General features: G+C 60.1%; 218 protein-coding genes, 2 tRNA genes and 1 riboswitch (1 of these 221 only partly in view). Of the genes, 95 read left to right on the top strand and 125 right to left on the bottom strand.

Annotated elements, in window-relative coordinates; translation table 11 throughout:
* Positions 1–239: 239 nt before the first annotated feature.
* From ACP7E6_RS07585 to ACP7E6_RS07645, 13 genes are all read right to left on the bottom strand, one after another.
* On the bottom strand, positions 240–845 hold the full coding sequence (locus ACP7E6_RS07585; RefSeq protein ID WP_426229106.1) for a general stress protein: 606 nt from the start codon (positions 843–845) through the stop codon (positions 240–242).
* Positions 846–873: 28 nt separating this feature from the next.
* Positions 874–1,194 (bottom strand): PepSY domain-containing protein, encoded by a 321-nt coding sequence (locus ACP7E6_RS07590; RefSeq protein ID WP_426229107.1) that lies wholly within the window; start codon positions 1,192–1,194, stop codon positions 874–876.
* A gap of 376 nt (positions 1,195–1,570) precedes the next feature.
* The gene (gene cheT / locus ACP7E6_RS07595) at positions 1,571–1,963 is read right to left on the bottom strand and encodes a chemotaxis protein CheT (protein ID WP_037156523.1); all 393 of its coding nucleotides are present in this window, start codon (positions 1,961–1,963) and stop codon (positions 1,571–1,573) included.
* Between the two features lie 113 nt (positions 1,964–2,076).
* Positions 2,077–2,631: a chemoreceptor glutamine deamidase CheD gene (cheD, locus tag ACP7E6_RS07600; protein WP_426229108.1), complete on the bottom strand. Its 555-nt coding sequence runs from the start codon at positions 2,629–2,631 to the stop codon at positions 2,077–2,079.
* Positions 2,628–3,017 carry a response regulator gene (locus tag ACP7E6_RS07605; protein WP_037105534.1) on the bottom strand — a complete coding sequence of 130 codons (390 nt, stop codon included), beginning with the start codon at positions 3,015–3,017 and terminating at the stop codon, positions 2,628–2,630. The genes cheD and ACP7E6_RS07605 overlap by 4 nt, the downstream gene beginning before the upstream one ends.
* Positions 3,018–4,073 (bottom strand): protein-glutamate methylesterase/protein-glutamine glutaminase, encoded by a 1,056-nt coding sequence (locus ACP7E6_RS07610; protein WP_426229109.1) that lies wholly within the window; start codon positions 4,071–4,073, stop codon positions 3,018–3,020. It lies immediately after the preceding gene.
* Entirely contained in the window at positions 4,070–4,978 is a 909-nt protein-coding gene (locus ACP7E6_RS07615; protein ID WP_426229110.1) for a protein-glutamate O-methyltransferase, read from the bottom strand. The genes ACP7E6_RS07610 and ACP7E6_RS07615 overlap by 4 nt, the downstream gene beginning before the upstream one ends.
* Positions 4,975–5,442, bottom strand: a complete 468-nt coding sequence (locus tag ACP7E6_RS07620) for a chemotaxis protein CheW (protein ID WP_426229111.1) — start codon at positions 5,440–5,442, stop codon at positions 4,975–4,977. Before ACP7E6_RS07620 ends, ACP7E6_RS07615 begins: the two co-directional genes overlap by 4 nt.
* 5 nt (positions 5,443–5,447) lie before the next feature.
* Entirely contained in the window at positions 5,448–7,721 is a 2,274-nt protein-coding gene (locus ACP7E6_RS07625; RefSeq protein ID WP_426229112.1) for a chemotaxis protein CheA, read from the bottom strand.
* 16 nt (positions 7,722–7,737) lie between these two features.
* Positions 7,738–8,103 carry a chemotaxis response regulator CheY1 gene (gene cheY1, locus ACP7E6_RS07630; RefSeq protein ID WP_068951143.1) on the bottom strand — a complete coding sequence of 122 codons (366 nt, stop codon included), beginning with the start codon at positions 8,101–8,103 and terminating at the stop codon, positions 7,738–7,740.
* Between the two features lie 3 nt (positions 8,104–8,106).
* Positions 8,107–8,400 (bottom strand): STAS domain-containing protein, encoded by a 294-nt coding sequence (locus ACP7E6_RS07635; protein ID WP_426229113.1) that lies wholly within the window; start codon positions 8,398–8,400, stop codon positions 8,107–8,109.
* A 133-nt stretch (positions 8,401–8,533) separates the two neighbouring features.
* Positions 8,534–10,168 carry a globin-coupled sensor protein gene (locus ACP7E6_RS07640; RefSeq protein WP_426229114.1) on the bottom strand — a complete coding sequence of 545 codons (1,635 nt, stop codon included), beginning with the start codon at positions 10,166–10,168 and terminating at the stop codon, positions 8,534–8,536.
* A gap of 916 nt (positions 10,169–11,084) precedes the next feature.
* Complete coding sequence (locus ACP7E6_RS07645; RefSeq protein ID WP_426229115.1) at positions 11,085–12,521, bottom strand: MFS transporter; 1,437 nt, start codon at positions 12,519–12,521, stop codon at positions 11,085–11,087.
* A 134-nt stretch (positions 12,522–12,655) separates the two neighbouring features.
* Between ACP7E6_RS07645 and ACP7E6_RS07650 the strand changes: the two genes are divergently transcribed.
* A complete protein-coding gene (locus ACP7E6_RS07650) occupies positions 12,656–12,964 on the top strand; it encodes an ArsR/SmtB family transcription factor (RefSeq protein WP_426229116.1) in 309 nt (102 codons plus the stop codon).
* 16 nt (positions 12,965–12,980) lie between these two features.
* Here ACP7E6_RS07650 and ACP7E6_RS07655 read toward each other — a convergent pair whose 3' ends face one another.
* From ACP7E6_RS07655 to ACP7E6_RS07685, 7 genes are all read right to left on the bottom strand, one after another.
* Positions 12,981–14,351: an FGGY-family carbohydrate kinase gene (locus ACP7E6_RS07655; protein WP_426229117.1), complete on the bottom strand. Its 1,371-nt coding sequence runs from the start codon at positions 14,349–14,351 to the stop codon at positions 12,981–12,983.
* Between the two features lie 4 nt (positions 14,352–14,355).
* Entirely contained in the window at positions 14,356–14,670 is a 315-nt protein-coding gene (rhaM, locus tag ACP7E6_RS07660; RefSeq protein WP_426229118.1) for an L-rhamnose mutarotase, read from the bottom strand.
* 7 nt (positions 14,671–14,677) lie between these two features.
* The gene (locus tag ACP7E6_RS07665; RefSeq protein WP_426229119.1) at positions 14,678–15,682 is read right to left on the bottom strand and encodes an ABC transporter permease; all 1,005 of its coding nucleotides are present in this window, start codon (positions 15,680–15,682) and stop codon (positions 14,678–14,680) included.
* On the bottom strand, positions 15,682–16,662 hold the full coding sequence (locus ACP7E6_RS07670) for an ABC transporter permease (protein WP_426229440.1): 981 nt from the start codon (positions 16,660–16,662) through the stop codon (positions 15,682–15,684). The genes ACP7E6_RS07665 and ACP7E6_RS07670 overlap by 1 nt, the downstream gene beginning before the upstream one ends.
* The gene (locus ACP7E6_RS07675) at positions 16,659–18,155 is read right to left on the bottom strand and encodes a sugar ABC transporter ATP-binding protein (RefSeq protein ID WP_426229441.1); all 1,497 of its coding nucleotides are present in this window, start codon (positions 18,153–18,155) and stop codon (positions 16,659–16,661) included. The genes ACP7E6_RS07670 and ACP7E6_RS07675 overlap by 4 nt, the downstream gene beginning before the upstream one ends.
* 220 nt (positions 18,156–18,375) lie before the next feature.
* On the bottom strand, positions 18,376–19,365 hold the full coding sequence (gene rhaS, locus ACP7E6_RS07680) for a rhamnose ABC transporter substrate-binding protein (protein WP_113245404.1): 990 nt from the start codon (positions 19,363–19,365) through the stop codon (positions 18,376–18,378).
* A 121-nt stretch (positions 19,366–19,486) separates the two neighbouring features.
* Positions 19,487–20,299, bottom strand: coding sequence for a DeoR/GlpR family DNA-binding transcription regulator (locus tag ACP7E6_RS07685; RefSeq protein WP_426229120.1), 813 nt, complete (start codon positions 20,297–20,299; stop codon positions 19,487–19,489).
* Between the two features lie 213 nt (positions 20,300–20,512).
* Here ACP7E6_RS07685 and ACP7E6_RS07690 point away from each other — a divergent pair, with 213 nt between their 5' ends.
* From ACP7E6_RS07690 to ACP7E6_RS07715, 6 genes are all read left to right on the top strand, one after another.
* The gene (locus ACP7E6_RS07690; RefSeq protein ID WP_426229121.1) at positions 20,513–22,612 is read left to right on the top strand and encodes a bifunctional rhamnulose-1-phosphate aldolase/short-chain dehydrogenase; all 2,100 of its coding nucleotides are present in this window, start codon (positions 20,513–20,515) and stop codon (positions 22,610–22,612) included.
* 13 nt (positions 22,613–22,625) lie between these two features.
* The gene (gene rhaI, locus ACP7E6_RS07695; RefSeq protein WP_426229122.1) at positions 22,626–23,918 is read left to right on the top strand and encodes an L-rhamnose catabolism isomerase; all 1,293 of its coding nucleotides are present in this window, start codon (positions 22,626–22,628) and stop codon (positions 23,916–23,918) included.
* 209 nt (positions 23,919–24,127) lie between these two features.
* The gene (locus ACP7E6_RS07700; protein WP_113315410.1) at positions 24,128–24,382 is read left to right on the top strand and encodes a GlsB/YeaQ/YmgE family stress response membrane protein; all 255 of its coding nucleotides are present in this window, start codon (positions 24,128–24,130) and stop codon (positions 24,380–24,382) included.
* A 69-nt stretch (positions 24,383–24,451) separates the two neighbouring features.
* Positions 24,452–24,640: a hypothetical protein gene (locus ACP7E6_RS07705; protein ID WP_426229123.1), complete on the top strand. Its 189-nt coding sequence runs from the start codon at positions 24,452–24,454 to the stop codon at positions 24,638–24,640.
* 58 nt (positions 24,641–24,698) lie between these two features.
* Entirely contained in the window at positions 24,699–25,160 is a 462-nt protein-coding gene (locus ACP7E6_RS07710; protein ID WP_426229443.1) for a YbaK/EbsC family protein, read from the top strand.
* A 144-nt stretch (positions 25,161–25,304) separates the two neighbouring features.
* Positions 25,305–25,694: a DUF930 domain-containing protein gene (locus tag ACP7E6_RS07715; RefSeq protein ID WP_426229124.1), complete on the top strand. Its 390-nt coding sequence runs from the start codon at positions 25,305–25,307 to the stop codon at positions 25,692–25,694.
* A gap of 18 nt (positions 25,695–25,712) precedes the next feature.
* Here ACP7E6_RS07715 and ACP7E6_RS07720 read toward each other — a convergent pair whose 3' ends face one another.
* A complete protein-coding gene (locus tag ACP7E6_RS07720) occupies positions 25,713–25,838 on the bottom strand; it encodes a hypothetical protein (RefSeq protein ID WP_426229125.1) in 126 nt (41 codons plus the stop codon).
* A gap of 415 nt (positions 25,839–26,253) precedes the next feature.
* Positions 26,254–26,445: a DUF2735 domain-containing protein gene (locus ACP7E6_RS07725; RefSeq protein ID WP_426229126.1), complete on the bottom strand. Its 192-nt coding sequence runs from the start codon at positions 26,443–26,445 to the stop codon at positions 26,254–26,256.
* A 495-nt stretch (positions 26,446–26,940) separates the two neighbouring features.
* On the opposite strand from ACP7E6_RS07725, the gene ACP7E6_RS07730 reads away from it, so the two are divergent.
* Together ACP7E6_RS07730 and ACP7E6_RS07735 are read left to right on the top strand one after the other, a co-directional pair.
* Complete coding sequence (locus ACP7E6_RS07730; RefSeq protein ID WP_426229127.1) at positions 26,941–27,981, top strand: glutamine synthetase beta-grasp domain-containing protein; 1,041 nt, start codon at positions 26,941–26,943, stop codon at positions 27,979–27,981.
* Positions 27,982–28,208: 227 nt separating this feature from the next.
* Positions 28,209–29,429, top strand: coding sequence for an adenylate/guanylate cyclase domain-containing protein (locus ACP7E6_RS07735; protein WP_426229128.1), 1,221 nt, complete (start codon positions 28,209–28,211; stop codon positions 29,427–29,429).
* A 10-nt stretch (positions 29,430–29,439) separates the two neighbouring features.
* On the opposite strand, the gene ACP7E6_RS07740 is transcribed toward ACP7E6_RS07735, so the two are convergent.
* The 3 genes from ACP7E6_RS07740 to ACP7E6_RS07750 all read right to left on the bottom strand — a co-directional run bounded on the left by ACP7E6_RS07740 (position 29,440) and on the right by ACP7E6_RS07750 (position 32,786).
* Positions 29,440–30,744, bottom strand: coding sequence for an O-antigen ligase family protein (locus tag ACP7E6_RS07740; RefSeq protein WP_426229129.1), 1,305 nt, complete (start codon positions 30,742–30,744; stop codon positions 29,440–29,442).
* Between the two features lie 10 nt (positions 30,745–30,754).
* A complete protein-coding gene (locus ACP7E6_RS07745) occupies positions 30,755–32,029 on the bottom strand; it encodes a polysaccharide biosynthesis/export family protein (RefSeq protein ID WP_426229130.1) in 1,275 nt (424 codons plus the stop codon).
* A gap of 76 nt (positions 32,030–32,105) precedes the next feature.
* A complete protein-coding gene (locus tag ACP7E6_RS07750) occupies positions 32,106–32,786 on the bottom strand; it encodes a sugar transferase (RefSeq protein ID WP_426229131.1) in 681 nt (226 codons plus the stop codon).
* A gap of 803 nt (positions 32,787–33,589) precedes the next feature.
* Between ACP7E6_RS07750 and ACP7E6_RS07755 the strand changes: the two genes are divergently transcribed.
* Positions 33,590–33,877, top strand: a complete 288-nt coding sequence (locus tag ACP7E6_RS07755) for an exopolysaccharide production repressor protein (RefSeq protein ID WP_426229132.1) — start codon at positions 33,590–33,592, stop codon at positions 33,875–33,877.
* A gap of 165 nt (positions 33,878–34,042) precedes the next feature.
* Entirely contained in the window at positions 34,043–35,056 is a 1,014-nt protein-coding gene (locus ACP7E6_RS07760; protein WP_426229133.1) for a glycosyltransferase family 2 protein, read from the top strand.
* Between the two features lie 36 nt (positions 35,057–35,092).
* On the opposite strand, the gene ACP7E6_RS07765 is transcribed toward ACP7E6_RS07760, so the two are convergent.
* Together ACP7E6_RS07765 and ACP7E6_RS07770 are read right to left on the bottom strand one after the other, a co-directional pair.
* Complete coding sequence (locus ACP7E6_RS07765) at positions 35,093–36,043, bottom strand: polysaccharide pyruvyl transferase family protein (protein WP_426229134.1); 951 nt, start codon at positions 36,041–36,043, stop codon at positions 35,093–35,095.
* Positions 36,044–36,146: 103 nt separating this feature from the next.
* The gene (locus ACP7E6_RS07770) at positions 36,147–37,106 is read right to left on the bottom strand and encodes a glycosyltransferase family 2 protein (protein ID WP_426229135.1); all 960 of its coding nucleotides are present in this window, start codon (positions 37,104–37,106) and stop codon (positions 36,147–36,149) included.
* A 121-nt stretch (positions 37,107–37,227) separates the two neighbouring features.
* Between ACP7E6_RS07770 and ACP7E6_RS07775 the strand changes: the two genes are divergently transcribed.
* The 9 genes from ACP7E6_RS07775 (at position 37,228) to ACP7E6_RS07815 (ending at position 48,635) form a co-directional block, all read left to right on the top strand.
* Positions 37,228–38,685: a lipopolysaccharide biosynthesis protein gene (locus tag ACP7E6_RS07775; protein ID WP_426229136.1), complete on the top strand. Its 1,458-nt coding sequence runs from the start codon at positions 37,228–37,230 to the stop codon at positions 38,683–38,685.
* A 464-nt stretch (positions 38,686–39,149) separates the two neighbouring features.
* Positions 39,150–40,262, top strand: a complete 1,113-nt coding sequence (locus ACP7E6_RS07780) for an acyltransferase family protein (RefSeq protein ID WP_426229137.1) — start codon at positions 39,150–39,152, stop codon at positions 40,260–40,262.
* On the top strand, positions 40,259–41,041 hold the full coding sequence (locus ACP7E6_RS07785) for a glycoside hydrolase family 16 protein (RefSeq protein ID WP_426229138.1): 783 nt from the start codon (positions 40,259–40,261) through the stop codon (positions 41,039–41,041). The genes ACP7E6_RS07780 and ACP7E6_RS07785 overlap by 4 nt, the downstream gene beginning before the upstream one ends.
* Before the next feature lie 88 nt (positions 41,042–41,129).
* Positions 41,130–42,329, top strand: a complete 1,200-nt coding sequence (locus tag ACP7E6_RS07790) for a glycosyl transferase family 1 (protein WP_426229139.1) — start codon at positions 41,130–41,132, stop codon at positions 42,327–42,329.
* The gene (locus tag ACP7E6_RS07795) at positions 42,326–43,324 is read left to right on the top strand and encodes a glycosyltransferase family 2 protein (protein ID WP_426229140.1); all 999 of its coding nucleotides are present in this window, start codon (positions 42,326–42,328) and stop codon (positions 43,322–43,324) included. The genes ACP7E6_RS07790 and ACP7E6_RS07795 overlap by 4 nt, the downstream gene beginning before the upstream one ends.
* On the top strand, positions 43,321–44,256 hold the full coding sequence (locus ACP7E6_RS07800; protein ID WP_426229141.1) for a glycosyltransferase: 936 nt from the start codon (positions 43,321–43,323) through the stop codon (positions 44,254–44,256). Before ACP7E6_RS07795 ends, ACP7E6_RS07800 begins: the two co-directional genes overlap by 4 nt.
* A complete protein-coding gene (locus ACP7E6_RS07805) occupies positions 44,256–45,275 on the top strand; it encodes a glycosyltransferase family 2 protein (RefSeq protein WP_426229142.1) in 1,020 nt (339 codons plus the stop codon). Before ACP7E6_RS07800 ends, ACP7E6_RS07805 begins: the two co-directional genes overlap by 1 nt.
* A gap of 4 nt (positions 45,276–45,279) precedes the next feature.
* Positions 45,280–46,185 carry a UTP--glucose-1-phosphate uridylyltransferase gene (locus ACP7E6_RS07810; RefSeq protein WP_426229143.1) on the top strand — a complete coding sequence of 302 codons (906 nt, stop codon included), beginning with the start codon at positions 45,280–45,282 and terminating at the stop codon, positions 46,183–46,185.
* Between the two features lie 107 nt (positions 46,186–46,292).
* Positions 46,293–48,635 carry a polysaccharide biosynthesis tyrosine autokinase gene (locus tag ACP7E6_RS07815; protein WP_426229144.1) on the top strand — a complete coding sequence of 781 codons (2,343 nt, stop codon included), beginning with the start codon at positions 46,293–46,295 and terminating at the stop codon, positions 48,633–48,635.
* Between the two features lie 8 nt (positions 48,636–48,643).
* Here ACP7E6_RS07815 and ACP7E6_RS07820 read toward each other — a convergent pair whose 3' ends face one another.
* The 8 genes from ACP7E6_RS07820 to ACP7E6_RS07855 all read right to left on the bottom strand — a co-directional run bounded on the left by ACP7E6_RS07820 (position 48,644) and on the right by ACP7E6_RS07855 (position 55,759).
* The gene (locus ACP7E6_RS07820) at positions 48,644–48,868 is read right to left on the bottom strand and encodes a hypothetical protein (RefSeq protein ID WP_426229145.1); all 225 of its coding nucleotides are present in this window, start codon (positions 48,866–48,868) and stop codon (positions 48,644–48,646) included.
* Positions 48,869–48,989: 121 nt separating this feature from the next.
* Positions 48,990–49,736, bottom strand: a complete 747-nt coding sequence (locus ACP7E6_RS07825; RefSeq protein ID WP_426229146.1) for a 2OG-Fe(II) oxygenase — start codon at positions 49,734–49,736, stop codon at positions 48,990–48,992.
* A gap of 124 nt (positions 49,737–49,860) precedes the next feature.
* Complete coding sequence (locus ACP7E6_RS07830) at positions 49,861–50,850, bottom strand: beta-ketoacyl-ACP synthase III (protein WP_426229147.1); 990 nt, start codon at positions 50,848–50,850, stop codon at positions 49,861–49,863.
* Entirely contained in the window at positions 50,847–52,112 is a 1,266-nt protein-coding gene (locus tag ACP7E6_RS07835; RefSeq protein ID WP_426229148.1) for an adenosylmethionine--8-amino-7-oxononanoate transaminase, read from the bottom strand. Before ACP7E6_RS07835 ends, ACP7E6_RS07830 begins: the two co-directional genes overlap by 4 nt.
* Positions 52,109–52,744, bottom strand: coding sequence for a dethiobiotin synthase (gene bioD, locus ACP7E6_RS07840; protein ID WP_426229149.1), 636 nt, complete (start codon positions 52,742–52,744; stop codon positions 52,109–52,111). The genes ACP7E6_RS07835 and bioD overlap by 4 nt, the downstream gene beginning before the upstream one ends.
* Positions 52,741–53,886: an 8-amino-7-oxononanoate synthase gene (locus tag ACP7E6_RS07845; protein WP_426229150.1), complete on the bottom strand. Its 1,146-nt coding sequence runs from the start codon at positions 53,884–53,886 to the stop codon at positions 52,741–52,743. The genes bioD and ACP7E6_RS07845 overlap by 4 nt, the downstream gene beginning before the upstream one ends.
* A complete protein-coding gene (gene bioB / locus ACP7E6_RS07850) occupies positions 53,883–54,914 on the bottom strand; it encodes a biotin synthase BioB (RefSeq protein WP_426229151.1) in 1,032 nt (343 codons plus the stop codon). The genes ACP7E6_RS07845 and bioB overlap by 4 nt, the downstream gene beginning before the upstream one ends.
* Before the next feature lie 176 nt (positions 54,915–55,090).
* Positions 55,091–55,759: a GntR family transcriptional regulator gene (locus ACP7E6_RS07855; protein WP_426229152.1), complete on the bottom strand. Its 669-nt coding sequence runs from the start codon at positions 55,757–55,759 to the stop codon at positions 55,091–55,093.
* Between the two features lie 152 nt (positions 55,760–55,911).
* Positions 55,912–56,050, top strand: a riboswitch (TPP riboswitch).
* 87 nt (positions 56,051–56,137) lie between these two features.
* On the opposite strand from ACP7E6_RS07855, the gene thiC reads away from it, so the two are divergent.
* The 7 genes from thiC to ACP7E6_RS07890 all read left to right on the top strand — a co-directional run bounded on the left by thiC (position 56,138) and on the right by ACP7E6_RS07890 (position 63,296).
* Positions 56,138–57,973: a phosphomethylpyrimidine synthase ThiC gene (gene thiC, locus ACP7E6_RS07860; protein WP_426229153.1), complete on the top strand. Its 1,836-nt coding sequence runs from the start codon at positions 56,138–56,140 to the stop codon at positions 57,971–57,973.
* Positions 57,974–57,975: 2 nt separating this feature from the next.
* Positions 57,976–59,025: a glycine oxidase ThiO gene (gene thiO / locus ACP7E6_RS07865; RefSeq protein WP_426229154.1), complete on the top strand. Its 1,050-nt coding sequence runs from the start codon at positions 57,976–57,978 to the stop codon at positions 59,023–59,025.
* Positions 59,022–59,219, top strand: coding sequence for a sulfur carrier protein ThiS (gene thiS / locus ACP7E6_RS07870; protein WP_426229155.1), 198 nt, complete (start codon positions 59,022–59,024; stop codon positions 59,217–59,219). Before thiO ends, thiS begins: the two co-directional genes overlap by 4 nt.
* A gap of 1 nt (position 59,220) precedes the next feature.
* On the top strand, positions 59,221–59,994 hold the full coding sequence (locus tag ACP7E6_RS07875) for a thiazole synthase (RefSeq protein WP_426229156.1): 774 nt from the start codon (positions 59,221–59,223) through the stop codon (positions 59,992–59,994).
* Positions 59,991–60,596: a thiamine phosphate synthase gene (locus ACP7E6_RS07880; protein ID WP_426229157.1), complete on the top strand. Its 606-nt coding sequence runs from the start codon at positions 59,991–59,993 to the stop codon at positions 60,594–60,596. The genes ACP7E6_RS07875 and ACP7E6_RS07880 overlap by 4 nt, the downstream gene beginning before the upstream one ends.
* A gap of 10 nt (positions 60,597–60,606) precedes the next feature.
* Positions 60,607–61,335 carry a hydroxymethylpyrimidine/phosphomethylpyrimidine kinase gene (locus ACP7E6_RS07885; RefSeq protein WP_426229158.1) on the top strand — a complete coding sequence of 243 codons (729 nt, stop codon included), beginning with the start codon at positions 60,607–60,609 and terminating at the stop codon, positions 61,333–61,335.
* 131 nt (positions 61,336–61,466) lie between these two features.
* A complete protein-coding gene (locus ACP7E6_RS07890; protein WP_426229159.1) occupies positions 61,467–63,296 on the top strand; it encodes an ABC transporter ATP-binding protein/permease in 1,830 nt (609 codons plus the stop codon).
* Between the two features lie 74 nt (positions 63,297–63,370).
* Here the strand turns inward: ACP7E6_RS07890 and ACP7E6_RS07895 are convergent, their stop codons facing one another.
* The 12 genes from ACP7E6_RS07895 to ACP7E6_RS07950 all read right to left on the bottom strand — a co-directional run bounded on the left by ACP7E6_RS07895 (position 63,371) and on the right by ACP7E6_RS07950 (position 71,452).
* Positions 63,371–63,904, bottom strand: a complete 534-nt coding sequence (locus ACP7E6_RS07895; RefSeq protein ID WP_426229160.1) for a DUF992 domain-containing protein — start codon at positions 63,902–63,904, stop codon at positions 63,371–63,373.
* 589 nt (positions 63,905–64,493) lie between these two features.
* On the bottom strand, positions 64,494–64,814 hold the full coding sequence (locus ACP7E6_RS07900; protein WP_426229445.1) for a hypothetical protein: 321 nt from the start codon (positions 64,812–64,814) through the stop codon (positions 64,494–64,496).
* 477 nt (positions 64,815–65,291) lie between these two features.
* Positions 65,292–65,367, bottom strand: a tRNA-Phe gene (locus ACP7E6_RS07905).
* A 186-nt stretch (positions 65,368–65,553) separates the two neighbouring features.
* Positions 65,554–65,760 (bottom strand): DNA gyrase inhibitor YacG, encoded by a 207-nt coding sequence (gene yacG / locus ACP7E6_RS07910; protein WP_426229161.1) that lies wholly within the window; start codon positions 65,758–65,760, stop codon positions 65,554–65,556.
* Positions 65,761–65,766: 6 nt separating this feature from the next.
* Positions 65,767–66,387: a Maf-like protein gene (locus ACP7E6_RS07915; protein ID WP_426229162.1), complete on the bottom strand. Its 621-nt coding sequence runs from the start codon at positions 66,385–66,387 to the stop codon at positions 65,767–65,769.
* Positions 66,388–66,435: 48 nt separating this feature from the next.
* Complete coding sequence (infA, locus tag ACP7E6_RS07920) at positions 66,436–66,654, bottom strand: translation initiation factor IF-1 (protein WP_037105236.1); 219 nt, start codon at positions 66,652–66,654, stop codon at positions 66,436–66,438.
* Positions 66,655–66,780: 126 nt separating this feature from the next.
* Positions 66,781–67,269 carry a low molecular weight phosphatase family protein gene (locus ACP7E6_RS07925; protein WP_426229163.1) on the bottom strand — a complete coding sequence of 163 codons (489 nt, stop codon included), beginning with the start codon at positions 67,267–67,269 and terminating at the stop codon, positions 66,781–66,783.
* On the bottom strand, positions 67,266–67,736 hold the full coding sequence (locus tag ACP7E6_RS07930; RefSeq protein ID WP_426229164.1) for a UPF0262 family protein: 471 nt from the start codon (positions 67,734–67,736) through the stop codon (positions 67,266–67,268). The genes ACP7E6_RS07925 and ACP7E6_RS07930 overlap by 4 nt, the downstream gene beginning before the upstream one ends.
* A complete protein-coding gene (gene hisD / locus ACP7E6_RS07935) occupies positions 67,733–69,037 on the bottom strand; it encodes a histidinol dehydrogenase (RefSeq protein ID WP_426229165.1) in 1,305 nt (434 codons plus the stop codon). The genes ACP7E6_RS07930 and hisD overlap by 4 nt, the downstream gene beginning before the upstream one ends.
* Positions 69,038–69,102: 65 nt before the next feature.
* Positions 69,103–69,543 (bottom strand): DUF2948 family protein, encoded by a 441-nt coding sequence (locus ACP7E6_RS07940; protein ID WP_426229166.1) that lies wholly within the window; start codon positions 69,541–69,543, stop codon positions 69,103–69,105.
* A gap of 106 nt (positions 69,544–69,649) precedes the next feature.
* Positions 69,650–70,942, bottom strand: a complete 1,293-nt coding sequence (murA, locus tag ACP7E6_RS07945; protein ID WP_426229167.1) for a UDP-N-acetylglucosamine 1-carboxyvinyltransferase — start codon at positions 70,940–70,942, stop codon at positions 69,650–69,652.
* A 261-nt stretch (positions 70,943–71,203) separates the two neighbouring features.
* Positions 71,204–71,452, bottom strand: coding sequence for a hypothetical protein (locus ACP7E6_RS07950; RefSeq protein WP_426229168.1), 249 nt, complete (start codon positions 71,450–71,452; stop codon positions 71,204–71,206).
* Positions 71,453–71,610: 158 nt separating this feature from the next.
* Here ACP7E6_RS07950 and ACP7E6_RS07955 point away from each other — a divergent pair.
* The 3 genes from ACP7E6_RS07955 to ACP7E6_RS07965 all read left to right on the top strand — a co-directional run bounded on the left by ACP7E6_RS07955 (position 71,611) and on the right by ACP7E6_RS07965 (position 72,544).
* Positions 71,611–71,685, top strand: a tRNA-Thr gene (locus tag ACP7E6_RS07955).
* A 181-nt stretch (positions 71,686–71,866) separates the two neighbouring features.
* On the top strand, positions 71,867–72,049 hold the full coding sequence (locus ACP7E6_RS07960; RefSeq protein WP_426229169.1) for a hypothetical protein: 183 nt from the start codon (positions 71,867–71,869) through the stop codon (positions 72,047–72,049).
* A gap of 234 nt (positions 72,050–72,283) precedes the next feature.
* Positions 72,284–72,544: a hypothetical protein gene (locus tag ACP7E6_RS07965; protein WP_426229170.1), complete on the top strand. Its 261-nt coding sequence runs from the start codon at positions 72,284–72,286 to the stop codon at positions 72,542–72,544.
* Between the two features lie 12 nt (positions 72,545–72,556).
* On the opposite strand, the gene pdxA is transcribed toward ACP7E6_RS07965, so the two are convergent.
* The 4 genes from pdxA to ACP7E6_RS07985 all read right to left on the bottom strand — a co-directional run bounded on the left by pdxA (position 72,557) and on the right by ACP7E6_RS07985 (position 77,290).
* Complete coding sequence (gene pdxA, locus ACP7E6_RS07970; protein ID WP_426229171.1) at positions 72,557–73,540, bottom strand: 4-hydroxythreonine-4-phosphate dehydrogenase PdxA; 984 nt, start codon at positions 73,538–73,540, stop codon at positions 72,557–72,559.
* Between the two features lie 61 nt (positions 73,541–73,601).
* Complete coding sequence (locus ACP7E6_RS07975) at positions 73,602–74,735, bottom strand: iron-containing alcohol dehydrogenase (protein ID WP_426229172.1); 1,134 nt, start codon at positions 74,733–74,735, stop codon at positions 73,602–73,604.
* Positions 74,736–75,169: 434 nt separating this feature from the next.
* A complete protein-coding gene (locus ACP7E6_RS07980; protein ID WP_426229173.1) occupies positions 75,170–76,372 on the bottom strand; it encodes a sialidase family protein in 1,203 nt (400 codons plus the stop codon).
* A gap of 12 nt (positions 76,373–76,384) precedes the next feature.
* Complete coding sequence (locus ACP7E6_RS07985) at positions 76,385–77,290, bottom strand: dihydrodipicolinate synthase family protein (protein WP_426229174.1); 906 nt, start codon at positions 77,288–77,290, stop codon at positions 76,385–76,387.
* Between the two features lie 292 nt (positions 77,291–77,582).
* Between ACP7E6_RS07985 and ACP7E6_RS07990 the strand changes: the two genes are divergently transcribed.
* The 8 genes from ACP7E6_RS07990 to ACP7E6_RS08025 all read left to right on the top strand — a co-directional run bounded on the left by ACP7E6_RS07990 (position 77,583) and on the right by ACP7E6_RS08025 (position 86,366).
* Complete coding sequence (locus ACP7E6_RS07990) at positions 77,583–79,235, top strand: ABC transporter substrate-binding protein (RefSeq protein WP_426229175.1); 1,653 nt, start codon at positions 77,583–77,585, stop codon at positions 79,233–79,235.
* A gap of 143 nt (positions 79,236–79,378) precedes the next feature.
* A complete protein-coding gene (locus ACP7E6_RS07995) occupies positions 79,379–80,335 on the top strand; it encodes an ABC transporter permease (RefSeq protein ID WP_113316195.1) in 957 nt (318 codons plus the stop codon).
* Between the two features lie 2 nt (positions 80,336–80,337).
* Positions 80,338–81,297 carry an ABC transporter permease gene (locus ACP7E6_RS08000; protein ID WP_426229176.1) on the top strand — a complete coding sequence of 320 codons (960 nt, stop codon included), beginning with the start codon at positions 80,338–80,340 and terminating at the stop codon, positions 81,295–81,297.
* A complete protein-coding gene (locus tag ACP7E6_RS08005) occupies positions 81,297–82,331 on the top strand; it encodes an ABC transporter ATP-binding protein (RefSeq protein WP_426229177.1) in 1,035 nt (344 codons plus the stop codon). The genes ACP7E6_RS08000 and ACP7E6_RS08005 overlap by 1 nt, the downstream gene beginning before the upstream one ends.
* Entirely contained in the window at positions 82,331–83,323 is a 993-nt protein-coding gene (locus ACP7E6_RS08010) for an ABC transporter ATP-binding protein (RefSeq protein ID WP_426229178.1), read from the top strand. The genes ACP7E6_RS08005 and ACP7E6_RS08010 overlap by 1 nt, the downstream gene beginning before the upstream one ends.
* Entirely contained in the window at positions 83,320–84,423 is a 1,104-nt protein-coding gene (locus ACP7E6_RS08015) for a four-carbon acid sugar kinase family protein (RefSeq protein ID WP_426229179.1), read from the top strand. The genes ACP7E6_RS08010 and ACP7E6_RS08015 overlap by 4 nt, the downstream gene beginning before the upstream one ends.
* 5 nt (positions 84,424–84,428) lie before the next feature.
* Entirely contained in the window at positions 84,429–85,187 is a 759-nt protein-coding gene (locus tag ACP7E6_RS08020) for a FadR/GntR family transcriptional regulator (RefSeq protein ID WP_426229180.1), read from the top strand.
* A gap of 204 nt (positions 85,188–85,391) precedes the next feature.
* On the top strand, positions 85,392–86,366 hold the full coding sequence (locus ACP7E6_RS08025; RefSeq protein ID WP_426229446.1) for a capsular biosynthesis protein: 975 nt from the start codon (positions 85,392–85,394) through the stop codon (positions 86,364–86,366).
* A gap of 26 nt (positions 86,367–86,392) precedes the next feature.
* Here the strand turns inward: ACP7E6_RS08025 and ACP7E6_RS08030 are convergent, their stop codons facing one another.
* Positions 86,393–87,286 (bottom strand): hypothetical protein, encoded by an 894-nt coding sequence (locus tag ACP7E6_RS08030; protein WP_426229181.1) that lies wholly within the window; start codon positions 87,284–87,286, stop codon positions 86,393–86,395.
* A 167-nt stretch (positions 87,287–87,453) separates the two neighbouring features.
* Positions 87,454–87,609 (bottom strand): hypothetical protein, encoded by a 156-nt coding sequence (locus tag ACP7E6_RS08035; protein WP_426229182.1) that lies wholly within the window; start codon positions 87,607–87,609, stop codon positions 87,454–87,456.
* A gap of 132 nt (positions 87,610–87,741) precedes the next feature.
* Here ACP7E6_RS08035 and rfbB point away from each other — a divergent pair, with 132 nt between their 5' ends.
* Positions 87,742–88,803, top strand: coding sequence for a dTDP-glucose 4,6-dehydratase (rfbB, locus tag ACP7E6_RS08040; protein ID WP_426229183.1), 1,062 nt, complete (start codon positions 87,742–87,744; stop codon positions 88,801–88,803).
* Between the two features lie 43 nt (positions 88,804–88,846).
* Here the strand turns inward: rfbB and ACP7E6_RS08045 are convergent, their stop codons facing one another.
* Positions 88,847–90,781 (bottom strand): glycosyltransferase family 2 protein, encoded by a 1,935-nt coding sequence (locus tag ACP7E6_RS08045; RefSeq protein ID WP_426229184.1) that lies wholly within the window; start codon positions 90,779–90,781, stop codon positions 88,847–88,849.
* 187 nt (positions 90,782–90,968) lie between these two features.
* On the opposite strand from ACP7E6_RS08045, the gene rfbC reads away from it, so the two are divergent.
* The 3 genes from rfbC to rfbA are packed head-to-tail and all read left to right on the top strand — an operon-like array spanning position 90,969 to position 93,327.
* A complete protein-coding gene (gene rfbC / locus ACP7E6_RS08050) occupies positions 90,969–91,541 on the top strand; it encodes a dTDP-4-dehydrorhamnose 3,5-epimerase (RefSeq protein WP_426229185.1) in 573 nt (190 codons plus the stop codon).
* Between the two features lie 17 nt (positions 91,542–91,558).
* Positions 91,559–92,464, top strand: coding sequence for a dTDP-4-dehydrorhamnose reductase (gene rfbD / locus ACP7E6_RS08055; protein ID WP_426229186.1), 906 nt, complete (start codon positions 91,559–91,561; stop codon positions 92,462–92,464).
* A complete protein-coding gene (rfbA, locus tag ACP7E6_RS08060; protein WP_426229187.1) occupies positions 92,461–93,327 on the top strand; it encodes a glucose-1-phosphate thymidylyltransferase RfbA in 867 nt (288 codons plus the stop codon). The genes rfbD and rfbA overlap by 4 nt, the downstream gene beginning before the upstream one ends.
* A gap of 503 nt (positions 93,328–93,830) precedes the next feature.
* Here rfbA and ACP7E6_RS08065 read toward each other — a convergent pair.
* The gene (locus ACP7E6_RS08065) at positions 93,831–94,997 is read right to left on the bottom strand and encodes a polysaccharide biosynthesis/export family protein (protein ID WP_426229188.1); all 1,167 of its coding nucleotides are present in this window, start codon (positions 94,995–94,997) and stop codon (positions 93,831–93,833) included.
* A 621-nt stretch (positions 94,998–95,618) separates the two neighbouring features.
* Here ACP7E6_RS08065 and ACP7E6_RS08070 point away from each other — a divergent pair.
* From ACP7E6_RS08070 to ACP7E6_RS08090, 5 genes are all read left to right on the top strand, one after another.
* Positions 95,619–103,205 (top strand): type I polyketide synthase, encoded by a 7,587-nt coding sequence (locus ACP7E6_RS08070; RefSeq protein WP_426229189.1) that lies wholly within the window; start codon positions 95,619–95,621, stop codon positions 103,203–103,205.
* Positions 103,202–104,617: an aminotransferase class I/II-fold pyridoxal phosphate-dependent enzyme gene (locus tag ACP7E6_RS08075; protein WP_426229190.1), complete on the top strand. Its 1,416-nt coding sequence runs from the start codon at positions 103,202–103,204 to the stop codon at positions 104,615–104,617. The genes ACP7E6_RS08070 and ACP7E6_RS08075 overlap by 4 nt, the downstream gene beginning before the upstream one ends.
* 56 nt (positions 104,618–104,673) lie before the next feature.
* A complete protein-coding gene (locus ACP7E6_RS08080; RefSeq protein WP_426229191.1) occupies positions 104,674–105,474 on the top strand; it encodes an SDR family oxidoreductase in 801 nt (266 codons plus the stop codon).
* Between the two features lie 123 nt (positions 105,475–105,597).
* Entirely contained in the window at positions 105,598–107,178 is a 1,581-nt protein-coding gene (locus tag ACP7E6_RS08085; RefSeq protein WP_426229447.1) for an LTA synthase family protein, read from the top strand.
* Between the two features lie 31 nt (positions 107,179–107,209).
* Complete coding sequence (locus ACP7E6_RS08090) at positions 107,210–108,508, top strand: capsule biosynthesis protein (RefSeq protein ID WP_426229192.1); 1,299 nt, start codon at positions 107,210–107,212, stop codon at positions 108,506–108,508.
* A 50-nt stretch (positions 108,509–108,558) separates the two neighbouring features.
* Here the strand turns inward: ACP7E6_RS08090 and ACP7E6_RS08095 are convergent, their stop codons facing one another.
* The 9 genes from ACP7E6_RS08095 to ACP7E6_RS08135 form a co-directional block, all read right to left on the bottom strand.
* Positions 108,559–109,569 (bottom strand): KpsF/GutQ family sugar-phosphate isomerase, encoded by a 1,011-nt coding sequence (locus ACP7E6_RS08095; RefSeq protein ID WP_426229193.1) that lies wholly within the window; start codon positions 109,567–109,569, stop codon positions 108,559–108,561.
* Between the two features lie 141 nt (positions 109,570–109,710).
* Entirely contained in the window at positions 109,711–110,175 is a 465-nt protein-coding gene (locus ACP7E6_RS08100) for an RrF2 family transcriptional regulator (protein ID WP_426229194.1), read from the bottom strand.
* Positions 110,176–110,326: 151 nt separating this feature from the next.
* Positions 110,327–110,557, bottom strand: coding sequence for a hypothetical protein (locus tag ACP7E6_RS08105; RefSeq protein ID WP_426229195.1), 231 nt, complete (start codon positions 110,555–110,557; stop codon positions 110,327–110,329).
* Positions 110,558–111,055: 498 nt separating this feature from the next.
* Positions 111,056–113,587: a protein translocase subunit SecD gene (gene secD, locus ACP7E6_RS08110; protein ID WP_426229196.1), complete on the bottom strand. Its 2,532-nt coding sequence runs from the start codon at positions 113,585–113,587 to the stop codon at positions 111,056–111,058.
* Between the two features lie 106 nt (positions 113,588–113,693).
* Complete coding sequence (locus ACP7E6_RS08115; RefSeq protein WP_426229197.1) at positions 113,694–114,122, bottom strand: hypothetical protein; 429 nt, start codon at positions 114,120–114,122, stop codon at positions 113,694–113,696.
* Between the two features lie 149 nt (positions 114,123–114,271).
* The gene (locus tag ACP7E6_RS08120; protein WP_426229198.1) at positions 114,272–115,882 is read right to left on the bottom strand and encodes a 5-guanidino-2-oxopentanoate decarboxylase; all 1,611 of its coding nucleotides are present in this window, start codon (positions 115,880–115,882) and stop codon (positions 114,272–114,274) included.
* Positions 115,879–117,069 carry a pyridoxal phosphate-dependent aminotransferase gene (locus ACP7E6_RS08125; RefSeq protein ID WP_426229199.1) on the bottom strand — a complete coding sequence of 397 codons (1,191 nt, stop codon included), beginning with the start codon at positions 117,067–117,069 and terminating at the stop codon, positions 115,879–115,881. Before ACP7E6_RS08125 ends, ACP7E6_RS08120 begins: the two co-directional genes overlap by 4 nt.
* 54 nt (positions 117,070–117,123) lie before the next feature.
* Positions 117,124–117,759 (bottom strand): TetR family transcriptional regulator C-terminal domain-containing protein, encoded by a 636-nt coding sequence (locus ACP7E6_RS08130; protein WP_426229200.1) that lies wholly within the window; start codon positions 117,757–117,759, stop codon positions 117,124–117,126.
* Entirely contained in the window at positions 117,756–118,634 is an 879-nt protein-coding gene (locus tag ACP7E6_RS08135) for a dimethylarginine dimethylaminohydrolase family protein (RefSeq protein ID WP_426229201.1), read from the bottom strand. Before ACP7E6_RS08135 ends, ACP7E6_RS08130 begins: the two co-directional genes overlap by 4 nt.
* Before the next feature lie 210 nt (positions 118,635–118,844).
* Here ACP7E6_RS08135 and ACP7E6_RS08140 point away from each other — a divergent pair, with 210 nt between their 5' ends.
* The 10 genes from ACP7E6_RS08140 (at position 118,845) to ACP7E6_RS08185 (ending at position 129,738) form a co-directional block, all read left to right on the top strand.
* A complete protein-coding gene (locus tag ACP7E6_RS08140; protein WP_426229202.1) occupies positions 118,845–119,618 on the top strand; it encodes an ABC transporter ATP-binding protein in 774 nt (257 codons plus the stop codon).
* Positions 119,619–119,652: 34 nt separating this feature from the next.
* Entirely contained in the window at positions 119,653–120,435 is a 783-nt protein-coding gene (locus ACP7E6_RS08145) for a transporter substrate-binding domain-containing protein (RefSeq protein WP_426229203.1), read from the top strand.
* A 170-nt stretch (positions 120,436–120,605) separates the two neighbouring features.
* The gene (locus ACP7E6_RS08150) at positions 120,606–121,334 is read left to right on the top strand and encodes an ABC transporter permease (RefSeq protein ID WP_426229204.1); all 729 of its coding nucleotides are present in this window, start codon (positions 120,606–120,608) and stop codon (positions 121,332–121,334) included.
* Positions 121,331–122,170, top strand: a complete 840-nt coding sequence (locus ACP7E6_RS08155) for an ABC transporter permease (RefSeq protein ID WP_426229205.1) — start codon at positions 121,331–121,333, stop codon at positions 122,168–122,170. The genes ACP7E6_RS08150 and ACP7E6_RS08155 overlap by 4 nt, the downstream gene beginning before the upstream one ends.
* A 1-nt stretch (position 122,171) precedes the next feature.
* A complete protein-coding gene (locus ACP7E6_RS08160) occupies positions 122,172–123,341 on the top strand; it encodes a M20 aminoacylase family protein (RefSeq protein WP_426229206.1) in 1,170 nt (389 codons plus the stop codon).
* Positions 123,342–123,877: 536 nt separating this feature from the next.
* Positions 123,878–125,296, top strand: coding sequence for a cytochrome ubiquinol oxidase subunit I (locus ACP7E6_RS08165; RefSeq protein WP_426229207.1), 1,419 nt, complete (start codon positions 123,878–123,880; stop codon positions 125,294–125,296).
* A complete protein-coding gene (gene cydB / locus ACP7E6_RS08170; RefSeq protein WP_426229208.1) occupies positions 125,286–126,290 on the top strand; it encodes a cytochrome d ubiquinol oxidase subunit II in 1,005 nt (334 codons plus the stop codon). Before ACP7E6_RS08165 ends, cydB begins: the two co-directional genes overlap by 11 nt.
* 328 nt (positions 126,291–126,618) lie before the next feature.
* Entirely contained in the window at positions 126,619–127,746 is a 1,128-nt protein-coding gene (locus ACP7E6_RS08175) for a hypothetical protein (protein ID WP_426229209.1), read from the top strand.
* Positions 127,743–128,897 (top strand): DegT/DnrJ/EryC1/StrS family aminotransferase, encoded by a 1,155-nt coding sequence (locus ACP7E6_RS08180; protein WP_426229210.1) that lies wholly within the window; start codon positions 127,743–127,745, stop codon positions 128,895–128,897. Before ACP7E6_RS08175 ends, ACP7E6_RS08180 begins: the two co-directional genes overlap by 4 nt.
* A gap of 76 nt (positions 128,898–128,973) precedes the next feature.
* Positions 128,974–129,738, top strand: coding sequence for a cephalosporin hydroxylase family protein (locus ACP7E6_RS08185; protein ID WP_426229211.1), 765 nt, complete (start codon positions 128,974–128,976; stop codon positions 129,736–129,738).
* A 117-nt stretch (positions 129,739–129,855) separates the two neighbouring features.
* Here ACP7E6_RS08185 and ACP7E6_RS08190 read toward each other — a convergent pair whose 3' ends face one another.
* From ACP7E6_RS08190 to ACP7E6_RS08225, 8 genes are all read right to left on the bottom strand, one after another.
* On the bottom strand, positions 129,856–130,545 hold the full coding sequence (locus ACP7E6_RS08190; protein ID WP_426229212.1) for a metallophosphoesterase family protein: 690 nt from the start codon (positions 130,543–130,545) through the stop codon (positions 129,856–129,858).
* Positions 130,542–131,534 (bottom strand): ATP-grasp domain-containing protein, encoded by a 993-nt coding sequence (locus ACP7E6_RS08195; protein WP_426229213.1) that lies wholly within the window; start codon positions 131,532–131,534, stop codon positions 130,542–130,544. Before ACP7E6_RS08195 ends, ACP7E6_RS08190 begins: the two co-directional genes overlap by 4 nt.
* On the bottom strand, positions 131,531–132,406 hold the full coding sequence (locus ACP7E6_RS08200) for an NAD-dependent epimerase/dehydratase family protein (RefSeq protein WP_426229214.1): 876 nt from the start codon (positions 132,404–132,406) through the stop codon (positions 131,531–131,533). Before ACP7E6_RS08200 ends, ACP7E6_RS08195 begins: the two co-directional genes overlap by 4 nt.
* A complete protein-coding gene (locus ACP7E6_RS08205; RefSeq protein ID WP_426229215.1) occupies positions 132,403–133,128 on the bottom strand; it encodes a class I SAM-dependent methyltransferase in 726 nt (241 codons plus the stop codon). Before ACP7E6_RS08205 ends, ACP7E6_RS08200 begins: the two co-directional genes overlap by 4 nt.
* Complete coding sequence (locus ACP7E6_RS08210) at positions 133,125–133,841, bottom strand: WbqC family protein (RefSeq protein ID WP_426229216.1); 717 nt, start codon at positions 133,839–133,841, stop codon at positions 133,125–133,127. Before ACP7E6_RS08210 ends, ACP7E6_RS08205 begins: the two co-directional genes overlap by 4 nt.
* A 121-nt stretch (positions 133,842–133,962) precedes the next feature.
* Positions 133,963–135,120: a class I SAM-dependent methyltransferase gene (locus ACP7E6_RS08215; RefSeq protein WP_426229217.1), complete on the bottom strand. Its 1,158-nt coding sequence runs from the start codon at positions 135,118–135,120 to the stop codon at positions 133,963–133,965.
* Entirely contained in the window at positions 135,117–135,977 is an 861-nt protein-coding gene (locus ACP7E6_RS08220) for a phytanoyl-CoA dioxygenase family protein (protein ID WP_426229218.1), read from the bottom strand. Before ACP7E6_RS08220 ends, ACP7E6_RS08215 begins: the two co-directional genes overlap by 4 nt.
* 121 nt (positions 135,978–136,098) lie before the next feature.
* A complete protein-coding gene (locus tag ACP7E6_RS08225) occupies positions 136,099–137,316 on the bottom strand; it encodes a glycosyltransferase family 2 protein (RefSeq protein WP_426229219.1) in 1,218 nt (405 codons plus the stop codon).
* Positions 137,317–137,488: 172 nt separating this feature from the next.
* Here ACP7E6_RS08225 and ACP7E6_RS08230 point away from each other — a divergent pair, with 172 nt between their 5' ends.
* On the top strand, positions 137,489–137,794 hold the full coding sequence (locus ACP7E6_RS08230) for a chorismate mutase family protein (RefSeq protein WP_426229220.1): 306 nt from the start codon (positions 137,489–137,491) through the stop codon (positions 137,792–137,794).
* 100 nt (positions 137,795–137,894) lie between these two features.
* Here the strand turns inward: ACP7E6_RS08230 and ACP7E6_RS08235 are convergent, their stop codons facing one another.
* From ACP7E6_RS08235 to mscL, 7 genes are all read right to left on the bottom strand, one after another.
* A complete protein-coding gene (locus ACP7E6_RS08235) occupies positions 137,895–139,124 on the bottom strand; it encodes a methyltransferase domain-containing protein (RefSeq protein WP_426229221.1) in 1,230 nt (409 codons plus the stop codon).
* Positions 139,121–139,684 (bottom strand): dTDP-4-dehydrorhamnose 3,5-epimerase family protein, encoded by a 564-nt coding sequence (locus ACP7E6_RS08240; protein ID WP_426229222.1) that lies wholly within the window; start codon positions 139,682–139,684, stop codon positions 139,121–139,123. Before ACP7E6_RS08240 ends, ACP7E6_RS08235 begins: the two co-directional genes overlap by 4 nt.
* Positions 139,681–140,760 (bottom strand): CDP-glucose 4,6-dehydratase, encoded by a 1,080-nt coding sequence (gene rfbG / locus ACP7E6_RS08245; protein WP_426229223.1) that lies wholly within the window; start codon positions 140,758–140,760, stop codon positions 139,681–139,683. Before rfbG ends, ACP7E6_RS08240 begins: the two co-directional genes overlap by 4 nt.
* Before the next feature lie 5 nt (positions 140,761–140,765).
* Entirely contained in the window at positions 140,766–141,536 is a 771-nt protein-coding gene (rfbF, locus tag ACP7E6_RS08250) for a glucose-1-phosphate cytidylyltransferase (RefSeq protein WP_426229224.1), read from the bottom strand.
* Between the two features lie 307 nt (positions 141,537–141,843).
* Positions 141,844–142,836 (bottom strand): UDP-glucose 4-epimerase GalE, encoded by a 993-nt coding sequence (gene galE, locus ACP7E6_RS08255; protein ID WP_426229225.1) that lies wholly within the window; start codon positions 142,834–142,836, stop codon positions 141,844–141,846.
* A 94-nt stretch (positions 142,837–142,930) separates the two neighbouring features.
* Positions 142,931–144,097, bottom strand: coding sequence for a pyridoxal phosphate-dependent aminotransferase (locus tag ACP7E6_RS08260; RefSeq protein WP_426229226.1), 1,167 nt, complete (start codon positions 144,095–144,097; stop codon positions 142,931–142,933).
* Positions 144,098–144,321: 224 nt separating this feature from the next.
* Complete coding sequence (mscL, locus tag ACP7E6_RS08265) at positions 144,322–144,750, bottom strand: large conductance mechanosensitive channel protein MscL (protein ID WP_426229227.1); 429 nt, start codon at positions 144,748–144,750, stop codon at positions 144,322–144,324.
* A gap of 240 nt (positions 144,751–144,990) precedes the next feature.
* Between mscL and ACP7E6_RS08270 the strand changes: the two genes are divergently transcribed.
* The 3 genes from ACP7E6_RS08270 (at position 144,991) to ACP7E6_RS08280 (ending at position 149,326) form a co-directional block, all read left to right on the top strand.
* A complete protein-coding gene (locus ACP7E6_RS08270) occupies positions 144,991–148,491 on the top strand; it encodes a PAS domain-containing hybrid sensor histidine kinase/response regulator (protein ID WP_426229228.1) in 3,501 nt (1,166 codons plus the stop codon).
* A gap of 208 nt (positions 148,492–148,699) precedes the next feature.
* Positions 148,700–148,963 (top strand): type II toxin-antitoxin system RelE/ParE family toxin, encoded by a 264-nt coding sequence (locus tag ACP7E6_RS08275; protein ID WP_426229448.1) that lies wholly within the window; start codon positions 148,700–148,702, stop codon positions 148,961–148,963.
* Positions 148,964–148,972: 9 nt separating this feature from the next.
* Positions 148,973–149,326, top strand: coding sequence for a helix-turn-helix domain-containing protein (locus tag ACP7E6_RS08280; protein WP_426229229.1), 354 nt, complete (start codon positions 148,973–148,975; stop codon positions 149,324–149,326).
* A gap of 7 nt (positions 149,327–149,333) precedes the next feature.
* Here ACP7E6_RS08280 and ACP7E6_RS08285 read toward each other — a convergent pair whose 3' ends face one another.
* A complete protein-coding gene (locus tag ACP7E6_RS08285) occupies positions 149,334–149,981 on the bottom strand; it encodes a response regulator transcription factor (protein WP_426229230.1) in 648 nt (215 codons plus the stop codon).
* Positions 149,982–150,065: 84 nt separating this feature from the next.
* Positions 150,066–150,503, bottom strand: a complete 438-nt coding sequence (locus ACP7E6_RS08290) for a hypothetical protein (RefSeq protein ID WP_426229449.1) — start codon at positions 150,501–150,503, stop codon at positions 150,066–150,068.
* Between the two features lie 132 nt (positions 150,504–150,635).
* Between ACP7E6_RS08290 and ACP7E6_RS08295 the strand changes: the two genes are divergently transcribed.
* Positions 150,636–150,983: a DUF952 domain-containing protein gene (locus tag ACP7E6_RS08295; protein WP_426229231.1), complete on the top strand. Its 348-nt coding sequence runs from the start codon at positions 150,636–150,638 to the stop codon at positions 150,981–150,983.
* Positions 150,980–152,065 (top strand): quinone-dependent dihydroorotate dehydrogenase, encoded by a 1,086-nt coding sequence (locus ACP7E6_RS08300; protein ID WP_426229232.1) that lies wholly within the window; start codon positions 150,980–150,982, stop codon positions 152,063–152,065. The genes ACP7E6_RS08295 and ACP7E6_RS08300 overlap by 4 nt, the downstream gene beginning before the upstream one ends.
* 178 nt (positions 152,066–152,243) lie before the next feature.
* Here the strand turns inward: ACP7E6_RS08300 and ACP7E6_RS08305 are convergent, their stop codons facing one another.
* Positions 152,244–152,747 carry a CAP domain-containing protein gene (locus tag ACP7E6_RS08305; RefSeq protein WP_426229233.1) on the bottom strand — a complete coding sequence of 168 codons (504 nt, stop codon included), beginning with the start codon at positions 152,745–152,747 and terminating at the stop codon, positions 152,244–152,246.
* A 1-nt stretch (position 152,748) separates the two neighbouring features.
* Positions 152,749–153,015, bottom strand: a complete 267-nt coding sequence (locus tag ACP7E6_RS08310) for a DUF6460 domain-containing protein (protein WP_426123949.1) — start codon at positions 153,013–153,015, stop codon at positions 152,749–152,751.
* 162 nt (positions 153,016–153,177) lie between these two features.
* Between ACP7E6_RS08310 and ACP7E6_RS08315 the strand changes: the two genes are divergently transcribed.
* Both ACP7E6_RS08315 and ACP7E6_RS08320 read left to right on the top strand, forming a co-directional pair.
* Positions 153,178–154,116, top strand: a complete 939-nt coding sequence (locus tag ACP7E6_RS08315; protein ID WP_426229234.1) for a methyltransferase domain-containing protein — start codon at positions 153,178–153,180, stop codon at positions 154,114–154,116.
* A gap of 204 nt (positions 154,117–154,320) precedes the next feature.
* Entirely contained in the window at positions 154,321–154,953 is a 633-nt protein-coding gene (locus ACP7E6_RS08320; RefSeq protein ID WP_426229235.1) for a YitT family protein, read from the top strand.
* A gap of 229 nt (positions 154,954–155,182) precedes the next feature.
* Here the strand turns inward: ACP7E6_RS08320 and ACP7E6_RS08325 are convergent, their stop codons facing one another.
* The gene (locus ACP7E6_RS08325; protein ID WP_426229236.1) at positions 155,183–155,644 is read right to left on the bottom strand and encodes a carboxymuconolactone decarboxylase family protein; all 462 of its coding nucleotides are present in this window, start codon (positions 155,642–155,644) and stop codon (positions 155,183–155,185) included.
* A 22-nt stretch (positions 155,645–155,666) separates the two neighbouring features.
* Positions 155,667–156,167 (bottom strand): RrF2 family transcriptional regulator, encoded by a 501-nt coding sequence (locus ACP7E6_RS08330; RefSeq protein ID WP_426229237.1) that lies wholly within the window; start codon positions 156,165–156,167, stop codon positions 155,667–155,669.
* Between the two features lie 143 nt (positions 156,168–156,310).
* Here ACP7E6_RS08330 and ACP7E6_RS08335 point away from each other — a divergent pair, with 143 nt between their 5' ends.
* On the top strand, positions 156,311–156,952 hold the full coding sequence (locus ACP7E6_RS08335) for a YitT family protein (protein WP_426229450.1): 642 nt from the start codon (positions 156,311–156,313) through the stop codon (positions 156,950–156,952).
* Positions 156,953–156,964: 12 nt separating this feature from the next.
* Here ACP7E6_RS08335 and ACP7E6_RS08340 read toward each other — a convergent pair whose 3' ends face one another.
* Positions 156,965–157,567: a TetR/AcrR family transcriptional regulator gene (locus ACP7E6_RS08340; protein WP_426229238.1), complete on the bottom strand. Its 603-nt coding sequence runs from the start codon at positions 157,565–157,567 to the stop codon at positions 156,965–156,967.
* 52 nt (positions 157,568–157,619) lie between these two features.
* Between ACP7E6_RS08340 and ACP7E6_RS08345 the strand changes: the two genes are divergently transcribed.
* From ACP7E6_RS08345 to ACP7E6_RS08365, 5 genes are all read left to right on the top strand, one after another.
* Positions 157,620–158,069 (top strand): VOC family protein, encoded by a 450-nt coding sequence (locus tag ACP7E6_RS08345; protein WP_426229239.1) that lies wholly within the window; start codon positions 157,620–157,622, stop codon positions 158,067–158,069.
* Between the two features lie 135 nt (positions 158,070–158,204).
* Positions 158,205–159,407, top strand: a complete 1,203-nt coding sequence (locus tag ACP7E6_RS08350) for a GGDEF domain-containing protein (protein WP_426229240.1) — start codon at positions 158,205–158,207, stop codon at positions 159,405–159,407.
* Positions 159,408–159,501: 94 nt separating this feature from the next.
* Positions 159,502–162,036: a ligase-associated DNA damage response DEXH box helicase gene (locus ACP7E6_RS08355; RefSeq protein ID WP_426229241.1), complete on the top strand. Its 2,535-nt coding sequence runs from the start codon at positions 159,502–159,504 to the stop codon at positions 162,034–162,036.
* Positions 162,037–162,078: 42 nt separating this feature from the next.
* Positions 162,079–162,804, top strand: a complete 726-nt coding sequence (gene pdeM / locus ACP7E6_RS08360; RefSeq protein WP_426229242.1) for a ligase-associated DNA damage response endonuclease PdeM — start codon at positions 162,079–162,081, stop codon at positions 162,802–162,804.
* A 44-nt stretch (positions 162,805–162,848) separates the two neighbouring features.
* Entirely contained in the window at positions 162,849–163,100 is a 252-nt protein-coding gene (locus tag ACP7E6_RS08365) for a PilZ domain-containing protein (protein WP_426229243.1), read from the top strand.
* Here the strand turns inward: ACP7E6_RS08365 and ACP7E6_RS08370 are convergent.
* Positions 163,097–163,663: a dihydrofolate reductase family protein gene (locus tag ACP7E6_RS08370; protein WP_426229244.1), complete on the bottom strand. Its 567-nt coding sequence runs from the start codon at positions 163,661–163,663 to the stop codon at positions 163,097–163,099. The two genes, ACP7E6_RS08365 and ACP7E6_RS08370, sit on opposite strands and share 4 nt — an antisense overlap.
* Positions 163,664–163,972: 309 nt before the next feature.
* On the opposite strand from ACP7E6_RS08370, the gene ACP7E6_RS08375 reads away from it, so the two are divergent.
* Both ACP7E6_RS08375 and ACP7E6_RS08380 read left to right on the top strand, forming a co-directional pair.
* Complete coding sequence (locus tag ACP7E6_RS08375) at positions 163,973–164,239, top strand: type II toxin-antitoxin system ParD family antitoxin (RefSeq protein ID WP_113318498.1); 267 nt, start codon at positions 163,973–163,975, stop codon at positions 164,237–164,239.
* A 2-nt stretch (positions 164,240–164,241) separates the two neighbouring features.
* A complete protein-coding gene (locus tag ACP7E6_RS08380; protein WP_426229245.1) occupies positions 164,242–164,553 on the top strand; it encodes a type II toxin-antitoxin system RelE/ParE family toxin in 312 nt (103 codons plus the stop codon).
* A 34-nt stretch (positions 164,554–164,587) separates the two neighbouring features.
* On the opposite strand, the gene ACP7E6_RS08385 is transcribed toward ACP7E6_RS08380, so the two are convergent.
* The 3 genes from ACP7E6_RS08385 to ACP7E6_RS08395 form a co-directional block, all read right to left on the bottom strand.
* Complete coding sequence (locus ACP7E6_RS08385; RefSeq protein WP_426229246.1) at positions 164,588–165,040, bottom strand: type II toxin-antitoxin system VapC family toxin; 453 nt, start codon at positions 165,038–165,040, stop codon at positions 164,588–164,590.
* Positions 165,037–165,288, bottom strand: a complete 252-nt coding sequence (locus ACP7E6_RS08390) for a type II toxin-antitoxin system Phd/YefM family antitoxin (protein ID WP_426229247.1) — start codon at positions 165,286–165,288, stop codon at positions 165,037–165,039. Before ACP7E6_RS08390 ends, ACP7E6_RS08385 begins: the two co-directional genes overlap by 4 nt.
* Positions 165,289–165,397: 109 nt before the next feature.
* Positions 165,398–165,844, bottom strand: coding sequence for a winged helix-turn-helix transcriptional regulator (locus tag ACP7E6_RS08395; protein WP_426229248.1), 447 nt, complete (start codon positions 165,842–165,844; stop codon positions 165,398–165,400).
* A 91-nt stretch (positions 165,845–165,935) separates the two neighbouring features.
* Between ACP7E6_RS08395 and ACP7E6_RS08400 the strand changes: the two genes are divergently transcribed.
* Positions 165,936–167,168, top strand: coding sequence for an MFS transporter (locus ACP7E6_RS08400; RefSeq protein WP_426229249.1), 1,233 nt, complete (start codon positions 165,936–165,938; stop codon positions 167,166–167,168).
* Here ACP7E6_RS08400 and ACP7E6_RS08405 read toward each other — a convergent pair.
* From ACP7E6_RS08405 to ACP7E6_RS08420, 4 genes are all read right to left on the bottom strand, one after another.
* A complete protein-coding gene (locus tag ACP7E6_RS08405; RefSeq protein WP_037104964.1) occupies positions 167,165–167,401 on the bottom strand; it encodes an Lrp/AsnC ligand binding domain-containing protein in 237 nt (78 codons plus the stop codon). The genes ACP7E6_RS08400 and ACP7E6_RS08405 overlap by 4 nt on opposite strands.
* A 66-nt stretch (positions 167,402–167,467) precedes the next feature.
* Positions 167,468–168,256, bottom strand: coding sequence for a TIGR02186 family protein (locus tag ACP7E6_RS08410; RefSeq protein WP_426229250.1), 789 nt, complete (start codon positions 168,254–168,256; stop codon positions 167,468–167,470).
* The gene (locus tag ACP7E6_RS08415; protein ID WP_426229251.1) at positions 168,256–169,182 is read right to left on the bottom strand and encodes a sulfite exporter TauE/SafE family protein; all 927 of its coding nucleotides are present in this window, start codon (positions 169,180–169,182) and stop codon (positions 168,256–168,258) included. The genes ACP7E6_RS08410 and ACP7E6_RS08415 overlap by 1 nt, the downstream gene beginning before the upstream one ends.
* 301 nt (positions 169,183–169,483) lie before the next feature.
* On the bottom strand, positions 169,484–173,497 hold the full coding sequence (locus ACP7E6_RS08420) for a peptidoglycan-binding protein (protein WP_426229252.1): 4,014 nt from the start codon (positions 173,495–173,497) through the stop codon (positions 169,484–169,486).
* Between the two features lie 406 nt (positions 173,498–173,903).
* Between ACP7E6_RS08420 and ACP7E6_RS08425 the strand changes: the two genes are divergently transcribed.
* From ACP7E6_RS08425 to ACP7E6_RS08465, 9 genes are all read left to right on the top strand, one after another.
* Positions 173,904–175,700, top strand: a complete 1,797-nt coding sequence (locus ACP7E6_RS08425; protein WP_426229253.1) for an acyl-CoA dehydrogenase C-terminal domain-containing protein — start codon at positions 173,904–173,906, stop codon at positions 175,698–175,700.
* Between the two features lie 59 nt (positions 175,701–175,759).
* Positions 175,760–176,020 carry an AbrB/MazE/SpoVT family DNA-binding domain-containing protein gene (locus ACP7E6_RS08430; protein WP_426229254.1) on the top strand — a complete coding sequence of 87 codons (261 nt, stop codon included), beginning with the start codon at positions 175,760–175,762 and terminating at the stop codon, positions 176,018–176,020.
* On the top strand, positions 176,020–176,349 hold the full coding sequence (locus tag ACP7E6_RS08435) for a type II toxin-antitoxin system PemK/MazF family toxin (RefSeq protein WP_426229255.1): 330 nt from the start codon (positions 176,020–176,022) through the stop codon (positions 176,347–176,349). Before ACP7E6_RS08430 ends, ACP7E6_RS08435 begins: the two co-directional genes overlap by 1 nt.
* A 46-nt stretch (positions 176,350–176,395) precedes the next feature.
* Positions 176,396–177,604 (top strand): acetyl-CoA C-acetyltransferase, encoded by a 1,209-nt coding sequence (locus ACP7E6_RS08440; RefSeq protein WP_426229256.1) that lies wholly within the window; start codon positions 176,396–176,398, stop codon positions 177,602–177,604.
* 183 nt (positions 177,605–177,787) lie between these two features.
* On the top strand, positions 177,788–180,004 hold the full coding sequence (locus ACP7E6_RS08445) for an FAD-dependent oxidoreductase (protein ID WP_426229257.1): 2,217 nt from the start codon (positions 177,788–177,790) through the stop codon (positions 180,002–180,004).
* Positions 180,005–180,522: 518 nt separating this feature from the next.
* The gene (locus tag ACP7E6_RS08450) at positions 180,523–180,813 is read left to right on the top strand and encodes a GIY-YIG nuclease family protein (RefSeq protein WP_426229452.1); all 291 of its coding nucleotides are present in this window, start codon (positions 180,523–180,525) and stop codon (positions 180,811–180,813) included.
* Positions 180,814–181,193: 380 nt separating this feature from the next.
* Positions 181,194–181,484, top strand: a complete 291-nt coding sequence (locus ACP7E6_RS08455) for a GIY-YIG nuclease family protein (RefSeq protein ID WP_426229258.1) — start codon at positions 181,194–181,196, stop codon at positions 181,482–181,484.
* Positions 181,485–181,854: 370 nt separating this feature from the next.
* Positions 181,855–182,415 carry a YdeI/OmpD-associated family protein gene (locus tag ACP7E6_RS08460; RefSeq protein ID WP_426229259.1) on the top strand — a complete coding sequence of 187 codons (561 nt, stop codon included), beginning with the start codon at positions 181,855–181,857 and terminating at the stop codon, positions 182,413–182,415.
* Positions 182,416–182,919: 504 nt separating this feature from the next.
* Entirely contained in the window at positions 182,920–183,279 is a 360-nt protein-coding gene (locus tag ACP7E6_RS08465; protein ID WP_426229260.1) for a hypothetical protein, read from the top strand.
* Between the two features lie 53 nt (positions 183,280–183,332).
* Here ACP7E6_RS08465 and ACP7E6_RS08470 read toward each other — a convergent pair whose 3' ends face one another.
* Both ACP7E6_RS08470 and ACP7E6_RS08475 read right to left on the bottom strand, forming a co-directional pair.
* On the bottom strand, positions 183,333–184,409 hold the full coding sequence (locus ACP7E6_RS08470; RefSeq protein ID WP_426229261.1) for a Tim44 domain-containing protein: 1,077 nt from the start codon (positions 184,407–184,409) through the stop codon (positions 183,333–183,335).
* 246 nt (positions 184,410–184,655) lie between these two features.
* Positions 184,656–186,014, bottom strand: coding sequence for an Nramp family divalent metal transporter (locus tag ACP7E6_RS08475; RefSeq protein ID WP_426229262.1), 1,359 nt, complete (start codon positions 186,012–186,014; stop codon positions 184,656–184,658).
* Positions 186,015–186,235: 221 nt separating this feature from the next.
* Here ACP7E6_RS08475 and mntR point away from each other — a divergent pair, with 221 nt between their 5' ends.
* Positions 186,236–186,685: a manganese-binding transcriptional regulator MntR gene (mntR, locus tag ACP7E6_RS08480; RefSeq protein WP_426229263.1), complete on the top strand. Its 450-nt coding sequence runs from the start codon at positions 186,236–186,238 to the stop codon at positions 186,683–186,685.
* On the opposite strand, the gene ACP7E6_RS08485 is transcribed toward mntR, so the two are convergent.
* Positions 186,682–187,560, bottom strand: coding sequence for a DMT family transporter (locus tag ACP7E6_RS08485; RefSeq protein WP_426229264.1), 879 nt, complete (start codon positions 187,558–187,560; stop codon positions 186,682–186,684). The two genes, mntR and ACP7E6_RS08485, sit on opposite strands and share 4 nt — an antisense overlap.
* Positions 187,561–187,733: 173 nt before the next feature.
* The gene (locus ACP7E6_RS08490) at positions 187,734–188,834 is read right to left on the bottom strand and encodes a calcium:proton antiporter (RefSeq protein ID WP_426229265.1); all 1,101 of its coding nucleotides are present in this window, start codon (positions 188,832–188,834) and stop codon (positions 187,734–187,736) included.
* A gap of 228 nt (positions 188,835–189,062) precedes the next feature.
* Here ACP7E6_RS08490 and ACP7E6_RS08495 point away from each other — a divergent pair, with 228 nt between their 5' ends.
* The 4 genes from ACP7E6_RS08495 (at position 189,063) to ACP7E6_RS08510 (ending at position 191,978) form a co-directional block, all read left to right on the top strand.
* Positions 189,063–189,728 carry a S24 family peptidase gene (locus tag ACP7E6_RS08495; RefSeq protein ID WP_426229266.1) on the top strand — a complete coding sequence of 222 codons (666 nt, stop codon included), beginning with the start codon at positions 189,063–189,065 and terminating at the stop codon, positions 189,726–189,728.
* Positions 189,729–189,741: 13 nt separating this feature from the next.
* Positions 189,742–190,602, top strand: a complete 861-nt coding sequence (locus tag ACP7E6_RS08500) for a thermonuclease family protein (RefSeq protein ID WP_426229267.1) — start codon at positions 189,742–189,744, stop codon at positions 190,600–190,602.
* Positions 190,603–190,655: 53 nt separating this feature from the next.
* Entirely contained in the window at positions 190,656–191,066 is a 411-nt protein-coding gene (locus ACP7E6_RS08505) for a tellurite resistance TerB family protein (RefSeq protein WP_426229268.1), read from the top strand.
* Between the two features lie 90 nt (positions 191,067–191,156).
* Complete coding sequence (locus ACP7E6_RS08510) at positions 191,157–191,978, top strand: sterol desaturase family protein (protein ID WP_426229269.1); 822 nt, start codon at positions 191,157–191,159, stop codon at positions 191,976–191,978.
* Positions 191,979–191,985: 7 nt separating this feature from the next.
* On the opposite strand, the gene ACP7E6_RS08515 is transcribed toward ACP7E6_RS08510, so the two are convergent.
* On the bottom strand, positions 191,986–192,858 hold the full coding sequence (locus tag ACP7E6_RS08515) for a transporter substrate-binding domain-containing protein (RefSeq protein WP_426229270.1): 873 nt from the start codon (positions 192,856–192,858) through the stop codon (positions 191,986–191,988).
* Positions 192,859–192,950: 92 nt separating this feature from the next.
* Here ACP7E6_RS08515 and ACP7E6_RS08520 point away from each other — a divergent pair, with 92 nt between their 5' ends.
* Complete coding sequence (locus ACP7E6_RS08520; RefSeq protein ID WP_426229271.1) at positions 192,951–194,852, top strand: glycosyltransferase; 1,902 nt, start codon at positions 192,951–192,953, stop codon at positions 194,850–194,852.
* 28 nt (positions 194,853–194,880) lie between these two features.
* Here ACP7E6_RS08520 and ACP7E6_RS08525 read toward each other — a convergent pair whose 3' ends face one another.
* The 4 genes from ACP7E6_RS08525 to ACP7E6_RS08540 all read right to left on the bottom strand — a co-directional run bounded on the left by ACP7E6_RS08525 (position 194,881) and on the right by ACP7E6_RS08540 (position 199,383).
* On the bottom strand, positions 194,881–195,165 hold the full coding sequence (locus ACP7E6_RS08525) for a hypothetical protein (RefSeq protein ID WP_426229272.1): 285 nt from the start codon (positions 195,163–195,165) through the stop codon (positions 194,881–194,883).
* Positions 195,166–195,437: 272 nt separating this feature from the next.
* A complete protein-coding gene (locus ACP7E6_RS08530; protein WP_426229454.1) occupies positions 195,438–196,562 on the bottom strand; it encodes a DNA adenine methylase in 1,125 nt (374 codons plus the stop codon).
* Between the two features lie 5 nt (positions 196,563–196,567).
* Positions 196,568–197,872, bottom strand: coding sequence for a hypothetical protein (locus tag ACP7E6_RS08535; RefSeq protein ID WP_426229273.1), 1,305 nt, complete (start codon positions 197,870–197,872; stop codon positions 196,568–196,570).
* Positions 197,869–199,383: a DGQHR domain-containing protein gene (locus ACP7E6_RS08540; RefSeq protein WP_426229274.1), complete on the bottom strand. Its 1,515-nt coding sequence runs from the start codon at positions 199,381–199,383 to the stop codon at positions 197,869–197,871. The genes ACP7E6_RS08535 and ACP7E6_RS08540 overlap by 4 nt, the downstream gene beginning before the upstream one ends.
* 207 nt (positions 199,384–199,590) lie before the next feature.
* Here ACP7E6_RS08540 and ACP7E6_RS08545 point away from each other — a divergent pair, with 207 nt between their 5' ends.
* Genes ACP7E6_RS08545 through ACP7E6_RS08565 form a run of 5 tightly spaced genes read left to right on the top strand, consistent with a single transcriptional unit; the run spans position 199,591 to position 201,716 of the window.
* A complete protein-coding gene (locus tag ACP7E6_RS08545; RefSeq protein WP_426229275.1) occupies positions 199,591–199,911 on the top strand; it encodes a hypothetical protein in 321 nt (106 codons plus the stop codon).
* Positions 199,904–200,086, top strand: a complete 183-nt coding sequence (locus tag ACP7E6_RS08550; protein WP_426229276.1) for a hypothetical protein — start codon at positions 199,904–199,906, stop codon at positions 200,084–200,086. The genes ACP7E6_RS08545 and ACP7E6_RS08550 overlap by 8 nt, the downstream gene beginning before the upstream one ends.
* Positions 200,087–200,127: 41 nt before the next feature.
* The gene (gene ligD / locus ACP7E6_RS08555; RefSeq protein WP_426229277.1) at positions 200,128–201,168 is read left to right on the top strand and encodes a non-homologous end-joining DNA ligase; all 1,041 of its coding nucleotides are present in this window, start codon (positions 200,128–200,130) and stop codon (positions 201,166–201,168) included.
* A gap of 60 nt (positions 201,169–201,228) precedes the next feature.
* Positions 201,229–201,495, top strand: a complete 267-nt coding sequence (locus ACP7E6_RS08560; RefSeq protein ID WP_426229278.1) for a hypothetical protein — start codon at positions 201,229–201,231, stop codon at positions 201,493–201,495.
* Positions 201,492–201,716 carry a hypothetical protein gene (locus ACP7E6_RS08565; RefSeq protein ID WP_426229279.1) on the top strand — a complete coding sequence of 75 codons (225 nt, stop codon included), beginning with the start codon at positions 201,492–201,494 and terminating at the stop codon, positions 201,714–201,716. The genes ACP7E6_RS08560 and ACP7E6_RS08565 overlap by 4 nt, the downstream gene beginning before the upstream one ends.
* Before the next feature lie 128 nt (positions 201,717–201,844).
* On the opposite strand, the gene ACP7E6_RS08570 is transcribed toward ACP7E6_RS08565, so the two are convergent.
* The 10 genes from ACP7E6_RS08570 to ACP7E6_RS08615 form a co-directional block, all read right to left on the bottom strand.
* Positions 201,845–202,252 (bottom strand): DUF1515 domain-containing protein, encoded by a 408-nt coding sequence (locus tag ACP7E6_RS08570; protein ID WP_426229280.1) that lies wholly within the window; start codon positions 202,250–202,252, stop codon positions 201,845–201,847.
* Between the two features lie 2 nt (positions 202,253–202,254).
* On the bottom strand, positions 202,255–202,482 hold the full coding sequence (locus ACP7E6_RS08575) for a hypothetical protein (RefSeq protein WP_426229281.1): 228 nt from the start codon (positions 202,480–202,482) through the stop codon (positions 202,255–202,257).
* A gap of 177 nt (positions 202,483–202,659) precedes the next feature.
* Positions 202,660–203,343, bottom strand: a complete 684-nt coding sequence (locus ACP7E6_RS08580; RefSeq protein ID WP_426229282.1) for a lysozyme — start codon at positions 203,341–203,343, stop codon at positions 202,660–202,662.
* A 704-nt stretch (positions 203,344–204,047) separates the two neighbouring features.
* Positions 204,048–204,305, bottom strand: coding sequence for a hypothetical protein (locus tag ACP7E6_RS08585; RefSeq protein WP_426229283.1), 258 nt, complete (start codon positions 204,303–204,305; stop codon positions 204,048–204,050).
* The gene (locus ACP7E6_RS08590; protein WP_426229284.1) at positions 204,305–204,988 is read right to left on the bottom strand and encodes a hypothetical protein; all 684 of its coding nucleotides are present in this window, start codon (positions 204,986–204,988) and stop codon (positions 204,305–204,307) included. Before ACP7E6_RS08590 ends, ACP7E6_RS08585 begins: the two co-directional genes overlap by 1 nt.
* 27 nt (positions 204,989–205,015) lie before the next feature.
* Positions 205,016–209,311: a phage tail protein gene (locus ACP7E6_RS08595; RefSeq protein WP_426229285.1), complete on the bottom strand. Its 4,296-nt coding sequence runs from the start codon at positions 209,309–209,311 to the stop codon at positions 205,016–205,018.
* A 25-nt stretch (positions 209,312–209,336) separates the two neighbouring features.
* Positions 209,337–209,771 (bottom strand): GNAT family N-acetyltransferase, encoded by a 435-nt coding sequence (locus ACP7E6_RS08600; protein WP_426229286.1) that lies wholly within the window; start codon positions 209,769–209,771, stop codon positions 209,337–209,339.
* Entirely contained in the window at positions 209,768–210,442 is a 675-nt protein-coding gene (locus ACP7E6_RS08605; RefSeq protein WP_426229287.1) for a hypothetical protein, read from the bottom strand. The genes ACP7E6_RS08600 and ACP7E6_RS08605 overlap by 4 nt, the downstream gene beginning before the upstream one ends.
* 1 nt (position 210,443) lies before the next feature.
* Positions 210,444–211,064: a hypothetical protein gene (locus ACP7E6_RS08610; RefSeq protein ID WP_426229288.1), complete on the bottom strand. Its 621-nt coding sequence runs from the start codon at positions 211,062–211,064 to the stop codon at positions 210,444–210,446.
* On the bottom strand, positions 211,064–213,745 hold the full coding sequence (locus tag ACP7E6_RS08615; protein WP_426229289.1) for a tape measure protein: 2,682 nt from the start codon (positions 213,743–213,745) through the stop codon (positions 211,064–211,066). The genes ACP7E6_RS08610 and ACP7E6_RS08615 overlap by 1 nt, the downstream gene beginning before the upstream one ends.
* A gap of 38 nt (positions 213,746–213,783) precedes the next feature.
* Here ACP7E6_RS08615 and ACP7E6_RS08620 point away from each other — a divergent pair, with 38 nt between their 5' ends.
* Positions 213,784–214,050, top strand: coding sequence for a hypothetical protein (locus tag ACP7E6_RS08620; protein WP_426229290.1), 267 nt, complete (start codon positions 213,784–213,786; stop codon positions 214,048–214,050).
* 178 nt (positions 214,051–214,228) lie between these two features.
* On the opposite strand, the gene ACP7E6_RS08625 is transcribed toward ACP7E6_RS08620, so the two are convergent.
* The 12 genes from ACP7E6_RS08625 to ACP7E6_RS08680 all read right to left on the bottom strand — a co-directional run.
* Positions 214,229–214,615, bottom strand: a complete 387-nt coding sequence (locus ACP7E6_RS08625; RefSeq protein ID WP_426229291.1) for a gene transfer agent family protein — start codon at positions 214,613–214,615, stop codon at positions 214,229–214,231.
* A complete protein-coding gene (locus tag ACP7E6_RS08630; RefSeq protein ID WP_426229292.1) occupies positions 214,616–215,053 on the bottom strand; it encodes a phage tail tube protein in 438 nt (145 codons plus the stop codon).
* 76 nt (positions 215,054–215,129) lie between these two features.
* Positions 215,130–215,555 carry a DUF3168 domain-containing protein gene (locus ACP7E6_RS08635; RefSeq protein ID WP_426229293.1) on the bottom strand — a complete coding sequence of 142 codons (426 nt, stop codon included), beginning with the start codon at positions 215,553–215,555 and terminating at the stop codon, positions 215,130–215,132.
* Complete coding sequence (locus ACP7E6_RS08640) at positions 215,552–216,016, bottom strand: HK97 gp10 family phage protein (RefSeq protein WP_426229294.1); 465 nt, start codon at positions 216,014–216,016, stop codon at positions 215,552–215,554. Before ACP7E6_RS08640 ends, ACP7E6_RS08635 begins: the two co-directional genes overlap by 4 nt.
* Positions 216,013–216,387: a phage head completion protein gene (locus ACP7E6_RS08645; protein WP_426229295.1), complete on the bottom strand. Its 375-nt coding sequence runs from the start codon at positions 216,385–216,387 to the stop codon at positions 216,013–216,015. The genes ACP7E6_RS08640 and ACP7E6_RS08645 overlap by 4 nt, the downstream gene beginning before the upstream one ends.
* The gene (locus ACP7E6_RS08650) at positions 216,338–216,529 is read right to left on the bottom strand and encodes a hypothetical protein (protein ID WP_426229296.1); all 192 of its coding nucleotides are present in this window, start codon (positions 216,527–216,529) and stop codon (positions 216,338–216,340) included. Before ACP7E6_RS08650 ends, ACP7E6_RS08645 begins: the two co-directional genes overlap by 50 nt.
* 9 nt (positions 216,530–216,538) lie before the next feature.
* Positions 216,539–217,099, bottom strand: coding sequence for a head-tail connector protein (locus ACP7E6_RS08655; protein ID WP_426229297.1), 561 nt, complete (start codon positions 217,097–217,099; stop codon positions 216,539–216,541).
* A 9-nt stretch (positions 217,100–217,108) separates the two neighbouring features.
* Complete coding sequence (locus tag ACP7E6_RS08660) at positions 217,109–217,504, bottom strand: hypothetical protein (protein ID WP_426229298.1); 396 nt, start codon at positions 217,502–217,504, stop codon at positions 217,109–217,111.
* 70 nt (positions 217,505–217,574) lie between these two features.
* A complete protein-coding gene (locus ACP7E6_RS08665; RefSeq protein ID WP_426229299.1) occupies positions 217,575–218,885 on the bottom strand; it encodes a phage major capsid protein in 1,311 nt (436 codons plus the stop codon).
* A 35-nt stretch (positions 218,886–218,920) separates the two neighbouring features.
* Positions 218,921–219,589 (bottom strand): HK97 family phage prohead protease, encoded by a 669-nt coding sequence (locus tag ACP7E6_RS08670; protein ID WP_426229300.1) that lies wholly within the window; start codon positions 219,587–219,589, stop codon positions 218,921–218,923.
* The gene (locus tag ACP7E6_RS08675; RefSeq protein WP_426229301.1) at positions 219,582–220,847 is read right to left on the bottom strand and encodes a phage portal protein; all 1,266 of its coding nucleotides are present in this window, start codon (positions 220,845–220,847) and stop codon (positions 219,582–219,584) included. Before ACP7E6_RS08675 ends, ACP7E6_RS08670 begins: the two co-directional genes overlap by 8 nt.
* Positions 220,844–221,700, bottom strand: the 3' end of a protein-coding gene (locus tag ACP7E6_RS08680) for a terminase large subunit (protein WP_426229302.1). Its footprint extends 862 nt past the window's final position; 857 of the gene's 1,719 nt are visible here — the last part of the coding sequence; the start codon falls outside the window, past its right edge; the stop codon is at positions 220,844–220,846. Before ACP7E6_RS08680 ends, ACP7E6_RS08675 begins: the two co-directional genes overlap by 4 nt.

Below are 221,700 nucleotides of genomic sequence, written 5' to 3' on the forward strand. Positions count from 1 at the left end.
GATCCGGCGCTTATGGATTCGTCAAATCACGCGTAAATCTACCAGTCCCGATTGGCACACTAGGAAACGAAACTTGCGCGAACTTGTCTTGGAACGCCCGAACGTCTGGAAAGCAGGCAGCACGTTCCATTGCGGAACTCCATGCAGAACGGAGCCGTCTTTCGACGGCTCCAAACTCAGTGCAAAACGGAGCCGTCTTTCGACGGCTCCGGGCAGTTTTCGATCACGATGATGTCAGATTACAAAACACGGCCTGGATAACGGGCGCGGTCCGCATCGATTTCAGCCTGGGTATAAGGCTTCGATGTATCGTCAAAACCGTTCCAGCCCTGGCCTTCGTATGCCGTCCGGCGGGCGGGGAGATCAACCCAGTTCGAGCGCTTCAGGATCGCTTCAGCCTCGGCGGCGCGCGCATCATCAACCTTCGCCGTTACCAGCGTTCCGCCACGGCGGACACCTTCAGCATAGACATGCGCATCGCGCTCATCGACGCCGGAATCCGTCAGCGCACCGATAATACCACCGGTAGCTCCGCCGACCACGGCGCCAGCAACAGCGCCAGCAGCCGTTGCAGCCAACCAGCCTGCGGCCACAACCGGACCGACACCGGGAATTGCCATAATGCCGAGTCCTGTCAGCAGGCCTCCAACGCCGCCGACGGCTGCGCCGATGCCGGCGCCAGTGCCAGCGTCTTCGGCAACATCGTTGTCACCCCTGTGACGGCCATCGGCGTTGTTGGAAACGATGCTGATGTCATTGTCTGAAATACCGGCGGCCTTCAGCTGGTCAACAGCGGCGCTCGCGTCAGCATATTGGTCGAAAAGTCCTGTAACGGTCTTTGTCATGGTGTTTCTCCTTGATGTTGTTTTTGGCTTACTTGGCGACGATGTTGCCCTGGTAATCCAGGGACACCATCACGGGCTTGCCGTCCTTGGTGGCCTTGCCCTGCCAGACACCCTTGTCATCAAGCTTCAGCTCGGTAACGTCGGCATAGCCGCCTTCGACGATGCGGTCCTTGGCCTGACCTTCGGTGAAGCTGTTTGCGCCTTCAACCGGTGCGGTGGTGTTCTGATCAGACGGGGTTGCGACTGCGGGCGTGTCGCCGTTGGGATTGGCGGAAGGCGTTGCTGCCTGTGCGAATACGGACGATGCAGACAGGGCGACGATCGCCGATGCGATGATAAATTTGTTCACTGGGATCTCCTTGGGATCGTTAAATGACCCTCGCCGACAAAACCCTCCAGTCGCCATAAAGTTCCGCGTTGTTTCGTTGTCCGCAGCAAAAAAACCGTAACGATTCCGACATATTAGTTCCTTCTGCAGCAGATCCCCCAGCAGATTGACAGATTTTAGGGCGCACCCGGAATGCCACCTGGCGAGGGTCGGCAAGCAGGTCGCGCACCTCTGTTTGCATCGCTAGAACACAAGAATTATGGCGCTTAGGAACGTCATCCGGCGCCTGTGGTACGGGCTCAAAACATCCGCATTCCGCGACCGGCGCAAAACAAAACCGCCGCTCACGACGGTTGTCGAGGCGGCGGTAAAATTGGGAAGGGATAGGCGGAATCGGCTAAAAAGCCTCGAAATCTCCGGCCGCCTCGGTCAGCGGCTGGGAGTGGCCGTGGCGCAACATTCCGTTGCCGAGCGACTTCTGCATGTCGGCAAGCTTGACCAGATTGAGCGCCGTCGTCACGTCCACCAGCCAGGACTGCGGAATGGCCGCAGTGACGGTATCGATGAATTCCGCCAGGCCGCGGGTCTTCTGGACGGCCAGGTCGATACCCTGCAGGACCTTTATCCGATCGGCCGACTCCAGGACGGCCTCTCCATGAATATCGCTGAGCATCGGCTCGATCCGCTCGATGAGATAAGCCACGTCGTAGAGTTCCGAGACGATACGCATCATCACATCCGGGAGCGCCTCATCGACGTGAGGCATATGGCTCTTCATTTCAGTCAGCATTACACGCCCTCACGCTGGCAACAAATGCCGTCCGGGAACACCCCCACCGAACGGCTACGCTAAACACTTTGCCAAAGCACATCCCGGTCCGAGCCTGGGATGCCACCAAAGCGCTAGAAAAATTCGATCGAATTGTCGACCGGCTTGGGAACAGGCCTTGGGCGCTGTTCCTGAGCCACGGCCTTCTGTGCCTCCACACCGGTCAGCGCATATTGCCGGGCACGGCCGCTGAGCGGCCAGTATTCGAGCTTGCGGCCATGATCGCCACCGGTGCTTTCACCGACCAACTGGATGCCTTCGTCCAACAGGAACTGGCGCGCAAACAGCGCGTTCTGTTCGCCGACATTGGAAAAGCGCGCGATCGTCTTGGCACCACCGAAGATCTTCGCCTCAAGCCGCTCGCGGCGGGCCCCTTTCTTCAGGAGCCCGTTGATCAGCAATTCCATCAGATGCACGCCGTAGCGCGTTGCATCGCCGCCCGACGAAATTGCATCCGCCGAACCCGGCAGAAGGAAATGGTTCATGCCACCGACGCCCGCGACCGGATCACGCATGCACGCAGCCACGCAGGAACCGAGGATGGTCGAGAGCACGACATCTGGATCGTTCACCACCTTCCATTCGCCCTGAATGACATGCACACGCTTGGTCGCAGCCTCAGTGATCATTTCAATGCCCCAAATACGGCTTCGATTGCAGCTTTCATCTTCTCGATGGTGAAAGGCTTGGCGAGCACGTTGTTGGCTCCAAGTGCCGCTGCCTTGGTCACCAGCGCGCGGTCGCCCTGAGCCGTCAGCATGATGAAGGCGGCCTTCTTCGTGGCCGGATTGTTGCGCACGGCAGCAAGCAGGCCAAGGCCATCCATCTTCGGCATGTTGAAATCGGAAATCACCAGGTGATGCGGCTGTGCTGCCATGATCTTGGCACCCTGCTCGCCATCACCGGCAACGGTGATCTGCTTGAAACCAAGCTGTTGCAGGGCATCGCCCAGCAACAGGCGGCTGGTGACCTGATCATCGACGATCAGAACTTTGATTTTTTCCGCTAGGGACATTTATTCGCTTCCTTCTCTTCGGGCGGCAGTGCTTTTCAGGACTTCTTCCCCGATTGAGCCGAGGGGGAGTTGTGTTTCGACGGCACCCAGTTCGTAGGCAACCCTCGGCATTCCATAGACGACGCAGGTTTTTTCATTCTGACCGAACGTGCGGGCACCTGCGTGGCGCATTTTCAAGAGACCCGATGCACCGTCGCGGCCCATCCCGGTCAGGATCACACCGACGGCATTGCGTCCGGCGAGTTCCGCAACGGAATCAAACAGCACATCGACGGACGGGCGATGACCGTTGACCGGTTCGCGGTCCAGCAGACGGCAGCTGGGTGATGTCGGGTTGACCACCTGCAGATGGCGTTCGCCGCCCGGGGCCAGATAGACCTTGCCGATCTCCAGTCGCGCGCCATCCGTTGCTTCGGCGACGGTTGGCGCGCAGATGCGGTTGAGGCGCTCGGCAAAGCTCTTGGTGAAGGTATGCGGCATATGCTGCGTGATCACCGTCGGCGGGCAATTGGCCGGGAATTTCTGCAAAACCGTGATCAGGGCCTCGACGCCGCCCGTGGACGATCCGATCGCAACGATCTTTCTGCCTGCCCGGTAATCGGAAGCCGCATTGGCGTTGGCAGCGCTTGGCGCCGCAACCTTGTTGCCCGAAATGATGAACTTGCGCTGCGAGCGGGCCGCAGCCTTCACCTTTTCGGCGAGATCCCGGAACGGATGCGGATCGCCCGGCAGCGGCTTGCCGACGCAATCGAAGGCACCGATTTCCAAGGCCGCCAGCGAGGCTTCCGCCCCCTTGTGCGTCAGCGTCGAGACCATGATCACCGGCATCGGACGCAGGCGCATGATCTTTTCGAGGAATTCCAGCCCGTTCATGTTGGGCATCTCGATGTCGAGCGTGATGACGTCGGGATCGAGGTCCTTGATCGCCTGGCGCGCCTGCATGGCATCAGCTGCCTGGCCGATGACCTGAATCTCGGGGTCGTTGCTGAGAATGGCAGTGATCAGCCCGCGCATGGTGGCGGAATCGTCAACGACAAGAACGCGCGCGGCACTCATGAGCGGCCTCCCTGCGGTTTGCCGGTGTAGCGATAGGTGGTGATGCCGATATTGTCGAAGACCGACTTCGCATCGCCAGAGACGCGTTCGGAATGGCCGATATAGAGATGACCCTTGGGATTGAGCATGCCGCCAAACCGCGACCAGATCTTCATCTGGGTCGGCTCGTCGAAGTAGATGACGACGTTGCGGCAGAAGATCACGTCGAACTGGCCCTTGAATGGCCACTGCGCCATCAGATTGAGTTCGTTGAAGGTGATCAGTTTCTTCACCCGCTCATCGACCTGCCACTTCTGGCGGCCGTTGACTGCGGTTTCGGTGAACCATTGCTTGCGCATTGCCGGGCTGACGGTTTCAAGGGCCGTCGCGTCATAGGCACCGGCCCGGGCCAGCGCCAGAATCTTGGGATCGATATCGGTCGCAAGAATACGGAAATCGTAGTCTGCTACATTCGGCAGCATCGACAGGACCGTCAGCGCGATCGAATAGGGCTCCTGCCCGTCCGAGCAGGCTGCCGACCAGATGCGCACCCGGCCGCCATTTTTGGCGCGGGCCAGAAGTTCCGGCAGAACGTCGGACTTCAGATGCTCGAAATGATGGTTTTCGCGGAAGAAGCGGGTGAAATTCGTCGTCAGGTGCGAAAGCATGTCGCGGCGCTCGGCGGCACCGGCGGGCGATGACACCAGCTGGCAATATTCGCGAAAACCCTTCAGGCCGATGTTGCGGATGTGCTTGGAAAGCCGCGAGTAAACGAGCGAAGCCTTCGATTCGTTGAGATAGATGCCGGCATCGGCATAAATCATGGCAGCAATCTCCACGAGGTCGCGGCGGGTCAGCGGATATTCTCCGCTGGCCAGGCATTCGTCCGGGGATAGCTTGCTGTCAAAGGCGGCTGGCATGCTCATGCAGCTTCACTTTCGGTATGAGGAAACACGGCTTCCAGTTCGATCAGGCAGATCATCCGCCCTTCGATCGCCAGGATGCCGCGGGCAAATGTCCGCTCGAACTCGGACGTCATATCCGGCGTCGGCTGGATATCCTCGTCCTTGATCGTCAATATGTCGGAGACCGCCTCGACAAGCAGGCCGACGACCTTGTTCTTGACCTGCGTCACGATGATGACGTGGCGCACCGTCGGCTCGGCCGGTTTCATGCCGAGGCGGGCCGACAGATCGATGATCGGAAGGACCGCACCGCGCAAGTTGATGACGCCAAGCACATATTGTGGTGCATGGGGCATCGGCGTTGCCGGGGCCCAGCCGCGAATCTCCCGCACGGACATGACGTTGACGCAAAATTCCTGATTGCCGATCCGGAATGCGATGAGTTCGCGCTCTCCATTCGTCACATTTTTGGCGAGAAGCGTCATGGTCCTTACCCTGCAGCGGCGAGCGATGTTTCGGTGTGGAGGGACTGGCCGCGCGATGCCGAAACGACAGCATCGACGTCCAGGATGAGCGCAACGCGGCCATCACCGAGAATGGTGGCGGCAGCAATCCCGGGTACGTGCGTATAGTTGGCTTCGAGGCTCTTGATGACGACCTGGCGCTGGCCCTGGATGGCATCGACCATCAAAGCACGCTGGCCACCGCCTTCGGATTCCACCAGAAGGGCGACACCTTCGACCGGATTGGCCTGAGTTGCCCGGAAGTTCAGGATGCGTCCCACATCGACCAGCGGGCAGAACGAGTTGCGGATCGAGATCAACCGCTGCGTCGCGCCGAAGGAGTGGATCGCCGCCGCATCCGGCTGCAGGGTTTCGACGATCGCGGTCAACGGTACGACCAGCGTCTGGCCGGCAACCGTGACGACCATGCCGTCGAGAACGGCCAGCGTCAGCGGCAGGCTCATGGTGAACACCGAGCCCTGGCCGGGCTTCGACGAGATATTGATACGGCCGCCGAGCGCCTGGATGGAGCGCTTGACCACGTCCATGCCGACACCACGTCCCGAAAGGTCGGAGACCTTGTCGGCGGTGGAGAAGCCAGCGTGGAAGATCAGGTTGTCGATTTCCTCGTCGGACAGGTTGGCATCGGCAGCGATCAGGTCGTTGTCGATCGCCTTCTGGCGAACTTTTTCGCGGTTGATGCCGGCGCCATCGTCGGAGAGTTCGATGACGATACGGCCGGAGCGATGCTTGGCGGTCAGCTTGACCGTGCCTTCGGCATTCTTGCCGGCGGCAATGCGCTTTTCCGGCATTTCGAGGCCGTGATCGACCGCGTTGCGGATCATGTGCGTCAAGGGCTCGGCGAGCTTGTCGATGACCGTCTTGTCGACTTCGGTGTTTTCACCCTCGGTGACGAGGCGAACCGACTTGCCGGTAATATCGGCGATTTCACGAACCGTGCGGGCCATGCGCTGGAACACCGGCTTGACCGGCTGGGCGCGGATCGCCATGACCGAGTCCTGGATCTCGCGGGTCAGTTGCTGCAGTTCTTCCAGACCCATATTGATCGATGAGACGCCATTCGAGTCATTCTCGATGACGCTTTGCGACAGCATGGCCTGATTGATGACCAGTTCGCCGACGAGGTTGATCAGCCGGTCGACACGATCGAGATCGACGCGGATGGTTGGTGCGGCAGCAGATGCCTGCTGGGCATTGTTCTGGGCCGCAGCAGCGGCTGCGCTCTTGTCACTGGTGGCAGCGCGCGAGGCGCTGGCGGCCATCTGCACGACATTGGATGCGGCTTCGGCAGCAGCGACGGCCTGCTGCACGGCGGCGATCTGCTCTTCTTCCTCGACCACGCCAAGCGGCGCATCGGGTTCATCATCAAGCGCGGACAGATCAAACGGCACCGGCTGCATCGGCAGGTCGTCACCGGCAGCTTCGGCAACCTCACCGGTTTCGAGCGCCGTCACTTCAAGATCGCAATCCCACTCGGCGAACTCGAACACCGATCGCACGGCATCCTCGCCCTTGTCGGTCTTGATCGACACTTTCCAAGAGAAGTAGGCGGCCTCCGGGTCCATCAGGTCGAGGGATGGCAGGCTATCCATGTTGCAATGGATGCTCATCTCGCCGAGGCGCGAAAGATCGCGCAGCAGCAACGTCGCTTCATTGCCCTTGGTATAGAGTTCCGACTTCGGCTTGAAGACGACGTCATAAGCCGGGAGATCGGCGGACAGATCATCGCCGCCGAAATCGTCGAAGGAGAAGGCGACCGGAACAAAACCGTCGTCGCTGACAACAGGTGCCGGTGCGGCAGCAACCGGAGCGGCCTTCGGCGCAGCTGCGACCGGGGCTGCGGCAGCCGGAGGCGCCTCGCCCTTGGCCAACGCCTCAAGTTCCCGGATCAGCTGCAGGGAACGCGCCTGATCGACGCTGCCGCCGTCGCGCGCGACATTGGTCAGGTCAGCCAGCACGTCGGCAGACTTCAGCATGACCTTCAGGACATCCGGGTTGGGTTCCAGCTTGTTGGAACGAACGCAATCAAGCGTGGTCTCAAACACATGTGCGAAAGAGACGAGATCGTCCAGCCCGAACGCTCCGGCACCACCTTTGATCGAGTGGACCGCACGGAAAACCGCATTCACCGTTTCCGGATCGCGGTCGCCGTCATTGAGCCTCAGGAGACCGGATTCCAATTCCGCGAGTTGCTCCTCGCATTCCTGGAAGAAAATCTCTTTGATTTCGTTCATATCCATGGGGAGAAATCCTGGCTTAGGCGGTTACGCGCTCGATTGCATCGATCAGCTTGGTCGGATCGAACGGCTTGACGATCCAGCCGGTCGCACCGGCCTGGCGGGCACGGTTCTTCTTTTCCGCGTCGCTTTCGGTGGTCAGCACCAGGATCGGAATTGCCCGGAATTTCTCGTTCTTGCGCACGCCCTCGATGAAGCCGAAGCCATCCAGACGCGGCATGTTGATGTCGGTGACGATGACATCCGGATTAGCGTCCTCGAGAATTTCGAGCCCCTCGATGCCGTCCTCGGCCTGGATCGTTTCGAAACCGGCATTGTTCAGCGTGACGAGCAGCATGTTCCGGATGGTTCGGGAATCATCGACTGTAAGAACTTTCTTTTTCATGTCTCAAATCTCCTTTGCCATCAGGTGTTCGATATTGACCCCGATGAGCTGTGTCGTTTTCGTAAATGCGTCCGACACCTTGGCAAAGGTGAAAGACTGATTATCCTCTTCCCAGCTTTTTGCTCCGGCCATCAGGACCTGAACGCACAGGGCGCCGATACGCTCGACTGCAGATGCGTCGATCGCGAGCGGATTGCCGCGCAGAGCCATCAGCTTGCTGTGCAACGCGTTGGCCTCGTTGAGGTCGAGAACCGGTGCGAGGCTCAAACTTTTCCGAGCGGCTTTCTTGGCTGCCATCTCTACTTTCCTTGTCTGGCTGGGAGTAATTTACAGGGATGGGTCAACTGGTTTTCGGCACGCCCATGCGAGCGCACGTTCCGGCCCTCGAAAATCGCCGATCCTGGCAGGATGTGTTTGTGACGGCTCTGCATCAGCGGCCCCATCCGGCAAGGCGACCCTGCAGGCCGAAGCCCTCTTCGAAGCCGTCATGGCTGTCGCCGGTGATTTCGCCCGGCCGTCCGGCTGGTGCCATGATGGCCGGGGTCGAATAGGACGGTGAGAAGGCCGTCTTCGGCGCCTGCCGCTGGACATGGAACTGGCGGATCGTCTGGCCGAGTTCGAGTATGACGGTGTGCAGGTCGTCGCAGTTCTCTTTGGTGGCGGTTGCCTGATGTGCGCTCGCGCCGATTTCGGTGCCGATACGGTTCAGATCGGATGTCGCTGTCTGAAGGCCGGTGACCTGTTCGGCGGTTTCTTCGGCAATCCCTGCGATGGCATCGTTGATGCCACGCACTTGCTCGACAATGTTGCTGATGGCGTCCTGCGTGCGGCCGACGCGTTCGACGCCTGCCTCGACCTGCGACTTCGTGCTGGAGACCAACTGCTTGATTTCGCGGGCCGCATCGCCTGAACGCTGCGCCAAGGCGCGGACTTCCTGGGCGACGACGGCAAAACCACGGCCGCTTTCGCCCGCACGCGCAGCCTCGATACCCGCGTTCAGCGCCAGGAGATTGGTCTGGAAGGCGATCTCGTCGATGACGCCGATGATCTGGCCGATCTTTTCGGCCGACGCTTCGATATCGGCCATGGCGGATATCGCCTGCCCGGCGATTTCGCCGCTATGTTCCGCCGACTGGCGGGTAACCGCAACGCTCTTTTCCGCGGCCCGCGTCTGGCCGGCATTGTGCTTGACGCGATCGACGATGGCGCCGAGCGACCCGACGGTTTCACCCAGCGCTACGGACTGTTCCTGCGCGCGCCGAGCAAATTGTCCGGTCTGTCCGGCAAGATCGCGCGAGGATGTTTCCATCGTGACGGCGCGGTCGGCAAGACCGATGAACTCGTTCTGCATGGCATCAAGGGCGCCATTCAGTTCCTTGGCCAGCGGCTGATAGGCAGCGGCCACGTCATTCGGCGTGCGGACGGAGAGGTCGCCACGGCCAAGCGCCTGTGTGACATCGCCAAACAAGGCCAGTGCTTCGGCTTCCCCCGCCTTGCGCTGCTCGGCGAGCTGACGCTGATGGCTGTGGCGCTGTTCGTTGAAGCGCAGGGAAACGGAAATTTCGGTATCGACGAAAACGGTGCGGACGAGAGCGGCGACGAGGTCGGCCAGCTCCTTCCTGTTCGCCTTGCCCAGCGACAGCATCGATTTTGGCCAGAACTGCTCGATCATCGAACAGATCAGACGTTCGAGCACCACGGCGTGGCCGGCGATCTGCCAGCGGGGGTCGAGACCCATCTTGCTCTCGGTATCCGACAGAACCTTGACGCGCTCGGCATAGAGGCTGTCGAAGCGGGCGTCGGTCAGCACGCTCCAATGCGAGGACTGAAGGTCGTGCAGCCGGTCGATCTGGCGGTCGCTGGTGAAATGGCGTGCGGCATCCGGGAAGGTCTGGAGGCGCTGGAACAGGTCGCGCAATGCGAGTTCGACCTCTGCGCCCAACGACTGGCGATGCTTGCGTAAGACGTCGGTCTGGTCTTCATCGAGCCCGGCAAAACGCAAGCGCTCGAGCAGGCTGCCTGCCTGAGCTTTCCTGGTCTGATCTGGCGACGTTTCCTGCCTCACGCTTTTCCCCGGTCCGGTATCTCATCTCTGCAAACCGGGCGGTTTTCAGAGGTATCCTGTAGAAAATCAAACTGTTGCAGCATCTCCACGCGCCTCGAACGGCGCATGGTGCATCCACTCATCACCGGCTGTTCCAAAGGGGCGTTGCCCAACGTGCCGTCTTGCAAGACGCCAAGTGGCGACGGCTGCAATACCAGCTGGCCACGGCGATCGGCCGCTTCGTTCCCAAGAGATATCCGGTGAAAGTGCATACCGGGTCGGAACCGGTTCGTCGGTACGGCGTCATGCCTTGCGGGGAAGTAGATTTTCCCACTCCAACGTGTACGACCATGTTTATGGTTAATTCCTTGCTTGAAGGTTAACGGTTGATGGTCCGTATCTTCTTTCACTAAAATTGACCGCATATTGCCCTCACCGGGCGCAACCGCCTATGAAACGGGGGTTTGCGCCCATCGGAGAAACAACAGGTTTTCAATGGTAAAACTTGGGAGTTGATCTTGAGAGACCCCGCCATTAACTACTGCCTATTCTGACCGGGCAAGCCATGTGCAAGCATAGCCGGACAAAGTGAAGCGGCATCATGACGATGACGTAGAAGGAATGGGCAATGATTGTTCTGGGACTAAGCGCTACGCTTATCGCCACCCTTACACTGGCAGCAGTCTCCATCCTCCTGAATATCGAGGATGATCGTAAGTCATTGAATGCCCGTATTTTCTAGGAAATAGTTAAGCCGCACTTCCCGCCTGAAAGCCTATGTGCGTCACAGGCTTCAATACATCGCGGCTTATTCTGAGACCCGGAAGCTGCTTGCCGTTAACGGCTGCAGCCGTCCGATAACCATTCAGTTTACAGCACTCTTTGATCGCACACCGGAACAGCCGGTGAGACCCGCCCCAAAGGGCGGGCCACAGGGTCATTCGGCTGGAGCGTAGTTAACAGCAGCCGGCACCTCCACCTGGCGCGGCAGGGTGAGAGCGACGATCAGCCCCAGAACAGTTCCAACAGCGGCCAGATAGACGGCGAACCGTGTCCCTTCGATAAGCCCGATCGTCGCCGTCTGACCCATCGTTTCCCCGACACCATTGGCGACGGCGACCAGGATGGCGAGGCCGACGGCCAACCCAACCTGCAGGCTGGTGGATGCCATGCCCGACGCCACGCCCTGCTCTTCCTGGGCAACTCCGGTGGCCGAGACGATCCACATCGCCGTCCACACCATGCCTTGCCCGACGCCGAGCACGGCCATGCCCGGAACCAGCCCCATATAGCCCCAGTCCGGCGAGATACCGTATGCGAACGCCACCATGCCGGCGACGCTGAGAACCTGGCCGGTCACCAGACTGGCGCGAACGCCCGAGCCGGTCGCCATACGCTCACCCAGTTGCGTGCCGATGAAGATGGCGACAGCCGGAACGAGGAATGCCAGGCCGGTCCACAGCGCATCGAAGCCGAGCATGCCCTGGAACAACACGGTTTCGAAATAGGGCAAAGCACCCAAGGTAGCGCCGAAGAACAGTGTCAGCAGCATGCCGGCCAGCGCATAGCGGTTGGAAAACAGGCGCAACGGCATCAAAGGATCATTACTGCGGGCTTCGATGACGAAGAAGGCAGCGAGCAGAACGAGACCAGTTACCAGCGCCAGCAGGATCGATGGCGACCCCCAACCGGATTCCGGCCCCTGGACGAGGACGTACACCAGCAATGTGATACCGATTGTCGCGGTCAGCGCACCCGGAAGATCGAAGCTGCGATGCGAGCCCTGGCTGACATCGCGGGGCATGACGATCAGGGCACCAACGATGATGATGGCAACCAGCGGCACATTGACGAAGAAAACCGCAGGCCAGCCATAGGCGCTGGTAAGAATACCGCCGAGCAGAGCGCCGACGGTCAGGCCCGACGCTCCGGCACCGCCCCAAACAGCGAGGGCGCGGTTGCGCTCGCGGCCTTCGGCAAACAACGTGGTCACCAGCGACAGCGTTGCCGGAAACAGCAGGGCACCGCCGACACCCTGGATGGCCCGGGCAATGATGATGGCACTCGGGCTTGCCGCCAGTCCACCGACCAGCGACGATACGCCGTAAAGCGCCAGGGCGAAGATAAAGATCCGGCGGCGTCCGAGAAGATCGGCAGCGCGGCCGCCCAAGAGCAGGAAGCCACCGAAGGCGACACCATAGGCACTGACGACCCATTGCAGCGTCTGGCGCGAGAAGCCGAGCTGCGCGCCAATGTCTGGCAATGCGACGAAGACGATATTGTAATCAACGGCAATGACCAGTTGAGCAAAGGCGAGCAGGAACAATGTCCAGCCCAGCCGCTGGCGACCGCCGGATGCGGGAAAAGATGACATGATGGATATCTCTTGTTGCGGGGACAAGGCTGCGCAGCGTTGATGATTTGATAGTACGGATAGAATCGTACAATTGTCAACGCGAGACGTCCAAAAAGTTTGACTGTACGCGAACGGTTTATTATCTTGCCTTGATGAACGACCATCATCCCACGCGTGACGACCTTCGCCTGCCCGATGTGCTCCTGGCTCTGGGCAATCCGATCCGGCTGGCGGCGGTGAAGCAGATCGCGACCGGCGAATGTATCTGCAGCGACTTCGTAACGGATGTTTCGAAATCGACGATGACGCATCATTGGCGCGTGTTGCGCGAGGCCGGGGTGATCCGGCAGCGGCCGGAAGGCCGGGTCATCTATATGTCGCTGCGGCAGGATGATCTGGAGGCGCGGTTTCCCGGACTGTTGTCGGCCATCTTCAACGCCGATCAGGTGGCGTCGGTATAGGCTGGCCGAATGCAGGCTATAAGGCCTGGACGAGCTTGGTCCAGCATGCCGCATAAGCCGCATAGGTTTCTGGAACCTCACCCTGAAATTCCACTGTATGCGCCTGTGCCCGGCTGCCATCGACAAGGCATGCAGCCCCAAGGCTTGTGCCGGTGGCGCTCTGGCTGCCGATCAGCACGGGGCGCCCTGTCGCGGCCTCCAACATCCGCAGATAGCTCGGATTGACCGCAAACGGCCCCTCGACGACGACCTCGCCTTCTGCGCCGATCAGATCAAGCGAACTCGCCGTCATCATCGCCAGATGAAAGGAGACGACGGCAAGCCTCTGCGGGCCGGTCAAGGACGCCTCGTCGCATGTCCAAGAGGCCTTGGCGTGCGGGAAAGGCCCGGAACCTTCCGGCACCGATGGCAGAAGCATCCACTGAGCGGCAGCCACCTGCGCTTCGACGTCTTCGGAAACGGTGACCGCCGGATCGGTGATCAGCGTCGAAAAGGCTCGTCCACCCATGAACCGTGCCGAGGGGACGGGATCGCCCAAGGCGTTGACATTGATCAGCGTGTCGCGCGCCTCGTCCAGCGCCACTTTCCTTGCGCCCATGGCCATCATCACGACCCAGGTTCCGGTGGAAACCACGGAGAACGGCGCTTTCCGCGTCAGCACATGCGGCAGCAGCGAGGAATTGGAATCGTGGATGCCGCAATAGACCGGCAGCCCCACCGGCAGACCGGTGTCCTTTGCCGCCTGCGGGGTCAATCCCCCACCCAGACCATCGCTTGCACGCCGCACCGGCGCAAACAGGGGCCGCCAGCCGCGCGCATCGACCATGGTCGAGAAATCGGCCTTGTACGGATTCCAGAGATCGGTATGGCAGCCGAGAGAGGTCAGTTCGGTGGAGAGAACGCCGCTCAGCCGGTAGGACCAGTATTGCGCATAGGTCAGGATGCTGTCGACATTGGCAAATTGGTCAGGAAAGGTCTGTTCCTGCCAATAGATCTGCGCGCCGATGTTCAGTCCCATCGGTAGCCGTGCCGCACCGGTTTCGGCAAAGGGCGGGCGAACCTTGTCATAGTCGCCGGCCAGCGTATCGGGGCCGGTGAATTCGTAATCGAGCAGCGGCAAAGCAAGATCGCCGTTCCTGTCCAGCAGAACCGCGGTCGCGCCGTGCGTGGTCACCGAGATCGCCTCGATCGGCGTCTCGGTATCCAGCGCGGCAAGGCTTTCGGCGATGAAGCGCCACAGGCGTTCGACGTCGAAATGCGGGTAGATACCTTCGGTTACGACACCGTTTGCGGTCTTGCGCACCGCCGTTTCCTCGAACCGGTCGAGATCGACCAAAGCGACCTTGGCATTCGTCTTTCCGATATCGATGACGGCGATGGTTTTCATGGCACTACTTCATATGAAAGACGGTTGTCAGCGGCACGGCGACAGGCTCGTTGTCCGCCTTCGTCTCCATGATATCGGCCATATAGGCCCACCATTTCTGCATCACCGGATGTTTCGGCAGATCGGCCATGGTGTGATCATCCCGCCGCCAGAGAACACCGAACAGCAGATGGGTCTCCTCATCGAGATGGATCGAGTAATCCGACACGCCGGCGTCCGTCAGGAGCGCCGACAGTTCCGGCCAGATCGCGTCATGGCGGGCCTTGTATTCTTCAGTCATGCCGGGATTGAGCCGCATGCGGAAAGCGTATTTTTCCATTTCGTCCTCAATGCGCCCGGCGGCGGCGGGCGCGTGACCACAGGATCGGCAATGCGATGACGGAAATCAACAGCACGCCGATGAAGATCGACATGACGATGCCAGGCACGTTCAAGAGCCCGAAGCCGAACGTGACCATGCCCATGATGAAGGCGGCGAGCACGACGCCTGGAATGGTACCGGATCCGCCAAGGATGCTGACGCCGCCAAGCACCACCATCGTCACCACTTCCAGCTCGACGCCCAAGGCAATCGACGGGCGGGTGGAGCCGAGGCGCGAGGTCAGGCAGATCGAGGCAATGCCGGCCATCAGGCCCGTCAGTAGGAACAGGATGAACTTGACGCGGCCGACGCGGACGCCGGAGAACAACGCCGCCGTCTGGTTGTTGCCGATGGCATAGACGGCGCGGCCGAAATTGGTCTTGTGCAGCAGCACGCTGTAGACGACAGCGAAGAACACGAACAGCGCGAATTCAAACGAGAAAACCCACCAGACATAGCCCTGGCCGAAATAGGCAAAGCTGGCCGGATAGCCCGTATAGGCCTGGTCTCCCAAGATAATGAAGGACAGGCCGCGAAACAGGCTCATCGTACCGATGGTGACGACGATCGATGGTAGGCCAAGGCCGGTGATCAGCAGCCCGTTGACCGCGCCGCAAAGAAGGCCGGTACCAAGGCCAACGATGACCAGCATCGGCGTATCGGCACCCATGGTGACGGCAAGCCCCATGGCTGTCGAGGACAGGGCGATGATCGAGGCGACGGAAAGGTCGATCTCGCCGGAAATGATCACCAGCGCCATGGCAAAGGCGATCAGTGCCTTTTCGGTGAAATTGAAGGTCGCGTCGGACAGGTTCCACGGATCGAGGAAATAGGGCGAGGCAAACGAGTTGATCGTGAAGATCAGGATCGCCACGACGAGGAGCAGGCTTTCCCAGCTCTTCAGCGCCCGGTTGCTTCGGCTTTGCAGCCGGTCCGGAATGATCCTTGGTGAAAGATGCGCTTCCGCCATCAGACCGCCTCCGCTTTCTTTAATATGACACGGCCCTTGCGCTTTTCAGTGCGGGCGTTGACGGCGACGGCGATGATGATCACCGTTCCGGAAATCGCCAGCTGGGCAAAGGGCGAGATATTGATGACCGGCAGCGCATTCTTGATGACGCCGAGGAACAGGCTGCCGAGCACAGCACCGCCGACCGAGCCGATGCCGCCGGCAATCGAAATGCCGCCAATGACGCAGGCCGCAATGATATCCAGTTCGAAACCGGCGGCGATATCGACATAGGCGACCGCATAGCGCGACACCCAAAGATAACCGGAAAGGCCAGCAAGACCACCGGACAGGCAATAGGCAAAGAAGCGCGTGCGGCCGACATCGATGCCGGTATAGACGGCCGCGTGCGGATTGCCGCCGACGGCGAAGAAGGCGCGGCCGACAGGCGTGCGCGTCATCAGGATATAGACGCCGGCGATTGTCAGAACCGACAGCCATGACAGGATTGGAAAACCGATCAGCGGGGCACGCGGCAAGGCCTTGAAGGCATCGCTCATCTGATGGGCGTTGATCCAGGCGCCCTTGCTCAGAAGAAAGATGGCGCCGCGAAAGATGGTCAGCGTGCCGAGCGTCACGACGATCGGCGGAATATCCAGTTTCCAGACGAGCAGGCCGTTGATCGAGCCGAGGGCCGCGCCAAGGGCGACGACGGTGAGGATGACCAGCGGGATCGGTATGCCCGGAAAGGCGGCATTGATCATCGCCGCGACCATGCCGGATAACGCCAGGTTGGCCGCCATCGACAGGTCGATGCAGCGCGTCAGGATGACGGCCATCTGGCCGAGCGCCAGGATGATCAGGATCGAGGTGTCATTATAGACGCGCGCCAGATTGGCCGGTGCTATGAAACCCGGGAAGCGTAGCGCGATCAGGAACACCAGCGCGATGATGGCGATGACCAGAAGGATTTCGCGGTTCTTGAGCAGCTTTGCCATTATGCAGCCTCCCCGATACCTGCGGCGGCCCGGACCAGCTTTTCCGCCGTTAGCTCGGAGCGCTCAAAACGCCCGGCAATACGGCCTTCGCGCATGACAATGACGCGGTCGGCCATGCCCATGATTTCGGGGATTTCCGAGGAGACCATGATGACGCTCAATCCCTGCCCTGCCAGTTCGCTCATGAAGGCATGCACCGCAGCCTTGGAGCCGATATCGATACCCTTGGTCGGCTCATCGAGAATGATCACCTTCGGCTGCGTCGCCAGCCATTTGGCGATCACCACCTTTTGCTGGTTGCCGCCCGACAGCGTGCCGACATCCTGATCGAGCGAGGCGGCGCGCAGGTCGAGGCGCTGCGTATATTCGCGCGCCAGGGCAAACTCGTTGGCAAGCTTCAGGAAGCCGGAACGGGAGGTTTTCTGCAGCGAGGGCAGCGTGACGTTCTGGAAGATCGGCAAGCCGATGATGGCGCCCTGACGGCCGCGTTCTTCCGGCACATAGACGATACCGGCCTCGATCGCTTCGGCGGGAGAGCGGATGACGAGGACATCGCCATTCAATTTGACCGCGCCGGCAGACGGCCGGGTGATACCGATCAGTGACTGCATGAATTCGGAGCGTCCGGCCCCGATCAGGCCGTAGAAGCCGAGGATTTCGCCACGGCGCAGCTCGAAATTGATGTCTTCGAATTCGGTCGGATGGCGGTAGCCGGAAACCGTGAGGACCGGCTCGCCGATCGCGACATCGACCTTCGGAAAGACCTGGCCGACATCGCGACCGACCATCATCTTGACCAGCTGATCCTGCGTCACATCGGCAATCAGCCCCTCGCCGACCATGCCGCCATCACGAAACACGGTATAGCGGTCGGCAATGCGGAAGATTTCATCGAATTTGTGGCTGATGAACAGGATCGCCTTGCCATCCGCCTTCAGCCGGTCGATCAGCTCGTAAAGCTCGTGGATTTCCTTGTGCGACAGGGCCGCCGTCGGCTCGTCCATGATGACGACGCTGGCGTCGATCGACAGAGCGCGGGCAATCGCCACCATATGCTTGTTGGCAATGCCGAGGTCGCGCAGCCGGATGGTCGGATCGATTTCCGCGCCGACGCGGGCAAGCAGTTCGCGGGCATTTTCGTTGAGTTTCTTCCAATCGATCAGGCCGAAGCGGCCGCGCGGCGCATGGCCGAGAAAGATGTTTTCGGCGACCGACAGTTCATCGAACAGCACGGTTTCCTGATGGATCGCGGTGACGCCGGCATGGGCGGCTGCGAGTGCGGTCGGAAAATGAGTCTCGGCTCCATCGACCCGGATCGTGCCGCCATCCGGCTGATAGATGCCTGTGAGGATCTTGACGAGGGTCGATTTGCCCGCACCGTTTTCGCCGATCAGCGCCGTGACGGAACCGGGGTACAGAGCGAGCGAGACGTCGGACAGCGCTTTTACGCCCGGGAAGGACTTGGATATGCCCTCAAGCGCGACGGCGGGCTTCATCCGCGATGTGGTCGTTTCCTGCAGCAAGAGGCAATCCACCGGTTGGTTTAAATGGGATATACGGGGCTTAGGCAAGCTCCCTCTTCTCCCCAGCGGGGAGAAGGTGGCCCGAAGGGTCGGATGAGGGGGTCGGCGGCATCGTCAGTATATGCCGCACCGCCCCCTCATCGCCTCGTTTCACTCGGCACTTCTCCCCGCTGGGGAGAAGAGGACCTTCAAATCAGAAGATCTTGGCGAACTCTTCGACGTTCTTGGCGTCGTAGACGAACGGGTCGGCCATGGCGCCTTCGTTGTTGTCGTCGAGCTTGACGGTACCCATGCGGCCCATCTTCAGTTCGGCGCCCGGCTTTGCTTCCGCGCCGCCGATCAGGTCATAGGCAATCATGGTGGCGGAATAGCCGAGGTCGATCGGGTTCCAGATGGCGAACGACTTCGACGAACCGGCCTTGACGTGGCCAGCCATTTCCGAGGGAAGGCCGAGACCGGTAACGTTGATCTGGCCGACCTTGCCGGCGTCTTCGACCGCCTGCGCGGCAGCAACGATACCGACGGAGGTCGGAGCGATGATCGCCTTCAGGTTCGGGTAGGACTGGATGAGGCCTTGCGTTTCGCGGTAGGACTTGTCGGCAAGATCGTCACCGTAGACGGTGGCCACGACATTGATGCCCTTGTAATTGCCCTGAACCTTCTTCATCTCCTCGATCCAGACATTCTGGTTGGTCGAGGTGGCTGTTGCCGAAAGAACGGCGACGTCGCCGCCATCAGGCAACTGGTCGGCGGCAAGCTTGATGATCATGTTGCCGATCAGCGGGCTGGACGACGGATTCAGGTGCATGGAGCGGCCGTCCTTGGCGACGCCCGAATCCCACGAGATAACCTTGATGCCGCGCTCCATCGCCTTCTTCAGCGCCGGAACCAGAGCGTCGGTATCGTTGGCGGATACGGCGATCGCATCAACCTTCTGGGCGATTAGCGAGTTGATCACTTCGATCTGGCCTTCGGCCGTCGTCGTTGTCGGGCCGGTATAGATCACTTCGACATCGCCGAGTTCCTTGGCGGCTTCCTGCGCGCCCTTGTTGGCGGCTTCGAAGAAGCCGATGCCGAGCGCCTTGACGACCAGCGCGATCTTCTTGTTTTCCGCATGCGCGGCGTTTGCCATCAGTGCCAGCGAAACCGCTGTCGTGACCATCAATGCCTTCAGAATTTTCATGACGTTCTCCTCCCTGAAGCCGCGCGGTCACAATGATCGCGTTCATTCGGCTTTATGCTCTCAAAACTTTGCCTGATGGCGTGAAGCCATCGGCATTCCCACTCCCCTCCTCCCGCCGGCCTTACGCCGACGAGGAAGCATTCTCCTCAACAACGCCCGAGCGCGTATTGGCGATAACCAAGCCGACGCCTGCATCTTCAAGCATCTGGACATGCCTGTCCTCGATGCCCGAATCCGTGATCACCGTGGTGATGCGCTTCAGCCCGCACAGAATGAGGCTGGAGCGTTTGTGAAATTTCGACGAGTCGATCAGAACGACGAGTTCGTCTGCCTGGTCGATCAGCTTCTGCTCCGCCTGGATGAGCAGCGGATCGCCTTCCATCAGGCCGAGCGGACCCAGCCCCTGCGCGCCCATGAACATGCGGCGCGCATAGAAATTGCGCGTCACGTCATTGTCGAAGGGGCTCAAAATGATGTTCTGCTCGCGGTAGATCGTGCCACCCGAGAGCATCACGGTGTTCTTCGAGTGCTTGAGCAGATGCTCGGCAATCGGAAAGGAATTGGTGAACACCTGCATCCGGCGGTTGGCGAGGAAGTGCACCATCTGGAACGTCGTGGTGCCGCCATTGATGATGATCGGCTCGCCATCCTGACAGAGTGCCACGGCCTCCTTGGCAATCGCCTGCTTCTGGCGGGCATGCAGGCCTTCGTTGACGCTGAACGGACGGCCGGCAAGGCCGACGAACTGCGGTGGGTTGATCGCTTCCGCACCGCCGCGCACCCGGCGCAGACGTTTTTGCACGTGCAGCGCCGCGATATCCCTGCGGATCGTCGCCTCAGAACTATCGGTCAGATCGACCAGTTCAGGCACGGTGATGACCGGCTTGTCCTGGACAGCTGACAGAATGATCCTGTGTCGCTCTTTCTCGTGCATTAGGCTCCTCCACTATTGTCTATGCTTCCATCACGACCGCGCATTGTCAATCACAAACAATCATATTTTTTCATTGTGCAGTGCAATATGACTGATTTTGATCGTTTATGATTGACATGCGGCTGATCTTTGTGTGATCTGATCGCAACGAATGCGCTCTTTGTCCCGCAAATTCTACCGGGCCGGCGCAAAATTGACCGGGAGGAAATGCAGATGCTCGACAAGCAACAAGGCTCGCGCCTTGCCAATCTCTGGGACGACGCCAAGGCAGCGGCAATGAACGAAGCCGAGCGGCTTCTGTACCGCTCAAACCTGCTGGGTTCCGACAAGCGCATCACCAATTACGGCGGCGGCAACACCTCAGCCAAGGTCATGGAAAAGGATCCGCTCGGCGGCGGCACGGTCGAGGTTCTCTGGGTCAAGGGCTCCGGCGGCGATGTCGGCACGATCAAGATGGACGGCTTTTCGACACTCTACATAGAGAAGCTCGAAGCCCTGAAGGGCCTCTATCGCGGCCTCGAGCATGAAGACGAGATGGTCGGCTACCTGCCGCATTGCACCTTCAACCTCAATCCGCGGGCAGCCTCGATCGACACGCCGCTGCATGCGTATGTGCCCAGGAAGCATGTCGATCACATGCACCCGGATGCGATCATTGCCATTGCCGCATCGAAGAACAGCCGCGAACTGACCCAGCAGATTTTCGGCGCCGATATCGGCTGGCTGCCCTGGAAACGTCCGGGCTTCGAGCTTGGCCTATGGCTTTCGAAATTCTGCGCTGAAAACCCGAATGCACGCGGTTTGATCCTTGAAAGCCATGGCCTCTTCACCTGGGGCGATACGGCCAAGGAAGCCTACGAGACCACCGTCGAGATCATCAACAAGGCAATTGCCTGGTTTGAAACAACCAACACGGCGCCGGCTTTCGGCGGTGCAGTCAAGCCAGTCCTGCCGGCCGTTGAACGCCGCGCAGTCTCGCAAAAACTGATGCCGGTCATTCGCGGCATGATCAGCGCCGACGAGCGCAAGCTCGGCCATTTCGACGACAGCCAGGCGGTTCTCGACTTCGTCACCTCGAAGAACCTTGCGCCGCTGGCGGCGCTCGGCACTTCCTGCCCCGACCATTTCCTGCGCACCAAGATCCGCCCGCTGGTGATCGATTTCGATCCGGCCAATCCCGACATCGACAAGACGCTGGCTGGCCTTGACGCTGCGATTGCAGAATATCGTGCCGGTTACGCTGCCTATTACGAGCGCTGCAAGCGCGACAACAGCCCGGCCATGCGCGATCCGAATGCGGTCGTCTATCTCATTCCCGGCGTCGGCATGATCACCTTTGCCAAGGACAAGGCCACCGCCCGCATTTCCGGCGAATTCTACGTCAACGCCATCAATGTCATGCGCGGCGCCTCCGGCGTCTCGACCTATGTCGGACTGCCGGAACAGGAGGCTTTCGACATCGAATACTGGCTGCTTGAGGAAGCCAAGCTGCAGCGCATGCCAAAGCCGAAGATGCTGGCCGGCAAGATCGCGCTGGTCACCGGCGGCGCCGGCGGAATCGGCAAGGCGACCGCCCACCGCCTGATGCAGGAAGGCGCCTGCGTCGTGCTCGCCGATATCGATGAGGCCGCGCTCGCCTCCGCACTGAGCGAACTCGGCGGCCGCTACGGCAAGGATTTTGTCCGCGCCGTCAACATGAATGTGACTGACGAAACTGCCGTGCAGACGAGCTTCGCCGATGCGCTGCTCGAATTCGGCGGTCTCGACATTCTCGTTTCCAATGCCGGCCTTGCCTCATCAGCCGCGATCGAGGACACGACGCTGGCGCTTTGGAACAAGAACATGGATATCCTGGCGACCGGATACTTCCTCGTCTCACGCGAAGCCTTCCGGATTTTCCGCAACCAGAAGGCAGGCGGCAACGTCGTCTTCGTCGCCTCCAAGAACGGCCTTGCCGCCTCCCCCGGTGCAGCCGCCTATTGCACGGCCAAGGCGGCCGAAATCCACCTTGCCCGGTGCCTGGCGCTGGAAGGTGCTGCGGCGCAGATCCGCGTCAATGTCGTCAATCCGGATGCCGTTCTGCGCGGCTCAAAAATCTGGTCCGGCGAGTGGAAGGAACAGCGCGCCGCCGTCTACAAGACGGATATGGAAGGGCTGGAGGCGATGTATCGCGAACGCTCGATGCTGAAGCTCAGCGTCTTCCCGGAAGACATTGCCGAAGCGATCTACTTCCTCGCCTCCGACATGTCGGCCAAGTCGACGGGCAACATCATCAATGTCGACGCGGGCAACGCCCAGTCGTTCACGCGCTAGACCGGAGAGCGACATGACACGGATGATCACAAAAGACGTCATCGACGCCGACAATGCCGCGCGCATCGCCGATCTGAAGGCGGATTACGAACACCTCGGCACGCAACTGGCGCGCCGGGGCATTGATATCGGTGCCGTCAAAGCGAAAGTATCGGCTTACGGAGTTGCCGTCCCATCCTGGGGCGTCGGCACCGGCGGCACACGCTTTGCCCGCTTTCCGGGCACCGGCGAACCGCGCCATATCTTCGACAAGATCGAGGATTGCTCGGTTATCCAGCAACTGACCAAGGCGACGCCGACCGTCTCGCTGCATATCCCGTGGGACAAGGTCGCTGATCTTAATGAGCTCAAGGAAAAGGGCAACGCGCTGGGTCTCGGCTTTGACGCGATGAACTCCAACACCTTTTCCGACGCAGCCGATCAGGCGCATTCCTACAAGTTCGGCTCGCTCAGCCATGCGGACGCGGCAACGCGCCAGCAGGCCGTCGATCACAATCTCGAATGTGTCGAGATCGGCAAGGCGCTCGGTTCCAAGGCGCTCACCGTCTGGGTCGGCGACGGTTCCAACTTTCCCGGACAGGTGAACTTCACCAAGAGCTTCGAGCGCTACCTCGAGGCGATGAAGGCGATCTACAAGGGGCTGCCGGACGATTGGAAGATCTTTTCCGAGCACAAGATGTTCGAGCCGGCCTTCTATTCGACAGTGGTGCAGGACTGGGGCACAAACTATCTGATCGCACAGGAGCTCGGCCCCAAGGCGCATTGCCTGGTCGACCTCGGCCACCATGCGCCGAACGTCAATATCGAGATGATCGTCGCCCGGCTGATCCAGTTCAAGAAGCTCGGCGGCTTTCATTTCAACGATTCGAAATATGGCGACGACGATCTGGACACCGGCTCGATCGATCCCTACCGGCTGTTCCTGATCTTCAACGAACTGGTCGATGCCGAGACACGGGCAGCCGACGGTTTTGCACCGATGCACATGCTCGACCAGAGCCATAATGTCACCGACCCGATCGAAAGCCTGATGAACTCGGCGACCGAAGTCAGCCGCGCCTATGCGCAGGCGCTGCTGGTCGATCGGCAGGCACTTGAAGGCTATCAGGACGGCAACGACGCTCTGATGGCGACGGAAACGCTAAAGGCCGCATTCCGCACCCATGTCGAACCGATTCTTGCCATGTCGCGCTACGAGGCCGGCGGCGCCATTTCGCCGGTCGCCGCCTATCGCGCCAGCGGCTATCGCGCCAAGGTTTCCGGCGAACGGCCGGTGTCAAAAAGCGGCGGCGGCGGCATCGTCTAAGAAACGTAGATCATCAGAAAGGCCCGCCCCCTCGGGCCTTTTTCTGTTTCAGGGCATGCATTTCATACCTTTTGGCCCGACAGGACACTTTCATTGTCCGCTCCCGCCTTTTCACTGCAAAAAATCGGCGAAGAGCGCATTTTGCCTCTAACGCAAAATACTTTTCGCTCTATCTTGCTCCTTGCAGATACAACGGAAAGGAACCATCCATGGGTATCGAGAGCATTGTTGTCTTTCTTATCGTCGGCGCCATTGCCGGCTGGCTTGCAGGCTTGATCGTTTCGGGTTTCGGCTTCGGCCTGATCGGGAATATGGTCATCGGCATTATCGGCGCCTTCATCGCCGGCGTATTGTTCCCTTATCTCGGCGTCAGCATCGGCAGCGGCATTCTTGCTGCCATCATCCATTCAACGATCGGTGCCGTCATCCTTCTCGTGTTGATCCGTATCGTCAAGCAAGCTTGACGCATCATGGCCTCGTGCCGGTTTTCCGCCAGGCAACCGGCACATCCATGATCTATTTCTGGAGACATCATGTCTGATATCTACGATTCCAGGATTGAACAGGCGATTCAATCCTTTATTTCCGATCATCCCGGCATGCACACCCGCGACGAGGCAATCGCCGCGATCCTGATCAACTGGTTCACCAGCCACGGCTACCTGCCACATGATCAGGAAGGCACGCGCCCGGAAAATCTTGATGCGTCGAACGACGACTGAAGAGATCGCCACCGCCCCGATCATCCGGGCGGCATCCATCAGAAAAGTCGAGCCATCGATGAGCATCGCTTCCGTCAAAACCTTCTTTGCCGAACACGCCCCGGACATTGCCGTCATCGAGCTTGAGCGGAGCACTGCAACAGTCGCGCTCGCGGCAGAGGGACATGGCGTAGAACCGGCGCAGATCGCCAAGACGCTTGCGCTGCGGGTGGCGGACGCGGTGATCCTGATCGTCACGCGCGGCGATGCCCGGCCCGACAACAAGAAATACAAAGCCCGGTTTGCGACCAAGGCCCGCATGCTCGGGTTCGATGAAGTCGAGCAGGAGACCGGCCATCCCGTCGGCGGCGTCTGCCCCTTCGGCCTTGCCAAGCCGCACAAGGTTTACTGCGACATTTCTCTGAAAGCATATGACGAGGTCGTTCCCGCCGCTGGTGCGCCGCACGCTGCGGTGCGGATCAACCCTGAACGAATGGCGGAACTCGCGTCAGCCGAATGGATCGACGTGTCCGAGATTTAAGCGCCTGCCTTTGAATGAACACAAATGTTTCCTTGAAGTTAATCCTTGGAACCGGCATGCCTTCGCCCTGAAGTTCGCTATTTGCCGGTCACGTTTCCGGCATGACGCCAATGTTTCCGGTGTGACGAAGGAGTTCAACCCGCAATGAACAGGCTTGTTTGTTTGCCCCTGCTGGCCGCAGCGATTGCGGCGCCGGCGGCAGCCATGGATCAGTCGCTGGTCAGGCAATTCGAAAAACTCGACCCGCAGACCCGCCTGGAACAGCGATGCGACACGGAGGCGATGTGGAAGATCAGCGCCGACCAGACATCGTTCAAGCCTGACAAGGTGATTGCCTATACGTTCGGCGACCCGGTCTTCGATGCCGACAATCTAAAGGCGCCAGGTGCTGTATTCCGGAGCAAGGGCGAGTGGTACAAGCTGAAATACAAATGCAGCACGGGACCAGACCATATCGAAGTTCTGTCGTTCAACTACAAGATCGGCGATCTCATCCCGCATGACGAGTGGGACGCTCACTATCTCTATCCGTGAGCAGCGTTTCCGCTGCTGTTACAGGACGATGAACAGGACCATGAGGGCGCCGAACGACAGCGCGGCCATGATGTTCAAGAGCGTCTTCATGATATGATCGGTCATGTCGAGCCTCCTCTGATCCGCAGGACTGCGTGAGACCACGTGGCGCCACGCTCGCGGCAATTTCTGCCCGCCCCCGGCAGAACCATTCCACCGATTGCGCCAAATCCCCCGTCAACCACCATGCTGCGAACGATCAAGGTGCACTCGAAGAGCGATTCTGCCCAAATTTATGCCGAAAAGATTAAAATAATGTCATATTGATCTTGAGAGCTGATGAAGTTTGTTAACCATGATCGGCAGAACGCACAGCCACGCAGCTATGGCATGGATAGGCGCCGGCGGCGGCATCCCTTGTAGAGACGATACGAACGAGATCTCTGGAAAAATAGCTTGGTGGTGACTTGCAGCCATCCACCCGTCAGGCGCGGACAACAATCAACGCGCGATGTTGGCGCCGCAAAGGCGCACGATGTCCGCGTAGCGCGGCTATCGGGATTCTTAGCGAGTGGCCAGTTCAGGATTTTGGCTTTTGTTCCTCACGGACGGCTTCGTCGTGATACCAACTGCTGTAGTCGACAGTAAGCACCTGCTTCGGGCGAATATCCGCAATGGTCGCAGACTGCTCGAACCGGCGGCCACCCAACTTCCGCCCACCGGCGGGGAATTCATAAATCTTGGCCGTTGCGGCCGGCGACATCATTGCCATAGTGCCTTTTCCCTTTTCACAGCCCTCAGCAAGGCTATTCGCAGAGATATAGCAGACTTGGACGCAATTTGCGCGGATTGATTAAAAAAAAATCAATCCGCCTAAATAATAGGCTATTTTTTAGGCATGCTGTTTTTCAGAGTATTTTCGCGATAAATTTTGGGCGTGTGCACTCAAGGCAAATTGTCGCAAGTTCTGCGCGTTTTTTGGACAAACCACGCCATCTCCGTCCAAAACTGGCGGTGAGACACCGAGAAAAGATCGAAATCGGCGCCAAAAAGATCAATTTAGCCAGTGACTTCTACTTTTCGCGCCGGGCCACAGCTCGGGTCCGCGCGGTCCTTCCGTTTTGCACCCTGTCGCAGAAAATCGGACTGCGGCTCGGTATTCGCCTCCAACTGGCATGCCCCGTGCATATAAGTCGTCAGCCGTTGGCGGCGCAGCATGATTGGACTTTCCTGATGTTGTGCATCATCAACCCATGAGAGGTTAGAAATGACGAAATTTAAGCTCGAGTATATCTGGCTCGACGGATATACCCCGGTCCCGAACCTTCGCGGTAAGACACAGGTCAAGGAATTTGACGCATTTCCGGCGCTCGAGCAGCTGCCGCTCTGGGGCTTCGATGGCTCCTCGACGCTGCAGGCCGAAGGCCGCTCGTCGGATTGCGTGCTGAAGCCGGTTGCCATCTATCCGGACCCAGCCCGCACCAACGGCGCGCTCGTCATGTGCGAAGTGATGATGCCCGATGGCGTCACTCCGCATGCGTCCAACAGCCGCGCCACCATTCTTGACGACGAAGGCACATGGTTCGGCTTCGAGCAGGAATATTTCTTCTACAAAAACGGCCGCCCGCTCGGTTTCCCGGAAACCGGCTACCCGGCTCCGCAGGGTCCATATTACACCGGCGTCGGCTATTCGAGCGTTGGCGACATCGCCCGCAAGATCGTCGAAGAGCATCTCGATCTCTGCCTCGCAGCCGGCATCAACCATGAAGGCATCAATGCCGAAGTGGCAAAAGGCCAGTGGGAATTCCAGATTTTCGGCAAGGGCTCAAAGCGTGCTGCCGACGAGATCTGGATGGCTCGCTACCTCCTGCAGCGCCTGACGGAAAAATACGGTATCGACATCGAATTCCATTGCAAGCCGCTCGGCGATACCGATTGGAACGGTTCGGGCATGCATGCGAACTTCTCCACCAAGTACATGCGCGAAGTCGGCGGCAAGGAATATTTCGAAGCCCTGATGGCGGCTTTCGAAAAGAACCTTCTGGACCATATCGCCGTTTACGGGCCGGACAATGACAAGCGCCTGACCGGCAAGCACGAAACGGCACCGTGGAACAAGTTCTCCTACGGCGTTGCTGACCGCGGCGCATCGATCCGCGTTCCGCATTCCTTCGTCAACAATGGCTACAAGGGTTACCTGGAAGACCGCCGCCCGAACTCGCAGGGCTGCCCTTACCAGATCGCTTCGCAGATTCTGAAGACGATTGCCGAAGTTCCAACTGCTGGCAGCGTTTCAGTCGCCGCCTAAGATCAGGCAGCTCCTTCGATACGCTTATTCATGGCGCCGCCCATTTGGGCCGGCGCCATGAATGTATTGGCACGGCCGTTTTTTGAAGCGGCTCCAATCACCGCCATCCGTCAGGGTTAATTCCGTTTGTCTCCGCTACAATAGGCACGTTTCTGCACTGGTATTCCCGCCGCACTGTTACTAAGTGTGAGGCTCAGAGCATCTGATGATCCTGACGGGGTGTATTCATGCAAGTTCCATCCATCGCCACTCCAAGCCTGCACCGCGAAAGCGCCGGCACGTCACCGAGCGACAGCAGCGGCATCATCGAATGGCTGATGACGGACACCAGCGACCAACGGTTCATCGACAATATCTTTGTCGATATGTGTGACAGGCTCAATCAGGCAGGCATTCCGGTCTCCCGTGGCACGCTGCACTTCCGTATCCTTCACCCGCAATGGCTGGGCGCACGGATCCTGTGGCGAAAGGGCATGAAAGAGGCCGATATCCAGACGTTTGGTTATGGTGTGGAAGATACCGCCCAGTACCGGAACAGCCCGATATACGAACTCAACACCGGTGCGGGCGTGGTTCGCCAGCGGCTCGAACCGGCAGCTTCCGCCAACGCTCCACCCTATCCGCTCTATGATGAGTTGCGCGCCGAAGGGCATACCGATTACGTCGCCTGGCCGCTGAAGCACACGTTGGGCAAGCATCACATCATCACCTTTGGCAGCGACAGACCGGGCGGCTTCAGCGATGAAGATCTCGCTGCCCTGGCCGATTTGTTGCCGGCCTTTGCGCTGGTCAGTGAAATCCGCCTGAAGAACCGTTTTGCCCGGACGCTGCTCGAAACCTATGTCGGCCCGCATGCAAGCGAACAGATCCTGGCCGGCGCCACGACGCGCGGCAGCGGGGTTACGGTCGGCGCTGCCATCCTGATCTGTGACCTGCGCGACTTCACCGGCATTTCGGACATGTGGCCGCGCGACGACGTCATCGAATTGCTCAACGGCTATTTCGATGCCATGGCCGAGCCGATCGAACGGCATGGTGGCGAAATCCTCAAATTTATGGGCGACGGCCTGCTGGCAATTTTCCCACTCAGCAACGCCCATGCCTGCGGCGATCTTCTTGCCGCGATCCGCGAGGCGCAGACCGCGATGGCGGCGCTGAACGAGGAGAATGTCGAAAAGGGGCACCAACCTCTCGGCTACGGCATCGGCGTTCACGTCGGTGACGTGATGTACGGCAATATCGGGTCGCGCAGCCGCCTCGATTTCACCGTCATAGGACCGACTGTCAATGTTGCATCACGGCTTGAAAGCCTGACCAAGGAGGTCAAGCGGCCGGTCCTGCTATCGCGTGCATTCGTGGAGATGGCCGGATGCGAAGCAAGGATGGAAAGTGTCGGCTCCCACCAGTTGCGGGGCCTCAGCGAACCGATCGATGTCTTTGCGTTCTGAAGGACGCTGCCTACCTGTATAGATAGGCGTTATCGGGGCCAAGCGGATGCGCCATCGACTGAGCTGCGTCCCCGGTAAACGCCGGGGATCGCAACGGCTCGCTTTGCGGCGCCGGCATAGTCAATTTTCCAGCGGCGATATAGAGCAGGAACGAGCCGATCTGATAGGGAAAAATGACGTCGATTTCTGCGAAAGAGCGCACGAACAACAAGGCTGAAATTCCAAACAGCACCAACGGTTCGAAACCCCGTCTCTCCGCCAGCACCCTTTTGAGGTGACCGAACAGGCCCGCAAGAAACAGCGTGGTCAAAAGAAGCAGCCCAATCCCACCGGTTTCCACCATCGTTTCGATATAGGTATTGTGGAAATGAAAACCGCTGCGGGAGCCGATGAAGAATTCTTCCCACAACCGCTCCGGTTCGGAAAAACCCTGCACCCAGTAGGCCTGATAGCCGATACCGATCACCGGAGATGCACGTGCGGCCTCGATTCCCTGTTGCCACAGATACGTCCGGCCTGTGAGGGTCGAATCCTTGCCGAAAGCACCGAGAACGCTGTCGATAGCCCCACCATAGATAGCCCCGATCACGGTTATGGTGCCGAAGATGGTCGCAGCAATGAACAGCAGCTTGCGACTTTTGGGCGGCAGCAGGGAAAACACCTGCATACCGACGGTGATCCCAAGGACTGCAACGGTCGTGAGAACCGAGGTCGCGGACTGGGATGCATAGAGACAATAGGCTGCAAGAAGGCCGATCACCCCGCACACGGGAAGCCAGAACCCACGCTGCTTCAAAAGGACGACTGCGGAAAAACAGAAGAAGACGGCAAGCGATGCATAAAAGCCGAGCTGGTTCTTGGAATCGAAAGCCCCGACGAAACTGATCGTCCCGTCCAGCGGATCGAAATGATAAACGCCGAACAGCAGAGAATAGAGCAACACGACGCCGGCACCTGCGACCGAGCCCAGCGTCAACGTTTTCACATCCAGCGCCCGCATGGCAATCAACGCGCAAATGACATGGGAAAGATATTGAATTCCCGCCCTTGTCGTCGTGCCCGGCGCTGCAGACCAGAAGACGGAGAGCAGCGCGAAAACTGAAAAGGCGAAAATCCAGAGGTATTTTTTGTAGTTTCCAAGCACCCGGCGGTAATCAATCAGCACCAGAGGCAGCCAGACGGCATAATAGAGCAGGATCGACACCTGGCCGAACCGTCCGGAATAGGCGAAGACGAAATAGGAGACCACGAGGGCGAAAACCCCGTAGACGAGATTTTCGCCCGGCATTACCAGACTGGCCTTGGCGATCTTCATCCGCCCAGCCTCACTGCGTGTTGAGCGTGGGTTCGACCTTCACGACGTCGCCGGGCTGTATCGGGGTTCCTTCGTCCGCAGCGATCGTCGTGGACTTTCCGTCCTTCTGGCGGATGATGGAATAGTTGATGTCGATGGTTCTGCCCGGCTTCGGGGTCAACGAGGCATCCGCCGATTGGACCAGCGCTTCCGTCATCAGGTCGCGGCTGGTGATCAGCTTCAAGGAGAGCGTATCCAGCTCGGCTTCGGTGTTCTGCAGTTCCTGGGCAAGCTGCGCATCCCAGTCGTTGCGCAGGTTGGTTTCGTCCTGGCTGGCCTTGCTGACATCCTGCTTGGCCTTCAGCGAAGCGGTATCGATATCGAGCAGTGCGGCCTGCAGATCGGCGGCCCGCTGCTCGACGGCCAGCTTACGGGCGCTGAGTGCCAACCCCTTTTCCGCCAGAACATCGACGCGGCCCTTGTCCTCGATGACGAGGTCCAGCTGCCGCTTCTGCGTCACCGACTTCTTGCCGAGCGCTTCGATTTCGCTTTGCAGAAGCGATTTGAGTTCGGCCAGCGCGATCAACTGCAGCTTCTGCCGCTTGTCCCGGGAGACCATCAGCGCCTTTTCGCTTTCAAGAAGACCGGGGGCATCTGCGACGCCCTTCAACTCGGCGGGCATGACAATATCAGTCTTCTCGGCAATCTCTGCCTGCAACCGTGCGCGGCGAACCAGAAGCCGGTTTCGCTCGGTGATCTGCACCGACGATTCTCCATGCGCATTGATGAAATCCCGTGCAAAACGTTGGCCGTTTTCGGCACGGCGCAGACCGCCGCCCAGGCTGACAGCTTTCAGCACCGTCATATCCGGTGCGAAGGGAAATTCGCCGGGCGTCTGGACCTCGCCGGCAAGGTAGATTGGCCGGTATTGCGCAAGTTCGACGGACGCAGAGGGGCGATCGGGCAGGCCGAACAGCTTCTGCAACTGAATACCGACTTCATCGGCAATCTCCGACGTGGTCTTGCCCGATGCGGGCACAGTTCCGAGGAAAGGCAGGGAAATGCCGCCGGATGCGCCGACGGTATAGTCGCCACTGATGGCAGACCAGTCCCGGACGGTTCCTTCCGCAGTCTGCCATTCCGCAACGCGTATTCTCAGCTTGTCCATGGCGCCCAGTGTGTAATCACCGGCAAATGCTGCATGGATGCCCGAGACGCTGATGGCGATGGCGAGCGCGGAAAGACGCGCAGCACCCCGGACTTTTCGGCCGAGGGCTGGAAGTCCCTTGTAAAGACTTCTGTTCATGAAATTTCCTAACTTAACAAACAAAGCCGATCCCGGCGCTATGACGGAAGCGGCGTATTCACGCTGATGACTGTGATCAGTAACTGCCCCGGGACAGGCAGACAGCAGGAATTGTCTTGGCAACGATGACCACATCGTTGAGCAGCGACCAATTGGTCACGTAATGCGTATCGTAGGCGATACGTGCGGCGTAGGAGACGTCATTGCGGCCACTCACCTGCCACAGCCCTGTCAGACCGGGACGGGACTTCAGATAAAAGACGGCAGAATGCTCATAAAGCTCCAGCTCGTCTTCGACCACGGGGCGTGGACCCACGACACTCATTTCACCACGGATGATGTTGAGCAGCTGCGGTAGTTCATCAAGGCTCAATTTGCGCAGAACATTGCCTACGGCCGTGACGCGTGGATCGTCCTGGAGCTTGCGGGTCGCCTGCCATTCCTCGTAAGCCTTGGGATTTTTCCGCAGATGGTCCTGCAAAATCTTATCGGCATCCGGCGCCATTGTCCGGAACTTGAGGCAATGGAAGAAACGGCCATTATGACCAACGCGGCGGTGCCCATAAAACACCTTTCCGCCATCGGAAAACTTGACCAGCGCCATCAGCAGCAGGAAGAGCGGGCTGAAGACAATGAGCGCCAAGGACGCGGCGAAGATATCAAAACCCCTTTTGGATATTCCCCCTATCGGCCGGTGTCCCCCGGATTCGATGGTAGTAAAATACGGCGAACTTGCCGATCGAGTCGCAGACTTCATGGGAGAAAACTCCATTCGGGTTGGCGATTGGTCGGGTTCCCAGAGGGTACTGGGATCAATTACAGATGAGAGTGTAGAGGGAGATTTAGATTTTTAAAGGCAACTTTTGCCCTATTGCTGCCATTCGAGGCAAATGCGTCCAAGTTAAAATTAAACCCACCCGGCCGCTTGCGTTCATCGGACGATAAATTTCGATTTAACCAAATAGAAAATCTTAAAAACCGAAACCTTTGCTGGAGAATACGAGTTATTTCCCGGAATTAACCAAATTATAAACATAAGCAATGCGAATTCGATATTTAAGAAATCTTATTTTAGTCGAAAACTACTAAAAATATTGTCTTCCCGGTAAAAATATTGCAATGCAGCATTCCTTTTGCACTGCACCTCAATCTATTAGTATATTCTAATTTTGTAACAAAAGTTGATCAGCGAAAGAAGCTTCTCCACCACCTGTGGAGCGATCACAGGAGGAATACGCCTTCCGCTTGCATCAGTAGGGCGATGCATCCCCAAATGTGGCCAAAACCAGTTGGCGCCTCGTGCCGCATCACAATCTGGCGCTAATCGGCGAAATTGGCACGACTTTCCGTCAAAAATCTTGCCGTTGTTGCGCAATCGACAGATGATTTTAAATGCAGGCTAAGAATTCGTGCCGTAAATAACGCAAATGTAATGAAATAGAATGCTTATGCGCGATTGAAACCGCAGTGGGTCTTCGATATGTTAATAATCGCCTAAGAGGATAAGGTGGATTTTTCAATGATGTCTGCATATCAAGACAGAATATTGAGGACGTTCTGATGTTAGCACCGCGTGTTTTCATCAGCATGATCGGAGCGCTGAGCGTTTTTGCCATCGTGACCTTCTTCCTGACGGGCTCTGCCTGGACGACAGCCTGGCAGACACTGGTCTGCGCGGTGCTTGTACAGGCCGGATATTTTATCGCCGTGCTGTTTCTGGTGGCCAAGGAAGGCCGCGACCGCCGCAACGCGGCGCAACGTCAGTCGCCGATAACTGCATCGGCTGGTGACGACAAGGAGCCGAAAACGATCCGCGTGTCGAACAATCCAGGCCACTTCAATTCCTGAAGCGTGCGTCTGAGCCGCCATCGCGATAGACGGGCTCTCGTCGATCCCGAACACCCTTCGCAAACGCACAATACCGGTTGATCACTTCGCATCTGCAATATCGCGCCTTGCCGCCCGTCCAAAGCCGACTTAGGTTCGGCGCGACAGCGATGAAGGAATGCGATTATGAAACCGAATGCAGACGTCTGCGTCATCATCGCCGCGAAGAACGCGGCGGAAACGATCGGGCAGGCCATCATCTCGGCACTGAGAGAGCCTGAAACCGCCGAGGTTATCGTCGTTGATGACGGATCGAGCGACGGCACCAGCGAAGTCTCCCAGAAGTCTGACGATGGCAGCGGGCGGCTGACAATTGCGCGGTTCGAGGTCAACAGAGGCCCGGCTGCGGCCCGCAACCACGCCATTGCAATATCCAGCGCGCCGGTACTGGCGGTGCTCGACGCAGATGATTTCTTTTTTCCCGGCAGGTTGAGCAATCTCCTGTCGCAGACGGACTGGGATTTCATCGCCGACAATATCGCTTTCGTCGATGCAGAGACGGCCGGAGAGGCGCATCTTGCCCTCACGGCGTTTCCGGCGGCCCCGCGTATTCTCACCCTCGGCGAATTCATCGCGGGTAATATTTCCAAGCGCGGTGTCCGGCGTGGAGAGATCGGGTTTCTGAAACCGTTGATGCGGCGCGACTTTCTCGATGCCCACCGTCTGCGCTATCAGGAAAGCCTGCGGCTGGGCGAAGACTACGATCTTTATGCCCGCGCGCTGACCAAGGGCGCACGCTACAAGATCATCCACAGCTGCGGCTATGGCGCCGTCGTCCGCGGCGATTCTCTCAGCAGCAGTCACCGCACCGTCGATCTGAAGAAGCTTTATGAGGCCGACAGGGCAATTCTTGCGCAGACGGACCTGTCACCACAATCAAGGGCGTTGATTGCCCAGCACGAACATCACATTCGCTGGCGATACGAGCTTCGGGAATTCCTCGACATCAAGCGGCAATCCGGCGCGAAGGCCGCGCTGTTTCACACGCTTGGCAACCCAGCCGCCATTCCGGCCATCGCCTGCGGGATCTTCGCCGACAAGACGGAACGCTTTCGCCGGCAGCCAGATACGGCACCGGTCGCGCTCGGCGGATCAGGCGGCTTGCGTTATCTCCTGCAGCCGCCATCAGCTTCCCGATAGGGCAGACTTGATGGCGGACCATGAGGCGATGGTGGTTTAGAAATAGTCGCGGCGCACTCCAGCGATAACCTCGAGAAACCGCTCCTTGCGCTCTGCCAAGGCATGATCTGCGCTCAGTTGCGGCGTGACGCGGGCTGCTTGCCAAAGAGACAGGGCCGAAGGAGCCGCCAGTAGCTGTTTGGCGGCAACCCGCAACGAGGTCTGCTTGGGCGCGCGGGCGGCGACTATGACACTTTCGTCGATCTGACGCTTGTTCGGATCGTCGAGTGCCGGCTGATGCGCGTCGAAATCGACGCCCCAGAACTTCGCACCCTTGATAATGGCCTCCGCCCGGCTGGAAACAGGCACATGGCGCGGACGGTAGACAACGCCGACGGTGTGGGCCCAATCGTTCCATTTGAAACTGTTAATAGCGTTGGAGGTCGTCACCGCCACCCACGGAACGCGAAAAGCATCGGCGAGGATGGCGCCATGCATCGATTCGGCGATGACCACTTCCGACTGGGCGATTTCGCGAATGACATCCTTCGCGTCGCCGCGCGGATCGATGTAATGCAGGCCGACTGTCTGGCAGATAACCGGCCACAGGCCGGCAATTGCCGATTCCCAATGAGGGACGAAGCTTTTCTTGTATTTCTTCGGCAAATCTTTGAACTCTGGCATTTCGGCAACCATGACCGCCGGGTCGATGATGCCGAGCTTTGGATCGATACCGACTTTCTGTGCCGTCAACGGGCCGCGAACGCAGCGGATATCCCATTCCTGGCTGTTGCTCATATCGGGCAAGGTGCCGTAACCAAAACCGCTGCCGAGCACCAGCTTGTGCCGGCCTTCCGGCAGGAGCGCCCGGTTCAGCACCGTCCCGACCCCGACCAGAAGCGTTTCTGGACGAACATCGCGAAATCCCGGGATCAGAAAATCCCAGAGCCACAGATTGAGATCGTCGCCGAAATTTCCGTGTTCGGATTCCCAATAATAAGGGTCCATGACCATCTCCTACATGCGTTGCGCAAGGAACTGCTCGCGCGTGACATGCCATGGCAATCACGCGCATCAATGAGGGCAGCAAAAAATGCTGCACCTGCGAAGGCTACCGTGATAACTTGCCGACGGCAAGCTGAAGCGCGCTTTGCAACAGCTTCGGATCACGCCACACCCAGCGGGCCAACAGATTGAACTGCGGCATCTTCCGCCGCTTGATCAGCCGGGCCTGGCTCCAGAGAGCCTGTCGGCGCGCGGTGTGTTTGTAGGAATGGATCGAAGCGATTTCCGCCGGCTTGCGGGAAAAGCGTCCTTCCAATGTGTCGAGCGCAACCCAGGTGTTGAACTGCTGAGACAGGAACTGCGGAGAATCGCTATCGATGCTGTGGAAGATGTTGACCCCCTCGCCCCGTATAGCCCCGGGCTCGTTGCACAGGACGATTCGATCGGCTGCAATGGCGCAATCGCAAAAGAATAATACGTCCTCTGCCGCCAGCCGAAGCTCTGCTTCGAAGCGCACGGCCTCAAACAGTTTTCGCCCGATCACCATGCAGGACAGATGCAGGAAGCTCCAGTTGCGCAACATGACCTGCGAAAACTCCGGCACTTCCAGAACCAGCGGTTTCTCGGAAAGCCGCGTGACTTTTTCGGTCTTTTCCAGTTCGGCCATGTCGAAATGATAGTAGAAGGCATCGCCGCCGGTAATGGATGCCCAATAGCAGTCGGCTCCAAAGCGGGTCATTGTCTGCTGAGCATTTTGAAGATGGTCTGGTGTCCACAGATCGTCAGAATCCAGGAAGGCAACAAAATCGGTTTCCGCTGTGACGTTGTTGAGGCCCGTGTTGCGCGCGCCGCCGGGACCGGCATTGGCCTGCTTGATGACGCGGATGCGCGCCTGCTGCTCGACGTTCAGCGTTTCCAGATCGGTTTCGATCGGAAAAGGCGACTGGTCATCGACAATGATGACATCGAAATCCTGGTAGGTCTGCGCAAAGACGGAGCCCAAGGCCCGGCTCAGAATTCCTGCCTGTTTCTGGTAGTACGGAATAACAACTGTAAACTTCGCCATCTTTTTGCCCCTGCGGTTTTCCTAGAAGGTGCTTCCTGGTTCCTCCATCAGGTTGCGACTGCGTTATCGAGCGCGTCTCCTTTGTCCTTGATCCTCCCCATCGCCACACAGGATTTACGCCATGCCTCCTACAATTAACGTCAAATCCGTCACAAGCAATGTCGGTTGGAGCATCTTATCCAAGACAAGTACATTCGGGCTTAAGTTTGTCACGGTGCCGATTTTAGCCCGGATCCTGACACCGGAAGAGTTCGGCGCGGTCGCCGTGGCGCTCACGGTGGTGCAGTTTCTGGCCATGATCGGCGGGGCCGGATTGACCTCGGCACTGGTGATCCAGCGCGAGGAGGAGATGGAAACGGTCCATTCCGTCTTCTGGGCCAACCTTGCCATTTCCTGTCTCATGGCGCTCGGTCTTTTCATCTGGGCGGATTTCTTTGCAGCCCTTCTCGGCGCGCCGGAGGCCGCCTACCTGTTGAAGATCATGAGCTTCCTCATTCCTATCCAGCTTGGAGGCGACGTCGCCTATTCGCTGCTCGCACGGCGGATGAACTTCAGCAAGGACGCGGTCTGGAGCATGATTTCCGAATCGCTCGGCGCCATCGTCGCCGTCGTGCTGGCGCTTTTCGGATGGGGGGTCTGGGCGCTGATGGCCCAGCTCTTCGTCTCGGCGCTGGTGCGTCTCTGCGGCCTCTATGCGGTCTCGCACTACATGCCGCGTTTCGTCTTTCATCCCAAGCGGGTTATCGGCTTGAGCCGCTTCAGCCTGGGCATGATGGGCTCGGAAGTCGCCAATTTCATCACCTTCCAATCACCGATGGTGATCATCTCGCGTTATCTCGGCCTTGCCGATGCCGGCGCCTTTTCGGCTGCCAATCGCTTTGCCAGCATTCCCAATCAGGTCGTGCTTTCCGCCGTCATGGGGGTGCTGTTCCCGGCCTTCAGCGGCATGATGGATGACAAGGCCCGCCGTTCGCAGGCACTGATGTTCAGCACACAGGTGACGACGGTGCTGCTGGCGCCGATGATGTTCGGCCTCTGGGCGCTGGCAGAACCGGCGATGCGCGTGCTGTTCGGCCCGCAATGGGCCTATGCCTGGCCGGTGCTCGGATTGCTGGCGCTGTCCAAGGGCATCCTCACGCCCTGCAGCACTTTCATTCCCTATCTCAAAGGCGTCGGCCATGGCCGGGCGCTGTTCTGGTCCGCCATCATTCGCGCCATCGTCACCTGCGCCGCCGTTGCCTATGGGGCAAGCACGGGCAAGCTCATCGATGCGATGATCTGGCTCTGCATCGTCAATGCCGCAACGTTGATCGGTTACTCATGGGCGGTCTTCAAGGCGGATGGAACACCGTTCTTCAAGGGTCTGTATATCAGCAGCCGCCCCATGCTGATGGCGCTGGTGATGGCGCTGGCGGTTCGGTATCTGCTCGACACCTTCGGTTCCCTGGTGCCGAACCCGATCCTGCAGATCCTCGCCGGCGCTGCGATCGGCGGCCTGATCTACGTCCTGTTCGTCCTGCTGTCGGAACGCCCGCTTTTGGCGAAAATCTATCAGCTCGTGAAAAACAGGCGGTCTTGAGGCCAGGCCAAAAACTCCGGCGGGTACCGTTGCGAAACACGCCGGACGGGTTGCAGGAGCGCCTTATTTCGGAACAGGCGTGCCGACTTGAGAAGCATTTCACAAACCTTGACGTGTGGAATTGCTCGTTTTCGAAACTAATTTCTCACTCCGGCCAATTCCGCGAAGCACATTACATCAGAAACTACTGATATTCAGCAACATACTAACCTCACGCATTTTTCCAGGCTTCCAGATATAATATTGGCATTTTTTTCATCCGATTTCTGCCCTCCAAAACCGCGTGCATTGCAGCATCGGCATGACTTTTTCTGCTGCAGTGCCATATTTTTCGCGACACGCTGCCCTATCTTCGAGATGCAGGTTCAAGTCTGCTCTGGTTGAAACGCCGCTTTGGGGGGAGTGGCACAACAGGGGATGTCGCCTTGGTTATCGACGCGAATATATCATCGCGGATCAATCTGATGCGCATCTTGCTCATCTCGGGAATTGTCTTCGTACATGTCCCCTTTGATCCGCAGACCAGCCCGTTCCTCGGTGCCAATGGCTTCGTCGACTGGGTCAGGGTCTTTCTCGGCGACAGCCTGTTCAGGGTTGGCGTACCGTGCCTGAGCGCGATTTCCGGCTACCTGATGTTTCGCCGCGGGCTCGACGCCTTCGACTACGGCAAGACGGTCCGTTCCAAGGCGCGTACGGTTCTGCTGCCATTCCTGATCTGGAACCTGTCCTTTCTGGCGCTCGTTGTGCTTGGACAGAAGGGCGGTATCGGCTTTGGTTATCTCCCCGATGCGATCAACGCGGCGCCGCGCGATTTGGCGACGCTGACCTTCGCGATCGAGGGCCTGCCGATCAATGTTCCGCTCTACTTCCTGCGGGATCTGCTTCTGTGCATCCTGCTTGCGCCCGTTCTCGCCATCCTGATCAAGCGCTATCCGCTGACGATGCTGGCAATCTTCTTCGCCTACGCCGTGTTGCCGATCCCGAGCGGCATCTTCCTGAAGAAGTCCATCCTGTTCGGCTTCAGCTGCGGCATCTACGCCAGTCTTCACCACATCAACATCCGGACACTCGATCGGCATGCCGCATTGATATCCGCGCTGTTTCTGACGGCAGCCGTGATTCTAGCGACTGCACTCTATTGGACAGGGCCGGACTATCCGGTGTGGATCGATATGCTGCGCAGCCTGACGGCGATCTGCGGCATCGTCGGCTCCTGGGCAATCTCGGCGATCCTTATCCGCTCACGGCTCGGCGAGCGGCTTTCCGGGTCGGAGGGTCTGAGCTTCTGGATTTTCTGCGCCCATTACCCGTTACTCATCGCATTCTGGATGCTTTGGAACCGCGCGGCACATCCTGGTCTCTATCCGCTATTCTACTTCGCAACGCCCATTCTGGCCCTGCTGATTTTGGTCGTCTCTCACCACGTGGCGAAGCGCCTGATACCCAGGTTTCATGCCGTTCTAACCGGCAGCCGCGCGGGCCGTTCCACCGCTGCAGCAACGCGCATGACGGAAAACGCAGCAAACCAGCCAAGCTTGCCCGACACCTCTTCTCCAAAGGAAAAAGCGATACGATGACCCGATCGATCTCAAAAATGCTTATCGTCCTTTCGGCGTTTTCCGCCGCCATTCCCGCATCCGCCTTTGCCCAGGGCGCCAAGACCGGCACATCCTTCGTCGAGAATTTCGACGCGATCGACAGGAAGATCTGGTACGTTTCGGACGGTTGGGACAATGGCGCACATCAGAACTGCACGTGGTCGAAAGATCAGGTCGCCATTGAAAATGGTGTGCTTGAGCTCACCTTCGAGCAGCGCAAGGCCGGCAAGCGCGACTATGCCTGCGGCGAGATCCAGACCAACAAACGCTACAGTTACGGCACCTATGAAGCGCGGATCAAAACAGCCGAAGGCTCAGGGCTGAACTCGGCTTTCTTTACCTATATCGGACCAACCGACAAAAAGCCCCATGACGAGATCGACTTCGAAGTGCTGGGCAAGGATTCCGGCAAGGTTCAGGTCAACCAGTATATTTCGGCCAAGGGCGGCAACGAGAAGCTGGTCGATGTCACAGGCGGCGCCAATGCCGATTTCAACGACTACGCCTTCGTCTGGGAAAAAGACCGGCTGCGCTACTACCTGAACGGCAAGCTGGTGCAGGAGGTCACGGATCCCACGAAGATCCCGGTCAACGAACAGAAAATTTTCTTCAGCCTCTGGGGAACGGATACCTTGAGCGACTGGATGGGCAAATTTGACTATAAAGGCCCGGCCAGGATGCAGGTTGACCGCGTGGCTTACACCGCTCCCGGCGAAAAGTGCCTCTTTCCCGAATCCCTCACCTGCATGCTCGATTGACGCCTATTAGCATCCGCAACATGAATGTTGCGGTGCACAAAAAACTGAACTAAGCTCGGCGCTGGCTGAGCGGGGAACGGGAAGTTTCATGCTGGATATACTATACCTGGCACATGATGTGGCAGACCCGGCGATCAGGCGTAGAACCCTGACGCTCGAGGCAGGCGGTGCGAACGTGACGGTGGCGGGCTTCCGGCGCGGCGCGGCTACGCCTGCCGCCGATGGTGTCATCGAACTCGGCGTCACCAAGGATGGGCGGTTTGGTCAGCGGGTCGCTGCGGTTGCCAAGGCGGCAATGCTTCTGCGTCACAAGCTGAGCGGGGCTAAAAGGCCCGGTGTCATCATTGCCCGCAATCTCGAAATGCTTGCGCTTGCCAATCGGGCAAACGCCATTTTCGGCGGCAACGTTCCAATCGTCTACGAATGCCTGGACATTCACCGTCTTCTGCTCCGCAAGGATTTTGCCGGCCGGATGTTGCGCGCTGCCGAACATTATCTCGGGCGGAATGTCAGCCTCCTGATTACCAGTTCACCCGCCTTCATCGAAAATTATTTCCGGCCGGTCTCGCGTCTCAAAGCGCCGATCATGCTACTGGAAAACCAGGTGATCGAGCTTGAAGAAGCCGTTGGCATGCAGACGGCGCGCCCGCGTCCACCACAGCCCGGCGAACCCTGGAAGATCGGCTGGTTCGGTGCCTTGCGCTGCCGCAAATCGCTAAAGCTGCTTGCAGAGTTCACCCGCGCCATGGATGGAAAGTTCGAAGTCGTATTGCGCGGACGTCCAGCCTATTCGGAGTTCGATGATTTCGACGGTTTCGTCGAGAACGAACCCTTCATGCACTTTCATGGCGCCTACCAGAATCCCGAGGATCTGGCGCGGATTTACGACGACGTCCAGTTTTCCTGGGGCATCGACTTTTTCGAGGAAGGCTTGAATTCCAGCTGGCTGCTGCCAAACCGGCTTTACGAAGGCTGCCGCTACAACGCCGTTCCAATTGCCATGCGTGGGACGGAAACGGCGCGGTTCATCAGCGCCAAGCATATCGGCCTCGTCCTCGACCGAGCCGAAAGTGCCGCACTTGCCGATCTTTTTTCCGGCATGACGCGGGAACGCTATTTCGCCGAATTCGGCAAGGTCGCAGCGACGGGATCATCGACCTGGGTCTTCGATCGGGCCGATTGCCAGCGGCTGGTCAACCGGCTTGCAGCACTGCGCGCCAGTGACGCCCAGACCGCGTCAATCCACGAGCTCTCGCAAAAACACAGCAACAAGGGTGGACTGTTATGAACGCCGATGATCTGAAGCACGGCCGCTGCCTGATTGTTATCCCCTGCCTCAACGAGGCCAAATATATCGAAGCACTGATCGAGAAGCTTGCCGGTGCGATGCAGGACTTGAACGCCGATCTGGTCGTGGTCGATGGTGGCAGTACCGACGGCACCCTCGACATCGTCCAGCGGATTTCGGTGGTCAATCCGAAGGTCCGGCTGCTCGGCAATCCGAAGAAGATCCAGAGCGCCGCCATCAATCTTGCCGTAAGCACGCTCGGTGCGGACTACGACTACATGATCCGCATCGATGCGCATGGCGAATATCCAGATGACTATTGCCAGCGCCTGATGGAAGACGCAATCGCGACCGGCGCAGATTCCGTCGTCGTCGCCATGCAGACGGTCGGCTTCAGCACCTTCCAGAAGGCCACGGCCTACGCCCAGAATTCCAAGCTCGGCAATGGTGGCTCCAAGCATCGCACCGGTTCCGTCGGCCATTGGGCCGATCACGGCCATCATGCGTTGATGCGGATTGCCGCGTTCAGGGCGGTCGGCGGTTATGACGAGATGTTTAGCCATAACGAGGACGCCGAGTTCGACTACCGCCTCAACAAGGCGGGTTACCGGATCTGGATGACCGACAAGACCAGCATGATCTACCACCCGCGCAGCACTGCGAGGGCGCTTTTCCGGCAGTATTTCGGCTATGGCCGAGGCCGGGCCAAGAATTTCCTCAAGCACCGCGCCATGCCGAGCATTCGGCAGATGCTGCCGCTTGCCGTCGTTCCGGTCGCCATCGGCGCCTTGCTGGCGATCATCAGCTGGGCTGCCGTCATTCCCTTTGGCCTCTGGGCCGTGGCTTGCCTTGGCTACGGTGTGTGGATGGCACTCGGCCAAAAGAACCCATACGGCCCGCTCGCCGCCGTTTCCGCCATGGTGATGCACTTTGCCTGGTCGGCCGGCTTCTGGCGCGAGCTTCTCGACTTCCGAAACCGCCGGGTCGCCTCATGACGACAGGCATGAACCTCATCCGCATCGATATCGGCGTCTGCACCTACCGCCGCCCTGAGCTTGAACAGACACTTGCATCTTTGGCAAAGCTGACGGTGCCCGGCAATGCCGAAATCCGCATCATCGTCGCTGACAATGATGACGCTCCGAGCGCCAAAGGACGCGTGGACGCGTCGCGCGCTTCCGTGCCGCACGAGATCGTCTATGTCCATTGCCCGTCTTCCAATATCTCGATCGCCCGCAATGCCTGCCTTGACAAGGCAGAAGGCGATTTCCTCGCCTTCATCGACGATGACGAGACGGCCAGCCAGGACTGGATCGCCAAACTGATCGAGACGGCACAGGCAACCGCTGCGGATGCGGTGCTTGGCCCGGTCAAGGCCACCTACGGCAAGGATGCGCCGGGCTGGATGCGAAGGGGCGACTTTCATTCGACATTCCCGGTCTGGGTCGGCGGGCAGATCATTACCGGCTACACCTGCAATGTCCTTTTGCGCCTTGCGGCACCCTCGCTTTCCGGGCGCCGCTTCAACCTGGCGCTCGGCCGCAGCGGCGGCGAGGATACGGAGTTCTTTACCCATATGCACCGGATGGGCGGCAAGATTGCCTATGCACCGGCGGCCTGGGTTGAGGAACCTGTGCCAGCCAAGCGCGCCGCTTTCTCCTGGCTCGCCAAGCGAAAATTCCGCTTCGGCCAGACCCATGGCCGGCTGATCGATGCCGGAACCGGTGCGGCGGGCAAAATCCGTGCGCTTGCGCTTGCTGCAGCCAAAAGCGGCTTTTGCGCGCTGGCCGGCGTCATCCTGTTTTTCTCACCTGTTCACCGTAACCGCTACGCCCTGCGTGCTTCGATGCATGCGGGGGTCGTCGTCGGGCTTCTGGGCGTCAGGGAAATCGAGCAATACGGCGCAGCCGAGGCGAGGCCGTCCTGATGGAACAGCATCGTCCCGACGCCACATTCATCGTCGCCGCCTTCAAGGCCGCAGAGACGATCGAGCGCGCCATCGACAGCGCGCTGGCGCAAACCGGTGTCAGCGTCGAGGTTGTCGTGATCGATGATTGTTCGCCGGATGACACGGCGGAAATCGTCGATGCCTATACCGATCCGCGTGTCAGGCTGATCCGGCTCGACAAGAACCGTGGCCCCGGCGGCGCCCGCAATGCAGGCCTTGCCGCCGCAGGCGGGGACTGGATCGTCATCCTGGATTCCGACGATGCGGTGTCGCCGGATCGCACCGCCCGCATGATCGCTCGGGCCAAGGCCGCCAAGGCTCAGATCGTCGTCGACAATGTCGATGTCGTTCCGCTGGACGGCCAGATCAAACGGATGTTTCAGGAAGCCCAGCTTTCCGCACTGGAAACATTGACGCTTCCGGCCTTCATCGGCTCGAACGTGCTGTTTCAGGCAGAGCACAATTACGGCTACATGAAGCCGATCTTCGAGCGCCGGTTCATCGAGGAGCACGGCCTGCGCTTCGACGAGAGCCTGCCGATCGGCGAGGATTATCTGCTTCTGGCATCGGCGCTGGCCAAGGGCGGCCGCTGCGCCGTCGAGCCCATTGCCGGCTACACCTATTATATCCGCAGCGGGTCGATCTCGCGGGTGCTGAAACTGCATCAGGTGGATGCGATGCTCGCCGCCGATGCCACGTTTCTCAGAAACCACCGGCTGGATGAGGCTTCAATGCTGGCGCAGGACCGGCGTCACCGCAGTATCGAAGACGCGCGGTCCTTCATCATCCTGGTCGATCAGATCAAGGCAGGTTCCCTTTCCGGCGCGGTCAAAACCGCGTGGAGAAATCCGGCGGCAGTCCGGCATCTGCGGATGCCCATTGCCGTCAGGCTGCGGCGCCTGATGGCGCCGTTCACTGCAATTCGCCCTTTCGGTCCCCCGCCGAAAACGATGAATAGAACCACCCCGGGCAACAGCCCGCACAAGAACAAAGGATAGTTCAATGGCTCCTATCAGACCCGTTCGCAAAGCCGTTATTCCCGTCGCCGGAAACGGCACGCGGTTTCTCCCCGCCACCAAGGTGATGCCGAAGGAAATGCTGACCATCGTCGATCGTCCTGTCGTGCAATATGCCGTCGAGGAAGCCATGCAGGCCGGCATCGAGCACATCGTGTTCGTCACCGGCCGCAACAAGCAGGCTATCGAGGACCATTTTGACGACGTGCCGGAGCTGATCTCGTCGCTGACGCGCTCGGGCAAGGATGCGCAGCTTTCCGAACTGGCGCGCATGCTGCCGACGGCCGGCTCCGTCAGCTTCACCCGCCAACAGGCGCCGCTTGGTCTTGGCCACGCGGTCTGGTGCGCCCGCGACCTGATCGGCGACGAGCCGTTCGCGCTGCTTTTGCCGGATATGATTTCTTACGGTGCGCGCGGCTGCATGGCCGGGCTGATGGACCTCTACAACGATGTCGGCGGCAATGTCGTCGCCGTCGAGCAGTGCGCTCTCGAGGACACGTCGAAATACGGCATCGTCGGCATGGGCGAGAAAACCCGGCATGGGTTTGAGGTGACGCAGATGGTCGAAAAGCCGCCGGTTGCCGAGGCGCCGTCCACCTACTATCTCAACGGCCGCTACATCCTGCAGCCGGAGATCTTCTCGATCCTTGCGCATCAGCAACGCGGCGCCGGCAACGAGATCCAGCTGACCGACGGCATGCTGCGGCTGTCGGCAGAGCAATCGTTCCACGCCCATCCTTATGAAGGCCGGACCTTCGATTGCGGCTCCAAGCAGGGCTTCATCGAAGCGAACGTCGCCTTCGCACTGGCGCGGGCCGATATCGGCAATCTCGTGTTCGAATCCGTTCGCGAGATGGTCCTGTCCCACGAGCAGGCGATGCGGGCTGCCTGAAAATACTGATTTTTCAGCGGCTTGGTGCTGTTGAAAAATCTGGTCTCACCCCTGCCGCGTTTTGGGGTGAGAACCGACCATGAAAAGTACCGGAGACCAGACGGCCCATGAATCAAAGACCTCTTCCGTTGAACACCGTTCCATCGCTGCGAAGCGATGAATCAGACTCGTTCATCGATCTGAACCGGCTGACCGCAATCGCGTTTCGCCGTTCAAGGGTCGTGGCCGCCTGCGTCATCCTCTGCTTCCTTGTCGGCTCCCTCTATCTGCTGTTTGCGACACCGATCTACACGTCACAGACACAGATTCTGCTCGACGATAACCTGTCGAAATATGCTGAGGAAACTCCCTCGCCGCAGAACGCGCAGCTGGCCGACACGCAGCTTTCCAGCGCGGTCGAAATCCTGAAGTCAGGCGAGCTGGCACTGCGCGTCACCGATGCCGAAAACCTCGGAGACAACGATACGGTTCTCAATCCACCACAGTCGCTGATGTCGACGGTGAAATCGGCAATCAAATCCATCACCGGTATCTTTGGTTCGCAGCCCAAGATTTCCGAAGCGGCGGCCCGCAACGGCAACCGGGAGACGGCAGCGGCCTATATTCAGCAGGCGCTGACGGTCGAGCGGGTCTCGCGAAGCTCGGTTGTCGCCCTGTCCTACAAGTCAACCGATCCGAAGCTTGCCGCCACCATTACCCGCGCCTATGCCAATGCCTATCTCACGGATCAGCTGAACGCGAATTTCGATGCCACCGAACGCGCGTCCGTCTGGCTGCAGGAACGGCTGACAGACCTGGGACAGCGCGCCCAGACAGCGTCCCTGGAGGCGGAAAAATTCAAGGCGGAAAACGGCCTCACCTCGACGCGCGGCGAACTGATGTCGGAACAGCAGCTGTCCGATCTCAACAGCCAATTGATTGTCGCGCAGGCAGACAGCGCCAGCGCGTCCGCACGCTATAACCAGTACCAATCGATCATCGACCAAGGCGCAGAAAATGCGGTGAACAACGCAACGATCTCCTCAAGCCAGACCGACAATTCGGTCATTCAGGATTTGCGGACGCGCTATCTTGCCGTCAGCAAGCGCGAGCAGGCCGTTAGCCAGAATTTCGGCGCCGATCACCCCCAGGCCGTCAGCCTGCGGGCCGAAAAGACCGAACTTGCAGGCCAGATCTTCCGGGAGCTGCAGCAAATCACCGGCAGCTACCGCAACGAATTCGAAGTCGCCAAATCCCGCGAGGCATCGCTGCGCAAGAGCATCGAAGGTGTGGTCGGCAGCAACTCGCAAGCCAACCGGTCGCTGGTTCAGCTGCGCGGACTGGAACAACGGGCGACCGCACTGAAGACGCTCTACGAATCCTATCTCGGCCGTTTCGAGGAAGCGGCTCAGCAACGCTCATTCCCGATCGCAAAGGCCCGCATCATCTCCGATGCCGGTGTGCCCACCGCGCCATCGAGCCCGAAACGGACGATGGTTCTTGCACTTTCCATCGTGCTGGGCTTCATGCTGGGTGCTGTCATTGCCGGCTTGCAGGAGTTTCGCGAACGGTTCTTCCGGCTGGAGGAAGACATCCGCTCGGTGCTCGGGCACAAATCTCTGGGCTACCTGCCGCTCGTCGGCAAGAAAACCGTCAGCATGTGGAGCAAGACGCGGGAGCGCTTTGCCAAGCCCGAAGTGGACAAAGCCGACATACCGGCCGATGCCGACATGCCGCTGACCCGGATGACGAGGATTGCTGTCGATGCGCCGCGATCGGCATTTGCGGAAACGCTGCGCAATGCCAAGCTTGCCAGCGACGTTATCCTGCAGGGCCGCCCCAATCGCGTCATCGGGGTCGTCTCGGCGCTACCCGGCGAAGGCAAATCCACCATCGCGGCGAATTTTGCCGGGCTGCTTGCTGCCAGCGGCAAACGTACGCTGCTGATCGACGCCGACATCCGCAACCCGGCGATCAGCCGGATGATTTCGCCGGCACCGAAAACGGGATTGGTGGAAGCAGTGCTTGGCGAAGAAGAATGGACCGTGGGTCTGAGGGTCGATCCGCAAACCCGGCTTGCGATCCTGCCGATCGCACCACGTGAGCATCTCTACCATACCAACGAACTGCTGGCCTCGCAGGGCATGGAAACCTTGATCGCCAACGCGCGCAAAAACTTCGACTATATCATTGTCGATCTTGCGCCGCTGGCACCGGTTATCGATGCCAAAGCTTTTTCGCCCTTTGCGGACGGGTTCCTGATGGTCATCGAATGGGGTAAGACCCCGGCCCGGTTGGTTCGCGACGTTCTGCATTCCGATCCGCAATTCAACGCCAAGATTCTCGGCGTCATGCTCAACAAGACCGATATGGACGAGCTGGGAAAATACAGCGACTTCGGCGGAGCGGAAAAATATCGCAAGAACTACGAAAGCTATTATATCGAACAACCGCTAAAGGCCGCACGCTGAGGTATCCCTCAGCGCAGGCCGGACTGGCGCAGATCATCCAGGCGGAAGACTGCCACGAGCGCCATCAGAAAGACTAGAACGGCGATCGCGGCGGCACAGAAGGCGTAGACGATCAGGTATTCCAGCAGGCAGGGTAGAAAGAACAGTGCCCGGATGACCACCGGCCGCGACCGTGCCCAACCGCCCATGCCGTTTCTCATGTAATTTTCGAAACGATGCGTGACGCTCGACATGGCTGATCGCTCCATCAATCTTTAAACAAAATTTACCAAAGATGATGGGGCCGCGCAACTGATGCTCCGCCCTTAAACTGCCCAGAGCCGGTGCTTCTCCGCGTTTTGCCGGCATGCAGCCTTATCTGGCATCGTGGAAAATGATCCCGGCCGTGTGGCGCATGCCGGAGCGAATGCGGCTGACGCCGTGGCGCAGATTGACCCGGTAATTGCCCCTTGTGCCCTGAACCGGCCGATTGTGAACCGCAAATGCAACGGCATCGCCCTGGCGCAACGGCACGACCTCGACCCGGCTCTGCATGCGCGGCCGTTGTTCCGTCAGGACGAATTCGCCCCCGGTAAAATCCTCTCCTGGCTGCGAGAGCAGGATCGCCACCTGGATCGGGAAGGCGAGATCGCCGTAGAGGTCCTGATGCAGGCAATTGAAGTCGCCGGGCACATATTGCAGCAAAAGCGGCGTCGGCCGGTTCTGACCGGCATCGTGACACCGCTTCAGGAACGCGGAATGTTCGGCCGGATAACGGTCATCCATGCCCATGCGCTCGTTCCACCCGTTGGCGACATCCGAAAGACGCGGGTAGAGCGCGGTGCGCAAATCCCCGATGAGGTCCGGCAGCGGATATTTGAAATAGCGATATTCGCCCTTGCCGAAACCATGGCGGGCCATGTGGATATGGCTGCGGAAGTGTTGTTCGGCAGAATAGAGCCCGGCAAGCTCGCGGCATTCCTCGGGCGACAACAGTCTGTCGATGACGGCGCAGCCGAAGCCGTTGAGTTCTTCGCCGAGACGCGTCCAGTCGTACTGTGCGACACGCGCCCCGGCGGATAGCGCGGCAGAAACCGGCGGAGTTGTCGTATGCGCATTCATGGCGGAGCCTCCAAGATCATCGTTGCAACAGCGAAGCCTCTTGAATGACGATTTGAACGGCTGGTCGCCACCCGTTTCCTGCGCAATCGCGTTTCCGCCGCGCAGAGCTATGGTAAGAAGATACTTACATTTTAATTACACAGGCCCCACCCGTCAGCCCAGCGCCTGCGGCTGTCAGCAACAATTTCTCTCCGGGCATGAAGGGAGCGGCCTGATGGGCGAGCGACAGGGAAAGCGGGATGGTGGCAGCGGAGGAGTTTCCGTAGCCATCGATCGTGCGGACGGTTTTCTCAGGGGCGATACCGAGATCGCTGCAGACGGCATCGAAGATACGGGCATTGGCCTGATGCGGAATGAACCGTTGTATATCCATGGCGCCGAGCCCTGCGTTGTCCAGCGCCCGGCGTGCGCAGTCGCTCATCATCCGGACCGCTTGCGTAAACATTTCCCGTCCGTCCCGCATCGTCATCAGGCAATCCTGTGCCGCCACGTCGGGAGCAAAGGGACGGTTGCCGCCACCGGCCGGGATCGAGATCAGGTCGTATCGGCTACCGTCCGAGGCAAGATCGACGCCCAGCAATCCTGCGTCTGCATCTGGCGAGGGCATCAGAACGACCGCGCCGGCCGCGTCGGCAAACAGCACAGAGCTTGCGCGTTCGGCAGGATTGATCCGGCGGCTGAGAATATTGGCGGCGACCACCAGCACCGGCCGGCCTTGCGTACGAACGAAACCATCGGCGAGCGTCAGCGCATAGAGGAAACCGGAACAGGCCCCGGCAAGATCGATGGCCCCGGAATTTGCCAGTCCAAGGTGATGGGCAAGCAGCGGTGCCGACGGTGGCAACAGATGATCGGGCGTCGAGGTGGCAAGCAGCGTCAGCGCGATGTCCCCCCGGGCGATGCCAGCGTTTTCGATTGCCGCCTCGCCTGCCCTTGCAGCTAGGCCGGACAGCGTATCGCCCGGTTCGGCCCAATAGCGCGTCCTGATCCCGGTCCGGCGTTCGATCCAGCCCCGCTCGAGACCGAGGCTATCCTCTATTTCGGCGTTTTCGACACGCCGCCCCGGCACGCTATGACCGAAGCCGGCAAGACGGGATGACCGGACGCTGCTCACAACCGGCCCGCCACAAAGCATGCAGCAGCCTCGTCGATCGCATCATAGGCCCGGTCAAGCTCTCCTGTCGTTACACAATAGGGCGGCATCAGATAGATGACGTTGCCAAGCGGCCGGATCAGCAGTTTTCGCTCGCGAAAGAAGGCCCTGAGCTTTGGACCAACCTCTGACAGATATCCTTCGGCAGGGACCGTAAGATCGAGCGCGGTGATCGTGCCGATCTGACGGACATTGGCGAAGCGCGGATCGGCCTCAAAGCGCGCCAACCTTTCCGTCTGGATGACCTCCAGCGACTTGATGCGCTCGCGCACCGGCTCGTTTTCCCAGACAGTCAGATTTGCCACTGCGGCGGCGCAGGCAATCGGGTTGGCGGTGTAGGAACTGGAGTGAAAGAATGTCTTCCGGCGGTCGGTCGACAGATGCGCCTCGAAGATTTCGGCCGTGCAGAGGGTGGCGGCAAGCGGCAGGGCGCCGCCGGTCAAGCCCTTGGATGAGCAGAGGATATCGGGCGACATGCCTGCCTGTTCGCAGGCAAAGACACTGCCGGTGCGGCCCCAGCCGGTCATCACTTCGTCGGCGATCAACAAAGTGCCATGCCGTTCGGCAATCCGTTTCAGCTCAGCCAAAACCGAGGCGGAATAAGTGAGCATGCCGCCCGCCCCGAGAATGAGCGGTTCAATCAGCAGCGCGGCCACGTCTCCCGTTGCACAGAAACACTCAAAGGCATCGAGCGTCTCCTGCTCATGGCCGGGCGCCGGAAACGGCAGGCGATCGACGCCGAACAGCATCGGCTCGTAAGCCGCGTTGAAGACGCCGCGTTCCCCCGCCGACATCGTGCCGATCGTATCGCCGTGATAGCCGTGTTCCAGAACGCAGATGCGGCGGCGCGGGGTGCCGGCATTGTGAAAGAAGCCGAGCGCCATTTTGAGCGCGACCTCGACGCAGGTCGATCCGCTGTCGGAATAAAACACATGCGCAAGCCCCGGTGGGGCGATCCGCAGCAGGCCGCGCGCCAGTTCTTCCGCCGGTTCATGGGTGTATTCGGCAAAAATGATCTGGTCGTAGCATGCGCATGCGGCCTGGATGGCCGCCATGATCGCCGGATGGCGGTGGCCATGCGTGATCACCCACCAGGAGGAGATGGCATCAAGGATGCGCGATCCGCTGTCATCGATCAGGCAGGCGCCGTCGGTTTGAACGATGCGCTTCAGAGTGGGTTCCAGCGCATGCTGGGTGAAGGGGTGCCAGACAGGCGAGTTCATGCTGTCTTCTCTTCGAACGAGGAAAGAGGAAAGTTTTTCTGGAAAGCCTGACCGAGGCTTTCGGGCGTCAACGGATCGATCTGCGGCAAGCGGCCGAGAATGCGTACCTGCCCCGCCGCAGCGATGATCCGCTGGGTTTCGGTCTGTTCATCGCCGATGAAGGCGACGCCGAAGACCGGAATAGAACGGTGGCGCAAAGCTTCGAGCGACAGCAGCGTGTGATTGATGGTGCCGAGCCCGGTGCGGGCGCAAAGAATGACGGGGATTTGCCAGCGCGCAAAGACATCGGCGAACACCGCCGTTTCGGTAAGCGGCACCAGCAAACCGCCAGCACCCTCGATGACCAGCGGTGCATCAGTTACCGGCGGCATCAACCGCTCGGGTTCGATCTCGACGTGATCAAGCCGGGCGGCGAGATGCGGCGAAGCCGGTGTCCGCAAGCGGTAGGCCTCGGGAAGAATACGGCTGAGCGGCAGGCGGCCAAGCCGGTGGACGACCTGGCTGTCGGTTTCCTCATCCAGACCCGATTGCACCGGTTTCCAATAATAACCGCCAAGTGCCGCCGCCAGTGCCGCCGAAAACACCGTCTTGCCGATGCCGGTATCGGTGCCTGTTACCACGAAGCGCATCATGGCTTCTCCTCCGCCATGATGGCCGCCAGCCGGGTGAACATGCGGGCTATCGTCGGTTGATCGACATTCAGCGTAATGGCGATCCGCAGCCTTGCGGTGCCTTCCGGCACCGTCGGCGGGCGGATGGCGCGGATATCGAAGCCTTCTGCTCGCATCCGCGCGGCAATCCGCACAGCCCGGCCGTTATCGCCGATCAGCACCGGCAGGATCTGCGATCCGCTGCCTGCGACGCCGAGTTTTGCGTTCAACTCGGCATTGGCGAAGCTGCACAATGCGTCGAAATCTGCACGGCGCTGCGGCTCGTCCACCAGCATGTGAAGGGATCGGCGAACCGCTGCCGCCATCAGTGGCGATGGCGCCGTCGAATAGATGAGACCCCGTGCCCGGTTGACGAGATAATCGCAGAGCACGGCACTTGCGCCGAGCAGCGCGCCGGAAACGCCGAGCGCCTTGCCGCATGTGTGCAGCACGATGACATTGGCGCGGTTTTTGAGATCGGCGGCAAAACCGCGGCCATCCTGACCAAAAACGCCGGTCGCATGCGCCTCGTCGATCACCAGGAAACCGCCGTGCCTTTCGGCGACTGCAGCAAGCTCCGCCAGCGGTGCGCGATCGCCGTCCATCGAATAGAGACTTTCTACGGCAATCCAGGGATGGCCAGTTCCGCCGTGGCTGCGCCAATGTTCGATCGCCTGTGCGAAGGATGAGGCATCGTTGTGGGCGGCGGCCACTGCCTGCGCCTTGCCCGCCTGAATCCCCTCATGCGCACTGGCATGCACCAGCGCATCATAGACGACGAGATCGCCCCGCTGGGGCAGGGTCGAGAAAAGCGCTGTGTTCGCGGCATAACCGCTGCCAAAGTAGAGGACACGCTCGGCTCCGAAAAAGGCCGCCGCCTCCGCCTCCAGTGCTTCGTGCTCCGGGTGATTGCCGCGCAGCAGCCGCGAGCCGCCGGCACCGGCCGGCACGCCGCGATCAAGGGCTGACGCAATCGCTGCCGCCAGCCGCGCCGACCCGGCCAGCGCCAGATAATCGTTCGAACTGAAATCGGCCCCGGCCCGGTCAACCAGAATGCGCCGCCTGCCCTTGCGCTCCAGGCCCGCCAGCGTGGTTTCGTAGCGGGCAAGACCTTGAGCCATCATTGCGAAAGTCCCAGGTCCATCGGCTTCAGGCCAAGGCGGCGGAACAAGGCGGTGTCGTGGTCCTCGCCCGGGTTTTCGGCTGTCAGCAGCGTGTCCCCGGCAAAGATCGAATTGGCGCCGGCGAAGAAACAGAGCGCCTGCATCTCGTCGCTCATCTGCGTGCGCCCGGCCGAGAGGCGCACATGCGCGCGCGGCATCAGGATGCGGGCAAGCGCGATGGTCCTGACGAATTCAATCGGATCGACCGGCTCGGCATTGGCAAGTCTTGAGCCGGGGATCGGGATCAGCATGTTGATCGGCACGCTTTCCGGCGGTTCCGGCAGGTTGGCGAGCGTCACCAGCATGGAGATGCGATCATCGGTGGTTTCGCCCATGCCGAGAATACCGCCGGCGCAGACCTTCATGCCGGCATCGCGGACATTGGCGAGCGTCTCCAGCCTCTCGGCGAAGGTGCGCGTGGTGATGATCTGCGGATAGAATTCTTCCGACGTATCGATATTGTGATTGTAATAATCGAGCCCGGCTTCGGCCAGCGTGCCTGCCTGCTGCGGCGACAGCATGCCGAGCGTCATGCAGGTTTCCAGACCGAGCGCCTTGACGCCTGCCACCATGTCCACCAGCGTGTCCATGTCGCGGTCCTTGGGGCTGCGCCAGGCGGCCCCCATGCAATAGCGGCTGGCCCCTTCGGCCTTTGCCTTGCGCGCTTCAATGAGCACCTTCTCGACCATCATCAGCTTGGAGGCTTTCAGCCCCGTCGGAGAGCGTGCCGACTGGCTGCAATAGCCGCAATCCTCGGCGCATCCACCGGTCTTGATCGACAAAAGCCGGCTGATTTGCACAGCGTTGGGATCGAAATTCTCCCGATGAACCGAGTGCGCCTGAAAGAGCAAATCGTTGAATGGAAAATTATAGATAATTTTTGCGTCATCGGGAGAAAAGCGAGCTATTTCGGGAGCTTCCCCATAAGAAATCTCGCCTATAACGCTCTTTTCAACAGGGAAATCAGCGTGTTTTTCATCTCTCAGCATCTGGCACCCATCCGATAGATTAAAAATAATAATTATCTATAATTTATCGAAGGACAGAAAACCGCAACCGCCTTTTTGATGCAAACCGGATAAATTCACGTAATACGTGCTTTGGTAATGCTGCGGCACGCGCCGGGAGCGAGCAAAATCAGGGAAAATAAGCTGTGAAAAAAACGTCAGCCGACGATGGCGAAAGCGTCACGGGTTGCGCCGGAAGCGTTGCGGACGGGTTTTTGGCCGATCCATTGTACGTGCCGCTCAAGCACAGGCGCGGCGTTTTCGATATTGCCCTGACGCAGAAATGTCAGGATGGCGCGGTGATCGTGATCGGTGCGCACTTCCCATTCGGTTCGCCAGCTGGCGAACAGGAAACGGGCACTGGCCGCATGCAGATCACTGATGGCGGCCAAGAGGCGCGGCATGCCGCAGGGAGTCAGAATCAGCGTGTGAAAACGGCGGTTTGCCTCCTCCCAGGAGCGGACATCATGGGAATTGTCGCCCGCCACGGTGGCCTCTTCGGCCTGATCCAGAATGGCGGACGTCAGATGCGGCGCCGCATGCCGAAGGGCCAGAACCTCAAGGGCTGCCCGCATCTGCGCCACTTCGCGCACTTCCTTCAGATCGAAGGAGGCGACCCGCACGCCCCGGCGCGGTTCGCTGACCGCAAGACCCTGCGCTTCCAGCCGGCGGAAGGCCTCGCGCACCGGCACGTGGCTGGTTCCGAACTCCTCGGCAATATGGTCCTGGCGCAGCTTCGTGCCCGGGTCCAATTGCCCGGTGACGATCCTGTCGGCAAGGATGCGGCTGATGCGGCTGGCAATCGTGTCTTCGCTCGCTGAGGTCATGTTTTATAGATAATTTGCCGGGGCGGCGCTGTCGAGGGCGCGATTGTAATCATTGGATATCTTCACAGTCTTCCGGCGCTCAACGAGAGCCGCACGCCGGGTGCTGTGCCAAACGGCCCTTGACGCTCCGTCCAAAACTGTGGCTAGATCGGCGCATTCACCAGGGGGGTCCCGACAAGGGGCTGAGATTCTGCTGGCATGATCGGTGGCTTTGCCGCCCTCAAGCAGCGCAGTGACCCGTTGAACCTGATCCAGTTCATACTGGCGTAGGGACGGTGCAAGCGCTGTTGAGACTCGGATTCCGTTTGCGGATTTGCGTCGGCGTCTTTTCATCATTCCGGCTCTGATGACTGGGTCTCCAACTTTGGAGCCTCAACCATGACTATTGCCGCAAAGAACATCACACCCACAGTTACCACGGGCCCGTTGCCAGCCTCCCGCAAGGTGCATATTCCGGGCGAACTCTACCCGGATATCCGCGTGCCGATGCGCGAAATTTCCGTGCATCCGACATCTGGCGAACCACCCGTTACCGTTTACGATCCCTCCGGCCCCTATACGGATCCGGCGCACATCGTGTCGATCGACGCCGGCCTGTCCCGGCAGCGCCAAGCCTGGGCTACCGCGCGTGGCGATGTCGAGACCTATGACGGCCGCCACGTCAAACCCGAAGACAACGGCTTTGCCACCGGCGAACGGCTGACACCGGAATTCCCCCACCGCAACCAGCCCCTGCGCGCCAAGAACGGCAAGGCTGTGACCCAGATCGCCTATGCCCGTGCCGGCATCATCACGCCGGAAATGGAATACATCGCCATCCGCGAAAACCTCGGCCGCAAGCCGCCAAAGGGTGCACTGGTGCGCGACGGTGAGAATTTCGGCGCCAGCATTCCCGATCACGTGACGCCGGAATTCGTCCGCCAGGAAATTGCCCGTGGGCGAGCCGTCATCCCGGCCAATATCAACCACCCGGAATCCGAGCCGATGATCATCGGCCGGAATTTTCTGGTGAAGATCAATGCCAATATCGGCAATTCCGCCGTCACCTCGTCGATGGCCGAGGAAGTCGAGAAGATGGTCTGGGCGACACGCTGGGGCGCCGATACCGTCATGGACCTGTCGACCGGCCGCAACATCCACAATATCCGCGAGTGGATCATCCGCAACGCACCGGTTCCGATCGGTACCGTGCCGCTCTATCAGGCGCTGGAAAAGGTCAATGGCATTGCCGAAGACCTGAACTGGGAGGTTTATCGCGACACGCTGATCGAGCAGGCCGAGCAGGGCGTCGATTATTTCACCATCCATGCCGGCGTGCGGCTCGCCTATATCCCGCTCACCGTCAACCGCGTCACCGGCATCGTTTCGCGCGGCGGCTCGATCATGGCCAAGTGGTGTCTTCATCACCACAAGGAGAGCTTCCTCTACGAGCATTTCGACGAGATCTGCGATATCGCCCGCGCCTATGACGTGACCTTCTCGCTGGGGGATGGCCTGCGGCCCGGCTCGATTGCCGATGCCAACGACGCCGCGCAGTTTGCCGAACTGGAAACGCTCGGCGAGCTTACCCAGATTGCCTGGGCGAAAGACTGCCAGGTGATGATCGAAGGCCCCGGCCATGTGCCGATGCACAAGATCAAGGAAAACATGGACAAGCAACTGGAAGTCTGCGGCGAGGCACCCTTTTATACGCTCGGACCGCTGACGACCGATATCGCTCCCGGCTACGACCACATCACGTCCGGCATCGGCGCTGCGATGATCGGCTGGTTCGGCACGGCGATGCTCTGCTATGTCACGCCGAAGGAGCATCTCGGCCTGCCCGACCGCAATGACGTCAAGGTCGGTGTCATCACCTACAAGATCGCCGCCCATGCTGCCGACCTTGCCAAGGGGCACCCGGCCGCCCAGCTGCGCGACGACGCCTTGTCGCGGGCCCGCTTCGAGTTTCGCTGGGAAGACCAGTTCAACCTGTCGCTCGATCCGGAAACGGCGCGCTCCTTCCATGACGAGACCCTGCCGAAGGAAGCCCATAAGGTGGCGCATTTCTGCTCGATGTGCGGGCCGAAATTCTGCTCGATGAAGATCTCGCACGAGATCCGCGCCGAGGCGCAGAAGGAAGGGCTTGAAGCGATGGCGGCGAAATTCCAGGCGGGCGGCTCGCTCTACATGCCGCTCGGCCCGGACGGCACCATTCCGCCAGCCGGAGAGTGACCATGCGCGTCCTGATCAGGGGGGCCGGCGTTGCCGGCCTCACGGTTGCTCATGAACTTGCCGGGAAAGGCATCGCGGTCGAGGTGACGGAGACGTCATCGCGGCCGGGCGGCGGCGCCTCCTGGTTTGCCGGCGGCATGCTGTCGCCCTGGTGCGAGCGCGAAAGCGCGACTGAAACGGTGGTGACGCTGGGGCGCAAATCGGCTGACTGGTGGGAAGCGGCACTGCCCGGCCACGTTGTCCGCAAGGGTACATTGGTCGTCGCGCCGCCGCGCGATACTGCGGAGCTCAACCGTTTCGCAGCCCGGACATCAAACTTCGACTGGCTGGACGGCGATGACATCTCAGCCTTGGAGCCGGACCTCGCCGGCCGGTTCCGCAAGGCGCTTTTCTTCCGTAACGAAGCCCATCTCGATCCCAGGCGCGCGATAACCGGCCTTTCCGGCAGGCTGGCGGCAATGGGCGTGGTCTTCCATTTCGGCGCTGCCCCGGATTTTCCGGGAGCCGGGTTCGACCATATCGTCGATTGCACCGGGGCAAGCAGCATCCGCCAAACGGTGGATCTGCGCGGCGTGCGGGGGGAAATGCTGATGCTGGAGACGCCCGACGTGACGCTCTTACGCCCCGTCCGCCTGCTGCATCCGCGCATTCCGCTCTATATCGTGCCGCGCGCCGACGGCCACTTCATGGTTGGCGCGACGATGATCGAAAGCGACGATCGCGGCCCGATCAGCGCCCGCTCGCTGATGGAGCTGCTCAACGCTGCCTATGCGCTTCACCCGGCCTTCGGCGAAGCGCGCGTGGTCGAAACCGGCGCCGGGGTTCGCCCGAGCTATCCCGACAATCTGCCGCGGTTTTCGGCTGACGGCGGCATCATTCGCATAAACGGAATGTACCGGCACGGGTTTCTGCTTGCCCCATCCGTCGCGCAGGACGTTGCGGCGCACATCGCCTCCTCTTCGAAAACGAACGCCGCAAGACCGGCCAACTCTTTTGATCCGGTTCTTGTGACCCCTCGCAGATATGACAACTCAACTGGAGCAAGCCGATGAAACTGACAATCAACGGTGAGGATCATCAAACCGACATTTCCGTTCTGTCCGAGCTTCTGACCTCGCTCGAATACGAAGGCGACTGGCTGGCAACGGCCGTCAATGGCGAGCTGGTGCACCGCGAAGAGCGGCGCGATTTTGTATTGTGCGATCGCGACCGCGTCGAGATCCTGTCGCCCATGCAGGGAGGCTGAGATGCTGACACTCTACGGAACCTCCGTTTCCTCGCGGCTGCTGCTCGGCACGGCGCGCTATCCCTCGCCCGCTATCCTGGCCGATGCGGTCCGCACCTCGAAAACCGATATCGTCACCGTGTCGCTGCGCCGGGAGACCGCAGGCAGCCGCACCGGCGGCGCGTTCTTCGAGCTGATCCGTGCGCTGGGCGTCCGGGTTCTGCCCAACACCGCCGGCTGCCACACCGTGTCGGAAGCGGTGCTGACCGCGAAGATGGCGCGTGAGGTCTTTGCTACCGACTGGATCAAGCTCGAGGTGATCGGCAACCACGACACCCTGCAGCCGGACGTCTTTGCACTTGTCGAGGCGGCGCGCATCCTGAACGGCGAGGGTTTCAAAGTCTTCCCCTACACCACCGATGATCTCGTCGTGGCGGAACGGCTGCTCGAAGCGGGCTGTGAGGTGCTGATGCCCTGGTGTGCCCCCATCGGCTCGGCCATGGGTCCGGTCAATCTGCCGGCGTTGCGCAGCATGCGGGCAAGTTTTCCGGATGTTCCGTTGATCATCGATGCCGGGATCGGGCGGCCATCGCATGCCGCCACCGTCATGGAACTCGGCTTTGATGCCGTTCTGCTGAATACCGCCGTTGCAGGCGCAGGTGACCCGGCCGCCATGGCCGCAGCTTTCACCGGCGCCATAGAGGCGGGTCGCACGGCATTTCAGGCCGGAATGCTCGAACCGCGCGACATGGCGGTGCCATCCACGCCGGTCATCGGCAAGGCGGTGTTTTCATGAAGCTCGATCCCTTCTACCTGATCGTCGATAGCGCCGAGTGGATCGAGCGTCTTGTGCCGCTCGGCGTCAAGCTGGTGCAGTTGCGGATGAAGGACAGCACCGAAGCCGAACTGCGCACTGCCATTCACCGCGCAAAAGCGATCTGCGCGGCGCATGATTGCCAGCTGATCGTCAACGACTACTGGCAAATGGCAATCGCGGAAGGCTGCGATTTCGTCCATCTCGGCCAGGAAGATCTGGTCACCGCAGATATTGCCGCCATCCGCGCCGCCGGGCTCAAGCTCGGGCTTTCGACCCATGACGAGGCGGAGCTTGCCATCGCGCTTGCTGCTAAGCCCGATTACGTGGCGCTCGGGCCGGTCTGGCCGACCATCCTGAAGGAGATGAAATGGGCGCCGCAGGGGCTGGAAAAGCTGCGCGAGTGGAAGACGCGCATCGGCTCGCTGCCGCTGGTGGCAATCGGCGGTCTGAATATCGACCGGATCGGTAGCGTCCTTGCCCATGGCGCCGATAGCGCTGCCGTCGTCACCGATATCACCCTCAATATCGATCCGGAAGCACGCGTGCGGGAATGGATCGAGCGTACGGCGGGCTTCCGATGAGCGCAGCACGATGAACCTCATGCCGCACGTGCTTGCCGTTGCAGGCTCGGATTCCTCCGGCGGTGCCGGGATCGTCCGCGATATCGAGACGCTGGCAGCCTTCGGTGTCAAGGCTTCGGTGGCGATCACCGCCGTCACTGTCCAGACACATCTTGGCGTCGAACATGCCGATCCCGTGGCACCGGACCGTGTGGCGCAGCAGATGCGCGCGGCGCTGTCCGCCAATCCGATTGCGGCGATCAAGATCGGCATGCTGGCGACATCGGCGACGATTTTCGCCGTTGCAGCGGTACTTGCAGATCATCCCGGCATTCCCGTGGTGCTCGATCCCGTTCTGGTCTCAACGTCCGGCCGCGCCCTGTTGACCCCGGACGCGACGGTTCCCCTGCTCGAACTGGTTTCTTCGTGCACGCTTGTCACGCCCAATCTGCCGGAGCTTTCGGTGCTGGCAGTATCGCCGGGCAGCGTTTCCAGTCAGGCCCGCAGCCTTTTGACGGCAGGGGCAAGGGCGGTTCTGGTCAAGGGCGGGCATGGCGATGGGGTGGAATCCACCGACATTCTGTTTCGGGTCGGCCATGCCGATCAATCCTTCGCGTCGCCTCGCCTTGCCGCAACGATGCGCGGCACCGGCTGCATGCTGGCCAGCGCGATTGCCGCGCGCTTGGCCTCCGGCGACCCGCTTTCCACGTCCGTTGCCAAAGCCAAGGCTTTCGTGCACGGCAAGCTCCGCCAAACGTGAACAGCAATCTCGCCGCCAATTTGCGATGATGGCCGGCAGTTGAACCCGTTGGACTGCCTCGCTCCATGCTCCCCTGCTAATCTTTCTTAGGGGTAGCGCTTCGGACGCGCTATACTTCGGAGGTGAAGACCGTGGTGAAGAGATTCGCGCCGATGCCGCATGACATGAATGGTAAGAGTAAACAGCCCGTAGAGACAGACGACGAGCAGCCTTTTTTTGATCAGCTCCGCATGATGCAGCGGGCTTTTGTCGCCTCGCCGGTCCGAAAAACCATCACATGGCTCGCGATCGGGATCATCATCATCATATTGGCGACTGCGGCCGGACAGATCCTGCTGAACCGATGGTACAAGCCGTTCTACGACACGCTGGAGCGGCGCGATCTCGCGGCGTTTCTCAGGCAATTCATTACTTTCGGCCAGATCGCCGGCACGCTTTTGGTCCTCAACGTGCTGCAAACCTGGCTTAACCAATGGATCCGGATCAAGCTGAGGGAAGGCCTGACGCTCGATCTCATCGGCGAGTGGATGAAGCCAGCGCGGGCCTTTCGCCTTGCCAATGCCGGTTCCATCGGCATCAATCCCGACCAGCGCGTGCATGAGGATGCCCGCCATCTCGCCGACCTGACGGCAGGACTCACTATTGGGCTGTTCCAGTCGGGTATTCTGCTTGCCAGTTTCGTCGGCGTTCTATGGTCGCTGTCGGCCGGTTTCATCTTTCATGTCGGCGGCTACGATCTCAACATTCCCGGCTACATGGTCTGGGCAGCCTTTCTTTATGCCGGAACCGCTGCTGCCGTGAGCTGGTTCGTCGGCCGCCCCCTCGTCAAGATCAACGGCGACCACTATGCGCGCGAGGCCGCCCTGCGCTTCTCGCTGATGCGGGTCAATGAACATATAGAGGCAGTTTCCCTGTCTTCCGGCGAAGGCAATGAAAAGCGCCGCCTGCAGCGCGATCTCGCCTCGGTTCTGGAAATCAGCAACAAGCTGATGATGGCTCTGACACGGTTGACATGGGTCACCTCCGGCTATGGCTGGCTGACGGTCGTTGCCCCCATCGTCATCGCAGCCCCGGTCTATTTCAACGGCGACCTGAGTTTCGGCGGCCTGATGATGGCCGTGGGCGCCTTCAATCAGGTGAATACGTCGTTGCGCTGGTTTGTCGACAACATCGACAGCATTGCCGACTGGCGGGCGACGCTGCTACGCGTTGCCGCCTTCCGGTCTGCGATCCTGATGACCGACGAACGGCACGAAAACGACAAGCGCATCGAATTTGCCAAGGCTGACGGCGACCACCTGACCATCGACCGCCTGGAAATCGCCCTGCCGTCCGGTTGCATCAAGCTCGCCGATCAGCATGTGGAAATCCGGGCGGGCGACCGCGTTCTGGTGACCAGCGAATCGGATGTGGAAAAAGCGCCGTTCTTCCGGTCGCTGGCCGGTCTTTGGCCTTGGGGACATGGGCGGATTGCCCTACCCGAAGGCGTGGACATCGCGTTTGTGCCGCGCACGCCCTATTTCCCGCCGGGAACGCTGGAAGAAGTCCTCAGTTATCCTGAAAATCCAGGGCGGTTCAACAAGGCCGATTTGGTGTCGGTTTTGTCCAGGGTCGGTCTGAGCAAGTTGCAAAACAGCTTTGATCAGGACATGCGAACAAGGTTGAAGCTGAACGAAGTCGAGATCAGGCTGCTGGCCATTGCGCGGCTTGGATTGCACAAACCGGGCTGGATCATCATTGACGAGGCGCTCGACACGCTGGATCGCGATGCCTACCAGCAAGTTCTGACTTTCATGGAGCAGGAACTGGGCAATGCGGCTATCGTGAATATCGGCAGGGTGGCTTCCGGTAACCGCTTCTTTACACGCGTCCTGCAGCTACAGAGCAGTCCGGCCGGCAAGGCCATCCGCTTGCTCCGGCCCAAAAGCCTTCGCACGGACAATCCCGAACTGGCGGATTAAACGGACGCGGCGTGTTGATGAAAACGGCTTGTCGCCTTTCCCCTCCGACACGTGAAGGGGAAAGGCTGGACGATTCAGTTGACGGCTGTCAGCGTCACCGACGTGCCGCCCGCAGCCAGATTGAGGCCGAGCTGGCCGGTCACGCTGATCGTCTGCAGGTGGATGGAGCCGGAGGTGCCGCCGACCAGGATGTTTGCACCGACGCCGGCACCGACCGTGGCTTCAACACTTGCGCCCTGATAAAGACCGCTGAGCGATCCGCGATGGTAACCTGCCGTCGGTGCCAGCACCGCCCAGACGAGTTTGCTGCGCGTCGTGAAGCCGAGGTCAACGCCCATCTTTCTGACAGCGCCGGTATAGTGATCTGTGCGTTCGTTCCCGACCGAGGAATGGAAGGTGCAATCAATCTCCTTGGCCGAGCCAAGAACGTAACCGGCGCCACCGCCGACCTCGCATTCGAGATAGCCGATCTTCACACCGCCGCGCACATCGCTCTCTTCATAGCTTGGAGCCGGCGCGCCGTTTGCCAGATCGGCAGCCTGTGCGGCAAGTGTGCCCGTCAGAGCCAGGGTCGCGGTGGTGAGCGCCAAAGCGAGGGTTTTGTTCATTATTTTTCCTTCTCAAACCGGGGCCGCATTCCGCACGCGGCCATTCAGCCGATAGATTTACAACAGTCATCGAATGCAGCGATCCCACATGGGGAATTGAACGCAAGACAAGCCAGGATCGGTTGCAGATGACAGACACTCAACTGTTCACCTGTTATTAGGACATTTCAAAGGCAGCCCAGCCACTCCACCGATGCGCCCACAACATGCTGATTGCCCGTCACCGAAATCACACAGAATCGGGCTTTCTTCCCGTGAACCGGGGATGGCTACGATCAAGGGAAGCTCTCGCGGCGGGAAACCGCTCAGTCGCCTGCAGAGCGAAATCTCTGACTGCCAATGGCAAGTTTCCGCATGTGAACAATGAGGAGGCTGTCGAGAGCAGACCGCACGGGAATACCAACAGGCATCATGGCTGCGGAGAAGACCACAGCGCCGCCGAACGGCGAGGGCCTGGAGAAACCGGCTATTGGCCGGAGAGCGCCGGGCCGTCTGCGGTTGACAGGCACCGTGCCGCTTCCAAGCCGGTGACGAAACGCACACCCCGCCACCGCGTGTGGTGACGGGGTAGATGGTAGCTTCGGAACGCTTATTCCTCGATCGTGTATTCGCCCAGCTCGCAGAGATCCTGCGTGTCGGTCGTGACGTCGAGATCATCGCCCTGGAATTCGAACCGCATGTCGTACTTGCAGACCTCGCGTCCGTCGCCAATGGTGATTTCCATGGTTTCGCCCGGGCCAAGCGCCTGACGGCCAAAAATATCATCTTCCCACTTGTCGACGCCAACAGGCGAAGCATGGAAATTGTTGAGTACCGATTTCGTGCCGTTCTTCAGCGTGAAGACGAGATCTTCCGCATGGGAGACACTGGCCGTCAACAAAACCGCTGCGGCGGCAACGGCGATTTTCATTCTCTGCATTTTCTGCTCCATAAAGCCCAAGCGGCTGCTGACTTTAGAGCGCTCCAAAAGTGAATACGGCATGAATGAGGCAAGTGTAATTCAAGCCACGCTTACGCAAGCCGTCAGCGTCACATCTGTCTGCGTTTACCCGTGTCCTTTGCATTCGCACGGCGCCGATCGCAATTTAAACTATTGTTTTTAAATCATAATTTTATAGCCAGTCGTCATGCCGACGAAACGCCGGATACACCATGGCCAGCGGATTACGCTCTGATCCCGTCCGCAATAGTCAGGTCCACCGGCAGATATGACAAAAACACCACCAAATATGGAGCACGCTGCCCGCCACTTGGCCGGATTTTCGCGGCCATGCGCGATCGTAATCGCGATTGTCCGGCAGGCAACGCATGGACTGAACCCAGATCGCCATGCAATACGCCGTCCGTACGGCTGCATGATAAAAAATAGTTTTGAAGACCAAATTAATGGTGCCCGGAGGCGGATTTGAACCACCGACACGCGGATTTTCAATCCGCTGCTCTACCAACTGAGCTATCCGGGCATCCTTGCCTTGCGGCGATGGTTCCGCTTTGGGAACCGTGGGGCGTTGGTTGCGCCCCGGAAGCGAGCGGGGTTATAACATCTTGTTCGGCGGTGTCCAGCACCAAATGACGTTTTTTCGACAGGAAAATGTCATTTGGTGCAAATACCTGAAAAACAACGGATATCCCGCAAAATTTAGCCGGTCTCAGTCCTCACCGTCGGCTTTCGATTCATCATCTGCCACCGGAATCGCGTAGGAACCGGTCAGCCATCTGTTGAGATCGACATTGCGGCAACGGTCCGAACAGAAAGGATAATGTTCGCGGTGCGACGGGCGTTTGCACTCGGGGCAGGTCACTGTCTTGCGCAGCGGCGCCACGTTGGAGGCGCTCTTGGTTTCGTCTGAGCTCATGGCCTTTTAGCCCTTCATCCAGCTGTCATGCACGTCGTAACCCTCGCCTGAAAGCAGGCTGACGGTCTCATAGAGCGGCAAGCCGACGACATTGGTGTAGGAACCCACCAGTTTGACGACAAAGCTGCCGGCGATGCCCTGGATGCCGTAGGCACCCGCCTTGCCGCGCCACTGGCCCGAAGCAAGATAGCTGTCGATGTCGTGGCTGGAAAGACGCTTGAACCGGACCTTGGTGTCGATGACCTTCTGGCGCACCGTCTTGTCCGGCGTGATCAGGCAGATACCGGTATAGACGCGGTGGCTGCGGCCGGACAGAAGATGCAGCGCGCTTGAAGCTTCGCTGACCAGTTCAGGCTTGGGCAGAATTCGGCGGCCGACGGAAACGACGGTATCGGCGGCAAGGATATAGCTTCCCTCCCAGCCGTGTTCGCCCTTGATGGCGGCCAGTGCCGCTCTCGCCTTTTCGGCAGACAGCCGCCAGGCAAGCGAGCGCGGATGCTCGGTGCGCTTCGGCGTCTCGTCGAGATCCATCGGCATCAGGCGCGCAGGCTCGATACCCGCCTGTGCGAGCAGTTCGACGCGCCGCGGCGAACCGGAGGCCAGGATCAGCTTATGTGTCAATGCCATCGCAACAGCGCCATCGATCTCGAGTTTGCGGCGCGCACGCCGCCGCGCTTACTTGAAGCGGTAGGTGATACGGCCCTTGGTCAGGTCGTACGGCGTCATTTCGACAAGCACCTTGTCGCCAGCGAGGACGCGGATGCGGTTCTTGCGCATGCGGCCAGCCGTATGGGCAATGATTTCATGCTGATTTTCGAGCTGGACGCGGAACGTTGCATTGGGCAGCAATTCGGTAACGACGCCCGGGAATTCGAGGACTTCTTCTTTCGCCATGTAGGGTATTTCTTTCTGTGCTTCGATAGAGGCGCTTCTCGCACCTTTTAAAAATTTGGCGGAAACTACACAATCGCCGCTGTTTTGTGAACAGCAGCGAGCTCATTTTCCGGTTTTGCATGTGCCCTATGCCATCTTGTCCGGCATTTGTCCAAGCAAACGATGCTTGAGCAGGCTGGCAATGTGATTTCTGACCTCGCGATAGGCCGAAACGATCTGTTCGCGCGTGCCGGTCGCGACTGTCGGGTCCGGTGTCGGCCAGTAGACCACGTCGATCGCCATCGACCGCGTCAGTTCCAGCGCCGCATGATGCGCCTCTGGCGCCAGCGTCACGATCAGGTCGAAATAATCGTCTTCCAGTTCATCCAGCGTATGCGGCTGATGCCGCCCGGCGGTCAGCCCGATCTCCTCCAGCACCACATCGACGAAGGGGTCGCGCTCGCCTGGCCGGACACCGGCCGAAGCGACATAGGTGCCGGGCGGCAGCATCGCCCTTGCCAGAACCTCCGCCATCGGCGAACGGATCGCATTCATCCCGCACATGAACAGCACCGACCCCGGCGTTTTCGCGCTCCGCTGCGGTTCGTTGGGGAAAGCAGCGACCGTCACCGTCATCCCCGCCAGTAGAGCACGCAAACCAGCGTGAACAGACGCCGCGCCGTATCGAAATCGAGCTTGATCTTGCCCGACAGCCGGTCCATCAGCGTCTGCGAGCCCTCATTGTGAATGCCGCGCCGCCCCATGTCGATCGCCTCGATCTGGCTTGGGGTAGAGGAACGGATGGCCTCGTAATAGCTTTCGCAGATCAGGAAGTAATCCTTGACGATCCGCCGGAACGGCGTCAGCGACAGGATATGGGTGGCAACCCCGGCATCGGTCTCGGTGGTGATGGCAAAGACAAGCTTGGAATCGACCAGCGACAGCTTGAGCCGGTAGGGGCCGCCGATGTGGCCGGCGGGCTCGAAAAAATTCTCCTCGATCAGATCGAAGATCGCCACCGCCCGTTCGTGCTCGACATCGGGTGTCGAGCGGCCGATGGTCTCATCCAGCACGACATCGCAAAGACGGTGGCTGGATGTCATCCCTCGCCCCCGAGATTGAGGCGGATGGCAACCGAGCGCGCATGGGCTTCAAGGCCTTCGGACCGGGCAAGCGCGATGGCCGCCGGTCCGAGATCGCGCAGCTGGTCGGCGCCGAGGCGCAGGATCGAGGTGCGTTTCATATAGTCGAGCACGCCGAGGCCCGACGAGAACCGCGCCGAGCGTGCCGTCGGCAGCACATGGTTGGAGCCGCCGACATAATCCCCGATCACTTCCGGCGTGTGGCGGCCGACGAAAATGGCGCCGGCATTGCGGATCTTCGGGATCATCGCATCGGCATCGGCAAGAGCGAGCTCGAGATGCTCGGCTGCAATCCGGTTGGCGAGCGGTACGGCCACGTCAAAATCAGGCACCAGGATAATAGCGCCAAAATCGCGCCAGCTGGCGCTGGCCGTTTCCGCCCGGGGGAGCGTGCGCAGCTGGCGCTCGACTGCGGCCTCGACCGCAGCGGCAAAGGCCGCGTCGTCGGTAATCAGGATCGACTGCGCGCCGACATCGTGCTCGGCCTGGGCCAGAAGATCGGCGGCGATCCAGTCCGGATCGTTGTCGCGATCGGCGATGACCAAGACTTCCGAAGGTCCCGCGATCATGTCGATACCGACCGTGCCGAACACCTGGCGCTTGGCGGCGGCGACATAGGCATTGCCCGGTCCCATGATCTTGGCGACCGGTGCGATCGACGCCGTGCCATAGGCAAGGGCCGCGATCGCCTGGGCGCCGCCGATGCGGTAGATTTCCTCGACGCCGGCCATGCGCGCGGCGGCCAGAACCGCCGGATTGATGACGCCGCCATTGGCTGGAACCACCATGACGATGCGCTCGACGCCGGCAACCTTGGCCGGCAGCGCGTTCATCAGTACCGAGCTGGGATAGCTCGCCGTGCCACCCGGCACATAGAGACCGACGGCATCGATCGCCGTCCAGCGCGAGCCGAGGCCGACGCCCATCGAATCCTCGTAGATATCGTCCTTCGGCCGCTGGCGTGTGTGATGCGCCTCGATGCGCACGGCAGCGACCTTGAGCGCGCCCAGCACCTCGGACGGCACGGCATTGATCGCCGCGTCGATCTCGCCGGCCGTCACGGCCATGCCGGTCACGGCGAAATCGAGCCCGTCGAACTTCTTGGTATATTCGGCAAGCGCTTCATCACCACGCAGGCGCACATCGTCGATGATCGTCTTGACCACCGCATTGACGTCTTCGGACACTTCCCGCTTGGTCGTCAGAAAGGCTGCGAACTCGGCTTCGAAGCCGGGGGTCAGATAGTCGAGACGGAGAGCCAATGAAAACGTCCTTATGGGTGGTCGGCGGAGATGCACGGCCCTTTGAGGCCAGCGAGATCAGGATATCAGGCGCCGGCGGGATGGCGCGGCTTGAAACCGGTTTCCCATGCGCCGCCGGTATCTGCAAGCTGAACCTCGATACATTCCACATCGAGCATGATCGAGGCTTCGCCGGACAGGATGAACTCGACGGTTCCATCCGGCCCTTCGCCGTTCGGCTCGAACTGGATGGCCAGCAGCGACAGCACTGTCTCGTCGTCCTTGCGATCGAAACCGATCGAGCGGACGGCGGTGACGCGCTTGAAGGCGAGCAGGCTGCGGCGGCGCTCGAACGACTTGCCGCGGCCTTCGGCGGTTTCCCAGACGAAGCGGTTGATCACCAGCGACAGCTGTTGCAAGCGCGGTGCGTAATCCAGTCCGGAAACCTTGAAGACCGCGTCCTGCACATGGGCGGACACGATCTCCAGATCTTCAGGGTCCAGCCCCATCAGCTTCAAAGCATCCATGCCATTCATCCCTTGCCTGCGCAGCCAGCGGCTGCCCTCATCATCACACAGGACATAGGACGCCGGCATCGAATCCGCAACTGCCGGCCGGATGCGACGGGTCGGATCAGTCGCTGACGCGTTCCACCTGGGCGCCGCAATTGTTGAGCTTTTCTTCCAGGCGCTCGAAACCGCGATCGAGGTGATAGACGCGCGACACCATCGTCTCGCCTTCCGCCACCAGACCGGCGATAACCAGCGATACGGAGGCGCGCAGGTCGGTTGCCATGACCGGTGCACCCTTCAGGCGCTCGACGCCCTCGATCTTTGCCGTCTGGCCAGACAGCGTGATCTTGGCGCCGAGGCGGGCCAATTCCTGCACATGCATGAAACGGTTTTCAAAGATCGTCTCGGTGATGTGCGACGTGCCGGATGCCTTGGTCATCAGGCCCATGAACTGTGCCTGCAGGTCGGTCGGGAAGCCTGGGAAAGGATCCGTCACCACATCCACCGGCTTGATGCCGCCGCCGTTGCGCACGACGCGAAGGCCGCTTTCGGTTTCGGTGATTTCGGCGCCGGCGCGGCGGATGGCTTCGATCGCCGTATCAAGCAGCTTGGCATTGGTGCCTTCGAGCACGACGTCACCGCCGGTCATCGCAACGGCCATGGCATAGGTGCCGGTCTCGATCCGGTCCGGCAGGACGCGGTGGCGTGCGCCTGACAGCGAGGTAACGCCTTCGATGGTGATCGTCGAGGTGCCGGCACCGCTAACCTTGGCGCCCATGGCATTGAGGCAGTTGGCGAGATCGACGACTTCCGGCTCGCGCGCGGCATTGCCGATCACCGTCGTGCCGTTGGCGAGCGTCGCCGCCATCATCATCACATGGGTGGCGCCAACCGAAACCTTCGGAAAGACATAACGCGCGCCGACCAGGCCGCCCTTCGGCGCCGTCGCATTGATATAGCCGCTGTCGATCTCGATATTGGCGCCGAGCGCCGTCAGGCCCTCGATGAACAGATCGACCGGCCGCGTGCCGATGGCGCAGCCGCCTGGCAGCGAGACGCGGGCCTTGCCTTCGCGGGCGAGAAGCGGCGCGATGACCCAGAAGCTGGCGCGCATCTTCGAGACCAGCTCGTAAGGCGCGGTCGTATCGACGATGTTGCGCGAGGTAAAATGAATGGTACGGGAATATCCTTCGCCCTGGCGCTCGCGGCGGCCATTGACGGAAATGTCGGCGCCATGATTGCCCAGGATGCGGATCAGCTGCTCGACATCGGCCAGATGCGGCACGTTTTCGAGCGTCAGCGTGTCATCGGTCAAAAGCGACGCGATCATGAGCGGCAGCGCTGCATTCTTGGCGCCGGAAATAGGGATGATGCCGCGCAGCTCGTTGCCGCCAATAATTCTGATGCGATCCATAGGGTACCTTACGGGCGCCGCCCGCCTTTCCTGATAGTCCGAACTTTAAGAGATTGGCGCCTCCATAAAGGATGCGCCGTGAAATGAGAAGCAAATTGAACCGATGCCGGATGCGCATCCACGTGGATGCAGCAGCAACATGGATAGTGACTGGGCTCGTCCCGATGTTTCATCCGATCAGCCGAGGCATCAAGCTTGCGGGAATGACATTGCCGACCATCGTGACCCGCCCCCGGATCCGGTCGATGGTGTTGGTGCAGTTTATTCCGCAGATTCGTCCGTTTTTGCGGCAGGCAGGCCAGATGTTTCATCGGCGGCACCGGCACGCCGCGCCCGTCCCTGTTGCTTGCGCCGCAAAAGATTGTCGCGCAGCGTCTTCGCCGCCCGCTCGCGGCGCGCCTCGGCCTGCCGCTCGGCTTCGTGTCCCGGCTCGAGATGGCCCGGTTCGAGCTTGCCAGCCGCAGCAGGGGTTACAGCATCTTTGCGTGTCTTATCGTTGTTATCTTGCATAACCGCTCAGATACCGCAAAACCAAGCGCTCCGGAAGGGTGCCAGGTTTTTCGCGTGCGCCATCCGATGAAAACTTCGATTTGCGGCTTGCGCTCCGCAACAAGCTATGGCAATAGGCCCTCGCTCGCGCCGGACAAACACTGATCCGACCGCACGATGCTGCTATAGCTCAGGGGTAGAGCACTCCCTTGGTAAGGGAGAGGCCGAGAGTTCAAATCTCTCTAGCAGCACCACTTTTTTCTCATATTATGTCGATTTTCGCATTTGGAACGAACGCAAAAGCTCATGGCTTGTGTTCCCTTGACTTTTTAGCGAAAATAGAACATACAGCGAACAAATGGAACGTTACAGGCGGGGCGACCGTTATTTCCTGGACGGCACGATCGCTGGGCCACCTAACCTTTGAGGTAAGACATGAGCCATGTTGATGAAATTACGGCGCGTACGCAGGCAGTTCTGGCGCGGTCGCGCGCATTCAGGGAACGGTCGCAGGCCATGCGGGAAGAGCACAGGGCTCTGATCGAGCGCGCCTCGATCAAGTCAGGCCAGCTTCATTTCGTATTTCCAGCCTCAAACTCCGATACCGCGAAGCATTGAGGGGATAATCGTGTGCCTACCAGAGGATGGGGGGATTCAGCTCCCTTGAAAATCTTTTCGCGATGGCCGGAGATGTCACCACTGTAAACCAGACGCAACAAAAGTGGCTTGTGCAAGGATCACGTTCTACCTTTCAGTGAAAGCGCGGCGCCTGCAGGCGATAGGCCAGACGTCTTGAATGCATCACTGATCCCACTACATTGTCGCAATGAGCGTCCTTGCGGAGCGAGCCCAATGAAATCTGTCATTTTAATGAGTATCGTTGCCCTGATGCTCGCCTCTTGCACCACGCCGGATGTCGAACCGATCCCCGGCAGTATCACCTATGGCGGCCAACCGCGCACCAAGCTGACGAAATCGCCGATCGGCAGTCTCGTGCACAATTCGTTCCGCACCGTGACAGGCGTTGCCTACGAGACCTATGTCATCCAGCCGGACCGCTCGCTAAAGCTGATCCGGCGGGAGATCCGCAGCGACTTTTTCGACCAGAATTAAGTTCTCATCGCCTCACGAGGCGACGACGGTCCTGGGTGAACGGGCGACCAGCCGCGCATAGTCGATCGCCGACAGCATGTTGACATGGTTGGCCTTGCCGGTGCCGGCAATATCGAAGGCGGTGCCGTGATCGACCGACACCCGGTCGATCGGCAGGCCGAGGGAGACGTTGACGGCGGTCTCGAACGCCACCAGCTTGATCGGGATATGTCCCTGGTCGTGATATTGCGCCACGACCAGATCGAAGGCGCCGCCATAGGCGCGGGCATAGACGGTGTCGGCGGAAATCGGGCCGACCACATCGATGCCCCTGGCCTGCGCCAGTTCGACCGCCGGCGCCAGAAACTTGGTGTCTTCATCGCCGAACAGGCCGCCCTCGCCGCAATGCGGATTGATGCCCGCGACCGCGATGCGGGCCTTGCGGCCGAGACGCAGGAAATGCCGGTGGCCCGCCTCGATCGTTGCCAATACCCGCTCGACGGTCGCCCGCTCGATCGCCGTGCGCAGCGATACGTGCGTGGAGACGTGGATCGTGTTCAATCGTTCGGATGCCAGAAGCATGAAGGAACTTTTGGAGCCGGTGAGATGCGCAAGAAGGCCGGTATGACCATCGAAATGATGGCCGGCGAGGTTCATCGCTTCCTTGTTGATCGGCGCCGTGACGATGCAATCAACTTCGCCGGACAGCGCCAGTTCGACCGCGCGCTTGATGTAGCGCACCGACGCATCGCCGGCGACCGGGCTGACCTTGCCGATCTCCGGCAGGTCTGCATCGATCGCAACCTCATCGACGGCGATCGTACCTGCAGCGGGGGACGCTGAAAAATGCAGTTCCGTTCCCGTCACCCGGTTGGCCCGCTCCAGCGCCTCGACATTGCCGACGACGACGAAGTTCGCCCTGTCGGTTTCCGGTAGCGACGCCAGAGCCTTGACGATGACCTCAGGACCGACGCCGGCCGGATCTCCCAGCGTGACGGCTACGCGCGATGTTCTCATGTTCAGTCCTCCATGCGGCGCTGTGGCCGTGGCTGCGATCCGGAGCCGCAGGCATGTTGCGTCAATAGGCGGCTTGATAGATCGAAAGAATGTCGTCGCGCGCGAGATCGCGCGGATTGTTGTCGAGCAGGCGGCGAATGGCAAAGGCGTCGTCGGCCATGACGCCCAGATCCGTCTCCGGCACGCCGAGTGCCGAGAGCCGCATCTCGATGCCCAGCCCAGCGCAGAAACCAAACGCGGCATCAAAGACCGAGGCCTGGTCGGCACCGGCCTTGAGATCGAGTGCTGCGATCACCATCGCCGTCTTTTCCGCAGCCGACGGGGTATTGAACGCCAGCACATGCGGAAAGATCAGCGCATTGGCGGCGCCATGCGCCACATGCCAGCGCGTGCCGAGGGGATAGGCCAGCGCATGGCCGCCGGCGGTATTGACCGGGCCGAGGCAAAAGCCGCCGTAAAGCGAGGCGAGCGACAGACCCGCCCGCGCCTCGGCATCCGAACCATCGGCAACGGCGCGGCCAAGATAACGTCCGACCAGACGCACGCCCTCGATCGCATAGAGGTCGATCATCGGATGCGCCTTGCGGTTGGTGAAAGCCTCGACACAATGGGCCATCGCATCGACGCCAGTGGCGGCGGTCGTTGCTGCAGGTACGGTAAAGGTCAGGCCAGGATCGATGACGGCGATATCGGCGAGCATGTGGATGCTTTCGACAGCCAGTTTCGCCTGCGTTGCCGGATCGGTGACCAGGGCGCGGATACCGGCCTCGCTGCCGGTCCCGGACGTGGTCGGCACCTGCGCCAGTCCGGCCCGGCGGCGCGCGGCCACCTTGCCCGCACCGACGACATCGCGCAACGTTTGACCGGAGCCGGAAAGGACCGAGGCAAGCTTGGCCAGATCCATGGCACTGCCGCCGCCAAAACCGACGATCAGATCGGCCTGCGCCTTATCGGCGGCGGCCAGCACCAGGTCCAGATTGTCCGTATCCGGCTCCGGCTTCACCTCCGAAAAAACAGTGACGTCTCCCGGCAATTCCAGAATGCCGACGCGCGATGCGTTGAACGCATCCGAGATGACGAGAATGCGCGCAAAACCCTGGTCTTTCGCCCATTTTCCCAGTTTTCCAGCCACGCCGACGCCGAACTCGATGATATCCGGGCGGACGATCGTGATGGGCGCGTTCAAACTGGTCATGGACATGTCCTCGTTGTTTTCGCCGCATCATCCATTGAGGACAGCAACCAACATGTAAATTTGTTATATAAAACTGTCTTTCTTGGCAATAGCCAAGGTGCACACAAGCGCTGTTTTATCCTTTCCAGTCCCATTTGGCGAAGTCAGAACACGCTAAGTTTCCATTAAGTAATTGTTTTAAATCGTATTATGAAGGAAATTGTGAAGTGCATCTCTCCTTCACCGAAATTGGGAGACAAGCAACAGGCGCACCGAAATGGAGTGGACACCTTGTAAACAGACGCATGAAACCCGCGCCATTTGGCGTGAGTTCCGGACCCACAACCATATTTGTCAAATCCCGTTCGGACAGCGCTCGATTTTTCGCGGCTGCAACACATGTATTTTCCACTCAAACGGTGGAAAAGCGTGGATTTGCGCGCAGCAACAAGACCTTAAAAGCCGTATCCGGGCTCCAGCCGCACATATTTTATCGCCCGGCGATAATAGGTGTAGGCGACATGGAGCGCTCCGTCCGGCCCCTCGACAATCGACGGGTAGGAATATTCGCGGTTGAGTGCGTCCTTGGAATTGTTGGTGAGGCAATAGCCATCGCCGGTTTCCAGGTGAACGGGATCGCCAAAGGTCTCTCCGCCATCACCGGAAGAGACAAGGCTCATCGGCGCGCGGGAAACACCCCAAATCGCTTTCGGCCTGCCGTCGGCAGCAGACGCCGCCTCCGCCGGCTCGGCCGGCGCGCCCTCCTCCGCCTCGATCTCATCGTAGAGAGAATGGCGCCGGTCGCTGGATGTCAAAGCACTGGAATGATTGTAGATGATCGCGATCCGGCCATCCTTGAGCGCAACCGCCTGGATCGATGAATTGTTGTTGGGCAGCCCGGTTGGCGCCGGCGCAGTCCACGTCATGCCGTCGTCCTCCGATGCTGAGCGCAGGATATGCGTAGCAAAGCGATTGCGGAAGAAGGCCACCAATCGCCCGTCGCCACGCGGGACGATGTTCATATGGACGGCACCGACGCTGCCGGGCAGATCGATCATATCCCAGCTGGATCCGGCATTGCGCGAGATCAGAACGGCGGCCGTATCGGCGTCGCCCGTCCAGCGCTGGCCGGGCGCGCCAATGCAGCGGAACACCGGCAGCAGCCAGTCACCCTTGGAGTTGACGACGATGGGCTGACGCACGAACGTGCCCGGACGGTCGCAGAGGATTTCGACGGGACCGAATGTGCGCCCGCCATCAGCGGAAATCCGCCGCTTGACGACGGCGCCGTCCTGGTTTCCAGAGGTTTGCGACGTGAAGATCAGCCAGACATCGCCATCCGGCGCCGTGAAGATCAAGGGGTTCTGTTCGGACTTCTGCGGATCGTCCGACATTTTTTCCGCATCCGACCAGTGGCTGGAACCGGCCGGCAGTCGCGACATGTAGATCGAGATGTCACCCATGCCCTCCATCGTGCCGCCAAACCAGACACAGGTCAGCGTGCCATCAGCAAGGAAAGCCAGATTGGCCGCATGGTTCTGGACGCAGGGCGATGGCAGGAAGGCGTCGAAACGATATTTTTCTGCCGCGTGCGGCTGGATAGCGCCATTCATAAGTGATGGGATTTGCTCAGGTTTCAGGCCGGAACCGGATGTCATGATCCACTCCCCTTATGGCAATTGCGCAAACTTGACGGCGAGATCCGCCTGGTCGGTAGCGCTCAGCGCCATCAGCGGCGGGCGCGGGCGCGCCCAGGCGGAATTGCTGTTCTTGAGGCCGACCATTGCCTTGATCGTCGGGATCTGGACGTAGGAGTTGGACAGCGAGCGATAGGCATTGATGCGCGCCTGCGCCGCCTCGACATCGGCTGCGCGAGCGGGATCGTTGGCATGATCGTAGACGGTGCGCAGGGAGTTTGCGACCAGATTGGAGGTCGCGGTAATGCAGCCCGCGCCGCCTGCCTTGATCAGCGGCAAAAGCAGAGGATCGGCGCCGGCCAGTACGGAAAATCCTGGAAACGCCGCGAGAAGCGCCTGCATATTGGCGAAATCGCCAAACGAATCCTTGATACCAACCACCGTATCCGGAAACGCCTCGATCAGGCGGCCGATCAGCGGCAGGGTCAGCGGAATGCCGGAGACCTGGGGAATGTGATAGAGCACGACCTGTAGCCGGTCGTCGGCGATCGTTTCGATGATCCGGGCATAGGCGGCAAACAGGCCATCGTCCGATACGCCCTTGTAATAGAACGGCGGCAGCATGACGACGCTGCGAACACCGACGGACAGCGCATGCCGCGTCAGCTCGATCGTCTCCGGAATGGCGGCAACGCCGGTCCCGGGCATCAGCTGATCGCCGGATATACCCGCCTTCAGCGCCGCCTCGAGAATAGCGCGGCGTTCGGCAGACGAAAACGAATTGGCCTCGCCGGTCGTGCCCAGCAACGCCACGCCGTGACAGCCTTCGCTGAGAAGGCGCTGGCAATGGGCGGTGAACAGGCCAAGATCGGGCGTATCGTCGGCATTGAGCGGCGTCGTGGCAGCGCTATAGACGCCGGTGATCCTGTGAATCGTCATTTTTGCAAACTCCTCCGCGAGCATCCGGCCATTTTGGGTGCCGTCATTCTCCTGCTTCTTCCGCAATCATGACAAGTTGTCAAGAAAAAATCGGCACCGGAAATTTCAACAAAAATCCATCATATTGATAAATATCGGTTTTTACTTAAGCAAAAGGTGGGCAATGAATAAACCAAGAAATAATGTTGACATATTTACAATAACGATCCAGTGTCCGGCTTCATCATGGCGCGGCAAGCTGTCCGGAACCGGCAGAAGGAGGGCGCGATGACAGCATCTATTGGAGGATCGGATGTCTAATCAGAGCAATGAAGCCGGCGCGTCGCAGCCGCAGATCACACGCCGCGATGCCTTGAAACTCGGCCTCGGCACCAGTGTGGCCCTCGGCCTGTTCGGCCTGAACGCCCGCATCGTCATGGCCCAGGAAGGCCAGGTGCTCAAGGTCGCGAACCCTGCCTTCAACCAGGACTGGTCGCCGTTGCGCGGCGGCGGCGTACCATATCGCTGGAATTCCGCCTGGTGGGCAGCGCCGATGTATTTCGACAGTAAGGGCGAATTGCACCCTTACGTCTTTACAAGCTGGGAACCGGACGCCGACAACAAGACATGGACCTTCAAGATCGACCCGAAGGCCGTGTTCTCCGATGGCAGCAAGATCACTGCCGAGGACGTCAAGGGTTCCTGGAACGTCTCGGCCATGCCGAACACCAAGAACCAGCGCGCCGACCAGGTGCTGAGCAAGGTCGCAGGCTATGCTGATGTCGGCGCCGGCAAGGCCAAGGAAATTTCCGGCATCGCCACGCCGGACGAAGGCACGGTTGTCGTCACCCTGTCGGAAGCCGATCCGATCTTCTTCATGCGGCTGGGCAACCATATCGCGCCGATCACCAAGGCTTCGCAGTCGCGCGGCGAAGACGGCGAGGAAATCGCCGACTGGTACATGCCGACCAGCGATGCCGTCTATTCCGGTCCATTCAAGCTGACCAGCATCGATCTCGACGCCGGCAAGCTGGTGTTCGAGCCTAATGAGAACTTCTTCGGCCCGAAGCCGAAACTGGCGCGTATCGAGATCGACTCGATCGAAGACAACGTCACCGCGACGTCGCTGTTGAAGTCCGGCGAATACAATGCCCATACGGAGCTTGTCACTTCGACCATCGTGCAGGATCTCGGCGCCAGCTTCGCCGAAGGCCCGCTAATCCCGACCAGCCAGCATTTCTGGTTCAATTCGGCGCGTGCACCGATGGACGATCCAAAGGTTCGCCAGGCGTTGATCATGGCTGTCGATCGCGACGGCCTGATGAAGGCGTCGTTCCCGGATGGTCCGCACAAGAAGACCGATCAGGTCATCAACTCCGTACCCGGCGCCGATAGTTCCGGCTTCGAGCCCTATCCATACGACCCGGAAGGCGCCAAGAAACTTCTGGCTGAATCGACCTATGGTGGCCCTGAACGTCTGCCAAAACTGCTGTTCGTCGGCATTTCCGGCCCGGCGATCGAGGCTGCCGCCCAGTTCATCGCCGAACAGTGGCGCCAGAACCTCGGCATTACCGCGGTCGATATGAAGCCGCAGCAGGATGCCTATGCAGGCCCCGACCAGAACGCGGTGCAGATCTTCCGCGACGACGTCGGCACCCGCGTTCCCGATGCCGTGTCCTATCTCGCCGGTTCCATCGCCTCGACCTCTTCGAACGCGCAGAACAAGCTGGGCGGCTACAAGAACGACAAGGTCGACAGCCTGCTCGCAGAAGCCGCCACCAAGTCGGTGGACGATCCGCAGCGTGTGGCACTGGCGCTCGAAGCGCAGAAGGCCTTCCGCGAGGACTGGAGCTTCATCCCCTGGTATGCGCAGGCGATGTCCCGTTGGGCCACCGACAAGGTGTCCGGGATGGACAAGAATCTCGACTGGCAGGTCGTGGCCCCCTGGGACATCTCGGTCGCTTGAGGCAATTGCCATACTCGATATCTGCTGTGCGGAGGCGGAAGCCGCTTCCGCACAGATTGCCATTGCTGGAATATGATTGCGGACCTTTGCCGCAGGGCAAGGCTTCAAGCATCATCTTCTGAAACCAAGGGTGGGAGACTGCCATGCTGCGTTACATCGCGACCCGTTTCGTCGTCTGGATTCCATCCGTCCTTCTCGTCATGCTCGGCGTCTATGCGCTGGCCTATTTCGGCGCCGGCGACCCGATCAAGCTGATTTTTCTGCGTGCACCGGGCGACGTCGCCTATAATCCGGAACGCATCGAGGCGATCCGCGAAAGTGCGGGCCTCAACCGGCCCTTCCTTGTCCAGTTCGGCAGCTATATCTGGAACCTGCTGCATGGCAATTTCGGCAATTCGCTGAGCTCCGGACGGTCCGTCTGGGCAATGATCTCTGCTGCCGCCCCGGTTTCCTTCAAGCTGGCGCTCTGTTCCGTCATCCTGACCGCGGTCGTTGCCATTCCGCTCGGGCTGATCGCCGCACTCAACCAGAATACCCGCACCGACTATGCCATTCTTGGCTCGGCGCTGTTTCTCTGGGCGATCCCCGCTTATGTCGCCGGCCCGATGCTGATGGTGATGCTGATCATGATCCTGCCCGGTTCCGCCGTGCCCTATGGCTGGGGTGGTATCTTCGACGTGCGGATCATACTGCCGCTGCTCGTTCTCTCCTTCCAGCCGATCGCGCTGATCGTGCGCCAGACGCGCGCCGCAGTGATTGAAGTTCTTTCCGAGGATTTCGTCCGCACCGCCCGTGCCAAGGGCGTTCCGGAAGTCATCGTCGCGCTGCGCCATATCCTGCGCCCGGTGCTGACCCCCGTTGTCACCCAGCTTGGCCTGATCATGATCACCATCGTCAATGGGGCGATCTTCGTCGAGCTGGTTTTCGGCCTGCCGGGTCTTGGCCGCCTCACCGTTCAGGCGCTGACCAATACCGATTACCCCGTCATTCTGGCCATCACGCTGATCGGCTCGTTCCTGGTGATGATCTCCAACCTTTTGGTCGATGTGCTCTATCCGCTGCTCGATCCCCGCGCCAACGACACAAGAAGGAGCCGCTGACCATGTCCGTCGTTCCCATGACCACTACCCCCATCGAGATCGAACCGCCCGTCAGCCTCTGGCGTGACGCCTGGCACCGGCTGCGCCGCAACAGGCTCGCCGTCTTCGGTCTCGTCATCGTCGTCATCCTTGCCTTCGCGGCAGTGTTCGGTCCGTATCTGACGCCTTACGACTTTCTCAGCCAGGATTTGAATTCGCGCAACATGGCCCCGTCTTTGTCGCATCTGTTCGGCACCGACGATCTCGGCCGCGATGTCTTCAGCCGCGTCGTCTACGGCACGCGCACCGCCTTTCTGGTGGCGATCGTTGTCACCTTCATTGCCGTTCTGATCGGCGTGACGCTCGGCGCCCTCGCCGGTTTCTTCGGCGGCTGGCTGGACCGGATCGTCATGTGGCTGACCGACATGACCATGTCGATCCCCAACCTTCTGCTCGTCGTCGTCATCAATGCCTCGCTGAAATCGCCGATCACCGGCTGGATGGAAGCCCGCTATCTGGCGACGCTCAACCCGGTCTACCGAGAAACCATCTGGGTCGATTTCTTGCTGGTCTTCGGCTCGATGGCGCTGATCTCCTGGCCGCCCTATGCCCGCCTTGTGCGTGCGCAAGTGCTGTCGATCCGCTCTCGCCCCTACATCACCGCCGCCCAGGCGCTGGGGCTGACCAACCGCATCATCCTGATGCGCTATGTCGTGCCGAATGCCCTTGGCCCACTGATCGTGGCAGTCAGCGCCGGCCTCGGCACCGCCATGGTTCTGGAGAGCGCCTTTTCGTTCCTCGGCGTCGGCGTCAACCCGCCAACGCCCAGCTGGGGCAACATGATCTCGGACGGCCTGCGCGTCTGGCAGCATTATCCGCATCTGCTGGCCGCGCCCGCCGCCGTTCTCGGCCTTGCCTCCGTCGCCTTCTCCTTCCTCGGTGACGGCCTCAACGATGCCCTCAATCCGCGCGGAGCGAAGTGATGATGATGGCAAGCGATATCCGCCAAGAACCATCGGCCAGGGCCAGCGAGCGCCTGCTCGACGTCAAGGGCCTGACCATCGAGATCGAAACCCGCAACGGTCCGGCCACCATCGTCGATGGCATCGACCTGCATGTCGACAAGGGCGAGACGCTGGGCATCGTCGGCGAATCCGGTTGCGGCAAGAGCCTGACGATGCTGAGCATGATGCGGCTTTTGCCCAACAAGATCCGGGTCACCAAGGGGCAAGCCAATTTTGCCGGCCGCGACCTGCAGACAATGTCGAATTCCGAACTGCGCAAGGTGCGCGGCGGCGAGGTCGGCTTCATCTTCCAGGACCCGATGACCTCGCTCAATCCGGTGATGCGCATTGGCCAGCAGCTGGCCGAACCGCTCATTTATCATCGCGGCATGTCGAAGGCAGAGGCGCGCAAGCGGGCCGGCGAGCTCTTGAAGCTGGTCGGCATTCCCGGCGCCGAGGATCGTCTCGACGCCTATCCGCATGAACTCTCCGGCGGCATGCGCCAGCGCGTGATGATCGCCATCGGCCTTGCCTGCAATCCGCAGCTCCTGATCGCCGACGAGCCGACGACCGCGCTCGATGTGACGATCCAGGCGCAAATCGTCGATCTGGTGAAAGATCTGCGCGACAAGCTCGGCATGTCCGTCGTCTGGATCACCCATGACCTGGCGCTGATTGCCGGTCTCGTCGATCGGATCAACGTGCTCTATGCCGGCACCGTGGTCGAAGACGCGCCGGTCGATGCGCTGTTTGCCAATCCGAGCCATCCCTATACGCAAGGGCTGCTCGCCTCGATCCCGAAACTGTCCGACGAGCGCTCGACGCGCCTCAGCTCGATCGGCGGCACCCCACCCGAACCCGGCCGCCGTCCAAAGGGTTGTCCGTTCGCGCCACGCTGTCCGCTCGCGGAAGCGATCTGTCGTGAGCGTGTCCCGGCACTGGAAGGCCTGAGCCACGGCGGTGCCCACCGCGTTGCCTGCTTCGTTGCCCAAAGAAAACTGGAGGCTGCATGATGGCTGCCCAACCACTGATGCGCATCGAACATCTGGTGAAGCATTTTCACGTCCGGCTCGGTGCCTTTGGCGAGCGCGCCGCAACCGTGCATGCGCTGGACGATGTCAATTTCGATATATTCGAAGGCGAGACGCTGAGCCTCGTTGGCGAATCCGGCTGCGGCAAGTCCACCACCGGCTTCACCCTGCTCAACCTGCACCGGGCGACCGAAGGCAAGGTGATCTATCAGGGCAAGAATATCGTCGAGCTCGACGAAAAGGCGATGCGGCCCTATCGCCGCCAATTGCAGATCGTCTTCCAGGACCCCTATTCGACGCTCAACCCGCGCATGACGATAGGCGAAGCCGTCGGGGAGCCGATCCTGTTTCACAAGCTTGCCACCAAGGCCGAGCTGAAGGACCGGATCGCCACGCTGCTGGCCGATGTCGGCCTGCCGCCGCGCTTTGCCTCCCGCTATCCGCATGAACTGTCCGGCGGCCAGCGCCAGCGCGTGGCGATCGCCCGGGCGCTCGCCTGCCAGCCGAAATTCATCGTCTGCGACGAAGCGATCTCGGCGCTCGACGTTTCCGTGCAGGCGCAGATCATCAACCTGTTGCTCGACCTGCAGCAAAAATACGGACTGACCTATCTGTTCATCGCCCATGATCTCGCTGTCGTCCGCCATATCAGCGACCGCGTCGGCGTCATGTATCTCGGCCGTCTCGCCGAGCTTGCGACCCGCGAGGAACTGTTCGAACACCCGCTGCATCCCTACACCAAGGCGCTGCTCTCGGCAGTGCCGGAGGCGGACCCTGCCCATGAGCGCAGCCGCAAGCGGCAGATCCTGCAGGGCGATGTGCCTAGCCCGCTGTCGCCGCCTGCCGGTTGCCGTTTCCACACCCGCTGCCCGATCGCCATGGAAGTCTGCGGCAAGGTGGTGCCGGAATGGCGTGAAGCCCGCCCCGGCCATATGGTCGCCTGTCACGCGGTGACGGAGGGCCTGTCCGGATGACGCTGCAAGTCGCCATCATTGCCGACGACCTGACGGGGGCGCTTGATACCGGCACGCCCTTTGTCGAGGTCGGCCTGACGGTGACGGTGGCAATCGACGTCGAAGCCGTGGCGGAGGCACTCGCGCGCGACCCGGACGTCCTCGTGATCAACACGGCATCACGGGCTCTTTCCGCCGGGGCAGCCGCCCAGCAGATCCAGGCAGCTCTTGCCGCGCTGGGCACAGCAAGACCGTCGATCCTGTTCAAGAAGATCGATTCACGGCTCAAGGGCAATGTCGCTGCCGAGAGCATGGCGCTTGCCGAAATTACCGGCAGTAGCCGGATCATCATTGCGCCGGCCATTCCGGATCAACATCGTTTCACCATCGATGGCGCCGTCACTGGTAGAGGTGTCGAGACGCCGCTGCCAATCCGCACTGTTTTTCCCGCTGATATGTTGGCGATCGATGTTTACGACGCCAGCACCGATGCCGATCTGGATGATCTGGTTGGGAGGACCGACTGGTCCACCACAGTCGCCGTCGGCGCGCGCGGTCTTGGCAGCGCCTTTGCCCGTTCGCTGGCGAGGCCACCTGCCCTTCGCCCGTCATTCCCGCCATCCACGCAAACCTTGTTTGCTTTCGGATCGCGCGATCCCATCACATCGGCCCAGATCGAACATCTCGCCGAACACCGACAGCTTGTGGCCATTGTGGATGCTCCCGCCGGCGAATTGTCGGCAGAGGAGGTCCACGGACTTCCTGCCGTAGCGCGGTGTTCCGGCGGGGAGATAGAAAGCCCCGAACACGTCGTTTCCCGCTTTGCCGACGGCATCCGGCAGGTGGTCGAGCAAATCCGGCCCGACATGCTGATGATGGGCGGCGGCGATACCGCACTTGCGATTCTGAAAGCGCTTGGCGCCAGCGTGCTGTCTCCCAATGGCGAGATCGAAGCGGGCATTCCGTGGTTTCAGATCGAAAGCCCGGACGGGCGGACAATCTGCTGTGCGGTCAAATCCGGGGGCTTCGGTACCATCGATTCTTTGCTAAAACTCGTGCCGGAGAATCTGCTAAGTCAAAAACCGTCCCATAGGACAAGGATCGAAAAACAGGCGTGGTGAAGAAAATGGCGCAGGATGCCCCCGCAATCGAAGAGCCCGGCCCAAACGCCAAACCAGAGCGCGTCAAATCCGTGCGGCTGGTCGATCGCGTCTTCGACCAGTTGCGCGAACGCATCCGCTCCGGCAATTATCCGCCGGACTCCCGATTGCCGGGCGAACACGAGCTGGCATCGATCATGGGCGTTTCCCGTCCGATCGTGCGCGATGCACTGGGGCGCTTGCGCGAGGAAGGCATGGTCTATTCGCGCCAGGGGGCCGGCACCTTCGTCAGCGCCCAGGCATCTCCGGCCACGCATCTCGCTTATTCACCGGTCAAGACAATTGCCGATATCCAGCGCTGCTATGAGTTCCGCCTGACGATCGAGCCGGTCGCCGCCTTCTTTGCCGCCCAGCGGCGCGACGAAGCCGCTATCCAGAAGATCGCCTCCGCCCTTGCCGACCTGCGCGAAGCAACCAGCCATCAGTTGCATCGCACCGATGCCGACTTCGTTTTCCATCGCAGCGTCACCGAGGCGGCCAACAATCATTACTACACTGCCTCCATCGAAGCGCTGAAGCCACACATCGCCGTTGGCATGCATTTGCACGGCCTTTCATTGATGGGCCCGCGCCTCGGCCTGGAAAAGGTCTTCGAGGAGCACAACGCCATCTATCGGGCGATTGCCGACGGCCGCGCCGAAGACGCCCAGAAAGCCATGCGGCTCCACCTCGAAGGCTCCCGCAACCGGCTGTTCGAAGACCGCGTTCTGGATCTGTCTTTTTGAGCGGAGCTCGCCACAAGCCGCGCTGCCCCCATGGCTGCATCATCTTAGGCTGTCTCTGCCCCTGATTGATCTGGACTTCGGCAACACAGTTCTTGTAGATGCCGTTTGATCCCTTCAATGCATCGGGAAAACAGCCAGCGAGAAGGCGGTGCCAGAGTGGAGCTTCCTCTAATTCCGGGAAAACCATGGTTTCCTCCCGCACAGATGCCACTCGGCGCGACGTTCTTCGTTCGCCAGGCATTTCCTTGGTTGCATCATTATTTCGATCTGGCTGAAATGGGCACAACGCTCTCGCCGGGAATCAAGGGCATAGTATCCTGGGGCGGACGCCTGCCTGCCAAGACGGCAATAGGGATTGCCCGTTTACGCGGCCTGCCGCACTGGAACCTGGAAGACGGCTTTTTGCGCTCCGTTGGACTGGGCAAAAGCGGATCCATCCCCTTGTCGATCATCGCCGACGATCTTGGCTTGCCGGTCGATGCCGGCATTGCCTCCCGTTTGGAACTCCTGATTGGCGACCCCACCCGTCCGCGCGATGCGGCCTGCGGCAAGACAATCCGTGAGCGTTTGGTCGAGCATAAGCTCACAAAATACAATCACTTGCCGCACAAGGTCCCGAACATAGCCGCCAGCACGCGACGTCGGCTTCTGCTCGTTGATCAGGTGGTCGGCGATGTCTCGGTTGGACGGGCGCTCGGGAATGCCGCGTCGTTCGAGCAGATGCTGCGCGATGCGGTTGCAAGCGGCGGTCAATGCCTGGTGCGGACCCACCCGGACGTCATGGCCGGCTATCGCAAGGGCTACCTGACGGAACTCGCCGCCAGCACACCCGGCGTCGTCTTCGTCGGCGATCAGGTCTCGGTCGCCTCGATCCTTGACGTGGTAGACGAGGTCTGGACGGTTTCCAGCCAGTTCGGTCTGGACGCATTGCTGCGCGGTCTGCCAGTGCGCTGCTATGCGGCACCGTTTTATGCCGGGTGGGGGCTGACGCAGGACACTGTAAGCCAAGCCGCAAAGGCGGCTATTGCCCAAAGGCGTACGGCACGCCCGACGATCGACGAGCTTGTTGAAGTGGTCTTTTCCGTCTATCCCTCCTACAGGAATCCGGCGACCTGGCAACCGATCCACGTGCTGCAGGCGATCGATCTGCTTGTCGAGGAAATGACATCCCGGAAATAGACGAGCCGCTTGGACAACGCTGTCGCTTACGATGGATTGAGCCCGAGCCCCGCTTGGGCTTGCAGTGACATACGCGCCACGATATCGCGTGTTGCCTGCGCTGCCGCCCGTCTCTTTGCTGGTTCATCGATCAGGGTGATAAGTGTATTCCGCCACACCGTTGCATCGAGCGGAAGCCTGATTTCGCCGCTATCGTCTGCGGATCCATAGGCTTCGGATATCGAAAATATCCCCGCTGCGCCCGCCCGCGCCACATCTATTCTTTTGGTTGCAGAACGGCAGTCATTAACGCGGGAGGAGCCGAGTGGCACCAGCATGATGTCAATCCGCCGCGTCAATGCTTCGGCAAGGTAGTCAGACCAGGAAACCTGCTGGCGGAATATGACACGGTCCATTCCCTGCCAGAGATATGCGGAAGCCTTACCGGCGAAGACCTCGAAGCGAGCGTGCGGCCGGGCCGCTAGTACGTCCTTGATAATCGGTTGGAGGAAACGGTGTTCATCCACGTGAATGGCCGTGGCGTGATAGGCGATCAGCAACTGATCCTCGTGGCCGGAGGCGTTCGGGTGCGGAACATTCCACAGGCTTGCGGGGGGAGCAGGCGGCAGAACGCGCGCATTCGCGCTCTTCAAGCGGTCAGCGAGCCTCGGCGTCGAGGCCCATACGATATCGAGATGCCGGTTGAGACGCCGCAACGGCATAAGTCCCAGCAACAGAAGCGACACTCGATAACCGATAGCTGCTTCCCGGCCGGTTACGATACCGGGGATATCGTCATCCAGAAACAAACCGACCCCGGCAAGCTTTGAACGCTCCTGCTCGATCCATTTCAACGCAGTGGCTGAAGCATACCGGCAGAGAATGACGAAGGCTCCCTCTGCATCAAGACTGCTGAAATCATTGCTCTTGATATCCACCATTTGGTGTGGAGGCATGCCGGGGGCTGCAAGGCGAGCGGCAAAATAGTAGTCGGATGTCGGGTTCGGATGACGTCCGATAAGGATGATGCGACGAACAGCCGTGCGGGGGCCGCCGGTTGCACCTGCGCGAAGCTGCGGCGTCGGCAAGGCCTGCGCGAATATCCGTCTCAACCAGCCGTCACGCATTCTTGCAGGCCCTTGCTTTCGCTCATTGCCGCACGGCTGATATCGGCCATACGCTCGTCATGGTCCTTGCAATAGGATGCACCCGTACCTGTGTCAAAGCTGACGACGTTCGAACTGACCGCCTGTGGCCAAAACATTCCCTCCTCACAGTTGCAGGAAGCTCAAACTCCGGGCTACAGCAATGTTGCCGGATGGGGACCTGACGAATATTACTGTCCATCATATCGAATCAGTGTCCCTTATTGACGGACGCAAGTGGAGGATTACCGATGCGCGTATTGGTGACTGGTGGTGCCGGCTTCATCGGGTCTGCTGTGGTGCGTTACCTCATTCTCGAAAAGGGATATGAGGTCCTCAACGTCGACAAGCTGACCTACGCAGGAACGCTGACATCGCTGCAGGCCGTGGAAGGAAATCCGCTTTACCGGTTCCTGAAGGCCGACATTTGCGATGGGCAGGCAATTTCGCAGGCGCTTGCCAGCTTTAAGCCGGACCGCATCATGCATCTCGCCGCGGAAAGTCACGTAGACCGCTCGATTACCGGTGCCCGTGATTTCGTCGAGACCAACGTGCTGGGTACATTCACCATGCTGGAATGCGCCCGTGCCTATTGGCAGTCGCTTGCGGCGGCCGAGAAGGAGGCCTTTCGCTTTCTACACGTCTCGACGGACGAAGTTTACGGTTCGCTCGGAGATGACGGTCTTTTCGAAGAAACCACGCCTTACGACCCGAGCTCGCCCTATTCCGCCTCCAAGGCTGCGTCCGATCATTTGGCCAAGGCGTGGACACGCACCTATGGCATGCCGATCGTGGTCTCGAACTGCTCGAACAATTACGGGCCGTTCCACTTTCCCGAAAAACTCATTCCGCTGGTCATCATCAGCGCACTCGAAGGCAAACCGCTGCCGGTTTACGGCACCGGCGCCAATATCCGCGACTGGCTGTTCGTTGAAGACCATGCACGCGCGCTGGATATCGTCGCCGAGCGCGGCCGGATCGGCGAGACTTACAATGTCGGCGGACGCAACGAGCGCCGCAATATCGACGTGGTCGAGCGCATTTGCGCGCTGATGAACGAACTGCATCCTTCAGGCCGTCCGCATGAGAGCCTGATTACCTACGTACAGGACCGTCCGGGACACGATGCGCGCTATGCCATCGATGCGACGAAGCTCGAAACCGAACTCGGCTGGAAAGCCCAGGAAAATTTCGACACGGGCATCGAGAAGACCGTGAAGTGGTATCTCGAAAACGAATGGTGGTGGGCGCCCCTGCGCAAGGGCTACGACGGCAGCCGCCTGGGGCTGCTGAAATCCGGCAAATCGGGATAGGCTCTCCAACTACGGCAATGGTGTTCGCCGCCCCTGATATGCGTCAGCCCGCTGCCTTGTTCGAGAACAATGACGGCAGGCTTGGCAGCCTCGCAGAGAGATTGGACGGGGCCGCACTGAGCGTCCAATCTGCAGCGGTCAGCGACAGATTGGGATTGTAGAACGGGTCGTTGCGCAGGGCATCGCCCCACCGTTCGTGCATGTACCGCTCCTCGTTTGCGAAACGGGCGAGTTTTTCCGGCGTGTTGTCGCCACCGCGCGACACGGATTCGTGATGGATCAACCGGGCATGCGGGGTCCACAGGATGGCTTTGCCGATTTCCCGCAGTCTCAGACAATAATCAACATCGTTGAAAGCGACGGCGAGTTGCTCTTCGTTCATCCCCCCCACCCGCTGCCATAGGCTTTGGCGTGTAAGCAGGCTGGCCCCCGTGACCGCGCTCATTTCCTGCCGCTGGGCCATCAGGCCGCAATCTTCTCCAGCGCGGGGATGACGGAAATGAAAACTGTGGCGCGCGACCGACCCGGAACCGAGCGTGACGCCCGCGTGCTGGGCATAGCCGTCCGGGAAAAGCAGAAAGGCTCCCACCGCTCCCACGCGCGGCTCGTCGAGTTCCGCCACCATCTGATCCAGCCATCCCGGCTCGATCGGGTTGACATCATTGTTCAACAGCAGGGTCAACTCATAACGGGCCTGAGCGACACCCAGATTGCAGGCCTTGGAGAAGTTGAAGGGACCGGGCATGGGAATTCGCCGCAAGCGGCGATCGGCGGCGTATCGCTCAAAAAGAGCCTCGGTTTCGGGTTCCCGGCTCTCATTGTCAATCACGATTACGTCGAGATCGTCGGCGCGCGTTTCGTTGAAAAGTCCATGGAGGCAGACCGAAAGCAGATCGGCGCGGTCACGAGTCGGAATGATGACGCTGACCTTGGTCTCCAGCCGAGGAGTTTTCGGCCGGGAAGGTTGGGCGGGCAGCCTTGCAACGGAGCGGTGCAGGAGCACGCGCGGCACATGCGCGATTTGGCCATGCCGCGAAGCTTCAATCAAGAGCAGGCCCGATGCGGTTCCAGCAAGATCGGTGAGCTCTTTCAAAGCGTCCAATCGAATGAGCGCCCCGTCCGGCGCCAGCCAACCGGTTTCTGCAAGTGGTGGGTTCCATGCCGGCTTGAAGAATGGCTGGAAACACCGGCCACGTGCATCAATCCGGTCTTCGTCGCAATAAGCGGCTGCAAGCATCGGATCGGCGATGAGAGGCTGCATCAGATGCGCGATCGCAGCTTTATCCAGCAGCATCCCGGCCGGGAGCCGCATCCAGTAGGCGGCCTCGTTCGTTTTTACGCCGGACGCATACGCTTCTTCGGCCGGAACCTCCTGAACATGTGGATAGGTTTGCTGTGCGACAGACCGTCGCGTTGAAGCGACTTGCGAAGGATCGGCCCCGGCAATCGTGACGAAGACGGGCGGCCCCAGCGCCCGGGGAAACGCTGGACCAGAGGGCGCCGCCTCCGACACAGCCTTGATCCACGCCGGATAGGATGGCGCGTTGAGGGCATCGTAAAACCGGGCGAAGCGGTATTCGAAGCCCTTGACGTTTCCCACGAGAAGCAGCCGTAGCGCACGAAACGCAGCAAGCGGCGCGTTTCGTGCAATAAGTGCTGCCAGCCTGGCGTAGGATATCCGGCGGACACGGATAACCGGCAGCGCTGCCGTTGCCGGGGCGGGCCGATTTGGCTGAACCGAAAGTGTGTGTAAGCTGACCGGCATCCACCCATAAAAGCGCCCTCGTCCCCTGTCATCCAGGAGTATGGGACGGGTGAGAAGGGCCGGAAATCGATCTCGTCTATGCAGGCAAACAGTTGCGGTGAACCCCAGAACTCTCTGCGGGTCGGCGATATCCATGATGATCGGGTAGCCAGCAACACGGCCGGCATCATCGCCATCAAGAACAACAAAATGGCCGTTCGCGTCCTGTGTCATGCCGCCGTATTCCGACCTTCCGTTGCCGGTCATTTCAATATATACGCTTCCCGGTACGAGGCTGCCGGTCACGGTGAAGTGCGGGCTCGGGCGGATGCATATCTGGCACAGGCAGATACACATCGCAATCAAGCATCGACCGGTTCCCGGCTTACTCCAGCAAAAGCAGTTTAAACAGGGTTTGCATATGTCATCGAAAGTTATGCTGATCAATCCGAAGCGATTCGGCGATGATCGCGGGTGGTTTACCGAGGTTTACAGCACGAAGAAATTTTCGGATATCGGCATTGCGGATGAGTTCGTGCAGGACAATCACTCCCTGTCGGTCCCCGTGGGAACCTTGAGAGGACTACACTTCCAGACGCCTCCCTATGGTCAGGCAAAGCTCGTCCGCTGCATCCGCGGAAAGATATTCGATGTAGCCGTCGATGTAAGGCGCGGATCGCCAACCTACGGGAAATGGGTCGGAGCCGAACTGTCGGCGCAGAACGGCCGGCAGCTCTATATCCCGATTGGTTTCGCGCACGGGTTTCTGACGCTGGAGCCATCGACGGAAGTGACCTACAAGGTGACGGATTTCTACGCGCCGGCCAACGACGGCGGGATTGCCTGGAATGACCAGCAGGTCAATATCGATTGGCCTCTTGCGGATGGCGTCGAGCCGCTCCTCAGCCCCAAGGACGAAAAACAGCCTCTGCTCTCCGCGTTCGACAGTCCGTTCGCCTATGATGGCGAGCCGCTCCAGCTGCACGAAATATGACAGAGGGAGCTCGCAGCATGCGGATTCTTGTGACGGGCGGGACTGGACAGGTCGGCCGTGCGCTTTCCTTGTTCCCCTGGCCCGCCGGCGTTGAGATTGTGGCCCCCTCGCGGCACATGCTGGATCTTACCGATCCGGCTGCGGTCGAGGCTTTCATTGTTGACGGCGGGTTTGATGCCGTCATCAATCCTGCAGCCTATACTGCGGTCGATAAGGCTGAGAGCGATTGGCTGGCAGCGTGGACGGTCAATGTCCTTGGCCCCGCTGCCATCGCCGCCGCGACCCGGAAGGCAGCTATTCCCATGCTGCATGTTTCCACGGATTATGTGTTCGACGGTTCGAAGGCCGGCGCGTATCACGAGGACGATCCAATCCATCCGGCCGGTGCCTATGGCGCTTCAAAAGCCGCAGGTGAGCTGGCCGTTCGCACTGGAAACCCGCGTCATGTCATCCTGCGGACATCCTGGGTCTTCTCTTCGCACGGCAACAATTTCGTCAAGACGATGTTACGGCTGGCAGCGGACCGGCCGCTGCTACGCGTCGTTGACGACCAGTACGGTTGCCCTACTGCAGCTGGCGATATCGCCGCCACGCTGGCGACGATGGCGCTGCGCATGATCGGGAACCCGAACGCGCCCACAGGCACCTATCATTTCTCGAATGACGGACCGGTGACATGGTGCGGTTTCGCACGCGAAATCTTCCGTCAGCGCTCATCGGCCGGTCATCCTGCGCCGGATGTCGAGGGCATCACCACAGCTGACTACCCCACCCCGGCCAAGCGCCCGGCCAATTCTGTGCTGGATACAAAGAAACTCGTGGAAGACTACGCCATCCGCCCCCGCCCTTGGACTGCCGCACTTGCGGAGACATTGGCCGAGATTGACCAGAGAGAAAACAATTATGCGGAGACAACTTTATGAAGGGTATTATCCTTGCCGGGGGGTCCGGAACGCGACTTCATCCGGCAACGCTTGCCGTCAACAAGCAGTTGATCCCGATCTACGACAAACCGATGATATACTACCCGCTTTCGGTGCTGATGCTGGCGAATATCCGCGATATCCTGATCATTTCCTCGCCGGAATATATTGAAAACTACCGGCGCCTTTTCGAGGACGGCTCACGCTGGGGGCTCAATATTTCCTATGCGGAGCAGCCAAGCCCCGATGGCCTGGCGCAAGCCTTCACGATCGGAGCAGATTTCATCGGCAGTGATCATGTCGCGCTGGTCCTGGGTGACAACATTTTCTTCGGCGCTGGCATCAGCGAGCTTTTGGCGAACGCGCGCGAGCGCAAGATCGGTGCAACCGTGTTTGCCTATGAAGTTACCGATCCGGAGCGTTACGGCGTTGTCGAACTCGACGCGACGGGAAAAGCGCTTTCGCTCGAGGAAAAGCCGGCAAAGCCGAAATCCAGCATGGCGGTGACCGGTCTCTATTTCTACGACAACAAGGTTGTAGACTATGCCCGCAACCTGAAGCCCTCGGCGCGCGGCGAATATGAAATCACCGATATCAATCGCCTCTATATGGAATCGGGAAGCCTCTTCGTCGAACGCATGTCGCGCGGCTATGCCTGGCTCGACACCGGAACACATGACAGCCTGCTTGAGGCAGCAGAATTTGTCCGCACGATCCAGCACCGCCAGGGCACCAGCGTGGCCTGCATCGAGGAAATCGCCTATCTCAACGACTGGATCTCCCGCGACAAGCTGATCGAGTATGGAAACCTATATTCCAAGACCGCCTACGGCAAATACCTGCTGAGGCTGGCCGAGGATTGAGTCCCTCGAGATCGGTGGTCGGCACCATCGTCGCGTTTTAGACGTCATATTCCAGCGTTTTGGTCGCTCCGGACGATGGCAAGTCTATAGGGAACGCGGGCACTTGGCTTGACCGGTTGGCCCAAATCCAGCAGGCGGCAGGCTGCTTTCCTTTTGAACATGGCCGGGGATGTGTCGCACAGAGCTACGCCGCTGTTCACGGGTTGGGAGACGGTTTCGAGAATGTGCCGTTCTCGCAAGTTTCGGCGTTCACGCTCGTAGAAGGCGTGCCACTGTCGATCCCTCAAAATGGCTGCAGTCTCAGGGCGGCGGCAAACGCCAGCGAAACCGTGTCCCTATTCGTTTGAAGCGTAAACTTCGGTGAATGGTGCACTAGGAAAATGCTGTGCCCGCAGGAGACAACGAAGTGTGGAGGGAGCCGCGACCCGATGCAATCGATGCGCTTCCCCTCCTAGCCGCAATCCTCAATCTGCTCCTGCCACATCAATTCACGGCTACTGAGCTTAATTACCCAAATCGTTGATATTGGCCGCAAAGGATGCACCCTGTGCTACCGGCGCCACGGTCGTGCTCACGAGTGTCGAGAATTTCCTGATTTCGGCGAGGGACGAGTTGGCGATGTAGATCAGGTCGCGGTTCTTGATTTTGAAGTTCTTCAGCACAAAGAAGCCGCTCGGGTCCTTCAAATCAACTTGATAGATGACATTGACGGTTCCGTCGGCATGCATCGACCGGGCGTTCGGGGCAAAAGCGCGGACGAGTTCGACCGGTTCCTGGCGATAGACGAAGACACCCTTGGCGTTTGCTCTTTCGTCGTTAAGGCCGCCAACCTTGGCCAAGCCCTGGTTCAGGTAGAGTTGCGACTCGTCGAACTGAACGGAAGCGTTGGCAGTCGTCGCCCCGAAAACCGTGAAACTCCGCGGCTGCCGGATAAGAGTGACGACGTCGTTGGACTGGACGTAGATATTCTCACGCGGATCCGAAATCAGCTGTTCCATCGGGATGGTTTCGGTTTTCATGCCACGCGTGATCTGCACGGCCAGTTGATGCAGTTCCATTCGAGGGCCGCCTGCAGTCGCGATGATATCGAGCAAGCGCTCGCCACCCGGGGTCAACGGAATGCGCCCGCTGGCAGCAACCTCACCGGTCACCGTCACGGTGTTCGAGTTGTTCTTGACGACGTTGACGAGCACCTGCGGCTCGACGGCCATCCGGCTCAAAGCCTTCTCGATCGTAATCTTCACAGCTTCAGGGCTCTGACCGGCAACCTTGATGGTCCCCGCATACGGAACCGAGATCGTGCCATTTTCCGAAACAAGCTGCACTGGAATCTGGGCGTTGCCTTGCTGGCTGGAACCTGCCGAGAACAGCCCGTTTTCCGAGGCTTCCCATATCGAGACGGTCACCGCGTCGCCGATGCCGATGCGCGACGAGCTTTGCCGCCGTGCCGCGCCGAAGGCAGCCGACAGCGGCCGTTCCTGTACGCGTGACAGCGAATCCGCGACAGCCTGCGTTACCTGTACCAGGACATACGGCGTTTCCGTTGCCTTTGCGCCTGACTGAATCGTACCGACGCTAGGCCCGGATCCTGGAAGGCCGCTACAGGATGACAACACCAGAATGGACGACGCTGCACCTGACAGGAGTAAAAATCGGATAAAAGGTGGCATTCACTTCAACTTTCAGCCTTGATCGCCAAGGTGTCTCACGGGATTTCGCCAGCATGACTAGCTTAGCAAGGGCTCCCGATCAAGAGCGCAACGCTGTTCCCTTCTGGATCAGATTTATGTCAAAGAGTTTAATGATTTCACTAATGCTAATCGGCAACAGTATGGCCGTGGTTGCCGCGCCTGTGGGCAACCCTGCACCCCGGCCGGGGGTGCGCTGCAGATCTTGAAGGCTGTCAGATCACCAACACTGCCTTAACCCAATGCGCAACCGCTTCCGACGGGTCCGGTTGGTGCCGCTCAAACGGGAAAGACATCGTTGCCCCGGCAAAGCCGTTCATTGCCCATCTGCGCAATAATTCGCAGTGCGCCTTTCCGGCAACAGGTCTCCACAACGGTTACGTGTTGACTTGATAATTGTCTTGGGCCGCCACAGACCCCGTGTATGTTCAAAGGCGAGGGTTGAAACCTTGCGAACATGATCTAAAATTAATGCTAATATAGTCGGCACCACAGAAACGATGCCATCATCCGCGGACCTGATGAAGAAGTTCCAATTGCTTTTTCGCGTATCAAGTGCAATCAGCAAGACAACTCACAGCAATCTAAAACGTTCGAGAAAATATGACAGTTGAAATCATAGGGCGCGCATGTCTCGCCCCTGGAGCGAATTCGCCGCAGGCGTTGTTTCGAATTTTGCGCCAGGGCAAATGCACGGTCACGCGTATTCCGTCCGATCGTTGGGACCTTGCACGCTTTTGGCATCCCGTCATCGGCAATCCCGGCAAGACCTACTCCTTCGCTGCGGGCGTGCTCGAAAGTATCTATGATTTCGATCCGGCAGCCTTCGGCATGTCGCAGCGCGAAGCCATGCACATGGATCCGCAACAGCGGGTTTTGTTGCAATTGGCCTGGCGCGCGCTGGAAGATGCCAATATTTCCATCCCGTCCCTGCATGGCGAAAATGTCGGCGTCTATATCGGTGCGTCCAGTCTCGACCACGCCAACCTGACCGTCGAGGATCCGGCTGCCGCCGGTCCGTATTTCATGACCGGAAACACGCTCTCGATCGTTTCCAACCGTATTTCCCATATTTTTGGCCTGAGCGGCCCGAGCATGACGGTCGATACCGCCTGTTCCTCGTCGCTGGTTGCGCTCGACCAGGCGATGCGCGCGTTGAACGCAGGTGAAATCGACACGGCCATCGTTGGCGGCATCAATGTCCTTGCCCACCCGCTTCCGTTCGTCGGATTTGCGCAGGCGCGCATGCTGTCCCCGGAAGGGCTCTGCCGTGCCTACGATAATGACGGCGCCGGTTATGTCCGCGCCGAGGGCGGCGTCGTGTTCGTTCTGCGCCGTTCCGACAGGGCACGGCAGGAAAAGGACCGCAGCTACGCCAAGATCGTTGCCACAGGTGTCAATTCCGCCGGGCGGACCAACGGCATTTCCCTGCCGTCACGCGAAGCCCAGGCCAATCTGCTGCGTGCCATCTATGAAGGCAATAATATCGATTCCAACCAGGTCGCCTTCGTCGAAGGCCATGGGACGGGCACCAAGGTCGGCGATCCGTCCGAAGTCTGGTCGATCGGCACGGTGATCGGCGCCAAGCGGCGCGCGCCGGTACCGATCGGCTCGATCAAATCGAATATCGGCCATACCGAGCCGGCATCCGGCCTGTTCGGCATGCTCAAGGCCGTCATGGCGCTTGAAAACAACTACCTGCCGGCATCGCTGCATTTCGAAACACCGAACGAGAACATCGATTTCGACGGGTTGAACGTCCGCGTGACCGCAAACCCGATCGAATTGCTGCGCGGCAAGCGCGCGCGCCTGGCCGGTATCAACTCCTTCGGCTTTGGCGGCGCCAATGCCCACGTCGTCATCAGCGATCCGGATCCCGTTCAGGACGAACGCAGCCGCAACAACGCCACCGGCCATGTTTTCATGGCAAGTGCTCATACTGCACACAGCCTTGATGAATTGCTGAAGTCGTACAAATCGACGTTCGCCAAAACCTCCAAGGACGAAGCCCGCGCCGTCATCGCCGCGTCAGGTGTCAACCGCACGCAGATGCGCCACCGTTTTGCGGCACGCAGCGACCATCCGGAAGACATTATCCGCGCCATTGCCAGCCACCTCGAAAAGCCAGCGTCCGATATCGGCGAAACCGGCGAAGCAGTGACGAAGGACGCAAAGGTTGCCTTCGTCTTCTCCGGCAACGGCTCGCAATGGGCTGGCATGGGTGTAGAGGCCTTCCGCGAAAACCTGCATTTCCGTCAGTGCTTCACCTCGGTGAGTGCGCTGTTCAAGTTCCATTCGGACATCGTGCTCACCGATTTGCTGACAGATCCGGATTTGGACAAGAAGCTGTCCGACACGAAGTTCGCCCAGCCGCTCTTGTTTGCGGTCCAGGCGGCGCTGTCGGATTCGCTTGTCGCCATGGGCATCAAGCCGACGGCTGTGTTCGGTCACTCGGTCGGCGAAATCGCTGCGGCCTATGCCGCAGGCGCCCTGTCGCTGGTCGATGCTGTCTCGATCGTCGCCAAGCGCTCGCTGCACCAGGATCTCCTGGCTGGTCAGGGCACGATGGCCGCCGCCATGCTCGGTGAAGACGCTGCAAACGCTTTCGCCAAATCACGCGGACTTGAGCAGGTCTGCGTCGCGGCTATCAACGCCCACAATTCGGTAACGATTTCCGGCCCTGCACACGAGGTTTCCGCCTTCCGCGACGCCGCCCGCAAGGCGAAGATCCCCGTCCAGATTCTCGATATCAACTATCCGTTCCATCACCCGATCATCGATCGGGCCAAGAAAGCCTTCCTCGCCGATATTCCGGACATCGCGCCGCGCAAATCCGAACTTGCATATCTGTCCACCGTCACCGGCGAGCGGATGGATGGCACGCAGCTTGATCCGGATTACTGGTGGAAGAACGTCCGCGAACCGGTTCGCTTCCAGGCCGCGACCCAAGCCGCTATCGAACTTGGCTGCAGCCTGTTCATCGAAATTTCGCCACGGCCGATCCTCTCGTCCTATCTCAAGGAGACGGTCAAGCAAGCGTCGATCCCTGGCACGGTCGTTGCGACCTTGCTGCGCGATGGCGGCGAAAAAGGCCAGGATCCCATCTCCCGCGCCATGGCGCGGGCGATTGCCCATGGCGCAGCCTTCGACGAAGCGCGTCTGTTCGGGAAGCGCAATGCCTTCATCCGCCTTCCGGACCTGCCGTTCGAACAGACCGAGTTGCGCCCGGCATCAACCAGCGACGCCGCCGACCTGTTTGGCCGTGGCTCCAAGACGCCCTATACGCTCGCAGGCTGGCGCGCCGATTTGAACAGCGGTAGCTGGAAAAACCATGTCGATGCGCATCTGTTTCCCGATCTTGCCGAGCATATCGTCGATGGCAAGGCTATTCTGCCGGGCAGCGGTTTCATAGAGATCGCCATTTCGGCTGCACAGCAATACTATGGCACCACAGAGGTCGACATCACCAATTTGGAGATCGTGCGGCCGCTGGAGCTTGCCGACAACCGGATGATGGAGCTTTCCACCATCCTGTCGCCGGAAACCGGCGATATCGAAATCCGCTCGCGTGAGCGTCTTTCGGAAGACGACTGGGCGGTGCACGCGGTGGCGAGAAGCCGCAAACCGATCCCAAGCGAGGCGATGCCCGCCGGCAATGCCTTTGCCGGCCTTGAAAAAACGGCCAGCGTGACGCCTGCAAAAGCCTATGAGACTGCGCGTCAGTTCGGCCTCGATTACGGCCCGCGCTTCCAGTTGATGGCCAAGGCCGTCTGTTATGGCGACCGTTTCATCGACGTCGAGCTGAGGGAGCCTGAAAAGACAGGCAACCCCTTCGTCAGCTACAGCCTCAATCCAATTTCCGTGGACGCGACCTTCCATGGCCTGGTGGCGCTGTTTGACCGCTTTACCGGCGAAGCCGGCGGAGCGCCTTATATTCCAGTGCGCTTCGGCTCCGTGCGCCTGACGAATTCCGGCCTGACCGTCAAGCGGGCCCTAGTCGAGATCGAGCGCATCAGCGCCAACTCGATCAAGGCGAAGTTCCGTTTCTTCGGCAAGGGCGGCGAAGTCATTGCAGCGTTTGACGACTGCCGCTTCCGCCGCACCTATCTGCGCCAGCACAAGACACTGGACATGCTGTCCTTCCATTACGAGGCCGTGCCTTCCGACCGCACTGCACCGCTCGCGACGCTCGGACGTTCGCATGCGCTGCCTTTGCCGCTGCTTGCCGCACCGGACGAGACCGGCATCGACAACACGACGCTTCTGTTCAACGCGGCGATCTATCGTGCCTGCCACGAAATCGCACTGAAGGTTGGCAAGGGTACCGCCAAGGTCGATACAAGGTCGCTTCCCGGCGATTTTGCGTTCCGCTGCTTCCTTTCCAATTGTCTCTATGTTTTGGAAGACGCAGGCTTGTGCGAACACAAGGCAGGCAGCTGGAAGATCGCCACCGAATTCTCGCTTCCTCCCGTCGGCGACATCCTCAAGGAACTCTATGGCGAGCGCTCGGAGCGCGCCGTGGAAGCCGTGCTGATCAACAATTCCTACGCTGAAGCGCTTGACCGCATCGACAGTCTTTTCGCCTCGGAGATATCGGGCAACGAGAACGATCCAGCAAGCAAGCCGCAGGGCTTCATCAGCGATGCAACGCTCGATCACCAGACTGTTCATTCCGAATCCACCCGTCAGCGTATGGATCTGGTCCTTGCGGCGGTCGAAACGGCGCTCACCGGCAAAAACGGCAAGACCGGTTTGCGGATCGTCGAGGCAGGCACCATCTCTGCCGGGTTTACCCGCAGGCTTTCAACGCTGGCGGCAAGATACAATGCCAGCCTGATCGTTGTCGAACCGCGCGAAAATGCCCAGCGCAACCTGGAGATCGCGTTCGAGGAAGACGCGCATGTGAGAGTCCTGAAAAAGGATGCGTTCGCGACCCTTCCGGCTTTCGATCTCGTCGTCAGCGCCTCGGATACGATTTTCACGCTGATCGATGAAGATGGCGCCATTCGCAATGCACTGCGCGTCAGCCTGCGGGAAAACGGGGCGCTTGTCGCCGCCACCAATGCGCCGACCGTGTTCAGCGACTTTGCTTTCGGACTGACCGAGAGCTGGTTTGCCCGCACCCAGGCCGTCGAATTTCCGATCGGCAAGCTGGCGACGGTCACGCAATGGCAGAAAGATCTGACCGATCTGGGCCTGCGCGAGATCTCGGTCGAAGACCGCGAATTGTCGCACGGAAATATCATTGCCGTCGAAGCGCAAGGCGGTCTGTTTACCGATGCCGCCCAGGCTGCCGACGCGCAGCCCGCAGAGATTGCCAAGCCGGTGCTGGTCCTGCATGAAGGCAGTGTTTCGAGCCTGCAGAACAAACTGCCGTCGGGCAAGGATGCCATTCAGGCACCGCTTGTCCATGTACGATTGACGGGCGATTTTGAGACGGACAAGAATAAGATCGCCGAGGCGATCGAGGGATTGCACGAGAAGCCGGTACGGGCTGTCTATCTGTCTTCGCCGACCGCGACGGACCGTAGCCAGGATTCGGCTGCTCTGCAAAATCGCGTCCTGTCGCTCAGTGCGTTCGCCGAGGCACTTCGCCAATATCATGCCAATGCGGAGCCGGCCGCCGATCAGCGGCCCTGCCTCGTGATCGCTGCTCCAGGTGGCGCGCCCGTCACTTTGAGTGCGCGCGACAAGGATGTCTCCGGCTCAAGCGTCAATAGCGGCCTTTGGGCATTCGCCCGTGTGCTGCAGAACGAGTATGATTTCCTCGACATTCATTCGCTCGATTTCACCGGACCCAAGGCCGAAGCCGGCAATCAGCTTGCCGCTGCGATTTCGATGCTCGGCGATACCAGCGGAAACCGCGAATGGCTGCTTGACGGAAAAAGCGGTATCCTTTCGGAAATCCGTGCCGTTCCGGGACCGGTCGAACAAACCTTGCGCAAGACGACCGATTTCAAGGCTGCGACCATCCGCCAGCGTGTGAGTTCACAGGTCGGCAGCATTGCCTGGGAACAGTCTGAAATCCCTCAAGCAGGTCCGGACGATGTCGTCGTTGCAGTCGCTGCAACCGGCCTGAACTTCCGCGACGTGATGTGGGCGATGGGACTTCTGCCGGAAGAAGCGCTTGAAGACGGCTTTGCCGGAGCGACGATCGGCATGGAGCTTTCTGGTCATGTCGTCGCCATCGGCAGCAGCGTCCGCGACCTTTCGGTCGGCGATGCCGTGATGGCGATCGCACCCGCAGCCTTTTCCACACATGTCGTCGTTTCCCGGTCGGGCGTCGCCAGACTGCCCGAAACCGTCAGCCCCGTTGCGGCGGCAACCGTTCCGGTTGCCTTCCTCACCGCCTATTACGCAATGATCGAGCTTGGCCGCATCCGAGCCGGCGAAACGATCCTGATCCACGGCGCCGCCGGCGGTGTCGGCCTTGCAGCCTTGCAGGTTGCCAAGCTCGCCGGGGCGAAAGTCATCGCCACGGCGGGAACGCGCGAAAAGCGCCGTTTCCTGAAGATGCTCGGCGCCGATCACGTCTTTGATTCGCGCTCGCTGGCCTTCGTCAACGACATCCTCGGTGTCACCGGCGGCGAAGGCGTCGACCTGGTCCTGAATTCGCTGTTTGCCGAAGCCATGGAACAGAGCCTGTCGCTGGTAAAGCCGTTCGGCCGCTTCCTCGAACTGGGCAAGCGCGACTACTATGCCGACAGCAAAATCGGCCTGCGTCCGTTCCGCCGCAACATCAGCTATTTCGGTATCGATGCCGACCAGCTGCTGGTCAATGCGCCTGATCTGACGAAGCGGATTTTCACCGAAATCGGTGCGCTATTCGAAGAAGGCAAGCTGGTACCGCTTCCCTACCGTGCGTTCGGGTTCGACGAAATCGGCAATGCTTTCCGGCTGATGCAGAACGCTGGCCATATCGGCAAGATCGTCGTGCTGCCGCCCGTTGCCGGACGCGATGAGGTCGCGAACCGGCCAGCCGCCCGCATGTCGGTCGATAGCCTCGGCGTGCATCTGGTCGTTGGCGGCATTGGTGGCTTCGGTCTTGCCGCTGCCAACTGGCTGGTCGAAAAGGGCGCGCGCAATGTCGCGCTCGCCACCCGGCGCGGTATCGCCGATCTCGATACCCTCGAAGCGGTCAAGCGCTGGGAAAACATGGGCGTTTCGGCGACCATCCATGCCTGCGACGTGACCGACGAGGCGGCTGCGGACGCGCTTTTGAAAACACTTCGCCAGATCGGTCCCCTAAAGACCGTCGTTCACGCGGCGATGGTTCTCGACGACGCATTGATCAACAATCTCAACCGCGAACGCAACCGTCCGGTCATCGACGTGAAGGCGCAGGGAGCCGCCGTTCTCGACCGGTTGACGCGCACGGACGCGCTCGAACACTTCATCATGTTCTCCTCGGCAACGACATTGGTCGGCAATCCCGGCCAGGCCAACTATGTGGCTGCCAACGGCTATCTCGAAGGCCTTGCCCGCGCTCGCCGGCTTGAGGGGCTACCGGGCCTGGCGATCGGCTTCGGCGCGATCGCCGACAAGGGCTATCTGGCACAGAATACCGACGTCAACGATCTGCTCTCCAAGCGCATCGGCAAGACGGCCCTGAAGGCGCAATCCGCCCTCAATCAGGTCGAGAGCTATATCCGCTCCGATCCGGGCACGGTGGATGCCGCAGTGGCGATGGTTTCCGAACTCGATTGGGCGGCGGCGCGCAGTCTGCCGGTTGTTCGCAATGCCCTGTTCGAGGTCATCCTGCGGACGGCTGACCAGCACACCGCAGGCAGCGATGGCACGACCATGGATCTCGTGGCGATGATCGATGGAAAGTCTCCCCAAGAAGCCGAAGACATTCTCTATGACCTGGTGGCCAGCGAGATTGCCGCCATCCTGCGCGTGTCGAAGGATACGATCTCACGCAACAAGATTCTCAAGGAAATCGGCCTCGACAGCCTGATGGCCGTTGAACTGGGGATCAGCTTCCAGCAGAATACCGGCTTCGATATGCCGCTGAGCGGTGTCGCCGACACGACGACTGTTGGCGATGTTGCGCGCAAGCTTTATGACAAGGTCAGCAAGCGGGATCACGGCAGCGACGAAGACAGCGAGCCCGGCGACAACAAGATCGTCAACGAGCTCGCTCAGCGCCATACCGGCAACGGTACGGAGAAGGCGGCCAGCCAATGAGCGATAACGAGGAACGCAACAACGTTTCCAAGATGAACAGCAGCCTGAAGGAAAACCTTCTGGACAAGATGCGCAACACGCATCAGTCGTCGGAACGCAACCGCATGGCTCGTTCCGAACGCGACGTTCCTCCGCCGGTCAGGCGCAAGCAGACGCGGTTCGAGGATTTGCCGGAATACAAGCAGGTCCAGACCCAGAAGATCGCCAGCGAGCAGCTGGGCATCGACAACCCGTTCTACCGCGCACACCAGACGGCAGCCGGCGCAACGACGGTGATCGACGGACGCAAGCTGATCAACTTCGCATCCTATGATTATCTCGGCCTCAACCGGCATCCGCATGTTCTCGCCCAGGCCCGCGACACCATCAACACGTTCGGTATCTCGGCATCCGCCAGCCGGCTCGTGGCAGGCGAACGTCCGGCCCACGCAGAACTCGAAGAGCGCATTGCCGCCTTCTACGGCGTCGAGGCGTCGGTCTGTTTCGTCAGCGGCTACCTGACCAATGTTGCGGCGATCAGTTGCCTGATGGGTCCGAAGGACCTCGTGGTGCATGACGAGTTCATTCACAACAGCGCGCTTGCCGGCATCAAGCTGTCGGGCGCCACGCGGCGTCTGTTCAAGCATAATGATGCAAACGACCTGGAACACGTGCTGCGCACGGTTGCAGGCGACTATCGCCGTATCCTGGTAATCGTCGAGGGCGTCTATTCGATGGATGGCGATATCGCCAACCTGCCGGCCATCGTGAAGCTGAAGACCGAATATGGCTTCTGGCTGATGGTCGATGAGGCCCACTCCCTCGGCATCCTCGGAAAGCGCGGCAAAGGCACGTTCGAACATTTCGGTATTGATCCGCGTCAGGTCGATATCTGGATGGGAACGCTTTCCAAGACGACTTCGAGCTGCGGCGGCTATATTGCCGGTAGCGGTGCTCTCGCAGCGGTGCTGAAGGCGACAGCCGGCGGCTTCGTCTACAGCGTCGGCCTCGCGCCGGTTCTGACTGCATCGGCTATTGCGAGCCTCGACATTCTGGAAGGCGAGCCGGAGCGTGTCGCTGCCTTGAGGCGCAACGGCGCGCTCTTCCTCAAGCTTGCCCAGGAAGCCGGCCTCGATACGGGTCTGAGCGCAGGCTTTTCCGTGGTTCCGGTCCTGGTCGGCGATTCGCTGCGCGCGGTGCAGCTGTCGAACGATCTCCTTGCCGCCGGCATCAACGCGTTGCCGATCATTCATCCGGCGGTTCCGGAAGGGATGGCGCGTTTGCGGTTCTTCATCACCAGCGAACACACCGAGGAACAGATCCGCCAGACAGTGGCGATGACGGCTGAAAAACTCAAGGATCTTACCGAGCGGAATTTCGGTCTCGCATCGATCGATGTCCAGCAGATGATGAAGATGCTCGCCTCCCGGTAAAGTCGCTCTCCCGAAACAGCCAGGCCAATATTCATGAACCGAAGCGGTTTTGCGGCATGACTCATGTGATCATCACAGGCGGTTCGAGCGGCATCGGCCTGGCGCTGGCGCGCCTCTATGCCGCGCGCGGCGCACGCATATCGCTTCTGGCACGCTCCCTGCCGGCGCTTGAAGCGGCGATGATGGAACTTGCAAGACATGGGCACGAACCATCGATCCGGATCGAAAGTACCGACGTTGCCGACGAAGACCAGACATTGGCGGCGATACACAAATGCGAAGATGCCTTCGGCCCCTGTGACATCCTGATCACGTCTGCGGGAATCGTCGAACCCGGACGGTTCGACGCGCTGTCGTCGGCGGCCTTCCATCGGCAGGTTCAGACAAACCTGTTCGGCAGCATCCACGCGGTGCGCGCTGTTTATACCGCCATGACAGAACGGCGCTCCGGCAGGATCATGCTGATTTCTTCCGGCGCAGGCTTGATCGGTATTTACGGCTACACCGCCTATTGCGCCTCGAAGTTCGCCCTGCACGGGTTCGCCGACGCTTTGCGCTCGGAGGCAAAGCCGCATGGGGTCAACGTTTCCGTCTGTTTCCCGCCGGATACCGAAACGCCGCAATTTTCCCGCGAATTGGAACATCGGCCGCTTGAAGCAACCGTGATCATGGGGCGCATTGCTCCCTGGTCTTCCGCCACTGTTGCACTCCGGATCGCACGGGCGATCGACAAGGGCCAATTCGAGGTATTTTTCGGCTGGACGCTGTGGGCGCTGGGACGCTTCGGCTCGGCGGTGAAGCCGGTTCTCAACTGGTGGTTCGACAGAGGCATTCAGCGGGTCGGAGGGCGGCGCTGAACAGCCATAGTTGCTTGTATCCGCCGCCAATAGGATTTAAATGTCGCTCTGTCGCGGCGGTGCATGACGCGTCGGCGGCCATGAAAGATCGAAGGTATCCGTTTGGCGTTGACGTCGCTCCACATGCACTACCATCCGGTAACGCTGACCTTTTTCTGCTACGCGCTGGCTTGTGCCGTCATCCTTTACACGGATAAATTTGCCCTGCCCGCACGCGAGCGCCGAAAGCACCGGCCACCATTCAGCCGCCGGCGTGCCGCCGTCGATATCCTCTCGCGGCTGCCGATCATAGCGCTCGTGTTCGCGGGCTTCTTCTCGATCTCCTGGCGCCCTCTCTACGCGAGCGCCGGTACGATGAGCTTCTTCGTCATCTTCACCGGCATATCCCGGGCCAAGTTCAAGTTCATTCGCGAACCTCTGGTCTTTTCAGACATTGCTCTGGTTGCCGACGTCTTCAAGTACAAGTCGATCTTCTACGCCAACTCGCTCAACATCGTTTTCTGGATCGTCGCCTTCCTGTATGTCTTCGGCGTCTCCGGCCTCTACATGTATTTCGAGCCGAACATTCTGCCGGAGAGCCATACGTTCGGCTGGATCATCGCCGCGATCCTGGTCGCGGACTTGCCGTGGGTTCTGCTATTCTACGGCCCCGTCAACCGGCCAGTGGCGGATTTCGTCCAGCATCTCGTCGGCGTGCCGAACGTCAAGGTGAGCACGATCCGCTTCGGCACCTTTGCTTCGGTGATCTTCCATTTCATCCTCTGGCTTGGCCGCCGGCGTGAAAAGATCATTGCGGAACTGTCCGAACGTTTCTTCGCCGCAGTCCAGGATCTGATCGGCCACGATGCCGACAACAAGGCTCCCCTGGTCGTCGTCTGGCAGTCGGAATCGTTCATCGACATGCGCCACTGCGGTGTCGATAGCGTCAAGCTGCCAAACATCGACCGGCTGCAGAAGCTCGCCATCCAATGGGGCCGCCTCGCCACGGTTTTCGAGGGCGGCTATACGCTGCGAACGGAATTTGCCGTGTTGAGCGGGCTTGTTCCCGACGACCTGCATATCGATGCAAGCTATCCCTATCTGCGGGCGAGCCACTATACCGATGTGGTCTGGCCGACGAAGCTGAAAAATGCGGGCTGGAGCACGCATTTCATGCACCCGTATGACCGGACGTTCTTTCTTCGCCATAAAGCCATGCCGCAGCTGGGCTTTGAAAAGATGACCATGCTCGATGAATTCGACCATGATCCGGTCCGCGATGGCCCCTATGTTTCGGATACGGCCCTGACCCGCAAAGTCATTGCCGCCGTGGAAAGCCAGACGGACGAAAAGGGCAATTTCCTGTTCGTCGCCTCAATGGCCAACCATGGACCTTGGGAGCCCAACCGCGTCGAAGGAGTGGACGATCCCATTGCGATCTATCTCGAAATTCTCCAGCAATCCGACAAGGCGCTGGGTGAACTTGTCGATCATCTGAACAAGCTCGACCGCCCCGTCTGGCTGGTTTTCTACGGCGACCACGCACCCTTGCTGAAATCCTTCGCGGATCCTTTCCCCGATCCCCGCACCGACTATTTCATCGTGCCCCTGGCAGCCGCACGTAAGCCGCAGAATGCGCCGTCGTTTCCACGTAACGAAGAACCCTGGAAGCTGCTGGAAGCCATGCTGAAACATGCCAATCTGCAAAAGGATGATTTGCGATAGTGCCGGCGCCGTTGTTTAAGGACCTGTGACGATGGCTTTGCCAAAAACGTCGGAGCGGCGCGTGTTCCTTTTCCTGCAGGGACCATCCTCGCCGATCTTCGCCAAGATCGCCGGCCGGCTGGAGGCCAGAGGCCATCACTGCCTGCGGATCAACCTCAATCCGGGCGACCAAATCTTCTGGCGGCGCAAGGGCGGCCACAATTTCCGCGGCCGCGGTGGCGATGAGTGGCACGCCTATGTCACCTCATTCATGGATCGGCATGGGGTCACCGATCTCATCCTGTTGGGAGAAGAGCGTCCCTACCATCAGATAGCCATTGGAGCCGCCAGAGAGCGTGCTGTCGAGATTTCGGTTGTCGAGATGGGCTATCTGCGGCCGGACTGGTTGACGCTTGAACGCGACGGGATGTCGTCCAATTCGCATTTTCCCGCAGACCCCGGACAGATCATCGAAGCGGCCCGGCCGCTTGCCGAGCCCGATTGGACGAGACGATATACCCAGAGTTTTGCGGCCGAAGCTGGATACGACCTTCTCTACAATCTGCCGAATGTCTTCCTGTGGTTTCTGTTCCCGCACTATCGCCGCCATGCTCTGTCCCATCCACTGGCCGAATATGCCGGATGGGTGATGCGTCTGGCTGGCGGCAGGCGTAGAAAGCGGGCGGCAACCGCGCTCATCGACAACCTTCTGGCCGGCGCTACCCCGTTTTTCGTTTTCCCGCTGCAACTGCAAACCGACTTTCAGCTGCGGGCGCACTCTCCTTACAATGACCAGCGCGAGGCGATCACCGAGGTTCTCACCTCTTTCGCGAACTATGCACCGAGCGAGGCGCGTCTCGTCGTCAAGGTCCATCCTCTCGACAACGGGCTTATCGACTGGCAAACCTATGTGGCCGGACTGGCAACCCGGCTCGGCATCGATCGGCGCATACAATTCCTGGACGGCGGTGATCTGGGTGCGCTCTTGGGCCGGGCGGCAGGCACCGTCACGGTCAATTCCACAGTGGGGCTTCATGCCCTGCAAATCGGCAAACCCGTCAAGGTTTTGGGCGCAGCTGTTTTCAACATCGCAAAACTCAGCGATCAGGCGGAACTGGATCAATTCTGGGGCGCGCCAAGGCCGCCGGAGGAAACGATCCGGGCTGCTTTTTTCCGTTTGCTCGCGGCGGCAATCCAGGTCAGGGGAAATTTCTACTCCGCCGCCGGGACGGATGGCGGCGCGGAGGCGATTGCGCAGAGACTACACGAGCGTTCCGTGAACAAGCCAGGCGGATTTGTCGATCCGCCTCCGAGACTGAGGCCGGCGAAACGCTCGGCAAGTCGCTTCTGATCCATCTACCGCGCGCGTGTATCCGCGCACCAAATCCTGTCAACGTCCGCTTACGCAACGCCTGCGCGCAAAAGATCGTGAATATGAAGTATCCCGCTGGGAACACCGGTCTCATCGACCAGGAACAGTACAGTCACCTTTTGTGCCTGCATGATTTCCATCGCTGCACTGGCCAACACACTACCCTTGATGACCCGCGGGCTGTGCGACATGACCGTATCGACGCTTTCGAGCAGAAGGTCCTGTGACATATGGCGGCGCAAATCGCCATCGGTGATCACCCCAACGAGTTTGCCCGTCTCACCGGTAATTCCGACGACGCCAAAGCCTTTCGAGGACATCTGGATGACCGCGTCGCCCATTGGGCTGCCGAGCGGCAGCAGCGGGATCGCATCGCCGTCATGCGCCAGTTCCTGAACGAGAAGCAGCTGCGATCCGAGTTTGCCGCCGGGGTGGAAGGTCTTGAAGTCCTGGGCAGAGAACCCGCGCCGCTCGAGAAGCGCAATCGCCAGTGCGTCACCCACAGCCAGTTGCAGCATCGCCGAGGTGGTTGGCGCCAGCCCGTGCGGACAGGCTTCCTGCACCTTGGGCAGGGTGATGGCGACGCTGGAATTGCGCGCCAGCAGGCTTTCGGGATTGGACGTGACGGAAACGACCGGGACATTGAAACGTTTGGCGTAAGCCAGCATGTTTCCAAGCTCAACGGTCTCTCCTGACCATGACAGCAGGATGAGCAGATCTTCGGAGGTGATCATGCCGAGATCGCCATGGCTGGCTTCGGTCGGATGCACGAAATAGGCGGATGTCCCGGTCGATGCCATGGTCGCAGCGATCTTGCGGCCGATATGGCCACTCTTGCCAACCCCGGAAACGACCACGCGGCCACGGCCGCCTGCGATCAGTTCGACAGCATCAACCAGGCTGCGCGCAAGCGCTGGATCGGCGGAAAATTGGGTTGCAAATGCGTTGATACCATCGACTGCCGTGGCAATCGATCGCCGCAGCGATTCAATGACAATGCCTTCTTGCGGAGGGTTCATATCGATTTGCCTGAGACCCATGATCGCCACTCCAAAACCACACCGAGGCATCCCGTTATCACCAGAGCACTCGCGGATCGGCCAAAACGGCCGAATTGCCCTCTTATTGGCGCAATAGGCCTGACCGTCAAGTCCGGCGGTCGAGGACAGGAACCTGCGGGGTCAGCTTGCCCGCTGTGCGACGATCTCGTCTTCCCCGGCAGTCAACTGGCCGGGATTGCCGACGAAAGCTTCCAGGGTCATCGTATCGAGAATATCGGCGATGGCATCGCGGACTGTCGTCATCGACCTGCGGACTTCGCACGTATCCGGATCGTTGCAGTCATCGCAGACTTCGTACGCCGTACGGCTGGCACAGCGGATCGGCGCCAGAGGGCCGTCCAGCGTCCGCACGACCTGTCCGATGCGGATTTCGGATGCGGGCCGCGATAGCGAATAACCGCCGCCGGGTCCTTTTTTCGAGCGCAGGATGCCGGCATTTCGCAGTTCCAGCAGAATAGTATCGAGAAACTTCTTCGGGATATTGTTCCGGCTGGCGATCTCGGTGATGAAGGCTGTCTCACCCGGATCAAGCCGCGCCAGATCGACCAGCGCCTTCAATCCGTATTTTCCCTTTTTGGTCAGCATCGCAGTTCGCTCTTTTCACAAATAGGCATCGAAAATGGCGCCTATTTGCTGATTGCCATCACATAACCCGGCATATCACATGGGAAGCCGTGCCAATATACCGATTTAGTGAAAAGATGGCCAAACTGCGGTTTTCATACCTATTTGTGGCTTATGCGACCGCATAGACCGCAGAGGTGTCCTGAACCGGCAACACCGGCTGGCGGACAGCCTGTGCCGACATCAACTGACGCACCGCCGCCCTTGCTTCTTCGGCCGAGCGAAAGTGGCGCGAATCAAGATCCCAGACGTGATATTTCACAGCGACGAACTTCAACCGGCCTGCATCCGGGACGACGACACCGACAGCTTCACCGCCGAATTCTATAACCTGCTTGCTCATGGGATAGTGCTCCTACCGCGCCTCGGCGCGGATCATTCAAATCGTGCAACATTCAAAGAAAAGACTGCGTGGAATTCACATTCGCCAGAAGGTGCGAATGCAAAGGTCTTTCGTTGTGCGACAATGGGAATGCGCGCCTCGGAAAGTGGCGATGCGGGCAACGTCAGACATGGCTCTCTCCTTCGGCAAGGCCCGGCTGGATGCTCTCCGGGCGCGTTACAGGTCTCCGCTGCGGCCTATGCCATCTGCGAACAACCACAAGATAGGATAGACCACAAATTTAGTCAATTAAATTTGTCTACCCGCGAAAAATAATACTATTCCATTCGATGTTTCAGTCGAATGCAGCAAGGCTTGTTCACGAAACTGGAGATCGTAGAATGAAAATCTAGTTTTCTTTCGAAATCCGAACCGTGTTCACCGCTGTTATGTAGGCGCATCGTGAGACAAAAAAAGGGCAGCCGAAGCTGCCCTTTCATTTTTTCATGGAGAAATCGATCAGCTCTTGGCCAACTCGGTTCCCGGAGCGCGGGTTGCCTCGCGGTCCTTCCACCAGCGGCTGAGGAACAGCAGGATCGGGCCGCCGATATAGATCGACGAGGTCGTTGCGACGATGACGCCGAAAATCATCGGCCAGGCAAAGCTCTTCACCGCATCGCCACCCCAGATCGCCATTGGCACCAGCGAAAACGCCGTTGCCATCGAGGTGAAGATGCATCGTGCCAGCACCTGGTTGATCGACATGTCGATCAGGTCGGAGAATGGCATCGACTTGTACTTGCGCAGGTTTTCCCGCATGCGGTCGTAGACCACCACCTTGTCGTTCACCGAATAGCCGATCATCGTCAAAAGGGCCGCGATGGCGGTCAGATTGAAGTCGATGCCGGTCAGCGCGAAGAAGCCGATCGTCTTGGTGATGTCGAGCAGAAGCACCGCAATGGCGCCAACGGCAAAGTGCCATTCGAACCGCCACCAGATGTAGAACAGGATCGCCAGCATCGCGAGAACGACGGCGAGGAAGCCTGAACGGGCAAGTTCGGCCGAGATCGTCGGACCGACGACTTCGGTGCGTTCGAAGCTGACGTCCGGAATGACCTGGACCACGCCATCCTTGATCTTGTTCAAGGCAACGGTCTGCTCCTGTTCGCTGCCCGGCTGACGCTGGACGCGAATCAGCACCGACTGGTTCTGACCGAATTCCTGCAGTGCCACTTCGCCGAGGCTCAGCCCTTCCAGCTCTTCGCGCAGCTTGGGCAGGTCGAGCACGGATTTCGACGTCGCCTCCACCTGGATACCGCCGACGAAGTCGATGCCGTAGTTCAGGCCCGGATGGAAGAATAGGACCACGGAGCTGATCGACAGGAAGGCCGACATGCCGATGGCGATGAAGCGGCCCTTCATAAAGGAGATCTTCGGAATATGCGGAACGCCGCCGAACAGCGACGGGATTTCCAGTTTCTTCATCTTGCGGCGGACGACAACTTCACGCATCGCCAGGCGGACGACGGTGATCGAGGTGAACATCGAGATGACGATGCCGAGCATCATGGTGATCGCGAAACCGCGAACCGGACCGGTGCCGAACATGAACAGCAGGATGGTGCCGGAGAGCGTCGTGACGTTACTGTCGATGATGGTGGCATAGGCCTTGTTGAAGCCGATATCGAGCGCCTTCATCGCCCCTGCCCCGCCTTCCGTTTCCTCCCGGATACGGGCGTTGATCAGGATGTTGGCGTCCACCGCCATGCCGATACCCAGAATGATACCGGCGATACCGGGCAGCGTCAGCGTCGAACCGAGCATGCCGAGCACACCGATGGTGAGGATGGTGTGCAGCAGAAGGCCGAGATTGGCGATCATGCCCCAGGCGCCGTAGAGCAGCACCATCAGCGTGACGACAAGGGCAAAGCCGGCAAGACCGGTATAGATACCCATGCGGATCGAGTCGGAGCCGAGGTTTGGACCAACCGAACGCTCTTCGATGATGGTCAGCGGTGCCGGCAGGGCGCCGGAGCGCAACAGTGCCGAAAGAACGGTTGCTTCCTGGGCGGTGAAGTTGCCGCTGATCTGGCCCTGGCCGCCGGGGATCGGTTCGTTGATGCGCGGCGCCGTCAGGACCTTGCCGTCGAGCACGATGGCGAAAGGCAGGCCGACATTGTCGCGGGTGATTTCGGCAAATTGCCGTGCACCCTGGCTGTCGAACGTGAAGGAAACGATCGGTTCGTTGGTCTGCTGGTTGAAGCCCGCCTTGGCGTCGGCGAGACGTTCGCCGGAAATCGCCACACGGCTTTCGACCGCATATTTGGCGCCGTCATTTGTGCCCGGCAGGATATCGACGCCGCGCGGCGGCGTGGCCGTATTTGGATCGACCGTTGTGTCTACCATGTGGAAGCTCATCTGCGCCGTTGAGCCAAGCAGCTGACGCAGGCGCGTCGGGTCCTGCAGGCCCGGCAACTGGACGAGAATACGGTCGGAACCGACACGCTGGATCAGCGGTTCGGCGACGCCGACCTGGTCGACGCGGCGGCGGATGATTTCAAGGCTCTGGTCGACGGCGGCCGTCATGCGTTCGCTGAGACCGGCTTCCGTGAGCTTGACCGTGATGGTGTCGTCTGCCGCCGCGACCTCGATATCCGAGCTCGCCGTACCGAAACCGAGCGTGCCGGCCGGTGTCGCCAGCTCCCGGATTTTCGGCATCACCTTGTCGCGATCCGCCTGATCGGCGATCTTGACGGCGATGGAATCGCCGGCGATACGGGCAGACGATGTCGGGATCCGCTCGGTGCGAAGCACACCGCGAATATCGTCGAGCAGCGTGTTGAGACGCGCCTGACGCAGACCGGCGGCATCGACTTCCAGAACCAGGTGGGAACCACCCTTAAGGTCAAGGCCGAGCGTGACCGGCTTGACCGGCAGGAAGGACGCATATTGCTGCTGGACGGATGCCGGCAGGATGTTGGGCAGCGCCGCGAGTATCCCAAACAGGGTAATCGCGACATAGGCCAGAACGGCCCATTTCGAAGTGCGCATGTTGAGGTTCCATTATAGCCCGCGCCCATCCGGCAGAGCCTGGGACGGCGGGTGTGATGCGTCAAGTAAAGTTGCGCCGATGCGCAAAAGACCGCCTCAGGCAGTCTCAGGCGTAAAACGCCGGAGGTCCGCGAGCGCGGGTCGTGTAACCCTTCTCGCCCGTTATCTCAGCATGCAAAAGACCGGTAGAGGGCATGCTGCCGTAAGAGATCGACGCGACGAAAACCGGAGCAGGCAGCACAAATGGCCCCGGCCCGCCCGGCGAAGACTTGCCGTCGATGCGATCAGCCAGGAAACGCAGATCGGCAACTGGAAAAGCACGAACGGCATGACGCGCCAGTGTCGTGTCGGAGGCTCCGCCCTCCGGAACGGCCACGTTGCCGGCACTCGCCTCCGTCAGAAACCGCGATGACAGTCCTTGCGCCGACGCGACGAACTGCATGGCAAGTGCCGCCGCCAGAATCCACAGCACGGCAAAAAGCTTGCCTGCCTGGTTCCTGTCGATGCTGTTGCCGTTCATGCCCATAGAGGACATCGTCCTTCCCGTTGGCGCGCCGTTTTTACAGCAAATCGCCGAACTGCACGCCGATTCAGCCTGCAAGCGCGCCTAAAAACCATCGCGCGCTACCAAAGTCAAATCTTACCATCACATCGCGCCGTTGAACATCCTCGACGCCGCAACGCTCACGCGGTAACACCCGCCGTCCGCGTCTGATGGATCTCGATCAACGAGGGACCGCCGCGTTTGCGCGCATCCGCCAGCGCCGCCCCCAGATCGCCGGCCTTTGACAGCCGCACCGCCGGTACGCCGTACGCACTGGCGGCGAGCAGGAAATCCGGAGCCGATGGTTTTACACCCTCCGGGGTGATGCCGGACTCGACCATGAAGCTTTCGATCTCCTGGTAACCGTCATTGTTCCAGACGACGAAGATGACATTGGCGTTGATATCGGCCGCCGATCCCAGTTCGGCCAGCGAAAACTGGATGCCGCCATCGCCGACGAGGCAGATGACCGGCTTGTCCGGATCGGCAACAGCCGCACCGACGGCCGCCGGCGGCGCATAGCCGAGCGCGCCGAAACCGGTCGCCGAGTTGAACCAGCTCTTTGCCCGCGGCGCATCGCAATAGAGGTTGCCGGCATAGACGGCCTGGGTGCTGTCGCCGACGATCACGCAATCGGGCAGCGCCTGATAAATCGCGTCGATGACGCCGATTTCGGCCCGCATCTTCGCCGTCAGTTCCGCCATGGCAGCCTTGCGCGTTGCCGCCGCCCGTTCCTTGCCCCTGCTTGCCGGTTGGGCCGTCAGGAACACCAGAATACCGGATATCGCCGCCTTGGCGCCCGACAGGATGGACAGGGCCGCATGCGGCCCGCGCGCCAGCTGGGCTGCGTCGATATCGGTGCGAATCAAATTGCCGAGGAGCGGAAAACCGCCATCGGCATACATGTCATAATCGGTCTGACCCATTTCGGTGCCAAGCGCGATGACCAGATCGGCATCGGAAATCAGCGACCGCACGGCCTTGAGGCTGGGGCTTGCTGGAACCCGGAGCGGATGACCGGCCAGCATGCCGCGCGCATTGACGGTCATGACAACCGGCGCGCCGATCCGTTCGGCCAACTCCTGGATTTCCGCTTCTGCCGTAATCGCACCGCCGCCGCAGAGGATTACCGGGCGCTGCGCATCACCACAAAGAATGGCGGCCTTCTGAAGTGTCTCGGCATCAGCCCTTGGCCGCGTTGCCGTGGCTTTTCGCAGCGGGGGTGCCGCGATGCGGGCCGTCATGACGTCTGTCGGGATCTCGATATGCACCGGGCCCGGCCTGCCGGAGGTGAAGATGGCAAAGGCCCGCTCCACCACGGGTCCGAGATCGGCCGGATTGAGCAGGGTCTGCGAATAGAGCGCCAGCGTCTTGATCATGCCGTGCTGGTCCGGCAGCTCGTGCAGCAGTCCACGACCGTGACCGAGCGAATCGCGGCGGTTGACGCCGGAAATCACCAGCATCGGGATCGAATCCTGCCGCGCCTGCGCCATTGCCGTGATCGTATTGGTGAGCCCCGGACCGGTGATGACCAAAGCCACGCCGGGCTTGCCGCTGACGCGGGCGTAACCGTCGGCCATGAAGCCCGCACCCTGCTCGTGGCGCGGCGTCACGTGGCGGATTTTCGAGGCGGCGAGGCCGCGATAGAGCTCGACCGTATGGACGCCCGGAATGCCGAACACCACCTCGACGCCATTGGCCTCGAGCAGGTCGACCAGCACTTCGCCGACGGTTTTCAGGGCTTCGCTCATGCGCGGCGCTCCTTCGGCGTCAAAAGCCGGATCGCCAGCTTGGTGATCCGGGCGCAGGCTTCCTGAATGACCGTGTCCGGAACCGTCAGGCTGACGCGCACGAAGGAGGTCGCCTCGTTGCCGAACGATGCTCCGGGCATGACCGCAACATGCTCCTGCTCCAGCAGCATCCAGGCAAAAGCTTCGCCCGTCAGGCCGGTGCCGCGCACATCGATCAGCGTGAACATGCCGGCTTCCGGCGGCAGCGGCACGATACCCGGCACATTCGACAGTCCCTCGACGATCAGATCGGCGCGGGTCTTGTAGGACGTGCGCATGGCGGCCGACGTGCCGATGTCATGGGTCAGCGCATAGGCCGTCATATCGGCGATGAAGGGCTGGACGCCGAACAGCATGGTTTCGGAGACCGGCAACAGGCGGCTGGCGAATTCGACCGGGCCGACAGCCCAGCCGCTGCGGAAGCCGGGGGCGGCGTGCGACTTGGAGATCGAGGATACCACGATCGTGCGCTCGGCCAGTTCGGGATCGTCGAAGGGCGAGGCAAACGGCCCGTTGAAGATCAGTTCCTCATAGACCTCGTCGCAGACGATCCAGAGATCGTGCTTGCGGCAGATGTCGCCGATCGCCTTGATCTCGTCTGCCGTCAGCACGGCACCGGTCGGATTGTGCGGCGTGTTGAGCAGCATCACCCGGCATTTCGGCGTGATCGCCTTTTCGAGATCGGCAGCCTGCATGTGAAAACCATGCTCCGGCTTCAACGGCACGGTGACGCGATGCGCGCCGGTCGACTGGATGACCCCATCATAGGTGGCATAAAGCGGATCGCCGACCAAAACGCCGTCACCGGTCTCGACCAGACCCAGCATGACGGAAAACAGCGCCGTCTGCGTGCCGGGAAAGCAGAGCACGTTTTCCGCCGTCACATCCGGGCGGCGCTTGGCGTAGCGGGCGGTCAGCGCGTTGACCACCGAAGGCTCGCCACGGCCGTTGGAATAGCGGTAGCGCCCGGCATTCATCGCCCGCTGCGCCTCGGCGATCAGCGAGGGATCGGCCGGCATGTCCGGTTCGCCGATCGTCAGCTGGATGACCTCCGTTCCACTCGCCTGCATCTGCCGCGCGCGGATGTGCAGCGCCCATTTTTCCGATCCGAGATCGGCCAGACGGTCGGTGATCGATGAATAGCGCATAGGGGTCTCCTACCCTCAGTCAGAATCTTGCGGCATGCTTGCCGCGCTCAGCTGCTACGAGGCGGCCACGTGTTCGTCCCTGCCGAACGGCAATCCCAACAGGGCCTCGCTCGACGACACTGCGATTGCCACAAGCTCGGCCTCTTCGAAAAGCTCGCCTGCAAGGCAAGCCTCCAGCCACAGCCCGTCTATCATGCCATTGATGGCAATCGCATGGCGGCGGCACTCCGCTTCGCCCGAAGACCGGCCTTCTGCCTTCAGGAAATCCCCGATCAAGCCCTGCAAATCATTGCGGAAACCGAGATAGCCTTCACGATGGATCGCCGCAAGCTCCGGATCCAGCCGGACCTGGCTGATGAACGACGCCCAAAGCGACAGGCTGCGGTCATTGGCGACCGGGGCCGTCAGGTTGAGCGTGATGAACCGCTTCAGCCGCGTGCCCGGATCGCCGGAAACATCGGATGCCTTGGCGGCGAAGCTGGCGAGAACCGAGCGATAGGCCTCCTCCACCATCTGGTCCTTGGAGGCGAAATAATGCCGCACGAGGCCGGCGGTGACGCCGGCCCGGATGGCAATCTGGCGGACGGTCGCACCGCGCAGTCCGAACTCGGCGATCGTATCGAGGGTCGCCTCGATCAGTTCCTGCCGCCGCTCCCCCTCCGGCGCGCGGTGGAACGTCCGGCGGTTCATGCGGCCCGCCGCAGAACCGGCCGGGTCAGGCAGGTCGGGCCGCCCTCGCAGGCGATGCACAGCGCATCGGCCTCGAAGGTCTCGACCTTGCACCCAGCCGCTTCCATCGCCGCCTTGGTTTTCGGGAAACCGGCAACCATGATCACTTCGTTCGGCCGGACCGGCAGGACGTTGAGGCTGAGACCATTGCTGGCGTGGAACTCGTCGGCCGGCGCTTCGATCAGGGTGATGCCCCATTCTTTCAACAACTGGTAGAACGAAGCCGGCAGCAGCGGCGCGAAGACAAGCGCCAGATCGCGCGACAGCGGGCTCATCACCGACATCAGATGCAGGCAGGCTTCCTCGCCATGCCAGAGCGGCAGATCATAACCAAGCACGGTGATCCCAAGCGGTTCCAGCATCGTGGTGAGCTGGGAGATCCCCTCCTCATTGGTGCGCACGCCACGGCCGACGACCAGTGTTTCGGCGTCGAGCCAGATGCAGTCGCCGCCTTCGACCGTTCCCGGCGAAACGATACGGCCGAGGATCGGGATACCGGCCGCCTTGTAGGCCGCTTCGTGCAGTGCCGTTTCCTTTTCGCGCAATGGCTTGCCCATGCGCAGGAGGATGGCACCGCGGTCGGACATCAAAGAGGGATCATGGGTGAACATGGCGTCGGCAAGACCATCGCCCTTGTCTTCCAGCCAGAGGATTTCAGCGCCGGACTTTTCCACCAGACGGGTGAATTCGGCATATTGGCGCACGGCCTTTTCGCCATCGAAGGTTGGCCCATAGTGCCATTTCGCAGGATCGGCGGCAACAAGGCTGGCGCCCGGCCGGCGCATCAGCACGCGTGTCAGATTGGCAGACATCTCCTGCGAACCATAAGCCGTCATCGTCTACTCCTGTTGGAAAATTGTTCATCTGGCGGGGCTGCCAAAAAAAGCAGCGTCGAAATTATTATACGGTTGAATAATTTCTACACAAGTGCCACGATGCGTTTCATGGAACAGCGTGACAGGCAAAAATGCCGCACGACAGACAAACAGGGGAACTGTTTTCATGCGTTCAGATTTGGCGACCTGTCTCGACAGGACTGACTTTTCATGACGGAACCAGCCCAGGCGATTGCGGTCACAAACCTCCACAAACGTTTCGGGCCGCTCGAAGTGCTCAAGGGCGTTTCACTGACCGCGAATGAAGGCGACGTGATCGCCATCATCGGCGGCAGCGGCTCGGGCAAATCCACCTTCCTGCGCTGTATCAACATGCTGGAACTGCCGACCTCCGGTTCGGTCACGGTGCATGGCGAAACCATCGTGATGAAGAAAGACGGTCACGGCGGCCTGATGCCTTCGGACCGCAAGCAGGTGCAGCGCCTGCGCACCCAGCTCGGCATGGTGTTCCAGAGTTTCAATCTCTGGCAGCACATGACCATCCTCCAGAACGTCATCGAAGTGCCGATCCATGTGCTCGGCAAATCCAAGGACGAGGCCACCGCCACCGGCGAAGCGCTTCTGCGCCGCGTCGGCCTGTTCGAGAAACGCGACGCCTATCCGGCCTTCCTCTCCGGCGGCCAGCAGCAGCGCGCGGCGATTGCCCGGGCGCTCGCCATTCAGCCGCTGGTCATGCTGTTCGACGAGCCGACCTCGGCACTCGATCCGCAGCTCGTCGGCGAAGTACTGACCGTCATCGCCGATCTTGCCAAAGAGAAGCGCACGATGATCCTCGTCACCCACGAGATGAAGTTTGCCCGCAACGTCGCCAACCACATCGTCTTCCTGGCCGATGGCGTCATCGACGAGCAGGGAACCCCGGACGAGATTTTCGGCGCCCCGAAGTCCGAACGCCTGAAGAAATTCATCAGCTCCATCCACTGAAACTAAAACCACGAAAACCAAAAAAGGGAACAGCATGAAAAAGACGCTCAAAACCATCGCCTTCTCGCTCGCTCTGGGCATCGTTGCCGCCGGTGCCGTGGCGGCCGAGCCCCTCAAGGTCGGCTTTGCGGCCGAGCCCTATCCGCCCTTCACCTCGCCGGATGCCTCGGGCAACTGGGAAGGCTGGGAAGTGGAGTTCCAGAAGGCCATCTGCGCAGAGGCCAAGCTCGAATGCGTCATCACCCCCGTGGCCTGGGACGGCATCATTCCGGCGCTGACCTCGAAAAAGATCGACATGATCATCGGCTCGATGTCGATCACCGAGGAGCGCCTGAAGACCATCGATTTCTCCGACAAGTATTACAACACCCCGACCGGCGTCATCGGCCCGAAGAGCGAAACCTTCGAAGCCACGCCGGAAGGCCTGAAGGGCAAGACGATCGGCGTACAGGTTTCGACCATTCATCAGGTCTACGCCTCGAAATATTTCGGTGAAAACGGCGCGACCGTGAAGGAATACCAGACGCAGGACGAAGCCAACAACGACCTCGCTGCCGGCCGTCTCGATGCGGTGCAGGCCGACAGCATCGCGCTCGGCGCCTTCCTGAAGAGCGACCAGGGCAAGGAATGCTGCGACCTGAAGGGCATGGTCAAGGACGACCCGGCCATTCTCGGCGCCGGCGTCGGCATCGGCATCCGCAAGGGTGAGGACGAGCTGAAGGGCAAGCTGAACGCCGCCATCAAGGCCATCCGCGCCAACGGCACCTACGACACGTTCTCGAAGAAATATTTCGATTTCGACGTTTACGGCCAGTGATGATCTAACCGCCTGCGGAGGGCTCGCTCCCCTCTGTCGGCGTCTATTGCGCCTCCCTGACATTGCAGCCGGCGAAGGAAAAGAATGATCTCCCCCTTGTGGGGGAGATGTCACGCAGTGACAGAGGGGGGTGATGCGGCGGACGCGGAGCCCCCCGATAAAGAGGACCCATGGCCGATCCTGTATCCTTCATGAACTGGGGCCTGCTGGCACTTGAACCGCCCGGCTGGGGTGGCGTGCTGTTGCGGGGCCTGATGAATTCCATCGAGATCGCCATCGGCGGCTATGCCTTCGGACTGATGCTCGGCATTGGCGGCGCCTGCGGCAAGCTCTATGGCGGCCCGATCACCCGCGACCTGATGGAATGCTACACGACGATCGTGCGCGCCGTACCGGAGCTGGTTCTGATCCTGCTTCTCTATTATGCCGGCACCGACGCACTGAATTACGTGCTTGGACTTGTGGGCATCGGTCAGGTCGATATCAGCGGGCTGGTCGCCGGCATCTTCGTCATCGGCGTGGTGCAGGGCGCCTATACGACCGAGGTGCTGCGCGGCGCCATCAAGGCCGTGCCGGCCGGGCAGATCGAGGCGGCGCGCGCCTACGGCATGTCGCCCTATAAGGTGATGACACGGGTGACCCTGCCCGCCATGCTGCCCTATGCCATTCCCGGACTTTCCAATCTCTGGCTGATCGCCACCAAGGATACCGCGCTGCTCGCCGTCGTCGGCTTCTCCGAACTGACGCTGGTCACCCGCCAGGCGGCCGGCTCCACCAAGGCCTATCTGCTGTTCTTCTGTGCGGCCGGCGTGCTCTACCTGATGCTGACGCTTGTCTCTGATGTCATCATCAGGATCATCGAGCGCCGGGCCCGGCGTGGCTTCGTGGAGCAGTCATGAGCGAGACGCCCACCACCGACATTACCACCCACGCCATGGCGATCACGCCGGAAGACCTGCCGACGGTCGAAAGTTTCTTCAAGCCGCACCGCATCGTTCTTTTGGCGATCGCCGCCGCACTGGTGTTCTGCATCGTCTGGTTCATGCGCTGGGATTGGATCCCGCAATATCTGCCGCGCCTCGGCTATGGCATCATGATCACGCTGGCGATGCTGTTCAGCACCGCGATCCTCGGCTTTCTTCTGGCCGTGCCGCTCGGTCTCGTCCAGGTCACCGGCCCATGGCCGCTGAAAGCGCTGGCAAAAGCGTTTTGCACCGTCGTTCGCGGCACGCCGCTGCTGCTGCAGCTCTGGCTTCTCTATTATGGCCTCGGTTCGCTTTTTCCGCAGTTTCCGGCCATCCGCCAGTCTTTCCTCTGGCCGTACCTGCGCGAATCCTGGCCCTATGGGGTCGCAGCGCTGACCATCTCCTTTGCAGCCTATGAAGGCGAAGTCATGCGCGGTGCCTTTGCCGGCGTTCCAGCTGGCGAGATCGAGGCGGCGCGGGCCTACGGCATGAGCCGCTGGACGCTGTTTCGCCGCATCTGGCTGCCGCGCGCCATTCACCGGGCATTGCCGACGCTGAACGGCGAGACCGTGCTGCAATTGAAGGCGACGCCGCTTGTCGCCACCATTACCGTGATAGACGTCTATGCCGTCATCTCCAAGGTGCGGCAGGATACCTACATAACCTACGAGCCGCTGCTGCTGCTCGCGCTGATCTATATGTGCCTGACAGCCATTCTTGTCTTCGCCTTCCGTTATCTTGAAAATCGCATACCAACCCGTGGTGCCTGACATGACCTTGAACGTGAACCTGACCAACTCCATGCCGGAACTGGTCGCCATCCGCCGTGACCTGCATGCCCATCCGGAGCTGGGTCTTCAGGAGGTCCGCACCTCCAATTTCGTCGCCACCTGCCTTGAAAGCCTCGGTTACACCGTCACCCGGGGCCTGGCCAAGACCGGCCTCGTCGCCACGCTGAAGAACGGCACGAGCAACCGCTCGATCGGCATCCGCGCCGACATGGACGCGTTGCCGATCCTTGAGGAAACCGGGCTCGACTACGCCTCCAAGACCCCCGGCCTGATGCATGCCTGCGGCCACGACGGCCATACGACCATGCTTCTGGGCGCCGCCCGCGCCATCGCCGAACGCAAGAATTTCGACGGCACCGTGCATCTGATCTTCCAGCCGGCCGAGGAGAATTTCGGTGGCGCCAAGATCATGATGGACGAGGGCCTGTTCGATAAATTCCCCTGCGATGCCGTGTTTGCGCTCCACAACGAGCCCGGCCTGCCCTTCGGCCAGTTTGCGCTGCGCGAAGGCCCGATCATGGCCGCAGTGGATGAGGCGAAGATCACCGTTCACGGCCTTGGCGGCCACGGCGCCGAACCACAGGAAACCGCCGACCCGATCGTCTGCGGCGCTTCCATCGTCATGGCGCTGCAATCGATCGTATCGCGCAATATCCATCCGATGGACCCGACCGTCATCACCGTCGGCTCGTTCCACAGCGGCTCTGCCAGCAACATCATTCCGGAGCGCGCCGAGATCGTCGTCGGCATCCGCTCGTTCGATCCGAAGGTGCGGGACGAACTGGAACGCCGCATCCGGCTGATCGCCGAGAACCAGGCTGCAAGCTACGGCATGCGGGCAACCGTCGACTATCACCGCAGCTACGATGCGACGATCAACCACAAGGCGGAAACCGATTTCGTCCGCGATCTCGCCATACGCTTTGCCGGCGCCGACAAGGTTGTCGATCTCGAACGCGCCTTCATGGGCAGCGAGGACTTCGCCTATATGCTCAAGGACCGGCCGGGCACCTATTTCTTCCTTGGCTCCAGCGTCACCGGAACTGAGAAATCGCTGCATCACCCCGGCTACAATTTCAACGACGACCTGCTGCCGATCGGCGCCGCTTTCTGGACCGAACTGGCGGAAGCCTATCTCGCCCGGCCATAACGGCTTAAAAAAGAAAAAGCCGCAGGAAGGGACATTCCTGCGGCAAGTCGGGACAGTGTAGGCAAGTCTATCGCAAGATGCGATCCGTCGAATGTTCGGGCCTGCACGCGCGGCAAAGCTTTGACCGGCGGTGCAGATCTGGATAAAAGCCTGGCAAAGGTGCGGTTGTCATCATGCAACGCGGACCGCTCGGCAGGTTTCTTATCGTCGATAGGGGAACCATAGCCGGTCGAATTTTCGGGCCGCTTAAGCCGATTGCTAAAATTTTATCGATGTCTCTTTTAAGGACAATCCCGGCCAAATCCTCCGGCATCCGATGAACCTGCAGAGCCTCGTTTGACCGCATGCAACTTTGCCGCAGGTGGGCGATTGTCGCAGTGTGACACTATGGTTGCAACGATGTCATTGACCTTTTGCACCAATAGCGCAGATTATGGCGCACGGGTTCAGGCGCCGGACACACCGCGAAGGCAGGGGACACGCCGGAGCGAAATCGGACACACCGACGGCCGCCAGACCTTTGAAAGGATTGTGCCGTGTTCGAGAGTTTTGACGCGACGTTGCTTGCTCGCATCCAGTTTGCCTTCACCGTATCGTTTCACATCATCTTTCCAGCCTTCTCGATCGGTCTTGCGAGTTTTCTCGCCGTGCTGGAGGCACTGTGGCTGTGGAAGAAGGATCAGGTCTACATGGACCTGTTCAACTTCTGGAAGACGATCTTTGCCGTTGCCTTCGGCATGGGCGTCGTCTCGGGCATCGTCATGTCCTACCAGTTCGGCACCAACTGGAGCGTCTTTTCCGACAAGGCCGGACCGGTCATCGGGCCGTTGATGGGCTATGAGGTGCTGACGGCCTTCTTCCTCGAGGCCGGCTTCCTCGGCGTCATGCTGTTCGGCCTGCACCGCGTCGGCCCGAAACTGCATTTCCTCGCCACCTTCATGGTCGCCTTCGGCACGCTGATTTCGGCCACCTGGATCCTCGCCGTGAACTCCTGGATGCAGACGCCCGCCGGCTTCGGCATGAATGACGTCGGACAGTTCATTCCGCTCGACTGGTGGAAGGTGGTCTTCAATCCGTCCTTCCCCTACCGCCTGGTGCATATGGTGCTTGCCGCCTATCTCACCACCGCCTTCGTGGTCGGCGCGGTCGGCGCATGGCACCTCCTGAAAAATACGGCACCCCGGCGTTCGCGCACCATGTTCTCGATGGCCATGTGGATGGCGACGATCGTCGCGCCGATCCAGATCATGGCCGGGGACTTCCATGGCCTCAACACGCTGGAACACCAGCCGGTCAAGGTCATGGCGATGGAAGGCCATTTCGACAGCCATCCGAATGGCGCGCCGCTGATCCTTTTCGGCATTCCGAACACCGCAGAAAAGCGCATCGACTATGCGATCGAGATCCCGAAATTTTCCAGCCTGATCCTCAAGCACGATCTGAACGCACCGCTGGCGGGCCTCGACACCATCCCGGACAATCTCGAGCCGCCCGTCGCCGTGGTCTTCTGGTCCTTCCGTGTCATGGTCGCCATTGGTTTCGCCATGCTCGGCATCGGCTTGTGGAGCCTGTGGTGTCGGGTGAGGGGCACGCTCGACAGCAGCGACTGGCTGCATCGGGCGGCCGTGTTGATGGGGCCGGCCGGCTTCGTCGCCGTGCTCGCCGGCTGGATCACCACCGAAGTCGGCCGTCAGCCCTATACGATCTACGGCCAGCTGCTGACGGCCGATTCGATCTCGCCGATTGCCGCGCCCGCAGTCGCTGCCTCGCTGATCGCCTTCATCGTCGTCTACTTCTTCGTCTTCGGCGCCGGCACCTTCTATATCCTGCGGCTGATGAAGCGCCTGCCGCGCGATCCGATGCCCGATCTCGACGACGGGCCGATCAGAACCTCGGGCATCATGCCCGGGCCGGCGACCGGACACACCCATGGGAGCACACATCATGGCCATTGATCTTCCCTTCATCTGGGCCGCCATCATTGCCTTTGCGGTGCTCGCCTATGTCATTCTCGACGGGTTCGATCTCGGCATCGGTATCCTCTTCCCGTTCTTTCCGGAAAAGCGCGACCGCGACGTGATGATGAATTCCGTCGCCCCGGTCTGGGACGGCAACGAAACCTGGCTGGTGCTCGGCGGCGGCGGTCTGCTCGCGGTCTTTCCGCTCGCCTATTCGGTCATCCTGTCGGCCCTTTACGCCCCGATCATCGCGATGGTGCTCGGCCTGGTCTTCCGTGGCGTCGCCTTCGAGTATCGCTGGCGCACCAAGCGCGGCGAGTTCCTGTGGAACTGGGCCTTTGCCGGCGGCTCGATGGTTGCAGCCTTCGCGCAAGGGGTAGCGCTCGGCGCGCTGGTTCAGGGTATCCCCGTGGCCAACCGTGCCTATGCCGGGGCGTGGTGGGATTGGCTGACGCCGTTTTCCATCGCCACCGGCTTTGCCATCCTGATCGGCTATGCGCTTCTCGGCTCGACCTGGCTGATCATGAAGACGACCGGAGAGCTGGCCGAAAAGGCCCGCAAGATCGCGCTGCGCACCTGCTTTGCCACAATCGCTGCGATGGGCATCGTCAGCCTGTGGACTCCGTTTCTCAGGCCGCAATATCTGGAGCGCTGGTTCAGCTGGCCAACGGCGGTCTTCAGCATCATCGTACCGGTGCTGGTACTCGGTTGCTTTGCGCTGCTGCTCAAGGGTATCCGCGGCGAGCGCGATGCCCAGCCGTTTCTGGCGGCGCTGGGCCTGTTCGTCCTCGGCTTTGCCGGCATCGGCATCAGCTTCTACCCCTATATGGTGCCACCTTCGGTGACCATCTGGGATGCGGCGGCGCCGGATTCCAGCCTTGCCTTCCTGTTGTGGGGTGCAGCCTTCCTCGTGCCGGTCATCCTGATCTATACCGGCTATGCCTATTGGGTGTTTCGCGGAAAGATGGATCCAGAGGAGGGCTACCACTGATGCCAGCTGAGAACAGCCTTTCGAAAAAACTGCTGTGGTTCGTCGGCTTGTGGTTTCTCGGCGTGCTGACCGTCACCATCGTCGGCTTTGCCATCAAACTCTCGCTCGGCGCTTGAAGCGCGCCGGGCAGCGCGCCTCTCCATGCAAAGCTTCGCTCAAGTTTCCCGCGCTACTCTAAAGCACACGTCAGCAGACAATGCCTTCCGCTGCGAGACAGGACCGCACCCTCCTCTGTGCAGAAGGTACTTGCCTGCTGATGTGACCATTTTCCGGATTGGCCACGCGCAGTGACGGTTCGGCAAGGACCGCTGACGTCACGAGGCAAGCCATGACCAAACTCTCGATCTGCATTCCCGTGGAAACCGCCGCGCAAGACGCCCTGCCGCTGGTGACGTTGCTCCTGGAAAACAAAAGCGCAGACTTTGAGATCGTCATCGCAAAACCTGCAGATGTCGCCCTCTCCGGCGCCCTTCTCGATCTTGCTGCCAGCGCTGCAAAAATCGTCATTGCCGATGCAGAAGCGGGGACCACCCGCCAGCGCCTGTGGCGCCATGCGACTGTTGCCGCCAAGGGCGACTGGGTGACGCTGGTCAATCCCGGCGATGTCATCGAAAGCGACCTTGCAACCATGGTCGCCTTTCTTGAAACCACGTCGCCGGGTGTCGATGCCCTGGCATGGAACGCCTTCCAGATCGACCGCCATGCGGAACCCGGCAAGGTAAGCTCGGTCGCCATCCCGGCCAATTACCACATCGAAAAGCTCGACAAGACCATCATGTTGAAGTCTTTCTTCTATTGGGAAAACAGCCTCAACAGTCCGAAAATGCCGTTTGGCCTCTACCACGCCGCCATTCGCCGGTCGCTTCTGGATGCACTGTTGCAACTGCCGGAGCCGCAGGACTGGTCGACGCCGGTGCCGCAATATGAATGGGCGGCCAAGGTGCTTTTGTTCGCCAATGAACTGGCCTTCTGCGGCCGGCCGATGTCGGCGATCAATGTTGTACCGTTTGTTGCGCAAGAGCCGCTTTATCCCTGGAATTTCCCGTTCCATTCCGGCATCGGCATTGCCGGGGCGGTGGCAGAGGTGCAGTTTCACGTTCTGCGTGAACTCGGTACTCCGTGGTCCGGCGGCAACGAAGCTTTTGTGCGCGCGCTGATGATCGACTGCATGATGGAAACCGGCCGCGAGGCTTACAAGAGCAAGGGCAACGCCTATTTCGCCGCGCTGAAGGAATTCGAAGGCGGCCATCTCGCACCACTGTTCCGCCCGGAATTCCATGAGGTTCGGCAAAAGGATCAACGGCGAGGCCTGCATGACGGCGCGCTGCTGATCGATCGTTTCATCGCCGGCGCGCGTGACGCCAGGGAATTTTACGCGACGGTCAAGCTGATGATGGCCCCGGTCGGGCTGATCTGCGGCGGTGATCTTTATCGCAAGGACACGAAAGCGGCATGAACCAGACCGCATCGAGAATCTCCTATACCAGGCCCTCGATTACCGAGCTGGAAGTCGCCTATGCTGCCGACGCCGCCGCCCATGGCTGGGGCGACCGCTGCTACGATTACATCGTCCGGTTCGAAGAGGGCTTCCGCCGCCATCTCGGTGTCGCCCACGCGATCGCCACGTCGAGCTGCACCGGCGCGATGCATATGGGGCTTGCAGCGCTTGGCATCGGTCATGGCGACGAAATCATCCTCGCCGAAACCAACTGGATCGCCACGGCTGCACCTATCGTCCATCTCGGTGCAACCCCTGTCTTCGTCGATATCCTGCCCGACAGCTGGTGCATCGATCCGGCCGAGGTGGAGCGCCATATCACGCCGAAGACCAAAGCGATCATCGCCACGCATATCTATGGCAATCTATGCGACATGGACCGCCTTCTTGAGATCGGCCGCCGCCACGGCATTCCGGTCATCGAGGATGCGGCCGAGGCGATCGGCTCCGAATGGCACGGCCGGCGCGCCGGGTCGATGGGCACGTTCGGCACTTTCTCCTTCCACGGCACCAAGACACTGACGACCGGCGAAGGCGGCATGTTCGTTACCAGCGATGACGCGCTGTTCGAGAAGGTGCTGACGCTCAGCAATCACGGCCGCGCCCGCGCCCAGAAAAAGCAGTTCTGGCCGGATGATGTCGGCTTCAAGTACAAGATGTCGAACATTCAGGCCGCCCTCGGCTGCGCCCAGCTTGAGCGCATCGGGAGCCTGATTGCCCGCAAGCGCGAAATTCTCTCAAGCTATGCCGAAAGACTGAAAGCCTATCAGAGCATCAGCCTCAACCCCGAGAACACCGGCACCGTCAACGGCGCCTGGATGCCGACCGCCGTGTTCGACCGCGATATCGGCATCACCCGCGAAATGCTGCAGAAGGCGTTCAGCGCCGCCAATATCGACGCGCGCGTGTTCTTCCATCCGCTGACCAGCCTGCCGATGTTTTCCGAGCGGCGCGAAAACCGGCATGCCTGGGATATCCCCGAACGCGCCATCAACCTGCCGAGCTACCATGACATGACCGAGGAAGAGATCGAACGCGTCACCGGCGTCATCGTCAGCCTGATCGACAGCCGGGCAGCCGGCGAACTACCTCTGGCAAAATCCGCTTGAAAAAAAGCCGGCCATCACTCGCCGCAGTCCAAGTGGCCTTCGATAGCCGTCCTGAATGACAAAGGCACCACATCCCATGACAACCAAAGACGATCGCCAGGAATTTGAAGCGCACCGGCAGGAAATGTGCCTGGCGCTTGGCCAGGACAAAGAGGTCTTCAAGCAGTCGATCGACACGATGCTGGCGCTCGACACATACGATTATTCCTACCTCTGGAGCTGGATGGGCGTGCCGATCATCCAGCTGCCGGCCGATATCATGGCAACGCAGGAAATCGTCTGGAACACCAGGCCCGACATCATCATCGAAACCGGCGTCGCGCGCGGCGGCTCGATGATTTTCATGGCTTCGCTGCTGGCGATGACCGGAAACGACAAGGGCAAGGTTATCGGTGTCGACATCGACATCCGCGCTCATAACCGCGAGGCGATCGAGACCCATCCGATGGCGAGTCGCATCGCTCTTATCGAAGGCGGCTCCGTCGACGATAGCACCTTGCAAGCCGTGCGCGATCTGATCCCGGAAGGTGCAAGGGTCATGGTCGTCCTCGACAGCGACCATTCCTATGGTCACGTGCTGGCCGAATGCCGTGCCTATGGCGCTCTGGTGACGCCGGGCTGCTATCTCGTCGTGGCCGACACGGCGGCAGGCCATCTGACCGAAGACCAAGCCCCGAAAAAGCGCTCGAAATCCTGGTTCAGAGGCAACGATCCTTTGACCGCGGTCAATGACTATCTCAAGGAAAACGATCGTTTCCAGGTCGATCCGGTGATCAACGGCAAGCTCGTGCTTGCGTCGTCGCCGGGCGGATACTGCGTCCGCCTGCCCGACGCGGCCTGACACACATTCTGTTCCGGTTTCAAGACCCGCGTTTCGCCACGGCAAGACGTGGGTCTTTGCATGTCTGTGTCACCGTTTTGCGAATGAGAAAGGGCCGCGCCCCGACCGGCGGCGCAGTCAGACCGCCAGCGTGATCTTGTCGATCCGGCCGCCGATCTGCGCACCGATATAGAGATTTTCGTAGCATCTGGCCGGAAACCTGGCTTCCTTCATGTGGAATGCGGTCTCGTCGATGTCGTACTCGACCCGGCGCAGCTCGATATGCCCATCCTCGAACGTTGCAAATGCAGCGCGCGGATCGCCATCGCGCGGCTGGCCGACGGCACCGGGGTTGCAGAACGTCTTGCCGTTCACATCGAGTAGAACCTGCACATGCGTATGCCCGGCAAAGAATGTCTGGGCTCCTGCCGGAATATCCGTTTCTGCAATCGCGTAGAGATACTGATCGACCGGGTCCTGCCAGCCGCCATGGATGAAATAGGTCGAGCCGTCGATGATATGGGACCGCGACTGCGCCAGCCAGGCGACCTGCTCCGGCGAGATGATGCCGCGCTGGTACTCGGTGATATCGGACACCAGCTTCGAGCGCGGGCAGCCCTCGCCGCTGACGATGTAGTGATCGTGATTGCCGAGGATATTGACGACACCGCGATCGCGCAGCAGATCGACGCATTCGCCCGGTTGCGCATAATAGCCAACGACGTCGCCAAGCGAGATGATCGTTTCACAGCCAAGCGCATCGATCTTTTCCAACACCGCCTTCAGTGCCGGCAGGTTGCCGTGAACGTCAGAAATGATCGCGATCATGTCACCACAAGGTCTTCGTAATAACGCCAGCCGCGACCGGAGCGGATCTCGGGTGGCGGCGGTCTCTTGCCACGCAGATAATATTCAACCGCCATGGCCGCCTCGTTATAACCGAAGGCGGCACGCAGCGAGGTGCTGCTGGAAAAGCGCGGGTTGATCTCCAACAGATAAGGCGTCTCGCCGTGCATGCGGAACTGGTAGTTCGTCGGCCCCACCGGCTTGAAGATCGCGGCGAGCCGGGTCACTGCGTCAACCAGAACAGGGTGACCGACAACCTCGGCATATGCCGTATTACCCGCGACAGAGAGCTTTCGCCTAAAGATGATCGGTGGCAGCGCCGTGCCGTCGCCAAAGCCGAAGGCGCCGACGGTAAATTCCTGCTCGTCGCTGCCGATGAATTTCTGGATGAGGAATTCGTCCCTGCTCTTGCGGCTCCAGTAGTTGAAATCATCCTCGTCGCGTAACACCGCGATACCCCGCGAACCATTGCCCTGACGGGGTTTCAAGAGCAGCGGCAGGCCCAACTCTCGAACGCACTCCGTCCAGCCCGCTCCGAGCAACGCCGGAATGGCTGGCAGACCGAGCCGCTCCAGTTCGAGACCGAAATCCCATTTGTCCTGCGCCAGTTCGATAATCCCGGGATCGTTGAGGACGATGCGCGCATCGAGATCGGCGAACGCTGCCCGGTTGCGGCTGAAGAACAGCGCGTCGAGTTCGAGCCCCGGCAGGACGAGATCGATGGCTTCGCCGACCAGCAGGCTTTTCCAGAAGTCGAGATAGGCGTCCGAACTCTCGTCAACTACCGGCTTGGCAAAAAACGTGTCGCACCAGTAAGGCCCGATGCCGTTTGGATCACGGTCCACACCGATGACCCGCACCGAAAGCCCCGACAAACGCAGCGAGCGGATGATCCCCTGCCCGATCAGCGCACCGACCGCAGTCACCACGACGGTGATCACGTCTCCTGGCTGTTTTTCAACCATCGTCATGTGATGTCCATCGGCCCGAAGGCCTTCGCTGTCCCGGAATCCCTGATCATATGGATACCTTGACGCATGCCGACCGCGGGTTCGAAAGCCAGCCGTTCAAAGGTTTCGGCACCATGAGGAAAATGGATCGGCCGAAAGGGTGGCTTTTCCGGTGCGATGACGACCTTGCCTCCTTCGCCGAAAACCTCATAAGCAATGTTCGCGATCTCTTCGAACGGCAGCGATTCCGGATGCACGACATTGAGAATTCCTGTCGTGCCGCAGGTTGCCGCCTGGATCATCATATCCGCAGCATCCCGAACATGCAGGAAGTTGCGAACACCATCGGATCGCGGCATGCGCATATCCTTCCCATGCGATGCATAGGCAATGACGCGTCCGAACCACGGTTGATGCGCGCAGCAACGGCCAGCGGTATCGTACAGTTGCGCGAAGCGAAGACTGCAGAAAAGCTTGTCCTGCTTTTCCAAAGCCCAGCTCATGACCTGCTCGGCAATGGCCTTTGTAAGACCATAGGATGTGAAATTGCCGCTCCCCAATGTCTCATCGGAAAATATGGATCCGGCATAGACCAGTGACTTAGCATCAAGCTCTTGCACCAGTCCGGCAATCGGGAGCGCACTCGCCGCATTGGTTGAAAAATTCTGACGAACCCCGTCTTCATCATCGCCGAAAAAGGTCGCTGCGCAGTGGAAGACTACATCGGCACGAAGGTCATTCTGTATGACCGCCCGCTCACTGCGAAGATCGAAATAGACATCATCATCCATCGACCGCCCTACCGTTATCGTGACCACGCCCCGCTGCTGCAGCCGCTCGATCAACTGGCTGCCAAGCATGGACCGTGCGCCGATGATGGCGGCAGTCTTCATTGCACGGTGGCTTCCATCAGCATCGCAACGCACAGGTCTGGAAAATCGACCCCTACGCGCAACATCGCCTCGAGATTTTCCTGAAAGTCCGGCAACGTCTTGAGGACGGCCAGCGGCAGCGGCTTGAGGTAAATCCCCTCTTCGAGGCTCACCGCATAGCCGTGGCTCTGTATTTCCTGCTTCAGCGTATCGCGGCAATATTGACGCTTGTGGCCGAGAGCATGGTCGTTGGCATTGAGGCTATAGATATCGTCGATCTTGCCCAGCTCGACACCAAGCCGCCGGTTCATCGACTTTGCGTTGGGAACCGCGACAAAGATTCGCCCGCCCGGCTTCAGGAACCGTTTGAACCGGTCAAGCAGCATGCCCGGGTTGTCGACATGCTCCAGAATGAAGCCCATGACGATGACGTCGAAGCGCTCGTCCGTGTCGAAATTCTCGAAATAGGAGAACACGACTTCGCCGGCGAAATCCGGGCTTTTTTCCTTGAAGAGATCGATAACCAGCTGCGAGCCTTCGATGATCACATGACGATCGCAGGCTGCGTTGAAAAGACCCGGCGTATAGCCATGGCCGATGCCCAGCTCAAGAATGGAGCCGACCAAGCCGAACCGCCGGATGATGCGCTCCGGATACCAGTTGAGAATAAGATCATTCTCGATCGCCGTCGCTGCATTCGGCAGATACTCGGATGAGACTGCATCGAGATTTTCCGTCGTCATTGCGTGAATTCCTTCCAACCGATCGTTCCCGAATGAATCAGCCCGGCGCCCGCCAAACCGCAATTGGCGATCAGATCCAATGCGGTCACGTATGGGGTGAAATCGCCGTGCAATTGTGGATAGGGCGTGCGCTGGTAACGCATGTATTCAACGGAGATGCCTTTCTCCTCGAACAGCCCGTGGTTCAGATAGTTCCGGGCGCCATGCCCGGTGATGTAAACCGCTCCCTGCAGATGCTCGACGATGTCGCACACCCGTTCGCTGCTTGCGCCTGGCACCGGCAATGTCTGCGATGAGAGGAACTGCGGCCGGTCCAGGCCGAAATAGGCGGCGAGCTCCAGCATGGACTGACGGGATATGTCGGCGACCGTCGATGCGTCCTGCGCGAAAACGCGATCTACCACGCCCAGCATTTCGTCGCGAAACGGTGCCTTCAGATAGGCCTGACGCAGGATTTCGCGATGTTTGCTCCGCCAGTCGGTGCGGTCGTCCAGCATTACTTCGTCGATCCGCTGGCCGAGATGATAGTCGCGCAACGGCAGCGTCAGCCAGCTGACGCCGTTGATGCCCTTCACCTGGACACGATTGCTGAAACTGCCCTTGGAATATTGAACGTCGTCATAATGAACGAAGACATCCGCCAGACGGATCTGCTCCAGCAGACCCACCCAGGGAAAGTACATCGACTGTGAAATAACGATATTCCGGCTCATGATCCGTTCAAGTTTGCCCGACCTTTGCCGGAGGCCACCACCATGGCAGCATCTCCAGACAATTTGACAGCGCGACCGTATCGCCAAAGCCTTTCGCGAGGCTGGTTGCCGGATTGTGCGGTCAGCCGTCGATCCAGACGAGATCAAGGCCTGGCCGGTGAAGGGCTGCCTGGCCGGCGATAGCGGCGCGGGCCTTCAACGGATTGAGACCGACAAAGACGACATCGACGTCGTCCTCAAGTTTTGACGGCGATAGAATGGGCCTGTTGAAATGCACGGAACCCTGCAGCTTCGGGTTCTGGTCGAGAAAGACCCGGAAATCGACATCCGCCTCGATCCGGCTGCAGATCCAGCTGCCGTAGAATCCGGAGCCGTAGACCGCCGCGCGCTTGCCGGAAAACTGCTTGGCCGCACCGTCGAGACGAATGGTCGCCTGCTTCCAGAAAGCGCAGATTTCCTTGGCCTTCTTTGCGGCGTCGGCTGCCTCCTGGCGGTCCGCCGCATTCACTATCGGTTGGTCCGCGCCCACTGCCACGATGAAGAAGGCCCCTGGAAAGGCTTCACTGTCCACCGTCTGCAGCGTGAAGCCCGACAACGCCAGCGCCCGCTTCAGAGAAGCGATGCTGAAATGGTTGAGATGGTCGGCGACCGTCATGTCGCCGGGATTAGCGGCCACATCCGGCATGGACAGAAGAAGCCGGCCGCCGGGCGCAAGCAGCCCGCGCAGCGTCTTCAGGAAGGAAACAGGTTCGGCCACATGCTCGATGACGAAATGGCTGATAATTGCCTGAAACCGGCCGGCCCATGCATCCGGCACGCTATAGCTTGCTTGATCCTGCGGCTTTACCCAGCCGTTCCATGCCGGCACGTAGTCGCGGCTGACATCGAAGACGTGGGGATGAAGATCGGCACGCGCCGCGCACATCTTGCGCAGCGTATCTGCCTTGCCGGCACCATAATCGAGAATGGACGCGCCCTGCGACAGATCCAGGAGGCGCAGCCCGATCTCAGCCTGATGGTCCGTCCGATAGATCGGCGTTCCGTCCGCGCCCACGGCGAAGATCTGGTCGTGATCGTCCGATTCCAGCGAAATCCGGTAGGTGGTGTCGTAGAAGCTGTCGATATCCGGCAGATCGGCGCATTGCGCGTGGCCGCACTCGTCGCAGACATAGGCCAGCGTCGGGACATCGATGAAACTCATCATCGACGTCAAGGCAGGTGCCGAGGCCTCATAGGAGGCCGCGGCGATGTGCGATCCGCAGACCCGGCATGCGGTCATACCGCCGTCTCCCCATCCGTTACCAGTTCCGGCAGGACCTTTGAGAAATCGACGCCGGCGGCAAACGAGCCGCACCAGCCGATGCGGGTACCGAGCGGATCGGCAAAATTGAAATAGCGGAACTGGATGCTCCAGCGCGGCATGGTCGATACATTATGTCCGCCCTGATGCATGGTCAGGAAGTCCATCAGGATCAGGTCGCCTGGTTGGGTGAGCGGCGCGACGGTTTTGTATTTTGCCAAACGCTCCTCGGCACCGTCCATGTAAAGCGCGTAGGCGCCGCTTTTGCCGAGACCCGCGTCGTCGCGATAGACCGGGATCAGGCCTTCGGCATGCGAGCCTTCGGAAATCTGAACCGGCCCCATATCCGCCGTCACCGGCAGAAGCGGCGTCCAGAAGACGATGCCGTCAAGGCTGCGAAGCTGGCCGGGGAATTCCTGATGCCATTGTGCCCGGAACTTTTCCTCGCCGGGGTTGTCGATGCGGATGCCATAGCCGCCAGCCGCGATGCCCGGGATGGAACCCGGGTGCAGGTGCTGGAACACCGTCTGATTCACAGTCTTGGTGACGAGCTGCATGAAGGCCGGAATTTGTTTGACGGCATCATAGACCTCACCGCCCCAGGCGCGGTTTTTGGCGATCAGGGCCGGATAGGCCTTGGTCATCGCATTCCAGGACGTATCCGTCGGCGCATCGACCTCGTATTTGCGGCACAGCAGTTCCAGAATGATGCGGATGCCTTCCTGGATCGGCGCCACGTCGCGCTGCGCATCATAGAACTGCGGCAGCATCGTATAGCCCTTGGCGGCGAAATCTTCTTTGGCCGAGGCGGGAATGATGACTTCATTCTGAATCATGCTGTGCATCCTTTTCTGGGTGACAAAATCCGCGCTGGTTTCATCGCGGGACATTGGCAATCCGGCTTCGAAGCCGCAATCGGGCTGCGCTCCCGTATTCGCCGGCCTGCCGATACGATCATCAGGCAGCCCTGTGATTTTCGTTCAAGTTCAGTTCCAGCGCCTCTGGAGAAACCAGCATCTGCGAAACAAAATGATAAAGTTCGGCTGGCGTCTGAACGCCGCCAATCTCTTCGTCCATAAAGAGCTGCTTGTCGGAAACACCGGTGAAGAACTGTCCTACCGCCGGATCCACAAAATCAACCGGCTGGAAGTGCTTCAGATATTTTCCGCCATGCCATTTTGCAAAGACGGCCCGGTAACCTTCGATAGCTCTGTCATTGTCTTGCTGAGTGGCCATCAGGCTGCAGCTGTTGCCGCATGCTGCGGCAAAATTGGCTTCCCATCCCGGCATCGGGCTGTACCCGTAACGTGTCAGGAACCAATGCTGCACCTGCGCGATGCAGGCTGTGAGCCCCAAGGGTGTGGGAAACGGAAAGTCCTTCATATGCGGGTCGTCATCAATGTTGCGCCCGGTTTCGCGCGTGAAGATGGCGAGTTGCTCTTTCACATTGTCAGCCGTTTTAATCTTCGCCGAATTGCTTTTCGCGCAGGACCCGAGAACCGAAAATGGTCGTCCCGCGTAAACCATATGCTCGGCAGTCACCAGAACTTTGCAGATATTCTCGAAATCGACGACCGGATATTCGCAGTATTTAGCGCCGAACTTTGCCTTGATTTTGTCCATCACGCGTTTCGAAACAGCGCCGTGATAGAAACCAAAGGCCATGTTCGGAGTTGGCGCACCCCCCCTCCAAGAAAAGAAATCCTGATAGGCGGTCGCCCGTGGAACGGAGTACACACCGGTATCGAGGCTTGCGGCGACGTTACAACGCTGCGGCCGGTTTCCAGGCCAGTTGAACGTCAGGCGGCTCCAAATGAGGACATCCATCGCCGGCTGTTCGGCGTGGGACCGCCGGATCAGGTCGGCAACATTGACATCGACGTAATCATCATCGCCAATCATGCAGATGAATTCGCCGGTGGCGGCCTCCACGCTCCGATCCCAATTCTCGACCATCGGCAAGACCCGGTCCACCGAAGGCAGATATTTCACCCGCGGGTCGCCAAAAACCTCCTCCATGAAGTCGTCCATGATCGACGGGTCATCCGAGTTGTCGGCGAAAACATACTCGACGTCCATGCGCATGTTCGCCAGCAGACTTCTGATCGTTTCCTGGAAATAGGGCTGGCGGTTACGCGATGGCACACAAATCGTCAGTTTCGGCTGGGCGAACATGAAGTTTCTCCGTTTGCCGCAGACTAGCGGGGAAGGCTTTTGCGAAGCTTGCCCGCGACCCTTTGGTCATAAGTCCGGTTTTCGGCTTTCCAGCCGCTGCATGGCTTGATAAGCACCGTCGCATGCGGCCCTGCGATGCAGCAGCGCGGTGATGACGTATCCGGAGACCCTTATGCAGAAAAGCCCGGCAGACTGTGCTTCGATGGCAGAGATCCGCGTCGAGATCGACCGTATCGATCAAGCCTTGATGGCGCTCTTCCAGGAGCGCTGGGGCTATATCGGCAGAGCTGCAGCCATCAAGAAACCGGCAGGTCTCAAGGCCGACATCCCCTCGCGCGTCGATGAAGTCCGCTTCAATGCCCGCCGCAACGCCGGCTTGGCGGGGCTCGATCCGGATTTCTACGAGGATATCTGGGCACGCCTGATCCAGCATTCGATCGAGCATGAGATGGGCATTCTGGGGGAAAGCGGACAATAGCCGCAAACCGGCGTTCAGCCGATCTTGAGGCTGGCCGTGTCGGCTTTCTTGGCTGGCACCTCGGCCGTGGCCTCGGGCAGTGCGGCGATGGCGCCGTCCGCTATGGATGCACCGTCAGCGTCGGTACCGCTGTCACGAACTTGCCACCCCAATCGCTGATATACGAAAGTTGCTGTCTGATTTCGGCTTGAAGGTTCCATGGCAGTATCACCACTCTTTCCGGTTTTTCGGCTTTGAGAAATTCTTCCGTGACAATCGGGATACGGCTGCCGGGAAGCAGCAGGCCCTGCTTGGCGGGGTTCTTGTCGACGACGAACGGCAAGAGGTCAGGCTTGACGCCGGAGAAGTTGAGCAGCGTGTTGCCCTTGGCCGCAGCGCCATAGGCTGCGACTTTCAGGCCGGCCCGCCGGCTGTCGATCAGGAAGGTCAGGAAGCCATCGCGCACGGTTTGCGCCGCCGCCTGGAAGTCTGTGTAGAAGGCATCGGTGAGCATGCCGGCAGCCTGCTCATCGGCGAGCGTTGCGGCCACGGCCGTGGTGACCGGATGTTTGCCGCTGTCGCTGCGCTGCGCAAACACCCGCAGGCTGCCGCCATGCCATGGCGTCGTCGCGACATCGAAGACGGACAGGCCGTTGGCTGCAAAGACGCGGCTGACGGATGTCAGCGACAAATAGGAATAGTGTTCATGATAGGCGGTATCGAACTGCGCCTCGCGCACCATGTTCAGCAGGTGCGGAAACTCGAAGGTCGCGACGCCGTTTGGCTTCAGCAACCGCGTAAAGCCGGCAACGAAATCGTTGATATCGGGCACGTGGGCGAGCACATTGTTGGCGGCCGTAAGATCGGCGGGACGGCCTTCTGCCGCAAGTTTTTCGCCGAGTTCCGCGCCGAAAAACTCCTCGACGATCTCGATACCCTTCGCCCGCGCAGCCGCAGCCGTGCTTGCCGTGGGTTCGATACCGAGGCAGCCAATGCCGCGCTCCCTGGCATATTGCAAGAGATAACCGTCATTGGCGGCGACCTCGACGATATGGGAGGCTTGGGTCAGGCCGAAACGGGCCTGCATATCGGCGACATAGCGCTTGGCATGCTCAAGCCATGAGGTCGAGAACGAGCTGAAATAGGCATAGCTTGAGGAAAAGAACGTCTCGCGATCGGCAAAATCCTCGGTCTGCACCAGGCGGCATTCCTGGCAGCAGCGGATCACCAGCGGATACCAGAGTTCCGGCAGATGCCGTTCACCGGCATTGACATAGGAATTCGACGGCGGCGCGGTGCCGAGGTCGAGAAAGGGCACCATATGCGTCGATCCGCAGTGACGGCATTTCATGCGGCTACTCCACGATAGTCCGGCGACAACAAAGGATGCGCCGCATCGCGCGGCGACAGGTTGGCGACCGGCAAAGGCCAGTCGATGCCGAGTGCGGGGTCCTGCGGATTGAGGCCACCCTCAAAAGACGCCGCATAAGGCTCTGAATGGGCATAGATCATCCGCACGTCATCGGTCAGCGCCTGGAAACCATGGGCGAAACCCTTGGGGATCAGCAGCGAACAGGCATTGCCTTCGGACAGCTCGACGGCGAAATGCTGCAGAAACGTCGGCGAGTGCGCCCGAATATCGACGGCGATGTCGAGCACCCGGCCACGGGTGCAGGTGACGAGCTTGATCTCGGCATGCGGCGGCATCTGGAAGTGCATGCCGCGCACCGTGCCCCTGTGGAGCGTGCCGGTCTCGTTCAACTGGGCGACGCGCCCCTGCCAGCCAAAGTGGCCAAGATCCTCCTCGCAGAAGAGCCGCGACAGAAAGCCGCGATCGTCCGACATGGTTTTGCGGCGGATGACGCAAAGCCCCTGGAGCGGCGTTTGGTGCGCCGTGAACCGCGCGCTCATCCGGCCGCCCGCAAAGGTTCGTCCTTGGTGGCAAGTCCGGCAAAATCGCGGATATCGCCGAGGCACAAGTCAAGCGCCGCCTGTCCCTGCCCTTGCGCTCTATACCACTCCATCGTCCGCTTGACGGTTTCCGCCAGACGCCAGCGCGGCTGGTAGCCGAGATCGGCGCGCGCCTTGGCACTGTCAAGCACCAGGTAGCCCGCTTCGTGCGGACCATCCGTGCCATCGCCGAGAACCATGGCGCCGCCGCCAAAATGCCGCTCGGCCATTTTCAGCACGGCGCCGACGGAGGCTGCCTCGCCGTGATCCGGACCGAAATTGTAGCTCTCGGGACCATCCGGCATCTGCCATAGGCGCTCCGCCAATCCCATATATCCGCCGAGTGGCTCAAGCACGTGCTGCCAGGGACGCACGGCGCGTGGACGGCGCACCTGCAATGTTTCGCCACGCTGCCATGCCTGCACCGCATCCGGGATCAGCCGGTCTTCGGCCCAGTCGCCGCCACCGATGACATTGCCGGCGCGCGCCGTGGCAAGACCGATCTTGCGGGCGGCAAAGAACGAGGCGCGGTAGCTTGCCGCGACGATCTCCGCTGCCGCCTTGCTGGCGCTGTAGGGATCGTGGCCACCGAGCGGATCGCTCTCCATGAAGGCAAGGCCGGTCTCGGCATTGTGGTAGACCTTGTCGGTGGTCACCACGACGATCGAGCGAACATCCTCCGACACCCGCAGGGCATCGAGCAGATTGGCGGTACCAATGACGTTGATATCGTAAGTCTCGGCCGGATTACGATAACCGGCGCGCACCAAAGCCTGCGCCGCCAGATGAAAGACGACCTGTGGCTTGGTCTTCAGCACATGATGGGTGACGGCATCACGATCGCGGATATCGATGATGCCCGGCCCATCCATGCCGCCGCCGAGCAGCAGATGCAGCGAAGGCTCCGTCTGCGGCGCCAGCGAAAGGCCCGAGACGTCGGCGCCCAGTTCGCGCAGCCAAAGCGATAGCCAGCTGCCCTTGAAGCCGGTATGGCCGGTGACGAGCACCCGTTTTCCGCGCCAGAATTCGTTCGTCATAGATATCACCAGCTCTTCCACGGCGGGGCGCCGCTCTGCCATAGACTTTCAAGGTGGTTCTTGTCGCGCAGCGTATCCATCGGCTGCCAGAAGCCGTCGTGGAAATAGGCCTGCAACTCGCCCTCTCTGGCCAGTCCCATCAATGGATCGCCTTCCCAACTTGAATGATCCGCCTCGATCCGGTCGATGACGCGGGGGGAAAGCACGAAGAAGCCGCCGTTGATGAAGCCGCCTTCGCCTTCCGGTTTTTCGATGAAGCCCTGGACTTCGGTGCCTTCCAGCTGCAGCGCGCCATACCGCGCCGGCGGACGGACGGCGGTCACCGTCGCCTGCTTGCCGTGGGTCTTATGGAAGGCAATGGTCTTGCCGATATCGACGTTGCTGACGCCGTCGCCATAGGTGAAGCAGAAAGCCTCCTCATCCTTGAGGTAGGACGCGACCCGCTTCAGGCGGCCGCCGGTCATCGAGCTTTCGCCGGTATCGACCAGCGTGACGCGCCAGTTCTCGGCGCTCTGTCTATGGAATTCGATCGAGTTCTGCGACAGATCGAAGGTGATGTCCGACATGTGCAGGCCGTAATTGGCGAAATATTCCTTGATCACATAGCCTTTGAAACCACAGCAGATGATGAAGTCACGCACGCCGTGGGCGTAGTAGAGCTTCATGATATGCCAGAGGATCGGCCGTCCACCGATCTCGATCATCGGCTTCGGCTTCAGATGGGTTTCTTCGGCGATGCGCGACCCCAGGCCGCCGGCAAGAATGACAGCTTTCATCCGCCCCTCCCGTTAGACGCAAAGACGATCGCGGGCAGTGCCGGCGATGACTTGGCGAGAGGAAGCAGAAATGCGGCCGGCCCGCGATCGAGCATCACCAGGCCCATGTGCCGCCTTCGACTGCAAAGCCAGAAGCCTTGCGGTCATACGGTCTTTAAGGCGCGAAAACTCCATCATGCTCCGGGTCCAGTCAGTCTATTCTGACCTGTACCCTAGAGGGTGAAACTGTCGTCAAACTGGAGAGGTCGCCCGGCTTTGCGCTGGCGACCCTACGTCAGCGTCAGAAAGACACCGAACCGACTGTATCTTAGAAGGAATTTTTCCGCATCAGATGCAGTTCCCAATCCAGCGCACTGCGGATGATGCCGTTCAGATCGTCATATTGCGGTACCCATCCAAGCTCCTGCTTGGCCAGCGCCGGATTGGCGACGATCATCGCCGGGTCTCCTGCACGACGCTCCGAAAACGTCACCGGAAAATCTTCGCCGTGCACGTGGCGCACGGCATCGAGCACTTCGAGCACGGAAAAGCCGTGGCCGTAACCGCAATTGGCCGCCAGCGACCCGCCACCTGCGCGCATGCGCTGCAGAGCCTTCAAATGCGCCTGAACCAGGTCCCAGACATGGATATAGTCGCGCACGCAGGTTCCGTCCGGCGTCGGATAATCGGTTCCGAACACGCTCATCGACTGGCGTTTGCCAAGCGCGGTGGCGCAGGCAACCTTGATCAGATGGGTGGCCAGTGCGGAGGATTGGCCGCTGCGTCCCTTCGGATCGGCACCGGCGACGTTGAAATAGCGCAACGCCGTATAGGTGAAGGCATGGGCGGCCGCGGTGTCGCGCAGCATGATCTCGGTCATCAGCTTCGATGAACCGTAAGGCGATTCCGGCTTGAGGTTGACGCTTTCCGTCACCGGTTCGAGTACGTCCGGCGTTCCATAGACGGCAGCCGTCGAGGAAAACACGAAATAGGGGATACCGGCCTCGACCGCGCTGGCGATCAGGCTGCGCGATTTGACGGTGTTGTTCTCGTAATAGCCGAGCGGATCGGCGACCGATTCCGGCACGACGATCGAGCCGGCGAAATGGATGATGGAGTCGATGTCGTTGTCGGCAAAGATCTGCTGCATCAGGGCCGTGTCGGCAATATCGCCTTCGTAAAAACGGGCTTCGGGTGCGATTGCCCAGCGAAAGCCGGTCGACAGGCGGTCGATGACGACGACCTGTTCGCCCGCATCGAGCAATGCCCAGACCATGTGGCTGCCGATATATCCGCCGCCGCCCGTTACCAATACCGCCATTGCCTGCTCCTGCGCTGTTCAAGTGAGCGGGATAAAACCCGTTCGCGGCGCGTTTCACAAGACTTTTGTGCGCTGCACAGCAGCCGAAGGTGGTTCAGAGTGCGGCGATATAGCCCGCCAGCCGTTCGGCAGCGATGGCGATCTGCCTGGGATCACGCAGAAAACAGGCACGCATGAACAGCGATCCGCCCTCGCCGAAGGCGGTGCCGGGTGCGAGGCCAACCCCGGTCTTGTCGACGATATCCAGCGCTGCACGCCGGGCATCGGTGACGCCATCGATCTTCAGGAAGGCGTAGATCGCCCCGTCCGGTTTCAGCGTCTGCACCCGGTTTGTGGCGATCAGAGCGTCGCACAAAAGGTCGCGTGAACGGGCGGCCTTGGCGACGTTTTCCGCGACGAACGCATCGCCCTGGTCCAGCGCCACCAAGGCCCCCGCCTGGATGAACTGAGCCACGCCCGATGTCGAATACTGGATCAGGTTTTCCAGCACCTGACCGATCGCCGGCGGCGCCACGATCCAGCCGGCCCGCCAGCCGGTCATCGACCAGTTCTTCGAAAACGAATTGACGAACAGGATGCGCTCGTCCTCCTCCATCACGTCGAGGAAGGACGGCGCGCGGTCGCCATTGTAGGAATAGAGCGCATAGATCTCGTCTGCGATGATCCACAGGCCGTGTTTGCGCGCCAGTGCCAGAATGGCTTTCAGGTCGTCATGCGTGGCCGTCCAGCCGGTTGGATTGGAGGGCGTATTGACGAAAAGAGCCCGCGTCTTTTCCGTGATCGCCGCCTCGAGCTTGCCGATGTCGAGCTGCCATTTGCCGTCCTCGAAGCTCAGCGGCACGGCGACGGCGCGCACGCCGGACAATTCGGCGCTGGCGGCAAAGTTCGGCCAGGCCGGGGTCAGGAACACCATCTCGTCGCCCGGCGAGGTCACGGCCTCGATGGCAAGCTTGATGGCCTGCATGCCGGAACCGGTCACATAGAAATTGTCCGGCGACAGCGTTTTGGCGAAATGCCGCTGGTAATAGCGCGACAGCGCCTCGCGTAATGTTGGGATTCCGCGCTGCCAAGTGTAGAAGGTCTCGCCGGCTTTCAGCGAATCCTGGGCCGCTTGCGAGATGAAATCCGGCGTCGGCAGATCGCCCTCGCCAACCCAGAGCGGAATGAGCCCGTCGCGCCCGCGCGCATAATTCACCAGTTCGACAATGCCGCTTTCAGGGGCAGAAAGCGATCGGGGGCTGAGGCTGGCAAGTATGGTCATCGGCGGGCTCCCTCGCGCATAACCCCGAAAATTGGAACCGATTTTCGCGGTTATGCGCAGCTAAAAAATACTAGAGCACCTTTTGCGCGCCCAATTGGGCGCGCGGCGCTCTAGTTGCCCGCCGCTTCTAGCTGTTTTTCACATCACGATCACGCGATATTCGGTGACGGATTTATCGATTCTGGTGATGTATCGACACCGGCCTGACGATCGCGAAACGCGTCTTATACGCGCTGTGTTTTCAGGAGATCGCGGATTTCGGTGAGAAGCTGAACGTCCACCGGTGGCGGTGCTGCCGGCTCTTCGTTCTTCTGCTTTTCCAACGAAACGCGCATCTTGTTGACGGCCTTGACCATCAGGAAAATGATCCAGGCGAGAATGAGGAAGTTGATCACCACGGTCAGAAAGTTGCCATAGGCAAAGACTGCGCCCTGCTCGCGTGCCGCAGCAAGCGAGGTCGCCGTTACTGTGCTGGAGAGCGGGAAGAAGAAATTGGAAAAATCCAGGCCGCCCGTGATGGCACCGATGACCGGCATGATGATGTCGTTGACCAGCGAATTGACGATCAGCGTGAACGCACCACCGATGATGATACCGACCGCAAGGTCCATGACATTGCCCCGGGCAATAAACGCCTTGAATTCATTTATCATTACTCTCTCCTTGTCTAAGACTGAAACCAGCTGCGGCGGCCTGTTCCTACGCAACCGGGTACAGGCCGGATGCTAACCGAAATCAAAATCATGTAAATCACGCAATCGAAATTAGCCTTGCATATATCGGTCGCGAAGCCCTGAAAAAGAGTTGCGGTTTCTTTGACTTAAGGCTTAGGCGAGGCCGATTTTCTTCGCATCCGTCTTGTCCTATGCTCTGGTGGAGGACAAGGAGGAGATATGCTCTCGGGCTCGATCATTTTCGGGGCCGCCTTCGCCTATCTGCTGCTGCTGTTTGCGGTGGCAAGCTATGGCGATCGCAAGGCGCGCAAGACCGATCCTGCCGGGAGAGGCAGGCCGCTGGTCTATGCCTTGAGCCTGGCGATCTACTGCACCTCCTGGACCTATTTCGGCGGCGTCGGTCTTGCTGCCGAGCGCGGATTGGAATTCACCGGCATTTATATCGGCCCGATCCTGATGTTCACCATCGGCCTGCCGGTCATCCGCCGGATCATCGCGCTCGCCAAGGCCGAAAAACTGACCTCGGTTGCCGATTTCATCGCCGCGCGCTACGGCAAGAACCCGATGGTTGCCGCCATCGTCGCGCTGATCTCCTTGATCGGCGCCATTCCCTATATCGCGCTGCAGCTCAAGGCCGTGTCGAGTTCGGTATCGGCGATGGTCGATACCAGCGGCTACGGCATCGGTTCCGGCCAGGACTTCATCGACCTGCCGCTTTTGGTGACGCTTTTCCTTGCCTGTTTCGCCATCGTTTTCGGCACCCGCCATACCGATGCGACCGAGCATCAGGACGGGTTGATCCTGGCAATCGCCATGGAATCAGTGGTCAAGCTATTGGCTCTGGTCACCGCCGGGATCTATGTGATCTTCTTCCTGTTCGACGGCCCGAGCGACCTGTGGGCGAAAGCTCTTGCCAACCAGCAGGTGATGACGGCGCTGAACTACCAGACGCCGCTGCCGCGCTGGATCCTGCTGATCGTTCTGTCCTCCTTCGCCATCATCATGCTGCCCCGGCAGTTCCATGTGACGGTGGTCGAGAACCGCACGGAAAAGGACCTGCGCACCGCAGGCATCCTGTTTCCGATCTACCTCGTGGCCATCAACCTATTCGTGCTGCCCGTCGCGATTGCCGGCGTGCTGACATTCGCCGGCAGCGGCGATGCCGACCTTTATCTGCTGACGCTGCCGCTGGCCGCCGACATGCCGGTCCTGACCATGATCACCTTCATCGGCGGGTTTTCCGCAGCGACGGCCATGGTCATCGTCGCGTCCGTGGCGCTGTCGATCATGATTTCCAACGATATCATCATGCCGGTGTTCCTGCGGCGCAACCTGATGGGCCGCGGTGGCTCGCAGGATGTGGCCGGCACATTGCTCAACGTCCGGCGCACGGCGATCTTCGTGGTTCTGCTGCTCGGTTACGCCTACTACCGCTCCGCCGACATGAGTTCGGGCCTCGCCTCGCTTGGCCTTCTTGCCTTTGCCGCCATCTCTCAAATGGCACCGGCCTTGTTCGGCGGCCTTGTCTGGCGCCAGGCAAACGCCCGAGGCGCGATTGCGGGCATGACGCTCGGCTTCATCGTCTGGGCCTATCTGCTGTTTCTGCCGAGCCTCGGCGGACCGGACAATTCGCATGTCGCGGCAACCGTTCTCGGTTTTCTTTTCCCGTTCACCTCCATCTTTTCCGGACCGGCAGCCGATCCGCTGGTCAATGCCTCGGCGCTCAGCCTGCTGGTCAACGTGCTCGCTTATGTCATCGGCTCGCTCACCCGGGCACCAAAACCGCTGGAACGGCTGCAGGCAGGCGTGTTCATCCGCCGCAAATCGCGCACCGAAAAGGCATTTCGCGGCCGCAAGACCAAGATCACTGTGCTCGACCTCAAAACCACGATTGCCCGCTATCTCGGCCAGGAACGGATGCAGCGCTCCTTCCAGACCTATGAGCGCCAGTCGGGCCGCTGGCTGGAGGATCACCTGCCGGCCGATATGGGGTTGATCCATTTTTCCGAACAGTTGCTTGGCAGCGCCATCGGCTCGTCCTCTGCCCGGCTGGTCCTGTCGCTGGTGCTGCAGCGGCTGGACGACACCTCGTCGGATACCGCCTGGCTGCTCGACCAGGCATCGGAGGCGCTGCAATACAATCAGGACATGCTGCAGACGGCGCTGTCGCAGATGGATCAAGGCATCGCCGTCTTCGACAGTTCCAACAACCTGATCATCTGGAACCGCCGCTTCCGCCAGCTGCTCGACCTGCCGGAAACCGCCGGTCAGGTCGGATTCCCGCTGGCAGACATCGTCTCCATGCTCACCCAGCGCGGCGATATCCGCAAGGACGACGGCAAGCGGTTGATTGCCAACTTCCTGACGCTCGACAAACCCTTCCTGCTCGAACTTTCCGGCGGCGCGCGCATTATCGAGGTGCGCACCAATGCCATGCCCGACAAGGGCATCGTCACCACCTATACCGACATTACCCAGCGCGTTGCGGCAGACATGGCGCTGAAGCAGGCGAACGAGACGCTGGAATTGCGCGTTGCCGAACGCACCGGCGAACTCACCCGCGTGAACAAGGAAGTGGCCGAGGCCCGGGCTGCTGCCGAAGAGGCCAATATCGGCAAGACCCGTTTCTTCGCCGCTGCCGGCCACGATATCCTGCAGCCGCTGAATGCCGCCCGCCTCTATTCGTCCTCGCTGGTCGAGCGTCTCGGCGAATCGGAAAACAGCGTGCTGGTGCAGAACATCGATTCGTCGCTGGAATCGGTCGAAACCATTCTCGGCGCCGTTCTCGACATTTCCCGGCTCGATACCGGTGCGATGAAGCCGCGCCTGCAATCCGTACCGCTCAACGACCTCTTGCGGCGCATCGAGACCGATTTCGCACCGGTGGCCCGCGCTGCAAACCTCAAGCTGACCGTCATGCCGACATCGCTGACGGTGCGCACCGACCCAAATCTCTTGCGCCGCCTGGTGCAGAACCTCGTCTCCAACGCCATCAAATACACGCTGACCGGCAAGGTGCTGGTTGGCGTGCGCCGCGAGGGTGGCGATGCGATCATCCAGGTGCTCGATTCCGGCATCGGCATCCCGGCGTCCAAGTTCCGCACGGTTTTCAAGGAGTTCGCCCGGCTCGACGAGGGCGCCAAGACGGCTGCGGGCCTTGGACTCGGCCTGTCGATCGTCGACCGCATCTCGCGCGTTCTCAACCACAGCGTCGACCTGCAATCCAAACCCGGCAAAGGCACGCGCTTCCGCGTGAGAATGCCGATCGACCGCACGGCCGCCGGCAGCGTCAAGGCTGCGCCGTCCGAACTGCTGCGCACTGCCGAGCCGCTGCATGGCCTGCGTGTGCTGTGCATCGACAACGAGCCGCTGATCCTGGAGGGCATGAAGCTGCTGCTGGAGGGCTGGGGCTGCAATGTGACCACCACGCCCTCTCTCGATATCTGGCAGCAGGGCCTGACCGCCCATGACCTGCGCCCCGACGCGATCATTGCCGACTATCACCTCGATGACGGCACCGGCATCGATATGATCCGCGCCATCCGGCTCTATTTCGGCACCGACATCCCGTCGCTGTTGGTCACCGCCGACCGCTCTCCGGAAGTGCGGGCCAGCGCAGAACGCGACGGAATCACCCTGCAAAACAAACCCGTCCGCCCGGCCTCGATGCGAGCCTGGCTGACGCAGCTGTCGGTGTCGATGAAGGCAGCGGCGGAATAAACAAAAAATTGATTTTATAGTGAAATTGCTATATTGGTTCGCTTATGACATCGGACGATGCGATCGATTTTAAAGAGGTGATCTTCCTGTCGCAGCGTGTCGAAGACGATTACCTTTCCCAACCGACGGAAGTGGTTGAAGCATTCGATTCCCGGATAACTGCGGTACAGAACCTTCGACGCCTGCCTGCCAGGCATCATCAGGCGCTATCGGGAAATGCGAAGGGATCGAAGAACTCCGCGTCTTCCACGACAGCAACACTTACCGGACATACTATCTTGCGAATTACAACGAGGTGGTGATCCTGATCGACGCAGGTATGAAGAAGTCAAAAAAGGACGGCGAAATTCCGGCGGAACAGGTTGCTCGGCTCTTGGAGAGAAAACGTCAGGCAGACCAGTTTTATGCCGGAAATTGGGCATTGCTACGCGAACGTTACGATGCGCGGCAAAAGCGAAGAGAATTGACATAGGTGAAAACAATGACGGACCCTGCAGCCGGACCGGCCAAATTGGGAAGCGGAAACTACCTCAAGGACCGCGGCTATAGCGACCCTGCGGAAATGAGGGTCAAGTTTCTGCTGTCGAATGAGATTGCGCTTGCCATCGAAGACAAGGTTCTAAGCCAGAAAGCTGCTGCGGAACTGACCAACCTGAAGCAGCCGGACATCTCAAGAATCGTCAACGGCAATGTCGGCGACTACTCCGTCTGGCGACTTATGCGCGCGCTGTCCCTGCTCGGCAGGGACATCGTCATCGACATCCATCAATCGAGCCAGGCGCGCGGCGATATCAACACGAATATCGCCCCTGCAAAGCAGGCGGCGGGACGTTAGGCTGCTCCTACGCAGCCACAGCCGAAATCTTGCCCAGCTGAATGACCGCCTGCGTGCGGCTATCGACGTTGAGCTTCAACAGGATCGCCGAGACATGCGCCTTGATGGTCGCCTCGGAGACCCCGAGTTCGTAGGCGATCTGCTTGTTGAGCAGGCCTTCGGCCAGCATGCCAAGCACGCGGGATTGCTGCGGGGTGAGCGTCTGCAGCCGGTGCAGCAATGCCGCCACTTCCGGCTCGTGCTCCATGCCGCGCTGAAAGCCCGGTGGCGTAAAGATATTGCCGGCCATGACCGTATCGATCCCCTGGCGGATTTCGTCGATGCCTGCGGATTTGGAGAGGAACCCGGAAGCGCCGAGTTCAAGCGCGCGCTGGATGGTTGCCGGATCGTCGTGGGCCGAGACGATCATCACCGGCAGGCTCTGGAATTCGGCCCGCAGCGCAATCAGCCCGGAAAGCCCGCTGACACCCGGCATGGTCAGGTCCAGCAGCATCAGATCGACCGACATATTGTCGATCGCCGCCTGCCGCGCCGAGGCGAAATCACCGGCCTCGATGATCGACGGGTTGCCGGGCATGCCCGCCAGAGCCTGGCGCATGGCGCCGCGAAACAGCGGGTGATCGTCCGCAATGATGATGGTCAATCCTGACGTCATGACGCTCCCTCCCAAGAGCATGGCCGCAAGGCCCGTCACGGCGGAAAAATCCTCCAATTCACCCGCTGTGCCGTCCAGATCCGGTCAGGTCTTCTGAGGCACGTCCTCCGTCTTGTCGGACGGTGGCTTTTCCTCGCTTTCCAGATCTTTCACAATTCCCATGAAACTGCGCATCATTCTTTCCATGACGCCCATCGTCTGGTCAATCTCTTCCTTCGTCGGAAGCCTTGGTTTGATGCCCAAGGGGCCTTCCGAGGCGGTCTTTTCCAGAGTTTCCACGCGTTTGGTCAGCAAATCGAGTTCCAGCTCAAAGGCGGTGCGCTCGTCGGCCGCCATCCGGCAGACGATGTCGCCGTTCTTTTCCTGGCAGAGCGAGACCTCGCCGGTCTGCGTATCCAGCCGCGCGATGCCACTATCGGTCTTTTGCATGGCGTAACGCCCGGGCGCCGGCTCCTGCGCCAGGGCTGCAAAAGCCGCAAACACGCCGCCAAGGGTTACTACCGGCATCAGCATCCTGTTCATTGCATTCTCCTTGCTCGACAAATTCCGCTGATCCCAAAAAATCAGGATCCCTTCACGCTTGCCGGTGGACATTCGCAGAAGATTGCGGCAATCCCGCAAAGGATATCGTCCAGGCTTTCAGGAAACGGCGGCATGCGCAGCATTATCTACAAAATCGTTCCGGCAACTCTATGGCAGGATGCGCGCGAAAGCGGAGAATTCAAGGGCGCTCCGATCGATCTGACCGATGGGTTCATCCATTTTTCGACCGCCGATCAGGTCAAGCAGACCGCCGCTCTGTATTTCGCCGGTCAGGACGGCCTGCTGCTTGTCGCCGTCGATGGCGAAAAGCTGGGCCAAGCGCTGGTGTACGAGACATCGCGCGGTGGCGCCTTGTTTCCGCATCTCTACGCCGCCTTGCCGCTCGATACGGCCATCTGGGAAAAGCCGCTGCCGCGCGGCGCTGATGGCAACCATGTCTTCCCGGAGCTTGACCAATGATCGACGTCCTCCAGTCGCTGGCCCGTCGTGGCCTTTTCCTGCTTGATCCGGAGGCTGCCCACGGCCTGTCGATCAAGGGACTGAAGACCGGCCTCGTTCCGGCTTGCGCCGCCCCCGCAGACCCCCGCCTGGCGCAGACCGTCGCCGGCCTCGCCTTTGCCAACCCGATCGGCCTTGCCGCCGGTTACGACAAGAATGCCGACGTGCCGGAAGCGCTGCTGAGACTTGGCTTCGGCTTTACCGAGATCGGCACCGTCACGCCAAAACCGCAGGCCGGCAACGACAAGCCGCGCATCTTCCGGCTGGTCGAGGATCAGGCCGTCATCAATCGCCTCGGCTTCAACAATGAGGGCCATCAGGCAGCACTGCAACGTCTCAAGGCCTGTGATCGCAAGGCCATGATCGGCGTCAATATCGGCGCCAACAAGGACAGCGCCGATCGCATCGCCGATTACGTCACCGGCATCCGCACGTTCTACGGCGTCGCCCGCTATTTTACCGCCAACATTTCCTCGCCGAACACGCCGGGCCTGCGCGACCTGCAGGCGCGCGAGAGCCTTGCGGCCCTGCTCGCCGCCGTCCTTGCCGCCCGCGACGACGAAGCCAAAAAGGCTGGTAGCCCCGTGCCGGTGTTCCTGAAGATCGCGCCGGATCTGACCGAAGAGGGCATGGACGATATCGCCGCCGTGGCGCTGGCCCATCATCTCGACGGCCTGATCGTCTCCAACACGACGCTGTCGCGCGACGGGCTGAAGGACCAGCGGCAGGCCAAGGAGAGCGGCGGTCTTTCCGGCAAGCCTTTGTTTGAAAAATCCACCATCGTGCTCGCCAAGATGCGCAAACGCGTCGGTCCCGACCTGCCGATCGTCGGCGTCGGCGGCGTCTCGTCGGCTGAAACGGCGGCGGAAAAAATCCGCGCCGGCGCCAATCTCGTCCAGCTCTATTCCTGCATGGTCTATGAAGGGCCACTACTGCCGGGCAAGATCGTCCGCGGCCTGTCGGCGCTTTGCGACCGCGAAGCGCTGACCTCGATCAGCGACATCTGCGGCAGCCGCACGGATTATTGGGCGTCCAAAGCGTAACTTCGATCCGGGGACCTGCCACTTAGCTTCAGCTCTGGCACCTCCCTCCCTCCGTCATGTCAGCCCTTGTGGCGGGGACCCAGTGCGTTCAAGTGCTTGAACGCAAAAGACTCATTTCACGCGACAGACGTCGCGTGGCTGAATTCCTGTGACAGGCACCGGAATGACGAAATCCTGATCAACCGGTCGAGAGCACCATGGCCCAATAGGGCCGGTTTCCGGAAGCGGGGTTGCGCATCACGGCGACGCCGAGACCGCTATAGTTCGGGCCCAGCATGTTCTCCAGGTGCTTGGGCGAGTGGAACCAGGCGGCATAGGCCCTTTCGGCGCTGTCCTGGCCCATGGCGATGTTTTCGGCTGCAGGCAGCGCCACGCCGCCGCCCTTCATGCGCGACAGGAAACTGTCGCCCATGCCGATCAGATGGGACATCTTGCCGGCCTTGGCCATGCGGGAAGCCTGCGACAGGGCCGCCTGCGCTGCCGCCGGATCGCGGACCAGCGGCTTCAGGCCCTTTTGTTTTCTAAGCGCGTTGATGTAGCCGAGCGTGGCATCGGTCTGGTCGCTGCCATTGCCGCTCGGTTTCACCTTGGGCGTGCCGCAGCTGGCGAGCACACCGATCGAAAGCAGGGCACCGGCCCGCAGGAACGTCCGCCGGGAGGCAGAAAAGTTCTGATCGTGCATATTACCGCCGGTAGCTCAGGACGCGCAGGATGATGAAGACCGGGATCACCACGGCCGCACCGAGCAGCAGGTAATCGCCGACGCGGCCAAGGGCTGCGAAGCCGGAATGCCAGAGATCGAGGATGAAATCCCGAACCGTGTAGAAGATGCCATAGGGTGTCCAGCCGAAAACGGCCATGACAAAGCCGACGATGACCGAGACCACCAACAGCTTGACGAGCACCCGAAGGGGCGAATCGCCCAGAAACCTGTTCACTCCATCGGCCATGGCCCATGATTCTCCTGTTTTTCTTCACATAGGCCGCCATGGCCCCTGCCGCAAGCCGTCAACATTGCCGTCAAATCGCCGCTTGCCATTTCTACAGTCGCACGCGACAAGCGCGGGAAGCCCAGACCGTCGATTGGCGGCTCGCAATCGAGACCCGGAACCATGTCGCTCAACCAGCTTTCCTCCGGCGATCTCATCGCCGACCGCCGCGCCGAATATGCCCATATGCTTGCCGATAGCGGCGATCATGCGGATGCAGCCGACCTGATGACCCAGGCGCTGGAGCTTGTGCCCGATTGGGCGGCCGGCTGGTTCCGCCTTGCCGACTATGAGGAGAAATCCGGCCGCAAAGAGGCGGCGATCGCGGCCTTGCGCATAGTTCTCACCCTCAACCCGGACGATATCTTTGGCGCCGGCCTGAAACTTGCCCTTCTCGGCGGCGCCGAAACACCCGATCAGCCATCAAGCCTCTACGTCGCGCAACTGTTCGACGACTATGCCGACCGCTTCGACAAGGCACTGGTCGAAAAGCTTGATTATACCGTTCCGGAAAAGCTGGCGGCGCTGATTACCGGCCACACGGGCGAGGCGCGGTTTGCCAATGTCATCGACCTTGGCTGCGGCACCGGCCTGTTCGGCGAGCGCATCCGCGACAAGGCGGATCGGCTGGAAGGGTTCGACCTGTCCGCCAACATGCTGGCAAAAGCGGAGGGCAAGGGCTGTTACGACCGTCTCGCGCAAGCCGACCTTTCGATGCCGCCGGAAACCTCCGGGCTGTTTTCGGACATGCCGGACCACCGTGCCGATCTGGTCAGCGCCGCCGACGTCTTGATGTATCTCGGCAATCTCGACAGCGTCTTCGTCATCGCGTCGCAGCTCTTGGGCAGCAGCGGCCTGTTTGCCTTTTCCGTCGAGGATGCCGATGTGGAGGGCGATTTTATTCTGCGGCCGTCGCTGCGCTACGCCCATTCGGAAACCTATATCCATAGCCTCTGCAAGCGCTTTGGGCTTGATATTCTCGCGATCAGCAAAACCGCCATTCGCAATGATGGCGGCAAACCGGTGTTCGGCATTCTGTTCCTTACGCGCAGATCGGCGTGAGCGCAGTTTTGTTGCGAAGTTGAAATAGGTCAGCATTGCTTACGTATTTCACTTGATTGCGACGGGCAGAGTCCCGATAATTGCTGCACTGCACACAGGCGCCACGGTCGAAGGACTGCCGGCGCATCTGCACCTTCATTCATTCCCTTCACGGCCGTTCGAGGTTTACTCGGGCGCCGCCTGGCCGTCTTCGGAGATCGCGACATGAGCATCGTCAATGCCCTTGGCTTCTTGAACACAAGCGCGACGCGTCACACACCCGTCGAGGACGTGCAGGGCATCTTTTCGGGCAGCCTCGTTGCAGCCCTTGGTCTCTATGTGCTTGCCAGTGCCGGACTTTTGACCGGCAGCACCGCCGGCGTCGCCTTTCTTTTGCATTATGCGCTCGGCATCAATTTCGGTCTTGCCTTCTTCGTGCTCAACCTGCCGTTCTTCTATCTGTCGTGGAAACGTCTCGGCATGGCCTTCACGGTAAAAACATTCATCGCCATCGCTATAACCTCGCTTTTGACCAATGTTCAGGGTCAGGTGTTCGAGATTGCCAGCATTCATCCCGCCTGGGCGGCCCTGCTCGGCGGTCTGCTTCTGGGTTACGGTGTTCTGGCGCTCTATCGCCACCGCGCCAGCCTCGGCGGCGTCGGCATTCTGGGCATCTATGTGCAGGAGCGCTTCGGCATCCGCGCCGGTCTGGTGCAGCTTGCCATCGATCTCTGCGTGCTGGCAGTCGCTTTCTTCGTCACCACGCCGCCGGTCGTGTTTTACTCGGTGCTTGGTGCCGTCGTGCTCAATCTGTTCCTGACGATCAACCACCGCGCCGACCGCTATATCGCTTTGTAAAAAACGCACGTCCTCCAGGCGGAGGAGACGTTGCGTGCAAAGCGCGGTGATGAGGGGGCCAAAGGCGCATTCTTCAACGATTGCGTCGCGCTAATGCCAAAGGGCGGCACCGGCCGCTCCCTCATCCAACCTTTTGCATCCCAGGTGAGAGCGGGAAAAGCAACAACCCCTTCCCGCTCTCCGGCGCCGCACCTGTTGCGGATGCGCGGCGCCGTAGCTGTTCTGCCGATCAGGCGGCCTTTGCCACCTTGTCCAGCGGATGCTGCGACCGGAAGCTGACGGCCAGCCGATTCCAGACGTTGATGGCGCCGATCGTCACGGTAATGATGGCGATCTCCGCATCCGAGAAGTGCTCCTTCAAGGCAGTAAAGGCATCATCCGGCGCGCCGGTCTGGGCGATGTTGGTGACGGCATCGACCCAGCCGAGCAGAGCCCGCTCGCGAACGTCATAGACTGGTGATTCACGCCAGACGCACAACAGGTTGATCCACTGCTCGCTTAGGCCGTCATGACGGGATTCCTTGACGTGCATGTCGACGCAATAGGCGCAGCCGTTGATCTGCGAGGCGCGCAGCTTGATCAGGTGGATGAAGCGGCGCTCCAGGCCGGAACTCTGCACGTAATTTTCAAGCGCCAACACGGCCTTGAAGGCTTCCGGCGATGCTTTTGTCATATCGAGACGCGGGTGCATGGTCTTGTCCTTTGTTGAGGGCTCAGCGAGCCGCTTTGCGTTCGTGGATTTCAAGGAAGGCGCAGCCTCTTGCTGCGATCGATCCATCGTCGATTTCGGCAAGTTGCACGCCGAGGTCGGCAATCGAGGTCTTGGCCAGTTCCGCCCTGTAGACGCGCTCGGCCCTCAGCATGGTGGCCGAGATGTTGCAGGGCTTGGAAAACAGATGATTGCCGACGGGGTTTGGGCCCCGCTGGCGGATTTCGCCGCAGCGGAAGGCAGGCGCCGAGCCTTCGACGGCAAGCACGATATCGAGCAGCGTGATCTTCTCTGCCGGTCTTGCCAGCCGGTATCCGCCCTTCGGGCCGGGCACCGTATCGAGAATGCCGGCACCGGAGAGAGACTGCAGATGTTTGAGCAGATAGCTGGTCGAGACACCATGAAACTCGGCGATCGCAGCCGCCGACAGAACCCCGCCCTCGGAAAGGCCGGATAGCATCGCAACGCTGTGAATAGCTTGCTCGACCCCCTCACCCAGCTTCATTGTCCTGCCTCCGCTTTTTATCGTGGATAATTTATATCCATGATTATTCCGGCCGTCAAGCGGTGAAATGCGTCACAGAGCTTGCGTTCGCAAAATCGGGAGATAGAAGAACATGATACAGGCGACGGGAAACAGTGACGATGATGGCAACCCCTGCAAAATCGGCCTTTGCGGCCTTGATGAACTCGAGCGCCGAGCGGCATTCGATCGTCGATGACGCCCAGGGCGTGATCTCCGGCAGCATGCTCGCCGTTCTCGGCATCACGCTGTTCTCCAGTGCCGGACTTCTGACCGGCGGTACGCCCGGCATCGCCTTTCTCGTCCATTACGCGACCGGCTTCAGCTTCGGCGCCTGCTTCTTTGTGGTGAACCTGCCCTTCTATTATCTGGCCTTCCGCCGCATGGGCCTGGCCTTCACGGTGAAGACCTTCATCGCCGTCGCCCTGACATCGGCCATGTCCGAAGTCCTGCCACGGGCTCTGGGGATCACCCATGTCGATCCGCTGATCGGAGCGCTGTTTGCGGGCCTTGTCGTTGGCGCCGGCCTGCTCGCGCTGTTCCGCCACCGCGCCAGCCTTGGCGGCATCGGCATTCTGGCGCTCTATCTGCAGGATCGTTTCGGCTGGCGGGCCGGCCTTGTCCAACTCGGCTTCGACGGCGCCATCGTCGCCTGCTCGTTCTTCCTCGCCAGCCCCTACATCATCGCCTGCTCGATCGCCGGCGCCGTCGTCATGAACATCACGCTGGCGATGAACCACCGCAAGGACCGCTATATCGCGATGTGAGAAGGCCGACAGCTACGCCCCTGAAGGCGTAACGGCACGCAGGGCGGTCGCCACCACCGCATCGCCGAATTCTATCGAGACCGGGCGATGCCCGACCAAAAGCCGGAAGAACACCGGCCCGTAGATCATGTCGAGCAAGGCCTCCAGATCGATCGGCGACGCGATCTCGCCCCTTGCCAGCGCCTGCTCGAGAATGACGCGTCCGGCATTGCGGCTCGACAGGATCACCTGATTGCGGAATGCCTTGGTGAATTCGCTTTCCGGGTCTGCCGCCGCAAGCGCCATGGTGATCTGCCGGCCGCGCGTGGTGGCGAATGCCGTCACCAGGCCGCGCATCTGCGCATGAAGCGCGACGTCCGCCGTCGCCCCCTTAGCTTCCGCTTGCGGCAACCGACTGACCAGCAATGCAGCCATCGCCAGTTCCTGCGCATTCGCCCAGGAGCGATAGATCGTCGGCTTGCCGACGCCGGAGCGCGCCGCCACGGCCTCGATGGTCAGACGGCCGAAACCGTCCGCCATCAGGATGTCGTGGGCAGCCTCCAGCGCTCGCTTTTGTGCGGCCTCACTTGGCGGGCGTCCGCGTTTCTTCGGTTGTGTATTTGGGTCTTGACTCATATCATTACGATACGTAACGTTAATATACAGACCCGTCAAGGAGGAGCGTCCGATGACCAGTATTGCCCGCAAAGTCAGCGCCTATTTCGTCGTCAAGAATGCAGCCCAGGCCATCGAGTTCTACAGCCGCGCTTTTGGTGCCAAAGAGATCTTCCGCATGACCGACCCGTCGGACGGCCGCATCGGCCATGCCGAATTGCGCTTCGGCGAGACGCTGATGATGCTGGCGGACGAATATCCGGACTTCGGCGCCCTGTCGCCCGACACGATCGGCGGCTCGCCCGTCACCTTCCATATCGACACGGTATCGACCGATGCCGCCGTGGCGCAGGCGGTTTCTGCCGGAGCGACGCTGTTGCGCCCGGCCGCAGACCAGAGCTTTGGCGAGCGCGTGGCGCAGGTTCTCGACCCCTATGGCCATCGCTGGATGCTGTCGCAGACCATCGAACAGGTGACGCCGGAGGAAATGCAGAAGCGCTGGAACGCAGGCGCGTCCGCCTAAGCTCTGCAGCCACGGCGGCGATGAAAGCGGCGCGCACCAGTCCTGTCGAGGCATTGCGGGTCTATTTCAGAATTCGGTAATCGATGCCTGTTATACGGCACCTCCAACGCCCATAACCTGCGGATGATACCAGCCTTGGACCTCGCGACCGTACTGCTTCTTCACAAGTCGTCATTTTTCATTGGTGCGCTCTGCTTCCTGTATGTTCGCTGGCAATCGCCGAGCAGTCACGGGCTCGGCATCCTCGCCGTCGCCTTCACCCTCCAGGCCGTTGCCTCGACATTTGCAGGCCTCGGTGAAAAGCATGCCCTGCAGCTTTCCGTGTGGGCATTGTCGAGCTTTTCGCTCGGCACCCTTGGCTATGCCGTCTTCTGGATTGGAATGAGGAGGCTTAGCGGCAACAACAATCGGCGCTCACTGGACTGGTTTGCGCTGGCAATTCCCGCAGGCCTTATCGTGACAGCGCTCCTCACCGGATTTCACCTCGACAGCATTTGGCGTGCGAGCATCTTTCAAGGCAGCTCGATCCTGTTCCTGGGTGCCTCGGCCGTGACGCTTATGCTGGACGACCGGCATGAAAAACTGTCGGCCAGATATGCGCTGGCGGCAGCGATTGCCGTGGCGGTCATCCTGTCGGTTTTCGTGGTTGCTGGGTTGATGGCGCCGGATACAGCACCTCTTCATCCGCGCGACGCCTTCTTCCTGCTCATCCTTTGCCATTTCGCCATAGCTCTGTTTTCGCTGGTTTTCGTCAAGGAACGAGTGGAAGCCATGCTGACGACGCTGCTCGACACCGATGCGCTGACGCAGATCCGCAATCGCCGCTGGTTCTTCCTGACGCTGCCCGCTGCACCACTTGCCGGCGACGCTTTCATCATCATCGACATCGATCACTTCAAGCGCGTCAACGACACCTTTGGCCATGCCGCAGGCGACATCGTGCTCGCCTCCGCCGCCAGGGAAATGGCGCTGAACCTGCGCCACGGTGAAATCTTCGCACGCCTCGGCGGTGAGGAATTCGGCCTCTATCTGCCCGCCGCATCCAATCTCGATCCGCAGGACGTTGCCGAAAGACTGCGCAACGCCGTCCAGTCGCTGAAAGTCAAAGTGGGCGAGACCTTTATCCCGGTCACGATCAGCGCCGGTACGGCTGTGGCCTGCGCCGGCCTGCCGCTGCACGAGCTTATGAGCCGCGCCGACACGGCACTGTATGGGGCCAAGAGCCGCGGCAGGAACCGCATCGAAGCGTATCGGGCCGATGCGCCATCCGTGCTCGCCTCCGACCCCCGGCAAAACACACGTCCGGCACAGACGACGAAGGCCGGGCAGGCAGCGTAACCGGACTTCCCTTCATACGGTTCCGCCGGCCGCCGGCCAAACTGCATGTCTTGCCCCGCTTCTTTTCCCCCGCGATTGCACTACATTCACCGATGTGAACCAGATCGATTCCATCCCGCGCGCCAAGACGCAAATTCTCCTGCCGCCGCCCTTCCTGCGCTGGTTCGAAGAAAAGGGCTGGCAGCCGCGTGCGCATCAACTGGAGCTTCTCTCCCGCGTCCAGGGCGGCGAAAGCATGCTTTTGATCGCCCCGACCGGCGCCGGCAAGACGCTGGCCGGGTTCCTGCCTTCGCTGGTATCGCTCACCGAGCGCGGAAAAATCCCGCCGGGCTCGGCCTTCACCGGCATCCACACGCTCTACATCTCACCGCTCAAGGCACTCGCCGTCGATATCGAACGCAACCTGATGAAGCCGGTTGGCGGCATGGGCCTGCCGATCCGCATCGAAAACCGCACCGGCGATACCCCCGCCGCCAAGCGTCAGCGCCAGAAGCTCAATCCGCCGGATATTCTTCTGACCACGCCGGAACAGGTGGCGCTGCTCCTGGCCAATGGCGAGGCCGAGCGCTTCTTCAAGAACCTGAAATATGTGGTGCTCGACGAGTTGCACTCGCTGGTCACCTCCAAGCGCGGCCATCTTCTCTCGCTCGGCCTTGCCCGCCTGCGCCAGCTCGCGCCTGCCATGCAGGCGATCGGCCTGTCGGCGACCGTCGCCGATCCGATGGATCTGCAGCGCTGGCTGGCGCCGCAGAGAGAGGGTGAAAACAATCATGCCGGGCTGATCACCGTCACCGGAGGCGCCCGGCCGGAAATCTCCATCCTGTCCACCGAGGAGCGCGTGCCCTGGGCCGGGCATTCCGCAGTCTACGCCATCGGCGATATCTACAAGGCGATCGGCGAAACCAAGACCACGCTTTTGTTCGTCAACACCCGCAGCCAGGCCGAGCGGGTCTTCCAGGATCTCTGGACCATCAACGACGACAATCTGCCGATTGCGCTGCATCACGGCTCCCTGGATGTCGGCCAACGGCGCAAGGTCGAGGCGGCCATGTCCGAAAACCGTCTGCGCGCCGTCGTCGCCACCTCGACGCTCGATCTCGGCATCGACTGGGGCGACGTCGACATGGTCATCCATGTCGGCGCCCCGAAAGGGGCATCACGCCTTGCCCAGCGCATCGGCCGCGCCAATCACCGCATGGACGAACCGAGCCGCGCCATCCTGGTGCCGGCCAACCGCTTCGAGGTGATGGAATGCCAGGCCGCCCTCGACGCCAACTATATCGGCGCGCAGGACACGCCCGCGGTCGGCAAGGGCGCGCTCGATGTGCTTGCCCAGCATGTACTCGGCATGGCCTGCGCTGCGCCCTTCGACCCGCTGGCGCTCTATGCCGAGATCACCAGTGCAGCACCCTATGCGTATCTGACCTGGGAAACCTTCGAGCGCATCGTCGATTTCGTCGCCACCGGCGGTTATGCGCTGCGCGCCTACGAACGCTACGCCAAGATCCGCAAGACGCCCGAAGGTTTTTGGCGCGTGTCCAATCCGATGATTGCGCAGCAATACCGCCTCAATGTCGGCACCATCATCGAATCGCCGATGCTCAACGTGCGCATGGTCAAGCACAATGCCCGTGGCGCTCTCGGTCGTGGCGGCATGCCGCTCGGCAAGATGGAGGAAAATTTCGTCGAAATGCTGTCGCCGGGCGATACGTTCCTGTTTTCCGGCAAGGTGCTGCGCTTTGAGGGTATCCGCGAAAACGAATGCCTGGTCAGCCAGGGCTTCAAGCTCGACCCGAAGGTACCCTCCTACAATGGCGGCAAGTTTCCGCTGTCGACCTATCTTGCCCAGCAGGTCCGCAAGATGCTTGCCGATCCCAGCCAGCACACGACGCTGCCCGATCAGGTGCGCGACTGGCTTTCCCTGCAAAAAGACCTCTCGATGCTGCCGAAGGAAGACGAGCTTCTGATCGAAACCTTCCCCCGCGGCAGCCGCCATTACATGGTGATCTACGCCTTCGAGGGCAGGCTGGCCCATCAGACGCTGGGCATGCTTTTGACGCGGCGGCTCGACCGCGCCGGATTGAAGCCGCTTGGCTTCGTTGCCACCGATTATTCGCTGGCCGTCTGGGGACTTGAGGATCTGAGCGACGCCTTCACGTCCGGCCGGCCGTGGCTTGCCGACCTGTTCGACGAGGACATGCTGGGCGATGATCTCGAAGCCTGGCTGAACGAAAGTTTTCTGCTCAAACGCACTTTTCGCAACTGCGCCGTCATCGCCGGACTGATCGACCAGCGCCATCCCGGCAAGGAAAAGAGCGGGCGGCAGGTGACGGTTTCCGCCGATCTCATCTATGACGTCCTGCGCAGCCATGAGCCGGATCACATCCTGCTTGAGGCCACCCGCAACGATGCATCCACCGGACTTTTGGAAATCGAGCGGCTTGGCGATATGCTGTCGCGAATCAAGGGGCATATCACCCATCGGCCGCTCGACCGTATTTCGCCGCTGGCCGTGCCGGTCATGCTCGAAATCGGCCGGGAATCGGTCAATGGCGACGCGCAGGACTTTCTGCTCGCCGAAGCCGCCGACGAACTGTTTGCGGACGTGCTGGCCACGGCATCGCCATAAACCTTGGTCAGAGACTGAACACAACGCCGCGCCGGAAATCCTATGCACCGCATCGCCCATGCCATCTCCGCCCTACCGGACAATCCGGCGCAATCGGCCCGCATCGTCGTCAACGGCGTCATCGGCGTCTGCGATCCGCTGGGCGGTCTCTATCTGCCCGATCTCGGCACACTCGTCGTTTCCGATCTGCACCTGGAAAAAGGCTCGGCCTTTGCCCGCCGCGGCATGATGCTGCCGCCCTATGATACGCTGGCGACACTGCGCATTCTGGATGCGGTGATCTCCCGTCACAATCCGAAGACCGTCATCAGCCTCGGCGATAATTTTCACGACCGGGTCGGCTCGGCGCTGATGCCCGAGCTGTTTCGCGGCATGATCGAAACCATGGCGCGCGGCCGCGAATGGATCTGGATCAACGGCAACCACGATCCCGACGGCACCACTGCCCTGCCCGGTGCATCGATGGACGAACTCATCCATTGCGGATTGATCTTCCGCCACGAACCGGGACTCAACGCCACCGCAGGCGAGATCGCCGGCCATCTCCATCCGTCCGCCACCGTCCGCCGCCGTGAAAAATACATGCGCCGCGCCTGCTTCGCCACCGACGGCCGCCGCCTGATCATGCCCGCCTTCGGCGTCACCACCGGCGGCCTCGACTTGCGCCACCAGGCCATGCGCGGCCTGTTCGACCACCAGAGCCTCATCGCCCATATGCTGGGGCGGGACCGGATCTATTCGGTACGCTTTGCCAATTTGCTGGGATGAGCGCAGGAATACCGGGAGCGAAGACCGTAGCGGAGAGCCTGAGCATGACGGAGAAACGCGGTTCACCGAGGACACGGGCTCTCAAGAGCGGCCGTATCATGTTCAATCACGGATCTTCCTCGATCGACTGCACGATCCGCAACCTCTCAGCAAGCGGCGCCAAGCTTCTTGTCGAGAATGCCCTCGGGCTCCCCGATGAATTTCTTTTGATGTGTGCAGACGACAGGAATTACAAATGCACTGTCAGATGGCGCAAGCTCAATGAGATGGGCGTCAGTTTCGACGCTGCCATCTAGCGCGCTGCATCTTTCTCCGCCCCATATCGCAGGATAACTCCGCCCGATCCCAGCGGCCGGGATTCCAGCAGCTTGAGCGACTTGCGCCGGTCTGCGGGCTTGAACAGCGGCGTCCCCTGCCCGAGCAGGACCGGCACGACGCAAAGCATGATCTCGTCGATCACATCGTCCTGCAACAGCGAGGCGACGAGGTCGGCGCTGCCGAAAATGTAGATGGTCTTGTCGGTGGCCTGCTTCAGTTGCGCAAGCTCGGCCGCGATGTTCTTGACGACGCGGGTGTTGTTCCAGTCCGATTTTTCCAGTGTATGCGAGGCGACGATCTTCGGAAGCGCGTTCATGTAGGCCTTGACTTCGGTGTCGTCGTCCGCAGTCGTCCAATAGGCCTTCATGCCCTCATAGGTGACCCGGCCAAAGACGAGCGCTTCGGCCTTCTTGCCGAATTCCTTGCTCAACGCGTCCAGTTCCGGCCCCCAGGCCTGCCTGTGGAAATCGAGATCCCATTTCTTCACCCCCTCGAAATAGCCGTCGAGGGTGACGAGATTCCAGACGATGACCTTGCCCATATCAAGCTCCTTCGATCAAAACAGATTGGAATTCACAAGCGGCCTGATGTTAATCAAACAGATTGCAAAATGCAATCGGTTATCGTGAAGGCGTCTGAAAGACGGTTGCGGTTTCTCGACCCGGGTATCGCTCCATCCAAGCGGCCTGCCGTCGACTGATCATGCGCGGCCTCTTTGATCACCTTGTCGCTCTGGGGTGGGCCGGATTTATTCGGCTTGCCGATCTGCTGGAGTGAACGCTGACTCTTTTACCATCGCGCTCATTATGATAATTATTGTCAATAATTATCACTTTCATGAGGACGAGCGATGGCGAGTTTCGCATTGAACGAGCATTATGAACGCTTCATCCAGGCACAACTTGAATCCGGCCGCTATAACAATGCCAGCGAAGTCGTGCGGGCGGGGTTGCGGATGCTTGAAGATTTCGAGGCGGCACGCGAGCGCTGGCTGCGCGACGAAATCCCGTCGCGCCTGGAGGATATCCGCCAAAACCCGCAGACAGCCATTTCGCTCGAAGACGCCTTTTCCAGATTGGAAGGGCGGCATCAAGCTCGGCTTGCCAAGTCAAAATGACCATGCGCTACAAAGTTCTTCTCCATCAGAAGGCGAAGGAAGAGCTGAATGCGCTCTACGATACAATTGCAGAAAGTGCCGGCCCAACAACTGCTTGGAACTTCGTGTCGGGCATCCGCACATTCTGCACACAATTGTCGGATTTCCCGGAGCGCGGCACGGAGCGTGTCGAACTGATGCCGGGCTTACGCATCATCGGATATCGGCGCAGTGTCAGCATCGCATTTGCGGTCGAGACCGACACCGTCATCATTCTCGGCATTTTCTACGGCGGCCGGAATTTCACCGCCGAGATGTTCGACGAGCGGCGTTAGACGCACGGCTTTGATTTAAAGCAGTTTATACCACTTATTCTACGAAACTCAGATTGTCCGGAAGCTCAACCATCACATCGAGTGGCTCGAAGTGCCGTACATTCTCGGTGACGACCGTCAAACCATGTAGCTTTGCCGTGGCGGCGATAATGACATCGCCAAGCCCGGGATGCCGGCCTCGTCCGTCCGCCTCATCTTCGATTGCTCCGGCGACCCTTGCAACTGCAATATCCATCGGCAGGATGCAGTCATCGAATAATGAGACAATCCCCTCCAGCCACTGCCGAAGCCGCGACGACTTTTCGCTGGCGCCGCGCCGTTCAAGGTTTCTGATCCCCTTTTCAATTTCCGCAATCGTCATGGCGGACAGGAATAATCTGTCTGCCGCGCCTTGCTCACGCATCCACGCGATCAAGGCGTCCGAGGGCGCCGGTTTGTCAGGTGCAAATTTCGAGATGACATTCGTGTCAAGCAGATAACCGCTCACGGATCGATATCTCTCATTTTCGACGGACTGCGTTCAAGCTCCACGCCGCCGGGAAAGGTCATGAGATATTCGCCGAAATTCGGCCGCGCCTTGTTCATAGCTTTTCTGGCTGCTTCAGCAGCCTCGATACTGACAAGTGCCGCAACCGGTTTCCCGTGGCGCGTGATCGTCACGAACTCGCCTTTGATCGCCTCATCGACAAGGTTCGAAAATCCAGCTTTCGCGTCCCGCAGACTGACCGTCGACATTCATTCACTCCTTGTGGTCATTTGTGACTACATTGAGCGCAAAAGCCCGAGAAATCAAGACTACGGAATACCCCTCAGCAAACGGGGCAATCCACCTGAGTATCCGCCGCTAAACCTTCCTAACCCTCGTATCGCTCCACCCCAGCGGCTTGCCATCGGCCGAGTGTAACTCCAGTTTCTCCACCGGGCTCCCGGTGGCCACGTCCACCAGCACCGAATGGGGCTCGGCGGGCGCGTAAAGATGCTCCTGGCCCCATTGCCGCAGGGCGACGACGACGGGGAAGAGCGCGCGTCCCTTTTCCGTCAGCAGATAGTCCTGATAGGCGCTGCCATCCGATGCCGGTGCCGTTTCCAGGACGCCGCAATCGACCAGATCGCGCAGCCGCGCCGTCAGCATTCCCTTGGCGATGCCGAGGCTGCGGCGGAACTCGCCAAAACGGCTGATGCCGTCAAAAGCGTCGCGAACGATCAGCAAGGACCACCAGTCGCCGATCGCGTCCAGAGAGCGGGCAACCGGGCATTCTGCCTGCGTCAGGCTTGTACGTTTCAAAACCATTACCCCATAATCCATGACTGGTCTTAAAATAGGACTAGACTCGCATCAGCGCAACTGGTCTTATTATAAGACCAAACTGAAAGGAAAATTGATGCGCGGTGCAATGACAGATACGGCGAGACATGGCCCGGCCGGGTTTTCCGGCGCAATGACCATGATGTTTGCCGTGGCGGGCGGCCTGAGCGTGGCGAACGTTTATTACGCGCAGCCCTTGCTCGGGGCGATGGCCGGGGATTTCGGCATCAGCCCGGCCTCCATCGGCATCGTCGTAACGGTGACGCAGATCGGCTATGCGCTCGGGCTGATCTTCATCACGCCGCTTGGAGACATTCTCGACCGGCGCCGGCTGATCGCGGTGCAATCGCTCCTGCTCTGCTTGGCACTGGCGGCGGCCGCTCTGGCACCGACCGGCGGCCTGTTCATGGCGGCCATGGCCGCCGTCGGACTCTTGTCCGTGCTGGTTCAGACGCTGATCGCCTTTGCCGCCGTTCTCGCTGCCCCGGCAGCGCGCGGCAGGACCGTCGGCATCGTCACCAGCGGCGTGGTCATCGGCATCCTCTGTGCCCGCTTCATAGCGGGTCTGCTGTCGGACATGGGCGGGTGGCGGTCGGTCTATCTGACCTCGGCAGTGCTGACGCTGCTGATGGCGATCGCGCTCCACCGCATTCTGCCGGATCATCGCGAAAGCCAGCCGACGCCCTCCTATTGGAGCCTGCTGCGCTCCATCCCCGTGCTGTTCATCGAAGAGCCGGTGCTGCGCAGAACGGCCGGCATGGCCTTCCTGATCTTTGCCGTTTTCAGTATTTTCTGGACATCGCTGGCACTGCCGCTCAGTGTCGAACCGCATGCGATGTCGCACACGGCGATCGGACTGTTCGGACTTGCGGGCGTTGCCGGTGCGCTTGCCGCTGGAGGTGCCGGACGATTGGCTGATCGTGGCCTGGGCAACTGGACGACAGGAATTGCGCTCGGCCTGCTGCTGGCCTCCTGGGCACTGATCGCCATGCTTCACACGTCGATACCAGCTCTGATCGCCGGCACGGTGCTTCTGGATCTGGCGATCCAGGCCGTCCACGTCACCAATCAGAGTGCGATCCTGGCCATTCGGCCCGAGGCCAAAAGCCGGATCATCGGCGGCTACATGGTGTTCTACTCCGCAGGCAGCGCCAGCGGCGCCATCGCATCGACGGCCATCTATGCCCATGCGGGCTGGGCCGGCGTCTGTCTTCTGGGCAGTGCCGTCAGCCTCGCCGCCTTGATCTACTGGGCCGTCACGCTGCCGCGCCGGGAAAACCGGCCGTTGGAACAGTGCCCCGCGGGCTAGAACGCGTTGAACGTCAGCGTCGTCAGCGACCGGTTGATGCCCGGCACGGTGGCGATGTTGTCGTTGATGAACTTGCCGATATCCTGCTCTTCATCGACATAGACCTTGATCAGAAGATCGTAGTCGCCGCTGGTCGAATACATCTCCGAGACGATCTCCTTCTTGTAGATCACGTCGGCGACTTCGTAGGTCTTGCCGGGGGCGCATTGCAGCTGGACGAAAATCGGCTTCATGGCTCAGTCTCCTGATGTTTCGATCGCAAATAGCCTGTTTTCACGACGAGGCAAAGCCGCATCCGGTTAGTCCCTGCGGAAGACGATGCTGGCCAGCCAACCGGTGACGACGGCCAAAAGCACGGCCACCAGGCCGTAGAGGAACGGCTGTTGATGTGCTGCGGTGGTGATCGCCTGCTCCAGGCCGGTCTTGACGACACGCAGTTCCAGCGCCTTGGCGGCAACGAAAAGGCCGTCACGGAACAGATAGGCGCGGACGATATGCGATCCGTTCGGCACGTCGGCCGGCAGGCGCAACGAGGCCTTGAACAGGCTGGAACTGATGAACTGCACGCCGCCGGGATCGCGCTGATAGACGCCGGTGGTTTCCCGCAGCCGCCGGAACGCATCGCGGAATTCGGTGAGGTTGCTGCCATCGCCGATAAAGCCGATCGGCGTCAACGGCATGTGATCGACGCCGATGCCCATATTGTTCATGTTCCCGGGCGCCGCGATCGTCTCGATATCGCGCGTGCTCGACAGGGAATAGGATTCCGGCACCTTTTCGAAGGTCATGGATCTGGTATTGATCCAGATGCCGAAGACACGCTCCTTGCGCCGTACCGTGGTGTTTTCCTTCGGCCCCTCCAGAGCCACGACGATATTGTATTTGCCCTGCGCCAGAAGCCCCGGATCGGCACCGTCAATGGCGCCGAAGATCGTCAGATCGGCGCCGCGGAAATCCGACGTGATGGCGATCTCGTCGGTGGAGATGCCGATATCCAGCTTCTCGGTGAAGTCGACCGGTTCCGCCCGTGCAGCAAGCGGCGCGGAAAACAGGAGAGCGGCAAAGAGGAAGCGCGAGACGATCCGCATCAGAAACCGAGCCCCGCGGAGACGATCGAATAGACTTCCTTTGGCGGGATCACCAGCTCGATGGCAAGACGGATGCCGACGGCCAGAACCAGAAGCGCCAGAAGCGCCCGCAACTGCTCGCCGCGCAGCCTCTGCCCCACCCGCACGCCATATTGCGCGCCGATGACGCCGGCAATCATCAGCACGAAGGCCAGCACGATATCGACGGTGTAGTTGGCCGACGCCTGGACGATGACGGTATAGGCCGACACGAAGATGATCTGGAACAGCGAGGTGCCGACGACGACATTGGTCGGGATGCGCAGGAGATAGATCATCGCCGGCACCATGATGAAGCCGCCGCCGACGCCCATCACCGATGTCAGGATGCCGATGCAGAAACCCAGCAAGGCGATCGGAATGACGCTGAGATAGATCTTGGATTTCTTGAACCGCATCTTCAGCGGCAGGCGGTGCACCCAGTTGTGGTGACCCGGCCGCTTCAGCGTGACGGTCTCGTTCCTGGCGGCACGGCGCAGAGCGTTGATGCTCTCCCACAGCATCAGCGAGCCGACGGTGCCGAGCAAAAGCACATAGGCGAGCGAAATCACCAGATCGAGCTGGCCGATGCGGCGCAGCAGCGAAAAGAGCCAGAGACCGACCGTCGCCCCCGCCAGACCGCCGCAGAGCAGCACGGTTCCCAGTTTGATATCGATCGTGCCGCGCCGGAAATGGGTGATGGCCCCGGAGATCGAGGACGCGACAACCTGGTTTGCACCGGTGGCGACGGCAACGACGGGCGGGATATTGTAGAAGATCAACAGCGGCGTGATCAGGAAGCCGCCGCCGACACCGAACATGCCGGACAAAAAGCCGACGGCTGCGCCCATTCCGAGGATGATGAAAATGTTCACCGACAACTCTGCAATGGGCAGATACACCGTCACGGCCAGACCTCTAAATATGCCAATAGCCCGCAAGGCGGGCGGAAAACATCAAAGTGGCAAGTGATTCACCACGGGAGATAAGGAATGAAACAGTCTTGAAAACCAATTGTTAAAATCGCGAATTCAACGTCGTTCCGTCATGCGCCCCGGGGTCAGGCCTGTCAATCTTTTGCAGGCTTTACCCTAACCAGAAACCCGTTCCTTTGTCCGGCCGGTCTGCGGCATTATTGCGGCCGCAGATGCCGTTCCCGGGCATGGCCAGTCAAATCGCCGGCCTGTGCCCGAATGGCCACAGAAAGCCTCAGCCGTTCCGCTTCAGAAGTTCCTTGACGAGCGCATCGGTGATCTGCCCGGTCGGCTCCTGGTCGATCGACTTCTGGAAGGCCTTGATCGCGGCGACGGTCTTCTGGCCCATCTCGCCATCCGGCTTGCCGGCGTCGAAGCCGTTATTGTTGAGGATCGCCTGAATGTTGCGCAGCGCCTTCTTCATGTCGACCGATGCGGTCTTCGTGCCCTTGCCCACCCAGTTATCCGGCACATCGACCGAATTGGCCGCCGGCTCGAGTGGCGTCAGCTTCCAGGCATCGAATTTCGCCTTGGCGCTTTTCAGCTGGTCGGGCTTCAGGGCCTTGCCGACTTCATCGCGCTTCTGGCCGGCATCGGCGTCGCCGTCACGGGCAGCGATCGAAAACCACTTGTAGGATTCTTCCAGATCCTGGCTTACCCCGTTGCCGCGAGCATAGAGGATGGCGAGGTTGAACTGGCTGTCGCGGATGCCGCGATCGGCGGCCATGGCAAACCACTTGCCAGCGCCGGCGAAATCGGGAGCGGCACTGCCGCCGCTTGCCAGCATGACGGCGAGATTGTGCATGGCGCTGGCATTGCCTTTTTCGGCGGCCTGCTGGTAGAGCGTGCGTGCCTTGACCAGGTCGCGGCTGACGCCGGTGCCTTTTTCATAAAGGCTGGCGAGACGGTATTCGGCCGGAATGACGCCGGCGTCGGCAGCGCGCTGATACCATTTCGCCGCCTGAACGAGATCGGCCTTGATGCCACGGCCTTCGGTATAGACGGCACCGATTTCGAACATGGCGAGGGGATCACCCTTCCTCGCGGCTTCGGCCAGCGCGTCGGGCTTGATGTCGGCGGGAACGGTCAGTGCGGCTTCGCCCGCAGCAGGCTGTGCCGCTGCAGTGCTGACCTCGTCCTTTGCCGCATTCAGACCCGTTGCCGTTTCCGGTGCGGAACCTTCGATGACCGGCGACAGCATCCGGCTGCTGACCGCTCCGGTTTCCGGCATGGGCTGCGCGGCGGCGTCCGGCAGTTTTGCGTCCGGCTGAACGGTTTCGGACAGCGGGGTTTCCGGCTCTCCGGTTGTCTGCCCTTCGGCCTGCGGCTGCAACGAGGTCAGCGGCTCGACGTCGTTATCGGCAGCCTCCGTCGCAGGGGCTACATTTTCCGTTGCCGGTGTTTCTGCAGCGGCCGGCACTTCATGTGTCACCGGCTGTTCGATCGCAGCCACCGGCGCCTCGACGGGCGCCTGTTCGCCGCGGATCAGCGTGTTGACCAGCGGATAGGACATGATCGCCAGAAGCACGGCACCGACCGCCATGAGGATAGGACGGCGATGACGGGAAAAGACGCCGATCGGCGAGGCGCTGGCGCCGCTCTTGCCACGGTTCATCGTATCGACTTCTTCGGCCGCCTGCTGGGCTGCGCGGCGGGCGGCGGCGATGAAGTCAGCCTTGTCCGATTCGCTCGGCGGCGCGGTGCGGCCGGTCTGGCCGGCACGAACCCGTTCGAGAATCTTCTTCACATCGGGAACGCCGGAGCCGGGCTCCAGCAGCTGGTTGGCCATATCCGGCTCGATGGCATCGGCCGCATCGATCGACGGCGTCGGGTCGATGACCTGGCGCTCGACGGCGCGAACCGGCTCCGTGCGCTTGCTGGTAAACCGCTTGGTGAGCCCTGCAAGAAGGCTGGGCTTGGCCGCGGGCACCGGCGCTGTCTTGACATCGCTCTGGTGCACGGCCGCCTGCTCGGCAACGGCTTCCGCGACCTCTTCGCGCGAAGGGCTTGCAGGCTCGGCCTCGTCGGCGATCCCGTGCATGTCGCGCTTCAGGTCTTCGTAGCGGCGTCCAAAATCAGCTTCGGCGAAGGGATCGTCCTGCGTCTCGAAAACCGGTTGGGTGGCGTGGGGCATCGGCGGCTGGCTGTTGAGGCCGCGCGAGCCGAAGGCGCGGGGCGCATCCTGTTCCTGACCGCGCTCTTCCAGCCGCTCCAGCTTTTCGGCGATATGAACGAGCGTTTCGTGCAGCGCTTCGAACGTGCGCGCCGTGCGCTCCTCGCTCGAGCGGCTCATGTCTTCCAGAACCTTGAGATCGTCGGCAAGCGCCGAGATCGCCGCCATATCCGAGCCGCCGGAAGCGGAATGGCCCATGCCGCTCTTCGAATAGGCTTCCATCACCGCTTCGGCCGCCTGGCGGGCTGCCTCGATGATATATTCGTCGCTGGTCGCCAGATAATCCTCAAGCGCGCTCATCCGGCCTTCGAACTCGACGGGGACCGCGGCCATTTCGCGTGGCTGGCTGACAAGGCTCGACAGGTTGGCGATCTGGTCCTGCAGGCTGCGCAGGATCTCGCTATCATCATAGGGCGCTGCGTGGGTTTCCTCGAGGCGGATGGCAATATCGGACAGCTGGCCTTCGAGCCGGTCGAAACGCGCATCGCCGGAATGGGAGGTGGCCGGCATATCCAGCTGGTCGATCCGGCGGGCGAGATCATCGAGACGCTCGGCGAGCGCGTCGTTGACCGAACCCTGATCAAGCGCGTCGATCTTGCGGGAAATATCGGAGAGATATCCGGTCAGGTCCGGCTGGGAGGACACCTTCTGCGACCGTTCGAGCATCTGCGACAACTGCTCGAGACGCTCTTCAAGGCGGACGGCGGCCTCTTCGTTGGCCAATTCCTCGACACGGGCCGTCAGAGCCTCGATGCGGGAACCGACGCCATTGTCGGCTGGCCGCTGCAGGCCGTCGATCTGGCGGGAAAGGTCGGCAAGGCGGCCTTCGACGCGGGTCACGCCGGCGCTGTCTGGAACGGAAGCACGGCCGCTGGCAACGATGGCGCGGCTGATCTCGTCGAGACGCGCGTCAAGGTCGGCAAACTGCGATGTCATCTGGCGATCGTCCGGATGCATATGGCGGCCGATCATTTCGATCGCCTGGGCGACGGAAACCAGCTTGTCTTCCAGCGCGTGAATGGCCGGGCCGCTGTTCATCGAGCCGATCTGCGACTTGATCTCATCGAGTCGGTAGGCCAGCGCCACCAGTTCGTCGTCGCGGTTGGCATCGAAGGCATTCATCCGGTCTTCGACACCGGTCCAGCGCGCTTCCATACGGTGCACGCTGTCCTCGCGGGCAAGGCCATCGATCATGACGCGCAGTTCGTCGAACTCGACCTTGAGCGCGTCGGCCTGCGACGGCGATGCCTGCCGGCCGAGCTGATTGATGCTGTCGGACAGGCGCTGCAGATCGCTGCGGATATCTTCCGCCATCGTCAGGTCCTGGGCCGCATCGGCGGTGATGCCGCGGATTTCGGCGCGCAACGTCGTCATCTCGCGCGACAGTCCGTCGGCAATGTCCTTCTTCAATTCCTGACGCAGGCCGACCAGCGCCTGGGCAATCTCGGCCATGGCCGGATCCTGGCGTTGCGCTTCGCTGCGGTATTGCTCCGAGCGCAGCGGCTCGCTGCGAACGGGCTCCGGTCGCAGGGCCGGCTGATGGCGGATGGTTTCCGGGCGCAGGTTTTCTGGGCGCAGGTTTTCTGGGCGCGTGATTTCTGGGCGGATCGGCTCGCGGCGGAACGGCTCGCTGCGATAGGTTTCACTGCGCAGCTGTTCGCTCAGCGGCGGTGCCACCGGCATCTCGCGACGCGGCTGAACGGGTGCCTGGAATGCCGGAGACTGGGACGAAGGAACGCTGCGCTCGTCATAGGTGCGCGGCTCGGCCCGGGGCTGGATACGTTCGCGAACGGCGTCGCGTTCCCGGACGGCGTCGCGGTCCCGGACAGCTTCGCGTTCCCGCGTGGCCGTCAGCGTCCGCTGCCGCTGCATGATTTCAGTGACTGGGTCGGCGACAGCCACCGGGACATCACGCTCGGCCGGGACACTACCCCGCTGATCACGCCCTGCCGTTCCCATCAAACCTTCGATGCGCGCTTCCAAGCCCTCGATCGTGCGGTTCAGCGCGTCGAGAGACGACCTGTCGCCATAAGACTGGGCGCCGGGACGTGGAGTGTTTGATCGCGATCCGTTCATCGTTCTTCGCCTCTTTCATCGGCCTTGATCGGAATCCGGGCTTCAGAAAGGCAAATCCCCGCCTTCCGGGAGTTCCGGTACCGATCCGGACAGAGCTGCAAGGACGCGAAGACAAAACTAATGCAGCTGTGACCATCTCAACACGCACTTTCACGAAACGTAGTAAATAAGCCGTTAACCTGACTGAAAATTTTTTAACGATTTGCGCGCGTGCTGGCATCGGGAGACCTCCCGAATTCATTTCGGCACACGCGACCCTCCGATTCCGGCGATGGATCAAATTTTGCCACGTCCATAAACTTTGACGTTTACGCGCACGTCAAAGTTTTGTAGCATGATGGAAATTTCATGGAGCGCTGCTGGAGAAGCCGCCCCGTGACACGGCTACAGGTGAGGAACACGAGACATGCCCAGCTACAAGGCCCCGGTCGAAGACACGCTTTTCATTCTCAACGACGTTCTCGGTATCGAGCGCTACAACAACCTTCCCGGCTTTGCCGATGCGACACCCGACATGATCGAGGCGATCGTCGGCGAAGCGGCCAAGCTTGCCGAAGAAGTGCTGTTCCCGGTCAACCTGTCCGGCGACCAGGAAGGCTGCAAGCGCAACGACGATGCCACGGTCACGACGCCCAAGGGCTTCAAGCAGGCGTTCGACCAGTACCGCGAAGGCGGCTGGCTCGGGCTCTCGGTCCCGGAAGAATTCGGCGGCCAGGGCCTGCCCTACACGCTTCACACCGCGATCGGCGAATACATGTCGTCTGCCAACATGGCGCTGACCATGTATCCCGGCCTCACCCAAGGCGCCATCGCAGCCATTCTCGTCCACGGCACCGATGCGCAGAAGGCAACTTATCTGCCGAAGATGGTCGCCGGCGACTGGACCGGCACGATGAACCTGACCGAGCCCCATTGCGGCACCGATCTCGGCCTGCTCCGTTCCAAGGCCGTGCCGCAGGGCGATGGCTCCTACAAGATTTCCGGCCAGAAGATCTTCATATCCGCCGGCGAGCACGACATGGCCGACAATATCATCCATCTGGTGATTGCCCGTATCGAGGGAGCGCCGGAAGGCGTGAAGGGCATTTCGCTGTTCATCGTGCCGAAATTCCATGTCGAGGCCGACGGCTCGGTCGGCGCCCGCAATACGGTTTCGTGTGGCGCCATCGAACACAAGATGGGCATCCACGGCAATTCGACTTGCGTCATGAACTATGACGATGCGGTCGGTTATCTCATCGGCACGGAGAACAAGGGCCTCAACGCCATGTTCGTGATGATGAACGAAGCCCGCCTCGGCGTCGGCCTGCAGGGCCTGTCGGTCAGCGAAGTCGCCTATCAGAACGCCGCCAACTATGCCCGCGACCGCATCCAGGGCCGCTCGCTCTCCGGCGTCAAATCGCCGGACAAGAAGGCCGACCCGATCATCGTCCATCCCGACGTGCGCCGCACGTTGATGACCATCAAGGCCTTCAACGAAGCCGGCCGCGCCTTCACGCTCTGGACCGCACTGAAATCCGACATCGCCCATCGCGGCGACAATGATGCGGACCGCCAGGCAGCCGACGATATCCTCGGCTTGATGACGCCGATCCTCAAGGGCGTGCTCACCGACAAGGGGTTTGACCACGCCGTCATGGCCCAGCAGGTCTTCGGCGGCCACGGCTATATCGAAGAACACGGCATGAGCCAGTATGTCCGCGATGCCCGCATCGCGATGATCTACGAAGGCGCCAACGGCATCCAGGCGCTCGACCTCGTCGGCCGCAAGCTGGCGCTGAACGGCGGCCGGGCGATCACCGCGCTGTTCAAGGAGATCGGCGATTTCTGCGAGGAAAACCGGTCCGACGAGAAGCTGGCCGTCTACACCAAGGGCCTGAAGAAAGGCTTGAACGACCTGCAGGCGGCCACCATGTGGTTCATGGGCAACGCCATGGCAAAACCCGACAATGCCGGCGCCGGCTCCACCGACTACATGCACCTCTTCGGCCTCGTCGTGCTCGGCTACATGTGGGCGAAGATCGCCAAGACGGCAGAGGAAAAACTGGCCGAGGGCGCCGGCGGTCGCGAAGCCTACCTGAAGAACAAGCTCGTCACCGCCAAATTCTTCATGGAACGCATCATGCCGGAAACCGCGCTGCGCAAAGCCCGCATCGAAACCGGCGCTGACACGATGATGGCGCTCGATGCGGCGGCCTTTTGAGGTCTTGGACAAACCCGAGGAAAGTTATACATTGATATAACTTTCCGATGGAGATGAAAATGGCTGTTTCGACATTACGCAATGTGGGCGGATCGGTGATGATGACGGTTCCCAAGCCGGTCCTCGAAGAGCTCGGGCTTCAGGCCAATACAAAGCTGGACGTGACCGCGCAGGACGGCAAGATCGTCGCTGTTGCCCGGGCGCGGCCGAAGTACACACTGGAGGAGCTGATCGCCGAATGGACCCCTTGGCCTGAAAGAACGGCCGAAGAACAAGAATGGCTGGATATGCCGTCAGTTGGCAACGAGATCATAGACTGATGGATAGGGGCGATATCTGGTTTGTCGATCTGGAGCCGACACGCGGGCGAGAGCAGGCCAAAGCGCGTTATGCTTTGGTCCTCACACCGAGGCTTATCAACCAAAATGGCACCCAAATCGTCGCACCCATTACGAGTGGCGGCCAGTTCGCCCGAACGTCCGGATTTGCCGTTTCGCTGACAGGAGCAGGCACTGAGGCCACAGGTGTGATTCTTTGTCATCAGATTAGAGCCGTCGATATGAAAGCACGGGGCGGCCGGTTTTTTGAAAGGGCACCGGACTTCATCACGGATGAAGTTCTGGCCCGGGTTTCGGCACTGTTCGAATAGAGTTGACGAATAAAGAGCGCCTTGAGCGCTATAGGGAGATGAAACAATGACCGACGTCTTCATTTACGACCACGTGCGCACGCCGCGCGGCCGGGGCAAGAAGGATGGAGCGCTGCACGAAGTGCCGACGCCGCGTCTGGCCGCAAAAGTGCTGCAGGCGCTGCGCGACCGCAACGGGCTCGATACGTCGACCGTCGACGACATCATCATGGGCTGCGTCGATCCGGTGTTCGAGGCCGGTGCCGTGATCCCGAAGGCCGCCGCCTTCGAGGCCGGCTATTCCAACAAGGCGCCGGGCATGCAGATCTCGCGCTTCTGCGCCTCGGGTCTCGATGCCGTCAATTTCGCCGCCGGCAAGATCGCCGCCGGTGCCGACGACATCGTCATTGCCGGTGGCGTGGAATCGATGTCGCGCGTCGGCATGGGCATGTCCGGCGGTGCCTGGTACATGGACCCATCGGTCAATTTCCCCGGCTATTTCATGCCGCAGGGCGTCTCGGCCGACCTGATCGCCACCAAATATGGCTTCTCCCGCGACGACGTCGATGCCTATGCCGTCGAGAGCCAGAAGCGCGCCGGTCATTCCTGGGACAACGGCTATTTCGACAAGTCGGTCATCCCGGTAAAAGACCAGAACGGCATCACTATCCTTGCCAAGGACGAGCATATGCGTCCGGCAACGACGATGCAGAACCTCGCCTCGCTCAACCCGTCCTTCCAGATGCCCGGCGAGATGGGCGGCTTCGATGCCGTCGGCATCCAGGCGCATCCGGAAATCGAGCGTATCAACTACGTCCACCATGCCGGCAATTCGTCCGGGATCGTTGATGGCTCGGCGGCAGTGCTGGTCGGTTCCAAGGCCGGCGGCGAGAGCATGGGGCTAAAACCCCGCGCCCGTATCAAGCATTTCGCCAATATCGGCTCCGATCCGGCGCTGATGCTGACCGGCCCGGTCGATGTCACCGAAAAGCTGTTGAAGCGGGCCGGCATGACCATTGCCGATATCGACCTGTTCGAGCTCAACGAGGCCTTTGCCGCCGTCGTGCTGCGCTACATGCAGGCCTTCGACATCAGCCATGACAGGATCAACGTCAATGGCGGCGCCATCGCCATGGGCCATCCGCTCGGCGCCACCGGCGCGATGATCCTCGGCACCGTGCTCGACGAACTGGAACGCCGCGGCCTGCAGACCGCGCTGGTCACCCTCTGCATCGGCGCCGGCATGGGTACCGCGACGATCATCGAGCGGGTGTGAGGCCTTTCCCTCCCCCTTGTGGGGAGGGTGGCCCGAAGGGCCGGGAGGGGTTTTCGCCGCACGGCAGGAAGCCCCTCCCCAACCCCTCCCCACAAGGGGGGAGGGGTTCAACCCGGCCGGATCGCCCCAATTTCAGGCGGCGGCATCGAGCGAAGCCAAGATTTCAAGGGAGAGAACCCCATCATGACCACCTATACCAATTTCACCATCGAAACCGACGCAGACGGCATTGCGCTCGTCACCTGGAACATGCCCGACAAGTCGATGAACGTCTTCACCGTCGAGGTGATGAAGGAACTCGACGCCATCGTCGACCAGACCGTGGCCGATGAGGCCGTCAAGGGCGTCGTCTTCACCTCCGGCAAGTCGACATTCTCCGGCGGCGCCGACCTGTCGATGATCAAGGGCATGTTTACCTTCCAGGCCGAGCAGAAGAAGCTCGACCCCGATAACGCCGCGCAAAAACTGTTCGAGCTGACCGGCCAGATGACCGGCCTGTTCCGCAAGCTCGAAACATCCGGCAAACCGTGGGTCTCGGCGATCAACGGCACTTGCATGGGCGGCGCGTTTGAGATGTCGCTCGCCTGCCACGGCCGCGTCGCCGCCAATTCGAAATCGGTGAAGCTTGCCCTTCCCGAGGTCAAGGTCGGCATCTTCCCGGGCGCCGGCGGCACGCAGCGCGTGCCGCGGCTGACCAATGCGCAGGACGCCCTGCAGATGATGACGACCGGCTCGTCGCTCACCCCGCAGCGCGCCAAGGCGATGGGCCTGATCCACGAGATCGCCGAGCCGGCCGAACTGATCAATGCCGCCAAGGCGATGATCAAGAACGGCCTCAAACCCGTCCAGCCCTGGGACGAAAAGGGCTACAAGGTTCCGGGCGGCGGCATCTGGACGCCAGCTGCAGCCCAGCTCTGGCCGGCAGCCTCCGCCATCCTGCGCCGCGAGACCGCAGGCAACTATCCGGGCGGCCTTGCCATCCTCAAATGCGTCTATGAAGGCCTGCAGGTTCCCTTCGATACGGGGCTTAAGATCGAGCAGCGCTATTTCACCGAGATCCTGCAGACCACCGAAGCCTTCTCGATGATCCGCTCGCTGTTCATCTCGATGCAGGAACTCGGCAAGGGCGCCCGCCGCCCGGCCGGCATTCCGAAGTCGGACCTCAAGCAGATCGGGGTCGTCGGTGCCGGCTTCATGGGCGCCTCGATCGCCTATGTCGCCGCTGCCGCCGGCATCGAGGTCACCCTGATCGACCGCGACATCGAAGCTGCTGAGAAGGGCAAGGCCCATTCGGAAGGGCTGGTCAAGGATTCCATCGGTAAGGGACGCCTGACGCAGGACGAGGCGGTAGCGCTGCTTTCCCGCATCACCCCGTCGGCCGATTACACCGACCTCAAGAACGTCAAGCTTGTCGTCGAGGCCGTGTTCGAAGACCGCCAGGTCAAGAAGGACGTCATCGAAAAGGTCGAGGCCGTGCTGGCGGAGGACGCCATCTTCGCCTCCAACACCTCGACCCTGCCGATCACCGGCCTTGCTGAGAATTCCAAGCGCCCGGCCCAGTTCATCGGCATCCATTTCTTCTCGCCGGTAGAGAAGATGATGCTGACGGAAGTCATCCTCGGCAAGGAAACCGGCGACGTAGCGCTCGCCACCGCGCTCGATTTCGTCGCCGCGATCAAGAAGACGCCGATCGTCGTCAACGACACGCGCGGCTTCTACGTCAACCGCTGCGTCTTCCGCTATATCCACGAAGCCTATGACATGCTCATCGAAGGCGTGCCGGCGGCGATGATCGAGAACATCGCCAAGATGGCCGGCATGCCGGTCGGCCCGCTGTCGCTCAACGACGAAGTGGCGATCGACCTCTCCCAGAAGATCCTCAAGGCCTCGATCGCCGATCTCGGCGAAGGCTCGGTCGATCCGCGCCACATGACGCTGATCAACAAACTGGTCGACGATCTCGACCGCCGCGGCCGCAAGAACCGCAAGGGCTTTTACGACTATCCGGCCAAGCCGGCCAAGAAGTCGCTCTGGCCGGGCCTGAAGGACCTCTACCCGCAAAAGCCGGCCGAAAGCTTCGACGTCGAGACGATCAAGCAGCGCTTCCTCGTCACCATCGCGTTAGAGGCCGCCCGCACCATCGAGGAAGGCATCGTCACCGATCCGCGCGAAGCCGATGTCGGCTCGATCCTCGGCTTTGGCTTTGCTCCCTATACCGGCGGCACGCTGAGCTATATCGACGGCATGGGCGTCAAGACCTTCGTGGCGCTCTGCGAAAAGCTGGCCGCGACTTACGGCGACCATTTCCAGCCGACGCCGCTGCTCAAAGACATGGCCGCCAAGGGCGAAACGTTCTACGGCCGGTTTGACCCGTACGCGGCAGCCGCCAAGGCCGCCTGACAAAGGCCGCCTGATATCGGGCTCTCAAAATGATCAGACAGGCCCTGCGGGGCCTGTCTCAGCAAATATCCTGCATCGTGAGGTGGAACGCGGCGACGGACCTGCACTCTGCATCTGGTGGCTGGCGACGCCGTCCTTATCTTGCAGGTATTTCCCTACAGTTGCCCGTCGCTTCCTGCACGTTCCTCACACTCCGCTCTTTCGCTCGAGGCACCTCCCTCTCCCCCGTCATTCCTGTGCCTGTCACAGGAATCCAGTGCGCCGCGTCTGCGGCGCAAAAGACTCTCTTCGAGACTCGCCGCAAACATGAAAGCCCCCTCACCGCGCGGACGCGCGGCGGCTGGATGCCTGCGACAGGCACAGGCATGACGGAGGATGGGGAGGCTGCCCGCGTGCAAACCACAGCGTTCGGAAGCGGCCCGCCGCCTCTCGAAGATGCCGCTACCAGGCACCATCCCTCCAAACAACGACCACCCAACCCCCTTGCCAGCCCACCTCCCATGCCGCACCTTCCCGCGATGAAAGGCTACGTCTACATCCTTGCCTCAAAGCGCAACGGCACGCTCTATACCGGCGTGACGAGCGATCTGCCGGGCCGGTTGTTCGAGCATCAGAACGAACTCACCAAGGGTTTTACCAGCCGCTACGGCGTCAAGACGCTGGTGTGGTTCGAGGAGTATGATCTGGTAACGACGGCGATCACCCGCGAAAAGACCATCAAGAAATGGCCGCGCCAGTGGGAGCTCAACCTGATCGAGGCGATGAACCCGGCCTGGGAAGATATCGCGTATTATCTGCATGGGTTGTGAGAGAGCGGTGGTGCTTGTTGAATGTGCTCTCCCCGTTGCTCATTGCTTCCTGCACGTTCTTCACAATCGGTTCTGTCGGCCGAGGCGCCTCCCCCTCCTCCCGTCATTCCTGTGCCCGTCACAGGAATCCAGTGCGCCGCGTCTGCGGCGCGCAAGACTCGCTTGTCTTGAGGCGTTCTCTCGCCGCGCGGACGCGCGGCGGCTGGATGCCTGTGACGAGCACAGGCATGACGGAGGGTGGGGAGGCTGCCGCGTGCAAACCACAGCCTTCGAAAGCGGTCCGCAGCCTCTCGAGGATGCCGCTAGTGGGCACCATCCCTCCAAACAACAGCTGCCCAACCCTCTTGCCAGCCCGCCGCCCATGCCGCACCTTTCCCGCCATGAAAGGCTACGTCTACATCCTTGCCTCAAAGCGCAACGGCACGCTCTATACCGGCGTGACGAGCGATCTGCCGGGCCGGTTGTTCGAGCATCAGAACGAACTCACCAAGGGTTTTACCAGCCGCTACGGCGTCAAGACGCTGGTGTGGTTCGAGGAATATGATCTGGTAACGGCGGCGATCACCCGGGAAAAGACCATCAAGAAATGGCCGCGCCAGTGGAAGCTCAACCTGATCGAGGCGATGAACCCCAACTGGGAGGATATCGCGCATTATCTGCATGGGCTGTGAGAGGGCGGTGGCGCTCCTTGAATGCGCCGCCCCAGACTATACAGCGCGTCTCATAGGCTCCTCACACTCGGCTCTGTCGGCCGAGGCACCTCCCTCTCCTCCGTCATTCCTGTGCCTGTCACAGGAATCCAGTGCGCCGCGTCTGCGGCGCGCAAGACTCGCTTCTCTTGAGGCGTTCTCTCGCCACGCAGACGCGCGGCGGCTGGATGCCTGTGACGAGCACAGGCATGACGGAGTTTTGGGGAGCCGCCGACGCCAACCAACTGACTGCGGGGCGCTCCTCTTCGCAAATATCTCGGACGCCGCTAACCCCCTAGCCATACGCCGCACACCCGATACACTCGCCGCCACACCCCAACCCGGACCATCCATGGACGCCCTCACCCCCCACGCCTTCACCACCCCAGCCGAATGGGACGCCTGGCTTGCCGTCCACCACGCCCAGTCCCCCGGCATCTGGCTGCTGATCGCCAAGAAGAACGCCAAAAAGCCGCTGATCAGCATTGGCGAGGCGCTGGATGTCGCGCTTTGCTACGGCTGGATCGACAGTCAGCGGAAGGGGTTTGACGCACAGTCCTATCTGCAGCGCTATTCGCCCCGGCGGGGCAAAAGTCCGTGGTCGCGGTTGAATGTCGATCGGGTGGCGGCGTTGATTGAGGCCGGACGGATGCAGGCGGCCGGCCTTGCGGAAGTGGCTGCGGCAAAGGCCGATGGACGCTGGGCGGTGGCCTATGAGCCGCAGCGCAATGCCGGGCTGCCGGAGGACCTGGCGGCGGCATTGAGCGGCAATGCGAAAGCCGCCGCCGCATTTGCAGCGCTCGACAAAACCGGCCAATACGCGCTGATCCTGCCGCTCCTGAAAGCCACCACGCCGAAGCACCGTCTGGCCCGTGTCGAGAAGGCCCTCGCCCGGCTCGGCGGGGACGAATAAAGCCTGCCTTAGCCGCCCAATGCCGCTGCGCCCGGCATTTCTGATAAAAAATCTTCCCCATTCATCCCCGGCCTGAAAAATGCGGCCATACTTCTTCCCGTCTCCGCCGCCGGAGTGTTTCGCGAGACGGTCGCGGGCAGGTGGAGGCCGGCGCCCTGGTTTGATCCGTAACGTGCGGCAATGGCCAGGGAGTTGAATGCCATGGTGGTCCTGTCTTTAGGCAGCGCCGCCTATCAAGCCTCCCCCGGGCCGCCAGGCCCGGTTCGGTTGAGCCGTGCAAGTGGCCGGGCATCCCGAAAGGATGCCGTGAAGAAAGCCATGCAGCGAGGCGAGGCAATCACCTGTAGGGGCCGGACACCCCGAGCGAACGCCGAAGGCCACGCGAGTGCGGAGCCACGCACTAAAACACAAAATGAGGTTTCGCACTCGTGTGGGCTCTCCACGAATTTCAACACGGGCAAAACTGCCGCGTGACCGCAGAAACATGCGCAAAGGAAAGGCGAGATGAAGATCAGAAGGCAGGAGGAACAGCAGTGCAACGACGCTGAACGCGATGCCAAGCCCTATATCCCCGGCTTCACCTGGGGCGAATTCCACCGGTTGACGAAGCGCCAGCAGGAGCAGGAGTGCCAGAAAATACTACAGGTCAGCGCCAGTTCGCTTGGCTATTGGAAGACCTGCAGCCTCTCGCCCTGCCGCCGCGCAAAGGCCTGCCGGGGCTTTCTTTCGGAGACGCAGGCAACGTCCGGCCGCTATCACCGGTGCTTTCCGCCCTGCATCCGCGAGGAGCCGCGGCGTCAGTCGGCAACCTTGAGGGAAATGTTCAGACTTGCCGGCTTACCGGATGACGCCGAGTACATATGAAAACCGCCGGCAGTGCCGGCGGTCGAAGATCGAAGTGGTGGTGGGTGCGGCGCTTAGGCTGCCATGCCCTGGATGGCCGAGACCTGCCAGTCGCCGCCGCGCTTGCGCAGGAACGTCCAGAGTTCGACGGTCTCCGTCAGGTTGTCCGGATCGCCCTCGACGACGCGGCCGGTAGCGCGGTCGCGGGTGACGTCGATGCTCTCGTAGCGCATGGCGACGGTCGCATAGTCATCGCCGTCCTCGTTCCAGGCTTCGGCGACATCGCCCTGCACCAGGTGCACGTCACGGACCTCGTTCTTCAGGCCCTTGGTGGCGTTGTCGCTCAGCTCTTCGGCCAGCCACGACATCGCTTCCGGCGTCGTCAGCTTGCGCAGCGTGGCATAATCCTCGGCGGCGTAGGCAGCCTGAACCTGTTTCAGCATCGCCTCGAACTGGCCAAGATCCTCTCCGCCGACACCGATCTCGTCGGTCGTATCATCGGCGACGCGCGGCTGCGCCGGGCGGGCGGCAGCGGTCGCGGCTCCACCGGGAGCACCTCCACCAAGCGCCCCGCCGCCGATGGACGGGATCTTGAAAGACGGCATGCCCGAACCGGAGCCCGAGTTCTGACCTTGTGTGCCAAAACCCTGCATCGGCGAGCTACCCGCTCCACGCGGTGCGTAGCCGGCCGGTGCAGCCGTCTGGCGATTGCGGAAGAAGCGCAAGGCGAGCATCACGGCGCCGCCGATCAGCGCGATCTGCAAGAGCATGCCGAGCATGCCGGCCATGCCGCCAAAGCCATTGCCCATCATCATGCCGATCAGGCCGCCAAGGGCGAGACCGCCGAGCATCGAGCCTGCGAAGCCGCCGAAGAAGCCGCCCGGACGCTGGGCGCCGGGACGGGCCGTCTGGCCCATGTTCTGCTGGCCGGCGGCACCGGGCGTCGTCGCCTGGTTCTGCGGGGTCATTGTCCGGTTGATCGGCGTCGCATCCGCCGGCGCCGTGCGGGTGACCGGCGGTGCGGAGAATGTGCGGGTGCCGCGGCTGCCGAAGCTGCTGCCGCCGCGCCGGGCCTCGGCCAGATCGACCACCGTCAGCATCACCATGGAAGCGACCGCAAAGGTCGCAAGAACGCGTCCAACTCTCAACATGAAACCCAATCCTATCGTTCACTCCCGGCCCGCAAGCGCGCGCCTCTTGCATCCCATATGGGGGCATCGAGCGGCGAATTGAAGGGTTTTGCGCCGCAGTTCACGGTAAAGCGGCCATCGAATGCGGGTGACACTGCAGAAAAACACCTCGGAAATTATCCCCGCGGGTTGAATCCGGGCGATAATCCCCAAAGAAAAAGGCGGCACACACGCCGCCTTTCCCCGTCCCGGCTTGGCAGATCCGCCTTAGCCGATAAACGTGTCGTAGAGCAGCTTGAGATTGAGCACGACGATGATCGAGGCGACGATCCAGGCGAGGGCCGCGACATATTTCGGGATGACGAAGGTGCCCATTTTCTTTTTGTCGGAGACGAAGCGCACCAGCGGAATGACCGCGAAGGGCAGCTGCATCGACAGGATGACCTGGCTGAACACCAAAAGTTCGGCGGTCCCCTTCTCGCCATAGATCCAGGTGACGACGACGACCGGAACGATGGCGATGCCGCGGGTGATGAGGCGGCGGGCCCATTGCGGAATGCGCAGCCGCAAGAAGCCTTCCATGACGATCTGGCCGGCCAGCGTCGCCGTCACCGTCGAGTTGAGGCCCGAGGCCAGCAGCGCCACGGCAAACAGCGTCGAGGCGATGCCAAGGCCAAGCAGCGGCGACAGCAGTTCGTAGGCCTGGCCGATCTCGGCCACATCGGTGCGGCCATTGGCGTGGAAGACGGACGCGGCAATGATCAGGATGGAGGCGTTGATGAACAGCGCCAGCATCAGCGCAATCGTGCTGTCGGTGGTCGCCCACTTGATCGCATCGCGCTTGCCCTCGTCGGTGCGCTTGTAATTGCGGGTCTGGACGATCGAGGAATGCAGATAGAGATTATGCGGCATGACGGTGGCGCCGATGATGCCGATGGCGATGTAGAGCATGGCCGGATTGGTGACCACCTCGGTCGAGGGCAAGAAGCCGTGGAGGACGGCGGCGATCGGCGGTGCGGCGGCAGCGATCTGGACGATGAAGCAGCCGGCGATGACGATCAAAAGCGCGATGACGAACGCCTCGAGATAGCGGAAGCCCTTGTTCATCAAAAGCAAAAGCAGGAAGGCATCGGCCGCGGTGATCAGCGCGCCGCCGATCAGCGGAATACCGAACAGAAGCTGCAGGGCAATCGCCGTGCCGATCACTTCGGCAAGGTCGCAGGCGATGATCGCCGCTTCGCAGGCAAGCCAGAGCATGAAGTTGACGGGTCTGGAATAGGTGTCGCGGCAGGCCTGGGCAAGATCGCGGCCGGTGGCGATGCCGAGACGGGCGGCCAGCGCCTGCAGGAGGATCGCCATCAGGTTGGACAGCAGGATGACCGTCAGCAGCGTGTAGCCGAACTGCGAACCGCCGGCGATATCGGTCGCCCAGTTGCCCGGGTCCATGTAGCCGACCGACACCATGTAACCCGGCCCCATAAAGGCGAGCAGGCGGCGGAACCAGACGCCACCGGAGGGCACGGGGATGCTGGCATTGACTTCGGGGAGGCTTGGCCGCGCATCCTCCTTGGGGCTGGAAAAGGTCCAGCTTTTTTGCTGTGGAAGGGCGGCTTCGGAATTGGACATGCACGGTCTCCGGATGCGGAATGGTCTGTTATCCGAAAGCTATGCCAAGGCAAAACATTATGCAATATGCTATATTTCATCGATCATGCTTTTTTCAGCAAACAGAGAGGCACATGCGAGGGGAATGTGGAGGACGGGATAAATCATTATGAAAAATCCAAGCCCGTGTTATGAAACTTAAAAAACGCGATCTTGAAGAAACGTGAGAGGATACCGCACCCTTGCCGCGCCGCCCCGTTCCCCGCACGGACCCGCTCCCAGACGCGGACATTCATTCCGAGGGCTTCCGGCAGACCCGCGAAGCACGGCGAGGCGCGCTGATCGAGGATTATGTCGAGCTGATCGCCGACCTGATCGAGGATGGAAACGAGGCCCGGCAGGTGGATATCGCCGCCCGCCTCGGCGTCGCGCAGCCGACGGTTGCCAAGATGCTGGCACGGCTTGCCGCCGAAGGCCTGGTGTCGCGAAAGCCCTATCGCGGCGTGTTCCTGACAGAGGCCGGCCAGAAGATGGCGCTCGAAAGCCGGGCACGCCACCAGACGGTCGAAGCCTTCCTGCGTTGCCTTGGCGTCAGCCCGGAAACGGCGCGCATCGATGCCGAAGGCATCGAGCATCATGTCAGCGTCGAGACGCTGGAAGCCTTCCGCCGGTTCATCGGCAAGAAAGCCTAGCCGGCCCGCAGCCGCCGTCCGAAACGTTCGCCCAGAATGATGATCAGGCCGGCGGAAAAGATCAGAGCTGCGCCGGCAAAAACCTGGGTTGCGGGAACATCGCCCCAGATCAAAAATCCGAGTCCGAAGGCCCAGATCAGCGACGAATATTCGAACGGCGCCAGGATGGAGACCGGCGCCCGGCGCATGCCTTCAAACAGCGCATACTGCGCGATCCCGGCGATCAGCCCCGTGCCGATCATCAGCGCGACGTCCGGAAGGCTCGGCGTCACCCAGGTGACGACAACGGCGATGCCGGTGAACAGGATGAAGAAGCCGCTCGACAGCGTCATCTGTACCAGCGTCACCTCCTGCATCGCGGTCTTGCGCAAAAGCACCGTCGAAAACGCCCAGAACACCGCCGCCTGGAGAGCGAGCCAGACGGGCAAGGACAGTTTCATGCCGGAGCCGAACGGATCGGTTGCCACCAACACCCCGGCGAAACCGACGATGACCGCGATCCAGCGAAGCGGCGGCACATCTTCTTTCAGGATCGGCACGGCGAGAAGGGTGATCAGGATCGGCGCCGCATAATAGATCGTCGTCAGCTCCGCCAGGCCCAGATCGCGCGCGGCCGTATAGTAGGACAGCCAGGCGGCCAGCAGAAGCAGGTTGCGCAGGATCATCGGCTTGAGAACCGGCGAGCGCAACGAGCGGGCAAGCAGCGGACCGCGGCCGATGGCGGCGCAGATCGCAAAAATCGTCACGCTGCGCACGAACAGGATCTGCCAGACCGGCAGCGCCACCACCAGCCATTTGACCGAGGCATCCTGCAGCGTGAACAGGAAATAGGAAAAGATCGTCAGCACAATGCCAGAAAGGACGGAGGTATTCACGCAGGGCTCCCGATGGCGCGGCACTTGTCACGCGCAGCCTGTGATATCGTGCGGCACGCCGGGGCGGAAGGGGGAGAACAGGCCGGCATGTGGCGAAAAATGGGGAGCCGCCGTGAATTCTGCCGGACGCTCCGCCGTCAGACGTGCGCGTCAGCCCACCCGGTTCTCCGGCCTCAGAGACCAAGAAACGACAGCATGACGAAAGTGGCGAACAGCACGAAATGGGTCATGCCCTCGATGGCATTGGTTTCGCCGTCATTGAGGTTGATGGCAGCGACGATCAGGGTGATCGTCACCATCACCGTCTGCACCGGCGTCATCGCCATGATGAAAGGCTGGCCAGTATAAAGCGCGATCGCCTCCATCACCGGCACCGTCAGGATGACAGTCGAAAGGGAGGCGCCGAGCGCGATGTTGACGACGGCCTGCATGCGGTTTGCAAGGGCCGCGCGCATTGCCGTCATGATCTCCGGCGAGGCCGAAATGGCCGCCACGACGATCGCGGCCAGAATCGGCGGGGCGCCGCTGCCCTTGAGACCGGCGGTCAAAAGGCCCGACATGATCTCGGCCAGCGCGCCGATGATGATGATGCCGATGATCAGGATGGTTATGGACGCAGCCACCGGTTCATCCTCGGACGTGTGGTTTTCCACGCCTTCACGCTTGGAATGTTCGCGCTTGGGATAGCTGTAGCTGAAGAAATAGCTGTGCACGCCCACCTGCATCTTCAGGAAGACCGCATAGAGCGTCACCATCGCAACGATGGTGAAAGCGGAATAGAAGTGCCATTTGGCCTGCGGAACGAATTCCGGCACGATCATCGAAATGCCCATCGCCGTCAGGATCATGACGCTGTAAGTGCGGCTGGAATCGTCGTTATAGGATTGCTCGCCGTGTTTCAGGCCGCCCAACAGGGCTGCGAGCCCGAGAATGCCGTTGATGTCGAGCATGACGGCAGAATAGATCGTGTCGCGCACCAGGGTCGGCGATATCTCTTCGCCGCTCATCATGATCGCCAGGATGATCACCTCGACCAGCACCGCCGACAGCGTCAGGATCATCGTGCCATAGGGATCGCCGACCTTGGCGGCCAGCACTTCGGCATGATGGGCGACGCGCAGTGACGCGAGCACGATGGCAAAGACCAGCACGGCGGCACCGGCAAGGGCTGCCATCTGCCCCGCCTGAAGCAGCGCATGCTCGAACAGAAAGCCGGCGGCGGCAAAAACAAGCGCTACGCCCAAGAGGATTTCGGACTTCAAAAGGATCAACAAGTGCGGCGCCTCGCAACCAGCGGAAATAAGGTGCAGCGAAGTATAGGCGGCACGCGGCGTATTTCAATCGGAACGGGCGCGTTTGCGCAGGCAAGAGACAGGATTATTTTCCTTGCACACTTTACTCCCCGCCGCATTTTGGCTAATCTGCACGGACAAATATTCACGACAGCAAGAAGCCAGAACACAGGAAAGCGTCACGCTTCACCGCTTGCAGGATGCGCAACGATGTTTTCACACGACAGGATCTGGAGTGCCATCGATGCGCTCGCTGAGCGGCATCAGCTATCCCCTTCGGGCCTCGCCCGGCGGGCCGGACTCGATCCGACCTCTTTCAACAAGTCCAAGCGTCATTCCGCCGATGGCCGCGAGCGCTGGCCGTCGACGGAATCGATCGCCAAGGTTCTCGGCGCGACCGGTTCGACCATCAACCAGTTCATGGACTTCCTGCGGCCGGAACCTGCTTCCGGAGCGTTGCCGGAGGGTGCCTTTCCGCCGCAGACCGGCTCCATCCCCTTGCTCGGTTTTGCCCAGGCAGGCGCGGGTGGCTTCTTCGACGATGGCGGCTTTCCGGCAGGCCAGGGCTGGGATGTCGTCGAGTTTCCAGCCGCTCCCGGTACCAAGGTCGGCGTCTATGCGCTGGAAATCCAGGGCGACAGCATGCTGCCGCTCTATCGCGACGGCGATGTGCTGATCGTCGAACCCGGCGCGCAAATCCGCCGCGGGGACCGGGTGGTGGTCAAGACCGCCGAAGGCGAGGTGATGGCCAAGGTTTTGGTGCGCCAAACCCCGCGCAGCATCGAGTTGCTGTCACTGAACCCCGAACACCCCAACCGCACATTCGAACTCAGCGACGTCGAATGGATCGCCCGTATCATCTGGGCCAGCCAATAGGACGGTTTTCCTGATGAAGCGGCACCTGTTCACCATCGGCGGCGGCCTCGCCGGAATTGCCCTGACGGTCGCCCTGTTGCTGACCGGTGCGTCAGCCATTCAAGGGCGGCAAAGCGCTGCCACGCCGGACTTCGCGCTCGAAACACCTGACATGGCCGATGTGCCCGACGCCGATGTGCCCGACCTCGGTGGCGACGCCATAACCGCGGACGCGCAGCCGGTCACCGCCTCCGAGAGCTCCGCCAATATTGGCGATGGCAATGGTAGCGGCGCAATCGAGCCGCATGGCGTATCCGTACGCGATATCGCCCCTGAACAATTCGGCCTTCCAGAAGACGTGACAGCGCAGCCGCTGGAACGCATAGAGCCCCGTACGCCGCTGTCACAGCCCGTTGCAAGGCCCGAGCCGCTCCCCACCGTGCTGCGCCATCCAGTGGCGCTGTCGGCAGGCCTGATACAATTCGGCGGCCGGCTGCTGCAACTCGACGGAATTCTCCCGCAAAAGGCGGATCGGGTCTGCGGCGAAGCGGGACGGACCTGGCCATGCGGCGTGATCGCGCGAACAGCACTGCGCAATTTCATCAGGGCGCGTGCACTCCTCTGCAACGTACCGAAAAACAGCTGGCAGGGAACCTTGACCACTACCTGCCGCCTCAACAATGCGGATCCTGCCGCCTGGCTCGCCGAAAGCGGCTGGGCGGAAGTGCCGGCGGGATCGCCGCTGGCCGGCAAAGTGGAAGCTGCCCGCAAGGCCCGTCTTGGCTTCTTCGGAGATGATCCCAGAACTTTCGACACAACCACGGCGGCGCCGGCCGAAACACCGCTGCCCGGGGATGCGAATGCCGGCGCGGATACGACCGATCAGGGCTTGTAGACCACGGCGACGGTTCATACTTCACAATACCGGAACAGCAACACGGATACGCCATGACTGACACCATGAGTCATCACGAAGCCCTCATCTACGTCATGGTGATGATGTCGGCCGTCGATACCGCCATGACCGATACCGAGATGGAACGCATCGGCAGGCTGACCAGCTCCCTGCCCGTGTTCGACGGTTTCGACCATGGCCGTCTGATCCATGCGGCGCGTGAATGCACGGCCCTTCTCGACGGACCGGAAGGACTGGACATCGCACTGGAAGTCGTGCGCGAAGCCCTTCCGGCGCGTCTCTCCGATACGGCTTATGCGCTGGCGGTCGAGCTTGCTGCGGCCGACCTTTCGATCCGCCAGGAAGAAATCCGGCTGCTGCAACTGCTGCGTGACCGGCTGGGGCTGGACAAGCTGACCTGCGCTGCGATCGAGCGGGGCGCCATGGCCCGCTTCCGCAAGTGAGGCGGCAGATTTCCGCTTCACGCCGAAGTGCATTTCCCTTGATCGCCGTCGCGTTAGAATGGCCATCGGCAAAACGATCATAGGGCAGATATGACAGTACAGATATTCGGCATCAGCGAACCGGCCGGGCGCCTGACCGTCTTTGCCGCAATCTTCCTGTCGCTTGCCCTGCTCGAACTGGCTCACCCCCGGCTGGAGCGCCCTGAACTGATGCGCGCGCTGAAAGCAAGGCGCTGGTTTACCAACCTGTCCATCCTGATCCTGTCGTCGCTGTTGCTGCGGATGATCTTTCCGGCGGCCGCCACCGGTGTCGCACTCTACGCAGACGCGCATGGATATGGGCTTTTGCCGATGCTCGGACTGCCATCGCTTGTGAGCGGTCTCCTCGCCTTCGTGGTCCTCGATTTCGCTATCTGGGTCGAGCATGTGCTCTTTCACAAGGTGCCGCTGTTCTGGCGCGTCCACCGGGTTCACCATGCCGATACCGGTCTCGACCTGACGACGGCGCTGCGTTTCCACCCGCTGGAAATCCTGCTGTCGGTCCTGTGGAAATCAGTCGTGATCCTTTCGATCGGCGCACCGCCGGTCAGCGTGCTGATCTTCGAGATCGTGCTGAACGGGGCTGCGATGTTCAATCACGCCAATCTGAAACTCCCCGCCCGCGTCGATCGCCTGTTGCGCCGCCTCATCGTCACGCCGGACATGCACAGCATCCATCATTCCGCCGATCCGGACGAGACGGACACCAATTACGGTTTTAACCTTTCGCTCTGGGACCGGCTGTTTTCAACCTACCGGGAGCGCTCTAAACATTCGCCGGAGACTATGCGGATCGGGCTTGCGCAGTATCCCAATCCGTCGCCGGCGCGGCTATCCTGGTCGCTATTGCTGCCGTTTCGAAAGACCGGCTGACCGGGTTTCAGTAAATACCAGCCGGAAAATAGCGCAGGTAGATCTCGTTCAGCCGACCCTTGCGGGACAGTTCCAGCAACGCGTGATCAATCGCCTGCGTCAGGGCAGAATCGCCCTTGCGGTTCATGATCGCCAAACCCTCACCCAGAAAGCGCTGCGAGAAATAGGCGCCGTCGATCAGCGCGCAGCAACCAGCGGCATCGCTGCCGGCCGTCCAGAAGGACAATTGCATGGCGTCTGAAAAAACCGCAGCAACGCTCCCCTGCTTCAGTGCCGCCAGCATGGCGTCGCGGCTGGGAAAAGGCTGCGCTTCAAGTTGCGGAAAAAATGCCTTGAGCATGGCCTCATGCGTGGTGCCCGACACAGTACCAACCGGCTTTCCCGCCAGAGACGCCACGGAAAGAGCATTTCCCAGCACCTGATGGTTGGCCGCAAACCGGGCAGGAAGCCTCATGAAGGCGCGTGAAAAGGCGAACCGCTGCCGCAGTTCCGAGCTGGTGCCGATCCCGGCGATGACGGCCTCCCCCTGGCCGCCCTCCAGTGCCGGCTGCAGTTCCGCAAAGGTCACGGCCTGAATCTGGCATTTGGCGTCGATTTCCAGCTCACGGCAGATCTCCCGGACCAGATCCACATGAAAGCCGGCAAGCTTGCCGGATTGATCGATGAAGTTGAACGGCGGAAAATCCACGGTGGTCAGAAACCGCAGGCGCGCCAGACCGCTCAAGTCCGGCTTTGCAATCCGCTCGCGGGCATCAAACAGGAGCGGCAAGTCATGAACTCCATCCACTGCGCGCGACACGGCAGGAAAAGATGCAACCGACAACACGCAAAGCGTGAAAATCCCGTAAAATTTTAGAGATGCACGGAAAGCGCGTAGCATTATGATTATTCCCGGGATGAGACAGGGGTATTGCCGCGGGGCGCGGCAATGGGGTTTTCATGTGTCTGGGAGAATATCCGGACAATTCCGGAATGGCTACCGCGAATGGGCCATCGGTCGGGCGAACACCGCCTGATACCGTAGGGGGAGGATTTGCGTCCGCACTAAAGCAGGAGGGCCGGCTGTTGCTGCAGATGGGCGTCGGCAAGCCTTCGATCGCGCGGGCAATGCAGCTCGCCCAGGCGCAAGGCACCACCGTCGAGGACGAACTGCTCGCATCCGGCGAGATCGACGAACCCATCTATTTCGAAGCGTTGGCGGAAACACTGAAGCTTGATTTCATGCCCGATATCGATGCGGGCCGCGTCCAGGACATCGAAGGGCTCGACACCCAGATCGCCCGGCCGGAAATTCTGCGGGTCCATCATGCGAGCCGCCCGCCGGTCACCGTGATCGTTCCCTCGCTTGGCCGACTTGCCGGGCTTGCAGCACTTCTGCAGCGAACACCGCTGCTGCGCGCGTCGCTCGCCGTGTCGACGCCATCGGCGGTGCGCCGTGCAGTCTGGCGAGCCGGCAGCCACCGGCGGGTTTCGGCGGTGACGCGCGCACTGTTCGAGACCGCGCCGCTCCACAGCGCCCGCATCACGTTCTGGGGCAAGCAGGGTTTTTACGCCGGCGTCGCGCTGTGTGCCCTGGTCGCGGCGGCGGCGGCTGTCCCGCTGATCAGCATGCTGATCCTGCATATCGTACTGACACTGTTTTACCTGGCCAATTTCCTGGTGCGGCTTTACGCGCTCGGCAGCGCCTTGCTGCAACGACGCGAGGAGAGGATGCCGGAACCGCCGGACACCACCGGGCCGCTGCCGGTCTATTCGGTACTTGTCGCGCTTTACAGGGAAGAAAGCGTGGTGGCGCAACTTATCCATGGGCTCAACCAACTCGACTGGCCACGCTCCCGGCTCGACATCAAGCTGATCTGCGAGGAAGACGATGCCGCAACCATTGCGGCACTCGAGGCCTTACCGCTGGCGCGCGAGTACGAGATCGTTCGGGTGCCGGTTCACATGCCCCGCACCAAGCCGAAAGCCTTGGCCTACGCCCTTCCCGGCGTCCGCGGTACCTATGTGACGGTGTATGATGCCGAGGACCGGCCGCATCCCGAACAATTGCGCGAGGCCCATGCCGCCTTCACGGCCGCGCCACAGCATGTCATCTGCCTGCAGGCACCGCTGATCGTTACCAATGCGCAGCAATCCTGGTGGAGCGCTTTGTTTGCGCTGGAATATGCCGGGCTGTTTCGCGGGCTGCTGCCGATGCTTTCCCTAACCGGCCTGCCGTTGCCGCTGGGCGGCACATCCAATCATTTTCGCACGGCAGAGCTGAGACGGATCGGCGGCTGGGATCCCTACAACATGACGGAGGACGCCGATCTCGGGCTGCGGCTGCATCGCTTCGGTTACCGTTCGCGCGTCATCTTCAAGCCGACGCTGGAGGAAGCACCGACTTCCCGGTCCGTCTGGCTTGGCCAGCGCACGCGCTGGTTCAAGGGGTGGCTGCAGACATGGCTGGTGCTGATGCGCAAGCCCGGTCAACTGAGCGGCGAGATGGGCTGGCCAGCCTTCATCGTCTTTCAGATCCTGATCGCCGGACTGCTGCTTTCCGCCCTCAGCCATCCCTTCATCGTCGGCTTCCTTGTCTATCTGACATGGTTGATGCTGGATGACGGCACGCATACGCAGGGTTGGCTGACCTTCTGGCTCTTCACCTGCGATATCGTCAATATTTTCGGCAGCTATGCGGTCTTCGTCTCACTTGGGCGAAGCCGGATGACTGCCCGCGAAAAACGGGCTGTCGGCTGGCGCTGGATTTTCGTGCCTTTGTACTGGCTGTTTATGTCCCTGGCCGCATGGAAGGCCTTGCTGGAGTTGCGGACGGCTCCGTTTTCCTGGAACAAGACGCCGCATCTTCCAGTCTGCGACTCCGGTGAAAGCTGATGGTTCCGGGCGTTTGGACGGCTGGGGTCTATTCGGATGGAGGCTTTTCTCCGAGAAAATGCAGCGTGTCGCCCTCCACCGGCGGAGCATCAATGTCGAGTTGCGGCTCAACCAACGGCGTGAACACCTCATCCTGGTAACGCTTCAGGACACGTTCGATCCGGTCGTATCGCGTCATGACCGCAATGATATGGGGGAGCATCCCCTCGCGGAATTCGTTGGTGGCGCTGAAAAATTTGAACTCGTTTGCCAACTCATCCTTGAGCTGATCGCGTTCCTCTTCCAAACGAATGCGCTTTGTGGATTTTTCCATGGCCGGAACGGCGCTTCCTTGTTCAAGATGGATACGCCTGCAACATCTGAAACAAAGTGGAGCGGGTAGCGGGAATCGAACCCGCACGATCAGCTTGGGAAGCTAGTCTTTTGCGGGCCTTTTCAAATACATAAATGTAAAAACCGCTAAAAACGCCACTAACGAAATCAATAGCTTAGGTTCCAACTGTAAAACAAAAATCGCCGTTTTTCAATGGCGGTCGATACCTCGATCGACATGCGGGCATGGCAACACGCACTTTGTCCGCCTATTCATCCACGGGGGGTCATCGTCAATATCAGTTCGTTTGAAACAATCCGAGCTTCCCGCCCCCTTAAGTTGCCACCAAGAGTGGAAAACCGCCCGGTGACTTTTTCAGACTTAATATGAAAATATTCATCAGCCGCAGCACGAACAGACTCTCCACTGAGACCATTCGATGCATTGCCGGCTGGAAAAGTAATAATTGCGCCGGCACCCACAACGGAAAGTGACTTAAGCAACTCTTTTAGAGCGCCATAGGAGGTACTGTTTTTTGAATATGACGATTGGGGACGGTCGGATGCGGGAGGATATCGGCCCACTCCTGATACAGAAACCGCACCGTTCGTCGCTAGCGTTTCAAGGACATGGTAGAATCGACTATAGTGCACATCCGAGTAAGGCGGGTCTAGAAAGACAAGATCGCCATCTCGCAGTTTGCCTGCAAGCTCGTTTGCATCGCCCTTGCAGGCTGAACCCTTAATTTTTGAGTGTTGAGGAGCAATGGTCAAGAACGATTGGTGGACATAGCGTCCTATATCTCGCTTCCATGCTTCACGAAGAAATTTGCCGGCCGTCTCGTTTGCTTTAAAGGGTTGAGCCGTATGTCCTGGTGACGCGGCGCAGCGACTAGCCGCCCATATAAGTGCAGCAAGGCATAGTGATCTCCCTTCGCTATCACTTGGAAGCGTCTTCCTGAATGCGTCCAACCACAACCCTTGCATGGGGCTGAAGTAATAACCACCGTACGCCGATGTTATTACGCCCGAGTCCGCACGAGATATGTTCTTCGCAAATTCGGCGACTTCAAAAATCGGTGCGTTATCCAACTGCCCGTCGCACTCCAAAGCGGCGGAGTAAATGGGAGACGAGCCGACAACTCGGGCTGCACGTTCATTCCACTTCACCAAACCGGCTTCGTCGAACGGCTTTGTCCGGGAAATGACGCCCTCGGCTAAAATAACAGAGAAGCTCTGCAAGTCCGACGCGAGGACAGGGATTTCATACTTCTGAGCGACATGCCATGAGACAGATGCCGACCCAGCGAATAGATCAACAAAGCGTGCGTAGCCTGGTACCGCCGCGCAGATGGCATCACCTAGTCCATTTAATAGCATGGAGCGCTTTGAGCCCATGTATTTCACGAGCCCAAGCTCCAGACGCCAATTCGTTCTGCTTCGGTTATAATTGGTAATCCAGCCGGAAAATTTCGAACCCAATCATTTAAGGAGGTGGGAGCCGGCTTTTTGGATTTGGCCAATTCCTTAAGCGCCAATCGAACATCTTCCCAAAGATCAATAGGATCAGTTAGTGGCGCTGCACCTCCCCAAAAACCTCGCGCAGCAGCAATGGGATCCACCCACGCCCGCAGATTACCGTTCTCAAGACGAACTCCAGCATCGTTGAAATTCGCAACTGTAAACGCAGTCGCCGTTCGGAGTAAAAGAAGGGCGCGTGAGATCATCTGGGTTGGCAGCGCGGGTTCCGTCATCATACGGGCTTGTCTGAGAAGTTTGGGATCGCGCGGTTCTGACTGTCCGAGTAGAAATTCTTTTGACGCGATGGATTGGATGTTCGCAGGAAGCTCATGATACCGGCGTGCAATAGCGCCGTTTTCCTTCGGCACCAGCGGATCTAATAGCGCGTGCTGCTGCCAAAAAAGTGAGCGGAGAAGGCTTCTATCGAGACGATCAAACTTGTTAGAGGAAGTCGGCTCAAAAAGATGCCAAACATTTTCCACAAAATTCAATCTATCTGCCGGTTCGTCCGGCATATGCTCGAACGCACGTGGGTTGTAGCTCGACATATTTCGAGCTCGGTGCTCAGATTCCCCGCGCCGCAAGTCGACACCCCAAGCCGTAACAAGTTGCCCGGCTACGGCGGTTGCAGACGAACCTGGCCAAATCGCGTCAATACACTGAGAAAGTGATGATGAACCAATTCTAACTAGATCCAGAAACTGCCTTGCCGCAGCGGGTTCCCCGACCCACATAGAAAGAGCCTGCCAGACTGCAGAATGAGTGCCTAAGGGATACAAACCGTTGTCGAGCTGCCGGACGTTCCCACTCTTTTCAATTACAAAATTAATGCCGTTGAAAATCCCGACTCCCATGTGACCAAGCAAACTTAGCGCGCCGCGCAGCTGAGCATAATATGCTAGGTGCCGCGCCGCGTGGAGGTCTCCGGCAAGCAAGGCCGCCAATGAACGGGACACATAGCTCCAACCATCGATGCAATGGTTGGGAGCCGAAGCAGCTACCGCCTCTACTAGCTGCTGGTCGCCGAGCAACCGCTTAACGTCTGGCCATCGATGTGGAAGTGTTCCTTTTTTTGCAGGATGATTGGTCGCAAGCCATTGCGAGGCAGTTTTCCCGCTAAACCCTGCCAGTGCCTTGAGAATATGACCACGATCAGCCAGCAAGAGAGCCGATTTTTGTATTGTCATCGTCTTACTGACTCGGAGAAAAGGATATCCTTCGCAATCCGCGACACGTCATCCACATCGCTAGCGGCAACTGCTTCAAGCACATCTTTGCGCAAACTCGCATACCCGCCGCTCCCGCGATAGGAGCGCTTACGTATCGCATCATCAGTACCGTCCACTATCCCCGGCGCTTCCAAGGATCGCCAATCGTAGGTAATCAAACTGCACGCCAAATTTCGCAGGTGAATACGAAACGGCGCAGCGTCTAGTTTTTCGATGACTACATCGATTTGCTGGAGATCCAGATCGAGATTAGGGTCTAGGTGGGGGTACCATTGTTCAAGGCCCCACTCTTCTGCTGCTTCGTAGAAAATATCGTTCGCGACCGCTAACAGCGCCCGGACGCCCATATCCTGGTTAAGCATTGACGCTTTACCCCCAAAGGCGTCCGACCGCTTTTTGAAATGTTGGATCCACAAATGTCGAGGGCCAGTAGCCACCTCGTCAGCTATGTCATTCCAAAGCGTAATTAAAAACGCGGCTTGTTGAGCTCTCGTCCACTCAAGAGGTTCTTCGTCTCTTGTCAGGTTCGACTGGAAAAGGCCCGGCCGTGAAACACCTTTTCCTGTTGAAAGGAAAGTCGTTAGGAGTGATCGGACCCATGCGGCTTGGCTAACACCTGCCGCGGTACCTTTTTCACCCAGCATATTGATACGGTTATTCCAGACACTTTTCTGATGAGAATAGAGGGTCTCCGTCAGTTCTTGTGCACGAGCCTCCCTATAGACGGGTAGTTCACCGACGGATTCCAACCAATCCTGGGTCCTCAACAGGGGGTACAAATCGAAAGCATGACTTGGATTTATTTTCTTCGGCGAAACATTGATCGACCAGAAGAGATAGGCTTGCCATGCAATATCGAGCCCATAAAAGGCTACAACCGGAAGTTCGAAATCATCAGGCACTGGCTCGTCACTCGTCTCATCATCGAACGCCCAAAGCCTGTGTTGCCCGTCAATAACTTCAAAAGGTGCCAGCTGATTGTCGTCTATCACCTGTATATCAGGAACCGACAATTTATATTGACCGCCCGCCTCTTCTTGAATTGTGATCAGACTATCTGAATTTACAGTTTTACCTCTACGCTTGTCGCCACCGGTCAAGATATTAACAACGATAGCCGTAGGCAGCCAACCAGGCTTCCTAAGAGGAGCTTTATCGGGCGTGCGTTGCGGCCCCTTTAAATCGCCGTAGGGATATCCATAACGAACATATCGCTGAATTCGGCTCGTGCGGCTTTCGTCCCTAATTCGCTGAATACCCTCTACGTTAGATCCATCCCGCTTGCGACGATAAACATCACATAAGCGCCTCAACTCGGCAGCCTTCATTGAGAATACGTAAATGTGCTCTTCCGGCTTCCGCCGATGCTGTCCCGCGTCGAAATCGTACGCGTCCCATTCCGATAGCCACTGCTTAAAACGCAGGGCAGGAACAAGTCGTCTGTCCGCACTGTCAATATGATCGGTCATTATTTCCCACCCAAAATCTATGGAATGATTATCGACGTTTCTCTTAAAATTCCATACACAAAAGGCGCGGATTCGCGGAAAAGTGGTGCCCCGTGCCGGACTGCGGAAAGTGAACCTTTTCAGCAACTCGGTAGTTTTCCGGACACATAAACGTCGTCAGCAATCATTATGCTTTTCGAAAATGTGTCCAGCCGATATCTTTGGCTGATGACCGACTACCAGCCCAAATACAAATGGCACCGCACCCAGCTGGACAAGAACGACCCACCCAGCGAAACCGACTGGACCGGGATGGATGGGACGGCATACATCGGCCGCATCAGGAAAGAGACGCACGGGCCAACAAAAGGCAAATGGTACTGGGCTGGATCATATCCCAAAACCCACAAAGGCAGCCCTCCAACACCGAACGCTGGCTACAGTGCCACGGCCCGGCTTGCCACGCAGAATGTCGAGGAATACTGGGAAAGGTGCCTGCGTGTCATGGAGCCGCGCAGCAGCGTCCTGAAGGCAGACAATTATGACTGACGACAGTATGGTTCACCCGAATTCGCCGGTGCATTTCGAACACTGGTGCGGCCATGAGGGATGCAAGCGCTGGGGCTCGTTTGGGAAAGAACGCAGCCGGGGCGAAACCGAGTGGCGCTGCATCGAGCACCTTGCGGCGGACTATTGGGAGGGGCGAGCCGTCCCCCGCCACTGAATTGCAAGCACTCGTTAATTCTTCTGTGGCGCAATGGCGGGATGGCAAAACGTCCCCCAAAGTCTATTGGCCTTCGAACAGAACCCGACCAGCCGCTGAAAAGTCGGGCGCCGGCGCCGCGTGACCCTAATCAGCCTCGCCTTCCCTTCGACCCTATGCCAGACCGAATTGAACCCTGCTTAGCGCTTCTGGCGTCCAAGCCGCCCAAGGGCGACGACTGGGCATTCGAAATCAAATGGGATGGGTACCGGCTAGCCGTCCATGTGGAGCCGACGAAGGTCCGCATTCTGACCAGAGGTGGCCACGACTGGACGACGCGGTTTGCCGGCATCGAGGAGGCCGCCCGAAATCTCGGCGCGGCTAGCATGATACTGGACGGGGAAGCGGTCGTCCTCGACGACCAGGGCCGGTCAGATTTTGGCGCGCTGCAGAACGCCCTTGGTGGCCGGGGCGGCAAGAGAAATGCCAACGCGGCAGTCTTCTATGCTTTCGACCTTCTCTACCTCGACGGCCACGATATCACCCGCATGGACCAGTCTGAGCGCCGAATGCTGCTTGAAAGCATATTGATCGACAGCGACGGTCCAATCCGGCTTTCAGAAGAGATTGAAGCTGATGGCGCGGTACTGCTGCAGAGCGCATGCGAGCATGGCCTTGAGGGCATCATCGCGAAGAACCGCCATCGCCCGTATAGATCCGGCCGGACCGGCGACTGGCTGAAAATCAAGTGCGTACAGAGTGAGAGCTTTGTCGTCGTAGGCTATGAGCCTTCCACCACGATGCCCGGCGCCATTGCCAGCCTCTTGCTCGCTGCCCGCAAGGGTGACGGTCTGGTGTACGTTGGTTCTGTCGGGACCGGGTTCAAAGACAGCGTTGCCCGCGATCTCAGAAAGCAGCTCGATTCGATGCAGATCGTAAAGCCGCCTGTCGCTATCAAGGGGAAGAGCCTCGTCTATGCACGGCCGGAACTGGTCGCCGAAATCGAGTTTCGCGCCTGGACGAACGATGGGAAGCTGAGGCACGCTTCTTTCAAAGGGCTGCGGGACAGCGCCGATGCGGCGGACGTCTACAGAGTTACGTGAGTGTCCGCTAAAGGAACAATTGCGCGCAATCAGGGTTCCCTGCAAAATGGAGGAACCACGATGATCAACACGCCGAAGCTTCCGGTATCGCACGAGGATCGTCATCTGCTCTGTCAGGAAGAGGTTGACGGATCTCTTCAGGACATAATCAATCGAGCAACGACCAACGGCTGGGGCACCATGGAAACGATCGGCGCCATGGAGGAAGTCCTGAAAAATCTGCGGATTATCTACGCAGACCATCCACATCCTAACGAGGGTGATCCGAAAGAGACCAATGAAGGGCGCGCCTTCACCCACGGACGCGGGGGTGCGGAAGAAGAATGAGCATCTACGCTTGGACGATATCGAAGCCTGGCCGGCAAAGTACCAAAAAAGTGGGCCATCTAAACGAGATGCTCGAAAATCTGCGCGCCCTGAACCCCACGGGATCAACGCCGGTAGGATTCGTCACTTTGAATGCTAATGTGCCTGATAATGGAATCTACACCCACGGCGAGGGCAGTAGAGAAGAATGGTCGGTGAGTTGGACGAAGATAGACGGCTAATCCTAGGGGTGGATTTCGCGGCTGGGAATTGACAATCCTCACCCAATGTCTTCATTTGCCCACACCCGTAGACCTCGAACGCTGTGGGTTTTGAGGAGCCTCCCGGCATTGCTGGTGAGGCTCTTTTTTTACGGGATTTTCAACCAGTGCCGAATTCCCGAGACGGCCGTCTCGCTCATGTAGGCGACTATTCCACCTATCGTCAGGCCAGCGAGGGCGATCAGCCCTGCGATGCCGAGCCCTAGCGTCTTCATGCGCTGCCACTCCGCAACTGTTGGGGACACAGCCTCTTGATTTTTCTCCACCGTCTCTTTCAGCGCTTGGATTTCTCCCCTCACCTGAGCGTCGATCTGACCTCTAACTGCTATTGTCGTTTCCATGTGGGCTATCTGCAGGGCCTGGTTGTCGAGCCGCTGGTGGATCACCGCGCGGCTTTCATGCGCCATTCCTTTTTCATCTTGGAAATCGACCCGAAGGCGGTCGACGCCCTCTTGCAATTTCCCAAGCGCGAGCATGATGTCGTCATTGGATGCCATGATTATTTCCGGCACCCAGGCTGCGCATTACAGGTCGCGTTATGTGCCGCGACCTGCCGGGCAAATTCAATATCGTTGGCGATGATGAACTGCCTGGAAACAGGCGCCGGCGTGAGCCGCTCAAACCCGGCGCCATCGAGGGCGGCCGTGTTACTGGCACACCCCATCAACAAACTTGCCACCCAGATCAGCGCACAGGCCGCCAGCGGATAGGTCACGAACTTTGGCATTGGTTTGGCTCCGCTTCTGGATAAGCTCGATTGATTTCTTGAGGGCATCGGCCCGCTCCATCTCCCTGCCCTCATTCCGAGCCGCAGGGAGAAGCCAGACCGTGTTGGCTAGCTGGAAGATGGCGAAGGCGAGGAGGATCCCCCCAACGCCGCCGATGATAGCCGCTGTCTTGGTAATCACGACCGCACCTTGCGATAGATGCCGTAGATCGTCAGGGAGAGGATCACGAGTGCAACGATGATCCGAGCCCACTCCCCGCTTGTCAGATCGTCGTGCTGCTTGGTGACGGCGTCCAAAACGTCAGGGAGGACGGGAACGATCGATGTAGCCGCGCCGCCCGCGCCGGTACCGACGATGACGGCCACGTCTTTCTTATTCACGGCTTTGGTGACCGCGACCGTGTTGCTGGCCACAAACTCACCCTTGGCCCACAGGCCAGCTTCAGCCGATCGGCGATTGACCAGGCCCGTCGACTTCTTGCCGCCAGCATTGACCCACTTCATCAGCTCGGCCGGGACTGCATCATAGTCGCCAGTGTTGAGTTTCTTCAGCAGAGTGGACTTGTGGAGGGCGCCAGTGTTGAAGTCGAAGGAGACGAGCACGGCAAACTGGTTATCAGTCAGGGGAACCTTTACGAGCCGTTCAACACGAGCCTCGAATACGGCGAGGTCATTGCGAAGGATGCCTTCAGCTTCAACATCGTTGATCCGCATCCCAGGCTTGACGTTTGGGGTGCCAGCCGCCGAGGTGTGGCCGAACCCGATGGTCCAAACCCCGGCAATGTCCTTATAGGCGACGAGTTCGCAACCTTCCCACTGCTTGATGTGGGAAAGCCCCGCCGCGTTAATGCGTCGTGTCATGATGGTGTCCTTTGATGTTGGAACAAATGAGTTCATCGCCAGTTTGTCGGCAGCTGGCTTGAGGACTGGATCCCCACGGGTCGGCTAGAGGCCTGTATCGCCGCTCCCCAGCGGGGTCAGGCCTCGCCTGCAGCCCCGGACGTCGTCCGTCCTAATATTCACGTCGATGTTGAGAACAAAACTGAGCGATGACAGTTTCTATACAGCTGGCTTTCGGACCCACTCTCCCGAAACGCTGGTTAGAGGCTTGGTGTCGCCATTCGGGGCGCCCAGGCCTCGTCCAATTTTCAGATTGAGCAAACGGCCGCCAGGTGATATCGCGCTGCCGCTTCATGCAGTGATACGTGAAGCGAAAAAAGTACCCGGTCGCTTTCGGTCAGGCGGCGACCGGGAATCCTCTGCCAACAAGAGCACTTGGAAGTTGCGGAAAATCTGCCACAATAAGTCTGCCCGAGAGGGTTCAGGTGTGACGGTTATCCATAATCGCCGTCGGACGGGCGGTCGGAAACTTAACCCGTCTCCGAAGCGGGTGACCGCTTCGGGCACCTGTCGTTTCCCCTTTTGTGGGTATTGACGTTCTGCCGATCCGCACCAAATCTGTGCGAAACTGAGGGGCGGGAATGACTTACGACTGGGATGGAAAGCGACATCGGATAATGAGAGCGGCCCGCATTACGACTGGGGCGGCTTTAACCCTTGCAATCCTAAGCTTGCCGCTTCTTATTTTCGCCTGATGCGCCTGTAGTCGAGCCGTCGCCTCCTGCATCGCTCGTCGATTCGGTAGGGACAAATGTTCCCTCCATAATCGGCGGCTGCGGATAGAGTTTTTCGCGCAAGCGGGCGTTTTCGGCTTCAAGCAGGGTGATCTTGGCGTGCTGGGCGTCATGGGACAGGCCGGCGTCCTTCACCTGCTTTCGCAACAGGTCGATCTGCTCTTCCAGGAGCGGGATAAGGCAGCTCATTAGCTTGCCCCCCAATTGACCGCTGCGGCCGCCGTGATTGCCTCGGCCGTCTCCGCCGCCGTCACTGCCTTCTTCGCAGCCATACGCTTGCGCTCGATGCCGGCAGAGACGATCTGCCAACCTTCGAATGTCGCGACGATCTGCTCCGCCTTCGCAGCCAGGGTCACACCGTCAACAGCCGCCTCAGCGACGATGTGCGGGATGGACGCATCGGCGATGCCATCGTCGGCCAGCTTCGCCTTCGCCTCCGAGAGCTTCTGCTGGTAGGCCATGACCTGGCCGGAGCCGTTGGTGATGAAATTCAGGCGGTAGGCCTCGGCATCGCGATCTATTTTCTTGATCGCGTCCGCTTTGGCAGCTTCAATGTCGAACGGTGCTGGTATAGGCTCCCATCTGGCCATGTACTCGATAACCTCGCGTGGCATTGGCGGCATTTCGCCCGCATTGGCAACGAGGATGTCCTCGTTTTTCGTCAGTTGCGAGCTGATCGCCTCCCGATCAGAGGAGGGCAGAGCGACGGTGACGTGCGCCGCCATCGCTCCCCAATAGTCCGGGCAGTTCGTTACAAACTGCCGGTGGACCCACCACGCAACCGCAGCCATCCACCGTTCCTTTTTCCCTTCGTTGAGCGCCTTGAAAAAGGCTTCCATCGCCGAGTCATGCATCATGTCGATACTGAACATGCACTTTCCTTCAGGTTAGTTATGAAGTCACTTTTTGAACACTTGGAACATGGCAAAGCCGCCGCTTAGTGTGCCTCTGTTGGTGCATCGAAGGGTCATGACCGTTGATGTCGTACCGGCCGCAGGCGCGTAAACGCCAAAGGCTGTCCCCCTTCCGGGTGCACTGGCTTGTGCAAAGTCAGATCCTGCCGCGAAATTCGCTCCAGCACCCAGAAGCGAGCATGTTATCGAGCCAGACGCCGAGGAAAGTTGGCTACCGGAGCACCAGCCGTCACCACGGATTACGAGACCGGGGGTTACTGCCGGATCAGGGTGATTGAGCGTGACCAAGACATCTCTAGAACCGTCAATCGCCCCGATATCGCCGCCTGAAAAGGCGACCGTGGTGTATCCGGTGACCGCACCCGCTTGGATGTTCGACGTGCCAACCGTCAGCGTTCCGATGATCGCATTAGAAATGTTGACGCTGCCCAGGTTGGCCGAAATCGCCGAAAGAGATGTGACGCTGATGTGCTGGGCTATGATGCTGCCATCGACGATCAGCTCGGCGGCGTTGGCCTTCCTGATAATCAATCGATCCACAATCAGGTTCTGGCTGACGGTGTTTCCCGAGTTGTTATAAATGTGGACTGTGACGTAGCGAGCATTCGGATGGACGGTCCATTTGCCCGAGTATTTGGTGTAATTGTTTCCGAAGGCGGCTCCCGCCACCATGTCGTAGTTAATCCCGAGGTCAACCTTGTTGGCATCGAGATACCAGACACGAAAGAAGAAGCCGCCCGACGTTGGCGTCTGATTGGTCTTGATTGCTGCTTCGAAATAATAAGTGCCGCCACCCTGCACCGGAATGTAGGAATTTGCCTGCAGGTACATAAAGACGTCGCTGGCGCCGACTGCGTTCTTTTGAAGCAGAAGGGCCTTGCCGCCATTCTCTCCAAAGCCCCCCGAACCTGGAAGAACCGCCATAATGCCGGGACCAGCAACGCCCCAATTGCTGGCGAGATCATCCGATTCGAAATAGCCGTTCGGGACTAAATTGGTGTAATCAGTCAGCAACAGGTGTTTCGACGTGATGGACATCGCAGCGATGTTCGTCGCGCCGATCGTGTTGGCAGCTATCTTTGACCCGGTGATAGTGGAGGCTGCAATATCCACCGCTGTAATCGCGCCCGCAGCTATTTTGCCCGCGACAATGGCTTCCGTCGCTATCTTGTCTGATACGATAGCCCCGGTGACGATATTGCCACTACTGATCAAGGTAGTGGCTCCGGAATTCCAGGCAGAAGGCTGAGTTTGATTTGGCTGGGCCTCCCCAAAATAGGGTTGAGCTAGCCACGTCCAGTTTCCAGCAGTGCCGCCCCAGGCTACGGTGTCAATATTTATCCGGAAAAAGATTTGGGCTGCTACGGCCCCAGCAGGAGCGACTGCCATGAATGCAATTCGGGCGTAGTTGTTTATGTTCTGCTGTGGGTCGCCATTTTGATGAGACTGAGCGTCGGCAAAGTCATAGGCAATTGCAACTCCGGCGGTGTTTAACCAGCCGATGTGCGCACGCGTGTAAGCGCATCTATGACCATACGAATAGACAGAAAGTTCGTATTTCTTTCCCGGAGCGACGGTAAATTTTCTGAACGATCCTGTCGCAGGGTCTACCGGCAGCACGTCCATTAGAACGATACCGACGTTGTCAGTCGTCTGCGTTATTGAAAGCGATCCGGTCGGAATCCCGTAGGTCTTAATCGTCGGGTTGAGGAGTGTGGTCGTGAGAGCAAGCCAGGTCCCACCGGTGTTATAGTCGTAAGCCCATCCGGTGGTGCCGGCAGAGAAATCGGCATTAGGAATCTGATTGACCGCGCTGCCAACTGCGAGCTTATCGGTTGTGATGACGCCCGCAGCTAGTTTCGCTGTAGTAATCGCGCCGGCAGCGAGTTCAGCCGTCGAAATGGCCCCAGCCGCAACCTTGCCAGCCGTTACCGCGAACGCGTCAATTTCCGCCGCCGTGATGGCATTTGCCGCGATCTTCGGCGTCGTGATGGCATCGTCGGCGATCTGCGTAGAAGTGATCTGTCCGACAATCTCACCTGCAGCCGCACCGATGACATAGGCCGTGCCGTTCCAGCGATAGAGTTTGCCGAGGTACGAAATCGAAGCCGTGAGGCGCGTTGTAGGCAAACCTGCGGTGACGATCGTCACCGGCTCGATCGAGCTGGCAAACTTGGTTGCGTCGATCGCTTCGGCAGCAAGCTTTGCACCGGTGATCGCCGCATCGGCGAGCTTTGAGGTGATGACCGAGTTATTGGCAAGATTGTCTGAAATCACCGCCGCAAGAGCGATCTTCGCGGTCGTGACAGCAGCGTCCGCTAGCTTCAGGCTGGTAACGGCGCCGGTGAAAATCTTGTCAGCGATGATCGCGCCTGTGGCAATCTTTGCCGCAATGATCGCACCGTCGAGGACGTCGCCGCTACCAAACAGGACATTCGGCGTCAGAACGTCTATCCATTCCGAAAATTCAGTCTGGCGCCCCGAATACGGGATTTCCTTTCCCTTAACTTGATAGACCGTGGCGGGAAGGCACCAATTTCCGGACAGAATCCAAGAATACGGTTCTGCGTAAGGAGTCTCGACGCTGTCAAACACGATCGCCCCGGTGTCCTTAACGCGCGCGACCACATGGACGTTCAGCACGTCATTGAGATCAGGCGCTGCACTGACTTTAATTGCCGGGCGACGGGGGGCGCCAGAGGCGTCCGCAATAGTCCAGGGCTCGGCAGACCAACCATCAATGATGCTGGGCCCAGGTCGCACCGGATCAAGCGGCGAAAACGTCGGCGGTATATAGCCCGCCCCGTAATCATAGTCGGTGGGATCAACCTCGATGATATCGACCAGGACATCGAGGTTTGCCTTGTCACCGACACCCTCAACACGAAATTGCTTGTCCGCGTAACCGTTTCGCGTCGAACCAAACGCGACAACGTCTCCGGGCTCAAGTGCCCACGCGAATGGCGGGAGCGTGAATGTGTGCCGACGCTCGCGCCGTGCTTCCGCAAGCGCAGCAGCCATGATCCGCTGGACCTGCGAATTTCGCGACACTGTTTCCAGCTGCAGATCGGCAATCAGCCTCCGCTTGCCATCTCGCGTCTCGAAGTCGGAATTGAAAAGCGCTGGTGCAGGCTTGGTGTTCCAAGCCTCCATCGGCTCTGGATAGCTCGCCGTAATGCCGTTGATCGAATTAGCGAGACTGGCGAACGGTTTGCCCTTCTGCTGTTCGGTCGAAAGAATATCTTGATCAGAAAAAGTTAGAACCGGTGCTGCAGGCGCGCCAATCTGGAGTTTATAGAGCCCTCCAACTTCGATTAATCGGCCATGCGCACCTTTGAGAATTGCATCGATTGCCGCGCTCAGTTCTGTATCGACGGAGATTTCAATGCCGGTAAGATATTGCGGCTCCGGCCCTGAAGGCCCAGACACCAACGCACGGCACTTATTGATCTGCGCTATGCAGTCCCCGACCGGAATACGAGCTGCCGACAGGTTCTGCAGTCCGTAGAGCCAGGAGCCGTCATAACTGATACCGCGCAGCAGATTGTAGACCTGCACGGCTGGGAAGTTATCGCCATCGCCGCCCCATGTGGCGCGGTTGCTCCAACGATGTGGCCCGACACCACCTATAGAGCTGTCTTTTGACGGATCATAAAGCGGCATCCCCGCAACCTCGAACCGAAAGCTCGGGAAGCCGGAAAACAATTCGTTGTTGACCTGAGACGTGACGATGGCATAAGCGCAACCCCGCCCCACGCGCGTGCTCTGGTATGGGCGGCTGGCGCTCGAAACGGTGCCAACAAGTAACGGGTCTGCGACAGTCTGCGTACCGTCGTAGAATTTAACCCAAAGATGGTTGCCATACTCCGTTACCGGAAAGCCCAGAACCCCATGGGAGGTGTCGGCGGTGTTCACGGTGACGGGCGAACCGTTCACCCACATCGCCGTCACGCCGCTGATCGGCACGTCGGAGAGGGCTATGACCTGAGTAAGATAAGCGTTCGGGGTCTTTTTGACCCTTCCCCACGTGTTCGCATAGACCAGAGAACCAGCAGTGGCCCGTGCACCCATCAGGAACGAGCGCGCTACATCGCCACCAGATTGCATCTTGCCACGAACGCCGGCCACTTGAGGCTGATCGGCTTTGTTTAGCGCCTGTACAGCAAGGTTCAATCCGATGCCGACAGCGGCATTAAGCGCAAAGGCACTGACGGTCGCAAGGAAGGACGTTGATGCAACGCCGAGTATGCCGGCGACGGCGGCAGCGGTAAAGACAGCCATGATGTTCCTGATGAGCCGTTATCGGCTAGAGAGATTTCATGAAATGCCGCTCAACGGCCTGATAGCCACGGCGTTCATAGAGCCGTGTCGTCAGAGGATCGCCGCCAAGACCGACCAAATTGACGTAGACGCAACCACGCTCACGCGCCCAGCCTTCGTATGCATCCAGCATCGGCCGGGCATTGTTTCCCCGATAGTTCGGGTCGATCCAGAAAATCAGTTCGACGGCCATTTTAGCGGGCGCGAAGAGATGCGCCTGCGCTTGCGCGGCCAGGATACCGCGTGCTTGTCCGTCAGCTTCGAACACAAGGCACAGCATCTCAGGATCGTTGAGCGTGACACTGAAAAGGGCATCCGCCATGGGAGCGGAGAATGCAAACGGAAGTCCGGAAGCCGCGTGAAAAGCCTTGGCCATCGCCAGAACGCGCATGCGGTCAGCATAGACAGCGGGCCTGATCATCGCTGTGCCGGGATGTTGATAGATATGCGCTGCGGGGCTGCCGTGTCGATTTTGCCTGCGCTCTGTCCCCAGAACAGTTCCCATTCGCCAACCGTCGTAGCGTCCTGAAAGAAATTGTCCGTCGCGGACCGCAGCTTCTGGCTTTCGTTGGAGCGGGTATCGGAATTGACGCGCGTCATTTCCTGCGTATGGGAGACACAAGAAAGCACGATGGCGCCTTCCTCGTTTTCCGAAGGCGTGGTGATTTCAGGATCATCGACAAAGCCGACAAAGCGGCAGAACGCCGGAGCGACCAGCTGTCGGCTCTCAGGCGAGAACAGGCCGCGATAGATTTCTATGACAGCCTGTTTCAGATCATAGCCGCGCACGATGTTGGCCACGGCATCGTCGATCTGGGAGAGCGTAACAGTGACAGACTGCACCTCGGCGTTGGATACGAGAGGAACATCACTGATGGAGATCAACGATCCCGCGCCCTCGAAATTCCGGGTGACCGCTGTTCCCGTGTCGGGATTGAGGACAGACGCTGAGACATTGCTGACACCCGACCAAAAGCCGTATTCGAACGGTAGACCGGTATCGAGAGTACGTGCCTTCAACCAGATGAAGTCACGCGGGATCAGGCGCCGCTCTTGCAGGGCGGCGTTGTTTTCGGGTGAAAGCGCTCGCATGTCAGCCTCTCGATTCAAACGCTTGGAAAGAGATTTTCCCACGACCGGTACTGGCATCGGCCGTGGTGGTGATCGAGCCGGGGACAATGCTCATCAAGCAAAATGGCCGCAAAACCTTGAGGGACGCGCCGGCGGCGACGCCGGGCCAAAGATGCGGGCGCACTTCAAATTCGCCCGTGGTCGCGTCCTCAAGGATTTGATGCAGATCAGTTAAGCCGATTTGTACGTAATCCCCGACCGAATGACGGTAACCGGCGGGAAAACCTGCCGCCGATATGGCCCTGCGATTGACGTTGACGGTACCAAGCGTGCCTGCACCGGAGAAGCCGCCACCGGTGGGCCAACTCCCGTTAGGATAGGCAATCGGAAAGAACCGGCTTGGAGGGGTCGCGCGAAAAACTTGCAGGCCATTCTCAAGCCACTTGAGCCTGGCGCGCCAGGCATCGAGCAGGTTTGGGCTCAAATTCTTGCTGACCCATGTTCCGCCCCACAAGGGATCGCCCATGTCTTTGACATAAGTCTTGCCCCCAGCAGCTCGGCTTTGCTCTTGCCTGTACTGCAGGTCAAAGTCCGGCGCCCAACCGGGAAAGCTGGCGAGAATGTTCAGTCCATCAAAGGCCATCAGTGGAATTTCCCAAATTTCGTCCCACCAGCGTTCGCCTTGCGAATTGTCTGCACCACATTGGCGCTGAAATCGGCCTGCTGGCGGGTCAATGCTTGTTCCAGTCGCGCCACGGCTTCGACGGATGCACCACGGGCATCGATTGACGGTGCGAACGTTGCGCTGACCGCCATGCCGCCCTGCCGTACCCCACTCAACGAAGGCAAGCTGGGCACTTGAGGTACGATCCGCCCGCTTTGGGTCGGAACGAAAACCTCCGGACGCTTTTCACCCACAATATAGGGCTTACCCTTCTGGACCGGACCGCCGCGCTCACGGCCTGGCAGGAGAGAGCCAAGGCTTTTAAAGATGCCGCTAAAAAGCCCGCCGGATTCCCCGGACGACGCTGGCTTGAACAGCCCGTCGAAGGCGGCGCTTAGAAAAAGTTCGCTAAATCGCTTGGCGAGGCCAGACAACGCGTCGCCTAAGCTTTCTGCGCCTGTGATGGCCTCCATGGCTCCGGATTTGAATGCGTCATAAAACTCCCCAGCGGCCTGCTCATTCCGTTGTTGTTGGTCTTCCAGCCGGCGCAACACGTCAGCCTGCTCGGCATAAGCAGCGGACGCCGCATCGATTTTTGCCCGCTGTTCATCCGAGAGCTTGATGTTGTCGAGATCGGTTTGGCCCTTCTTACGCGCCTCTTCCCGAAGGTCGGCAAGGGCCGACTGTTCGAGATCAAGCGCCATCCGGCGGCGTTCCTGCGCCTCGAAGGAAGCGCCGACAGTTTTCTGCTCTTCGATAAGTGCCGCAGTACGGTCGCGAACTGCCTGAATGTCGTCGTTGAAACGGCTGTCGGCAGTTGCCTTAACAGGTTTGGCGGCGGTCGATTTGCTGGACGCGGAGCGGGACTTATCGGCAGCAATATTCGCCTCCGCTAACGCTGCAATTTGTTTGTCCGTAAGGAAAGCTCCGGATGGGATGTCTTTTCGGACGCGGGCAATCTCCGTTTCCAAAGCAAGCTGCTCTTTCGTCAAGCTATTACGCCGCTGCGCGTCCCTCAAGAATGCATTGCCAGCTTCGCGTGACTGGAAGTAGGGGTCTTTCTGCACTCTGCTGTCGCGATCCTCTGTGATCGTGGGGCCGCCTACGCTTGCGAGATCGGCCCGCGCCTGCTTAGCTCCGGCACTGATTAAGGCCAGCTGCGCGAGCACTGGTGCGATGGCGTCTGCGACCTCCTGAAAATTGTAATCAGCGTTAGCCATGCGAAACAACGACTGACGGGCATCCTCTGCAGCAATGCTCCCGTTCTCAACCCCTTCTTTCAGACGGCTGAGTTCGGCATATTGTGATGGCGTTATAAGGCTCATGGACTGGACCTGCGAAAACGCGTCCAGAAGGTTGATTGCTTCCTGTCGAATGTCAGCCAGTTGACCGGTCGCCGCATCGACCTCACCGGCCAGTGCATTTTTCAATGCCTCATCCGCACGCTTTCCAGCATCCTCGACGCCTGTAGCAGCCGCATCAGCCGAGGTTTCGAGGTGTTTTAGTCGTTCGGCAAAGCGGTCGGCTCCGGCTCCCGCTTCACCTGATGATGCGGAGAACAGCGCCAAGGCACCGACGACAGCTCCGCCGATTACAAGGCCAACCGGACCCGCCGCTGCCGATAAACCGCCAAGCGCGGTCGAGAGACTTCCAACTGTGGTTGCAGCGCGTAGTGCTGCCACGAAACGGGCCACCACGGAAGTGGCTAGCCCCAACTTTGCGATCATCAACCCGAGGGAGCGGCCAGCCAAAGCCCCGGCGATTATACCCGCGACCTTAAGAACAATATCAGCGGTCTGGTCGAAGTTGTCCGCTAAAGCATTAAGACCGCCGACAAGGCGCTGGGATGCGCCGAGGCTTGCATCCGTCTCACCAATATATTTGGTGAACGCGTTGCTAATCTTCGTAACACCCTGCTCAATCGTCTGCGTTGAGTTTGCAGCCATGGACTGGATTTGCGGCAGACCCTTGATGAACGCCTGAAAGAACTGCTGTCCAGACACCTTGCCGTCATTCACCAGTTGCTTGAGCTTGTTGACCGACCCGCCGGCCGCATCGAGCCCGGCGGCGACAGCGATAAGGATGGGACGCGCGCCCTCGTTGACGGAATTGAATTCTTCCGCCTGCACGCGTGCCGACCCAAGCAGCTGACCAAGCTGGGCCAACGCACCGGACGATTGTGCAGCACTGGCGCCGGAGACTTTTAATGCAGTCGCCACGCCATCCGAGAACTTGATGAGATCGTCTTGCGATGCACCGAGATTATCGGAAGCCTGCGCGGCCTTCCCGAACAGGTCCGCGAGTGCGCCAACCGGTGCGGCGTTGGCTTGTGCGGATTGATAAAGACGGTCCAATACATCGGCCTGGTTACTGCCGACAATGCCTGCGACAGCGAGGCTGTTCTTCGCTGAAGTCCATGCATCCGCATAACCGAGGACCTCCTTCACGGAGATAGCGGCGGCAATGCCCGTCAGGGGAACGATGAGAGAGCGCGCCGCACTTTGACCGATCGCACCAAGCCGCTTGTCCATTTGGCGGTAGCGGTTCTCGATTGCGCGAGCTTGTGAGTTCGTCACGCCTTGCGCACGCTGCATCTCCCGCTGATATTGCTTGATATCAGCCGAAAGTTGCACGACAAGTTTTTCAACGTCGGTTGCCATCCGGGCGTTCCTATGAAAACGGGTGTGGGGAGGTGAAGATGAAGGTTTCCAGAAGCAGATTGAGTGCCACAGGCTGGATCGGGGCCGCACTATTTGTGCTCCCCACCCCAATCGGGGCCTACTTACTGTCGGTCAAAAATTCGATGACTCCCGGAGAGGTCGCGTTTAAGCAGCGACTTGGTGAGGTGTCCGGCGTACCGTTCGCTCCGGAATTTCCGCTATTCTGGATAACCGCGCTCACAACACTGACGTTGGTCGGTGCGGTTATGCTGATTGTTGGCAGGGAAACATTGACCGACAGCTAGCCGGCCTCGATCCACTTCCAGAGTTCATCGGCCTCCTTTTCGGACAGCCCCTTATCCTCTGGACTGTTGGCCTTCACAAAGCCTTCCCAGGCAGCGGTGAATTGCCAGACGGACATGGCCCGCACTTGCTGCGGCGAAAATCCCATCGCGGCGCCGCAACCATAAATCGCGCCAAACCTCAGTTTTCCGTTGGGGAGGTCGTCAAGTCGCTCTCCGCTTCTGGGCTTGGCGCGCCGGTCTCCCCCACGCGTTCCTCCGGCGCCCCGATGCAACCAGCGGAAAGAACCGCCTGCGCAAAGACGAGGTTTTCGACCGGAGGGCGTTTTTCGACATAGGTCCGCGTGAGCTTCAACGCCGAGCCAGGCGTCATGCCGCCGCCGATCAGGCCGAGACGCAAAGTGTTGGAGATGTCGCCAATCTTCCAGCTTTCATCGAAAAGCCGGTTGAGGATGACATAGGGACCGGCGTCACAGGCTTCCTGCAGCAGCTCCAATTCACCCCAGCCGAGGCGGAAAGTGTGGTCACCATCCGCCCACGGCAGCATAATGGTCGCGTCGCGGCTCAATTAAGCCACCACACGTGTCATCTTGCCGTCGCTCTGCATGCTGACGCTACCTGTGACGCGCCGAGCGTTGGGTGCAGTCGTTTCCAAGTTCTCGACATGCATTTTTCCGGTCCACGTAATCGTCTTTGCCGGAAATTCCCAGATGACCTTAACCGGAACCGAATCGATGCTTTCCCACGCATCAAGCCATACCTCGACACTCTCTTCGGCGAGGATGGTTTCGCCCGCTATTGCCATGGAAAGGGACGTGGCATCGCGCCCCAACCAGTCGATGCTGTCCGGATCGTCACAGTCAGGGAGCTGGAACTCTTCCAAGCCCTTGTTGAACGTTATGGATCGCTGCGTCAGACCGCACGGCGATGCATAGACAATGGGGGCGGTGCCAGAGCCCAACTGGACCTTGACCTTGCCGCCCTTGATGGTTGTTCCTTCGGCCATGTTGTTTCTCCTTTGATGGCAGCGAAAAGCGCCTGCCCAATAGGCAGGGATGGCAGGATGCCAATATTGATGGTCGTCAGCGGATCTCGACGCCTGCCCTAAAAGTAAGGGCAGCATGGGAGGTTAGGCCGTCCGGATCGCGAAGGATGCGTCGGCCGGCATACGCAAAATAGACCAGGGCATTGTCAGCGAGCGGCAGACGTGTTTCATCCAGCGCCTGCTTCAGGGCCTTGGCGATGCGCCGGACTTCGCGATAACCCGGATCGCGGGACCAAGCATCAATTTGCAGGAAAATCTCCGATGCATCCATACAATCTGCATCCTCTGGTATCTCTTGCTCCGGCCCAAATGAGACATAGGGGAACGTCGCGGTGACCTCTCCAGCGGTGTCGCGTTCGACCCGATCGAAGACGCGATCCCCGATCAGCGCCACAACGACAGCATCGTCCTTGAGGCATTTCACGATTGCCACCTGCAGTTCGTGTGAAACATCTTCGGTCATGATCCGGACACCACCTGTTTTGCGGCGTCGCGCGTCGCTTTCCTGATGGCCCGAAGGCCCGATTTTCTGTTCGCGCGAAAGCTGACATAGAAGTAAGGATGCGCGGCAGTACCTGGATGAATTGTGCCCTCATACTTGCCGTTGTTCGGATGTCGGGCTGTACCGAACTCGACCCAACGGGCATAATAGGCCTCGGTGCTTCCTGCGTAGATGGTGATCGTCAAATCTCCGCCAAGGCTCGCCTTCACAGAAGCGACCGCTAGCGATCCCTTGGGAGCCTTCCCCCAGGTCCAACCGATGCTATCGCGCAAATCGCCATCTTCGATTGCGACGAGGCTTTTCATCATCGACACGATATCGTCGGCAATGTTCTCCATTGCCAAACGGATTTTCTGGCTTGTGACCAACGGGAGCCGTTTGAGCTTGCGGTCAAGTCGGGCAAGATTGAGAAGTTTCGTCATCCGGCCGCGACACCGCTCTGGCATAGGAAATCAAGCCACATTCGATCGTCACTCAGAGTGATTTCGCGAATGTTGAACAACACACCTGAACGCACGTCCCGTGCGCGCCACTCGGTAGTGGCAAGTCTTGCCGCCTCCGAAGACCGAATAAATACTAACTTAGAATGCTGGCCTTGAAGGCGACCTGCCAAGACCGTCTCGCCGCCGCGAAGATTGATGACTCCTGCCCGGCACTGGAACTGCTCAACGAACGCGCCGACCTTCACCCCATCTCCGCGATCTGCCTCGACACGCTTATCGAAGGCATATCGGTGAAAGAGATCACCCGCTGACCGAGACTTCGCCATCGATCTTTTCCTTGCCTTTGCCATCAATCTCAATGGCCTTGCCTGCCGCGATTGCCTTGTCGGCGCAATCGCGCTTCACGGTCTCCTCCATCCCCGCAAGATAACCAATGGTCACCTGCCCAGTGGGGAGGTAGTCGAAGTCGTGGGTAAACCGAACTCTCGCCATGACGGCCTCCTATCGATATACGCGGTATGGGGACAACAGTGCATCCACGGCGAACGGTAAGGTTTCGACAGTCGCGCCAACCACGACTGGCGCCCGGGTGTGATACCATTGGTGGACTAGCATCAGGATCGCGACCTTGATCGGCGCGGGCACAGCATTTGCCCATACGACCGGATCTCCGGACGATGTCCCGTAACCAGCGCGATAACGGATTTTCACATCACCCTGCCGCCCACGCAGTGGCGGCAGATTCGCAAAATAAAGTGGCGTTGGAACCGGCCATGTCTGCTCAATGCCATCGGGGTCGATGTACTTAACCGACACCACCTCAATCTCCGGCGGATAGGGAAGTCGGAAATCACCGCAAGGCCAGGCACACGACTGCCATTCAAGCACCTGCACCCCGAGCGCACGCCCCAGCCGACCCGCAGGGCCATCGAGCCAGGTCGTTGCCGCCAAAATGTAGGTTTCGATCAGCGTATCATCGTCAGAATACTCGACGATGAGGTGCTTTTTCGCCTCATCCAGAGTAACGACGGGCTGCGGAGGCTCGATGACGACAACGCGCATGATCGGTTCTCAGGCTTCAGACTGTGAGGTTGTAGTACCTGCGGCCGGGGTTGTTGGCGCAAGCTTGTCGCTGTCTTGGTCAGTCGGCGCGGCCTTGTTGGCGACAGGTGGCGCTATCTTGTTCTTGACCGGCAGAGCTTTCTTCGGCTTGGCAGCCGCAACTGCAGCCGCAATTTCCTCCGCAGTATTACGCGAGGCGTAACCACGGGGTGGATAGCTGGATGCTTTGTAGCCGGCAGCCACATACTCCGAGACAGTAGGGCTATCGTCGCGAAGGTCGCCCCCCTTCGAGGCCTTCCGAATAGCACCTAGAGCCACCAGGGTGTCGAAATCCGTCTGGTCGAATTCGCGAATGGTGCCCTCGGCGTCACCATCGAGGGGCTTAAGAAGTTCAGCTTTGATCATGATAATCTCCAAACTTAGGAAAAGCCCGGCGCTGCATCGAGCAGCGCCGGCCAAGGGCTAGGCAAAGACCTTAGGCAACGCGGCCGAGGTCACCGTAGACGAGCGACTGGGGACGATAGATCGCCAGGGCGAGACGCTCTTCAGCGCGGATCGTGACTTTGTTCTTCACGAAGTTGTCCTGGTCTTCCGTCGACACATCGATCGTGGCGTCCTGTCGGTCGAAGATCTGCGCGGCGAGGTTGAATGCGCCGACCAGAGCCTTGTCGACGCCCATTGCCTGCGTTTCGACGACCGGGAGACCCCAAAGGGCCTTCTGGATCGTTCCCTGCGGGTTGCCGATCAGGTATCGGCCATCGCCATCCTTCGTCATCTCGATGGCAGCCATATCGATCGGGTTCATCACGATGCCGTTCGGCGGATACTCGGCAAGCGCAGCCTGCAAGATCATCAGACGGATGATGTCAATCTGCGTGGTGGCCGTCAGGCTGCCCGGTGCTGCGTAGGCGGTCGCCGCAGTCACGAGACCAAGGATATTCTGCCCGGTACCGGAGCCGTTGAGCAGTTGTTGCTCCTCAACAAAAGCCAGGCCGTAACGGAGACGCTGGTCAATGATCGAACGGAGGCCGGGCGCGTCGGCGAGGATCTGCACAGACGTGCGCATCCAGTGTGCGATAGTACGAACGTTCGCAGTCTTGTCTTCAAACTGCAGTTCGGACTGCGGCTTGGCAGTGCCTTCGGCCACGGGCGCCGCGCTATTCGTAAACAGCTTTTCCTGCTCGTATTCGATCTGATTGCTGGCAGTCGTGCCAGGCAACAGCAGAGACCGGACAGTCAGGCGTCGCTGCGGCTGCTCCACCTGGAGGCCGCGACGATCTGTCGGGATCAACGCGCCGGCAGATCCGGCGGCATCCGTGGTCAGCGACGTGATGTCCTTAACGTCGACCAGAACGCGACCACGGGGACGGGTCTGACCTGCAAACGCCTTGAAGGATTCATCCTCGACGAACCGCTCACCGGCAGAAAGCGCCGTATCGGCATTCGTGTTGCGGCGTGCCAATTTCTGGTCGAGTTCATCGAGACGTGCCTTGGCCTCGTTCATCCCGATGATGGCCTGATCCGCCAATTCCTTGGCAGTTGCGGCCAGCGGCGTACCCTTCTCGGCTTCGGCAAGCGCCTTTTCGGCAATTTCCTTGACCTTGTCGTGTTTGGTATCGAAATCGCGGCGCACTTCCGCAGCGAGTTCTGCAGCGGTCTTCGTGCCGGTCGGATTGTTATCCGGCGGTGCAAAAACGATACGTGGGCCGAAAGGCAGTGCGGCCATGGATGCCACGACGAATGCAATCGAGCTGCCGCTAAGGACAGCCAGTTTATGTCCCGACATGGGGAACCTCCAGTTTTTCGGTTGAGATCGAGCTTTCAGCTCATAAGGGCTTGCAAAAACGCAACGCCGTCGTCAGCCGCGTCGGCAAGGTCCCCTTGCCCTTTCAGGTGAAGGCGCGCGGCGCGCTCCGCCTGCGAATTCGAGAAACCCAGCCCCTTGAGCCAAGTCTCGAACTCTCGTTCCGTCAGCCGGTCCCCGGCCTTCAGCTTTTCCATAAGATCATGCGCGGCTTTTGCAGCCTTGACGCTCTGCACAACCGCATTCTCGTTTGCGCCGAGGGAGACGATGCTCACCTCGATAAGATCGAGCTTTTCAAGCGTCCAGACGCCGCTGTCAGTATCGACGCTGTATTCCTTGACCCGGTAACCGATGGATAGACCATCGATGTCGCCAGCTTTCAAAAGGGCATAGGCCTCGCGACCGCGCTGAACATCCATGTTGAGCTTGCCGTGCAACAGCAAGCCGTGATCGTCTTCATTCGCGTCAAGCCATTTGCCGATCGGCTCGTCAGCATTGTGCTGCCAGAAGAGCTTTGGCATCGTGCCCTTGGCCTTATGGGCCGCCAGGCTGTCCACGTATGCGCCGGAGGCGATCACGTCACCATAGGCATCTGGCTCGCCACCGAACGTGGAGCCATAACCCTCGAACTCGCCACTTTCTTTAAGAGCCTTGATCTCAAGAATGGGCGCTGTTTTCTTATCCATTGTTGCGATCTCCCTTGATTGCATCAGCCAGTGGGATGTCCTGCATCTGGACGGTCACGATATCGCCGCCTTCGATCGGGGGTAAATTCTCAAGCGCGCGGCATTCGTTACGCGTCGCAATACCCATTCGAATTGCCTTTTCGTACGCTTCGTACCGACTGGCGGTGTCGCCTCGGAGCAGACCTTCGAAGTTGAACTCGATGGTAATTCCCTGGGCGCGGCGCTCGGCAAGCGGGACGAGCTGTTTCAACAGGGCCTGCTCAATGCGCTTAAGCCGTTTCCGCAGCGTGAATTTCTGAAAGCCGAGGACGTCGATCTCTTTCCCCGTCCCCCAGTTCGACGAGCTGTCCCCGAAACCGACCATTGCAGGCGGAACTCCGAAAATCCTGCAAATCTGTTCGCCGCTGAATTTGCGGCTTTCCAGCATCTGGGCGTCTTGCGGTTTTACCGAAAGCTGGGTCCATTTCAGCCCGTTATCGAGCAGCATCGGGCGGCCGCTACGCATGGCGCCTTGGTGCCTCTCTTGCAGAAGGGTTTCCAACTCCTGCCGCTGATCTTTCGTAAGCATGACACTATCTGGGGTGGACAAGATCCCTGTTGGGCTGATGCCATTGCTAAACATCGAACTGGCGGCCTGCTCGGCCGACAAGGCATCGTCGAAAACGCTCCGGCACATCGACAACGTCGAGGCGCCAGACAGAGCGTCGCCGAGTGAACCGCGAATGTGTAGAACATCCTCCCCGGGCTTCACGACCCTGCGACCGTTATCGCTCCACTCGTATTCCAGGTCGCCATTGCCGTTGCGTCGGACCTTTACGAGATCAGGCCGGATCGGATGCAGGGCGTTTAGAATGCCGCCAGAACGGCGCTCCATGACGGCATAGGCGTTGCCATACAGCTCGATGCTCGCCGCCATGACTTCCCAGAAATCGACAGCTGTCTGGTCATAGTTTGGGCTGTCGTGCAGCACAAAATAGAGAGGGTGATCGCGAGCAACGGTTCGGACACCCTTCGAATCCGTCCGATAAACCATCAGCGGCAAGGAGGCGATCGTCCCCGCGATCAACTGTACGCATGCCCAGGTCGCGGAAAGACCAACGGCGGAAGATCCCTGAGCGGAGCGCAAGTCCCGATAATCCGCGACGGTTACCTGATTGGTGACGAAATTCGCGCCGTTCTCCGTCGAGACCTGAGATCCACGCCACGGTTCGATGTCCTTGACGCCGTCGCGGCGCATAAGTCGTGTCAGCCAGTTCATGCGTAGCTCGCAATCCATGCTTTTGCGTCGAAGACCGAAGCAGCTTCCGGGTTATGGCTCATCATTTCGGCCGCGTTGAATGCGGCCATCAGCGGGTCAATCTTGGCGCTGTTAGAGCGCTTATTGAGATAGACGTTACTGCCGCGAGCCTCTGACATGACGTTACCAACGCACCAGTTGAGGAGGGGCGACCCGCAATGTCGCATCGTCCCATCAGCAAGCTTCCGCTCTACGCCGAAGATGGCAGACGAGAGTTTGTAGCCCTGACTGACGGCTTGCGTGCAGGGTGACCCGATGCCGTGAGAAGCCAATTCCTCGAGCAGAGCTGGGACACCAGCAGGATCGAGACCGATACCACCCTTTTCTGGCAACAGGCCGGCGTTTCGCAAATCGAGGATGATAGCGGCGGCCTCTTCGGCGTCCTGCGTTACTCGTTCACAGATGACGAGATCGCCGTCCTTTTCGAACCCGCGCAGGGCTTCAACGATTTCTTTGTTGCGGGTGAGCAGTATCTGCTGCGCCCAAGCCTTGACCCACAGCATCCACTGACGGGTCACCTTGTGTCGGCCGAGAATGGCAAGCCCCCAGAGGTCATCGAGGCCGCCGACGTCGCCTCCAGCTACGACAACATCGCTATTTGCCTTGATGTATTCATAGGAAAGCCTCTTGTCCGCCGCCTGCTCCCAATAGTCAGACCCGACCCACCGGTCGGAATGCATTGCAAGACCGATCTGAATATTCAGATGCTGCGACGCCCATTCCCGCGCGGACCCCTCGCCCTTATCCTGTGCAGTCCGCCACTCCGACATCAGCCGCTCGACAGTAATCGACCTGCCGAGGTTCGGCAGGACCA

This window comes from Pararhizobium sp. DWP3-4 (genome assembly GCF_049898205.1).
In the GTDB taxonomy this organism is placed as follows: domain Bacteria; phylum Pseudomonadota; class Alphaproteobacteria; order Rhizobiales; family Rhizobiaceae; genus Pararhizobium.

What these genes read in the sequence shown, in the direction of transcription:
- ACP7E6_RS08115 (WP_426229197.1), bottom strand. Translation starts at nt 114,122, where the DNA reads ATGTCCTCTATGGGCATGAACGGCAACAGCATCGACAGGAACCAGGCA.
- ACP7E6_RS08645 (WP_426229295.1), bottom strand. Translation starts at nt 216,387, where the DNA reads ATGGCAAAGGCAAGGAAAAGATCGATGGCGAAGTCTCGGTCAGCGGGT.
- ACP7E6_RS07725 (WP_426229126.1), bottom strand. Translation starts at nt 26,445, where the DNA reads ATGGCAATGATGTCGCCGGCCGCAACGGCCAAGATTTATGAATTCCCC.
- ACP7E6_RS08605 (WP_426229287.1), bottom strand. Translation starts at nt 210,442, where the DNA reads ATGCGAGCGCTTTCACCCGAAAACAACGCCGCCCTGCAAGAGCGGCGC.
- ACP7E6_RS08160 (WP_426229206.1), top strand. Translation starts at nt 122,172, where the DNA reads ATGACCTTGAACGTGAACCTGACCAACTCCATGCCGGAACTGGTCGCC.
- ACP7E6_RS08560 (WP_426229278.1), top strand. Translation starts at nt 201,229, where the DNA reads ATGATCAACACGCCGAAGCTTCCGGTATCGCACGAGGATCGTCATCTG.
- rfbG (WP_426229223.1), bottom strand. Translation starts at nt 140,760, where the DNA reads ATGACGAACGAATTCTGGCGCGGAAAACGGGTGCTCGTCACCGGCCAT.
- ACP7E6_RS08070 (WP_426229189.1), top strand. Translation starts at nt 95,619, where the DNA reads ATGACAGTTGAAATCATAGGGCGCGCATGTCTCGCCCCTGGAGCGAAT.
- infA (WP_037105236.1), bottom strand. Translation starts at nt 66,654, where the DNA reads ATGGCGAAAGAAGAAGTCCTCGAATTCCCGGGCGTCGTTACCGAATTG.
- rfbB (WP_426229183.1), top strand. Translation starts at nt 87,742, where the DNA reads ATGCGCGTATTGGTGACTGGTGGTGCCGGCTTCATCGGGTCTGCTGTG.
- thiO (WP_426229154.1), top strand. Translation starts at nt 57,976, where the DNA reads ATGCGCGTCCTGATCAGGGGGGCCGGCGTTGCCGGCCTCACGGTTGCT.
- ACP7E6_RS08655 (WP_426229297.1), bottom strand. Translation starts at nt 217,099, where the DNA reads ATGCGCGTTGTCGTCATCGAGCCTCCGCAGCCCGTCGTTACTCTGGAT.
- ACP7E6_RS08585 (WP_426229283.1), bottom strand. Translation starts at nt 204,305, where the DNA reads ATGAGCTGCCTTATCCCGCTCCTGGAAGAGCAGATCGACCTGTTGCGA.
- ACP7E6_RS08575 (WP_426229281.1), bottom strand. Translation starts at nt 202,482, where the DNA reads ATGCCAAAGTTCGTGACCTATCCGCTGGCGGCCTGTGCGCTGATCTGG.
- ACP7E6_RS08665 (WP_426229299.1), bottom strand. Translation starts at nt 218,885, where the DNA reads ATGTCGGGACATAAACTGGCTGTCCTTAGCGGCAGCTCGATTGCATTC.
- ACP7E6_RS08375 (WP_113318498.1), top strand. Translation starts at nt 163,973, where the DNA reads ATGGCGAGTTTCGCATTGAACGAGCATTATGAACGCTTCATCCAGGCA.
- ACP7E6_RS07780 (WP_426229137.1), top strand. Translation starts at nt 39,150, where the DNA reads ATGCGCATCTTGCTCATCTCGGGAATTGTCTTCGTACATGTCCCCTTT.
- ACP7E6_RS08380 (WP_426229245.1), top strand. Translation starts at nt 164,242, where the DNA reads ATGCGCTACAAAGTTCTTCTCCATCAGAAGGCGAAGGAAGAGCTGAAT.
- ACP7E6_RS08395 (WP_426229248.1), bottom strand. Translation starts at nt 165,844, where the DNA reads ATGGTTTTGAAACGTACAAGCCTGACGCAGGCAGAATGCCCGGTTGCC.
- ACP7E6_RS07975 (WP_426229172.1), bottom strand. Translation starts at nt 74,735, where the DNA reads ATGACCAGTTTGAACGCGCCCATCACGATCGTCCGCCCGGATATCATC.
- ACP7E6_RS08295 (WP_426229231.1), top strand. Translation starts at nt 150,636, where the DNA reads ATGCGCAGCATTATCTACAAAATCGTTCCGGCAACTCTATGGCAGGAT.
- ACP7E6_RS08020 (WP_426229180.1), top strand. Translation starts at nt 84,429, where the DNA reads ATGGCGCAGGATGCCCCCGCAATCGAAGAGCCCGGCCCAAACGCCAAA.
- ACP7E6_RS08130 (WP_426229200.1), bottom strand. Translation starts at nt 117,759, where the DNA reads ATGAACCGCCGGACGTTCCACCGCGCGCCGGAGGGGGAGCGGCGGCAG.
- ACP7E6_RS08530 (WP_426229454.1), bottom strand. Translation starts at nt 196,562, where the DNA reads ATGGGCTCAAAGCGCTCCATGCTATTAAATGGACTAGGTGATGCCATC.
- ACP7E6_RS08335 (WP_426229450.1), top strand. Translation starts at nt 156,311, where the DNA reads ATGGCAACCCCTGCAAAATCGGCCTTTGCGGCCTTGATGAACTCGAGC.
- ACP7E6_RS07740 (WP_426229129.1), bottom strand. Translation starts at nt 30,744, where the DNA reads ATGAAGATCGCCAAGGCCAGTCTGGTAATGCCGGGCGAAAATCTCGTC.
- ACP7E6_RS07610 (WP_426229109.1), bottom strand. Translation starts at nt 4,073, where the DNA reads ATGAGTGCCGCGCGCGTTCTTGTCGTTGACGATTCCGCCACCATGCGC.
- ACP7E6_RS08400 (WP_426229249.1), top strand. Translation starts at nt 165,936, where the DNA reads ATGCGCGGTGCAATGACAGATACGGCGAGACATGGCCCGGCCGGGTTT.
- ACP7E6_RS08120 (WP_426229198.1), bottom strand. Translation starts at nt 115,882, where the DNA reads ATGAGCGAAGCCCTGAAAACCGTCGGCGAAGTGCTGGTCGACCTGCTC.
- rhaS (WP_113245404.1), bottom strand. Translation starts at nt 19,365, where the DNA reads ATGAAAATTCTGAAGGCATTGATGGTCACGACAGCGGTTTCGCTGGCA.
- ACP7E6_RS08025 (WP_426229446.1), top strand. Translation starts at nt 85,392, where the DNA reads ATGCCACTCGGCGCGACGTTCTTCGTTCGCCAGGCATTTCCTTGGTTG.
- ACP7E6_RS08450 (WP_426229452.1), top strand. Translation starts at nt 180,523, where the DNA reads ATGAAAGGCTACGTCTACATCCTTGCCTCAAAGCGCAACGGCACGCTC.
- ACP7E6_RS07750 (WP_426229131.1), bottom strand. Translation starts at nt 32,786, where the DNA reads ATGAAGTCTGCGACTCGATCGGCAAGTTCGCCGTATTTTACTACCATC.
- ACP7E6_RS07820 (WP_426229145.1), bottom strand. Translation starts at nt 48,868, where the DNA reads ATGTCGAGCGTCACGCATCGTTTCGAAAATTACATGAGAAACGGCATG.
- ACP7E6_RS08550 (WP_426229276.1), top strand. Translation starts at nt 199,904, where the DNA reads ATGACTGACGACAGTATGGTTCACCCGAATTCGCCGGTGCATTTCGAA.
- ACP7E6_RS08100 (WP_426229194.1), bottom strand. Translation starts at nt 110,175, where the DNA reads ATGCTGACCAAAAAGGGAAAATACGGATTGAAGGCGCTGGTCGATCTG.
- ACP7E6_RS07760 (WP_426229133.1), top strand. Translation starts at nt 34,043, where the DNA reads ATGAAACCGAATGCAGACGTCTGCGTCATCATCGCCGCGAAGAACGCG.
- ACP7E6_RS07785 (WP_426229138.1), top strand. Translation starts at nt 40,259, where the DNA reads ATGACCCGATCGATCTCAAAAATGCTTATCGTCCTTTCGGCGTTTTCC.
- ACP7E6_RS08135 (WP_426229201.1), bottom strand. Translation starts at nt 118,634, where the DNA reads ATGACGGCTTATGGTTCGCAGGAGATGTCTGCCAATCTGACACGCGTG.
- ACP7E6_RS08440 (WP_426229256.1), top strand. Translation starts at nt 176,396, where the DNA reads ATGACCGACGTCTTCATTTACGACCACGTGCGCACGCCGCGCGGCCGG.
- ACP7E6_RS07930 (WP_426229164.1), bottom strand. Translation starts at nt 67,736, where the DNA reads ATGACATCCAGCCACCGTCTTTGCGATGTCGTGCTGGATGAGACCATC.
- ACP7E6_RS08570 (WP_426229280.1), bottom strand. Translation starts at nt 202,252, where the DNA reads ATGGCATCCAATGACGACATCATGCTCGCGCTTGGGAAATTGCAAGAG.
- ligD (WP_426229277.1), top strand. Translation starts at nt 200,128, where the DNA reads ATGGCAAAACGTCCCCCAAAGTCTATTGGCCTTCGAACAGAACCCGAC.
- ACP7E6_RS07650 (WP_426229116.1), top strand. Translation starts at nt 12,656, where the DNA reads ATGAACGACCATCATCCCACGCGTGACGACCTTCGCCTGCCCGATGTG.
- ACP7E6_RS07810 (WP_426229143.1), top strand. Translation starts at nt 45,280, where the DNA reads ATGGCTCCTATCAGACCCGTTCGCAAAGCCGTTATTCCCGTCGCCGGA.
- ACP7E6_RS07585 (WP_426229106.1), bottom strand. Translation starts at nt 845, where the DNA reads ATGACAAAGACCGTTACAGGACTTTTCGACCAATATGCTGACGCGAGC.
- ACP7E6_RS08615 (WP_426229289.1), bottom strand. Translation starts at nt 213,745, where the DNA reads ATGGCAACCGACGTTGAAAAACTTGTCGTGCAACTTTCGGCTGATATC.
- murA (WP_426229167.1), bottom strand. Translation starts at nt 70,942, where the DNA reads ATGGATCGCATCAGAATTATTGGCGGCAACGAGCTGCGCGGCATCATC.
- ACP7E6_RS08510 (WP_426229269.1), top strand. Translation starts at nt 191,157, where the DNA reads ATGACAGTACAGATATTCGGCATCAGCGAACCGGCCGGGCGCCTGACC.
- ACP7E6_RS07655 (WP_426229117.1), bottom strand. Translation starts at nt 14,351, where the DNA reads ATGAAAACCATCGCCGTCATCGATATCGGAAAGACGAATGCCAAGGTC.
- ACP7E6_RS07790 (WP_426229139.1), top strand. Translation starts at nt 41,130, where the DNA reads ATGCTGGATATACTATACCTGGCACATGATGTGGCAGACCCGGCGATC.
- ACP7E6_RS08670 (WP_426229300.1), bottom strand. Translation starts at nt 219,589, where the DNA reads ATGGATAAGAAAACAGCGCCCATTCTTGAGATCAAGGCTCTTAAAGAA.
- ACP7E6_RS08215 (WP_426229217.1), bottom strand. Translation starts at nt 135,120, where the DNA reads ATGACCGCATGCCGGGTCTGCGGATCGCACATCGCCGCGGCCTCCTAT.
- ACP7E6_RS08540 (WP_426229274.1), bottom strand. Translation starts at nt 199,383, where the DNA reads ATGACCGATCATATTGACAGTGCGGACAGACGACTTGTTCCTGCCCTG.
- ACP7E6_RS08495 (WP_426229266.1), top strand. Translation starts at nt 189,063, where the DNA reads ATGTTTTCACACGACAGGATCTGGAGTGCCATCGATGCGCTCGCTGAG.
- ACP7E6_RS08410 (WP_426229250.1), bottom strand. Translation starts at nt 168,256, where the DNA reads ATGCGGATCGTCTCGCGCTTCCTCTTTGCCGCTCTCCTGTTTTCCGCG.
- secD (WP_426229196.1), bottom strand. Translation starts at nt 113,587, where the DNA reads ATGCGCACTTCGAAATGGGCCGTTCTGGCCTATGTCGCGATTACCCTG.
- ACP7E6_RS08630 (WP_426229292.1), bottom strand. Translation starts at nt 215,053, where the DNA reads ATGGCCGAAGGAACAACCATCAAGGGCGGCAAGGTCAAGGTCCAGTTG.
- ACP7E6_RS08460 (WP_426229259.1), top strand. Translation starts at nt 181,855, where the DNA reads ATGGACGCCCTCACCCCCCACGCCTTCACCACCCCAGCCGAATGGGAC.
- ACP7E6_RS08030 (WP_426229181.1), bottom strand. Translation starts at nt 87,286, where the DNA reads ATGGTGGATATCAAGAGCAATGATTTCAGCAGTCTTGATGCAGAGGGA.
- ACP7E6_RS08180 (WP_426229210.1), top strand. Translation starts at nt 127,743, where the DNA reads ATGAACCAGACCGCATCGAGAATCTCCTATACCAGGCCCTCGATTACC.
- ACP7E6_RS07735 (WP_426229128.1), top strand. Translation starts at nt 28,209, where the DNA reads ATGCAAGTTCCATCCATCGCCACTCCAAGCCTGCACCGCGAAAGCGCC.
- yacG (WP_426229161.1), bottom strand. Translation starts at nt 65,760, where the DNA reads ATGAGCTCAGACGAAACCAAGAGCGCCTCCAACGTGGCGCCGCTGCGC.
- ACP7E6_RS07925 (WP_426229163.1), bottom strand. Translation starts at nt 67,269, where the DNA reads ATGACGGTGACGGTCGCTGCTTTCCCCAACGAACCGCAGCGGAGCGCG.
- ACP7E6_RS08270 (WP_426229228.1), top strand. Translation starts at nt 144,991, where the DNA reads ATGCTCTCGGGCTCGATCATTTTCGGGGCCGCCTTCGCCTATCTGCTG.
- ACP7E6_RS08545 (WP_426229275.1), top strand. Translation starts at nt 199,591, where the DNA reads ATGACCGACTACCAGCCCAAATACAAATGGCACCGCACCCAGCTGGAC.
- ACP7E6_RS07715 (WP_426229124.1), top strand. Translation starts at nt 25,305, where the DNA reads ATGAACAGGCTTGTTTGTTTGCCCCTGCTGGCCGCAGCGATTGCGGCG.
- ACP7E6_RS08205 (WP_426229215.1), bottom strand. Translation starts at nt 133,128, where the DNA reads ATGACGACGGAAAATCTCGATGCAGTCTCATCCGAGTATCTGCCGAAT.
- ACP7E6_RS08005 (WP_426229177.1), top strand. Translation starts at nt 81,297, where the DNA reads ATGATGATGGCAAGCGATATCCGCCAAGAACCATCGGCCAGGGCCAGC.
- ACP7E6_RS07960 (WP_426229169.1), top strand. Translation starts at nt 71,867, where the DNA reads ATGAGCCATGTTGATGAAATTACGGCGCGTACGCAGGCAGTTCTGGCG.
- ACP7E6_RS07875 (WP_426229156.1), top strand. Translation starts at nt 59,221, where the DNA reads ATGCTGACACTCTACGGAACCTCCGTTTCCTCGCGGCTGCTGCTCGGC.
- ACP7E6_RS08240 (WP_426229222.1), bottom strand. Translation starts at nt 139,684, where the DNA reads ATGAGCGCGCGGTTCACGGCGCACCAAACGCCGCTCCAGGGGCTTTGC.
- ACP7E6_RS07895 (WP_426229160.1), bottom strand. Translation starts at nt 63,904, where the DNA reads ATGAACAAAACCCTCGCTTTGGCGCTCACCACCGCGACCCTGGCTCTG.
- ACP7E6_RS08420 (WP_426229252.1), bottom strand. Translation starts at nt 173,497, where the DNA reads ATGAACGGATCGCGATCAAACACTCCACGTCCCGGCGCCCAGTCTTAT.
- ACP7E6_RS08610 (WP_426229288.1), bottom strand. Translation starts at nt 211,064, where the DNA reads ATGGCCTTTGATGGACTGAACATTCTCGCCAGCTTTCCCGGTTGGGCG.
- ACP7E6_RS08455 (WP_426229258.1), top strand. Translation starts at nt 181,194, where the DNA reads ATGAAAGGCTACGTCTACATCCTTGCCTCAAAGCGCAACGGCACGCTC.
- ACP7E6_RS07710 (WP_426229443.1), top strand. Translation starts at nt 24,699, where the DNA reads ATGAGCATCGCTTCCGTCAAAACCTTCTTTGCCGAACACGCCCCGGAC.
- ACP7E6_RS08285 (WP_426229230.1), bottom strand. Translation starts at nt 149,981, where the DNA reads ATGACGTCAGGATTGACCATCATCATTGCGGACGATCACCCGCTGTTT.
- ACP7E6_RS07705 (WP_426229123.1), top strand. Translation starts at nt 24,452, where the DNA reads ATGTCTGATATCTACGATTCCAGGATTGAACAGGCGATTCAATCCTTT.
- ACP7E6_RS07665 (WP_426229119.1), bottom strand. Translation starts at nt 15,682, where the DNA reads ATGGCGGAAGCGCATCTTTCACCAAGGATCATTCCGGACCGGCTGCAA.
- ACP7E6_RS08230 (WP_426229220.1), top strand. Translation starts at nt 137,489, where the DNA reads ATGCAGAAAAGCCCGGCAGACTGTGCTTCGATGGCAGAGATCCGCGTC.
- ACP7E6_RS08015 (WP_426229179.1), top strand. Translation starts at nt 83,320, where the DNA reads ATGACGCTGCAAGTCGCCATCATTGCCGACGACCTGACGGGGGCGCTT.
- ACP7E6_RS07835 (WP_426229148.1), bottom strand. Translation starts at nt 52,112, where the DNA reads ATGAACTCGCCTGTCTGGCACCCCTTCACCCAGCATGCGCTGGAACCC.
- ACP7E6_RS08565 (WP_426229279.1), top strand. Translation starts at nt 201,492, where the DNA reads ATGAGCATCTACGCTTGGACGATATCGAAGCCTGGCCGGCAAAGTACC.
- rfbF (WP_426229224.1), bottom strand. Translation starts at nt 141,536, where the DNA reads ATGAAAGCTGTCATTCTTGCCGGCGGCCTGGGGTCGCGCATCGCCGAA.
- ACP7E6_RS08535 (WP_426229273.1), bottom strand. Translation starts at nt 197,872, where the DNA reads ATGACAATACAAAAATCGGCTCTCTTGCTGGCTGATCGTGGTCATATT.
- ACP7E6_RS07605 (WP_037105534.1), bottom strand. Translation starts at nt 3,017, where the DNA reads ATGTCCCTAGCGGAAAAAATCAAAGTTCTGATCGTCGATGATCAGGTC.
- ACP7E6_RS07635 (WP_426229113.1), bottom strand. Translation starts at nt 8,400, where the DNA reads ATGGCAGCCAAGAAAGCCGCTCGGAAAAGTTTGAGCCTCGCACCGGTT.
- ACP7E6_RS08175 (WP_426229209.1), top strand. Translation starts at nt 126,619, where the DNA reads ATGACCAAACTCTCGATCTGCATTCCCGTGGAAACCGCCGCGCAAGAC.
- ACP7E6_RS07900 (WP_426229445.1), bottom strand. Translation starts at nt 64,814, where the DNA reads ATGAAAATCGCCGTTGCCGCCGCAGCGGTTTTGTTGACGGCCAGTGTC.
- ACP7E6_RS08505 (WP_426229268.1), top strand. Translation starts at nt 190,656, where the DNA reads ATGACTGACACCATGAGTCATCACGAAGCCCTCATCTACGTCATGGTG.
- pdeM (WP_426229242.1), top strand. Translation starts at nt 162,079, where the DNA reads ATGCACCGCATCGCCCATGCCATCTCCGCCCTACCGGACAATCCGGCG.
- ACP7E6_RS07800 (WP_426229141.1), top strand. Translation starts at nt 43,321, where the DNA reads ATGACGACAGGCATGAACCTCATCCGCATCGATATCGGCGTCTGCACC.
- ACP7E6_RS08390 (WP_426229247.1), bottom strand. Translation starts at nt 165,288, where the DNA reads ATGTCGACGGTCAGTCTGCGGGACGCGAAAGCTGGATTTTCGAACCTT.
- ACP7E6_RS08525 (WP_426229272.1), bottom strand. Translation starts at nt 195,165, where the DNA reads ATGGAAAAATCCACAAAGCGCATTCGTTTGGAAGAGGAACGCGATCAG.
- ACP7E6_RS07825 (WP_426229146.1), bottom strand. Translation starts at nt 49,736, where the DNA reads ATGAATGCGCATACGACAACTCCGCCGGTTTCTGCCGCGCTATCCGCC.
- ACP7E6_RS08155 (WP_426229205.1), top strand. Translation starts at nt 121,331, where the DNA reads ATGAGCGAGACGCCCACCACCGACATTACCACCCACGCCATGGCGATC.
- ACP7E6_RS07620 (WP_426229111.1), bottom strand. Translation starts at nt 5,442, where the DNA reads ATGACGCTTCTCGCCAAAAATGTGACGAATGGAGAGCGCGAACTCATC.
- ACP7E6_RS08090 (WP_426229192.1), top strand. Translation starts at nt 107,210, where the DNA reads ATGGCTTTGCCAAAAACGTCGGAGCGGCGCGTGTTCCTTTTCCTGCAG.
- ACP7E6_RS08080 (WP_426229191.1), top strand. Translation starts at nt 104,674, where the DNA reads ATGACTCATGTGATCATCACAGGCGGTTCGAGCGGCATCGGCCTGGCG.
- ACP7E6_RS07645 (WP_426229115.1), bottom strand. Translation starts at nt 12,521, where the DNA reads ATGTCATCTTTTCCCGCATCCGGCGGTCGCCAGCGGCTGGGCTGGACA.
- ACP7E6_RS07765 (WP_426229134.1), bottom strand. Translation starts at nt 36,043, where the DNA reads ATGGACCCTTATTATTGGGAATCCGAACACGGAAATTTCGGCGACGAT.
- ACP7E6_RS08315 (WP_426229234.1), top strand. Translation starts at nt 153,178, where the DNA reads ATGTCGCTCAACCAGCTTTCCTCCGGCGATCTCATCGCCGACCGCCGC.
- ACP7E6_RS08150 (WP_426229204.1), top strand. Translation starts at nt 120,606, where the DNA reads ATGGCCGATCCTGTATCCTTCATGAACTGGGGCCTGCTGGCACTTGAA.
- ACP7E6_RS07690 (WP_426229121.1), top strand. Translation starts at nt 20,513, where the DNA reads ATGCTCGACAAGCAACAAGGCTCGCGCCTTGCCAATCTCTGGGACGAC.
- ACP7E6_RS07700 (WP_113315410.1), top strand. Translation starts at nt 24,128, where the DNA reads ATGGGTATCGAGAGCATTGTTGTCTTTCTTATCGTCGGCGCCATTGCC.
- ACP7E6_RS08345 (WP_426229239.1), top strand. Translation starts at nt 157,620, where the DNA reads ATGACCAGTATTGCCCGCAAAGTCAGCGCCTATTTCGTCGTCAAGAAT.
- rhaM (WP_426229118.1), bottom strand. Translation starts at nt 14,670, where the DNA reads ATGGAAAAATACGCTTTCCGCATGCGGCTCAATCCCGGCATGACTGAA.
- ACP7E6_RS07995 (WP_113316195.1), top strand. Translation starts at nt 79,379, where the DNA reads ATGCTGCGTTACATCGCGACCCGTTTCGTCGTCTGGATTCCATCCGTC.
- ACP7E6_RS08465 (WP_426229260.1), top strand. Translation starts at nt 182,920, where the DNA reads ATGAAGATCAGAAGGCAGGAGGAACAGCAGTGCAACGACGCTGAACGC.
- ACP7E6_RS07965 (WP_426229170.1), top strand. Translation starts at nt 72,284, where the DNA reads ATGAAATCTGTCATTTTAATGAGTATCGTTGCCCTGATGCTCGCCTCT.
- ACP7E6_RS08470 (WP_426229261.1), bottom strand. Translation starts at nt 184,409, where the DNA reads ATGTTGAGAGTTGGACGCGTTCTTGCGACCTTTGCGGTCGCTTCCATG.
- ACP7E6_RS08310 (WP_426123949.1), bottom strand. Translation starts at nt 153,015, where the DNA reads ATGGCCGATGGAGTGAACAGGTTTCTGGGCGATTCGCCCCTTCGGGTG.
- ACP7E6_RS07730 (WP_426229127.1), top strand. Translation starts at nt 26,941, where the DNA reads ATGACGAAATTTAAGCTCGAGTATATCTGGCTCGACGGATATACCCCG.
- ACP7E6_RS07745 (WP_426229130.1), bottom strand. Translation starts at nt 32,029, where the DNA reads ATGAACAGAAGTCTTTACAAGGGACTTCCAGCCCTCGGCCGAAAAGTC.
- galE (WP_426229225.1), bottom strand. Translation starts at nt 142,836, where the DNA reads ATGGCGGTATTGGTAACGGGCGGCGGCGGATATATCGGCAGCCACATG.
- ACP7E6_RS08515 (WP_426229270.1), bottom strand. Translation starts at nt 192,858, where the DNA reads ATGCTACGCGCTTTCCGTGCATCTCTAAAATTTTACGGGATTTTCACG.
- ACP7E6_RS08650 (WP_426229296.1), bottom strand. Translation starts at nt 216,529, where the DNA reads ATGGCGAGAGTTCGGTTTACCCACGACTTCGACTACCTCCCCACTGGG.
- ACP7E6_RS08145 (WP_426229203.1), top strand. Translation starts at nt 119,653, where the DNA reads ATGAAAAAGACGCTCAAAACCATCGCCTTCTCGCTCGCTCTGGGCATC.
- cheT (WP_037156523.1), bottom strand. Translation starts at nt 1,963, where the DNA reads ATGCTGACTGAAATGAAGAGCCATATGCCTCACGTCGATGAGGCGCTC.
- ACP7E6_RS07950 (WP_426229168.1), bottom strand. Translation starts at nt 71,452, where the DNA reads ATGCAAGATAACAACGATAAGACACGCAAAGATGCTGTAACCCCTGCT.
- ACP7E6_RS08425 (WP_426229253.1), top strand. Translation starts at nt 173,904, where the DNA reads ATGCCCAGCTACAAGGCCCCGGTCGAAGACACGCTTTTCATTCTCAAC.
- ACP7E6_RS07770 (WP_426229135.1), bottom strand. Translation starts at nt 37,106, where the DNA reads ATGGCGAAGTTTACAGTTGTTATTCCGTACTACCAGAAACAGGCAGGA.
- ACP7E6_RS08035 (WP_426229182.1), bottom strand. Translation starts at nt 87,609, where the DNA reads ATGTTTTGGCCACAGGCGGTCAGTTCGAACGTCGTCAGCTTTGACACA.
- ACP7E6_RS08200 (WP_426229214.1), bottom strand. Translation starts at nt 132,406, where the DNA reads ATGAAGACTGCCGCCATCATCGGCGCACGGTCCATGCTTGGCAGCCAG.
- ACP7E6_RS07940 (WP_426229166.1), bottom strand. Translation starts at nt 69,543, where the DNA reads ATGGATGCTTTGAAGCTGATGGGGCTGGACCCTGAAGATCTGGAGATC.
- ACP7E6_RS08640 (WP_426229294.1), bottom strand. Translation starts at nt 216,016, where the DNA reads ATGACGAAACTTCTCAATCTTGCCCGACTTGACCGCAAGCTCAAACGG.
- ACP7E6_RS08305 (WP_426229233.1), bottom strand. Translation starts at nt 152,747, where the DNA reads ATGCACGATCAGAACTTTTCTGCCTCCCGGCGGACGTTCCTGCGGGCC.
- ACP7E6_RS07775 (WP_426229136.1), top strand. Translation starts at nt 37,228, where the DNA reads ATGCCTCCTACAATTAACGTCAAATCCGTCACAAGCAATGTCGGTTGG.
- ACP7E6_RS08000 (WP_426229176.1), top strand. Translation starts at nt 80,338, where the DNA reads ATGTCCGTCGTTCCCATGACCACTACCCCCATCGAGATCGAACCGCCC.
- ACP7E6_RS08225 (WP_426229219.1), bottom strand. Translation starts at nt 137,316, where the DNA reads ATGTTCGCCCAGCCGAAACTGACGATTTGTGTGCCATCGCGTAACCGC.
- ACP7E6_RS07915 (WP_426229162.1), bottom strand. Translation starts at nt 66,387, where the DNA reads ATGGCATTGACACATAAGCTGATCCTGGCCTCCGGTTCGCCGCGGCGC.
- ACP7E6_RS08220 (WP_426229218.1), bottom strand. Translation starts at nt 135,977, where the DNA reads ATGATTCAGAATGAAGTCATCATTCCCGCCTCGGCCAAAGAAGATTTC.
- ACP7E6_RS08125 (WP_426229199.1), bottom strand. Translation starts at nt 117,069, where the DNA reads ATGCGCTATTCATCGATCACCGACCGTCTGGCCGATCTCGGATCGGAA.
- ACP7E6_RS08260 (WP_426229226.1), bottom strand. Translation starts at nt 144,097, where the DNA reads ATGACCATACTTGCCAGCCTCAGCCCCCGATCGCTTTCTGCCCCTGAA.
- ACP7E6_RS08095 (WP_426229193.1), bottom strand. Translation starts at nt 109,569, where the DNA reads ATGGGTCTCAGGCAAATCGATATGAACCCTCCGCAAGAAGGCATTGTC.
- ACP7E6_RS08475 (WP_426229262.1), bottom strand. Translation starts at nt 186,014, where the DNA reads ATGTCCAATTCCGAAGCCGCCCTTCCACAGCAAAAAAGCTGGACCTTT.
- ACP7E6_RS07625 (WP_426229112.1), bottom strand. Translation starts at nt 7,721, where the DNA reads ATGGATATGAACGAAATCAAAGAGATTTTCTTCCAGGAATGCGAGGAG.
- ACP7E6_RS08185 (WP_426229211.1), top strand. Translation starts at nt 128,974, where the DNA reads ATGACAACCAAAGACGATCGCCAGGAATTTGAAGCGCACCGGCAGGAA.
- cydB (WP_426229208.1), top strand. Translation starts at nt 125,286, where the DNA reads ATGGCCATTGATCTTCCCTTCATCTGGGCCGCCATCATTGCCTTTGCG.
- ACP7E6_RS08340 (WP_426229238.1), bottom strand. Translation starts at nt 157,567, where the DNA reads ATGAGTCAAGACCCAAATACACAACCGAAGAAACGCGGACGCCCGCCA.
- rfbC (WP_426229185.1), top strand. Translation starts at nt 90,969, where the DNA reads ATGTCATCGAAAGTTATGCTGATCAATCCGAAGCGATTCGGCGATGAT.
- ACP7E6_RS08445 (WP_426229257.1), top strand. Translation starts at nt 177,788, where the DNA reads ATGACCACCTATACCAATTTCACCATCGAAACCGACGCAGACGGCATT.
- ACP7E6_RS07980 (WP_426229173.1), bottom strand. Translation starts at nt 76,372, where the DNA reads ATGACATCCGGTTCCGGCCTGAAACCTGAGCAAATCCCATCACTTATG.
- ACP7E6_RS08235 (WP_426229221.1), bottom strand. Translation starts at nt 139,124, where the DNA reads ATGAAATGCCGTCACTGCGGATCGACGCATATGGTGCCCTTTCTCGAC.
- mscL (WP_426229227.1), bottom strand. Translation starts at nt 144,750, where the DNA reads ATGATAAATGAATTCAAGGCGTTTATTGCCCGGGGCAATGTCATGGAC.
- bioD (WP_426229149.1), bottom strand. Translation starts at nt 52,744, where the DNA reads ATGATGCGCTTCGTGGTAACAGGCACCGATACCGGCATCGGCAAGACG.
- ACP7E6_RS08600 (WP_426229286.1), bottom strand. Translation starts at nt 209,771, where the DNA reads ATGATCAGGCCCGCTGTCTATGCTGACCGCATGCGCGTTCTGGCGATG.
- ACP7E6_RS08520 (WP_426229271.1), top strand. Translation starts at nt 192,951, where the DNA reads ATGGCTACCGCGAATGGGCCATCGGTCGGGCGAACACCGCCTGATACC.
- ACP7E6_RS08300 (WP_426229232.1), top strand. Translation starts at nt 150,980, where the DNA reads ATGATCGACGTCCTCCAGTCGCTGGCCCGTCGTGGCCTTTTCCTGCTT.
- ACP7E6_RS08075 (WP_426229190.1), top strand. Translation starts at nt 103,202, where the DNA reads ATGAGCGATAACGAGGAACGCAACAACGTTTCCAAGATGAACAGCAGC.
- pdxA (WP_426229171.1), bottom strand. Translation starts at nt 73,540, where the DNA reads ATGAGAACATCGCGCGTAGCCGTCACGCTGGGAGATCCGGCCGGCGTC.
- ACP7E6_RS07675 (WP_426229441.1), bottom strand. Translation starts at nt 18,155, where the DNA reads ATGAAGCCCGCCGTCGCGCTTGAGGGCATATCCAAGTCCTTCCCGGGC.
- ACP7E6_RS07685 (WP_426229120.1), bottom strand. Translation starts at nt 20,299, where the DNA reads ATGCACGAGAAAGAGCGACACAGGATCATTCTGTCAGCTGTCCAGGAC.
- ACP7E6_RS08010 (WP_426229178.1), top strand. Translation starts at nt 82,331, where the DNA reads ATGGCTGCCCAACCACTGATGCGCATCGAACATCTGGTGAAGCATTTT.
- ACP7E6_RS08590 (WP_426229284.1), bottom strand. Translation starts at nt 204,988, where the DNA reads ATGTTCAGTATCGACATGATGCATGACTCGGCGATGGAAGCCTTTTTC.
- ACP7E6_RS08635 (WP_426229293.1), bottom strand. Translation starts at nt 215,555, where the DNA reads ATGACCGAAGATGTTTCACACGAACTGCAGGTGGCAATCGTGAAATGC.
- ACP7E6_RS08140 (WP_426229202.1), top strand. Translation starts at nt 118,845, where the DNA reads ATGACGGAACCAGCCCAGGCGATTGCGGTCACAAACCTCCACAAACGT.
- ACP7E6_RS08660 (WP_426229298.1), bottom strand. Translation starts at nt 217,504, where the DNA reads ATGATCAAAGCTGAACTTCTTAAGCCCCTCGATGGTGACGCCGAGGGC.
- ACP7E6_RS07805 (WP_426229142.1), top strand. Translation starts at nt 44,256, where the DNA reads ATGGAACAGCATCGTCCCGACGCCACATTCATCGTCGCCGCCTTCAAG.
- ACP7E6_RS08085 (WP_426229447.1), top strand. Translation starts at nt 105,598, where the DNA reads ATGCACTACCATCCGGTAACGCTGACCTTTTTCTGCTACGCGCTGGCT.
- ACP7E6_RS08500 (WP_426229267.1), top strand. Translation starts at nt 189,742, where the DNA reads ATGAAGCGGCACCTGTTCACCATCGGCGGCGGCCTCGCCGGAATTGCC.
- ACP7E6_RS08620 (WP_426229290.1), top strand. Translation starts at nt 213,784, where the DNA reads ATGAAGGTTTCCAGAAGCAGATTGAGTGCCACAGGCTGGATCGGGGCC.
- ACP7E6_RS07855 (WP_426229152.1), bottom strand. Translation starts at nt 55,759, where the DNA reads ATGACCTCAGCGAGCGAAGACACGATTGCCAGCCGCATCAGCCGCATC.
- ACP7E6_RS08370 (WP_426229244.1), bottom strand. Translation starts at nt 163,663, where the DNA reads ATGGGCAAGGTCATCGTCTGGAATCTCGTCACCCTCGACGGCTATTTC.
- ACP7E6_RS08675 (WP_426229301.1), bottom strand. Translation starts at nt 220,847, where the DNA reads ATGAACTGGCTGACACGACTTATGCGCCGCGACGGCGTCAAGGACATC.
- thiC (WP_426229153.1), top strand. Translation starts at nt 56,138, where the DNA reads ATGACTATTGCCGCAAAGAACATCACACCCACAGTTACCACGGGCCCG.
- ACP7E6_RS08045 (WP_426229184.1), bottom strand. Translation starts at nt 90,781, where the DNA reads ATGACACAGGACGCGAACGGCCATTTTGTTGTTCTTGATGGCGATGAT.
- ACP7E6_RS07880 (WP_426229157.1), top strand. Translation starts at nt 59,991, where the DNA reads ATGAAGCTCGATCCCTTCTACCTGATCGTCGATAGCGCCGAGTGGATC.
- ACP7E6_RS07885 (WP_426229158.1), top strand. Translation starts at nt 60,607, where the DNA reads ATGAACCTCATGCCGCACGTGCTTGCCGTTGCAGGCTCGGATTCCTCC.
- ACP7E6_RS08405 (WP_037104964.1), bottom strand. Translation starts at nt 167,401, where the DNA reads ATGAAGCCGATTTTCGTCCAGCTGCAATGCGCCCCCGGCAAGACCTAC.
- ACP7E6_RS07795 (WP_426229140.1), top strand. Translation starts at nt 42,326, where the DNA reads ATGAACGCCGATGATCTGAAGCACGGCCGCTGCCTGATTGTTATCCCC.
- bioB (WP_426229151.1), bottom strand. Translation starts at nt 54,914, where the DNA reads ATGCTGAGAGATGAAAAACACGCTGATTTCCCTGTTGAAAAGAGCGTT.
- ACP7E6_RS08430 (WP_426229254.1), top strand. Translation starts at nt 175,760, where the DNA reads ATGGCTGTTTCGACATTACGCAATGTGGGCGGATCGGTGATGATGACG.
- ACP7E6_RS07985 (WP_426229174.1), bottom strand. Translation starts at nt 77,290, where the DNA reads ATGACGATTCACAGGATCACCGGCGTCTATAGCGCTGCCACGACGCCG.
- rfbA (WP_426229187.1), top strand. Translation starts at nt 92,461, where the DNA reads ATGAAGGGTATTATCCTTGCCGGGGGGTCCGGAACGCGACTTCATCCG.
- ACP7E6_RS08210 (WP_426229216.1), bottom strand. Translation starts at nt 133,841, where the DNA reads ATGAGCCGGAATATCGTTATTTCACAGTCGATGTACTTTCCCTGGGTG.
- ACP7E6_RS08330 (WP_426229237.1), bottom strand. Translation starts at nt 156,167, where the DNA reads ATGAAGCTGGGTGAGGGGGTCGAGCAAGCTATTCACAGCGTTGCGATG.
- ACP7E6_RS08190 (WP_426229212.1), bottom strand. Translation starts at nt 130,545, where the DNA reads ATGATCGCGATCATTTCTGACGTTCACGGCAACCTGCCGGCACTGAAG.
- ACP7E6_RS07990 (WP_426229175.1), top strand. Translation starts at nt 77,583, where the DNA reads ATGTCTAATCAGAGCAATGAAGCCGGCGCGTCGCAGCCGCAGATCACA.
- ACP7E6_RS08280 (WP_426229229.1), top strand. Translation starts at nt 148,973, where the DNA reads ATGACGGACCCTGCAGCCGGACCGGCCAAATTGGGAAGCGGAAACTAC.
- ACP7E6_RS08595 (WP_426229285.1), bottom strand. Translation starts at nt 209,311, where the DNA reads ATGGCTGTCTTTACCGCTGCCGCCGTCGCCGGCATACTCGGCGTTGCA.
- ACP7E6_RS08065 (WP_426229188.1), bottom strand. Translation starts at nt 94,997, where the DNA reads ATGCCACCTTTTATCCGATTTTTACTCCTGTCAGGTGCAGCGTCGTCC.
- ACP7E6_RS08365 (WP_426229243.1), top strand. Translation starts at nt 162,849, where the DNA reads ATGACGGAGAAACGCGGTTCACCGAGGACACGGGCTCTCAAGAGCGGC.
- ACP7E6_RS07845 (WP_426229150.1), bottom strand. Translation starts at nt 53,886, where the DNA reads ATGATGGCTCAAGGTCTTGCCCGCTACGAAACCACGCTGGCGGGCCTG.
- ACP7E6_RS08435 (WP_426229255.1), top strand. Translation starts at nt 176,020, where the DNA reads ATGGATAGGGGCGATATCTGGTTTGTCGATCTGGAGCCGACACGCGGG.
- ACP7E6_RS08580 (WP_426229282.1), bottom strand. Translation starts at nt 203,343, where the DNA reads ATGACACGACGCATTAACGCGGCGGGGCTTTCCCACATCAAGCAGTGG.
- ACP7E6_RS07815 (WP_426229144.1), top strand. Translation starts at nt 46,293, where the DNA reads ATGAATCAAAGACCTCTTCCGTTGAACACCGTTCCATCGCTGCGAAGC.
- rhaI (WP_426229122.1), top strand. Translation starts at nt 22,626, where the DNA reads ATGACACGGATGATCACAAAAGACGTCATCGACGCCGACAATGCCGCG.
- thiS (WP_426229155.1), top strand. Translation starts at nt 59,022, where the DNA reads ATGAAACTGACAATCAACGGTGAGGATCATCAAACCGACATTTCCGTT.
- ACP7E6_RS07615 (WP_426229110.1), bottom strand. Translation starts at nt 4,978, where the DNA reads ATGAGCATGCCAGCCGCCTTTGACAGCAAGCTATCCCCGGACGAATGC.
- ACP7E6_RS08320 (WP_426229235.1), top strand. Translation starts at nt 154,321, where the DNA reads ATGAGCATCGTCAATGCCCTTGGCTTCTTGAACACAAGCGCGACGCGT.
- ACP7E6_RS08195 (WP_426229213.1), bottom strand. Translation starts at nt 131,534, where the DNA reads ATGACGATGGTTGAAAAACAGCCAGGAGACGTGATCACCGTCGTGGTG.
- rfbD (WP_426229186.1), top strand. Translation starts at nt 91,559, where the DNA reads ATGCGGATTCTTGTGACGGGCGGGACTGGACAGGTCGGCCGTGCGCTT.
- cheD (WP_426229108.1), bottom strand. Translation starts at nt 2,631, where the DNA reads ATGATCACTGAGGCTGCGACCAAGCGTGTGCATGTCATTCAGGGCGAA.
- ACP7E6_RS07755 (WP_426229132.1), top strand. Translation starts at nt 33,590, where the DNA reads ATGTTAGCACCGCGTGTTTTCATCAGCATGATCGGAGCGCTGAGCGTT.
- ACP7E6_RS08290 (WP_426229449.1), bottom strand. Translation starts at nt 150,503, where the DNA reads ATGAACAGGATGCTGATGCCGGTAGTAACCCTTGGCGGCGTGTTTGCG.
- ACP7E6_RS08325 (WP_426229236.1), bottom strand. Translation starts at nt 155,644, where the DNA reads ATGCACCCGCGTCTCGATATGACAAAAGCATCGCCGGAAGCCTTCAAG.
- cheY1 (WP_068951143.1), bottom strand. Translation starts at nt 8,103, where the DNA reads ATGAAAAAGAAAGTTCTTACAGTCGATGATTCCCGAACCATCCGGAAC.
- ACP7E6_RS08105 (WP_426229195.1), bottom strand. Translation starts at nt 110,557, where the DNA reads ATGAGCAAGCAGGTTATAGAATTCGGCGGTGAAGCTGTCGGTGTCGTC.